This window comes from Nocardioides pymetrozini (assembly GCF_046058985.1).
Classification (GTDB): Bacteria; Actinomycetota; Actinomycetes; order Propionibacteriales; family Nocardioidaceae; genus Nocardioides.
In genome coordinates this window covers 112163-336698 of the sequence record NZ_CP175556.1, presented here as the reverse complement: position 1 = coordinate 336698, position 224536 = coordinate 112163, and the positions used below count along the sequence as shown (strand labels likewise).

At 73.3% G+C, this 224536-nt stretch carries 211 protein-coding genes, 2 tRNA genes, 1 other RNA gene and 1 pseudogene (2 of these 215 cut by a window edge); 86 read left to right on the top strand and 129 right to left on the bottom strand.

The window, feature by feature from the left end; all coding sequences use genetic code 11:
- On the top strand, positions 1-445 hold the 3' end of the coding sequence (locus ACJ5H2_RS01625; RefSeq protein WP_408897820.1) for a hypothetical protein. The gene continues 680 nt to the left of window position 1, outside the view; the window shows 445 of its 1125 coding nt (coding positions 681-1125); its start codon lies off the left edge, out of view; its stop codon occupies positions 443-445.
- 92 nt (positions 446-537) lie between these two features.
- Here ACJ5H2_RS01625 and ACJ5H2_RS01620 read toward each other — a convergent pair whose 3' ends face one another.
- The 6 genes from ACJ5H2_RS01620 to ACJ5H2_RS01595 all read right to left on the bottom strand — a co-directional run bounded on the left by ACJ5H2_RS01620 (position 538) and on the right by ACJ5H2_RS01595 (position 7053).
- A complete protein-coding gene (locus tag ACJ5H2_RS01620) occupies positions 538-1584 on the bottom strand; it encodes an aspartate-semialdehyde dehydrogenase (protein WP_408897819.1) in 1047 nt (348 codons plus the stop codon).
- Positions 1585-1666: 82 nt separating this feature from the next.
- Positions 1667-2944, bottom strand: coding sequence for an aspartate kinase (locus ACJ5H2_RS01615; protein ID WP_408897818.1), 1278 nt, complete (start codon positions 2942-2944; stop codon positions 1667-1669).
- A gap of 90 nt (positions 2945-3034) precedes the next feature.
- Positions 3035-3724, bottom strand: coding sequence for a DUF5063 domain-containing protein (locus tag ACJ5H2_RS01610; RefSeq protein ID WP_408897817.1), 690 nt, complete (start codon positions 3722-3724; stop codon positions 3035-3037).
- A gap of 32 nt (positions 3725-3756) precedes the next feature.
- The gene (gene recR, locus ACJ5H2_RS01605; protein ID WP_141005829.1) at positions 3757-4353 is read right to left on the bottom strand and encodes a recombination mediator RecR; all 597 of its coding nucleotides are present in this window, start codon (positions 4351-4353) and stop codon (positions 3757-3759) included.
- 16 nt (positions 4354-4369) lie between these two features.
- Positions 4370-4774: a YbaB/EbfC family nucleoid-associated protein gene (locus ACJ5H2_RS01600; protein WP_408897816.1), complete on the bottom strand. Its 405-nt coding sequence runs from the start codon at positions 4772-4774 to the stop codon at positions 4370-4372.
- 59 nt (positions 4775-4833) lie between these two features.
- The gene (locus tag ACJ5H2_RS01595) at positions 4834-7053 is read right to left on the bottom strand and encodes a DNA polymerase III subunit gamma and tau (protein WP_408897815.1); all 2220 of its coding nucleotides are present in this window, start codon (positions 7051-7053) and stop codon (positions 4834-4836) included.
- A gap of 134 nt (positions 7054-7187) precedes the next feature.
- On the opposite strand from ACJ5H2_RS01595, the gene ACJ5H2_RS01590 reads away from it, so the two are divergent.
- Positions 7188-8270, top strand: coding sequence for a class I SAM-dependent methyltransferase (locus ACJ5H2_RS01590; protein ID WP_408897814.1), 1083 nt, complete (start codon positions 7188-7190; stop codon positions 8268-8270).
- 13 nt (positions 8271-8283) lie between these two features.
- On the opposite strand, the gene ffs is transcribed toward ACJ5H2_RS01590, so the two are convergent.
- Both ffs and ACJ5H2_RS01580 read right to left on the bottom strand, forming a co-directional pair.
- An RNA gene (gene ffs, locus ACJ5H2_RS01585) (signal recognition particle sRNA small type) lies at positions 8284-8374 on the bottom strand.
- A 66-nt stretch (positions 8375-8440) separates the two neighbouring features.
- A complete protein-coding gene (locus ACJ5H2_RS01580) occupies positions 8441-8662 on the bottom strand; it encodes a hypothetical protein (RefSeq protein WP_408897813.1) in 222 nt (73 codons plus the stop codon).
- Between the two features lie 82 nt (positions 8663-8744).
- Here ACJ5H2_RS01580 and ACJ5H2_RS01575 point away from each other — a divergent pair.
- A tRNA-Ser gene (locus tag ACJ5H2_RS01575) sits at positions 8745-8830 on the top strand.
- 75 nt (positions 8831-8905) lie between these two features.
- On the opposite strand, the gene ACJ5H2_RS01570 is transcribed toward ACJ5H2_RS01575, so the two are convergent.
- The 6 genes from ACJ5H2_RS01570 to ACJ5H2_RS01545 all read right to left on the bottom strand — a co-directional run bounded on the left by ACJ5H2_RS01570 (position 8906) and on the right by ACJ5H2_RS01545 (position 15189).
- On the bottom strand, positions 8906-10144 hold the full coding sequence (locus tag ACJ5H2_RS01570) for a S8 family serine peptidase (protein ID WP_408897812.1): 1239 nt from the start codon (positions 10142-10144) through the stop codon (positions 8906-8908).
- Positions 10135-11538, bottom strand: a complete 1404-nt coding sequence (eccB, locus tag ACJ5H2_RS01565) for a type VII secretion protein EccB (RefSeq protein ID WP_408897811.1) — start codon at positions 11536-11538, stop codon at positions 10135-10137. Before eccB ends, ACJ5H2_RS01570 begins: the two co-directional genes overlap by 10 nt.
- A 5-nt stretch (positions 11539-11543) precedes the next feature.
- Positions 11544-12923, bottom strand: a complete 1380-nt coding sequence (gene eccD, locus ACJ5H2_RS01560) for a type VII secretion integral membrane protein EccD (protein WP_408897810.1) — start codon at positions 12921-12923, stop codon at positions 11544-11546.
- Positions 12924-12951: 28 nt separating this feature from the next.
- Positions 12952-13272, bottom strand: coding sequence for a WXG100 family type VII secretion target (locus ACJ5H2_RS01555; protein ID WP_408897808.1), 321 nt, complete (start codon positions 13270-13272; stop codon positions 12952-12954).
- 39 nt (positions 13273-13311) lie between these two features.
- A complete protein-coding gene (locus ACJ5H2_RS01550) occupies positions 13312-13629 on the bottom strand; it encodes a WXG100 family type VII secretion target (RefSeq protein WP_408897807.1) in 318 nt (105 codons plus the stop codon).
- A gap of 141 nt (positions 13630-13770) precedes the next feature.
- Positions 13771-15189, bottom strand: coding sequence for a hypothetical protein (locus ACJ5H2_RS01545; RefSeq protein ID WP_408897806.1), 1419 nt, complete (start codon positions 15187-15189; stop codon positions 13771-13773).
- A gap of 159 nt (positions 15190-15348) precedes the next feature.
- Here ACJ5H2_RS01545 and eccCa point away from each other — a divergent pair, with 159 nt between their 5' ends.
- The gene (gene eccCa, locus ACJ5H2_RS01540; protein ID WP_408897805.1) at positions 15349-19476 is read left to right on the top strand and encodes a type VII secretion protein EccCa; all 4128 of its coding nucleotides are present in this window, start codon (positions 15349-15351) and stop codon (positions 19474-19476) included.
- Here the strand turns inward: eccCa and ACJ5H2_RS01535 are convergent.
- A complete protein-coding gene (locus ACJ5H2_RS01535) occupies positions 19468-20700 on the bottom strand; it encodes a YibE/F family protein (RefSeq protein ID WP_408897804.1) in 1233 nt (410 codons plus the stop codon). The genes eccCa and ACJ5H2_RS01535 overlap by 9 nt on opposite strands.
- 60 nt (positions 20701-20760) lie before the next feature.
- On the opposite strand from ACJ5H2_RS01535, the gene ACJ5H2_RS01530 reads away from it, so the two are divergent.
- Positions 20761-21816, top strand: a complete 1056-nt coding sequence (locus tag ACJ5H2_RS01530; protein WP_408897803.1) for a CobW family GTP-binding protein — start codon at positions 20761-20763, stop codon at positions 21814-21816.
- Here the strand turns inward: ACJ5H2_RS01530 and rpsN are convergent.
- Genes rpsN through rpmB form a run of 3 tightly spaced genes read right to left on the bottom strand, consistent with a single transcriptional unit; the run spans position 21797 to position 22510 of the window.
- On the bottom strand, positions 21797-22102 hold the full coding sequence (rpsN, locus tag ACJ5H2_RS01525) for a 30S ribosomal protein S14 (RefSeq protein WP_408897802.1): 306 nt from the start codon (positions 22100-22102) through the stop codon (positions 21797-21799). The two genes, ACJ5H2_RS01530 and rpsN, sit on opposite strands and share 20 nt — an antisense overlap.
- Entirely contained in the window at positions 22102-22272 is a 171-nt protein-coding gene (gene rpmG / locus ACJ5H2_RS01520; RefSeq protein ID WP_408897801.1) for a 50S ribosomal protein L33, read from the bottom strand. The genes rpsN and rpmG overlap by 1 nt, the downstream gene beginning before the upstream one ends.
- 1 nt (position 22273) lies before the next feature.
- Positions 22274-22510, bottom strand: a complete 237-nt coding sequence (gene rpmB, locus ACJ5H2_RS01515) for a 50S ribosomal protein L28 (RefSeq protein WP_408897800.1) — start codon at positions 22508-22510, stop codon at positions 22274-22276.
- 59 nt (positions 22511-22569) lie between these two features.
- Here rpmB and ACJ5H2_RS01510 point away from each other — a divergent pair, with 59 nt between their 5' ends.
- The 5 genes from ACJ5H2_RS01510 to ACJ5H2_RS01490 all read left to right on the top strand — a co-directional run bounded on the left by ACJ5H2_RS01510 (position 22570) and on the right by ACJ5H2_RS01490 (position 24712).
- On the top strand, positions 22570-22833 hold the full coding sequence (locus tag ACJ5H2_RS01510; protein ID WP_408897799.1) for a type B 50S ribosomal protein L31: 264 nt from the start codon (positions 22570-22572) through the stop codon (positions 22831-22833).
- Positions 22830-23894, top strand: a complete 1065-nt coding sequence (locus tag ACJ5H2_RS01505; protein WP_408897798.1) for a GTP-binding protein — start codon at positions 22830-22832, stop codon at positions 23892-23894. Before ACJ5H2_RS01510 ends, ACJ5H2_RS01505 begins: the two co-directional genes overlap by 4 nt.
- Positions 23894-24082 carry a 50S ribosomal protein L32 gene (gene rpmF, locus ACJ5H2_RS01500; RefSeq protein WP_408897797.1) on the top strand — a complete coding sequence of 63 codons (189 nt, stop codon included), beginning with the start codon at positions 23894-23896 and terminating at the stop codon, positions 24080-24082. The genes ACJ5H2_RS01505 and rpmF overlap by 1 nt, the downstream gene beginning before the upstream one ends.
- On the top strand, positions 24079-24201 hold the full coding sequence (gene ykgO / locus ACJ5H2_RS01495) for a type B 50S ribosomal protein L36 (protein ID WP_408897796.1): 123 nt from the start codon (positions 24079-24081) through the stop codon (positions 24199-24201). Before rpmF ends, ykgO begins: the two co-directional genes overlap by 4 nt.
- A 76-nt stretch (positions 24202-24277) precedes the next feature.
- The gene (locus ACJ5H2_RS01490) at positions 24278-24712 is read left to right on the top strand and encodes a VanZ family protein (RefSeq protein WP_408897795.1); all 435 of its coding nucleotides are present in this window, start codon (positions 24278-24280) and stop codon (positions 24710-24712) included.
- Here the strand turns inward: ACJ5H2_RS01490 and ACJ5H2_RS01485 are convergent.
- Genes ACJ5H2_RS01485 through ACJ5H2_RS01475 form a run of 3 tightly spaced genes read right to left on the bottom strand, consistent with a single transcriptional unit; the run spans position 24691 to position 26850 of the window.
- On the bottom strand, positions 24691-25188 hold the full coding sequence (locus tag ACJ5H2_RS01485) for a hypothetical protein (RefSeq protein WP_408897794.1): 498 nt from the start codon (positions 25186-25188) through the stop codon (positions 24691-24693). The two genes, ACJ5H2_RS01490 and ACJ5H2_RS01485, sit on opposite strands and share 22 nt — an antisense overlap.
- Positions 25181-25852 carry a TIGR03943 family putative permease subunit gene (locus tag ACJ5H2_RS01480; RefSeq protein WP_408897793.1) on the bottom strand — a complete coding sequence of 224 codons (672 nt, stop codon included), beginning with the start codon at positions 25850-25852 and terminating at the stop codon, positions 25181-25183. The genes ACJ5H2_RS01485 and ACJ5H2_RS01480 overlap by 8 nt, the downstream gene beginning before the upstream one ends.
- Entirely contained in the window at positions 25849-26850 is a 1002-nt protein-coding gene (locus tag ACJ5H2_RS01475) for a permease (protein ID WP_408897792.1), read from the bottom strand. Before ACJ5H2_RS01475 ends, ACJ5H2_RS01480 begins: the two co-directional genes overlap by 4 nt.
- A 147-nt stretch (positions 26851-26997) precedes the next feature.
- On the opposite strand from ACJ5H2_RS01475, the gene ACJ5H2_RS01470 reads away from it, so the two are divergent.
- Complete coding sequence (locus tag ACJ5H2_RS01470; RefSeq protein WP_408897791.1) at positions 26998-27603, top strand: hypothetical protein; 606 nt, start codon at positions 26998-27000, stop codon at positions 27601-27603.
- A gap of 184 nt (positions 27604-27787) precedes the next feature.
- Positions 27788-29341 (top strand): FAD-dependent oxidoreductase, encoded by a 1554-nt coding sequence (locus ACJ5H2_RS01465; protein WP_408897790.1) that lies wholly within the window; start codon positions 27788-27790, stop codon positions 29339-29341.
- A gap of 13 nt (positions 29342-29354) precedes the next feature.
- On the opposite strand, the gene ACJ5H2_RS01460 is transcribed toward ACJ5H2_RS01465, so the two are convergent.
- On the bottom strand, positions 29355-29822 hold the full coding sequence (locus tag ACJ5H2_RS01460) for a MarR family winged helix-turn-helix transcriptional regulator (RefSeq protein WP_408897789.1): 468 nt from the start codon (positions 29820-29822) through the stop codon (positions 29355-29357).
- 206 nt (positions 29823-30028) lie between these two features.
- Here ACJ5H2_RS01460 and ACJ5H2_RS01455 point away from each other — a divergent pair, with 206 nt between their 5' ends.
- The 3 genes from ACJ5H2_RS01455 (at position 30029) to ACJ5H2_RS01445 (ending at position 32860) form a co-directional block, all read left to right on the top strand.
- A complete protein-coding gene (locus ACJ5H2_RS01455) occupies positions 30029-31468 on the top strand; it encodes a glyceraldehyde-3-phosphate dehydrogenase (RefSeq protein ID WP_408897788.1) in 1440 nt (479 codons plus the stop codon).
- 428 nt (positions 31469-31896) lie between these two features.
- Positions 31897-32457 carry a C40 family peptidase gene (locus ACJ5H2_RS01450; protein ID WP_408897787.1) on the top strand — a complete coding sequence of 187 codons (561 nt, stop codon included), beginning with the start codon at positions 31897-31899 and terminating at the stop codon, positions 32455-32457.
- Positions 32458-32563: 106 nt separating this feature from the next.
- Positions 32564-32860 carry a DUF4031 domain-containing protein gene (locus ACJ5H2_RS01445; protein WP_408897786.1) on the top strand — a complete coding sequence of 99 codons (297 nt, stop codon included), beginning with the start codon at positions 32564-32566 and terminating at the stop codon, positions 32858-32860.
- Here the strand turns inward: ACJ5H2_RS01445 and ACJ5H2_RS01440 are convergent.
- Both ACJ5H2_RS01440 and ACJ5H2_RS01435 read right to left on the bottom strand, forming a co-directional pair.
- Entirely contained in the window at positions 32857-33924 is a 1068-nt protein-coding gene (locus tag ACJ5H2_RS01440) for an LLM class F420-dependent oxidoreductase (protein ID WP_408897785.1), read from the bottom strand. The two genes, ACJ5H2_RS01445 and ACJ5H2_RS01440, sit on opposite strands and share 4 nt — an antisense overlap.
- 59 nt (positions 33925-33983) lie before the next feature.
- Positions 33984-35972 carry a hypothetical protein gene (locus tag ACJ5H2_RS01435; RefSeq protein WP_408897784.1) on the bottom strand — a complete coding sequence of 663 codons (1989 nt, stop codon included), beginning with the start codon at positions 35970-35972 and terminating at the stop codon, positions 33984-33986.
- Between the two features lie 129 nt (positions 35973-36101).
- On the opposite strand from ACJ5H2_RS01435, the gene ACJ5H2_RS01430 reads away from it, so the two are divergent.
- Both ACJ5H2_RS01430 and ACJ5H2_RS01425 read left to right on the top strand, forming a co-directional pair.
- Positions 36102-37055 (top strand): Lrp/AsnC family transcriptional regulator, encoded by a 954-nt coding sequence (locus ACJ5H2_RS01430; RefSeq protein ID WP_408897783.1) that lies wholly within the window; start codon positions 36102-36104, stop codon positions 37053-37055.
- A gap of 29 nt (positions 37056-37084) precedes the next feature.
- Positions 37085-39907 (top strand): FAD-binding and (Fe-S)-binding domain-containing protein, encoded by a 2823-nt coding sequence (locus tag ACJ5H2_RS01425; protein WP_408897782.1) that lies wholly within the window; start codon positions 37085-37087, stop codon positions 39905-39907.
- A gap of 109 nt (positions 39908-40016) precedes the next feature.
- On the opposite strand, the gene ACJ5H2_RS01420 is transcribed toward ACJ5H2_RS01425, so the two are convergent.
- Positions 40017-40853, bottom strand: a complete 837-nt coding sequence (locus ACJ5H2_RS01420; protein WP_408897781.1) for an SDR family NAD(P)-dependent oxidoreductase — start codon at positions 40851-40853, stop codon at positions 40017-40019.
- Entirely contained in the window at positions 40850-41587 is a 738-nt protein-coding gene (locus ACJ5H2_RS01415; protein ID WP_408897780.1) for an SDR family NAD(P)-dependent oxidoreductase, read from the bottom strand. Before ACJ5H2_RS01415 ends, ACJ5H2_RS01420 begins: the two co-directional genes overlap by 4 nt.
- A gap of 148 nt (positions 41588-41735) precedes the next feature.
- On the opposite strand from ACJ5H2_RS01415, the gene ACJ5H2_RS01410 reads away from it, so the two are divergent.
- Entirely contained in the window at positions 41736-42680 is a 945-nt protein-coding gene (locus ACJ5H2_RS01410) for a LysR family transcriptional regulator (protein WP_408897779.1), read from the top strand.
- A 10-nt stretch (positions 42681-42690) separates the two neighbouring features.
- On the opposite strand, the gene ACJ5H2_RS01405 is transcribed toward ACJ5H2_RS01410, so the two are convergent.
- The 5 genes from ACJ5H2_RS01405 to ACJ5H2_RS01385 are packed head-to-tail and all read right to left on the bottom strand — an operon-like array spanning position 42691 to position 47713.
- A complete protein-coding gene (locus ACJ5H2_RS01405; protein ID WP_408897778.1) occupies positions 42691-43491 on the bottom strand; it encodes a serine hydrolase in 801 nt (266 codons plus the stop codon).
- Positions 43488-45122 (bottom strand): N-acyl-D-amino-acid deacylase family protein, encoded by a 1635-nt coding sequence (locus tag ACJ5H2_RS01400; RefSeq protein ID WP_408897777.1) that lies wholly within the window; start codon positions 45120-45122, stop codon positions 43488-43490. The genes ACJ5H2_RS01405 and ACJ5H2_RS01400 overlap by 4 nt, the downstream gene beginning before the upstream one ends.
- Positions 45119-45895 (bottom strand): amino acid ABC transporter ATP-binding protein, encoded by a 777-nt coding sequence (locus ACJ5H2_RS01395; RefSeq protein ID WP_408897776.1) that lies wholly within the window; start codon positions 45893-45895, stop codon positions 45119-45121. The genes ACJ5H2_RS01400 and ACJ5H2_RS01395 overlap by 4 nt, the downstream gene beginning before the upstream one ends.
- Entirely contained in the window at positions 45888-46844 is a 957-nt protein-coding gene (locus ACJ5H2_RS01390; protein WP_408897775.1) for an amino acid ABC transporter permease, read from the bottom strand. The genes ACJ5H2_RS01395 and ACJ5H2_RS01390 overlap by 8 nt, the downstream gene beginning before the upstream one ends.
- 5 nt (positions 46845-46849) lie before the next feature.
- Positions 46850-47713: an ABC transporter substrate-binding protein gene (locus ACJ5H2_RS01385; RefSeq protein ID WP_408897774.1), complete on the bottom strand. Its 864-nt coding sequence runs from the start codon at positions 47711-47713 to the stop codon at positions 46850-46852.
- A 343-nt stretch (positions 47714-48056) separates the two neighbouring features.
- On the opposite strand from ACJ5H2_RS01385, the gene lysA reads away from it, so the two are divergent.
- Positions 48057-49355, top strand: a complete 1299-nt coding sequence (lysA, locus tag ACJ5H2_RS01380; protein ID WP_408897773.1) for a diaminopimelate decarboxylase — start codon at positions 48057-48059, stop codon at positions 49353-49355.
- A gap of 69 nt (positions 49356-49424) precedes the next feature.
- Here the strand turns inward: lysA and ACJ5H2_RS01375 are convergent, their stop codons facing one another.
- On the bottom strand, positions 49425-50087 hold the full coding sequence (locus tag ACJ5H2_RS01375) for a GTP pyrophosphokinase family protein (RefSeq protein ID WP_408897772.1): 663 nt from the start codon (positions 50085-50087) through the stop codon (positions 49425-49427).
- Between the two features lie 78 nt (positions 50088-50165).
- Entirely contained in the window at positions 50166-51707 is a 1542-nt protein-coding gene (locus ACJ5H2_RS01370; protein ID WP_408897771.1) for a S8 family peptidase, read from the bottom strand.
- A 130-nt stretch (positions 51708-51837) separates the two neighbouring features.
- On the opposite strand from ACJ5H2_RS01370, the gene ACJ5H2_RS01365 reads away from it, so the two are divergent.
- Positions 51838-52422, top strand: a complete 585-nt coding sequence (locus ACJ5H2_RS01365; protein ID WP_408897770.1) for a phosphatase PAP2 family protein — start codon at positions 51838-51840, stop codon at positions 52420-52422.
- Between the two features lie 37 nt (positions 52423-52459).
- On the opposite strand, the gene ACJ5H2_RS01360 is transcribed toward ACJ5H2_RS01365, so the two are convergent.
- Positions 52460-53128 carry a TetR/AcrR family transcriptional regulator gene (locus ACJ5H2_RS01360; protein ID WP_408897769.1) on the bottom strand — a complete coding sequence of 223 codons (669 nt, stop codon included), beginning with the start codon at positions 53126-53128 and terminating at the stop codon, positions 52460-52462.
- Positions 53129-53177: 49 nt separating this feature from the next.
- Between ACJ5H2_RS01360 and ACJ5H2_RS01355 the strand changes: the two genes are divergently transcribed.
- From ACJ5H2_RS01355 to ACJ5H2_RS01335, 5 genes are all read left to right on the top strand, one after another.
- Complete coding sequence (locus ACJ5H2_RS01355) at positions 53178-54773, top strand: acyl-CoA carboxylase subunit beta (RefSeq protein ID WP_408897768.1); 1596 nt, start codon at positions 53178-53180, stop codon at positions 54771-54773.
- A complete protein-coding gene (locus ACJ5H2_RS01350; protein WP_408897767.1) occupies positions 54770-55048 on the top strand; it encodes an acyl-CoA carboxylase subunit epsilon in 279 nt (92 codons plus the stop codon). The genes ACJ5H2_RS01355 and ACJ5H2_RS01350 overlap by 4 nt, the downstream gene beginning before the upstream one ends.
- Positions 55049-55086: 38 nt before the next feature.
- Positions 55087-56859: an acetyl/propionyl/methylcrotonyl-CoA carboxylase subunit alpha gene (locus ACJ5H2_RS01345; protein WP_408899674.1), complete on the top strand. Its 1773-nt coding sequence runs from the start codon at positions 55087-55089 to the stop codon at positions 56857-56859.
- A gap of 160 nt (positions 56860-57019) precedes the next feature.
- Positions 57020-57550 (top strand): gamma carbonic anhydrase family protein, encoded by a 531-nt coding sequence (locus ACJ5H2_RS01340; protein WP_408897766.1) that lies wholly within the window; start codon positions 57020-57022, stop codon positions 57548-57550.
- 8 nt (positions 57551-57558) lie between these two features.
- Entirely contained in the window at positions 57559-58224 is a 666-nt protein-coding gene (locus ACJ5H2_RS01335; RefSeq protein WP_408897765.1) for a hypothetical protein, read from the top strand.
- Here the strand turns inward: ACJ5H2_RS01335 and ACJ5H2_RS01330 are convergent.
- Positions 58217-59389 (bottom strand): acyl-CoA dehydrogenase family protein, encoded by a 1173-nt coding sequence (locus tag ACJ5H2_RS01330; RefSeq protein WP_408897764.1) that lies wholly within the window; start codon positions 59387-59389, stop codon positions 58217-58219. The genes ACJ5H2_RS01335 and ACJ5H2_RS01330 overlap by 8 nt on opposite strands.
- Positions 59390-59471: 82 nt before the next feature.
- Here ACJ5H2_RS01330 and ACJ5H2_RS01325 point away from each other — a divergent pair, with 82 nt between their 5' ends.
- Genes ACJ5H2_RS01325 through ACJ5H2_RS01310 form a run of 4 tightly spaced genes read left to right on the top strand, consistent with a single transcriptional unit; the run spans position 59472 to position 61565 of the window.
- Complete coding sequence (locus tag ACJ5H2_RS01325; protein ID WP_408897763.1) at positions 59472-60065, top strand: TetR/AcrR family transcriptional regulator; 594 nt, start codon at positions 59472-59474, stop codon at positions 60063-60065.
- 2 nt (positions 60066-60067) lie between these two features.
- Entirely contained in the window at positions 60068-60823 is a 756-nt protein-coding gene (locus tag ACJ5H2_RS01320; protein ID WP_408897762.1) for an alpha/beta hydrolase family protein, read from the top strand.
- 53 nt (positions 60824-60876) lie between these two features.
- Positions 60877-61362: a DUF4383 domain-containing protein gene (locus ACJ5H2_RS01315; protein WP_408897761.1), complete on the top strand. Its 486-nt coding sequence runs from the start codon at positions 60877-60879 to the stop codon at positions 61360-61362.
- The gene (locus tag ACJ5H2_RS01310) at positions 61359-61565 is read left to right on the top strand and encodes a hypothetical protein (RefSeq protein WP_408897760.1); all 207 of its coding nucleotides are present in this window, start codon (positions 61359-61361) and stop codon (positions 61563-61565) included. The genes ACJ5H2_RS01315 and ACJ5H2_RS01310 overlap by 4 nt, the downstream gene beginning before the upstream one ends.
- Before the next feature lie 58 nt (positions 61566-61623).
- Here ACJ5H2_RS01310 and ACJ5H2_RS01305 read toward each other — a convergent pair whose 3' ends face one another.
- The 9 genes from ACJ5H2_RS01305 to ACJ5H2_RS01265 all read right to left on the bottom strand — a co-directional run bounded on the left by ACJ5H2_RS01305 (position 61624) and on the right by ACJ5H2_RS01265 (position 71012).
- The gene (locus tag ACJ5H2_RS01305) at positions 61624-62823 is read right to left on the bottom strand and encodes an acyl-CoA dehydrogenase family protein (protein WP_408897759.1); all 1200 of its coding nucleotides are present in this window, start codon (positions 62821-62823) and stop codon (positions 61624-61626) included.
- Positions 62820-64028 carry a CaiB/BaiF CoA transferase family protein gene (locus tag ACJ5H2_RS01300; RefSeq protein ID WP_408897758.1) on the bottom strand — a complete coding sequence of 403 codons (1209 nt, stop codon included), beginning with the start codon at positions 64026-64028 and terminating at the stop codon, positions 62820-62822. Before ACJ5H2_RS01300 ends, ACJ5H2_RS01305 begins: the two co-directional genes overlap by 4 nt.
- On the bottom strand, positions 64025-65509 hold the full coding sequence (locus tag ACJ5H2_RS01295) for an aldehyde dehydrogenase family protein (protein ID WP_408897757.1): 1485 nt from the start codon (positions 65507-65509) through the stop codon (positions 64025-64027). Before ACJ5H2_RS01295 ends, ACJ5H2_RS01300 begins: the two co-directional genes overlap by 4 nt.
- A gap of 124 nt (positions 65510-65633) precedes the next feature.
- A complete protein-coding gene (locus ACJ5H2_RS01290) occupies positions 65634-67088 on the bottom strand; it encodes a PucR family transcriptional regulator (protein ID WP_408897756.1) in 1455 nt (484 codons plus the stop codon).
- 49 nt (positions 67089-67137) lie between these two features.
- On the bottom strand, positions 67138-67965 hold the full coding sequence (proC, locus tag ACJ5H2_RS01285) for a pyrroline-5-carboxylate reductase (protein WP_408897755.1): 828 nt from the start codon (positions 67963-67965) through the stop codon (positions 67138-67140).
- A 22-nt stretch (positions 67966-67987) separates the two neighbouring features.
- Positions 67988-68521 carry a hypothetical protein gene (locus tag ACJ5H2_RS01280; protein ID WP_408897754.1) on the bottom strand — a complete coding sequence of 178 codons (534 nt, stop codon included), beginning with the start codon at positions 68519-68521 and terminating at the stop codon, positions 67988-67990.
- Between the two features lie 117 nt (positions 68522-68638).
- Positions 68639-68911 (bottom strand): hypothetical protein, encoded by a 273-nt coding sequence (locus tag ACJ5H2_RS01275; RefSeq protein ID WP_408897753.1) that lies wholly within the window; start codon positions 68909-68911, stop codon positions 68639-68641.
- Between the two features lie 113 nt (positions 68912-69024).
- Complete coding sequence (locus ACJ5H2_RS01270) at positions 69025-69318, bottom strand: hypothetical protein (RefSeq protein WP_408897752.1); 294 nt, start codon at positions 69316-69318, stop codon at positions 69025-69027.
- A gap of 68 nt (positions 69319-69386) precedes the next feature.
- Positions 69387-71012 carry a sigma-70 family RNA polymerase sigma factor gene (locus ACJ5H2_RS01265; RefSeq protein ID WP_408897751.1) on the bottom strand — a complete coding sequence of 542 codons (1626 nt, stop codon included), beginning with the start codon at positions 71010-71012 and terminating at the stop codon, positions 69387-69389.
- Between the two features lie 343 nt (positions 71013-71355).
- On the opposite strand from ACJ5H2_RS01265, the gene ACJ5H2_RS01260 reads away from it, so the two are divergent.
- The 4 genes from ACJ5H2_RS01260 (at position 71356) to ACJ5H2_RS01245 (ending at position 75572) form a co-directional block, all read left to right on the top strand.
- Positions 71356-72099 carry a hypothetical protein gene (locus ACJ5H2_RS01260; RefSeq protein ID WP_408897750.1) on the top strand — a complete coding sequence of 248 codons (744 nt, stop codon included), beginning with the start codon at positions 71356-71358 and terminating at the stop codon, positions 72097-72099.
- A 183-nt stretch (positions 72100-72282) separates the two neighbouring features.
- Positions 72283-73245, top strand: coding sequence for a hypothetical protein (locus ACJ5H2_RS01255; RefSeq protein ID WP_408897749.1), 963 nt, complete (start codon positions 72283-72285; stop codon positions 73243-73245).
- Entirely contained in the window at positions 73238-73927 is a 690-nt protein-coding gene (locus ACJ5H2_RS01250) for a class F sortase (RefSeq protein ID WP_408897748.1), read from the top strand. Before ACJ5H2_RS01255 ends, ACJ5H2_RS01250 begins: the two co-directional genes overlap by 8 nt.
- A gap of 85 nt (positions 73928-74012) precedes the next feature.
- Positions 74013-75572, top strand: coding sequence for an FAD-binding protein (locus tag ACJ5H2_RS01245; protein ID WP_408897747.1), 1560 nt, complete (start codon positions 74013-74015; stop codon positions 75570-75572).
- Here the strand turns inward: ACJ5H2_RS01245 and ACJ5H2_RS01240 are convergent.
- Positions 75565-76755, bottom strand: coding sequence for an ROK family protein (locus tag ACJ5H2_RS01240; protein WP_408897746.1), 1191 nt, complete (start codon positions 76753-76755; stop codon positions 75565-75567). The two genes, ACJ5H2_RS01245 and ACJ5H2_RS01240, sit on opposite strands and share 8 nt — an antisense overlap.
- Positions 76756-76841: 86 nt before the next feature.
- Here ACJ5H2_RS01240 and zwf point away from each other — a divergent pair, with 86 nt between their 5' ends.
- Genes zwf through eda form a run of 3 tightly spaced genes read left to right on the top strand, consistent with a single transcriptional unit; the run spans position 76842 to position 80804 of the window.
- Entirely contained in the window at positions 76842-78311 is a 1470-nt protein-coding gene (gene zwf, locus ACJ5H2_RS01235) for a glucose-6-phosphate dehydrogenase (RefSeq protein WP_408897745.1), read from the top strand.
- A gap of 8 nt (positions 78312-78319) precedes the next feature.
- Entirely contained in the window at positions 78320-80179 is a 1860-nt protein-coding gene (edd, locus tag ACJ5H2_RS01230; RefSeq protein WP_408899673.1) for a phosphogluconate dehydratase, read from the top strand.
- Entirely contained in the window at positions 80160-80804 is a 645-nt protein-coding gene (gene eda / locus ACJ5H2_RS01225; protein WP_408897744.1) for a bifunctional 4-hydroxy-2-oxoglutarate aldolase/2-dehydro-3-deoxy-phosphogluconate aldolase, read from the top strand. Before edd ends, eda begins: the two co-directional genes overlap by 20 nt.
- Before the next feature lie 25 nt (positions 80805-80829).
- On the opposite strand, the gene ACJ5H2_RS01220 is transcribed toward eda, so the two are convergent.
- The 6 genes from ACJ5H2_RS01220 to ACJ5H2_RS01195 form a co-directional block, all read right to left on the bottom strand.
- Entirely contained in the window at positions 80830-81186 is a 357-nt protein-coding gene (locus ACJ5H2_RS01220) for a hypothetical protein (RefSeq protein ID WP_408897743.1), read from the bottom strand.
- Positions 81141-81617 (bottom strand): hypothetical protein, encoded by a 477-nt coding sequence (locus tag ACJ5H2_RS01215; protein WP_408897742.1) that lies wholly within the window; start codon positions 81615-81617, stop codon positions 81141-81143. The genes ACJ5H2_RS01220 and ACJ5H2_RS01215 overlap by 46 nt, the downstream gene beginning before the upstream one ends.
- Before the next feature lie 253 nt (positions 81618-81870).
- Positions 81871-82137 (bottom strand): alpha-hydroxy-acid oxidizing protein, encoded by a 267-nt coding sequence (locus ACJ5H2_RS01210; RefSeq protein ID WP_408897741.1) that lies wholly within the window; start codon positions 82135-82137, stop codon positions 81871-81873.
- A 59-nt stretch (positions 82138-82196) separates the two neighbouring features.
- A complete protein-coding gene (locus tag ACJ5H2_RS01205) occupies positions 82197-82586 on the bottom strand; it encodes a cupin domain-containing protein (RefSeq protein ID WP_408897740.1) in 390 nt (129 codons plus the stop codon).
- On the bottom strand, positions 82583-84178 hold the full coding sequence (locus tag ACJ5H2_RS01200; protein ID WP_408897739.1) for a N,N-dimethylformamidase beta subunit family domain-containing protein: 1596 nt from the start codon (positions 84176-84178) through the stop codon (positions 82583-82585). Before ACJ5H2_RS01200 ends, ACJ5H2_RS01205 begins: the two co-directional genes overlap by 4 nt.
- Positions 84175-85575: an APC family permease gene (locus ACJ5H2_RS01195; RefSeq protein ID WP_408897737.1), complete on the bottom strand. Its 1401-nt coding sequence runs from the start codon at positions 85573-85575 to the stop codon at positions 84175-84177. The genes ACJ5H2_RS01200 and ACJ5H2_RS01195 overlap by 4 nt, the downstream gene beginning before the upstream one ends.
- A gap of 138 nt (positions 85576-85713) precedes the next feature.
- Here ACJ5H2_RS01195 and ACJ5H2_RS01190 point away from each other — a divergent pair, with 138 nt between their 5' ends.
- A complete protein-coding gene (locus ACJ5H2_RS01190) occupies positions 85714-86376 on the top strand; it encodes a TetR/AcrR family transcriptional regulator (RefSeq protein ID WP_408897736.1) in 663 nt (220 codons plus the stop codon).
- Here ACJ5H2_RS01190 and ACJ5H2_RS01185 read toward each other — a convergent pair.
- The 3 genes from ACJ5H2_RS01185 to ACJ5H2_RS01175 form a co-directional block, all read right to left on the bottom strand.
- Entirely contained in the window at positions 86361-87356 is a 996-nt protein-coding gene (locus ACJ5H2_RS01185; protein WP_408897735.1) for a class C sortase, read from the bottom strand. The genes ACJ5H2_RS01190 and ACJ5H2_RS01185 overlap by 16 nt on opposite strands.
- Before the next feature lie 78 nt (positions 87357-87434).
- Positions 87435-88922, bottom strand: coding sequence for a SpaH/EbpB family LPXTG-anchored major pilin (locus tag ACJ5H2_RS01180; protein WP_408897734.1), 1488 nt, complete (start codon positions 88920-88922; stop codon positions 87435-87437).
- Positions 88923-88978: 56 nt separating this feature from the next.
- Complete coding sequence (locus tag ACJ5H2_RS01175) at positions 88979-91612, bottom strand: SpaA isopeptide-forming pilin-related protein (RefSeq protein WP_408897733.1); 2634 nt, start codon at positions 91610-91612, stop codon at positions 88979-88981.
- Positions 91613-92179: 567 nt separating this feature from the next.
- On the opposite strand from ACJ5H2_RS01175, the gene ACJ5H2_RS01170 reads away from it, so the two are divergent.
- A complete protein-coding gene (locus tag ACJ5H2_RS01170) occupies positions 92180-92869 on the top strand; it encodes a DUF3841 domain-containing protein (RefSeq protein ID WP_408897732.1) in 690 nt (229 codons plus the stop codon).
- Between the two features lie 553 nt (positions 92870-93422).
- Positions 93423-94211, top strand: coding sequence for a hypothetical protein (locus ACJ5H2_RS01165; protein ID WP_408897731.1), 789 nt, complete (start codon positions 93423-93425; stop codon positions 94209-94211).
- A gap of 109 nt (positions 94212-94320) precedes the next feature.
- On the opposite strand, the gene ACJ5H2_RS01160 is transcribed toward ACJ5H2_RS01165, so the two are convergent.
- Together ACJ5H2_RS01160 and ACJ5H2_RS01155 are read right to left on the bottom strand one after the other, a co-directional pair.
- Positions 94321-94396: transfer RNA gene (locus ACJ5H2_RS01160), tRNA-Thr, on the bottom strand.
- Between the two features lie 105 nt (positions 94397-94501).
- The gene (locus ACJ5H2_RS01155; RefSeq protein WP_408897730.1) at positions 94502-94684 is read right to left on the bottom strand and encodes a hypothetical protein; all 183 of its coding nucleotides are present in this window, start codon (positions 94682-94684) and stop codon (positions 94502-94504) included.
- Between the two features lie 129 nt (positions 94685-94813).
- Here ACJ5H2_RS01155 and ACJ5H2_RS01150 point away from each other — a divergent pair, with 129 nt between their 5' ends.
- Positions 94814-95731, top strand: coding sequence for a LysR family transcriptional regulator (locus tag ACJ5H2_RS01150; protein WP_408897729.1), 918 nt, complete (start codon positions 94814-94816; stop codon positions 95729-95731).
- A gap of 76 nt (positions 95732-95807) precedes the next feature.
- On the opposite strand, the gene ACJ5H2_RS01145 is transcribed toward ACJ5H2_RS01150, so the two are convergent.
- The 7 genes from ACJ5H2_RS01145 to ACJ5H2_RS01115 form a co-directional block, all read right to left on the bottom strand.
- Positions 95808-97370: an alpha/beta hydrolase gene (locus tag ACJ5H2_RS01145; protein ID WP_408897728.1), complete on the bottom strand. Its 1563-nt coding sequence runs from the start codon at positions 97368-97370 to the stop codon at positions 95808-95810.
- Positions 97371-97398: 28 nt separating this feature from the next.
- The gene (locus ACJ5H2_RS01140) at positions 97399-98550 is read right to left on the bottom strand and encodes a DNA polymerase III subunit delta' (protein ID WP_408897727.1); all 1152 of its coding nucleotides are present in this window, start codon (positions 98548-98550) and stop codon (positions 97399-97401) included.
- Entirely contained in the window at positions 98547-99206 is a 660-nt protein-coding gene (gene tmk, locus ACJ5H2_RS01135) for a dTMP kinase (RefSeq protein ID WP_408897726.1), read from the bottom strand. Before tmk ends, ACJ5H2_RS01140 begins: the two co-directional genes overlap by 4 nt.
- Positions 99203-100279, bottom strand: a complete 1077-nt coding sequence (locus ACJ5H2_RS01130) for a C4-dicarboxylate ABC transporter (protein WP_408897725.1) — start codon at positions 100277-100279, stop codon at positions 99203-99205. Before ACJ5H2_RS01130 ends, tmk begins: the two co-directional genes overlap by 4 nt.
- A gap of 84 nt (positions 100280-100363) precedes the next feature.
- Entirely contained in the window at positions 100364-103114 is a 2751-nt protein-coding gene (gene topA, locus ACJ5H2_RS01125; protein ID WP_408897724.1) for a type I DNA topoisomerase, read from the bottom strand.
- Positions 103115-103333: 219 nt separating this feature from the next.
- Positions 103334-104401, bottom strand: a complete 1068-nt coding sequence (locus tag ACJ5H2_RS01120) for a DUF2510 domain-containing protein (protein WP_408897723.1) — start codon at positions 104399-104401, stop codon at positions 103334-103336.
- Between the two features lie 50 nt (positions 104402-104451).
- Positions 104452-105945 carry a methyltransferase gene (locus tag ACJ5H2_RS01115; RefSeq protein ID WP_408897722.1) on the bottom strand — a complete coding sequence of 498 codons (1494 nt, stop codon included), beginning with the start codon at positions 105943-105945 and terminating at the stop codon, positions 104452-104454.
- A 121-nt stretch (positions 105946-106066) separates the two neighbouring features.
- On the opposite strand from ACJ5H2_RS01115, the gene ACJ5H2_RS01110 reads away from it, so the two are divergent.
- Positions 106067-106432 carry a YciI family protein gene (locus ACJ5H2_RS01110; protein ID WP_408897721.1) on the top strand — a complete coding sequence of 122 codons (366 nt, stop codon included), beginning with the start codon at positions 106067-106069 and terminating at the stop codon, positions 106430-106432.
- A 27-nt stretch (positions 106433-106459) separates the two neighbouring features.
- Here ACJ5H2_RS01110 and ACJ5H2_RS01105 read toward each other — a convergent pair whose 3' ends face one another.
- The 3 genes from ACJ5H2_RS01105 to ACJ5H2_RS01095 form a co-directional block, all read right to left on the bottom strand.
- Entirely contained in the window at positions 106460-107245 is a 786-nt protein-coding gene (locus ACJ5H2_RS01105; RefSeq protein ID WP_408897720.1) for a M14 family zinc carboxypeptidase, read from the bottom strand.
- Positions 107246-107259: 14 nt separating this feature from the next.
- Complete coding sequence (locus tag ACJ5H2_RS01100; protein WP_408897719.1) at positions 107260-109572, bottom strand: sodium-translocating pyrophosphatase; 2313 nt, start codon at positions 109570-109572, stop codon at positions 107260-107262.
- A 261-nt stretch (positions 109573-109833) separates the two neighbouring features.
- Positions 109834-110166, bottom strand: a complete 333-nt coding sequence (locus ACJ5H2_RS01095) for an STAS domain-containing protein (protein WP_408897718.1) — start codon at positions 110164-110166, stop codon at positions 109834-109836.
- 132 nt (positions 110167-110298) lie between these two features.
- On the opposite strand from ACJ5H2_RS01095, the gene ACJ5H2_RS01090 reads away from it, so the two are divergent.
- Positions 110299-112674 (top strand): DEAD/DEAH box helicase, encoded by a 2376-nt coding sequence (locus tag ACJ5H2_RS01090; protein ID WP_408897717.1) that lies wholly within the window; start codon positions 110299-110301, stop codon positions 112672-112674.
- 10 nt (positions 112675-112684) lie between these two features.
- Positions 112685-113005, top strand: a complete 321-nt coding sequence (locus tag ACJ5H2_RS01085; protein WP_408897716.1) for a hypothetical protein — start codon at positions 112685-112687, stop codon at positions 113003-113005.
- Between the two features lie 33 nt (positions 113006-113038).
- Here the strand turns inward: ACJ5H2_RS01085 and ACJ5H2_RS01080 are convergent, their stop codons facing one another.
- The 7 genes from ACJ5H2_RS01080 to ssd form a co-directional block, all read right to left on the bottom strand.
- Positions 113039-113416, bottom strand: a complete 378-nt coding sequence (locus ACJ5H2_RS01080) for an Rv3654c family TadE-like protein (RefSeq protein ID WP_408897715.1) — start codon at positions 113414-113416, stop codon at positions 113039-113041.
- Positions 113413-113811 (bottom strand): TadE family type IV pilus minor pilin, encoded by a 399-nt coding sequence (locus ACJ5H2_RS01075; protein ID WP_408897714.1) that lies wholly within the window; start codon positions 113809-113811, stop codon positions 113413-113415. The genes ACJ5H2_RS01080 and ACJ5H2_RS01075 overlap by 4 nt, the downstream gene beginning before the upstream one ends.
- A complete protein-coding gene (locus tag ACJ5H2_RS01070) occupies positions 113783-113986 on the bottom strand; it encodes a DUF4244 domain-containing protein (protein ID WP_408897713.1) in 204 nt (67 codons plus the stop codon). Before ACJ5H2_RS01070 ends, ACJ5H2_RS01075 begins: the two co-directional genes overlap by 29 nt.
- Positions 113987-114153: 167 nt before the next feature.
- Complete coding sequence (locus ACJ5H2_RS01065; protein WP_408897712.1) at positions 114154-114759, bottom strand: type II secretion system F family protein; 606 nt, start codon at positions 114757-114759, stop codon at positions 114154-114156.
- Positions 114760-114874: 115 nt separating this feature from the next.
- Positions 114875-115687, bottom strand: coding sequence for a type II secretion system F family protein (locus ACJ5H2_RS01060; protein WP_408897711.1), 813 nt, complete (start codon positions 115685-115687; stop codon positions 114875-114877).
- On the bottom strand, positions 115687-116859 hold the full coding sequence (locus ACJ5H2_RS01055; protein WP_408897710.1) for a TadA family conjugal transfer-associated ATPase: 1173 nt from the start codon (positions 116857-116859) through the stop codon (positions 115687-115689). The genes ACJ5H2_RS01060 and ACJ5H2_RS01055 overlap by 1 nt, the downstream gene beginning before the upstream one ends.
- Positions 116856-117947, bottom strand: a complete 1092-nt coding sequence (gene ssd, locus ACJ5H2_RS01050) for a septum site-determining protein Ssd (protein ID WP_408897709.1) — start codon at positions 117945-117947, stop codon at positions 116856-116858. The genes ACJ5H2_RS01055 and ssd overlap by 4 nt, the downstream gene beginning before the upstream one ends.
- Before the next feature lie 141 nt (positions 117948-118088).
- Between ssd and ACJ5H2_RS01045 the strand changes: the two genes are divergently transcribed.
- Entirely contained in the window at positions 118089-118898 is an 810-nt protein-coding gene (locus ACJ5H2_RS01045; RefSeq protein ID WP_408897708.1) for an HAD family hydrolase, read from the top strand.
- Between the two features lie 421 nt (positions 118899-119319).
- On the opposite strand, the gene ACJ5H2_RS01040 is transcribed toward ACJ5H2_RS01045, so the two are convergent.
- Positions 119320-120048, bottom strand: coding sequence for an oxidoreductase (locus ACJ5H2_RS01040; protein ID WP_408897707.1), 729 nt, complete (start codon positions 120046-120048; stop codon positions 119320-119322).
- A 69-nt stretch (positions 120049-120117) separates the two neighbouring features.
- Between ACJ5H2_RS01040 and ACJ5H2_RS01035 the strand changes: the two genes are divergently transcribed.
- The 5 genes from ACJ5H2_RS01035 (at position 120118) to ACJ5H2_RS01015 (ending at position 124934) form a co-directional block, all read left to right on the top strand.
- Positions 120118-121029: a class I SAM-dependent methyltransferase gene (locus tag ACJ5H2_RS01035; protein WP_408897706.1), complete on the top strand. Its 912-nt coding sequence runs from the start codon at positions 120118-120120 to the stop codon at positions 121027-121029.
- A 113-nt stretch (positions 121030-121142) separates the two neighbouring features.
- A complete protein-coding gene (locus ACJ5H2_RS01030; protein ID WP_408897705.1) occupies positions 121143-122264 on the top strand; it encodes a sensor histidine kinase in 1122 nt (373 codons plus the stop codon).
- The gene (locus ACJ5H2_RS01025) at positions 122261-123013 is read left to right on the top strand and encodes a LytR/AlgR family response regulator transcription factor (protein WP_408897704.1); all 753 of its coding nucleotides are present in this window, start codon (positions 122261-122263) and stop codon (positions 123011-123013) included. The genes ACJ5H2_RS01030 and ACJ5H2_RS01025 overlap by 4 nt, the downstream gene beginning before the upstream one ends.
- 11 nt (positions 123014-123024) lie before the next feature.
- Positions 123025-123435 (top strand): hypothetical protein, encoded by a 411-nt coding sequence (locus ACJ5H2_RS01020; protein WP_408897703.1) that lies wholly within the window; start codon positions 123025-123027, stop codon positions 123433-123435.
- The gene (locus ACJ5H2_RS01015) at positions 123435-124934 is read left to right on the top strand and encodes a cation acetate symporter (RefSeq protein WP_408897702.1); all 1500 of its coding nucleotides are present in this window, start codon (positions 123435-123437) and stop codon (positions 124932-124934) included. Before ACJ5H2_RS01020 ends, ACJ5H2_RS01015 begins: the two co-directional genes overlap by 1 nt.
- A 76-nt stretch (positions 124935-125010) precedes the next feature.
- Here ACJ5H2_RS01015 and ACJ5H2_RS01010 read toward each other — a convergent pair whose 3' ends face one another.
- On the bottom strand, positions 125011-126249 hold the full coding sequence (locus tag ACJ5H2_RS01010) for an MFS transporter (RefSeq protein WP_408897701.1): 1239 nt from the start codon (positions 126247-126249) through the stop codon (positions 125011-125013).
- A gap of 130 nt (positions 126250-126379) precedes the next feature.
- Here ACJ5H2_RS01010 and ACJ5H2_RS01005 point away from each other — a divergent pair, with 130 nt between their 5' ends.
- Positions 126380-126829 carry a MarR family winged helix-turn-helix transcriptional regulator gene (locus tag ACJ5H2_RS01005; protein WP_408897700.1) on the top strand — a complete coding sequence of 150 codons (450 nt, stop codon included), beginning with the start codon at positions 126380-126382 and terminating at the stop codon, positions 126827-126829.
- Here ACJ5H2_RS01005 and ACJ5H2_RS01000 read toward each other — a convergent pair.
- The 6 genes from ACJ5H2_RS01000 to ACJ5H2_RS00975 all read right to left on the bottom strand — a co-directional run bounded on the left by ACJ5H2_RS01000 (position 126813) and on the right by ACJ5H2_RS00975 (position 134450).
- Entirely contained in the window at positions 126813-127982 is a 1170-nt protein-coding gene (locus ACJ5H2_RS01000; RefSeq protein WP_408897699.1) for a calcium-binding protein, read from the bottom strand. The genes ACJ5H2_RS01005 and ACJ5H2_RS01000 overlap by 17 nt on opposite strands.
- Before the next feature lie 118 nt (positions 127983-128100).
- Entirely contained in the window at positions 128101-128790 is a 690-nt protein-coding gene (locus ACJ5H2_RS00995) for a sirohydrochlorin chelatase (protein WP_408897698.1), read from the bottom strand.
- 61 nt (positions 128791-128851) lie between these two features.
- Positions 128852-129976 (bottom strand): uroporphyrinogen-III synthase, encoded by a 1125-nt coding sequence (locus ACJ5H2_RS00990; protein ID WP_408897697.1) that lies wholly within the window; start codon positions 129974-129976, stop codon positions 128852-128854.
- The gene (nirD, locus tag ACJ5H2_RS00985; RefSeq protein ID WP_408897696.1) at positions 129973-130401 is read right to left on the bottom strand and encodes a nitrite reductase small subunit NirD; all 429 of its coding nucleotides are present in this window, start codon (positions 130399-130401) and stop codon (positions 129973-129975) included. The genes ACJ5H2_RS00990 and nirD overlap by 4 nt, the downstream gene beginning before the upstream one ends.
- On the bottom strand, positions 130398-132947 hold the full coding sequence (gene nirB / locus ACJ5H2_RS00980) for a nitrite reductase large subunit NirB (RefSeq protein WP_408897695.1): 2550 nt from the start codon (positions 132945-132947) through the stop codon (positions 130398-130400). The genes nirD and nirB overlap by 4 nt, the downstream gene beginning before the upstream one ends.
- A gap of 3 nt (positions 132948-132950) precedes the next feature.
- Positions 132951-134450 (bottom strand): FAD-dependent oxidoreductase, encoded by a 1500-nt coding sequence (locus ACJ5H2_RS00975; protein ID WP_408897694.1) that lies wholly within the window; start codon positions 134448-134450, stop codon positions 132951-132953.
- 115 nt (positions 134451-134565) lie between these two features.
- On the opposite strand from ACJ5H2_RS00975, the gene ACJ5H2_RS00970 reads away from it, so the two are divergent.
- Positions 134566-136074: a hypothetical protein gene (locus ACJ5H2_RS00970; RefSeq protein WP_408897693.1), complete on the top strand. Its 1509-nt coding sequence runs from the start codon at positions 134566-134568 to the stop codon at positions 136072-136074.
- Here the strand turns inward: ACJ5H2_RS00970 and ACJ5H2_RS00965 are convergent.
- Complete coding sequence (locus ACJ5H2_RS00965; RefSeq protein WP_408897692.1) at positions 136043-138154, bottom strand: molybdopterin oxidoreductase family protein; 2112 nt, start codon at positions 138152-138154, stop codon at positions 136043-136045. The two genes, ACJ5H2_RS00970 and ACJ5H2_RS00965, sit on opposite strands and share 32 nt — an antisense overlap.
- A 197-nt stretch (positions 138155-138351) precedes the next feature.
- Here ACJ5H2_RS00965 and gdhA point away from each other — a divergent pair, with 197 nt between their 5' ends.
- Positions 138352-139698 (top strand): NADP-specific glutamate dehydrogenase, encoded by a 1347-nt coding sequence (gene gdhA, locus ACJ5H2_RS00960; RefSeq protein ID WP_408899672.1) that lies wholly within the window; start codon positions 138352-138354, stop codon positions 139696-139698.
- 9 nt (positions 139699-139707) lie between these two features.
- Here gdhA and ACJ5H2_RS00955 read toward each other — a convergent pair whose 3' ends face one another.
- The 6 genes from ACJ5H2_RS00955 to ACJ5H2_RS00930 all read right to left on the bottom strand — a co-directional run bounded on the left by ACJ5H2_RS00955 (position 139708) and on the right by ACJ5H2_RS00930 (position 149091).
- Positions 139708-141306 carry an MFS transporter gene (locus tag ACJ5H2_RS00955; RefSeq protein ID WP_408897691.1) on the bottom strand — a complete coding sequence of 533 codons (1599 nt, stop codon included), beginning with the start codon at positions 141304-141306 and terminating at the stop codon, positions 139708-139710.
- Between the two features lie 217 nt (positions 141307-141523).
- The gene (locus tag ACJ5H2_RS00950; RefSeq protein WP_408897690.1) at positions 141524-142072 is read right to left on the bottom strand and encodes a GNAT family N-acetyltransferase; all 549 of its coding nucleotides are present in this window, start codon (positions 142070-142072) and stop codon (positions 141524-141526) included.
- Positions 142069-144063, bottom strand: a complete 1995-nt coding sequence (locus ACJ5H2_RS00945; RefSeq protein ID WP_408897689.1) for a penicillin acylase family protein — start codon at positions 144061-144063, stop codon at positions 142069-142071. Before ACJ5H2_RS00945 ends, ACJ5H2_RS00950 begins: the two co-directional genes overlap by 4 nt.
- Positions 144060-146324, bottom strand: coding sequence for a GNAT family N-acetyltransferase (locus ACJ5H2_RS00940; protein WP_408897688.1), 2265 nt, complete (start codon positions 146322-146324; stop codon positions 144060-144062). Before ACJ5H2_RS00940 ends, ACJ5H2_RS00945 begins: the two co-directional genes overlap by 4 nt.
- Positions 146321-147637: a lysine N(6)-hydroxylase/L-ornithine N(5)-oxygenase family protein gene (locus tag ACJ5H2_RS00935; RefSeq protein ID WP_408897687.1), complete on the bottom strand. Its 1317-nt coding sequence runs from the start codon at positions 147635-147637 to the stop codon at positions 146321-146323. Before ACJ5H2_RS00935 ends, ACJ5H2_RS00940 begins: the two co-directional genes overlap by 4 nt.
- Positions 147634-149091 carry a pyridoxal phosphate-dependent decarboxylase family protein gene (locus tag ACJ5H2_RS00930; RefSeq protein WP_408897686.1) on the bottom strand — a complete coding sequence of 486 codons (1458 nt, stop codon included), beginning with the start codon at positions 149089-149091 and terminating at the stop codon, positions 147634-147636. Before ACJ5H2_RS00930 ends, ACJ5H2_RS00935 begins: the two co-directional genes overlap by 4 nt.
- A 145-nt stretch (positions 149092-149236) precedes the next feature.
- On the opposite strand from ACJ5H2_RS00930, the gene ACJ5H2_RS00925 reads away from it, so the two are divergent.
- The 5 genes from ACJ5H2_RS00925 to ACJ5H2_RS00905 all read left to right on the top strand — a co-directional run bounded on the left by ACJ5H2_RS00925 (position 149237) and on the right by ACJ5H2_RS00905 (position 154824).
- A complete protein-coding gene (locus tag ACJ5H2_RS00925; RefSeq protein ID WP_408897685.1) occupies positions 149237-149875 on the top strand; it encodes a methyltransferase in 639 nt (212 codons plus the stop codon).
- A gap of 183 nt (positions 149876-150058) precedes the next feature.
- Positions 150059-150436 (top strand): DUF485 domain-containing protein, encoded by a 378-nt coding sequence (locus ACJ5H2_RS00920; protein ID WP_408897684.1) that lies wholly within the window; start codon positions 150059-150061, stop codon positions 150434-150436.
- Positions 150436-152040 (top strand): cation acetate symporter, encoded by a 1605-nt coding sequence (locus tag ACJ5H2_RS00915; RefSeq protein WP_408897683.1) that lies wholly within the window; start codon positions 150436-150438, stop codon positions 152038-152040. The genes ACJ5H2_RS00920 and ACJ5H2_RS00915 overlap by 1 nt, the downstream gene beginning before the upstream one ends.
- Positions 152041-152249: 209 nt before the next feature.
- The gene (gene acs / locus ACJ5H2_RS00910; RefSeq protein WP_408897682.1) at positions 152250-154232 is read left to right on the top strand and encodes an acetate--CoA ligase; all 1983 of its coding nucleotides are present in this window, start codon (positions 152250-152252) and stop codon (positions 154230-154232) included.
- A 172-nt stretch (positions 154233-154404) separates the two neighbouring features.
- Positions 154405-154824: a pyridoxamine 5'-phosphate oxidase family protein gene (locus tag ACJ5H2_RS00905; protein ID WP_408897681.1), complete on the top strand. Its 420-nt coding sequence runs from the start codon at positions 154405-154407 to the stop codon at positions 154822-154824.
- Here ACJ5H2_RS00905 and ACJ5H2_RS00900 read toward each other — a convergent pair.
- Together ACJ5H2_RS00900 and nhaA are read right to left on the bottom strand one after the other, a co-directional pair.
- The gene (locus tag ACJ5H2_RS00900) at positions 154775-155191 is read right to left on the bottom strand and encodes a hypothetical protein (protein WP_408897680.1); all 417 of its coding nucleotides are present in this window, start codon (positions 155189-155191) and stop codon (positions 154775-154777) included. The genes ACJ5H2_RS00905 and ACJ5H2_RS00900 overlap by 50 nt on opposite strands.
- A gap of 3 nt (positions 155192-155194) precedes the next feature.
- Positions 155195-156562 carry a Na+/H+ antiporter NhaA gene (gene nhaA, locus ACJ5H2_RS00895; protein ID WP_408897679.1) on the bottom strand — a complete coding sequence of 456 codons (1368 nt, stop codon included), beginning with the start codon at positions 156560-156562 and terminating at the stop codon, positions 155195-155197.
- A 101-nt stretch (positions 156563-156663) separates the two neighbouring features.
- Between nhaA and ACJ5H2_RS00890 the strand changes: the two genes are divergently transcribed.
- The 6 genes from ACJ5H2_RS00890 to ACJ5H2_RS00865 all read left to right on the top strand — a co-directional run bounded on the left by ACJ5H2_RS00890 (position 156664) and on the right by ACJ5H2_RS00865 (position 162438).
- Positions 156664-157074, top strand: coding sequence for a phage holin family protein (locus ACJ5H2_RS00890; RefSeq protein WP_408897678.1), 411 nt, complete (start codon positions 156664-156666; stop codon positions 157072-157074).
- A gap of 54 nt (positions 157075-157128) precedes the next feature.
- On the top strand, positions 157129-157995 hold the full coding sequence (locus ACJ5H2_RS00885; protein ID WP_408897677.1) for a fructosamine kinase family protein: 867 nt from the start codon (positions 157129-157131) through the stop codon (positions 157993-157995).
- A gap of 54 nt (positions 157996-158049) precedes the next feature.
- On the top strand, positions 158050-158763 hold the full coding sequence (locus ACJ5H2_RS00880; RefSeq protein WP_408897676.1) for a response regulator transcription factor: 714 nt from the start codon (positions 158050-158052) through the stop codon (positions 158761-158763).
- A 19-nt stretch (positions 158764-158782) separates the two neighbouring features.
- Entirely contained in the window at positions 158783-160207 is a 1425-nt protein-coding gene (locus ACJ5H2_RS00875) for a sensor histidine kinase (RefSeq protein ID WP_408897675.1), read from the top strand.
- On the top strand, positions 160200-160775 hold the full coding sequence (locus tag ACJ5H2_RS00870; RefSeq protein WP_408897674.1) for a hypothetical protein: 576 nt from the start codon (positions 160200-160202) through the stop codon (positions 160773-160775). The genes ACJ5H2_RS00875 and ACJ5H2_RS00870 overlap by 8 nt, the downstream gene beginning before the upstream one ends.
- A gap of 370 nt (positions 160776-161145) precedes the next feature.
- Positions 161146-162438 (top strand): HNH endonuclease, encoded by a 1293-nt coding sequence (locus tag ACJ5H2_RS00865; RefSeq protein WP_408897673.1) that lies wholly within the window; start codon positions 161146-161148, stop codon positions 162436-162438.
- Positions 162439-162506: 68 nt separating this feature from the next.
- On the opposite strand, the gene ACJ5H2_RS00860 is transcribed toward ACJ5H2_RS00865, so the two are convergent.
- Genes ACJ5H2_RS00860 through ACJ5H2_RS00845 form a run of 4 tightly spaced genes read right to left on the bottom strand, consistent with a single transcriptional unit; the run spans position 162507 to position 168821 of the window.
- On the bottom strand, positions 162507-163751 hold the full coding sequence (locus tag ACJ5H2_RS00860; protein ID WP_408897672.1) for an anthranilate synthase component I family protein: 1245 nt from the start codon (positions 163749-163751) through the stop codon (positions 162507-162509).
- Between the two features lie 4 nt (positions 163752-163755).
- Positions 163756-164298 carry an anthranilate synthase component II gene (locus ACJ5H2_RS00855; RefSeq protein WP_408897671.1) on the bottom strand — a complete coding sequence of 181 codons (543 nt, stop codon included), beginning with the start codon at positions 164296-164298 and terminating at the stop codon, positions 163756-163758.
- 21 nt (positions 164299-164319) lie between these two features.
- The gene (locus tag ACJ5H2_RS00850) at positions 164320-166245 is read right to left on the bottom strand and encodes an anthranilate synthase family protein (protein WP_408897670.1); all 1926 of its coding nucleotides are present in this window, start codon (positions 166243-166245) and stop codon (positions 164320-164322) included.
- 50 nt (positions 166246-166295) lie between these two features.
- Positions 166296-168821 carry a CHAT domain-containing protein gene (locus ACJ5H2_RS00845; RefSeq protein WP_408897669.1) on the bottom strand — a complete coding sequence of 842 codons (2526 nt, stop codon included), beginning with the start codon at positions 168819-168821 and terminating at the stop codon, positions 166296-166298.
- A 119-nt stretch (positions 168822-168940) separates the two neighbouring features.
- Here ACJ5H2_RS00845 and ACJ5H2_RS00840 point away from each other — a divergent pair, with 119 nt between their 5' ends.
- Entirely contained in the window at positions 168941-170338 is a 1398-nt protein-coding gene (locus ACJ5H2_RS00840; protein ID WP_408897668.1) for a S8 family peptidase, read from the top strand.
- A gap of 44 nt (positions 170339-170382) precedes the next feature.
- Here the strand turns inward: ACJ5H2_RS00840 and ACJ5H2_RS00835 are convergent, their stop codons facing one another.
- Together ACJ5H2_RS00835 and ACJ5H2_RS00830 are read right to left on the bottom strand one after the other, a co-directional pair.
- Entirely contained in the window at positions 170383-170850 is a 468-nt protein-coding gene (locus ACJ5H2_RS00835; RefSeq protein ID WP_408897667.1) for a hypothetical protein, read from the bottom strand.
- Positions 170847-171419: an RNA polymerase sigma factor gene (locus ACJ5H2_RS00830; protein ID WP_408897666.1), complete on the bottom strand. Its 573-nt coding sequence runs from the start codon at positions 171417-171419 to the stop codon at positions 170847-170849. Before ACJ5H2_RS00830 ends, ACJ5H2_RS00835 begins: the two co-directional genes overlap by 4 nt.
- A gap of 174 nt (positions 171420-171593) precedes the next feature.
- Here ACJ5H2_RS00830 and ACJ5H2_RS00825 point away from each other — a divergent pair, with 174 nt between their 5' ends.
- On the top strand, positions 171594-171983 hold the full coding sequence (locus ACJ5H2_RS00825; RefSeq protein WP_408897665.1) for a hypothetical protein: 390 nt from the start codon (positions 171594-171596) through the stop codon (positions 171981-171983).
- 116 nt (positions 171984-172099) lie between these two features.
- Here ACJ5H2_RS00825 and ACJ5H2_RS00820 read toward each other — a convergent pair whose 3' ends face one another.
- Together ACJ5H2_RS00820 and ACJ5H2_RS00815 are read right to left on the bottom strand one after the other, a co-directional pair.
- The gene (locus tag ACJ5H2_RS00820; RefSeq protein ID WP_408897664.1) at positions 172100-172606 is read right to left on the bottom strand and encodes a MarR family winged helix-turn-helix transcriptional regulator; all 507 of its coding nucleotides are present in this window, start codon (positions 172604-172606) and stop codon (positions 172100-172102) included.
- 9 nt (positions 172607-172615) lie between these two features.
- Positions 172616-173119: a hypothetical protein gene (locus ACJ5H2_RS00815; RefSeq protein ID WP_408897663.1), complete on the bottom strand. Its 504-nt coding sequence runs from the start codon at positions 173117-173119 to the stop codon at positions 172616-172618.
- 83 nt (positions 173120-173202) lie between these two features.
- Between ACJ5H2_RS00815 and ACJ5H2_RS00810 the strand changes: the two genes are divergently transcribed.
- The gene (locus ACJ5H2_RS00810) at positions 173203-174438 is read left to right on the top strand and encodes an MFS transporter (protein WP_408897662.1); all 1236 of its coding nucleotides are present in this window, start codon (positions 173203-173205) and stop codon (positions 174436-174438) included.
- Between the two features lie 7 nt (positions 174439-174445).
- Here the strand turns inward: ACJ5H2_RS00810 and ACJ5H2_RS00805 are convergent, their stop codons facing one another.
- The gene (locus ACJ5H2_RS00805; protein WP_408897661.1) at positions 174446-175942 is read right to left on the bottom strand and encodes a flavin monoamine oxidase family protein; all 1497 of its coding nucleotides are present in this window, start codon (positions 175940-175942) and stop codon (positions 174446-174448) included.
- A gap of 62 nt (positions 175943-176004) precedes the next feature.
- On the opposite strand from ACJ5H2_RS00805, the gene ACJ5H2_RS00800 reads away from it, so the two are divergent.
- From ACJ5H2_RS00800 to ACJ5H2_RS00790, 3 genes are read left to right on the top strand one after another with little or no spacing between them, the layout of a single operon-like run.
- Complete coding sequence (locus ACJ5H2_RS00800) at positions 176005-176670, top strand: TetR/AcrR family transcriptional regulator (RefSeq protein ID WP_408897660.1); 666 nt, start codon at positions 176005-176007, stop codon at positions 176668-176670.
- A complete protein-coding gene (locus ACJ5H2_RS00795; RefSeq protein ID WP_408897659.1) occupies positions 176667-177335 on the top strand; it encodes a class II aldolase/adducin family protein in 669 nt (222 codons plus the stop codon). Before ACJ5H2_RS00800 ends, ACJ5H2_RS00795 begins: the two co-directional genes overlap by 4 nt.
- Positions 177332-178267, top strand: a complete 936-nt coding sequence (locus ACJ5H2_RS00790) for a carbohydrate kinase family protein (RefSeq protein ID WP_408897658.1) — start codon at positions 177332-177334, stop codon at positions 178265-178267. Before ACJ5H2_RS00795 ends, ACJ5H2_RS00790 begins: the two co-directional genes overlap by 4 nt.
- Here ACJ5H2_RS00790 and ACJ5H2_RS00785 read toward each other — a convergent pair.
- The gene (locus tag ACJ5H2_RS00785) at positions 178213-179496 is read right to left on the bottom strand and encodes an MFS transporter (RefSeq protein WP_408897657.1); all 1284 of its coding nucleotides are present in this window, start codon (positions 179494-179496) and stop codon (positions 178213-178215) included. The genes ACJ5H2_RS00790 and ACJ5H2_RS00785 overlap by 55 nt on opposite strands.
- A 1-nt stretch (position 179497) precedes the next feature.
- A complete protein-coding gene (locus ACJ5H2_RS00780; protein WP_408897656.1) occupies positions 179498-180082 on the bottom strand; it encodes an ArsR/SmtB family transcription factor in 585 nt (194 codons plus the stop codon).
- 82 nt (positions 180083-180164) lie between these two features.
- Between ACJ5H2_RS00780 and ACJ5H2_RS00775 the strand changes: the two genes are divergently transcribed.
- Together ACJ5H2_RS00775 and ACJ5H2_RS00770 are read left to right on the top strand one after the other, a co-directional pair.
- Entirely contained in the window at positions 180165-180761 is a 597-nt protein-coding gene (locus ACJ5H2_RS00775) for a GNAT family N-acetyltransferase (RefSeq protein ID WP_408897655.1), read from the top strand.
- Between the two features lie 163 nt (positions 180762-180924).
- Positions 180925-181317, top strand: a complete 393-nt coding sequence (locus ACJ5H2_RS00770; RefSeq protein ID WP_408897654.1) for a RidA family protein — start codon at positions 180925-180927, stop codon at positions 181315-181317.
- 115 nt (positions 181318-181432) lie between these two features.
- On the opposite strand, the gene ACJ5H2_RS00765 is transcribed toward ACJ5H2_RS00770, so the two are convergent.
- Positions 181433-182311 (bottom strand): oxygenase MpaB family protein, encoded by an 879-nt coding sequence (locus tag ACJ5H2_RS00765; protein WP_408897653.1) that lies wholly within the window; start codon positions 182309-182311, stop codon positions 181433-181435.
- 67 nt (positions 182312-182378) lie between these two features.
- Here ACJ5H2_RS00765 and ACJ5H2_RS00760 point away from each other — a divergent pair, with 67 nt between their 5' ends.
- On the top strand, positions 182379-182735 hold the full coding sequence (locus ACJ5H2_RS00760; protein ID WP_408897652.1) for a hypothetical protein: 357 nt from the start codon (positions 182379-182381) through the stop codon (positions 182733-182735).
- 40 nt (positions 182736-182775) lie between these two features.
- On the opposite strand, the gene ACJ5H2_RS00755 is transcribed toward ACJ5H2_RS00760, so the two are convergent.
- On the bottom strand, positions 182776-185010 hold the full coding sequence (locus tag ACJ5H2_RS00755; protein ID WP_408897651.1) for a HelD family protein: 2235 nt from the start codon (positions 185008-185010) through the stop codon (positions 182776-182778).
- Between the two features lie 174 nt (positions 185011-185184).
- Between ACJ5H2_RS00755 and ACJ5H2_RS00750 the strand changes: the two genes are divergently transcribed.
- Positions 185185-185805, top strand: coding sequence for a TetR/AcrR family transcriptional regulator (locus tag ACJ5H2_RS00750; protein ID WP_408897650.1), 621 nt, complete (start codon positions 185185-185187; stop codon positions 185803-185805).
- Positions 185806-185815: 10 nt separating this feature from the next.
- On the opposite strand, the gene ACJ5H2_RS00745 is transcribed toward ACJ5H2_RS00750, so the two are convergent.
- Positions 185816-186709, bottom strand: a complete 894-nt coding sequence (locus ACJ5H2_RS00745; protein ID WP_408897649.1) for a TIGR03619 family F420-dependent LLM class oxidoreductase — start codon at positions 186707-186709, stop codon at positions 185816-185818.
- A 35-nt stretch (positions 186710-186744) separates the two neighbouring features.
- Between ACJ5H2_RS00745 and ACJ5H2_RS00740 the strand changes: the two genes are divergently transcribed.
- A complete protein-coding gene (locus ACJ5H2_RS00740; protein WP_408897648.1) occupies positions 186745-188685 on the top strand; it encodes an FAD-dependent oxidoreductase in 1941 nt (646 codons plus the stop codon).
- 24 nt (positions 188686-188709) lie between these two features.
- Here the strand turns inward: ACJ5H2_RS00740 and ACJ5H2_RS00735 are convergent, their stop codons facing one another.
- The 3 genes and pseudogenes from ACJ5H2_RS00735 to ACJ5H2_RS00725 all read right to left on the bottom strand — a co-directional run.
- On the bottom strand, positions 188710-189471 hold the full coding sequence (locus ACJ5H2_RS00735) for an enoyl-CoA hydratase-related protein (RefSeq protein ID WP_408897647.1): 762 nt from the start codon (positions 189469-189471) through the stop codon (positions 188710-188712).
- A 149-nt stretch (positions 189472-189620) separates the two neighbouring features.
- A complete protein-coding gene (locus ACJ5H2_RS00730; protein ID WP_408899671.1) occupies positions 189621-189887 on the bottom strand; it encodes a cation:proton antiporter regulatory subunit in 267 nt (88 codons plus the stop codon).
- A gap of 63 nt (positions 189888-189950) precedes the next feature.
- Positions 189951-190811 (bottom strand): annotated as a pseudogene (locus tag ACJ5H2_RS00725) (RimK family alpha-L-glutamate ligase); the annotation flags it as partial.
- Between the two features lie 78 nt (positions 190812-190889).
- Here ACJ5H2_RS00725 and ACJ5H2_RS00720 point away from each other — a divergent pair.
- From ACJ5H2_RS00720 to ACJ5H2_RS00670, 11 genes are all read left to right on the top strand, one after another.
- Complete coding sequence (locus ACJ5H2_RS00720) at positions 190890-191354, top strand: ATP-dependent zinc protease (RefSeq protein ID WP_408897646.1); 465 nt, start codon at positions 190890-190892, stop codon at positions 191352-191354.
- Positions 191341-192306 (top strand): succinylglutamate desuccinylase/aspartoacylase family protein, encoded by a 966-nt coding sequence (locus ACJ5H2_RS00715; protein WP_408897645.1) that lies wholly within the window; start codon positions 191341-191343, stop codon positions 192304-192306. Before ACJ5H2_RS00720 ends, ACJ5H2_RS00715 begins: the two co-directional genes overlap by 14 nt.
- 127 nt (positions 192307-192433) lie before the next feature.
- Positions 192434-193948 (top strand): molybdopterin-dependent oxidoreductase, encoded by a 1515-nt coding sequence (locus tag ACJ5H2_RS00710; protein ID WP_408897644.1) that lies wholly within the window; start codon positions 192434-192436, stop codon positions 193946-193948.
- Positions 193949-194049: 101 nt separating this feature from the next.
- On the top strand, positions 194050-194736 hold the full coding sequence (locus ACJ5H2_RS00705; RefSeq protein ID WP_408897643.1) for a fasciclin domain-containing protein: 687 nt from the start codon (positions 194050-194052) through the stop codon (positions 194734-194736).
- Between the two features lie 49 nt (positions 194737-194785).
- On the top strand, positions 194786-195394 hold the full coding sequence (gene sigK / locus ACJ5H2_RS00700; RefSeq protein ID WP_408897642.1) for an ECF RNA polymerase sigma factor SigK: 609 nt from the start codon (positions 194786-194788) through the stop codon (positions 195392-195394).
- On the top strand, positions 195391-196182 hold the full coding sequence (locus ACJ5H2_RS00695; protein WP_408897641.1) for an anti-sigma factor domain-containing protein: 792 nt from the start codon (positions 195391-195393) through the stop codon (positions 196180-196182). Before sigK ends, ACJ5H2_RS00695 begins: the two co-directional genes overlap by 4 nt.
- Positions 196183-196184: 2 nt before the next feature.
- Complete coding sequence (locus tag ACJ5H2_RS00690; protein WP_408897640.1) at positions 196185-198242, top strand: FAD-dependent oxidoreductase; 2058 nt, start codon at positions 196185-196187, stop codon at positions 198240-198242.
- The gene (locus ACJ5H2_RS00685; protein ID WP_408897639.1) at positions 198239-199516 is read left to right on the top strand and encodes a class I SAM-dependent methyltransferase; all 1278 of its coding nucleotides are present in this window, start codon (positions 198239-198241) and stop codon (positions 199514-199516) included. Before ACJ5H2_RS00690 ends, ACJ5H2_RS00685 begins: the two co-directional genes overlap by 4 nt.
- Entirely contained in the window at positions 199513-200751 is a 1239-nt protein-coding gene (locus ACJ5H2_RS00680) for a class I SAM-dependent methyltransferase (protein WP_408897638.1), read from the top strand. The genes ACJ5H2_RS00685 and ACJ5H2_RS00680 overlap by 4 nt, the downstream gene beginning before the upstream one ends.
- The gene (locus ACJ5H2_RS00675; protein ID WP_408897637.1) at positions 200748-201560 is read left to right on the top strand and encodes a DUF1295 domain-containing protein; all 813 of its coding nucleotides are present in this window, start codon (positions 200748-200750) and stop codon (positions 201558-201560) included. The genes ACJ5H2_RS00680 and ACJ5H2_RS00675 overlap by 4 nt, the downstream gene beginning before the upstream one ends.
- 10 nt (positions 201561-201570) lie before the next feature.
- Positions 201571-202329 carry a tyrosine-protein phosphatase gene (locus tag ACJ5H2_RS00670; protein ID WP_408897635.1) on the top strand — a complete coding sequence of 253 codons (759 nt, stop codon included), beginning with the start codon at positions 201571-201573 and terminating at the stop codon, positions 202327-202329.
- An 11-nt stretch (positions 202330-202340) separates the two neighbouring features.
- On the opposite strand, the gene ACJ5H2_RS00665 is transcribed toward ACJ5H2_RS00670, so the two are convergent.
- From ACJ5H2_RS00665 to ACJ5H2_RS00585, 17 genes are all read right to left on the bottom strand, one after another.
- The gene (locus tag ACJ5H2_RS00665; RefSeq protein WP_408897634.1) at positions 202341-202964 is read right to left on the bottom strand and encodes an MBL fold metallo-hydrolase; all 624 of its coding nucleotides are present in this window, start codon (positions 202962-202964) and stop codon (positions 202341-202343) included.
- A complete protein-coding gene (locus ACJ5H2_RS00660; RefSeq protein WP_408897633.1) occupies positions 202961-204076 on the bottom strand; it encodes an S-(hydroxymethyl)mycothiol dehydrogenase in 1116 nt (371 codons plus the stop codon). The genes ACJ5H2_RS00665 and ACJ5H2_RS00660 overlap by 4 nt, the downstream gene beginning before the upstream one ends.
- Positions 204077-204215: 139 nt before the next feature.
- A complete protein-coding gene (locus ACJ5H2_RS00655; RefSeq protein ID WP_408897632.1) occupies positions 204216-205286 on the bottom strand; it encodes a YihY/virulence factor BrkB family protein in 1071 nt (356 codons plus the stop codon).
- Between the two features lie 105 nt (positions 205287-205391).
- The gene (locus tag ACJ5H2_RS00650) at positions 205392-206312 is read right to left on the bottom strand and encodes an AEC family transporter (RefSeq protein WP_408897631.1); all 921 of its coding nucleotides are present in this window, start codon (positions 206310-206312) and stop codon (positions 205392-205394) included.
- A 37-nt stretch (positions 206313-206349) separates the two neighbouring features.
- The gene (locus ACJ5H2_RS00645; RefSeq protein ID WP_408897630.1) at positions 206350-207354 is read right to left on the bottom strand and encodes an NAD-dependent epimerase/dehydratase family protein; all 1005 of its coding nucleotides are present in this window, start codon (positions 207352-207354) and stop codon (positions 206350-206352) included.
- Positions 207351-207833 (bottom strand): hypothetical protein, encoded by a 483-nt coding sequence (locus ACJ5H2_RS00640; protein WP_408897629.1) that lies wholly within the window; start codon positions 207831-207833, stop codon positions 207351-207353. The genes ACJ5H2_RS00645 and ACJ5H2_RS00640 overlap by 4 nt, the downstream gene beginning before the upstream one ends.
- Positions 207834-208022: 189 nt before the next feature.
- Positions 208023-209192, bottom strand: coding sequence for an acyl-CoA dehydrogenase family protein (locus tag ACJ5H2_RS00635; RefSeq protein WP_408897628.1), 1170 nt, complete (start codon positions 209190-209192; stop codon positions 208023-208025).
- 2 nt (positions 209193-209194) lie between these two features.
- A complete protein-coding gene (locus ACJ5H2_RS00630) occupies positions 209195-211198 on the bottom strand; it encodes a biotin carboxylase N-terminal domain-containing protein (protein WP_408897627.1) in 2004 nt (667 codons plus the stop codon).
- A 7-nt stretch (positions 211199-211205) separates the two neighbouring features.
- The gene (locus ACJ5H2_RS00625) at positions 211206-212846 is read right to left on the bottom strand and encodes an acyl-CoA carboxylase subunit beta (protein WP_408897626.1); all 1641 of its coding nucleotides are present in this window, start codon (positions 212844-212846) and stop codon (positions 211206-211208) included.
- The gene (locus ACJ5H2_RS00620) at positions 212843-213340 is read right to left on the bottom strand and encodes an SRPBCC family protein (protein ID WP_408897625.1); all 498 of its coding nucleotides are present in this window, start codon (positions 213338-213340) and stop codon (positions 212843-212845) included. The genes ACJ5H2_RS00625 and ACJ5H2_RS00620 overlap by 4 nt, the downstream gene beginning before the upstream one ends.
- Positions 213340-214476 carry an acyl-CoA dehydrogenase family protein gene (locus tag ACJ5H2_RS00615; RefSeq protein WP_408897624.1) on the bottom strand — a complete coding sequence of 379 codons (1137 nt, stop codon included), beginning with the start codon at positions 214474-214476 and terminating at the stop codon, positions 213340-213342. The genes ACJ5H2_RS00620 and ACJ5H2_RS00615 overlap by 1 nt, the downstream gene beginning before the upstream one ends.
- Before the next feature lie 118 nt (positions 214477-214594).
- The gene (locus tag ACJ5H2_RS00610; protein WP_408897623.1) at positions 214595-216322 is read right to left on the bottom strand and encodes an acyclic terpene utilization AtuA family protein; all 1728 of its coding nucleotides are present in this window, start codon (positions 216320-216322) and stop codon (positions 214595-214597) included.
- Positions 216319-217116, bottom strand: coding sequence for a TIGR03084 family metal-binding protein (locus tag ACJ5H2_RS00605; RefSeq protein ID WP_408897622.1), 798 nt, complete (start codon positions 217114-217116; stop codon positions 216319-216321). The genes ACJ5H2_RS00610 and ACJ5H2_RS00605 overlap by 4 nt, the downstream gene beginning before the upstream one ends.
- 3 nt (positions 217117-217119) lie before the next feature.
- On the bottom strand, positions 217120-217749 hold the full coding sequence (locus tag ACJ5H2_RS00600; protein WP_408897621.1) for a TetR/AcrR family transcriptional regulator: 630 nt from the start codon (positions 217747-217749) through the stop codon (positions 217120-217122).
- A gap of 83 nt (positions 217750-217832) precedes the next feature.
- Positions 217833-217970, bottom strand: a complete 138-nt coding sequence (locus ACJ5H2_RS00595; protein ID WP_408897620.1) for a hypothetical protein — start codon at positions 217968-217970, stop codon at positions 217833-217835.
- Positions 217967-218140: a hypothetical protein gene (locus ACJ5H2_RS00590; protein WP_408897619.1), complete on the bottom strand. Its 174-nt coding sequence runs from the start codon at positions 218138-218140 to the stop codon at positions 217967-217969. The genes ACJ5H2_RS00595 and ACJ5H2_RS00590 overlap by 4 nt, the downstream gene beginning before the upstream one ends.
- Positions 218141-218218: 78 nt before the next feature.
- Positions 218219-218971, bottom strand: coding sequence for a hypothetical protein (locus tag ACJ5H2_RS00585; RefSeq protein WP_408897618.1), 753 nt, complete (start codon positions 218969-218971; stop codon positions 218219-218221).
- Between the two features lie 131 nt (positions 218972-219102).
- Between ACJ5H2_RS00585 and ACJ5H2_RS00580 the strand changes: the two genes are divergently transcribed.
- The gene (locus ACJ5H2_RS00580; RefSeq protein ID WP_408897617.1) at positions 219103-219879 is read left to right on the top strand and encodes an SDR family oxidoreductase; all 777 of its coding nucleotides are present in this window, start codon (positions 219103-219105) and stop codon (positions 219877-219879) included.
- Here ACJ5H2_RS00580 and ACJ5H2_RS00575 read toward each other — a convergent pair.
- The 5 genes in view from ACJ5H2_RS00575 to rocD are tightly spaced (at most 10 nt apart) and all read right to left on the bottom strand, a layout consistent with a single transcriptional unit that may run on beyond the window.
- On the bottom strand, positions 219863-220963 hold the full coding sequence (locus ACJ5H2_RS00575; protein ID WP_408897616.1) for a VanZ family protein: 1101 nt from the start codon (positions 220961-220963) through the stop codon (positions 219863-219865). The genes ACJ5H2_RS00580 and ACJ5H2_RS00575 overlap by 17 nt on opposite strands.
- Positions 220964-220973: 10 nt before the next feature.
- The gene (locus tag ACJ5H2_RS00570) at positions 220974-221648 is read right to left on the bottom strand and encodes a histidine phosphatase family protein (protein ID WP_408897615.1); all 675 of its coding nucleotides are present in this window, start codon (positions 221646-221648) and stop codon (positions 220974-220976) included.
- Positions 221648-222727: a phosphotransferase family protein gene (locus tag ACJ5H2_RS00565; RefSeq protein WP_408897614.1), complete on the bottom strand. Its 1080-nt coding sequence runs from the start codon at positions 222725-222727 to the stop codon at positions 221648-221650. The genes ACJ5H2_RS00570 and ACJ5H2_RS00565 overlap by 1 nt, the downstream gene beginning before the upstream one ends.
- Complete coding sequence (locus tag ACJ5H2_RS00560; protein ID WP_408897613.1) at positions 222724-223497, bottom strand: SDR family NAD(P)-dependent oxidoreductase; 774 nt, start codon at positions 223495-223497, stop codon at positions 222724-222726. The genes ACJ5H2_RS00565 and ACJ5H2_RS00560 overlap by 4 nt, the downstream gene beginning before the upstream one ends.
- On the bottom strand, positions 223494-224536 hold the 3' portion of the coding sequence (gene rocD / locus ACJ5H2_RS00555) for an ornithine--oxo-acid transaminase (RefSeq protein WP_408897612.1). 217 nt of this gene lie beyond the right edge of the window; the window shows 1043 of its 1260 coding nt (coding positions 218-1260); the start codon falls outside the window, past its right edge; its stop codon occupies positions 223494-223496. The genes ACJ5H2_RS00560 and rocD overlap by 4 nt, the downstream gene beginning before the upstream one ends.

Genomic DNA, 224536 nt, shown 5'->3' with positions numbered 1-224536 from the left:
GGAGCCGGTGAGCACCGCCGCCCTGGAGGACGCCGAGATCGCGGCCCTCGGCGACGGAGCGCTGCTGACCGTCTACCGCGCCGCGGCCGTCACCGGGCTCGTCGTGGGCGCCGCGATGGTCGTCTTGACCTGGCTGTCGCTGCGCGGCTGCGAGGCCGTGCGCGGCACCTCCTCCTGCGGCGGCGGCCCCGGCTTCCTGCTGCTCGTCGCCACCTTCGCGCTGTGCGTCCTACTGGGCGCCCAGCTGCTCAAGGCGTTCTCGATCCCCGACCCGGGCAGCAGCAGCTTCCTCGCCGTGGGCCTGGTCGCCGTGGTCGCCCTGCTCTTCCTGATCGACCTGCTCGACCACTGGTCGACGCTGATCATCGTGCCGCTGCTGAGCGTCGGGGCCTATCTCGCCTCGGTCTGGGTCACCAAGACCTTCGTCGACCCCGACGACACCTGACATAACGCGAGCCTGGACGACGAAACTCACGCTGGGACGATGAAGTTTCCTCGTCCAAGCGTGAGTTTCACCGGCCGGCCGGTGAAACTGTCTCAGCGAGCAGCAGCGATCAGCTCGGCGATCTGCACGGTGTTGAGCGCCGCGCCCTTGCGCAGGTTGTCGTTGGAGACGAACAGGGCGAGCCCGCGGTCGTCGTCGACGCCCGGGTCCTGGCGCAGGCGGCCGACGTACGACGGGTCCTTGCCCGCCGCGGCGAGGGGATTCGGGATGTCGGCGAGCTCGACACCGGGGGCGCCGGCGAGCAGCTCGCGCGCCCGCTCGACAGGCAGCGAGCGCTCGAACTCGGCGTTGATGGCCAGGGAGTGCCCGGTGAAGACGGGGACGCGGACGCAGATGCCTGAGACCCGCAGGTCCGGGATGCCGAGGATCTTGCGCGACTCGTTGCGCAGCTTCTGCTCCTCGTCGGTCTCGTTGAGCCCGTCGTCGACGAGGTTGCCTGCGAACGGCAGCACGTTGTAGGCGATGGTCCGCTGGTAGACGCCCGGCTCGGGGAAGGCGACGGCCTCGCCGTCGTACGCCAGCTCACGGGCCTTGTCCCCGGCCGCGGCGATCCCGGTGGCGAGCTCCTCGACACCGGCGATGCCGGAGCCGGAGACCGCCTGGTACGTCGACGCGATCAGCCGGACGAGACCGGCCTCCTCGTGCAGCGGCTTGAGCACGGGCATCGCCGCCATCGTGGTGCAGTTCGGGTTGGCGATGATGCCCCGACCCGCGGCGATCACCTCGGCCGCCGCCTCCGGGTTGACCTCGGAGACGACGAGCGGGATCGCGGGGTCCTTGCGGAAGGCCGAGGAGTTGTCGACGACGATCACGCCGGCGTCCACGAACCGGGGCACCAGCGCACGCGACGCGGTGGCGCCCGCGGAGAACAGCGCGACGTCGAGGCCCGTCGGGTCCGCGGTCTCGGCGTCCTCGACGACGACCTCGCGGTCACCGAACTGCAGCACCTTCCCGGCCGAGCGGGCCGAGGAGAAGAAGCGGATCTCGCCGACGGGGAAGTCCCGCTCGAGCAGGATCTGGCGCATGGCGACGCCGACCTGCCCGGTGGCGCCCACCACGCCGATGTTGACCTGGGTCATGACATCTCCCTGAAGGATCGGGGTCCCCGCGGCGTTGTTCGCGGGGGAGCGAAGCGGAGGAGCGAAGAGGGTCGTAGGGTGATCATCGTCCGGTACCCCCGTAGACCACGGCCTCGATCTCGTCCGAGCCGAGGTCGAAGGCGGCGTGAGCCGCGTTGACGGCCGCCTCGACCTGGACCTCGGCCACGACGACCGAGACCCGGATCTCCGAGGTGGAGATCATCTCGATGTTCACGCCCGCCTCCGAGAGCGCCTCGAAGAAGCGTGCGGAGATGCCGGGCGAGGAGCTCATGCCGGCGCCGACGATCGACACCTTGCCGACGCTGTCGTCGTACTGGAGGCTGTCGAAGCCGACGGCGTCCTTGAGCCGCGCCAGGGCGGTCATCGCGGTCTGGCCCTCGCCCGCGGGCAGCGTGAAGGAGATGTCCGTCAGGCTGGTCGCGGCGGCCGAGACGTTCTGCACGATCATGTCGATGTTGATCTGCGCCTCGGCGACGGCGCGGAAGATCGCAGCCGCCTCGCCGGGCTTGTCCGGGACGCCGACCACGGTGATCTTGGCCTGGCTGCGGTCGTGGGCCACCCCGGTGATGATCGCGGCTTCCATGGTCTCCTCCTGGACTACATCCTCGGCCTTCACGACCCAGGTGCCCTCCTTCTCGGAGAAGGAGGAGCGGACGTGGATGGGCATGTCGTAGCGGCGGGCGTACTCGACGCACCGCAGGTGCAGGATCTTGGCGCCCTGCGCGGCCATCTCGAGGGTCTCCTCGTAGGAGATCCGGGGCACCTTGCGGGCCCGGGGCTCGATGCGCGGGTCGGCGGTGAAGATGCCGTCGACGTCGGAGTAGATCTCACACACGTCGGCCTTGAGCGCGACGGCGAGCGCGACGGCGGTCGTGTCCGACCCGCCACGGCCGAGCGTGGTGATGTCCTTGGTCGTCTGGGAGACGCCCTGGAAGCCGGCGACGATGGCGATCGCACCCTCGCCGATCGCGGCCTCGATCCGGCCGGGGGTGACGTCGATGATCTTCGCCTTGCCGTGGGCGGCGTCGGTGATCACGCCGGCCTGCGAGCCGGTGAAGGAGCGGGCCTCGTGGCCGAGGTCGTGGATCGCCATCGCCAGCACGGCCATCGAGATCCGCTCGCCGGCGGTGAGCAGCATGTCGAGCTCGCGGGCCGGCGGCAGCGGGGAGACCTCGTTGGCGAGGTCGATCAGGTCGTCCGTCGTGTCCCCCATCGCCGAGACCACGACGACGACCTGGTGGCCGGCCTTCTTCGTGTTGACGATGCGCTGTGCGACGCGCTTGATACCGGCGGCGTCGGCGACCGACGAGCCGCCGTACTTCTGCACGACAATGCCCACGGGGGCTCACTCCTGGCGGTGGTCTCGGGGGAAGGGCAGGGCCACATCACCGGTGGTCGACGGGGCCACCGCCGATTCTACGAGAGCCCGCTACGCCTTTTCGGCGCTGTCCAGCGCCGCGGCCGCGGCCTGGATCTGCTCCAGCTCCATCGTGCTCGCGACGTCGACGTCGAGCCGGTCGTGGGCCACCACCGACAGCAGCGCCTTCATCGCCGACCCGGCGAGGGCTCCCCACGACGACACATAGGAGAACTGCCACCACCACAGGGCCTCCTCGACGTCGCCCGCCTCGTAGTGGCGGACGCCGACGGCGAGATCGGCCGCGATGCTAGTGAGGTCGTCGGACAGGAGGCCCTCGACGACCTCCGGCGCGTAGGGGTCGAAGACGTAGCTGTAGGTGTCGAGGTTGCCGAGCAGGCCGGCCAGCTGGAGGCGCAGCTCGTCGATGTCGTCGGGGTCGGGACCGTCGTCGGGCTGGTATTCGTCGCGCGGCGCGAAGTCGCGGTGCACCCCGAGCCGGGCGCCGGTGAGGGCGATCTGGCTGATCTGGAGCAGCAGCAGCGACACCGCCTGACCACCCGTGGCCTGGGCGGCGACCACACGCACGCCGTCGAGGAAGGAGCGCACGGACGCGGCGATCTCGTCGGCGAGCCGGACGGTCTCGGTCTCGAGCGCGATCAGCGCCTCGAGGGCGGCGAGGCCGGGCAGCTGGTCGACGCCGCTCCCGTCACCCGGGCTGGTCAGGTCGCTGCTGGTGTCGCTGCCGGTGTCCCTGGTCATGTCCCTGGTCATGTCCCTGCTCATGTCCCTGCTCATGTTGCTGTCTGCCTTCCCACGAATGCTCGGCCCAGGGTGACCTCGTCGGCGTACTCCAGGTCCCCTCCCACGGGAAGTCCACTGGCCAAACGCGTCACGCGCAACCCCAGCGGCCCGAGCATCCGCGTGAGGTAGGTCGCGGTCGCCTCGCCCTCGAGGTTCGGATCGGTCGCCAAGATCACCTCGGTGACGGTGCCGTCACCGAGCCGGGTGAGCAGCTCACGGATGTGCAGCTGCTCCGGGCCGATGCCGTCGATCGGGGAGATCGCGCCACCCAGCACGTGGTAGCGGCCGCGGAACTCGCGCGTCCGCTCGATCGCCACCACGTCCTTGTACTCCTCCACGACGCACAGCACGCTGGGGTCGCGCCGCGGGTCGCGGCAGATCCGGCACTGGTCGTCCTCGGCGACGTTGAAGCAGATGCTGCAGAACTTCACCTTGTCCTTGACCTCGATGAGGACCTCGGCAAGGCGGCGTACGTCGGCCGGCTCCGCCTGCAGCAGGTGGAACGCGATCCGCTGGGCGCTCTTCGGGCCGACCCCGGGCAACCGCCCGAGCTCGTCGATGAGGTCCTGGACGACGCCTTCGTACAAGGGTGCTGCGCTCCGCTCAGAAGCCGAGCTGGCCGGGCGCCTGGCCCGGTCCGCCCAGGCCGGGAAGGCCGCCGACGTCGGGGAGGCCGCCGGCCAGCGGGCCGAGCATCTGCTCGGCGAGCTCGTCGACCTTCGCGCGGGCGTCACGGAAGGCGGCGACCACCAGGTCGCCGAGGTCGGCGAGCGCCTCGGCGTCGGTGCCGTCGAGAGCGTCGGGGCCGATCTTCACCGCGGTGAGCTCGCCCGCGCCGGTGACCGTCACCGTCACCGCGCCGCCGGCGACCGATCCGTCGACCGTGGTCTCGGCAAGGCGCTGCTGCGCGTCGTGGAGCTGGTCCTGCATCTGCTGCGCCTGCTGCAGCAGGGCGCCCAGGTCGAGGCCACCGGCTCCGCCGAGGGCGTCGAAGGGGTTCTGGCTCATGGGGCTCTCTTCTCTGGTGGGTCGGTGGCTCTGGGTCGGGTACGAGGGGCTGCGCGGGCTCAGTCGGCCCGCGGGATCTCCTCGATCATCTGCGCGCCCAGCTCCCGGGCGAGGAGCTCCGCGCTGGACTCGGCGTCGACCTCGCGGTCGTCGAGGTCGACGGCCGCGTCCGGGTCGGCCACGCTCGTCACCGCCGTGGCGTCGGCCTGGGCCTGGATGTCGGCCACCCGGGAACGGCGGGAGACCGTCTCCTCGGGCGGGCCGTCCTCCGCAGGGGGCTCGATCGCCCACGGGGGCGGATCGTCGTCCGGCGCCCCGACCGGGGCGGCAGGAGCCTGCTGCGGAGCTGATCCGTTCGCCCCGGCGGCGGGCGCCACCGCGGCCTGGGGTGGGGCGGTGACCTCCGGCCAGCCGCCCGAGCTGCCCGTTCCGTCCGCGCCGGGGGCCGACGGCGAGGCCGCCGGGGCGACCGCCGGCTCCGGCGCTCGGGCGCCAGGATCGGCGGCCGGGTCCACGATCGCCTCGATCCGCACGCTCGCGCCGATCTCGTCGATCACCGCCTGCTGCACGATCTCGGCGTGGCCGCCGGACTCGAAGGAGCGGCGCGGCCCGTCGGACTGGAAGCCGAGGCTGAGCACGTTGTTGTCGAAGCCGACGACCTGGGAGTTCTGGGTCAGGTGGATCCAGGTGACCCGCTTGACGCCCTTGACCCGGTCGATGACCGACGGCCACAGCCGACGGATGTCCACCAGGCTCAGGCCGCCGCCCGCGGGTGCGGGAGCGGCCGGGGCGGGAGGGACCGGGGCGGGAGGGGCCGGGGCGGGAGGGGCCGGGGTGGCCGACTCGGCGGGCGTCGGGGCCGCGTCGGCGCTGGGCGCCGGCGACGGCTCCGGCGTCGGCGAGGGAGCCGGCGTCGGCGAGGGAGCCGGCGTCGGCGAAGGGGCCGGCGAAGGGGCCGGGGTGGGCGAAGGGGCCGGGGTGGGCGAAGGGGCCGGGGGCTCCTCGGCGCGCTCGGGCGCGGCCCGCTCGTGGCGCGAGGGGACGGGCCGGTCCTGGGCCGGCACGCTCGCGACCGGCGGGGCGGGAGCCGACTCCGCGGACGTCGTACCGCTGATCGAGGCGCGGCGCTCGAGCCGGTCGAGGCGGGCGAGCACGCCCTCGGTGGTGTGGTCCGCGGCCGGCAGCAGGATCCGGGCGCAGATGAGCTCCAGCAGCAGCCGGGGTGCCGTGGCGCCGCGCATGTCCGTGAGCCCGGCGGCGACCAGGTCGGCGGCCCGGGTCAGCTCCGCCCGGCCGAAGGCGGCAGCCTGGGCGACGAGCCGGTCGGCCTGGTCGCCGGACACGTCCAGGAGGCCGGAGGCCGCCGCGTCGGGGACCGCGGAGAGGATCACCAGGTCGCGCAGCCGGCGCAAGAGGTCCTCGGTGAACCGGCGCGGGTCCTGCCCGGTCTCGATGACCTTGTCGACCACACCGAACACGGCCGACCCGTCACCGGCGGCGAAGGCGGAGACGACGTCGTCGAGGAGGGTGTCGGGGGTGTAGCCGAGCAGCCCGCTGGCCAGGTCGTAGGTCACGCCCTGCGGTCCGGCGCCACCGAGCAGCTGGTCCAGCACCGACAGGGTGTCGCGCGCCGAGCCCGCGCCCGCGCGGACCACGAGCGGCAGCGCCGCCGGCTCGATCGACACGCCCTCGCGCTCGCACAGGTCGGTGAGGTACGACGTCAGCAGCCGCGGCGGGATCAGCCGGAACGGATAGTGGTGGGTCCGCGAGCGGATGGTCGGGATGACCTTCTCCGGCTCGGTGGTGGCGAAGATGAACCGCAGGTGCGGGGGCGGCTCCTCGACCAGCTTGAGCAGGGCGTTGAAGCCCTGCGTCGTGACCATGTGGGCCTCGTCGATGATGTAGACCTTGTAGCGGCTCTTCACCGGCGCGAAGAAGGCCTTCTCGCGCAGGTCGCGCGCATCGTCCACACCGCCGTGCGAGGCGGCGTCGATCTCGATGACGTCGATCGAGCCGGGGCCGTTGCGGGCCAGGTCGCGGCAGCTCTCGCACTCGCCGCACGGGTCGGCGATCGGGGCGCGCTCGCAGTTGAGCGCGCGCGCGAGGATCCGCGCGCTGGTGGTCTTGCCGCAGCCGCGGGGGCCGGAGAAGAGGTAGGCGTGGTTGACCCGGTTGCCGGCGAGTGCGGCCCGCAGCGGCTCGGTGACGTGCTCCTGCCCGATGACCTCGGCGAAGGTCTCGGGCCGGTAGCGGCGGTAGAGCGCGAGCGGGGAGTCCACGCAGCCACCCTAGTCGCAGACCCCGACACGTCCGGGGCCCGCGTCACCCCCTCCCGGAGGCCGCTCCCCCGCCCTAGGGTGAGGGCGCCGCAGACGACCCGGCGAGGACGCCGCGAGGAGAGGACGAGCAGCCCATGACGAGCATCGACCGCGACGCCGCGAAGGCCTTCCAGAGGCGGATGGTCGCGGTCATGAACGACGCCGCGCTCGGGCTGCTCCTCGGCATCGGCGACGAGCTCGGGCTGCTCGAGACGCTGGCCCGCACCGGCCCGGCCGACAGCGCCACGCTGGCGAGCGCCGCCGGCGTGGACGAGCGCTACCTGCGCGAGTGGCTGGACGGGATCGTCGCCGGTGACGTGGCGACCTACGACCCCGCCACCGGGCGGTACGCGCTGCCGGCCGAGCGCGCCCAGTGCCTCACCCCCGCCGACGGCCCGGTCAACCTGGCGCGGAGCCTGAAGATGCTCACCATGCTCGCCGGCGTCGAGCCCGAGCTGCGTGAGCGCTTCCGGCACGGCGGCGGGCTGGGCTATGAGCACTACCCCCGCTTCCACGCCCTCATGGCCGAGGACGCCGCCGCGACCCACGACGCGGGACTGCTCGACGTCGTGGTGCCCGCCGTACCCGGCCTGCACGAGCGGCTCAGCGCCGGCGGCACGCTGGCCGACGTCGGCTGCGGCTCGGGGCACGCGGTGAACCTGCTGGCACGCGCCTACCCGGATAGCCGGTTCGTGGGCTACGACCTCGGCGCCGAGGCGATCGAGGCGGCCCGGGCCGAGGCCGCGGAGTGGGGTCTGACCAATGCCGTCTTCGAGGTCCGCGACGTCGCGGCGCTGGACGTGGAGGCGGCGTACGACGTCGTCACCGCCTTCGACGCGATCCACGACCAGGCCTTCCCCGACCGTGTGCTCGCCGGCATCGCGACCGCGCTGCGTCCCGGTGGCACCTTCCTGATGGTCGACATCAAGGCCGAGACCGGCGTGGAGAACAACCTGTCGCTGCCCTGGGCGACCTACCTCTACACGCTCAGCCTGATGCACTGCATGACCGTGTCGCTGGCCGCGGGCGGGGCGGGGCTCGGCACCGTGTGGGGCCGCCAGACGGCGGTGCGGATGCTGGAGGACGCCGGCCTGGTCGACGTCGAGGTGAGCGAGATCCGGACCGACCCGTTCAACTACTTCTACGTCGCCCGCAAGCCCGGCGCCGGTGGCTCCTAGGCCCGAGAGAGCGAAAGGCCCCCCACGTACCCGATAGAGCTCACTTACCCTTGCTGCCTTCCGACCCTGGGGGAGTTGGGTGAGATACCGCCACGTGGGGGGTTGGCGCCCACTTTAGAGGATGGGCCGCGGCCGGCTCACATCAGGACCGGCGCAGGGCCAGGCCGGGGTCAGCGCAGCACGTTGACCACGGTCAGTAGCACCGGCGCCACCATGACCACCAGCAGCACCCAGGCGACCAGGCGGTGCGTGCGCTTGGCGCTGTCGAGCGATCCGGCGAGCTCGAGCAGGGCACCGTCGGGCACGAGGCTGTTGAGCCCCATCCGCCGCGCGTCGGCGGGCAGGTGCTCGCGCGGTGCCCACGGCTCCGGCTCCTCACCCCGCTCGGCCATGCTCCGATGGTACGTCGGCGGCCGAGCCGCGCGGTGAGTCCCGATTCCACCCCGCCGTCCATGTGCCGGTAACCTCCTCCGCGGAGGTATCGCCTAGTGGCCTATGGCGCTCGCTTGGAAAGCGGGTTGGGTTAACAGCCCTCGGGGGTTCGAATCCCCCTACCTCCGCCGCGAGGACCAGACGGCGCCGGCCGACGTCGGCGCCGTCTGGCATCTCCGCCCGAACGACCCGCGACCGGCGGCTCAGCGACGCCGCGACAGCAGGGGCCGCAGCATCAGGAGGACGGCCAGGGCGCTGCCACCGCCGAGGCCCCACCAGAGCGCGTCGCGGCGGGCGCCCGCGAGAAGGTCGGCGCGCGGGCGCGGCGGCTGCGCGGGTTGGACCCGTGCGGCTCGGTCGGCGTCCATGGCGGCGATGTCGCGCTGGATCGCCTCGACGGGCTGGACCACGCCGAACCCGGTGACCAGGCTGGACCCGGAGCCGTTGCCGCTGGCGGTCTGCTCGAGCCTGGCACGCAGCCGGGCGGCGTCGTCGCCGGGGTGGGCGGACCACACGAGCGCGGCGACACCGGCGACCTGCGCGGCTGCCCATGCGGTGGAGACTCCGTCGACGACGCACCAGCCGCCGTTGAGGGCCGTCGTCACCGCGCCCGACCCGGGGGCGGCGAGGTCGATCGCCGAGCTGCGCAGCACGCTGCCGCGGCTGCCGGGTGACGCCGCGCCGACCGCGACCACGCCGGGGTGGGCGGCGGGCCAGACGAGGCCGGCGACGTCCTCGCCCGGGCGGGGCGTGCCCTGGAAGCCGTCCGGGAAGTCCCCGTCCTGCCGGGGCCGGTCACCCGCAGCGGCGACCACCAGCACCCCGGAGGCGGCGAGCCGGCCGACCTCGGTCGCGAGCTCGGCGGAGTAGGGCACCTGCGCGGGGACGACGACCACGACGCGGCCCGCAAGGTCACCCCCTGGACCGCGGCGGTCGGCGAGCCGGCCCAGAGCCGCCGCGAGGTCCGCGGAGGTCGGGGCCCGCTCGCCCGGCACCGGGCGCTCGAGCGTCTCGTAGAACGGCGCGCCCTCGACCCGCGCCGCCGGCGCGATCCCCACCGGCACCGGGCCCGGCTCGGTCTGGTCGGGACCTGCCACGATGCCCGCGACCGCGAACCCGTGGCCGGAGGCGAGCCCGCTCGGCGTACCCGCTCGGAAGCCGTCGACGGGGGTGTCGACGACGACGACGACCCGCACGCCGGCACCCGGCTCGGTGCCCGCCGCCCGGACGAGAGCCTGGGCCTCCTCGACGTGGAGTGCACGGCTGGCGACGTTGTCACCGCTGACGGTGCGCACGCCGGTCGTGGACGCGGTGACCTCGAGACAGGCCGCCCCGTCGGCCCCCGGTACGACGCCAGCGCTCGCCGCACCCGGGCCGACGAGCACGACCAGTGAGAACGCCTGCATCGCGACCGCACCGGCGACCGGCCCGGTCAGCCGCACGACGGCACCTTCGCGGGCGGGCAGAGCGCGGCGTCCTGCGAGAGCTCGGGGCCCGGCTCGAACAGCTTGTTCCACACGTCGGGGACCACGAGCACGGGCACCTCGCCGTAGCCGAGCCGGGCGAGGTCGTCGGCGGTGGCGACGGGGTAGCTGTAGCCGCGGTCGTCCACGAGGTGGGGCGTGCCGTCGGCGCTGCTGGCCCAGTCCGCCGAGCGGACCACCGCGCCGTGGCCCGGCGCGACGGTCACCTCGCGGTCGCCCACGGCCACCCCGGCCGCGCTCGCGGGCGGCCCATCCGTGGTCGCCAGCCGCACGGCCGGCTCCTCGTCCTCGGCAGTCCGCAGCACTGCGCACGCCTCGGCCGTGGCCGGCAGGGAGCCGGCGAGGAGGTCCTCGGGCCAGTGCTCTCCGGACCCGGCGGTGGGCTTCACGATGTCGAACGCGGCGTCGGGGCTCCCGGCGACCGGCCGCGGCAGGCGCGGGCCGAGCGAGGTGTTGCGCAGCACGGCCGCCGCGAAGGGGGTCAGCTCGACGAACCCCGCGTCGGTCAGGGCGTACGTCGTGCCCGACCGCTCGAGCAGGTCGCCCACCCGAGCGCCCGGGTAGCCGGCGAGACGGGCGTGCCTGCCCCAGCGGTCGATGCCGAGACCAGCAGCGTCCAGCGGGGCACCGGGCGGGAACAGCGCGAGCCACGCGTCCGGGACCGTGACCTGGTCGTTCGGCGAGATCCGGAGATCGCTGTAGAGGCCGTCGTTCCCGTCGGGCAGGGCGTAGCGGTAGGCCCGGCGCGGCCGACCCGGGACGTCGGCCTCCGCGACGAGGTGGACAGTGGCGTCGGTGGCGCTGCGCACCACGAAGCCGAGAGTGGGCAGGGGGCTGACGTCCGCGCCGGGCGTGACGGTCGTGCGCATCCCGAGCCCCGTGCCCGTGCAGGACGTCCACCCGCTCCCGACCAGGTCCCCGGCGAGGGGGACGGTGGCGGGGGCATCGAGGATGCCGATCGGCGGGCCCTTGCGCTCTCCCGCGATCTCCTCGTCGGGCACGGTGCGCGCCTCGACCTCCGAGCCGAGGATCAGCTGGGCGGAGGTGACGTTGATGACCGGGCGGACCCGCGGCAGGTCGGCTGCGGCGTCGTCGAGGACGACGTACAGCGCGCCGCGCCCGTCGGCCACCAGACCGGGCTCGTCCCAGTCGACCTCGGCCCGGTCGGACAGGGCGCCGGCGATCGCCGCACCGGCGACCAGCAGCACGGCCAGGGCGATGCCGCCCACGATCGTCCGGCCCGGTCGAGCGGGCTCGACCTCGCGGCCGCCCGGCGCTCCGGACACGAACGCCGTCACCAGACGGCGCCGGCCGAACGCATGGGCCTCGACCAGGTCCTTCTTGGTCGCCACGGACCTCAGCCCACCCATCCGCGCACCCGGTCGAACAGACCGGTGGCGACCACGAGCAGGGGCAGGAGGCCGAGCAGGGCGAGGGACTCGAGCAGGTCGCCGAAGCGGCCGCGGCGCACGGACGGGGCGGCCGGGACCAGTGTCGCGACGAGCAGGGCGGCGCCGACGACCGCCAGGACCACGGCAAGGGTGGGCCGCCAGTCCGGATGGAGGGTCAGGACAGCGACCGCGGTCGCGGCGATCCCCGCCACGCCGGCGCCGAGACCCGCCAGCACCTCGCTTCCGGTGCGGTACTGCCGGGTGCGCAGCCCCACCACCAGGCATGCGTCGACGGCGAGCAGGGCGCCGGCGGCACCGAGGCTGACGGCCACGGGGGCGACGAGGACGAGGAGGAGGCCGACGGTCCCGGTGATCGCGAGCAGGATCTCGTGGGCGACCCGGGCGTCCGCGGCCACCCGCTCGGGTCGGACGTCGTCGGGCTCGGCGCCGGCGCCCGTCGGCGCGTCGAGCGGACCGGTCCGCGTCGCCGTCGCGCTCAGAGCGAGCCAGGGGAAGAGGCTGCCGGCCAGGACCACGAGCACCAGCACCGTCGTCAGCAGTGGCGCCGGCGCGATGCCGTCGGGGGTGGCGCGGGCGTAGGTGCCGACCCCGACCGCCAGCGCGCCGACCACGACGGGCGGGAAGGCCAGGGTCCGGCCGGGCCCGAGGCCGACCAGGCCGACGACGCCGGCCAGGAGCGCCCCGGCTCCCGCCGCCGCGAGGGGAGTGGCGAACCAGGGGGTGGCGCTCGGAGCGAGCATCACGCCCGCCACCGCGGCGTACCCGGCGCCGAGCCAGGCGACGCCGACGCCGGCGTCGCGCTCCCCCTGCGCCCGGGACAGCACGATCGCGCCGGCACACAGCAGGACCGCCACCGAGGTGGCGGCCACCGCGGCGACGTCCGAGCCGCGTTGCACCAGCAGGGCGAGGGCGCCGAGAGCGAGGAACAGGCCGGCCGCCACGAGTGCGGTACGACGGCCCGCGGCCGGGTGCCACGGCCGGAGCTCGTGCTCGACGACGTCGGCCATCGCCTCGACGACGTCGTCGTAGACGCGGGGCTCGGGATCGTCCACCCCGGCGGTGACGGTGAGGAGCGCACCGTCCTCGACGCCCTGCAGGGTCAGCCCGGTGTCGAGCGCGAGCCGCCGTCCCTCGGCCGTGCCGACGCGGTAGCCGCCGTGGACCGTCGCCGGGTCGAGCAGACCCACGCCGCGGGCCAGCTCCGGCAGCAGCTCGGCCACCGGGACGGCTCCGGGCAGCACCAGGTCGACCCGTCGGGTGCCGGACGCGACGCTGACCCGCACCAGCCCGGAGGCCGCCGCCCCGGGAGGCGAGACAGGTGTCATCCGCTCCACCCCTCCCGGGAGCCCGCGGTCAGCGCAGGAACCGGTCCGCGCCGCGCTGGTCGGCCCGGATGTAGTCGGCGTTGGACTGGTAGGTGGTCCGCGAGACCCCGTCGAGCAGGTCGAGGAGCTCCTTCATCGCCCAGTCCCAGGCCGCCTTGGCGCGGTCGAAGCTGAGCCGCTGCTCGCTGTCAGGGGCCCACGAGCCCACATAGGGCCGCGCGTCGGCCTCGAGCTGGTCGAGGCGGGCGTTCATGGCCTTGGCGGTCTCGTACATGCTCGCCGCCGCGGCGTCGAGGCCCGCGTGGTGGACGCGTAGCCCGTCGAGGGCGCCGAAGTCAGGTCCGGTCATGGTGCTCTCCTTGTCTCGTTGATGCCGGGCCGGGTGCGGCTACTGCCGGCCCAGCCGGTTGAGGAGGTTGACCATCTCCGCGCCGGCGGCCTGGTCGACGGCGGTGTTGTCGGCCTCGGTCTCGGTGAGGGACGCCTCGAACCGGTCGAGGGCCGTCGTGACCACCTGGTGCTTCTCGACCCAGGCCTGCTTGACGTTCCTGAAGGAAAGCCCGCCACCGCCGACCCACTGGGTGTTCATGACCTCCAGCTGCGCCTCCATCGTCTGGGACTGCCGCAGGAGGTCCTGCTTGGTGGCGGCCACGAGCTCGGCGACCTTGCGGAGGGCACCGTCATCGTGTCCGAACTCCGTTGCCATGTCTGCTCCTCGGTTGTGGTGGGCGGGTGCGCCCCGCCGCGGCAGGAGCCGGTCACCCCGGCGTCCTCGTGCTGGCTCCCCGAGCGCTGCCACAAGAGCCGACGTCCCGGGTGCTACCCGAGACGGCCGCGGCACTAAACCTCAGCCCACGACTTCCCACAGGTGGCGGAAGAGTCCGACCGAGACGACGAGGGAGGCCACCGCGAGAGCCCCGCAGACCGCCTCCGCGACCTCGGCCCGGCGCGACCACCACGGGGAGCGCCAGCCCCGCCCGACCCCCAGGGCGACCGCCACGAGGAGCGCGGCCACCGCCACGGCCGCCCCCGACACCGCGGCCGGAGACACGAACCCGGGGGTGCCGGGAGCGACGCCCAGCGCGACGGCCGCGAGCGCACCGAGGGCGACCACCCCGGCCAGGCGCAGCAGCCGGGCCGCGCCGACATGCCGGTAGCTGCGCGCCGCGAGCAGCAGGGCCGCGCCGCCGAAGCCGACCAGGCAGTGGGTCCCGGTCCGGTCCAGCGGCAGGTCGGCCGTCGCCAGCAACAGGGGCGTCGCGACGACCACGACCGCCAGGACGGCGACGGCGGCCGCCGTCACGGTCCGGGCGGCGCGCTCCGCCACGGACCGCACCGCCGGCCCGTCGACGGCGCCGCGACCGGGATCGTCGCCGTTCCGGGCGTCGCCGGGGTCGACGTGGTCGCGGGCCGACCAGGCGGTCACGGCGAGCCGGTCGAGGTCGAGCAGGTCGCGGTCGGGGACGTCGACCGCGAGCGCCGGCACGAGCCGTGCCGCCAGCACGGCGGCCAGCAGGAGCACCGCCCAGACGACGTGCGGGGCGACGCCCGCAAGCGCGCCGACGCTCGCGATGACGAACCAACCGGCACCGACGACCATCCACACGCGCAGCCCCTCCGCGGCGGGGTCCGCCGGCCGGGCGAGCGCCCGGCCGAGAGCGGCCGTCACGGCAGCGCACAGACCGGCGATGCCCACGACCGTGGGGAGTCGCTCCGCAAGCGGGTCCCAGGCGAGGGCCAGGCCGGCCGCGGCGCCGAAGGCCGGTGCGGCGAGAGCCCGCTGCGAGCGCAGCGCGCCGAGGGGGACCGAGCCCAGTGCGGCGACGCCGAGGAGGACCGCGACGACCGGCCAGCGGTCGTCCTCCGGCAGCACGGCGGCGCACCACCCCGCGACCAGCGCGACGAGGGCCGCCAGCACCAGTACGGCGGCCGTGGCGCCGGTCGGAGCGACCGTACGGCGACCGCGCCGGCCGTGCTGCCACAGCGGCCGGCGCAGGGTGGTGGGCTGCGACACCGGGTCGACGGCGACGACCAGCGCGCCGGTCACCAGGCCGGAGTCCGCGACGTCCGCGGTCGGCGCCAAGGGCTCGCCCCTCAGGGTCACCAGCGCCAGTGCACCGTGGTGGCCGGCCTGGGCGGCGTAGGTGCGCGCGACGTCCGCCAGCGTCGCTCCGACGGGCACGCTCAGGTCCAGGACGCCACCGGGGCCGTGGACCGCCACCGCCGTGACCGTGCCGGGTGCGGGCGAGCGGGAGGAGCCGTTCACCGTGCTGCCTCCCGAGATCTGTGCGGCGGTCCGGGATTCCCCTCCCGGCTCGCAGGGTAGTCCTCGACCCGTGCGTCCCGATGCTCCCTACCCAGGTGGCACGCGGCCCTATCATCGGCCGGGTCGGATGAGCGGGCATCGACGACGGGGGGCGGGAGCGTGACCGTGGGCACCGACCCGTCCGAGGAGCGCCGTGCGACGACGGCTGCCGGCCGCGTCAGCCCCGGCAGCCTGGGGCGGCGCGGCGCGCGGGGCGAGCGACCCGCGCTGCCGACCGGCCAGCTCCGGCTCCGGCCGCCGCCGGCCCTCCAGCCGAGCGAGGGTGCCGCCGGCCTGGCCATCAACGCCATCCCGATGCTGGGCAGTCTCGGCTCGATCGTCCTGGTCGCGGGTCTCGGCGGCACCGGCGGCAACCAGGCCCTGCGGTTCGTCGCCGCAGGCATGTTCCTGTTCGCCACCGTGGGCTTCATCGCCGTGCAGGTGGACCGGCAGCGCCGGCAGCGTCACCAGCAGGTCACCGGCACCCGGACGGAGTATCTCCGCTATCTCGCGGGCGTGCGCAGCGTGGTGCGCGAGGCCGCCGGCCAGCAGCGGCGTGCCCTGACCTGGCTGCACCCGGCGCCGACGGCGCTGCCCTCGCTGGCCGAGGACCGGACCCGGGTCTGGGAGCGGTCGTCGTCCGATCCGGCCTTCCTGCAGGTGCGGTACGGCGTCTGCGCGCAGCCGCTCGCCCTCGAGCTGCTCCCCCCGGAGGACGCGCCGACCGAGGAGGCCGATCCGCTCTCGGCCTCGGCGCTCCACCGCCTGCTGGCCGTCCATCGGGTCCAGCCGGGCCTGCCGGCGTCCGTCGACCTGAGCGCGTTCGACCGGGTCGAGCTCTGCGGGCCCGAGGACGAGGCACGCTCGCTGGCGCGGGCCCTGCTCTGCTCGGCCGCCGCCTTCCATTCTCCGGACAGTCTGCGGATCGCCGTCCTCGCGAGCGAGGCGACGCTGGCGCGGTGGGACTGGGTCAAGTGGCTCCCCCACGCCCACAGCCTGCACCGCAGCGACGCGGTCGGTCCGGCCCGGATGGTCACGACCTCGCTCGACGATCTCGCCGCCCTGCTCCCCCCGGACCTGACCGAGCGTCCGCGCTTCGGCGCCGACGAGCGAGCGGCGATCCCTCATGTCCTCCTGGTCACCGACGGCGCGGAGCTCCCGCCGGGCAACCACGTGGTGCCGTCCGACGGCCTGCACGGGCTCACGGTCGTGGACCTGCCCGCGCGCTGGGGTGAGCTGGACAGCCCGACCGCGCTGCGCCTGCAGATCGACGGCCGACCGGGCGAGGCGGGCAGGGGGGAGCCGGCGAGCGGGCCGCTCGAGGAGACCGTCCCCCTGGTCGCCGTGCGGATGCGGACCGAGCCGGTCCGCGCCCGGGGCGACCAGTGCGGTCCGGCCACGGCCGAGGCGCTCGCCCGGCGGCTGACCCCGCTCTTCACCCCGGCCGCGGGTGCGGCCGTCGGCGAGGAGGTGGCTGCCGACCTGACCGCCCCGCCCGACGTCATGGACCTGCTCGGCCTCGGGGACGTCCACGCGTTCGACCCGGCGACCGCCTGGCGCCCGCGCCCCGCCCGCGACCGCCTCCGGGTGCCGCTCGGCGTCGCCGACGGCGGTGCAGCGGTCCATCTCGACATCAAGGAGTCCGCGCAGCAGGGGATCGGCCCGCACGGACTGGTCGTCGGAGCGACCGGCTCGGGCAAGTCCGAGCTGCTGCGCACGCTCGTGCTCGGCCTGGCGATGACCCACTCGCCGGAGCAGCTCAACCTGGTCCTCGTCGACTTCAAGGGCGGCGCGACCTTCGCCGGGATGGCCCCGATGCCGCATGTGTCCGCGGTGATCACGAACCTGGCGCAGGAGCTGACTCTCGTCGACCGGATGCAGGACGCCCTGTCCGGAGAGATGGTGCGCCGTCAGGAGCTGCTGCGCCGGGCCGGCAACTTCGCCTCGATCCGCGACTACGAGCGTGCCCGCACCTCCGGCGACCCGGGTGCGGCAGGGCTCACGCCCCTGCCGTCGCTGTTCATCGTCGTCGACGAGTTCTCCGAGATGCTGTCGGCCAAGCCGGAGTTCATCGACCTGTTCGTCGCGATCGGCCGGCTCGGGCGGTCCCTCGGCCTCCACCTGCTGCTCGCCTCCCAGCGCCTCGAGGAGGGACGACTGCGCGGCCTGGAGTCCCACCTGTCGTACCGGATCGGCCTGCGCACCTTCAGCGCGCAGGAGTCGCGGGCGGTGCTCGGCGTACCCGACGCCTACGAGCTGCCGGCGGTACCCGGACTGGGCTATCTCCGCCCGGATCCGGCGACGCTCACGCGGTTCAAGGCGGCGTACGTCTCGGGCCCGCCCGAGACGGTCCGTCGGGGCGTCGTGCGCGACAGCGACGGCGCGATGCGGGGCATCCTGCCCTTCACCGTGTCCGAGGTGCAGACCTTCGACGAGCCCACGCGGCACGAGCCGCAGGAGTCGGCGTCGGCGGACGCGGGCGGCGCCTCGGTGCTCGACGTCGCGGTCACCCGGATGGCCGGTCGCGGACCGGCGGCCCACCGCGTGTGGCTGCCGCCGCTGGACCGGCCCGACACCCTCGACCGGCTGATGCCCGACCTCGCGCCCCACCCGGAGCTCGGCCTCGTCTCCCTGCGCTGGCGCGAGTTCGGGGGCCTGACCGTCCCCCTCGGCACGGTCGACCGACCCCGGGACCAGCGTCGCGACACCCTCACCATCGGCCTCGGCGGGGCCTCCGGTCACGTGGCCGTCGTCGGCGGCCCCCGCAGCGGGAAGAGCACGCTGCTGCGGACCGTCGTCACGAGCCTCGCGCTCACCACGACGCCGGTGGAGTCGCAGTTCTACGTCCTCGACTTCGGCGGCGGCACCTTCGCGCCCCTCACCGCCCTCCCCCACGTCGCCGGGGTCGCCTCCCGCTCCGAGCCCGAGGTCGTCCGGCGGGTCGTCGCCGAGGTCCGCGGCATCGTCGAGCGCCGTGAGCGGTACTTCCGCACTCAGGGCATCGACTCGATCGAGACCTACCGCGCGCGTCGCCTGCGCGGCGTCGGCTCCCCCGACGACGGGTACGGCGACATCTTCCTCGTCATCGACGGGTGGGGCACGCTGCGCTCCGACTTCGACGACCTCGAGCTGGAGATCCAGCAGCTCGCCGGTCGCGGACTGACCTTCGGCCTGCACGTCGTCACCGCCGCGACCCGCTGGCCGGACTTCCGCGCCGCGATGCGCGACCTGCTCGGCACCCGGCTCGAGCTGCGCCTCGGCGACCCCATCGACTCCGAGATCGACCGCAAGAGCGCGGCCCTGGTGCCGGCCGGCCGGCCGGGCCGCGGCCTGGTGGCCGGCCCGTTGCACGTTCTCGGCGCCCTCCCCCGGATCGACGGCGACGTCTCGGCCGAGACCCTCGGCGAGGGCGTGGATGCCCTCGTCGCCGCCGTCGCGTCGGCCTGGCGCGGGCCGGCCGCACCCAAGCTGAGGCTATTGCCGGACCGGGTCACGCTCGAGGAGGTGCGCGCGCAGGCGGGCTCCCCGGGTCCGCCGGGCTCGGCGGGGCCGCGGCCATTGCTGCTGGCTGTCAACGAGAAGGAGCTGGCGCCGGTCTCCCTCGACGTCGACGCCGAGCCGCACCTGCTCGTCTTCGGCGACGCGAGGTCCGGCAAGACGGCGCTGCTGCGGGCCTACTGCCAGGAGATCATGCGTACGCGCACGGCGGCCGAGGCGCAGATCATCCTCGTCGACTACCGCCGCTCCCTGCTGGGCGAGGTGCCGGAGGAGTACCTGCTCAACTACCTGACCTCCGGGACCCAGGCGCAACCGGCGCTGAACGACCTGGCGACGTACCTTCAGAACCGGATCCCCGGACCCGATGTGACCCCCGAGCAGCTGCGCAGCCGGTCCTGGTGGTCCGGCGCGGAGGTCTTCGTGGTCGTCGACGACTACGACCTGGTCGCCACCGCGCAGAGCTCGCCGGTCGGGCTGCTGCAGCCGCTGATGGCCCAGGCCCGCGACGTGGGCCTGCACGTGGCGGTGGCCCGCCGCTCCGGCGGCGCCTCCCGCGCGCTGTACGAGCCGGTCATCCAGTCGCTGCGCGACCTGGCGATGCCAGGCGTCCTGCTGGCGGGCAGCCGGGACGAGGGCCCTCTCCTCGGCAGCCTGCGGCCCGGTCCCGCCCAGCCCGGCCGCGCCCGGATGCTCACCCGGGACCGGGGCGTCGAGGTCGTGCAGGTGGCGTGGACGGAGCCGTCACTGTGAGCCCGCGGGACGCGGAGCAGCGATCAGCGCCGCCAGCGCGGTGGTGACGGGGACGGCCAGGACCAGGCCGATGGAGGTCACGAGGGTGCGCACGATCTCCTCGGCCAGCTGCTCGGTCGAGATGAGGTCGAGCAGCGGCCGGTCGTAGACGCGCAGCAGCATGAGCAGGATCAGGGCGGTGCCGACGTAGGCGAAGACGATGGTGTAGATCGTCGAGGCGATGTGGTCGCGGCCGATCCGCATCGCGCTGGTGAAGACCCGGGTGCGCGAGGCGTGGGGGCTGGCGGCGCGCAGCTCCCAGACCGCGGAGGCCTGGGTGATGGTGACGTCGTTGAGCACGCCGAGCCCGGCGATGACCAGGGCGCAGCCGAGAAGGGCCTGGAAGTCCAGGGCCCCGAAGGAGGCCAGGATCGCGCCACCCTCGTCGCTGATCCCGGTGAGCCGGGCGTCGCCGATCGCGACGACGCCGATGCCGGCCGTCAGCGCGATGCCGAGCAGGGTCCCCGCGAGCGCGGTGCTGGTGCGCAGCGAGAAGCCGTGGGTGGTGTAGAGGACGACGAACATGATGGCCGAGGCACTCGTCAGCGCGACGCCCACGCCGGAGGCACCGTCGAGGAGGGCCGGGAGCATCCACCACCAGACCACGAGCCCGCCGAAGGCCAGGCCGAGCAGGCCGAGCAGGCCGCGCCAGCGGGCCACGGCGAGCACCACGGCCACGAAGAGCACCGCCAGCCAGATCAGGGTGCCGTAGCGCTCGGTCGCGAAGTAGGAGTACGACGGCTCCTGGTCCGGCGCCCCCTCCGGCGCCGGGGTGCGCAGCAGCTCCACGCGGTCGCCCTTGCTGAGCCCGGACTCCACCACCTCCGGCGGCACGTCGAGGCGGATCACCTGGTCCTCGCCGTCCACGTCGACGGTGATGGTGCTGCACCCGGACCCGTCGGGGAGGCCGGTCCGCCCCGCGCAGCGCTCCGCCACCGCGACCACCTCGGCCGAGGGGAAGGTCACGCCCGGCGCGGCGAACTGCGCCGCGGCGCCGCCCGCCTCGGCGCTGCGCGCGGCGGCGTCGCTCGGCGGCCACCAGATCGCGAGCCCCGCGATGGTCCCCAGGAGCGCGAGCGCGAGGCCGGCGAGCAGGAGGTTGCGCGCCGTCGTACCGACCCGGATCCGGTCGTCCGGCCCCCGGTCCGCCCGTCGGCCGTGTCCGTGTCCGTGTCCGCTTCCCACGCGCCCACCTTGCCACGACTCCGCGCGAGGTGAGAATCGTTGTCAACTAGACTCGGCAGGGTGAGCTCGCACGTCCCCGTGACCGCCCTGACCGGTCACCTCGGGGCCGGGAAGACGACGCTCCTCAACCGGCTGCTGCGCCGCCCCGGCGCGCGGATCGGCGTGGTCGTCAACGACTTCGGCGCCATCAACGTCGACGTGGCGCTGGTCACCGGGCAGGTCGACGAGCCGGTGTCGATCGCCGGTGGCTGCCTGTGCTGCCTGGAGGACGTGTCCGGCCTCGACGCGGCGCTCGCACGGCTGACCCACCCGCGGCTCGCGCTCGACGCCGTCGTGGTCGAGGCGAGCGGGCTGGCCGAGCCGGGGGTGCTCGCGCAGATGATCCGGCGCAGCGCGGCGCCGCGGGTGCGTCCGGGCGGCGTCGTGGACGTCGTCGACGCGGTGGAGTACTTCCGCACCGTGGACGACGGCGGCATGCCCCCCGCGCGCTTCGCGGTGGCGACCCTCGTCGTCCTCAACAAGGTCGACCTGCTGCCGGCGGAGGGCCGCGAGGAGACGCTCGCCGCGATCGAGGCCCGGGTGCGCGAGGTCAACCCCTCGGTGCACATCGTGCGCACCTCCCGCGGACGCGTCGACCCCGCGCTCCTGCACGATGTGGCGCTCGCGGAGGACCCGCCCGACCAGCTGCCGCTGGGGGCGCTGCTGCGCGCGGAGCGTGCCGCCCGGCAGGACGGGGCCGACGACGCCGACGCAGAGCACCTCCACGTGCATGCCGCGTCGGCCTCGGCGCGCACCCCGGGCGCCGTGTCGCCCGGCCGCGTGGTCGACCTGCTCCTCGACCCGCCCCCGGCCGCCTACCGGATGAAGGGGACGGTCGCGGTCGACACGACCCGGGGGCCGCGGGGGTACGTCGTCCACCTGGTCGGCGGCCAGGTCCACGTCGCCTCGCTGCGCCCGAGCCCACCGACCAGCGAGCTGGTCGCGATCGGGACCGGGCTCGACCCCGACGCGACCCGCGCCCGGCTGGAGGCCGCCTTGGCGCCCGCACCGGGCCCCGACCGGGACGGCCTGCAGCGGATCGAACGGCTCCGCCGGCTCACCAGCTCGACTTCGTGATCCCCGGCAGCTCGCCGCGGTGCGCCAGCTCACGGAACCGGATCCGCGAGAGACCCGCCTTGCGCAGGTAGCCGCGGGGCCGACCGTCGACCTGGTCGCGGTTGCGCACCCGCACCGGCGAGGCGTCGCGTGGCAGCCGGGCGAGCGCCTGCACCGCCGCGGCCAGCTCCGCCGAGCCCGGGTCGGCTCGACGGACCTGCTCCTTGAGCGCCGCACGCCGCTCGGCGTACCTCGCGACCGTCCTGCGCCGCCTCCGGTCCGCGGCGATCTTCGCCTGCGAGGCCATCAGCGCTCCTCGCGGAACTCGACGTGCCGGCGCAGCACGGGGTCGTACTTGCGCAGGCGCAGGCGGTTGGGGTCGTTCCTGCGGTTCTTGCGGGTGACATAGGTGTAGCCCGTCCCGCCGGTCGAGCGCAGCTTGACGATCGGTCGCACGTCGGATGCCTTCTTGGCCATGTCAGAGCCTCTCTCCTCGGGCGCGGAGCTCGGCGACGACCGCCTCGATGCCCCGCTGGTCGATGGTCTTGATGCCGCGGGCGGAGACCCGCAGCGTCACGTGCCGCCTCAGCGACGGCACCCAGTACCGCTTGCGCTGGACGTTGACGTCGAAGCGGCGTCGAGTACGTCGGTGCGAGTGCGAGACGCGGTTGCCGAACGCGGGTCGCGCCCCGGTCACCTGGCACACCTGTGACATCGGCTTTCCTCCTGGTCTATGATTGAGAACGATTCTCATTCTAACTCAAGGAGCAAGCGATGAAGCAGGGGATCCACCCCGCCTACGGCCCCGTCGTCTTCCGCGACCGCGCGACGGGCGACCTGGTGCTCACCCGCTCGACGCTGGTCGAGCGGACCGACGGACGCACGGTGGAGCTCGACGGCGCGACGTACCCGGTGGTCGATGTCGACGTCAGCGTGCACAGCCACCCCTTCTGGACCGGCCAGGGCCGGGTGCTGGACGCCGAGGGCCGGGTCGAGGCCTTCGAGCGGCGCTACGGCCGCCGGAGTGGTGCCCGATGAGGGTCCCGGTGGTCCTGCTCGGGGGCGTCGACCCGGACGCGATGGCGGCGACCATGGTCGGACTGCAGTTCGACCTGCCGAACGCGGTCGCCTGCCGCCACGCCATCGACGTCGAGCGGGGGGTCCTGACCCGTACCGTCAGCGACCTGTCCGGCGTCGTCGAGACCCACGAGACGGTGCTCGAGCACGCATGTGTGAGCTGCGCGATCCGCGAGGACATCCTCCCCACGCTCGAGAGGCTGGCCCGCGACGGTCGCTGGGAGAGCATCGTGGCGCACCTCCCGGTCGGCGCCGAGGCCGCGCACCTGTGCGCCGCGCTGACCTGGGACACCCGCATGGCCCGCTTCCTGCGGGTCTCGGCGGTCGTGGCCGCCGTCGGGTCGAGGCACCCCGTGCGCGACCTCCTCGGTGACGACCTGCTGGCCGAGCGCGGCCACCACTGCGCCCACGACGACCGCCGCGGCGTCGGCGAGGTCCTCTCCGCGATGGTCGAGCACGCCGACGTCGTCGCCTTCGACGACGCCGTCGACCCGGTCGCGCGCGGCCTGGTCGCTGCCCTCGCCCGCCCCGACGCGGTCGTGGTCGAGGGCTGCCATGCGCTGGGGGGCGAGGTCCTCACCGGCCGGCTGCACCAGCACACCCGCACCGAGGCGTGGACCAGCCCGGTGCGCACCGACGCCCTGCCCGACCTGCGGGCCGAGGGCGTGTGGCGTCTCGACCTGCAGTCCCTCCAGCCCTTCCACCCCGACCGCCTGCTCGACTCCCTCGAGCGGCTCGGGGCGGGCGCCCACCGCTCGCGCGGCTGCTTCTGGCTGCCCAGCCGGCCGGGCCGTGCGCTCGAGTGGGACGGGGCGGGCGGGCAGCTGAGCATCGGCGACCACGCGTCCTGGGGCCTGCGCACGCCGTTCACCCGGATCGTGCTCGCCGGTGTCGGCGCCGCGCCGGCGCACCTGCGGGAGGCCTTCGACGAGCTGCTGCTCGCACCGGACGAGGCACCGACCTGGTCCGCGGGCGAGGACGGCTTCGAGCCCTGGCTCGGCCCGATCCGGGAGGTGGCGTGATGGCCGTCCCGAAGCGTCGTACGTCGCGGAGCCGGACCCGCCACCGTCGGGCGCAGTGGAAGGCCACCGCGCCGGACCTGGTGCCGGTCACCATCGAGGGACGCACCCACCGGGTGCCGCGGCGGCTGGTCGGCGCCGTGATGGACGGACTGGTCGACCCCGAGACGGGAAGGAGGACGAGGCGATGAAGGTGCGCAACTCGCTGCGGTCGCTCAAGCGGCAGCCGGGCGCTCAGGTCGTACGCCGACGCGGCCGGACCTACGTGATCAACAAGCAGAACCCGCGCATGAAGGGCCGTCAGGGCTGAGCGCCGGTCCTGGAGTACCGCACCCCGGCACTTGAGGAGGACCCGCCCGCCGGCGGCTCCGCCTAGCGTCGAGATCATGGTCCGCCGTCCCGTCGCCGCCGTCCTGCTCGCCTGCTACTCCGTCGTCATCGCCCGCCTGACCCTGGCCGACCCGTCCGCGGGACGGTGGGCGTTCGACCTCGCGGGCGCAGCGGCGTGGCGGGCGAGCGAGGGCCGGCTGGACTGGAGCGAGACCGAGGTTCTCGCCAACATCGCGCTGTTCGTGCCCGCCGGCCTCCTCCTCGCCGTCGTGCTGGGACGGCCACTGCTCGCGGCCCTGGTCACGGTGGCCGTCTCCGCGGGCATCGAGCTGGCCCAGCACGCCTTCCTGCCGAGCCGGGTCCCGGCCCTGGCGGACGTCGCCCACAACGGCCTCGGCGGCCTGCTGGGCGCTCTGCTGGCAGCCCCGTTCAGCCAGGTCGGCCGGGTCGGCGGGGCGGGCCCGCGCCCTCACCGGGCGGGACAGTACTGAGCCAGCCAGTCGCCGAACGCGCCGACGACGCCGGAGAGGGAGGAGCCGTCGGCCTCGTCCCCGAGCGCGCCGGGGACCGCCGCGGCCGGGAGGTCCTCCCCCAGCGAGTCGTAGATCCCGGAGATCTCGACGCGGTAGCCGGTGCGTGCGAGCGGGCTCATCGAGGCGGGCACGCCCACGGAGACCAGCTCCTCGGCTGCGTCGCGGAGCAGGCGGGCGGACGTCTCGTCGGGCTGCGCGGCGTACTGGCCCTGGCCGGCGGCGAGCACGAGATAGCGCGAGCAGAACTGCTCCTCGCTCGGCACGGGACCCGCCTCGGAGCCGGTCTCGGATGAGCCCGGCGAGGCCGGCAAGTCCGCCGCGGGCGCGCCGGGCTCGCCGGGCCCGCCCGGCCGGCCGAGGACCAGGAGGAGCACGAGGACGACGCCGAGCACGGCCGCCAGCGCCCACCGGCCCCGGTCCCGCAGCTCACTCATAGGGTCTCTTGGGCTCCTGGACCGGGGTCACCGCGGTGGCTGCGAGCACCGGCGGGTCCGTGGCCCCCACCCCCTCGCCGGTGCCGCTCACCCAGCTGCCGACGACCTCGACCCACTGCTCGTCGGCGGGCGCGTCCGCGCCGTCCACCCGCACCCGGAACGCCAGGGCGTCCGCGGCGCAGCAGCTGATGGACAGCCGGGTGACGTACCAGCCGTCGCCGTCGTGCGTCGCGAAGCCGACCAGCCGCACCTCGCGCTCGGTGAGGACCTCGGGATACGCCGACGCATAGGCGACGAACTCCGAGACGAGCAGGTCGTTGACCTGGCCGGCCGGCAGCGCGGCGACCGCGGCCTTGTCGATCTGCACCGCGGCCACGTCGTTGGCGCGGCGCTCCGCGACATAGGCGCCGAGCGCCGGGGGCTGGACGACGAAGGCGACCACGACCGGGAGCAGCAGGGCCCACACGGCGCGCGAGGAGTCGCTGTCGTCGTACCGGCTGCTGAACACGGCGAGGAAGGCGAGCGCCACCATGGCCGCTCCGCTGACGACAAGGGGCCACTTCATCCAGTCGTTGACGTAGCGGGCGTACTCGTCGGTGACCCCGACCCGCAGCGCGACGGCGCCGATCGCGGCGAGGACGACGGCCTGCGCGTTGCGGTTCACAGCAGCACCCACCCGACGAGGGAGGCGATGGCGGTCGCCACCACCAGCACCAGCGGCACGAACTGCGCGGCGAAGCGGCGGCCGAACTGGCCGGCCTCCATCGCCGCGAGCTTGATGTCCATGACCGGGCCGACGACCAGGAAGACCAGCTTCGCGGTGTCGGAGAACGCCGTCAGGCTGGCCGCCACGAAGGCGTCCGCCTCCGAGCACAGGGCGACCAGGAAGGCGAAGGCCGCCAGGGTGACGATGCCGAGCAGCCAGGTGCCCGCCACGGACTCGACCACGCTCACCGGGACGAGCACGTTCACGGTGGCGGCGACCACGGCGCCGATGACGAGGAAGCCGCCCGCCGGCAGCAGGTCGTGCCATGCAGCGCCGAGGAAGCGCCCCCAGCGGGTGTCGTCGCCGTGGGCGTGCCGGACCTCGCTGATCCGCGGCAGGCGCAGGGCCGGAATCCGACCGGCCACTCCGACGTAGATCCACCCGATCACGACCGCGACCAGCAGCGAGGCGACGAACCGTCCGAGCACCATGTCGGCCCGCCCCTGGAAGGCGACGGCGGTCGAGATGATGACGGCCGGGTTGATGGCCGGCGCGGCCAGCAGGAACGTCAGCGCGACCGGCGCCGGGACGCCGCGGCGGGCGAGCCCGGAGGCGACCGGCACGGCCGCACACTCACACGTCGGCAGCCCGATCCCCGCGATGCCGGCCACCGGTACGGCGAGCGCGGGGCTCCGCGGCAGGGCGCGGGTCACGACCCGCTCCGACAAGAGCGCCGAGATCAGTCCTGACAGCACCACGCCGAGCACGAGGAACGGGATCGACTGCACCACGATCGCCAGGAAGACGGTCGCCCAGGTCTGGAACGCCGCACCGTCGAGGCGCTCGCCCAGCAGCCGCTGGACGGGGACCGCGGCGACCAGCAGGCCGAGGACCAGCCAGACCTGGAGGTCGGCCCGGGTGCGGGTGGGAGGCGGCGGGGTGCTCGACGTCGTCATCGCGGTTCAGGGTAGTCGGCCCGCACGTGAATGAGCATCATTCTCATCCGATCGCGGGCGAGCCGCGGGGTCGCTTGGGGATGGGGAGGATGATCGACCCGGCCGGCGACCCAGCAGGCTCGCGGCAGACGGGAGGGGTCAGGGGTCTTGGTCCTGTGGAGCGGCCGAGCGCGGAGGACCGCGGCCGCGCTGGCGACCGCGGCGCTGGTGGCGGCGCCGTCGGTGTCCGGGTGCTCCGGCCCGGACGGTACGGCGGCGGACGGAGAGCCGATCACGCCTGCGGCGATCGCCGCGGTCACCCGGGAGCATGTCGCCCTGGAGCCCACCGCCGTCAGCGCGTGGGACGTCCTCGGCCGGGAGATCGGCGACCCGGGCACCGGAGCCCAGCTCGACCTCGCCGAGGTCTCGCTGGCGGTCGGCGTCGCGCCCACCTCCGACAGCCCGCTCGTCTGTGCCGACGAGAGCTTCTTCGACGCGTGCGTCGCGACGACGATCGGCGGCCACGACGTCACGCTCGGCTGGCAGGAGCTGGAGCCCGAGGAGGACCCTGGAGTGGTCTACGTCATCGACCGCCGCGAGGAGGAGGACGTCCTCGTCCGCGTGTCGGGGCCCTCGGTGACGGGCGACCCGCGCACGCTCGACCTCGGGGTCACGCTCGAGACGCTCGCCGCCGTCGCGACCGACCGGAGGTTGAGCCTGACCACCACGCCCGATGTCCTCGACCTCGGCGACTCGGTCGAGATGGCGGACTGACGCGGGGCACGCGGGCGGGGCCGGAGGTTTCGAGGCTCGTCGCTGGCGCTCCTCGCACCTCAACCACCGGGCCGCTCGTCGCTGGCGCTCCTCGCACCTCAACCACCGGGCCGCTCGTCGCTGGCGCTCCTCGCACCTCAACCACCGGGCAGTGCGCAGAAGTAGAACACGTTATCGTTCTGGCATGAGCGCGACGGTGGTCGGGGCGGCGCCCCTGCGACAGGAGTACGACGTCGTGGTGGTCGGCTCGGGAGGCGGCGCCCTCACCGGCGCGGCGCTCGCGGCGGCCGCCGGGCTCAGCACGCTGGTGCTCGAGCGGACGCCGCTGGTCGGCGGGACGTCGGCGTACTCCGGGGGCGCGTGCTGGCTGCCCGGCAGCGACGTCCAGCGCCGAGCGGGGCTGCCGGACTCCACCGACGGGGCCCGGGCCTATCTCGCGGCGGTCCTCGACGACCCGGACCAGGAGCGGGTCGAGGCCCTGCTCACCGAGTCGCCACGGCTGGTCGCGCGGCTCGAGGAGGACCCGCTCATGGACTTCGAGTGGATCCCGTTCGCGGAGTACTACGACGCCCCCGGCCGGGTCCCGATGGGCCGCTCGATCCAGCCGCGGGCCATCCGGCGCGACGAGCTCGACCCGGCCGTCGCGGCCCTGGTGCGGCCGCCGGTCGAGCGCGACCGCGCCGGCGGGGCAGGACGCTCCACCCTGTCCGGTGGCCAGGCGCTCATAGCCCGGCTCGCGGCGATGACCGTGCGCGACGGCGGCACCATCGCGACCGGGCGTCAGGTCACCGGCTTCGGCCGGGACGCCGAGGGTCGTGTCGCCGTCGTCCGGTACGACGGTCCCGAGGGCCCCGGCGAGGTGCGGGCGCGGCGGGGGATCCTGGTCGCCGCCGGCGGCTTCGAGGGCAGTCCCGAGCGCCGCGCCGCCCATGGGACACCCGGCGACGCGGCCTGGACGATGGCGCCGCGAGGGACGAACACCGGCGAGGTCATCGACGCGGCGGCGGCGATCGGCGCGGCCACCGACTGGTCCGGCGAGGGCTGGTTCTGCCCGGGCTTGGAGCACCCCGACGGCACGGCCGCGTTCACCCTCGGCTTCCGCGGCGGCCTGATGGTGGACAGCAGCGGTCGGCGCTACGCCAACGAGTGCCTCCCCTACGACCGCTTCGGGCGGGTCATGGCCGAGGACCCCGCACGGACGCCGTCCTGGCTGGTCTTCGACGCCAAGGAGGACGGCCGGCTGCCGGCGATCGCGATGCCGGAGGGAGAGCGGGCTGCGCACCTGGCCGCCGGCACCTGGGTGGAGGCCGACACCGTCGAGGACCTCGCCGCGGCCATCGGTCTCGACCCGGCCGTCCTGCGCGCGAGCGTCGCGCGCTACAACGAGCTCGCCGCCGCCGGAAGGGACGCCGACTTCGGCCGCGGCGAGGACGAGTACGACACCTTCTTCGCCGGGGGCGGCGGCCCGGGCGCCGTGCTGGTGCCCGTCGACCGGCCGCCGTACACCGCAGCCCGGTTCGTCCTCTCCGACCTCGGCACCAAGGGGGGCCTGGTCACCGACGCCCGCGGCCGGGTGGTCGACGGTGCGGGCGAGCCCCTCCCCGGCCTGTACGCCGCCAGCAACTCCACCGCGTCGGTGTTCGGCTCCGCCTATCCCGGCCCCGGCGCCCCGCTCGGCGCCGCGATGGTCTTCGCCTCACTGGCGGTTGCCGACATGGGGGGCAGCCCGGCTCCGTGACGCCGGGCGCCGGTCAGCGCTCGCCGAGCCGGGCCAGCACGCTCGTCGCGAACCGACCCAGGCCGCGCACCTGCTCGGCGTCGAGACCCTCGAAGAAGAGCTCGCGGACGAGGGCGACATGGCCCGGAGCCGCGGCCTCGATCGCCTCCCGACCGGCGTCGGTGAGGTCGACGAAGGCACCGCGCCGGTCGTCGGCGCAGTGGCGGCGCACGACGAGGCCGCGTGCCTCCATCCGCGAGACCTGCTTGGAGACCCGGCTCTTCTCCCACTGCAGCCGCTCGCCGAGCTCGTACATCCGCAGGGAGTGGTCGGGCACGTCGTCGTCGGTGAGCGCGACGAGGATCTCGTAGTCCGCGATCGACAGGCCACTGGCCGCCTGCAGCTCGCGGTTGAGCCGGGCGGACAGCTGCGCGTTGAGGTCGATCCAGGCCCGCCAGGCCCGTGCCTCCTCGTCGTCGAGCCACTGCGTCGTCGTACTCATCGCTGCCATCGTAGCCCGGAATGTTGACATATCCACGACCTCGACGGAGGGGGCACGGCGGCGGCCTCGGGCGCGCTCTCGGTGCCGGGGCCGGGCCCGCGGGCGTGTGACCGACCGCACGCGTCCACCGAGCGGGCCGATGAGGCGTCCGCGAGAGGGCGGGCCTACCATCGAGCGGCTTTGTCGACCTGCTAAGAGGGGAAGCGTTGAGCACCACCGAAGAGAAGTTCACTCGCTGGAAGCACCACGAGGAGCTCGCCGAGGCGATGATCCCGATCGTCGGCAAGCTGCACCGCGAGAAGGACGTCACGATCCTCCTCCACAGCCGCTCGCTGGTGAACAAGTCGGTCGTCAGCATCCTGAAGACGCACCGCTTCGCCCGGATGATCGAGGGCGAGGAGCTCTCGGTGACCGACACCCTCCCGTTCCTGCAGGCGATCGCCGACCTCGACATCGCGGCCGCGAAGATCGACCTCGCGCTGCTGCTGAAGGCCTACAAGGAGAACGGCGCCGGCCAGGACGTCGCTGCGTTCACCGCCTCCGTGCTGGCCGACGCGATCGGCGAGAACAAGTCCGCGGCCCCCGGCCCCCAGGACGTCGTCCTCTACGGCTTCGGCCGGATCGGCCGTCTGGTCGCCCGCCTGCTCGTCGAGAAGTCCGGCTCCGGCAACGGCCTGCGCCTGCGCGCGGTCGTCGTGCGCAAGGGCAAGGGCGAGGACCTCAAGAAGCGCGCGTCGCTGCTGCGGCGCGACTCGATCCACGGTGCCTTCAACGGGTCGATCACGGTCGACGAGGAGAAGAACCAGATCATCGCCAACGGCAACGTGATCCAGGTGATCTACTCCAGCTCCCCCGAGGAGGTCGACTACACCGAGTACGGCATCAAGGACGCCATCCTCATCGACAACACCGGCATCTGGCGCGACCGCGCCGGCCTGTCGGGCCACCTGCGCCCGGGCATCGCGAAGGTGCTGCTCACCGCACCGGGCAAGGGCGACGTCCCGAACATCGTGCACGGCATCAACCACCTCGACGTCGACCCGGCCGAGAAGGTGCTGTCCTGCGCCTCGTGCACCACGAACGCCATCGTCCCGCCGCTCAAGGCGATGGACGAGGAGTTCGGCATCACCCGCGGCCATGTCGAGACGGTCCACTCGTTCACCAACGACCAGAACCTGCTGGACAACTACCACAAGGCCGACCGCCGCGGTCGCTCCGCGCCGCTCAACCTGGTCATCACGGAGACCGGCGCCGCCTCCGCCGTCGCGAAGGTGCTGCCCGACCTCGACGCGAAGATCACCGGCAACTCCATCCGGGTGCCCACCCCGGACGTGTCGATCGCGATCCTGTCCCTGCAGCTCAAGCGGGAGACGACCCGCGAGGAGGTGCTGCAGCACCTGCGCACGGTCTCCCTGACCGGACCGCTGAGCCGCCAGCTCGACTACACCGAGGCCACCGACGCCGTCTCCAGCGACTTCATCGGCTCGCGGGCCGCCTCGATCATCGACGGCAACGCCGCCATCGTCGACGGCGACAGCGCGATCCTCTACGTCTGGTACGACAACGAGTTCGGCTACTCCTGCCAGGTGGTGCGCACCGTCCAGCACATCTCCGGCGTGGAGTACCCCACCCTCCCGCGCGTCTGACGCGCCTCGCGGGGAGACCCGCACGGCTCCTTGCGCCGGTCCCGAGCCCTCGCGGGCTCGGGACCGGCGCACCGGTTTTCGGGCGAGCTTCTCGCCGCCGCCGCCCGGCCGGAGGGCCTGCGTTACACCGGCCCGGGGTGAGGATCGCCACCCCGCGAAGGTGACCGCGGCCACTGCGCTTGCTCTTGCAAGCAGGCTGAATGGTCGGCGAGACCTCCCCGACCCCGGGGAGGCCCCCGCGTCGCGCCGAGGCCCGCGCTCGACGGTGGGGAGACATCGAGCACGATGAGCCAAGCGCGGGCACGGGAGACCCAGCAGTACGCCGGACCGCGGTCCGGCTCGGGGCGAAGGGACCACAGGTCCCTGGGCACCAGCAGCCCAAGCCCGACAGGTCATCTCTCGCAGGCGCCGCTGACGGAGTTCCTCTGATGTCCACCATCGCCCTGCGCGCTGCCGCGCGCCTGCTCGTCGTACCCGCCCTCGCCTCGGCGTGCCTGCTCTCCCCGGCACCGCAGGCCCACGCGGACGACCAGAGCTTCACCACCGCCGCCGAGCAGAACAAGGACCATGCCGCGGACGGCGCCACGACCGGCGCGGAGTCGGAGCAGAAGTCGAAGAAGGAGAAGGCCGAGAAGCGGGCCAAGAAGCGGGCGGACAAGGTCATGGCGACCGTCCGCTCCCGCGCCGGCAAGCCCTACTCCTACGGCGCCGCCGGCCCGAACGCCTTCGACTGCTCCGGCCTGGTGCAGTGGGTCTACCGCCACGTCGGCGAGAACCTGCCCCGCACCTCCGGCGCCCAGGCGGGCGCCACCCAGCGGGTGCGCAGCCCGCAGGTCGGTGACCTGGTGTTCTTCACCAGTGGCGGCAGCGTCTACCACGTCGGCATCTACGCCGGCGACCGCACGATCTGGCACGCGTCGCGGCCGGGCGTCCCGGTGCGCCGCGACCGGATCTGGACCGGCTCGGTCTTCTACGGCCGGGTGCGCTGAGCCCACGTCGGCACCGTGACCGCCGGTCTCCCGTATGAGGGGGGACCGGCGGTCGGGCGTCCGGTCCGTGTGCGGCACACGCGAGGGGGCGTGCGAGGGTAGGCGCGTGACGGTGTACGTCGACGACATGCAGCGGGAGGCCACGGTCGGTCCCGTCGACGGGATCTGGTCGCACCTGCTGTCCGACCTGCCCGGCGAGGCGGGTCGCCGCGAGCTGCTCGCCTTCGCCGCTCGGCTCGGGCTCGAGGCCCGGTGGATCCAGAACCCCGGCACGGCGACCGAGCACTTCGACGTCACCGAGCCGACCCGGCAGCGCGCGCTGGCGCTCGGCGCGGTGCCGATCCGCTACGGCCGCGCGGTCGCTGCGATCACCCGCGCGAAGCGCGACCTCGTGACCGACTAGACCCGGCTCCCTGGCGCGACCTCCCGGACGATCTCGGCGAGCCGACGCACCTGGGCGACCTTCTCCTCGGCGGTGGCGGCGAGCGGGTTGAGCAGGAAGGTCCGCACCCCGGCGGCGTGGAACTCCGCCACCTGGCGCCGGATCGCGTCCTCGTCGCCCAGCAGGGTGACCGCATCCACGAGCTCCTGCGGTACGGCGGCGGCGGCCTCGGCCTTGCGCCCCGACAGGTACAGGTCCTGGATCTCCTTGGCCTCGGCGTCGTAGCCGTACCGACAGGCCAGCTGGTTGTAGAAGTTCTTGTCCCGCGCTCCCATGCCGCCGACGTACAGCGCGAGCTGGTTGCGGACGGCCTGCACGGCCTCGGGCGAGGGCTCGCCGAGGTGGAAGGCGATCTGGAGCTGGATGTCGAGCTCGCCGAGCGCGGGATCGCGACGGGCGAAGCCCTCCTCGAGCGAGGGCCCCCAGGCGAGGTCGACCTTGCCGGGGTGGAAGAACAGCGGCTGCCAGCCGTTCGCCAGCTCGGCGACGAGGGCGACGTTCTTCGGGCCGAGCGCGGCGACCGAGATCGGGATGTCGCTGCGCACCGGGTGGTTGATGATCTTGAGCGGCTTGCCGAGGCCGGAGCCGCCCTTCTCCCTCGTCAGCGGGATGTCGTAGTGCCGGCCCTCGAACTCGACCGGCTGGCGCCTCCACACCTGGCGGCAGATCTCGATCACCTCGCGGGTCCGGCCGAGCGGCGCGTCGTACTTGACGCCGTGGAAGCCCTCGATGACCTGCGGACCGCTGGCGCCCAGGCCGAGGGTGAAGCGGCCCTCGGAGACGAAGTCGAGACCGGCCGCCGTCATCGCGGTCAGGGACGGGGTGCGGGTGTAGATCTGGAAGATCGCCGACATCAGCTCGAGCCGCTCGGTCTTCGCCGCGATGTAGCCGAGCTGGCTGACCGCGTCGAACGAGTACGCCTCGGGCATCGCCACCAGGTCCAGCCCGTTGCGCTCGTACTCCTGCAGGAGCTCCACGGTCTCGGCGAAGCCGCCGGAGTAGTCGATGATCATGCCGAGCCGCATGCGCGCCCCCTGAGTCGTCGAACAGTCGTCGAATGCTCCCCGGAGCGTAGCGAGGCGGCTCAGTCCCGGCGCACGGCGATGGCGTCGATCGGCACCGGCCGGCCCCGGGAGACCACCTTGACCACCAGGGTGCCGCTCCGGACGCCGGGGAAGCTCGCGAGCGGCACCACCGTCTGGGCGGCCTTGCGTCCCTTGAGGCTGAACCGGCCGAGCTTCCTGCCCCCGAACGAGACCTTCACCGTGCCGCACGTGCGGCAGCGCGTCACGACCAGCGAGAGCTCGCTGGCCTGGACGCCGGCCAGCCGGAGCATGGCACCCCGGCGCGTCGCCCGGGTCAGGGTGCCGAGATAGGCGGAGCGGGCCTTCACCCGCTTCCAGCCACCCTTGGCCCTGGCCGCCCGGTCGTCGAGCGGTACGACGGCACACCGGCGCCCCGACCAGCCGCCCGCGTTCGCCACGCTGTCGCGGGCCCGCGCCCGCACGCACACGGTCTCCCCCGGCGCGGCGGCGACCGTCGCCGAGGTCGCACCGCCCGAGGCCAGCGGACGCCAGCTCCCGAAGCCGCCGCGGTGCGATGCGGTCGTCACCTCGGCGTCGTACGAGGCGATGGGACTCCACGGGTCGCTCGCGGACCAGGCGAAGGGGACCTGCGTGCCGCGCTGGACGGAGGCGGCCGGTCCGGTCACCGTCGTGGCCGGCCCGCCGGCGTCGCGCACGCGCAGCCGCGCCTGCTCGGCGTCCCCGGTCGTCTCACCCCACACGGCGACCACGCTGCCGTCGACGAGCGCCGCCAGGTGCGGCCAGTAGGCCTCCGGGCCGCCGCCGAGCCGAGCGCGCACGACGCTGTTCGGCTCGAGGCTCAGCGCGTGGATCTCGGAGCCCACCCCCGTGCTGTCCGACCACGCGAAGACGGTCACGCCGCGGGCGTCCACGATCGCCTCCGACTCGTAGGCCCGATGGCCGGGGAGGCTGAGCTGGGCGGAGTAGCCCCACGCTGCTCCGCCCAGGTGGCGCGACGCCTCGAGGACGTTGACGCCGCCCACACTGCGCACCCACGCCACGCTCGCCTCTCCGTTCGGGCCGATCGCGGCGCTCGGCCGGGTCGGGAGCGTCGTCGCGGGCCCGCCCCCCGGCGGCTGGTAGGGCGCCTCTGCGAGGACGCCACCCTCCGACACCGGAGCGCTGGAGGGGGTCCACTCGCCGCCCGCGGACCGGTACGCCGCGCGCACCCGCCGCACGTCTCCGGCGTGGCGCGCGTGCCATGCGAGCACGAGGTCACCGCGATGGTTCGCCCGCAGGACCGGATGCCGTGGCCCCACCGTGCCCCCCGCCGCGACGGTGGTGGTCGCCGCCCAGGTCCCGGTGGCGGCGAGCTGTCGGACCCGGGGCTCCGCGCCGAACTCGGAGGCGACCCAGGCGACGGAGACGGTGCCCGCTCCGTCGACGGCCAGGTCCCAGTCCTCCCACTCGACCTCGTCGCTCGTCACCGTGACGGGCACCGTCCACGCGCCATTGCGCCACTGCGACGCGCGGATCCCTGCCCAGCCCGTGGTGCCGGTCCGGTCCAGCCACACCAGGGTCGGCACACCCGCGGGGTCGACCACCGGCGTGGGCCGCACGCCGACGCCCGGGAGCGTCCACGCCCCGACGCGGCTGCCGTCGGGACGCACGCCCACGACCCGGGCGGATCGGGTGCCCGCACTCGTCACCTCCGCCGCCACCCACGCGGTGCCGTCCCGCGCCACGGCGAGCCGCGAGCCGTTCAGGACCTGGTCGAGCCCGTCCAGCGCGACCTGCTGGGGTCCTCCCGCGCCGGCGGCGAGCCGGCGGACGACGACCGCCCGGCCGGTGCCGTGCGGCGCGGAGTGCGCGGCCACCGGGTGCTCGCGGCGGTCGTCCGTGGCGACGGCCGGCGCGGCGGTCCCGCCGGACCCCAGGGGGAGCACGGGGCGCCACGGGTCATCGGCGGCTCTGGCAGGCGCCGCGCCCGCCACGGGCAGCACCGAGGCCGCCAGGACGACGACCACGCCCGAGATCGTACGACGCATCGCTTCTCCTCATTGCTCGTTCGACTGCCGAAACGTAGCATTTCTTCGCTGATCCCGCGCATAGGAGTGTCAAGAGCGTGCATAGACGCTCTGTTTCGTAGTCCGCGGCGACCTGCGAGGATGTGCGCCGTGCGGGACCACCACCAGCTCGACGAGCTCGACCGGGCCATCATCGAGCGCCTGCGCGTCGACGGGCGCGAGAGCAGCCGCTCGCTGGCGACGGCGCTGGGCACCAACAAGACGACCGTCGCGCACCGCATTCGGCTGCTCGAGGAGCACCGGGTCATGCGCGTCGTCGCCGTGCGCGACCTGTTCGCCTTCGGGCACCAGGTCCTCGCCTTCGCCATGATCCGGGTGGCCGACGCCCCCATCACGGAGGTGGCACTGCGCGTCGCGGCCCTGCCCGACGCGATCGGCGTCACCGTGCGCACCGGCGGGTACGACGTCATGGCCTCGCTGCTTGCCCGCGACCTGGCCCATCTCGGCGAGCTCACCAGCACCGTGCTGCCGCGCATCGACGGCGTCGCCGAGGTGCACGGCGAGCTGGTCACCGAGGTCGTGAAGTACGACTCCCACTGGGCGCTGCTGTCCGGCCCACCCCCGGGCGACCTCCCGGACCCCGCCGAGCCGGGCTCCCGCGACGACCTGGACCTCGCGATCCTGCGCCGGCTCAACGTGGACGCCCGTCGGAGCAACCGTGGCATCGCCGCCGAGCTCGGCACGAGCGAGGCCACCGTCCGCGCCCGGATCCGCCGGATGCAGGAGGACAGGGCGATCCGGATCCAGGCCATCTCCGACGTACGCGCCTTCGGGATCGGCGCCAACGCCGTCGTGGGGATCCAGACGGCCGACGGCCGCACGGACGAGGCCGTCGCCCGGCTCGCGGCCGTGCCGGAGGTGTCGATGCTGACCCGCACCTTCGGTCGGCAGGACCTGATCGCGATGGTGCTCGGGCCGGACGCGGGGGCGGTCGCGCGCGTGGTGCTCGCGACGATCGCCGACCACCCGACCGTGCGGCGGGTCGAGACCTTCTCCAGCTGGGGCTCGCTCAAGAACGGGTACGCGTGGACGCGACTGCGGTGACCCGGTAGCGCGCCGATAGATTTGCGCCCGTGTCCGGCATCGCTCAGCAGCTCCAGCGCCACGGAGCGGGCGACGTCAGCGACGACGCCGCGGTCCTCGGCGCCTACTCCTCCGACGCCTCGCTCTACCGCGTGCCGCCGGCGGCCGTCGCCTTCCCGCGCTCGGCCGACGAGGTCGCCGCGCTCCTCGCGGCCGCCCGGTCGGAGGGGTTGAGCGTCACCGCCCGCGGCGCCGGGACGTCGGTGGCCGGCAACGCCATCGGCCCCGGCGTGGTCGTCGACTTCAGCCGGCACATGAACCGCATCCTCGCCGTCGACCCCGATGCGGCGTCAGCCGTCGTCGAGCCGGGCGTCGTCCAGGCCGCGCTGCAGCAGGCCTCGGCGCCGTACGGGCTGCGCTTCGGCCCGGACCCCTCGACCAGTACCCGCTGCACCATCGGCGGCATGATCGGCAACGACGCGTGCGGAGCACGCTCGCTGGCCTACGGCCGGACCTCGCACAACGTGCGCGCCGTGCGGGCCCTGCTCGCCGACGGCTCGCAGCTGAGCACCGGCTACGACGAGTCGGGGCGGCCGACCGCGCAGGCGGCCGGATCCGACGTCGTCGACCGGCTGCGGACGCTCGTCGCGCGCGACCTCGCCACCGTGCGGACCGAGTTCGGCACGTTCGGGCGCCATGTGTCGGGGCTGGCCCTGGACCGCCTCGCCCCGGAGCACGGCTTCGACCTGACCCGCACCCTGGTGGGCTCCGAGGGCACCCTCGCGGTCCTGACCGAGGCGACCGTGCGGCTGGTCCGCGCCCCGGAGGTCGCGGTGATGGTCGTGCTCGGCTTCCCCGACTTCCCCACCGCGGGGTTCGCGACGCCCGACGTGCTCGCCTTCGCCCCGTCCGCGTGCGAGGGCCTCGACCGGCGCATCGTCGACGTGATCCGGGAGCGGCGCGGACCCGCCGCGGTGCCGCCGCTGCCCGCCGGGGACGCATGGATGTTCGTCGAGCTCTCCGGCACCGACCCCGCCGACGTACGACGCCAGGCCGAGCTGCTGGCCGCTGCCGGCCTCGGCGTCTCGGCGCTGGTCGTCGACGACCCGGCGACCGCGGACCGGCTCTGGAGGATCCGCGCCGACGGCGCCGGGCTCGCGGGCCGGGCCCCGTCGGGGAAGCCGGCGTGGGCCGGCTGGGAGGACGCCGCCGTGCCGCCCGAGCATCTCGGCACCTACCTGACCTCCTTCGAGGATCTGCTGGCGCAGCACGGGCTCAGCGCCATGCCCTTCGGGCACTTCGGCGAGGGCTGCCTCCACGTGCGGATGGACTTCCCCTTCGACCGCGCGGACGGGGCGGAGGCGTTCCGTGCCTTCCTCGAGGACGCCGCCGACCTGGTCACCTCCCTCGGCGGGTCGCTGTCCGGCGAGCACGGCGACGGGCGGGCGCGCAGCGACCTGCTGCCGCGGATGTACTCCCCCGCCGCTCTGTCCCTCATGGCGGCCGTGAAGGACGTCTTCGACCCGGACCGGGTGCTCAACCCCGGGATCCTGGTCGATCCCGCCTCCAGCAGCGCCGACCTGCGCTACTCGTCGGCCGCACGGCTCAGCAAGGGGCTGGCGCTCGCCTACACCGCGGACGGCGGCGACTTCGGGCAGGCGGTGCACCGCTGCACCGGCGTCGGCAAGTGCCGCGCCGACAACAGCGCCGCGGGCGGCGTGATGTGCCCGTCGTACCAGGCGACCCGCGAGGAGATCCACTCCACCCGGGGCCGTGCCCGCCTCCTGCAGGAGATCGTCAACGGCTCCAGCAGCACGACCTGGGGCTCGCCCGAGGTGCACGAGGCGCTCGACCTCTGCCTGTCGTGCAAGGGCTGTGCCTCCGACTGCCCGACCGGGACCGACATGGCGTCGTACAAGGCCGAGGTCCTGCACCAGACCTACAAGCGCCGGCTGCGACCGCGCTCGCACTACTCCGTCGGCTGGCTTCCGCGCTGGGCCAAGCTGGGCTCGGCGATGCCGGGCTTCGCCAACCGCTCGATGGACGTCGCGCCGCTGCGCACGGTGGCTCTGAAGGCGGCCGGCGTGGACACCCGGCGCCGGATGCCCGCCTTCGCCCGACGGACCTTCCGCCGTGCGTTCGGCGGCGCCGTCGGGACGGGGACCCCGGTCGTGCTCTTCGTCGACTCCTTCTCCAACCACTTCTCGCCGCGGGTCGCCGACGCCGCGGTCGCGGTGCTGCGCGCCGCGGGCTACGACCCGCGGATCACCCGGCAGCAGGAGTGCTGCGGGCTCCCGTGGATCAGCACGGGCCAGCTCGACGGCGCGGCCCGCCGGCTGCGCGGGATGGTCGACGCCCTGGCCGCCGACGCGCGTGCTGGCGTCCCCATCGTCGGCCTGGAGCCGTCCTGCACCGCGGTGCTGCGCCACGAGCTGCGCGAGCTGGTCGCAGGGGAGGACGCCGCGGCCGTCGCCGCCGCGACGACCACGCTGGCCGAGCTGCTCTCGCGCACCCCCGGCTGGACGCCGCCCGACCTCACCGGCACGCGGGTCGTCGCCCAGCCCCACTGCCACCACCACGCGGTCATGGGCTGGCGCACCGACCAGGCCCTGCTCGAGCGGGCCGGCGCCACCGTCGAGGCCGTGCCGGGCTGCTGCGGCATGGCCGGCAACTTCGGGGTCGAGCAGGGACACTACGAGGTGTCCGTCGCGGTCGCCGAGACCAACCTGCTGCCCGCCGTACGACGCTCCGCGGGCGACGCCGCCCGGGTCGTGCTCGCGGACGGGTTCTCCTGCCGGACCCAGCTCGACGAGCTCGCTCCCGACGCGCAGCCGCTGCACCTCGCCGAGCTGCTCGCCCAGCGGCTGGGCTGAGGTGGAGCCGGTGGCCTGCGTGTTCGTCGGCGGCGCGGGCGAGCTGTAACTAGCTGTTCGTGTCACTCCCTGACCCGTCTACCGGTCAGGGAGCAACACGAACAGGTAGTTACAGCTGCGCGCCACCCCCGGCCAGCCAGGCCCGCGTGGCGGCGGCGAGCGCGGCGCGGGCGTCGAGGTCGCCGGCCGTCGGCGCGGGCTCGGCGGAACGGCCCTTGCGGTAGTAGCCCGAGGGCGCCTGCGGGTCGGTGGCGAGCCGGACGAGGAGGGCGGCGGAGGCGGCCGGGGTCATCAGGCTGCGCCGCTCGAGCGGCAGCGCCAGGTTGCGCAGGCGGCGCAGGACCGGGCGGGTCTCGAGACCGCGGTTCGCGATGTTCGTGGACACCGCGCCGGGATGCACGGCGAGGGCGCGCAGGCCCTGGTCGGCGTACTCCTCGGCGAGGAGCGCGGCATGGTGGACCAGGCCCAGCTTCGAGGTCCCGTACGACGCCCAGGAGTCGTAGCGCACTGGACGGCCGACCAGCTGGTCGGTGGTCCCCCGCTCGTGCAGCTGGGAGACCACGTGGAGCACGGTCGGTGCGGGCGTCCTGAGCAGCATCGGGAGGAGCGCCGTCGTGAGGTCGACGGTGCCGAGGTAGTTGGTGCGCCAGTGGACCTCGTGCCCGTCCACGAGCTGGGGCTGCCTCCACCGCGAGCCGAGGTCGAGGTGGATGCCCGCGCTGTTGACCAGCAGGTCGAGGCGGTCCGAGCGGTCGGCGTACCAGCCGGCGAAGGCGCCGACCGAGGCCCGGTCGGCCAGGTCGAGCGGGTGCCACCGGTGGCGCGCGGGCTCCGCGGAGCGGGTCGTGACGACGACGTCCCACCCCTCGGCGGCGAGGGCGTCGGCGACCGCGAGCCCGATCGAGCCGGGGCCGGCGCCGGTGACGACCGCGCGGAGCGGGCTCACCACACGACGCCGCGGTCGACGACGAGGTTCGCGCCGGTGACGGACGCCGCGGCGTCGGAGGCGAGGTAGAGCAGCGCCTCGGCGACGTCGGCGGGCGGCATGAAGCCGGGGATGACCGAGGTGCTGCGGGCGATGAGGTCCCAGTTCGTGTCGGCCGGGAGGCCGGCGGCCGCGGCCTCGACCATCGGGGTCGCGATGCCTCCGGGCGAGACGCAGTTGACCCGCACACCGCGGGTGGCGAGCTCGACGCCGAGGGCGCGCATGCCGAGCAGCAGCGCGGCCTTCGAGGCACAGTACGGCGCGTTGTACGGCTGGCCCATGACCGAGGAGATCGAGGCGACGGAGACGACATTGCCCTTGCTCTCGACGAGCGCCTCGGCACAGGCCTGGGCGAGCATGAGCGGCGCGAGCGCGTTGACGTCGAAGTGCCGCCGCAGCGCGTCGGCGGTGATCGCGCCGATCGCGGCGAACTGCTGGATGCCGGCGACATTGCACAGCACGTCGAGCCCGCCCAGCTCGGCGAGGGCGTCCGCCACGAACCCCTCGCGTGCCGCGTCGTCGGAGAGGTCGCAGGCCACGACGTCCTCGGCGGGAGCCACGTCGGTGGCGACCACCGCGGCTCCCTCGGCCCGGAACAGCTCGGCGACGACCTGGCCGAGACCGCCGGCCGCGCCGGTGACGATGACGCGGCGGCCGGCGAAGCGCTGGGCGCGGGGAGTGGGCTGGTCGGTCATCGGTTCCTCCTGGTCGGCTCGCGGCGGCGAGGGCACGCCGGGGATCACCATAGAACGTGTTCTACCTAGCGGGCGGGTCCGGCCGAGAGCGGGCGGAGACCCGGCGGCGCCGGTCCGGGAAGATCTCCGCCTCCACTACCCTGAGCCCGTGCTTTCGTCGGCCAGGCTCGCAGTGATCGCGCAGATCGCCGTGCACGGCTCGATCGCCGGAGCCGCCGAGGCATTGCACCTCACCCCGTCGGCGGTCTCCCACCAGCTCTCCCGTTTCGAGAAGGAGATCGGCGTCGCGCTCGTCGAGCGGGGACCGCGAAGCCTGCGCCTGACGGATGCCGGCCGCCGCATGGCCGAGCACGCGGAGACGATCGCGACGATGATGCGGGAGGCCCAGGAGGAGGTGACCGCCCTGGGACAGGGGCGGGCCGGTCGCCTCCGGATCGGCTTCTTCTCCTCCGGCGGGATCCGGATGGTGCCCCTCGCCCTGTCCCGGTTCGTCGCGGCGCATCCCCAGGCGGAGCTGGGACTGCTCCCCGGCCAGACCCACGAGCTGCTGCCGCTCCTGGAGCAGGGCTCGCTGGACGTGGCGGTCGTCTTCGACCACTCCGTGATGCCCTACCCGGTGCCGCCCAACCTCGAGGTGACCGGCCTGCTGTCCGACCCGCAGCGCGTCGTCATGCCTGCCCGGCACCCGAAGGCGCAGCGCAGCACCGTGGCGCTCGGCGACCTCGCCGACGTTCCCTGGATCGCCACGCACGGGATCCCACCGACGCCTCCCGTCCTGGAGAAGCTGTGCCGGGACGCGGGCTTCGTGCCCGAGGTGCGCTGCCGGACCGACCACTATGACGTGATCCTCGGCCTCGTCCGGGCCGGACTCGGCGTCGCGCTGGTTCCGGTGCTCGGCATCCCGCGCACCCTGGAGCCCGGCCTGGCCCTGGCCCGGATCGACGGCGCCAGCGTCGTGCGGCGCATCAGCATGGTGACCCGCCCGGGCAACCCCAACCCACTCGTCCCGGAGTTCGGCAGGGCGCTCGAGTCCGCAGCGGCCACGGTCCAGGCCGAGCTGAACGGCCGCACGGGTACGTCGCCCGGCGAATGACGCGTCCCCGTCACGAACCGGGACGAGCCGCCCCGGCGAGCGCGACGAGGTCCGCTCCGAACGCCCGGAACGCCGACGCCGCACGAGAGCGGTTCGCCGCGTCGTCCCCGCTCCAGCGGGCGACCACTGCGTAGGCGAGGTCCACGTCGCCGCCGAGGACGAGCCCGGTGTCGGCGAGCACGCCGGCGTCGGTACCCGTCTTGTTGACCACCTCGACGGCCGGGTGGGCGGACACGAAGGCGTCGGGCACGTAGGCACGATCCTGGTTGTGGCGCATCCACCCCAGCAGGAGCGAGCGTGCCGGGGAGGTGATCCCCGCTCCGGCACCCACCGACGCCATCATCCGGCACAGGCCGCGCGCTGTACCGACGGCGAAGGCCGGTGGGACCGTGGCGTCCCTGTCGTCCCGGACGACGTCGAGCACGACGACGTCCGGGACGCCGGAACGGGCGAGCTGCTCACCGACGGCCGCGAGGCCGAGTCGCCGGATGATCACGTTGGTGGCGACGTTGTCGCTGACGCCGGCGGTGAGGACGGCGAGGTCGTGCAGGGCGGCGCTCGACACGGTCATGGCCTGCAGCAGCCCGGTCCCTCCCACGCGACCCGTCGCGGGAAGGGAGAGCGGCTCGGTCGGATCCACGTCCCCCCGGTCCAGCGCCATGGCCAGGGTGGCGAGCACGGCGACCTTCGCGGTGCTCGCGATGGGACCGACACGGTCCGGTCCCGACACCGTCGGCACCTGCTCGTCGGCGCCGACGGCGACCCACGCGGAGGAGATCTCGAGCCCCGGCCCCGACATCCCGGCGCTCACCCTGGCGCTCCCACCGGCGCGGGATGGACCCGCAGCGGGCGTCCCGGCGAGGCGTCGGTCGGCGCACCGTCGGCGATCACGCGCTGTCCGTCGACGAGGACGTGGTGGACGCCGCGCGGGGCCTCGAGAGGCGCCGCGAAGGTCGCGCGGTCGAGGATCTCTGCCGGGTCGAACAGGACGAGGTCGCCATGGGCTCCCTCGGCGATGACACCACGACCGCGCAGCCCGAACCGACGCGCGGGCAGCGCCGTCATCCGCGACACCGCCTCCGCGAGGGTGAGCAGACCGGCCTCGCGGCTGTACCTGCCGAGGACCCGGGCGAAGGACCCTGCCCACCGCGGGTGCGGCCGCCCGCTGTGCGGCACACCGTCCGACCCGATCATGGTGCCGGGATGGCAGAGCACCCGCCGTACGTCGTCCTCGGCCATGGAGCGGCTGATGATGGTGACCTGGGCCTGCTCGGCGAGGAGCAGGTCTGCGGCGTAGTCGACCGGGTCGACTCCTGCCGCCGCCGCCAGAGCGGCGATGGAACGGCCCTCCGCCTCGCTGCGCCCCGGCGCCGTGGCGACCTCGATGAGGTCCCAGCCGCCGTTGCCCACCGTGTTCTCCCAGCCCTCCTCGCCGTCGGCGATGGACCGGCGTACGGCGTCCCTGACCGCCGCCCCCGACCTCAGCCGCTCCAGCAGGGCCGGGATCCCCCCGGCCGTGGCCCACGGCGGGAACATGGCGTGCAGGTGGGTGCTGCTGGCCGTGTAGGGGTAGACGTCACAGGTCAGGTCGAGGCCCGACGCGCGGGCCGCGTCCATAGTCGCCAGAGTGGAGACGGTGCGCCCGTGGCCCTTGATGCCGGCCGTCTTGTGGTGGGAGACGTGCAGCGCTACCCCCGACGCCCGGGCGACCTCGATGGCCTCGTCGAGGGCCGCCTCGACGTTGCTCATCTCGTCGCGCAGGTGGGTCACGTACGGGCGCCCACGCGCGGCGGCGACCCGCGCCAGGGCGACCAGCTCGTCGGTGTCGGCGAAGGTTCCGGGCGGGTAGATGAGGCCGGAGGACAGACCCGCGGCGCCGGCGTCCAGCGCAGCCGCGAGGAGCGCACACATCTGGTCGAGCTGAGCCCGGGTCGGACGGCAGTCGCCGAACCCGAGAACCGCAGCACGGAGCGTGGAGTGCCCGACCAGGCTGACGATGTGGCTCTTGCGGGCCACCCCGAGGTGGTGACGCTCGAAGTCCTCGGCTCCTTCGAGGCTGTGGGCGTCGTCCCCGAAGAGCGTCCGGATGAACGTCTCCATCGCGACGACGTCCGTACCGGGCTGCGCCGGGGGGAACAGCGAGCTTCCGCAGTTGCCCGCGATCTCGACCGTGACCCCCTGGCGTACCGGCGCCAACGACAGCTCGGGGTCCGCGTCGGGCATCAGGGCGAGCGCGTCGGAGTGCGTGTGCACGTCGATGAAGCCGGGAGACAGTGCCAGCCCGGCTCCGTCGATCGTCGTCACGCCGGACGGCACGCTCGTCCTGTCGGGCGCGATGCGGATCCGACCGTCGACGACGAGCACGTCGAACCGGCCGGGATCGGCTCCGCTGCCGTCGTACACGTCCGCACCGCGGACCAGGACCGGTGGCGTTGCCTTCATGCGACGCGCGACAGGAACGACCGGGTGCGAGGGTGCTGGGGATCGTTGAGGATGTCCGACGGGGAGCCTTCCTCGACCACCACTCCCCCGTCCATGAAGACGACGCGATCGGCGACCTCCCGAGCGAAGTCCATCTCGTGCGTGACCACGACCATGGTCATCCCGGACAGCGCGAGGTCCCGCATCACGCCGAGGACCTCGCCGACCAGCTCGGGGTCGAGCGCGCTGGTCGGCTCGTCGAACAGCATCAGCTTGGGATCCATCGCCAGGGCGCGTGCGATCGCGACGCGCTGCTGCTGACCGCCCGACAGCTGCGAGGGATACGCGCTCTCGCGGCCGGACAGACCCACCGTGGCCAACAGCTCCGACCCGCGGGCCCGCGCCTCCCGGTCAGGCGTGCCCAACACGACCTTGGGCCCCTCCATCACGTTCTCGATGGCAGTGCGATGCGGGAAGAGGTGGAATCGCTGGAAGACCATGCCGATCGCCTGGCGTTGGCGGCGCAGCTCGTCGTACGTGCTCTCGACCAGGCGCCCGTTGCTGCCCTCGCGGTAGCCCACGAGCTGACCGTCGACGAAGACCCGCCCGGAGTCGATCGACTCGAGCCGGTTCAGGCACCGCAGGAGCGTCGTCTTGCCGCTGCCGGACGGACCGATGATGCACACGACCTCACCGCGGTCGACGGACAGGTTGACGCCGCGCAGGACCTCGACGGAGCCGAACGCCTTCCGGACGGATCGTGCTTCGACCATCGGGGCGGAGTGATCAGGCATCGTGGGCTCCCATCGCCGGGTTGCCGGTCAGGTTGTTTCGGACGCGTCGCGACAGCCGTTGCGGGGTGTGCACTCCCCGCGAGTACCGCCGCTCGATGTAGTGCTGGCCCACGGAGGCGATCGTCGTGAGCAGGAGGTACCAGATGGACGCCACGAGGAGCATCGAGATCACCTCGAAGTTCCCGAGGTAGATGCGGCTCACGGTGGTGAGCAGGTCCGCGCCCGCGATGACCGAGACCAGCGAGGTGGTCTTCAACATCGAGATGAACTGGTTCCCCGTCGGCGGGATGATGATCCGCATGGCCTGCGGGAGGATGATCCGCGTGAGGACCTTCCGGCGCGACATCCCCAACGACTCGGCGGCCTCACGCTGGCCGTGGTCGACCGACAGGATGCCGGCGCGGACGATCTGCGCCATGTAGGCGCCCTCGTTGATCGCCAGTCCCAGGAGCCCCGCGACGAAGGGCGTGATGACCGAGGACGCCTCGACACTGAGGAGCTTCGGTCCGCCGAAGGGGATCCCGATCTCGAGGCGAGGGAACAGCAGCCCCAGGTTGAACCAGAAGAGCAGCTGGACGAGGACGGGCGTGCCGCGGAAGAACCAGGTGTACGCACCGGCGAGCCAGCGCAGGAGCGGGTTCGCCGACATCTGCATGACCGCCACCCCGACGCCGATCGGCACTCCGATCGCCATCGAGAGGACGGTCAGCGCGATCGTCACCCACAGCCCATGGAGGACCCGGTCGTCGAACTGGTGGTCGACGACCACGTCCCAGTGGATGTTGGGGTTCACGATCACGGCGTACGCCAACCACCCGGCGACCAGGATCGCCGCGAGCGTGCCCAGGATGCGCCCGAGCGCCAGCGGCCGGTGGGGGTCGAGCGGAAGGACGGGAGCCTCCTGCGGCAGCGCGGAGCCGCGCTGCTCCGCGGCGTGCGCGGATGTCACGTCGGTCAGCTCCCCGCGTTGATCGTCGCGGTCTCCACCGCGGAGTCCGCGACGCCGTACTTCTCGAGCAGCGCCAGGTACTTGCCGTTGTCGATGAGCTCGGTCAGCGCCGCCTGGACCGCCTGGGTGAGGGCGGTGTCCGCCTTGTCGATCGCGATTCCCCACGGGCCCGCGCCGTACTGGCCCTCGAGGACCTCGTACTTCCCCGACTGCTCGGCCAGCAGGACGGCGACCGGGTAGTCGACCATGGTCGCCACCGACCGTCCGGTGTCGAGCTGCAGCAGACCGGTCGGAGCGTCCTCGGACTCGGAGATCGACATCTTGTCCGTGCACTTGCTGTCGTTGTAGTCGGTCAGGATCGCGAGGTTGGACGAGCCCTTCGCCCCCACGATCTTCTTGCCGCACAGGTCGGCGATGTCCTCGATGCCCTCGGGGTTGCCCTTGCTGACCATGATCGCGCCGCCGGCGTTGAAGTAGTCGACGAAGTTGACGGCCTGGCGCCGCTCCTCCGTATCGCTCATCGACGACATCGCGAGGTCCCACTGGTCGGACTGCAGGCCCGGGATGAGGCCAGGGAAGGCGGCGTTGGTGATCTCGAACTCCAGGCCCAGCTGGTCGGCGATGAGCTCGCCCAGCTCCGGGTCCACACCGACGAGCTTGCTGCTGCTTCCCTCCGCGTACATCTCCATCGGCGGGTAGCCCTCTGCTGTCGCCACCTTGAGCACGCCGCTCTTCTTGAGATCTGCGGGCAGCAGGTCCCTGGCGGACTTGCCGCTGCCGTCGGACGACGTGTCGACCGGCTCGGGCGAGGAGGAGCCGGTGGAGCGTCCACAGGCCGCCGTGACGGCCAGGGTCGCGATCACGGCCATCGAAACGATGCCCCTGCTGATGCGTCTCGTGCGGATCGAGCGTGCCATGGGCGGCCTCCGGAGGTTCTGGCCGGCGGACTCTCCGGCGGCGGACTTGAATTCGCTGCAGCGTCGCAGCAGCAGGGGGCGCCGTCCACGCACACCAACGGATTCGATGGTGAGCATCGAGGTGGTTCACACTCCCCGCCGGAGCGCGACATCGCGTTCGCGACGCTCACCGTAGGCGGGGCGGTCCGGCACTGGGACGGCGGCCCGCGACGAGCTCCCGCGGTGGGGCTCAGCCTCGAAAACTGTCAGTGTCGGCACCCACCACCACGCCTCCCGTTCGTCGGAGAATCTGGCCATGCCCGCCATCTCCCCTCGCCTGCTCCCGAGCACCGCCCACGCCTCCGACCGAGGAATGACGGTCGGAGGCGTCCCCCTGCTCGACCTCGCCGACCGGTACGGGACGCCCCTGTTCGTCTACGACGTCGCCCACGTCAGGGACCGGTGCCGGGAGCTGGCGCAGGCCTTCGGGGCCGAGCATGTCTCGTACGCCTCCAAGGCCTTCACCTGTCCCGCGATGGTGTCCGTGATCGCGTCCGAGGGAGTCGGGATCGACGTCGCCAGCGCCGGCGAGCTCGCCGTGGCCCTCCGGGGCGGGATCACCGCGGACCGCATCGTGCTCCACGGGAACAACAAGTCGATGGCCGAGCTGGCCCGGGCCATGGACCTGGGCGTGCGGGCGATCGTGGTCGACTCGCACGACGAGCTCGACCGCATCGGGCTCCTGGCCGCCGCGGGCCACGCCGCCCCGGCAGTCATGATCAGGGTCACCCCCGGCGTCAGCGCGGGAGCGACGAGCGCGGTCCGGACGGCCGAGGAGGACTCGAAGTTCGGGTTCTCGATCCGTTCGGGCGAGGCCGCGGCAGCCGTCGACCGCGCGATCCGGTCGACGTCGATGCGCTGGCTCGGCGTGCACGCCCACCTTGGCTCGCAGATCTTCGACCTGGAGGCCCTGCGGCAGGGAGCCGTCCTGACGGCCCGCTTCGCCGTCCAGCACGGCGCCGAGGCCCTCTCGCTCGGCGGAGGCGTCGGCGTCGCGTACACGGCGAGCATGCCCGCCGGGCCGACCATCGGGGCGTGGGCGGGACTGCTGCGCTCCGCGGCCGCGGAGGCAGGATGGGTCGGCCCGATCGAGGTCGAGCCCGGGCGGCTGCTCGCCGCCCAGGCCGGCCTGACGCTCTACACCGTCGGGACCCTCAAGGAGGTTCCCGGCGTCCGCACCTACGCGGCAGTGGACGGGGGCTTCGCGGACAACCTGCGGCCCGCGCTCTACGGCGCGTCCTACGAGGCCTTCCTGCCGCGCAGTCCGGGTGCGCCGAGGGACCGCTCGGTCCGGCTGGTCGGCAAGCACTGCGAGAGTGGCGACGTCCTGATCCCGGATGCCGCCGTGCCACGGGACCTCCAGGTCGGCGACGTGCTCGCCGTCCCGGTGACCGGAGCCTATGGGTACTCGATGGCCAGTGCCTACAACCTGCTCGGTCGACCGGCGGTCGTCTTCGTGGAGGACGGGACGGCTCGCGAGGTCCTCCGGCGCGAGACGCCCGACGACTGGCTCAACGTCCATACGGACCTGGGGGAGCCGGTCCTCCTGGACTGACCACGTCCGGTCGGGGCGGGCAGCTCCGGTCGGGACGGGCAGCGGTGGCGCCGCACGCTCAGCTGGACGTCACCCGTGCACGATGCGGTGCAGCTCGGCCATCCGGGTGTCGAGCTCGTGGGCGACCCGTGCGGCGGCGGACAGCTCGTCGACGAGGTCGGCCGGCACGTCCTTGGCGTACTTGTAGTAGATCTTGTGCTCGACGCTGGCCCAGAAGTCCATGGCCGCGGTGCGGATCTGCAGCTCGATGGGGACCGTGCGGGCGGTGTCGGAGAGGAAGACCGGGATCTCCACGATCGCGTGCAGGCTCCGGTAGCCGTTGGGCTTGGGATGCGCGACGTAGTCCTTGATGGTACGCACCGTGACGTCCGGCTGGGTGGTGAGCATGTCGAGGACCTGGTAGGCGTCGGCGATGAAGCTGCACACGATCCGGACGCCGGCGATGTCGGTGATCTGCTCGCCGATGGCGTCGAGGTCGAGCGGGCAGCCGATCCGCTCGGCCTTCGCGAGCAGGCTCTCGACGGACTTCAGCCGGGAGCTGACGTGCTCGATCGGGTTGCCGGTCCCGCGGAAGACCAGCTCCTCGCGCAGGATGTTGATCTTGGTGAGGATCTCGTCCAGGCCGAACTTGTAGTTCAGCAGGAAGGGACCGAGCGACCGCTCGAAGGCGGACGGGTCCGCCCCCGACTCCTCGCCGGACTCCTCGTACGGCGGCGCGCTGGTCGTGGTCACGCATCGAGTGTGCCCGAGGGTCGGTGAGCGCCCGCAGGCGCCCACCGACCCCCGGTCAGCAGGCGGTCGGCGGAGCGGTCAGCTCACCGCGTCGAGGGCGTCGACGACACCCTCGCCGTAGTAGCTGTTCTCCTCCGGGGTGCCGACGCAGGGCGCGCCGGCGGTCGTCGTACCGCAGGGGTGGTCGTCGGCCTGCTCACGCAGCTTCGCGACCGTCTGCTCAGGCGTCCAGTCGGGGTGCACCGACCTCATCAGGGCGAGCACTCCCGCGACGTGCGGAGAGGCCATCGACGTCCCGTTCTTGAGGCCGTAGCCGTTGTCCTTCACGACCGTCGACAGGATCGCCGAGCCGGGCGCGGCGACGTCGATGACGCCGAGACCGCGGTTGCTGAACCCGGACAGGCGGTTCTCCATGGTGCCGGCCGGGAAGCGCTGCAGCGACGAGACCGTGACGACGCCGTCGAGCTCGGTCGGGATGTCCTGGCAGGCGTTGTTGATGACCCGGTTCACCGTCGTCCCGTCGTCGGGGCTGGTGGTGTCGGTGGTCTTGTTCGCCAGGTCGTACGACGCGTTTCCGGCCGCCGCCGCGTGCACGACGCCTTGGTCGGTGGACCAGTCGACTGCGCGCCGCACGGCCTCCTTGGCGGCGTACTGGTCGGGCTGGTCCTCGCAGTAGAACATGAACGGGTCGACGTAGTAGCTGTTGTTGGTCACGTCCATGCCGTGCTGGCCGGCCCAGACGAACCCGCACACGGCGTACTCCGGGTAGATGAACCCGTCGTCGTTGACGACCTTCACCGAGGCCATCCGCACGTTCGGGGCGACGCCGACGATGCCCTCGCCGTTGCGCTCGGCGGCGATCGTGCCGGCGACGTGGGTGCCGTGGTCGCTGGTCGTGGGGTGCCAGCCGGTCGCGGAGGTGTCGGGGCGGCCGGCGTCGCTGCAGTTGACCGACGACGCGACGTCGATGTTGTCGTCGAGGTCCGGGTGGTCGGGGTCGATGCCGCTGTCGAGCACGCCGACGAGCACGTCGCGGGAGCCGTCGGTGATCGCGTGGGCCTGGTCCGCCTTGATCATCTGCATGTCCCACTGCTCGGCCTCGCGCGGGTCGGGGGCGACGGCCACGGTCGCCTCCGAGCCGGTGTCGTCGCCCTGGTCGGCAGCGGCCTGCTTGCGCACCTGGCCCTTGCCGGGCCCCCAGGGCGCCTGCACGCCGTCCGGGGTCCCCTCGGTGACCGGCACGGTGCGGGTGGCGCCGACCGACTCAAGCACCTTGCCGGCCGCGGCACGGACGTCGGCGCGGAAGGCGGCGCGGTCGCTGTGGGCCACCACCACGCCGATCTGGGGCCAGGTCTGCACGACCACGCCGCCGGAGCGCTCGACCGCCCGCTCGAGGAGGCGGGTCTGGCCCGGGTTGGCATGGGTGGCGTTGAGGACGTACGCCGACACGACCCCGTCGGGGGTGCTGATCGGCACCGGGGTCGACGGAGGCCCGTCGCCGGCCGCACCGCCGGGCGCGGCGAGGGCGCCGGATCCGGTCACGGACAGGCCGGCCAGGGTGAGGCCGGTCGCGACCGTGAGGGTGGCGGCTCGGAGCCGCCGGTTGAAGCGCTGAGGCATGGATCAACCTTTCCGAGAGGAGAGGCGCGGGATGTGCGCCAGGTCACATCCTCACACCGGCGGGCCGAGTTGTCGCCGGCGACCCGGGGTACCGCCGCGTCGTGGAGGGACGTGCGGAGGAGCCGGCGAGGTGACGCGGCGGGGAGATCGGACCGTGGCCGCGGCGGCCGTGGCGACCTACAGCCTGCTCTGCCTGCGCCATCGCGCCCGGCCGGGTCACCGGGAGGAGCGTGCCTTCCGGCGGGTCAATGCGCGCTCCGACCGACCGTGGCTGCGGCTGCCCCAGCAGCTCGGCACGCCGTGGACGCTGCCCGCGACCGCCCTCGTGCTCGCCCGACGCGGGCGGTGGCCGTGGGCGCTGGCGGCCCTCCTGGCGTTGCCCACCGAGAAGGCCGCCGAGGTCGCGACGAAGAAGCTCGTGCGGCGGCCGCGTCCGGCGGCGACGGTCGGGACGGAGGTACGCGACGACGCCCCGACCGACGGGCCCGGGCAGCCGTCGGGACATGCCGCCATCGCCGCGGCCGCGAGCTATCTGCTCGCCCGGGGCACCGGCTCCGGGACACTGGGCCTGCTCGGGGCGGGCGGCACCGCCCTCACGTCGTACGTGCGGGTGCACCAGGGCGCCCATTGGCCGGCCGACGTCGCGGCGGGCGTGACCCTGGGCGTGGCCGTCGCCGCCACCCTCGCGTCGGTGGTCGCCGCGGACGAGTCGTAGCCCCGCCCCGCTCGCCGGCAGCCCACGGGCACGCGGCTCAGAGCGCCCGGAGCTGCTCCGCGACGGCGTCGAGATCCTGGTCGGTGCGCACGACGACGACCGCCCGCGTGCCCGACGGCGGCGCGAAGAGCGCGTTCACCTGCGCCATCGCCTCGTCGATCTCCATGTGCGGGTCCGCGCACTCCTCGCGCAGCCAGCGGCGCAGGACCCGGTTGTGGGCGGCGACCACGGCGGCGGCCATCAGCTCGCCGCGCCGCTCGGACTCCTCCGAGCCGTCGCCCCACGCGCTGATGTACTGCCGGAACAGCTGCTGGTAGCGCGAGCCGCTGATCAGCTCCCGCTCCCGCAGGGCGGGGACGGTCGAGGTGAGCCGGTAGCGGCGGCGGGCCAGGGGCCCCTCGGCGATGTAGTGGAAGAGGACCACGCGCACGGCGTCCGACACGGCGAGGATCGCGCTCTTCTGGGTCGACGCGGCGAGCCGCTCCTCGACCGCCGCGAGGATCGCGTCGTGGTCGGGGAAGATCACCATCTCCTTGGACCCGAACAGCCGGAAGAACGAGCTGCGGCTGACCCCGGCCGCGGTCGCGATGTCGTCGACGCTGGTCTCGTCGTACCCGTTCTCGGCGAAGAGCCGGAAGGCGGCGTCGACGATGGCCGCGGAGGGGCTGCGCGCGCCCCGCCGGTCGTCCTCGCGCGATTGCGTCACACCGCACCCCCCTTGTGAACTCCAGTATCAATGGATGATACTCAGTTTCATGACCGAGATCGACCTGCACACGACCGCGGGCAAGCTGGCGGACCTCGACCGCCGCACCGACGAGGCCGTGCACGCTCCCGCCGCGAAGGCGCAGGAGAAGCAGCACGCCAAGGGACGCAAGACGGCGCGCGAGCGCATCGAGCTGCTCTTCGACGAGGGCAGCTTCGTCGAGCTCGACGAGTTCGCCCGGCACCGCTCCACCGCCTTCGGCCTCGAGAAGACCCGCCCGTACGGCGACGGCGTGATCACCGGCTACGGCACCATCGACGGCCGCCAGGTCTGCGTCTTCTCCCAGGACTTCACCGTCTTCGGCGGCTCCCTCGGCGAGGTCTACGGCGAGAAGATCACCAAGGTCATGGACCTCGCGATCAAGTCCGGCTGCCCGATCATCGGCATCAACGAGGGCGCCGGCGCCCGGATCCAGGAGGGCGTGGTCTCCCTCGGCCTCTACGGCGAGATCTTCAAGCGCAACGTCCACGCCTCCGGCGTGATCCCGCAGATCTCCCTGATCATGGGCAACTGCGCGGGCGGCCACGTGTACTCGCCGGCCGTCACGGACTTCACGATCATGGTCGACCAGACCTCCGCCATGTTCATCACCGGGCCCGACGTCATCAAGACCGTCACCGGCGAGAACATCTCGATGGAGGAGCTCGGCGGGGCCCGGGCGCACAACACCAAGTCCGGCAACGCGCACTACATGGCCTCCGACGAGGAGGACGCGCTCGAGTACGTCAAGGCGCTGCTGTCGTTCCTCCCGCAGAACAACCTCGACGAGCCGCCGGCGTACGACGAGGGTGCCGACCTCGAGCCCACGGCCGAGGACCTCGCGCTCGACACCCTGATCCCGGACTCGCCGAACCAGCCCTACGACATGCACGACGTCATCACGACGATCCTCGACGACGGCGACTTCCTCGAGGTGCAGCCGCTGTTCGCGCCGAACATCATCGTCGGCTACGGCCGCGTCGAGGGCCGCTCGGTCGGCGTCGTGGCCAACCAGCCGATGCAGTTCGCCGGCACCCTCGACATCGACGCCTCCGAGAAGGCGGCGCGCTTCGTGCGGTTCTGCGACGCGTTCAACATCCCGGTGCTCACCTTCGTCGACGTCCCCGGCTTCCTGCCGGGCGTCGACCAGGAGCACCTCGGCATCATCCGCCGCGGCGCCAAGCTGATCTACGCCTACGCCGAGGCGACCGTGCCGCTGGTCACGATCATCACGCGCAAGGCCTACGGCGGCGCCTACGACGTCATGGGCTCCAAGCACCTCGGCGCCGACATCAACCTGTCGTGGCCGACCGGCCAGATCGCCGTGATGGGCGCCCAGGGCGCCGCGAACATCGTGCACCGGCGGACTCTCAACGAGCTCGCGGCCAGCGGCGCCTCCGCCGACCAGGTCGAGGCGCGGCGCGCGGAGCTGATCGACGAGTACGAGACCACGCTGGCCAACCCGTACATCGCGGCCGAGCGCGGCTACGTCGACGGCGTCATCAAGCCGTCCGAGACGCGCGCCGAGGTGGTCAAGGCGCTGCGCCTGCTGCGCAACAAGCGCGAGACGCTGCCGCCCAAGAAGCACGGGAACATCCCGCTGTGAGCGCGCCCGAGCAGGTGTCCGACGTGGAGCCCGAGCAGGAGACGGCGCAGGACCCGGTGCCCGCCGCTCCGCTGCTGCGGGTCCTCACCCCCGGCACCACCCCGGAGGAGGTGGCCGCGATCGTCGCGGTGCTCTCCGCCCTCGGCGGTGGCGCCCCGGCGCCCGAGGCGCCACGCTCGGAGTGGACCAACCCGGCCCGCCGCCTGCGCTCCACCGCCAGCACCCACCCGATCCCCGGACGCGGCGCCTGGCGCGCCAGCGCCCTGCCCCGCTGACCCCGCGTCACGTCGAACTGGAAGGCCAAGCAATGTCGTTGAAGAAGGTCCTCATCGCCAACCGTGGCGAGATCGCGGTGCGGGTCATCCGTGCCGCCAAGGACGCGGGCATCGGATCCGTCGCGGTGTACGCCGAGCCCGACGCCAACGCCCTGTTCGTCCGCCTGGCCGACGAGGCCTACTCCCTGGGCGGCGCCACCCCTGCGGAGACCTACCTCGACATCGCCAAGATCGTCGAGGTCGCCAAGCAGTCGGGTGCCGACTCGGTGCACCCCGGCTACGGCTTCCTCGCCGAGAACGCCGAGTTCGCGCAGGCGGTGATCGACGCCGGCCTGATCTGGATCGGCCCGTCGCCCGCCGCCATCGACGCGCTCGGCGACAAGGCGAAGGCCAAGCAGATCGCGCTCGCGGCGGGCGCGCCGCTCGCGCCCGGTCTCAAGGACCCGGTCAAGGACGCCGACGAGATCGTCGCGTTCGCCAAGGAGCACGGCCTCCCCGTGGCGATCAAGGCCGTCTTCGGCGGCGGTGGCCGTGGCCTCAAGGTCGCCCGCACCCTGGAGGAGATCCCGGACCTCTACGAGTCCGCCGTGCGCGAGGCCATCGGCGCCTTCGGCCGCGGCGAGTGCCTGGTCGAGAAGTTCCTCGACAAGCCGCGCCACGTCGAGACCCAGTGCCTGGCCGACCAGCACGGCAACGTCGTGGTGGTCTCCACCCGGGACTGCTCGCTGCAGCGACGCCACCAGAAGCTGGTCGAGGAGGCGCCCGCGCCGTTCCTCACCGACGAGCAGAACGCGCGCCTGTACGAGTCCTCGAAGGCGATCCTGCGCGAGGCCGGGTACGTCGGCGCCGGCACCTGCGAGTTCCTGGTCGCCGCCGACGGCACCATCTCCTTCCTCGAGGTCAACACCCGCCTGCAGGTCGAGCACTGCGTGTCGGAGGAGGTCACCGGCCTCGACCTGGTCCGCGAGATGTTCCGCATCGCCGCGGGCGAGGAGCTCGGGTACGGCGACCCCGAGGTCCGCGGCCACTCCATCGAGTACCGCATCAACGCCGAGGACGGCGGCAACAACTTCATGCCGGCCCCCGGCACCCTGACCAAGTGGAACCCGCCGCAGGGGCCGGGCGTGCGCGTCGACGGCGGCTACGAGGTCGGCGAGACCGTGCCCGGGGCGTTCGACTCGCTCATCGCCAAGCTCATCGTCACCGGCAGCACCCGCACCCAGGCGATCGAGCGCTCCCGCCGGGCGCTCTCGGAGTTCGAGGTCGACGGCATGCCGACCGCGATCACCTTCCACGAGGTCATCGTCGACGACCCCGCCTGGGTGGGGGCGTCCAACCCGACCGGCGAGGGCTCCTTCGACGTCTACACGACCTGGATCGAGACGGACTTCGACAACCAGATCACGCCCTACGGAGGCGCCGCTGGTGAGGCCGAGGAGGCCGGCGAGAAGCAGAAGGTCGTCGTCGAGGTCGGTGGCAAGCGGATCGAGGTCGTCCTCCCGGCCGGCCTGGGCGGTCTCGGTGGCGGTGTCGCCGCGGGTGGCGCCAAGAAGCCGAAGCGTGCCGGCGGCAAGAAGGCCGGCGCCGCCGCGTCGGGCGACTCGGTCGCCTCGCCGATGCAGGGCACCATCGTCAAGGTCGCCGTCGAGGAGGGCCAGGAGGTCGCGGAGGGCGACGTCGTGGTGGTCCTCGAGGCGATGAAGATGGAGCAGCCGCTCAAGGCGCACAAGGCCGGCACGATCACCGGCCTGTCCGCCGAGGTCGGCGCCACCATCGGCAACGGCGAGGTCGTCTGCGAGATCAAGGACTGACGCCGACCCGGCAGAACCCGGCTCCGGATCCACCCCGACCCGGCAGAAGGTGGCGCCCCGTGCGTCATCCTCTGCCGGGTCGGGGCGTTTTCGTTGCCGGTTCCTGACGGGTGGGGCACCGGGTGCCGGGCGCCCGCACCCGCCCCCCTACGGTGGGGCCGTGTTCCTCTACGAGTTCGAGGGCCGTCGGCCCCAGGTCGACCCCGAGGCCTTCGTCGCGCCGACCGCGACGCTGATCGGCGACGTGCGCGTCGAGAAGGGCGCCAGCGTCTGGTACGGCGCCGTGCTGCGTGCCGACATCTGCACGATCATCGTCCGCGAGGGCTCCAACATCCAGGACAACTCCGTCGTCCACGGCGCCCCCGACGTGGTCGTCGAGATCGGCCCGAACGCCACGGTGGCGCACGGGTGCGTGTTCCACGGCGACCGGATGGGCGAGAAGTCGCTGCTCGGCAACGCGAGCACGGTGCTGGACGGCGCGTCGGTCGGGGCGGGCTCGCTCGTCGCCGCCGGTGCGGTCGTCACGCCGGGCACCATGATCCCGGAGGGCGTGCTGGCCGCGGGCGCCCCTGCCGCCGCCAAGAAGCCGATCGAGGGCACCGGCGCGCAGTTCTGGGTCGAGACGAACGCGCCGTACTACGCCGACCTCGCCCAGCGCCACCGCAAGGGCGTCACCCGGGTCGAGGACTGACGCCGACGATGACGACGACCCTGAGCGTGCTGGTCGGTGGAGGTCGCGACGAGGCACAGGTACGCCGGCTGCTCGCGCCCTTCGTGGCCGCGCTCGACGGCGGGGAGGTCGCCTGCGTCGTCGTCGACGACGGTGCCGGCGTCGACCTCGACCGCTGGCGCGGCCTGCTCGCCGACGCGGCGACCGTCCGGCCGGTCGTCCTGGAGGCGGGGCGCCCGCTCACTGCCGACGACCTCGCCGGCAGCGCGGGCGTGTTCGTGGCCGGCGGCCTGACCCCCCTGTACGCCGAGCTCGTCGTCCCCGCGCGCACCGCCCTGGCCGCGCTGCCCTACGCCGGGTTCTCCGCAGGGGCGGCGATCGCCGCCGAGCGCGCAATCGTCGGCGGCTGGCTGCTGGAGGGCCGCCCGGTCGCGCCCGAGGACGCGGCGGAGGACCTCGGCGACCTGCAGGTGGTCCCCGGTCTGGGGCGGGTCCCCTTCGCCGTGGACGTGCACGCCGCCCAGTGGGGCACCCTCCCCCGCGCGGTCGCGGCCGTCCGGTCCGGACTCGTGCCCGAGGCACGCGCCGTCGACGAGCACACCGCGCTCGTCGTACGCGACGGCGCGGTCGCGGTGGTCGGCGCCGGGTCCGCCCTGCGGGTGCGCCCCGCGGACCGCGGCGTCCTCGTCAGCTGACGGAGACGATCGCGCCCGCGCCGGCCTCACGGTCGAGCGAGCGGCCGATGACCATGCGCTGGATCTGGTTGGTGCCCTCGAAGATCTGCATCACCTTCGCCTCGCGCATGTAGCGCTCCACCGGGAAGTCCTTGGTGTAGCCGGCCCCGCCGAGGACCTGGACGGCATCGGTGGTGACCTTCATGGCCGCGTCGGTCGCGACGAGCTTGGCGATGGACGCCTCGCGGGAGAACGGCAGGCCGAGGTCCTTGAGCCGGGCGGCGTGCAGGACCGTCGCCCGCGCGGACTGCACGGCCGCCTCCATGTCGGCCAGCACGAAGGCCAGTCCCTGGTGGTCGATGATCCGCTGACCGAAGGACTCGCGCTGCTGGGCGTAGGCCACGGCGCGGTCGACGGCGCCCTGACCGAGCCCGGTCGCGACGGCGGCGATGCCGAGCCGGCCGGCGTCGAGCCCGGCCAGGGCGATTCGCAGCCCCTGGCCCTCCTCGCCCAGCCGCTGCTCCACCGGCACCCGCACGTCCTCGAAGCGGACGGTCGCGGTGGTCGAGCCCATCAGGCCCATCTTGTCCTCGGGCGCGTCGGCCGACAGGCCGGGGCTGTCGGCGCGCACCAGGAAGCAGGAGATGTCGCCGCGGCCCTCGCCGGTGCGCGCCATGACCTTGTAGAAGTCGGCCTCGCCGCCGTGGGTGACCCACGCCTTGGCGCCGTTGAGGACGTACTCGTCACCGTCGAGCCGGGCCCGGGTCCGCATCGCGGCGGGGTCCGATCCGGCGTGCGCCTCGGACAGGCAGTAGGCGCCGAGCAGCTCGCCCGCGAGCATCTCGGGGAGCCACTTGAGGCGCTGCTCGTCGGTGCCGAAGGTGGCCAGGCCGAAGCAGCTGAGCGCATGGACCGAGACGCCGACGCCCACGCTCGACCACACCGACCCGACCTCCTCGAGCACCTGGAGGTAGACCTCGTAGGGGACGCCGCCACCGCCGAGCTCCTCGGGATAGGGCAGGCCGAGGAAGCCGGCCCGGCCGAGCAGCCGGAAGACGTCGCGGGGGAAGGTGCCGGTCGCCTCGGCCTCCGCGGCCCGCGGCAGCAGCTCGTCGGTGGCCAGCTGGCGCGCGAGGCGGAGCAGGTCGGCGGTCTCCTCGGACGGCATCAGGCGGCGTGCGGGCATCGGGTCCTCCGGAACACAATGAGTACTGAAATCGCGGTTTGGGTACGGACCACAGTACCTCATCGCTTGCTAGCCTGCCCCCGTGCAGCAGCCGCGAACACTCCCGCCGCGCTCCCGCCAGCGCCGCGACGCGCTGCTCGACGAGCTGGTCGACCTCTTCCTCGCCGAGGGCTTCGCGGAGTTCGGGATCGGCGAGCTGGCGCAACGCCTGTCCTGCTCGCGCAGCACCCTCTACCTCGTGGCGCCGAGCAAGGAGCAGCTCATCACCGCCACGGTGCGGCACTTCTTCAAGCGCGCCGCCGAGCGGATCGAGGAGCGGGTCGCCGCCGTCCCCGACCCGGCCGAGCGGCTCGCCACCTATCTCACCGCCGTGGCCGACGAGCTCGCCCCGGCGTCGCCCCGCTTCTACGCCGACCTGGCCGGGTTCGCTCCCGGCGCGGAGGTGTACCGCGCCAACACCGCCCAAGCCGCCCGGCGGGTCCGGGAGCTGGTCACGGAGGGCGTCGAGGCGGGCTCCCTGCGCCGGGTCGACGCGACCTTCGTCGGCGCTGCCGTCGCCGAGGTCATGGACGCGATCGGCGACGGCCGGATCGGCGCGGCGACCGGGCTCGACGACGCCCAGGCCTACCAGGCGCTCGTCGACCTCCTCGCCGTCGGGCTGCGGGCGCAGGGCTGAGGGTGCGCCGGCGCGGTGAGCCCTCCGGTGGGCCGGTCCGGCACGCCTACGGCGACGATCCCAGCCAGTACGGCGAGCTCCACCTGCCGCAGGGCGAGTCGCGCGGCGTCGTGGTCGTGATCCACGGCGGCTTCTGGCGCGCTCGGTACGACGCCACTCTCGGTGGCCCGCTGGCCCGCGCGCTCGCCGCGCACGGCTGGACGTCCTGGAACCTCGAGTACCGGCGGGTCGGCACCGGCCCCGGCGGAGGCGGCGGGGCGCCCGCCACCTTCGACGACGTGGCGGCCGGGATCGACCACCTCGAGCTGCTGGGCCTCGACACGTCGACCGTGGTCGCGCTCGGCCACAGCGCGGGTGGGCATCTCGCGACCTGGGCGGCGGCGCGCGGCGAACACGGGTGGCCCGAGCGGGTCCCGCTCACCCACGTCATCAGCCAGGCGGGCGTGCTCGACCTGCGCGCGGCCGACCCGCTCAGCGACGGCGCCGTGCGGGGACTCCTGGGCCATCCGCCGACCGAGGCGGACGCCCGCTTCGACCCCGCGCAGCAGCTGCCGCTCGCCGTACCGGTGTGGTGCGTGCACGCACCCGACGACGTGGACGTCCCGATCGCACTGTCGCGCGACTACGTCCAGCGGGCGGGCGCCGCCGGTGCGCAGGCCCACCTGGTCGAGGTCACCGGCGGGCACTTCGGCGTCATCGACCCGTCGTCGCCGGCCTGGGCGCGGCAGCTGGAGATCCTCGACGTCCTGACGCGCTGATCCGTCGCCGCACCGGACGGACTCGACCGGGGCGCGCGGGGTACTGCGCTGCCATGAACACGACTGCTGCTTCCTCCATCACGTCAACGCGCGTCCAGCAGGGTGCGGCCGTCGTCGCCGGCACCTTCCTCCTCGTCGGCATCCTCGGCTTCATTCCGGGCGTGACCACCCACTACGACGACATGACCTTCGCCGGGCACCACTCGGGCGCCCAGCTCCTCGGGCTGTTCGCCGTGTCCGTCCTGCACAACCTGGTGCACCTCGCCTTCGGCGTCGCCGGCCTCGTCCTCGCCCGGACGTGGAACGGCGCCCGCGCCTTCCTCATCGGCGGCGGCGCGATCTACCTGCTCCTGACGGTCTACGGCCTGCTGGTCGACCGCCACGACCAGGCCAACTTCGTGCCGCTGGACCAGGCTGACAACTGGCTGCACCTGGTCCTCGGCCTGGGGATGATCGCTCTGGGCGTCCTCCTGGCGCGCGCGGACCACGGCACCCGGTCCACCTCCGCGCACGCCGCCGACGGGAGGAACCTCCGATGACCGCCCAGCTGGGCGACCCGGCGGTGGAGTACTGGACCAGCGCCATGGCGTCGGTGCGGGAGGTCGAGCGCCGGCATCGTAGGGCGGGGGCCGGATCGCTGGTGCTGGGACTGGTGACCAGCACGGCCGTCGCGGTGACGGGCTATCTCGGCGCGCACCTCCGCGCGATCCCCGCACGGCGCAGCCCCCGCTCGTCCGGGTGACGCCACCGGCCGGCCGGCTCCGGACGACGCCGGCCGGCCCCGGACGACGTCGGCCGGGTCAGCGGAAGGCCGCGTGCCCCGTCATCGCCTGGCCGAGCACGAGCGTGTGCATCTCGACGGTGCCCTCGTAGGTCAGGACCGACTCGAGGTTGTTGGCGTGACGGATGACCGGGTACTCCAGCGAGATGCCGTTCGCCCCCATGATCGTGCGGGCGGTCCGGCAGATCTCGAGGGCCTCGCGGACGTTGTTGAGCTTGCCGAGGCTGACCTGCTCCGGGCGCAGGGTCCCGGCGTCCTTGCGCCGGCCGAGGTGGAGCGCGAGCAGCACGCCCTTGGTGTACTCCAGGCTCATGTCGACGAGCTTCTGCTGGGTGAGCTGGAAGGCCGAGATCGGCTTGCCGAACTGGATGCGCTGGTCGGCGTACTCCAGCGCCGCCTGCAGCGACGAGCGGGCCGCGCCCATCGCGCCCCACACGATCCCGTAGCGGGCCTCGTTGAGGCACGACAGCGGGCCCTTGAGGCCGCGGACCTCGGGGAAGGCCGCGGACGCCGGCAGGCGCACGCCGTCCAGGACGATCTCGCCGGTCACCGAGGCGCGCAGGGACTGCTTGTGCTTGATCTCGGGGGCGCTGAAGCCCGGCGTCGAGGTCGGTACGACGAACCCGCGGACCCCCTCGTCGGTCTGCGCCCACACCACGGCGACGTCGGCGACCGAGGAGTTGGTGATCCACATCTTGCGGCCCTCGAGCACCCAGTCGGAGCCCTCGCCCGCGACGCGGCGAGCGCGGGTGCGCATGCTGGCCGGGTCGGAGCCGGCGTCGGGCTCGGTCAGGCCGAAGCACCCGATCGCCTCTCCGGCGGCCATCCGAGGGAGCCACTCCTGCTTGTGCTCCTCCGAGCCCCAGCGCCAGATGGCGAACATGGCGAGGGAGCCCTGCACGGACACCAGGGAGCGGATGCCCGAGTCGGTGGCCTCCAGCTCGAGGCAGGCCAGTCCGTAGTCGGTCGCCGACATGCCGGCGCAGCCGTAGCCCTCCAGGTGCATGCCGAGCAGACCGATCGACCCGAGCTCCTTGGCCAGGCCGCGGATGTCGGGCAGGTGGCCCTGCTCGAACCACTCGGCGACATGGGGGTCGATCCGCTCCGCGCACAGCTGGCGGACCGTGGCGCGCACCGCCTTCTCGTCCTCGCTCAGCAGGTCGTCGATGCCCGCGGGGTCGAGCGGCGCGAACGGGGGCAGGCTGGTCGGGGTGCTCATCGCGGGTCCTCCTGGTGGTCCTGGGGGCGTGGGCCCGGTGGTGGGTCGTGCCGAGGGGTGCTCAGCAGGGTGCGTAGGTCGTCGTTGTGCTCGCCCAGCCGCGGCGGTGCGGCGTAGACGGTCAGCGGCGTCGCCGACAGGGTGAGCGGGCTGCGGACCTGGGGGGTGCGTCCCTTCCCGACCTCGACGGTCGGCTCGAGCCCGAGGCGCGTCGCGAGCTCGAAGGCGTCGGCGAGCGTGCCGACCTTGCCCGCGGGCAGCCCGGCAGCGGTGAGCCGCTCGACCCAGGCGTCCACCGTGTCGGCGCCGAGAGCGTCCTCGAGGACGGCGACGAGAGCGTCGCGGTGGGCGACCCGGTCGGCGTTGGTCGCGAAGCGTGGGTCGCGGGCGGCCGCCGGGATGCCGAGGACGTCGGCGAGCCGGGCGAACTGGCGGTCGTTGCCGCAGCACAGCGCGACCTGGCCGTCGCGGGCGCGCAGGGTCTCGTAGGGGGCGATCGAGGGATGCCGGTTGCCCATCGGGCCGGGCGGCTCGCCGGTCGCGAGGTACGCCGAGGCCTGGTTCGCCAGCGACCCGAGGAGGCTGGAGAGCAGGTTGACCTCGACGTGCTGGCCGCGACCGCCCGCCTCCGGCGCGTCCCTGGCCCGCAGGGCGGCGAGGATCGCCACCACGGCGTCCTTGGAGGTGAGGACGTCCACGAGCGCCACGCCGGCCTTCGTCGGCTCGCCGGGCGCACCGGTGATGCTCATCAGACCGCCGACGGCCTGGACCAGGAAGTCGTAGCCCGGCAGCTCGGCACCCTGCTTGCTGCCGAAGCCCGTGATCGACGCGTAGACCACCCCGGGGTTGCGGGCCGCTACCGCGGCGTACCCGAGACCGTGCCGGTCGAGAGAGCCCGCCCTGAAGTTCTCGATCAGCACGTCGCAGCGGGAGGCCAGCTCCACGGCCATCGCCCGGTCCGCGGGATCGGCCAGGTCGAGCTCGACCGACTTCTTCGACCGGTTGGCGCACTCGAAGTAGGAGCTCGACCTCCCGCCCGGCCCCTCGGTCCACGGCGGACCCCAGTGCCGGGTGTCGTCGCCGGTGCCCGGACGCTCGACCTTGACCACCTCGGCGCCGAGGTCGGCGAGGGTGGCTGCCGCGAGCGGACCGGCGAGCACACGGCTGAAGTCGGCGACGAGGAGGCCCTCGAGCGGCCGGCTCATCGGCGCACGCCGTCCACCCGGCGCGGGAGGCGCCAGGGGTTGTCCGCACGGGCCTCCGGAGGCAGCCAGCGGTCCGGGGTGGACTGGAAGGCGACCGGTCGCACGAAGCGGCTCAGCGCGTGCGCGCCCACCGAGGTGACGCCCGGCGCCGAGGTCGCCGGCCAGGGGCCGCCGTGCTGCTGCGCCCAGTTGAACGCGACCCCGGTGGGCCAGGTGTCGACGGCGACCCGGCCCACCCGCTCGCCGAGCAGCGCGACGACCTGGCCGGCCTGCGGGTCGGCGGGTCCGCCGGAGATGACGCTGGCGGCCAGCGCCGGCTGCAGGCGGCGTACGACGTCGGCGAGCTCGCCGTCGTCGTCGTACTCCGCGACGAGGACGACGGCACCGAAGGTCTCCTCGAGCAGCCGGCTGCCGGGCACCAGCGCGTCGAGCGGGGCGCTGAGGACGGCGGCCGGCGCCGCGAACCCGTCCTGGGCGGCGGGGACCTGCGCGACCACCGTCGCACCGGCGGCGACGAGCTCGCCGAGCCCGTCGGCGACGCCACGGGCGATGGCGGCGCTCAGCATGACCGGCGCGGGAGCCGCGTCCCGCAGGGCCACCGCGACGGCGTCCGCGGCCCCCGCGCCCCGCGGGGCGAGCAGCAGGCCGGGCTTCGTGCAGAACTGCCCTCCGCCGAGCGTGAACGAGCCGACGAAGCCACCAGCGACCGCGGGCATGTCCTGCGCCCCGGCCCGGGTCACCACGACGGGGTTGACCGTGCCCATCTCCGCGTACACCGGGATGACGGCCTCGCGCTCGTTGGCGATGCGCCACAGGGCGAGGCCACCGGCCTGGGAGCCGGTGAAGGCCACCGCGGCGACCTCGGCGGCCCGGACGAGGTCGATCCCCACCTGGTGGCCGCTGACCACGGCGAAGGCGCCCGCGGGGGCGCCGGCACGAGCGAGCGCCTCGCGGGCGATCTCCGCCTGGCGCAGGGACAGCCCGACGTGCGCGGGGTGCGCCTTCGCCACGACCGGGCAGCCCGCCGCGAGGGCGCTGCCCGTGTCGTTGCCGAGCACGCTGAACGCGAAGGGGAAGTTGCTGGCCCCGAACACTGCGACCGGGCCCAGCGGCCGGTGCACCCGCACCAGTCCCGGGCTTGCCGCGGTGGGGCCGTCGACCGTGACGTCGAGATAGGACCCCTCGGCCGCCACCTCCCCGTAGAACCGGAGCTGTCCCGCCGCCCGCGCGACCTCGCCCCTCAGCCGGTCGAGGCCCAGCGCGGTCTCGCGGTCGGCGAGCCGGGCGAGCTCCTCGGTGTGCTCCTCGAGGGCGTCGGCGAGAACGTACATCCAGTCCCGACGGACGGCCGGGCTGGTCGCCGCGAGCCGCGGCGCCGCCTCGGCCGCCGCGGTCAGCACGGCCTGCAACGCGTCGGCGTCGGTGTCGGCGACCGTTGCGACGACGACGCCCGTGCGCGGGTCGAAGGAGGACACGCTCATGACGCGGCCCGCATGGACATCGGTGTTCCCTCCGTGGGGTCGGTTGTCGCCGACCCTAGGAGAGCCCCACGGCCACCGTCCTTGGACGTTCTGTCCAAGACCTGCTCCTGTGTCGGCGGAATGCTCATGCCACGCCGCGGTCCCGCAGCGCCAACCAGGCCTCGGCCGCGACATCCGGGTCGTCGAGGTCGAGTGCGAGCAGGTCGACCGCGCGCGCGACCCGGTACCGCAACGTGTTGCGGTGCAGTCCGAGCGCGGCGGAGGCCGCCTCCCACTGGCCGCGGTGCCGCAGCCAGGCCACCAGGGCGGCCGACAGCTCAGGGCTGGCGGCGGCGACGAAGGCGTCGACGGCGCGGGCGACGGTCCGGTGGCTCCCGCGGACCGCATGGAGCGCGCCTCCCGGCTCCACCTCGGCGAGCTCGCGCTGCAGCCGGACGCGCACCGCCCCGGCGCTCTCGACGGCGACCGGACCGGACAGGGCGAAGGCGGACCCGGGGTCCGTGCCGTCGAGGCGTCGCCGGAGGTCCTCGGCCGGACCGTGGTCGTCGGGCAGCAGGAACCACGCCGTCGTCCGCTCGGAGGCGACCCCCAGCGCGCGCGGACACCAACGCTCGACGGCCTGGACCAGCAGCTCGCTGTCCCGGCCGCGGACGACGAGCAGCCCGACCTCGCGGGTCGGAGAGGGGCAGTCGCTCTCGGCGGCGAGGCGCCGGGCGGCCTCGACGAGGCCGAGGTCGACGAGCACGGCCACGCACCGGCGGGTGGCGGCGCGGGCGGACTCGACCTGCTGGCGGCGTACGGCGTCGAGACTGAGGAGCGCCGCGGCGGTCAGCACCACGCGCCGGCGACCGGGATCGAGCTGTCCGCGCGAGCCGGCGGCGAGATAGCCGACCACCTGGCTGCCGACGGCGAGCGGGAAGACGGCCGCGATGTGCTCGCCGACCGGGAACGAGGCCGAGGAGTGGACGCCCGCGACGTCGAGGCGCGCGACCTCGGCCTCCAGCACCCGCAGCTCCTCGCCGAGCTCGGGCGGGTGGACGAGGTCGGCGGCGCCGTCGGCGTCGAGCAGCACCGCCCAACCGTCCAGCCAGCGCGCGAGCCGGCGCAGCACGGACGCGGCCGGGTCGGGCGCGGCGGCCGCCTCGACCAGCGCGCGCTGCACCGAGAGGACGTCGTGGAGCCGCTCCTCGGTCGAGCGCGACTGCGCGGTCCAGTACGCCCGCGAGATGGTGAGGAAGGGCGTCGCCGCCGGTACGACGAGCAGCGGCAGGCCCTGCTCGCGGCAGGCCTCGACCAGCGCGTCGGGCGGGGCCTGGTGCACGGGGCCGAGACCGAGCGCCAGCGCACTAACGTCGGCGGCGCGCAGGTGGGCGACATAGGTCGCGACCGCGGCGGCGTCACCGGGCAGGGCGAGCCCCGTGGTGAGCAGCAGCTCGCCGCCGCTGAGATAGGCCCCCGGCTCGAGCAGCTCGCTGATGTGGACCGCGCTCACCTCGGCCCGGGGCACCGCGAAGCCGGCCGCGGGTGCGAGGTGATGTCCGAGAGCCGAGCACAGTGACGCAATGGTCGGCACGCTCACCGCAGGAGTCTCCCACGGGGGTCGAGCGGCGTCCGACGTCGGCCGCGGCCTACCCGAGCTCGCGGGTGATCTCCGCGGTCCGCGCGGCGGCGGCCGCCGCACCCGCCGCGACGATGTCGGGCAGGCCGCGCTGCTCGAAGGTCGCGATGGCCCGCTCGGTCGAGCCCTGGGGGCTGCTCACCGCCCGACGCAGCGCCGTGGGGTCGGCGCCGTCGACCAGCATCCGACCGGCACCCGCGACGGTGCGGGCGGCCAGCTCGCGGGCCAGCTCGGCGGGCAGGCCGAGGCGGACGCCGGCCTCAGCCATGGCCTCGGTGAGATAGAAGACGTAGGCGGGCCCCGAGCCGCTGAGGGTGCCGACGGCGTCGATCTGCTCCTCGGGGACCTCGACCGCCCAGCCGACGGTGGTGAAGAGGTCGTGGGCGCGACGCCTGTCCGCGGCCGAGGCGTGGGCGCCGGCGGCGAGGGCGGTCACGCCGTACCCGATCCGGGAGGGGGTGTTCGGCATCGCCCGCACGACGGGCTGGCCGGCGGGCAACGCGGACTCGACGCTCGCCAGCGGGACGGCGCCGGCGACGCTGAGCACCAGCGCCTGCGGGTCGAGCGCGGACGCGATCTCGACCGCGACCGGTCGCACCAGCGCGGGCTTGACGCCCAGCACCACGAGGCCGGCCGCCCCCGCCGCGGCGCGGTTGGCGTCGGGATCGGCATCGGTCGCGACGGCCGCTACGCCGTGGCGTTCCGCGAGCCAGGCGGCCCGCTCGCGGGTGCGGACCGTGGCGCGGACGTGGTGGGGGGAGAAGCCCGTGGCGAGGAGACCGGCGAGGATGGCCTCGCTCATGGAGCCGCAGCCGAGGAAGGCGATCGTCGGGGTCACGGCCGCCATCGTGCCAAAGCGCTCAGGCCGCGCGGCGACCCCGTTCGAGGAGTCCGCCACCGGTCACGACGAGCCCGATCCCGGCGAGGAGGAAGCCCAGGTGCGGACCGCCCGTGTTGGGCAGCCCCCCGGCACCACCACCCGCGCCGCCGCCCTGGGCGCCGACCTGGAACCTCACACTGTCCCGGCAGCCCGTGAACCGCGTCGGGTCGTCGGGCACGAAGGTCGCGCTCGCCCGGTGCTCACCACGACCCACCCGCGGGCCGAGGACCTCGACCGGCGCACCGTCGTAGCGCACCTTCTTCGAGAACGACTCGTCGACCTCGACCGTCACCGTCCCCGTCGGCTGCACGCTGCCCGCCGCCGTCACCCGGACCCGGACCACCACCCGCTCGCCCGCCAGCGTCGTGGGCACGTCCACCCGGCAGGTCGTCGGCACCGCGGGCGTGTAGGGGTCCGCGAGCGCCGGACTGCCCATGCCCATGACGAGCAGGAACCCGGCGGGCGCGAGCAGCGCGCACGCGAGAAGCAGGTAGCGACGCATCAGGAACCCCATCTCCCGAAAGATGAACCATGGCGAGTCTTCGGAGATCACCCTAACGGCCTGGCTCGCGCACGACCACCTCTCCGCGCGACGCCGCAACCGGCCGGGGCCGGCGGGCTCCCACTCCGGCTACGGCCGCGCCAGCCGCTCCCCGTCGACCAGAGGCGCCACCTCGAAGAGCACGTCCGACCCCGGGAACTCCTCCCGCCAGGCGGCCTCCTCCGCTCCCGCAGCGGCGCGGGCGGAGGCCTCGTTGGGGAACGGTCCGAAGTAGCGCACCTCCCGCCCGACGGCCACGACCAGGTGCGGGCCCGCGGCGTCCTCCCTCTCCCAGCGGGCCAGGAGGGCGCGCAGCACCTCAGGCGTCCAACACCGCGACTCGGCGACCATCTCGTCGCTCATCGCCTCGACCTGACCATCCGCTACCTCCCTCACCTGGGCGGCCCGAGTGCGCCGACCAGTGGTAAGACCCGCCAGCCGCCGGTCCCTTACGTCGAGCTCACCGCGACGCGCGCCTAGCCCGGGAACAGCGGCGCCAGGGTGCAGGTGACGGTCGGGCAGTCGGGGTCGCCCTGCTGGGCAGCCTCGTACTCCTCGAGGGACGCGACGGCCTCGTAGCCGTTGGCGAAGGGACCGGTGTAGGTCGTCACTCCGGTCACCGCGTCCGTGCACACCAGGATGTGCGGCTCGTCGAGCATCGCCACCTCCACCTGGGCGACCCGGGCGAGGAGCGAGCCAGCGGCGCCGGCGGCGAGGTCGGCGGCGTCGGGTGAGGCATCGACGCGCTCGGGATCGACCTCGGGAGTCACGTCCTGTATGACGCTCGAGGCGTCCCGCGAGTTACGGGTCCGCCGCAAGGCACTGCGCCACCTGGTCGTCACGGCGTGATCGTGAGGGAGGTGGTGTTGTTGGAGGGGTCGGGGTCGACGACGCCGGGGGCCTGGACGAGGGTCGCCGTCACCTCGGACACACCGGAGGTGATGATGCCCAGGCGCAGCAAGCCCGCGGCCGTCTCGGCTCCGGTCCACGTGCAGGCGACGGTCGTCGTGGCCGTGACATCGCCCTCCGTGGGCGCGTCGTCGACCGTTCCCGGACAGCGCCACTCGCGGTCGAGCCGCAGCGGATGACCGCGGAGGTTGGTGATCTCCACGGCGACCACGGCTCCCGGCCGGAGGTTGAGGACCGGGATCACCACGCGCGACAGCGAGACGTTGAGCAGACTGACCTGGCTGGCCTCGGCCTGACCGAGCGCCGCGTCCGGCGACAGGCCGGGCGGGGCCACCTCGGCAGCCGGGGGTGGCGGGGCCACGGGTGCGGCCTGGGCGAGGGCGGGACCCGCGAGGTCGGCGTCGAGCCCGGACCGTCCGCCCCTCGTCGGCGCCGGAAGCTCGGCATGCTCCTGGGTCGTGGACCCGGTCGCCGTCCCCGGGCGGCCCAGTCGGCCGGTGGGAGCGGGCCGGTCGGCCGGGACGGCCGGACCGACGAAGGCGTCCGACGGCGTCCGCGGACCGCGCACCGGCCCCGGCACTCGCCCGACGGCACCCATGGTGGCGCCGTCCGCGCCGCTCGGCCGCTCGGCTGCGTCTCCGACCAGCAGCGGGGTCAGCACGACCGCGCCGACCAGGGCCGCGAGAGCGGCGGCCGCGAGGCCGACCTTCCCGGTCGCGATCGTCGTACCGCCACCGGCCGCGGACGCCGCGGCGTCGAGCCCCGACCACACGCCCGGCAGGCCCACGGCGCCGGCGCCCAGCACGACCGGCACCAGCAGGGCGCCCAGGCGGTTGTTCACGTCGTCGAGGTCGGCGAGCGCGGCGGTGCAGCTCAGGCATCCGTCGAGGTGTCGGTCGAGCTCCGCCCGGCGGCCCTGCGTGAGCGAGCCGCGCGCGTACGACGGCAGCATGCTGACCCACCGACGGCACTCCGCGTCCGCCACCGTGGCCAGGTGCTCGGCCAGGTACGCCTGGCGCAGCCCCTCGCGGGCCCGGAAGCTCAGCGCGGCGACGGCGTTCGGCTTGATCCCGAGGTGGAGCGCCACCTCGCCGTGCGGCAGCCCCTCCACCGCCGTGTACCAGAGCACGGCCTGCCAGCGCTCCGGCAGGCTCCGATACGCCGCGGCGACGGTCCGGTTGTCGAAGCGCTGGTCGGCGTCCTCGACGGCGGTCAGCGCGTCGACCGGCGCAAGGAGCTCGAAGTCGTCGACCAGGTCGTAGCGCCGCTCGGCGCGGACCGTGTTGTTCCAGATGCTGCGGATGGCCGTGAGCAGGTAGGAGCGGAACGACACCGTCGGCCCGAGATCACGCTGCAGCGTGTCGAGCACCCGGGCGAACGCCTCGGCGACGAGGTCGTCCGCGTGGCTGGGCCCGGCCAGGCGTCGGGCGAACCCGAGGGCCGCCTGGTGGTGGCGCGCGAAGAGCTGGGCGTAGGCGTCGGGGTCTCCGGCGCGGACGCGGCTCAGCAGGACGGGATCGCCGTCCTGCAGGGGGTCGACCATGGGTGCGGTCATGCTTCTCCAACGATCCCTGGTGCCCGGCGGATATCCCCGATGGTCACAAGGAGCTAGCTAGTCTGGCCGGTCGGCGTCGAGCCGACCCTCTTGATTGTCAACGTGCTCACCCGCACGGACACCGTGGGCGGCGATTCCTTACGCCGTGCGTCGAAGTCTTTACTCACGGCGTAAGGAGCCGGCGTCCGGAGTGTCCTCTCCGTGTGGCGGGCGCCTGGAGGGAGGGCGCCCGCCCCCTCGACCCGGAGGTCCCCGTGCACGCTGCCAGTCCGGCCACCCCTGCCACCCCCGCCATCCCGCCCACCGGCGCCGCTCGCGCCGGCTCCCGTGCGAGGGCGGCCTCGTGATGGCGCGCCGGCGCACCCGCGGCGGGTCCCCGGCCACCCCGCGTCCGACGCTCTTCGTGCCACCAGGCTGCCGTGAGCTGGCGGAGGCGCTGATCCGCGACGCGGGCGTCCATGACGCCGCGGTGGAGCTCGGCGCCGCCTATGCCCGAGACGGCGAGAGCCTCGACGCCTGCCTCGCTGACCTCGACGACACCTACGTCGCGGTCGAGGGAGACACCGCCCCCCTTCACGTCGTGCGTGCGACCGCGCTGTCCTGGGCCGACGCGATGCAGGGGCGCTACCACACGCTGAGCTGCGCGGACCCCCTCACCGGGGTGAGCAGCGTGCAGCACCTCCAGACCCAGGTGGCTGCCCTCTACCACGCCGCGCGCGACGGGTGGCTCGTCGACGCAGACATCGCGCGGACGCACGTCCTGGTCGTCCTCGAGCTGCCCCCGAGGCGTGCCGACCTCCAGCGCGGATTCGCGGCGTTCGAGGCGTCCCTGCGCCGAGCGAGCGCCGCCGAGCTGATGACCGAGAAGGTGAGCTCCTGCTCGCAGGTCGCGGAGGTCGGCCCCTACCGGCTCGTGGGCCTCGCCCGCCGCTCGCCCGACCTCGACCGCAACCTCGCCGCGGTGGTCGACGAGCTCCGTCTGCGGCTCCACCTCTCCCCCGGCGGTGGCAGCTGCCGGGGGTGGACCGAGGCCTTGCCCGCCAGTCCCGACAGCGCCCGGACGCTCCTCGACGAGCTGTCCCGGTGACAGGCGTGGCCTCCCACACGTCTTCGCAAGCCCTTGCCCAAACGACGTAAGGAGCGCCCCCCGGAGGTGTCCGTCCTGTAGCAGAGGGGCCGGCTCGGCCCCTTCCCGAACTCGGACAGGAGCTGATCTCAGGTGCGGACCGCGAACGACGCCCGGCGGAGGGCCGCCGGAGCAGCACTGACGGTGGCAGGCCTCGCCGCATCGGCGCTGGGACTCGCCACGGCCGTCGCGCCCGCCGGGTACGCCGACGACCCGGTCGGCAGCAACGGCACGATCAAGGTCGTCGGCCACGGCGAGATCAACGGCATCCCGGAGAACGCGCCCCACCAGGGCTGCACCTTCGACCTGGAGTGGTACGGCTTCGACGAAGGCCCGGCGCTGTCCTCCGCGGTCGTCTTCACCCTGGTCTCGCCGACCGCGGGCGGCTCGCTGGGCACCAGCGGCCCCAGCACCGTCCACGTCGGCGAGGACGCGGCAGGCGGCGGGACCGACCTCGACGCCCGGCAGACCTACACGCTGACGCCGACCGGCGTGGAGCCGGCGGCGCAGGGCTACCACGTGAACGTCACGGTCACGGCGCCCTCACCGAACGGCGGCGTCGAGACCTTCACGAAGACGTTCTGGATGTCGCCCTGCGACACGCCCGAGCCCACGCCGACGCCCACGCCGACGCCCACGCCGACGCCCACCCCGACGCCCACGCCCACCGAGACGCCCACGCCCACCCAGACGCCCACGCCCACCCCCACGCCCACGCCCACCCCCACGCCCACGCCGACCGAGACGCCCACGCCCAGCCCCACGCCCACCGAGACGCCCAGCGGCTCGGTGGCGCCGACCACGGCGGTGCCGAGCGGTCCCGCCACGTCGGCTCCGACGGCGCCCGGCACGGTGGGGGCCGTCGTGGAGGGCGGCGGGCCGAGAGGCACCGGCCCCGGCGCGGGCAAGGCCCAGCCCGCGGGCGTGCCGACCCGGATCGACGCCGGCGTCGCGGCGGCGGAGGAGCCCTCGGGTCCGGCCCCGGCTCGGGCGGCCACCCCGGACGACCGGCGCCCGCTCGCGCTCGGCCTGCTCTCGGCGGGCGGCGGGCTGATCGCCGCCGGACTGACGCTGGTGGCGCGCCGGCCGACCCGCCTTCGTGGCTGAGCGCCGGGCCGGTCGGCACGCCCGGCGCCGCGGCCTCCCGCCGACCGTCACGGGCGGACTCGCCGTCCTCGTCCTGGCGACGGTGCTGGCCGCGACCGACGAGCACCGCTCGTCGGCAGCGGCGGCGGACCGGGAGCGAGGCGACGTCTCCGTCCGGGCCGCGCCCACGACCGCCCCGGCCCCCGCAGCGCCGGCGCGTCGCGTCGCCCGAGTGACGCCGGGGCCGCCCGACCGGATCCGCATCCCTGCGCTCGCCGTGGACGCACCGGTGGATCCCGTCGCGGCACCGGACGGGGTCCTGCGCCCGCCGGCCGACCCGAGCCGGGTCGGCTGGTGGTCGGCGGGTGCGCCGGCGGGGGCACGTCGCGGCACCACCCTGCTGGCCGGTCACTCGGTCAGCGCGGGTGACGGCGCCCTCGACGACCTCGCGGAGCTGACCCCGGGGGAGACCGTCGAGGTCCGCCTGGCGGCGGCGGACGCGAAGACGCGCGTGGTCCGCTATCGCGTCGAGTCGGTGACGGCGTACGACCGCGACGAGCTGGCCGCCGACGCCGCCGAGCTGTTCCGCTCGGACGGACGAGCGTCCTTGGCGATCGTCACCTGCATCGACTTCGACGGCGTGCGCTACCGCGGCAATGTCGTCGTCCGCGCTCGGCCGGTTCCGCCCGTGCGCTCCCGCTGACCGGGAGAGCGGTCGCCGGCGGTCGCGCGGCGCCCTACCGTCGCGACGCGCCCGCCCGGGCGCCCGCGACGAGAAGGAGACGGGGATGGACTGGTCCGGCAGCCGGCTGGCCGAGGAGTACGACGTGGTGGTCGCCGGGTCGGGGGCCGGAGGCGTGATCGGCGCCTACACCGCCGCCCGGGAAGGGCTGAGCGTGTGCCTGGTCGAGGCCGGCGACCGGTTCGGCGGCACGACCGCCTACTCCGGTGGCGGCGGCGCGTGGTTCCCGGCCAACCCGGTCCTCCAGCGCGCCGGGACGGACGACACGGTCGAGGACGCCCTGGTCTACTTCCGCGCGGTCGTGGGCGAGCGCACCCCGGCGGAGCTGCAGGAGGCCTACGTCCGCGGAGGTGCCCACCTGATCTCCTATCTCGAGCAGGACGAGCACTTCGCCTTCCAGCCCTTCCCGTGGCCGGACTACTTCGGCAAGGCGCCTCGGGCCCGCGGCGACGGACAGCGGCACATCATCCCGACCCCGCTGCCGGTCGCCGCCGCACCCGAGCTGCGCACCCTGGTCCGCGGACCGCTCGGCACCGAGCGCCGCGGCACCCCGCCGCCCGACGACCTCTTCGTGGGCGGTCGCGCGCTCGTCGCCCGGGCGTTGACGGCGCTCGCGACGTACGACCACGCGACGGCGGTGCGAGAGACGGCGCTCGTGGAGCTGGTGGTCGAGGACGGCCGCGTGGTCGGCGCCGTCGTCGAGCAGGCGGGCGAGCGGCGCGTGGTCCGCGCCCGCCGCGGCATGGTGCTGGCGGCCGGCGGCTTCGAGGCCAACGAGGAGCTGCGCCGGCGCTTCGGCGTCCCGGGATCCGCCCGCGACACGATGGGGCCCCCGACCAACACCGGCCTGGCGCACCTGGCGGGCATGGCCGTCGGCGCGGACACCGACCTGATGGCAGAGGCCTGGTGGTCCCCCGGCCTGACCCATCCCGACGGCCGCTCGGCGTTCGCCCTCTGGTTCACCGGCGGGATCCTCGTCGACCAGGACGGCGAGCGCTTCGTCAACGAGTCCGCGCCCTACGACCGGCTGGGCCGCGAGGTCGTGGGCCGGCTCGAGGCGGGCGAGATGGCACTGCCGTTCTGGATGGTCTACGACGACCGCGAGGGCGTCGTGCCGCCCGTGCGGGCGACCAACGTCCCCCTCGCCCCGACGGAGGAGTACGTCGCCGCCGGCCTGTGGCACACGGCGGACACGCTGGAGGAGCTCGCGACCACGATCGGCGTCCCCGCCGACCGGCTGGTCGCGACCGTGGCGCGCTTCAACGAGCTCGCCGCGCGCGGCGTCGACGAGGACTTCGACCGGGGCGCAGAGCCCTACGACCGCTTCTTCGCCGATGGCGGCTCCCCGCTGATGAGCATCGAGCGGGGTCCCTTCCATGCCGCGGCGTTCGGCATCTCCGACCTCGGCACCAAGGGCGGCCTGCGCACCGACACCGCCGCGCGCGTGCTCGACGCCGACGGCCTGCCGGTCCCCGGGCTGTACGCCGCGGGCAACACCATGGCCGCGCCGAGCGGCACCACCTACCCCGGCGGCGGGAACCCGATCGGCGCGAGCATGCTCTTCGCCCACCTCGCCGTGCGCGACATGGTCGGCCGCGTCAGCTAGCGCGCCCGGCCAGCCGTGCGTCGACGGCGGCCGGGCTCAGCACCGCGTCGAGGGCGAGCGCGGCGCAGCCGACCAGGCCCGCCCGGTCGCCGTACGTCGCGGGGAGGACGTTGAGCTCCCGGGTCGCGAGCGCGGACGCGCGGCCATAGACGGACTCGCGCACGCCGGCGGCGTACACGTCGTAGACGGCGGCCATGTCGCCGCCGAGGACGACGGCACCCGGGTTGAGCAGGTTGATGGCGACGGCGAGCAGCTCGCCGACGTGCCGCCCGCTCTCCCGGATCAGCTGCTTGGCCTCGGCGTCGCCGGCGAGCGCGTGCGCGACGAGGTCGCGGACGTGGCCCACGTCGCGGCCCTGCTCGCGCAGCCGCGCGACGAGCGCCCACCCCGCCGCCACGGTCTCCAGGCAGCCGACGTCGCCGCACCGGCAAGGACGACCCGCGGCCTCCGGCACCTTCGTGTGCCCCAGCTCGCCCGCGGCGCCCAGCGCACCCGACACGATCCGCCCGTCGGCGATCACGCCCAGCCCGAGACCGGTCGAGGCCTTGAGCACCAGCAGGTTGCGGATCGTGCGCGCGTGCCCGAGGAACTCCGAGCGGGCCAGGGTGTCGGCGTCGTTGGCGAGGAAGAGGGGCGCGTCGGCGACGGCGACGAGGTACGGCGCCAGGGGCACGCCGTCCCAACCGGGCATGACGGGGGTGTCGACGCTGACGGCGCGAACGGGGTCGACCACGCCCGGCAGCGACACGCCCACACCGAGCACGGGCGGGTGCCCGCGCTCGAGCAGCCCGCGCAGCTGGTCGGCGACGCCCGGCATCACCGCGTCCGGGCCCGCTCCGATCTCGTGGTCGACGGCGGAGGAGGCGAGCTCGGCGCCGCCGAGGTCGAAGACGGCGACCTGCGAGCGGGAGCGCCCGATCGCCGCCGCGAGGACCACGCCGGCGCCGGTGTCGAAGACCAGGCTGCCCGCCGGGCGCCCGCCGGTCGAGGCCAGCTCGGCCCCGGCCCGCAGCAGGCCGGCGTCGACGAGCGCGCCGACCCGGGCGACCACCGCCGTACGGGACAGGCCGGTGAGCGCCCGCAGCTCGGCGCGGGTCGAGGCCCGGCCGTCGCGCAGCAGCGCCAGCAGGTCCCCGGCGGTCGCGGACTCCCGCACCACCGACGGAACCCGGATCTCAGCCATCCCGGGATCCTAACCCTGGGGCACTTTGATCTTGAAAAGTCCTAAGAGGGGTTTGAATCGGTCCTACTTGGGCTTACGGTGGACCGGTGACCGCATCCCCTCCCGATCTCGCACTGCCCGCCTGCGACATCACCGTCTTCGGCGGCACCGGCGACCTCGCCCTGCGCAAGCTGCTCCCCGGGCTCTACGAGCGCGAGCGCGAGGGCCAGCTCCACGCGGACACCCGGGTCGTCGCCGTGTCCCGGCACCGCCTCGACGACGCCGGCTACCGCGAGCTCGTCGCGGACGCCCTCCACGACCACGTGCCCGCCGACCGGCTCGAGGCCGGCCCGCTGCACCGGCTCACCCGCCGCCTCCACCACCTCGAGCTCGACGCGACCCGGCCCGACGACTGGGACCGGCTGCACGCCGTGCTCAAGGAGCACCCGGCGACCACGGACGACCGGATCCGGATCTTCTACCTGGCGGTGCACTCCGAGCTGTTCGGCCCGGTGTGCGGCCGGCTCGCCGACCTCGGCCTCGCGACACCCGAGAGCCGGGTCGTGCTGGAGAAGCCGATCGGCACCGACCTCGCCTCCTCCCATCTGGTCAACGACGCGGTGGGCAGCGTCTTCGAGGAGCGTCAGATCTTCCGCATCGACCACTATCTCGGCAAGGAGAGCGTCCAGAACCTCCTCGTCACCCGCTTCGCCAACACCTTCCTCGAGCCGATCTGGAACTCGCGCTGGGTCGACCACGTGCAGATCACCGTCTCCGAGACCCTCGGCGTCGCCGGGCGCGGCGACTACTACGACCGCGCCGGGGCGCTGCGCGACATGGTGCAGAACCACCTGCTGCAGATGCTCTGCCTGGTCGCGATGGAGCCGCCGACGTACGTCGGCGGCGACGCCCACGACGCGGTCCGCGACGAGAAGCTCAAGGTGCTGCGCGCGCTGGCGCCGCTCACCGGGCGCGACGTCGACCGGCTGACCGTGCGCGGCCAGTACACGACGTACGGCGAGGAGATCGGCCGCCCGAGCACCACCGAGACCTTCGTGGCGCTGCGCGCCGAGGTGCAGAACTGGCGTTGGGCCGGCGTCCCGTTCTACCTGCGCACCGGCAAGCGGCTGGCCCGGCACGAGTCGACGATCGAGGTCGTCTTCAAGGAGCCGCCGCACGCGATGTTCCCCCACAGCGAGGGAACCACGACGCCGAACCGGCTCACCGTACGGATGCAGCCCGACGAGGGGATGCAGCTGCACCTGACCGCCAAACACCCCGGACCCGGCGGCATCCGGCTGCACCCGGTGTCGCTCGACCTCAGCTATGCGGACGCCTTCGAGCACCGCAGCCCCGACGCCTACGAGCGGCTGTTGCTCGACATCATGCGCGGCATCCCCACCCTGTTCATGCGCCGCGACGAGGTCGAGGCGGCCTGGACCTGGGTCGAGCCCATCCTCGAGCAGTGGCAGAGCTCGGCCGTCGAGCCGGTCCGCTACCACCCCGGCAGCACCGGACCCGCCGCGGCGACGACGCTGCTGGCGCGCGAGGGCCGCACCTGGCAGGAGACCCGATGACCACCTCCCTGCACCCCGTCCTGGCCGACGTGACCCGCCGGCTCACCGAGCGCAGTGCGGCCACCCGCGCGGCCTACCTCCAGCGGGTCCGGACGGCCGCCGTTCGCGGCCCCGCACGCGGGCGGCTGGGCTGCGCCAACCTGGCTCACGGCTTCGCCGCGGCCGAGGGCGAGGCGAAGGCCGAGCTCGCGCGCGGCGCGAAGCCGAACCTGGCGATCGTCACGAGCTACAACGACATGCTCTCGGCCCACCAGCCGTACGGCGACTACCCGCCCGTCCTCAAGGACGCGGTGATCCGCGCCGGCGGGCTGGCACAGGTGGCGGGCGGCGTCCCGGCGATGTGCGACGGGATCACCCAGGGCCGCGACGGCATGCAGCTGTCGCTGTACAGCCGCGACGTGATCGCGATGGCGACGGCGATCGCGCTCTCCCACGACATGTTCGACGGCGCGCTGCTGCTCGGCGTCTGCGACAAGATCGTCCCCGGCCTGCTCATCGGCGCCCTGTCGTTCGGCCACCTGCCCACCGTGTTCGTCCCCGCCGGCCCGATGACCTCGGGTCTCCCGAACAAGGAGAAGGCGCGGGTCCGCCAGCTCTTCGCCGAGGGGAGGGCCGGACGCGAGGAGCTGCTCGAGGCCGAGGCCGCGTCGTACCACTCGCGGGGGACGTGCACGTTCTACGGCACCGCCAACTCCAACCAGCTGCTGATGGAGGTGATGGGCCTGCACCTGCCCGGCTCCTCCTTCGTCAACCCCGGGACCCCGCTGCGCGACGCGCTCACCCGCGAGGCCGCAGCGGTGGCGGTGCGCCGCTCCCAGCAGTACGACGCGGCGCCGGGCATCGGTGAGCTGATCGACGAGAAGGCCGTGCTCAACGCGTGCGTGGCGCTGCTCGCCAGCGGCGGATCCACCAACCACACGCTGCACCTGGTCGCCATCGCCCGCGCCGCGGGGATCCTGCTCACCTGGGACGACCTGGCCGAGCTGTCGGCCGTGGTCCCGCTGGTCGCGCGCATCTACCCCAACGGCTCCGCCGACGTGAACCACTTCCACGCCGCCGGCGGCATCGGCTTCCTGGTGCGCACCCTCCTCGACGCCGGGCTGATGCACGAGGACGTCGAGACGATGCTCGGCTCGGGGCTGCGGCGCTACACCGAGGAGCCGGTGCTCGTGGACGGCGAGCTCACGTGGCGCCCGGGACCGGAGACGAGCCACGACCTCGACGTGCTGCGCCCGGCGACCGCGCCGTTCTCGCCCGACGGTGGGGTGAAGGTGGTGCGCGGCCCGCTCGGCGTCGGGGTGGTCAAGACCTCGGCGGTCGCGCCCGAGCACCGCGTGGTCACCGCCCCCGCCCGGGTGTTCGACGACCAGCACGACTTCCTGCTCGCCTTCGCCGACGGGAGCCTGGACGGGGTGAACCTGGTGGCGGTCATCCGGTACCAGGGCCCGGCCGCCAACGGCATGCCGGAGCTGCACAAGCTCACGCCCGCCCTCGGTGTGCTGCAGGACCGCGGGCAGAAGGTCGCGATCGTCACCGACGGCCGCATGTCGGGTGCCTCCGGCAAGGTCCCGGCGGCCATCCACGTCACGCCGGAGGCCGCCCTGGGCGGGCCGCTGTCGCGCGTGCGCGACGGCGACCTGATCACCCTGGACGCCGACGCCGGGACGCTCACGGTCGCCGCGGACCTCGCGCATCGCGAGCCGACCGGCGCCGCGCCGGCGGGCGACGCCTGGTCCGGCACCGGACGCGAGCTGTTCGCCGCCTTCCGGGCGAGCGTCGGCCCCGCCGACGAGGGCGCCTCCGTGTTCCCCGTCCTCGCTCCCGCCCCCATCCACCCGGAGGTCACCCGTGTCCACGCCCCTGCCTGAGCGCAGCGTCCTCGACCTCGTCCCGGTGCTGCCGGTGGTCGTCGTCGACGACCTGGCGGGCGCCGTTCCGCTGGCACGGGCGCTGGTCCGCGGCGGTCTCCGCGCGATCGAGCTCACCCTGCGCACCGGGGTCGCCCTCGACGCGATCCGCGCGATCGCCGCGGAGGTGCCCGAGATCGCGCTCGGCGCGGGCACCGTCACCACGCCCGCGCAGGCCGAGGCGGCCGTCGCCGCCGGCGCCACCTTCCTGGTCTCTCCCGGCGCGACGCCCGACCTGCTCGCGGCGATGCACGCGACCGGGGTGCCCTTCCTGCCGGGCACCTCGACGGTCTCCGAGGTGATGGCGGTCCTCGAGAGCGGGCTCGGCGAGATGAAGTTCTTCCCGGCGGAGGCGGCCGGCGGGGCGTCGTACCTCAGGGCGGTCGGCGGTCCCCTCCCCCAGGCCCGGTTCTGCCCCACCGGCGGGATCACCCCCGCCAACGCGCCGGACTATCTCGCGCTGGCGAACGTGGGCTGCGTGGGCGGATCGTGGATCACCCCGGCCGACGCGGTCGCGGCCGGGGACTGGGAGCGCGTCACGGCGCTCGCCTCCGCGGCGGCCGCGCTGCGAGCGACCGCCGGCTGACCAGGCGAGTCCGTACGTCGAGGGCTCAGCCCATCCGGTCGAGCTCGTCGACCAGCGAGGCGAACTCCCGGTTGCGCGGCGTTCCCCGCGCCAGCCATCCCCAGTCGCCCTCGCCCTCCGCGAGGCCGCTGGCGAAGGCGCCGGTCTCGTCACGGAAGAGCAGACCCTGCATCCGAGGGCTGAGCAGCGGGGCGCCGGCGGGGAGCACGGTGCCCTCGCCCTCGACGACCAGGCCCGGTGTGTCGGCGGCGAGTTGGTCCGCGGACCGCGCGGGGTTGGCCAGGAGGATGACCCGGGTGCCGGCCGGCGCAGCCGTCGTGAGCTCCTCGATCGTCGTCAGGACCGGCGTCGTGTCGGCCGGAGGCTGGCCGTCGACGAGCACCTCTCCGCCGCGCGGCACCTCGACGTAGACCAGGTCGCCGGCCCCCTCCCGGGACTTCCCTGGGCCTTCTTGACCTTCACCGTCAGCACCGCGGTGCGACTGATCGCCTCGTAGCCGGCGCCGTCGGACTCGACCATCGACCGGCCGTCGGACCAGCCGACGACCTCGCCGACGACGACCGTCGCCGCCTTGCGCGAAGCGGCGGTGATCGACGTCGTGTGCGGGAAGTCGTACTCGGCACGGCCGCGGACGACCGAGGCGTCGACGGGTGCGGCGCTGCCCGTGGAGCCTTTCGCGGAGCTCTCGCCAGCGCTCTCCCCGGAGCCGGACGTCGACGCCCTCGCCGAACGCGGCTCATCGGCGCCGGAGCAGCCCGCCGACAGGAGAAGGGTGAGGACCCCCGCTGTCGCGATGGCGAGCTTCATGCGCATCCCGATCTCCTGTCAGAACGTGACGTTGATGTGCTGGGCCCGCCGTCCGTGCCGTCGACTCAGGCCAGCAGGTCGCGAGCGCCCATCGTGGGAGGTGGACCGGTGACCGACCGAACCGCATCATCGGCTTCTCCTTCGGGGACGCGACCCCCGTATGACGTCGCGGGAGGTGGATCGGTTCCACACCGGCACCGGCCACGTGCGCCGATGGTCACGCCTCGAGAAACGTACGGCCGGCGATCGATGCCAGGGTCTATCGATCGCCGGTGCGCACCAGCGCGTCCGGCGTCAGGTCCGCCAGCGTCGGATAGCCGTCGACCGCCATGATCAGGTCGGCCTCCGCGAGGATCGAGCGAACGACGTGGCTGACACCGGCCGCACCGCCCAGCGCCAGCCCGTGCACATAGGGCCGCCCCAGCCCGACTGCGGTCGCGCCGAGGGCGAGCGCCTTGACGACGTCGGCGCCGCTGTGGACGCCGGAGTCGAAGAGCACAGGGAGTCCGTCAGCGGCGTCGACCACCCGGGAAAGGCGTCGAGTGCCGCCATCCGAGCTGGGCGGGTCCGATCTCGCCCGCACGACTAGGGCAGGGCGACGAACACCTTCGTGGCCGGCTCGACGGTCTCCCACGTGCCGCAGAAGCCCTTCGGCACGAAGAATGCCTCGCCCGCACGGAACTCCCGGCGTCCGCCGAGACTGTCGACGAGCGCGACGACGCCGCTGAGCATCACGCACACCTCGTCGTACGGGTAGTCGTCGAGGCGCAGCGAGCCGGCCTCCCCCGTCCAGGCGCCGCCGAACGGGCGCGCCTCGTCGTGACCGAAGCTGCGCCACTCGGTCTCGGCCCAGCCGGGCGAGGCCGTTCCCGGCGCCCAGGTCGGTACGACGGGCGAGCCGGTGCCGACCTCGATGGTGCGGATGTCGGCGACGGTCTTGGGCGGGATCGATGGCGGGCTCGTCTGCTGGCTCATCTGTCCTCCTGCCGACCGGTGAAGCGGCGCAGCACGTTGTGGGTGATCTGCTCGGTGAAGGGGTCGTTGTGGATCAGGCCGCTGACCCACTCGGTGGTGCCGGCGTTGAAGACCTCACCCTCGCCACGACGGAAGGTCGCGACCATGCCCGCGCCGTATCCGGTCTTGAACCGGCCGGGTACCTCGTCGCCCCACACGGCGGCGACGAGGTGGCGCATCTCCTCGATCGGCGCGCCGATGGGAACCTCGCCTCCCCAGCGGTCGGTCTCGCCAAGGACTGCGGGGGTCATCGCCACGATCACGAGGTCCTCGGGCGCGCCATCACTGCCGGTCGCGTAGGGGAGCCCGTGGCGGAAGGTGTAGTCGACGCCGTCGACCTCGAAGGCGGCCACGCAGACCGGCGCCGCGCCGAACACGTCGCCGTAGAAGAGGTCCGTCCCGGCGAGCGCCCAATGGTCGGGGCGGTAGACGGTGTAGCCACCGCTGCTGCGCGGTGTCGTCGCGCCGTAGCGGGCGTAGGCACCCCCGAGACCCGTGAGCCCCATGGTCTGCGCGGCCGGCCGGCCGATGAAGGGTGCGTCCCAGGTCGTCGTCACCCGTTCCGGTTCCGTCGCCCGCAGGGGGTCCAGGCTCGGGTCCTTGTAGCAGATCTGGCGACCCTCCTCGTCGAGACGGACCTGCCACACGTAGTTGCCCGCGAACCGCGCGAGGTGCCCGCCCCGATCGACGAACCGGTCGACGACGTCACGCATCTCCCACGTCCAGTACTCGTCGTGGCCGACGAACACCGCACAGCGGTAGCCGTCCAACGCGGAGGGGTCGTCGTGCAGATCCTGTTGGGTGAGATGGTCGAGCGCATAGCCGTTGCGCTCGGCCCACACGACGAAGGGCCGCTCGTAGGTCGCCCAGAAGGCGTCGCTGTGGTGGCGGGAGTAACCGTGCGTGATCGCCCACTCGTAGGTGGGATGCCGCGGCCGGTACCCGGGTCCGGGGGTCGCCGGGTTCGCGTTGCGCGGCGCGCCCTCGGGCAGGCGCAGCATGCCGCGAGCGACCGGCCGGCGGCTCGAGAGGACCGGCGCCGGGACGTCGACATAGGGGTCGTCGCCGAGGCCTCGGTAGTGGTTGGCACCGCCCCAGTCGTTGTACGCCGCGAGCGTCCCCGTGGTGAGGACCAGCGCGATGTCCGAGGTCGGCCGCGGGGCACGGACGACGAAGAAGCCCTCCCGCTCGTGTCGCCGACCGTCGACCTCGGTGCCGACGACGACCAGGTAGAAGCCGCTCGACCACGCTGGATCCACCGGGATCCGCAGGGCGACCGGCCAGCGGCATCCGACCGCGTAGGCATCCGTTGGCGTCGGGTGCGCGACGCCGGGGAGGTCACTCGCCGACCAGACCTCGACGGGGTCTGCGCCGTCCCGCAGCACGCGGACGTCGTACGACGGCGCGGTGGTGTGGACGCTCAGGGCAACCTCGTCGCCGGGCAGGTAGCTGTAGCGATCGGCGTAGCACCAGATCTCCGGCGTCGTCGGGTCGGCACCGGGGCGCTCGACGGGGAAGCCGGGGATGGACCAGGCGTAGCGGGCGGCGCTCATCGGGCTGCCACCGCTCCGCGCGCGAGGCCGGCGACGAACGCGGCCACGAGCGGCAGGTTGATGAGCACGTTGTCGCGGGCGCCGAGCCCGGTGAGCAGGCCCATCTTCGTGCAGACCAGGTAGAGCACGGTGCCGAGCGCGACCGTCGCCAGCGAGGGAGCGACAAGCCGCTGCCAAAGCCTCTCCTCGGTCCGGTTGCGAGCGAAGAACCTGATCACCGCGACGGAGGTGAGGATCTGCAGGAAGAGGACCCCGACCAGCGTGGGGGTGTTGGTCCAGATCACGACCTGTGTGTAGGGGTCGAGGTCGGAGATGCCGAAGCCGGCCAGCGCGCCGACGACGAGGAGTGACTGCACCACCACGGCCCGGGACGGGCTGCCCGTCTTGCCGGTAGTCCCCAGCGAGGCCGGAAGCAGGCGGTCCCGGCCGAGCGCGAACAGGTAGCGGGCTCCGGCGTTGTGGAGCGCGAGGACGCCCGCGACGAAGCTGGTGACGATGAGCACCTGCATCACATCGGTCATGAAGCCGCCCAGGTAGGTCTGGTTGACCCCGAACACCAGCAGCGACGGGTCGCCGGCGAGAGCGGCGCCGAGGGCGCCGGGTCCGATCGCCATCAGCAGCACCCATGCGACGAAGGTGTAGGTGACGGCGAGCAGCGCGACCGCGACGTACGTCGCCCGCGGTACGGCCCGGCGCGCGTCTCGGGCCTCCTCGGCGTACACCGCCGTCTGCTCGAAGCCGATGTAGACCACGAACGTGATCACGAACAGCGAGCCGAGGACACTGGCGTCCCAGCTCGACGGGTCGAACCCGGCGAGTGTGAGGCCCTCCGGGGTGCCCTTCACGAGGATCGCGACCGCGAGGACGAGCAGCAGCCCGAGCTCACCGGCGAGGAGCAGCGCCAGCACGCGGGCGCCGACGTCGACCCGGCAGTAGGACACGACCGACACGATCACTCCGAGGGTGACCGCGCAGACCCCCCAGGACACGTCGATCCCGGCGAGGTCGTCGAGTGTGGTCGAGGCAAACAGGCCGGCCGCGGCGCAGAAGCCGATCTCGCCGAGGGTATAGGCGACGTAGGCGACGAGAGCCGAGCCCGCGCCAATGGTCCCACCCAGGCCACGACTGACATAGGCGTAGAAGGCCCCGGCGTTGCTCACATGCCTGGCCATCGCACAGAAGCCGACGGCGAAGAGAGCGTAGACGAGACCGGCGGCGAGATATCCGACCGGCGCTGCCTGTCCACCGACGAGGAATGCAAGCGGCGCGAACCCCGCCATGACCGTCAGTGGCGCCGCGGCCGACACGACGAAGAACACCAGGTGCCGGGAGCCGACGGCGTCGCCGCGCAGCCCACCGGAGGGCTCGGTCGGTGGAACGGTGCTAGTGGGCGGCATCGGCACTCCTCGGCGCGGGGATTTGCCTATCGATCGATAGGTAACTGGCGTCACTGTAGGACGAGTCACCCCCTCGTGTACAGGTTTTCCTATCGATCGATAGACTTCGGGAACGGTCAGCGGCTCGGAGGAGGGACCATGGCGCGGTCGAAGGTGACTCCCGACCAGATCCTGCGCGAGGCTGCGCGGCTGTTCGCGACCAAGGGCTTCCACGGGACCTCGACGCGGGAGATCGCCGAGGCGGTGGGGGTGCGACAGCCGTCACTGTTCCACCACTTCGCGTCCAAGCACGAGATCGCACGCGCGCTCTATGCCTACGACCATGGTCGCTCTCCCGGGCTCCAGGGAAGGCGCGAGGTTCCGGAGGGAACCTCGGCCGCGGTCGAGCTCTACCAAGGCGTGCGGCGCGAGATCCTGGTCGAGATGACCAGCGCCTACGACCTGCGCGGTCTCTACCTCAGTGCGCTTCTCGAGGAGCCCGAGTTCGCCGAGTGGCACGCGGCGTATCACGACGCGATGGCGCGCACCCGCGGGGTGATCGAGCGCGGCATCGCGGACGGCGAGTTCGCCGCGACGCGGACGGACGTCGTGACCGAGATCCTCGACGCCACGATCAACCAGGCGGTGCGGTGGTCGGGCACCCAGCGGGAGCGGTCGTTGCCCGACGACGTCGCGGTGTTGGCACTGCGCCTGGTCATCCTCCGCCCGAGCAGGATCCCGGCCATCCGGCGCCAGGCCGATCGGCTCCTCGCGGCGGCGGGCACTCCGTGGCCCGGCGAGATCGCTCAGCTCCCGGACTGACCCGACGGACCTCGGACCGCTCGCGCTGCCTTGCGTCGCGGGCGGCGCCGGCGGGCGAGGGGGCCGGTGCCGATCACCACGCCGACGAGACAGAGAACGGCGACGACGATCCACCACGGGAAGGTCTCGAACCGCGGCCCAGAGATCGCGCTCTCCTTCCGGGCCGACTCGTCGGTCGGAACGCGGTGACCACGCACCAGCAGCCGGTGCGTGTTGACTCCTGTCGGCGTACAGGTGATGAGGGTGACCAGATCCTCACCCGCGACGGCAGTGAGCTCGTCGGTCTCGGTGGGCAGCACGACCCGGATCTGGTCGACCTCGTAGGTCAGCACCTGGTCGAGCACCGTGAGGGTGAAGCGGTCCCCCTGGCGCGCACGGTCGAGGTGGGTGAGGAGGGTGGCGTGGACCAGACCCGAGTGGCCGGTGAGGACGCTGTGCGTCCCGGCACCGCCGACGGGGAGGGCCGACCCGTAGAGGTGCCCGACGCCGCGGTCCAAGACCTCCGGTGAGGTGCCGTGAAAAAGCGGCAGCTCCGCGTCGATGGCCGGGAAGCGCAGGACGCCCATCATCCCTTCCGGACCGAGATCGAGCGTATGGAAGTAGCGCTCGGCCTCGGCACCGACCGCGGTCTGCTCCCCGGCGACCCCGCCGGCATAGGGGTCACGCGGGACCCCGCCCGGGAGCTCGTCGTTGTAGCGGTGAGCGCGCCTCAGCTCGGCGCGTGCCTCGCCGGGGCTGAGACCCTCGACGGCGTGCACATAGGCGTCGACCTGCTGGGACTGCGCCCGGGCGGTGAGCCAGGAGGCAGCACTCGGGTAGAGCAGCGTGGCGATGCCGACGAGCGCGAGCACGGCGACCAGGATCCGGGCGAAGGGCCAGGACGTCAGCACCGGGCCGAGCCGGCGTCGGCCCCGGCGCCGCGCGCGAGCACGAGGCGCTCGCGGAGCCTCGGGTCGGCGCGGGGCTACGGCGATCGTCATGGGTTTCCTTCTCGAAGGGGGCCGGGACGGGAGGCGTCGCAGGACGCCTCCCGTCCCGGGGTGTGGTTGCCGCGCCGGTCAGTCCTCGGCGCGGCGTCGGCTGACGATCACCACGACACCAGCGACGACGAGTAGCGCGAAGCCGAGGACGTAGAGCAGCGCTCGGCCGCTGCCACCGGTGAAGGGCAGCTCGAATCCGGCGTTCGACGGGACGTTCTCGACCGTCAGGTCGATACCTGCCGCGGAGGTCGCCGCCGTGACGGTGAACTCGATCGGGTCAGCGAGCAGCTCGAAGCCGGCCGGCGCCTCGACCTCGACCAGCCAGTACGCCTGGTAGCCGGGGTCACCCGGCGCGACCGTCTGACCGTTCGCGTAGTCCGAGTAGCGCAGACCCGAGATCGTCAGCGTGCCGTCGGCGCCGGCGGTGAAGGTGGTCTGGCCGCCCAGCGAGATCGGGTTCGTACCGGCCTCGGCGTCGGCCTGGCTGGCGTAGACGCTGAAGACCGCACCGGCCAAGGCGGCGCCGTCGCCATCGGTCTTGAGGACGGTGATCGATCCCCACTTGGTCAGCACCGGCGGCGTGACGACCGGCCCACCCGGCTCGCCGGGCCGCACGTCGAAGCTCGCCTCGTTCGGGTAGAGCAGCGCGGTGTTGGCGATCTCGCCGACGGCGTTGACCGTGGTGGTGACCTCGACGAGGACCTGCGCGGTGTTGTGCGCTGCGAGGACCGAGCGGCCGGCCTCGGTGAACTGCACCGTCAGCGTGTTGGTCGCGGCGTCGTGGACGACGGTGTAGTCGGTGCCCTCCGTGATCGCGGTGCCGTCGCTGAGGGTGACCTGGGCGCCGACATAGGTGAGCTTGCTGTCGAGCTGGTCGACGATCTTGTAGCCGTCGATCACGTCGACGTTGGGGATGTCAGCCGTGATGGTCCAGGCGACCTGGTCGCCGAGCTTGATGGCGTCCGCGTCCTCGACGGTCTTCGTGACGTTGGTGGTCGCGTTCTTGGGGTAGACGTGCACGTCGTAGAGCCAGGTGCTCTGGTCGTTCGGGTTGGTGAGCGGAACCGAGACGAGGAACGGCGCGGACGGCGTCGTACCAGCGGGGTAGCTGGTCTCCTGGACCAGGTAGAGCCCCAGCGGGAGGCTCGAGAGCGACGCGATGCCCGACCCGTCGGTCGTGACCGGCGAGCCGGCGGCCTCCGTCAGCGTGTAGCCCGCGCCGGTGATGGAGCCCTCGGCGTCGGCGGGGTCGAAGACGTCACTCAGGTCGTTGGCCTCGGACCAACCCTGGTTGGTGCTGAGGTCGATGCCACTGACCTGCTGGATGCTGAAGGTCACGCCCGCCATCGGCGTGAGGCCGGTCGTGTCGACCTCGGTGCCGTTGTTCGGCAGGCCGGTCGGGGAGTCCGGGGCCTCGAACTTGTGGATCGTGATCGATCCGGTCCGATCGGGGTCCGGCAACGAGTCCGCCGCGGAGACGGGCGAGGCCAGGCCGAGCAGCGCGAGCGCTGCCACGGCAAGAGCGGTGAGGAGCGCCGTCAGGCGTCCCGCGAGTGGGTGGGTCATGGAGTTCGTTCTCTCTTCGTGATGGTGGTGGATGCGGATGGTCCGTGGAGCTGGGCTTAGGGGCGCACGCTCACCCCCGAGCGCCTGGCCTGTCGCACCCCGAGCGCGAGACAGAGGAGAGCGGCGAGGAGGAGTGTCACGAGGCCCACCGCTCGCCATGCGGAAGTGCCGGCACCCCCCGCTGCGGGGAGCTCGGCCGCCGCGAAGTTGCGGACCCGGATCTCCGGGTCGCCGCCGGCGGTCTGGCCGACGGTCGCGATATCCGTGCCGGCGCCTTCCCCGAGCGTGACGGCTCCCTGCGCGTCGACCGTGAACTGGAGCGGCTCGGCCAGCAGCTGCTGCCCCGCGGGCGCCTTCGTCTCGACCAGCCAGTAGGTGCCGGGTGCGAGCCCTGCGACTCGGAAGGCTCCGTCCTCACCTGCGACGGCCTGCACCGTGGGCGAGGAGAGCGCGGGGCCGAGCGCGCCTTGGTCGTCGGCGTGCAGCTCCCAGGTCGAACCGGCGACCGGCGTCCATGTGCCGTCGTCCTGCTGTGCCTGCTTGAGGAGGTGGAGGTCGACCCGCGTGAGCGTGTTGGTCAGCACACACGAGATGCGCGCACCCGCCACTGGCGTCACCTGAAGTGACTCGCTGATCGGGGCGTTCGTGGGGAGGCCGCTCTGCAGACCCGCACCATCGGTGCACGTGATCGTCTTGCCATAGTCGGCGAGATCGGTGGTGCCGGCCGCAGCCTCGGTGAGGTGGTACGCCGTACCGGCGGTCGCCTGGTAGGTCCCCGTGGTCCCGGTGCCCTCGGTGACCGTCGCACCGGTGCCCGTCGTCGTGGCGCTGGCCGCGTTGCTGACGACGGTCCCGGTTGCCGAGCCGGTACGGATGGCGACGGTGAACTGGTCGGTGTCGGCAGCGCGCTCCGACCCGAGCGCCTTGACCAGGCGGAGCGTCGGTGCCTTCGCTCGGTTGGTGACGGTGCAGGTGATCCGCGCGCCGAGGGCCGGGGTGACGGAGTTCGATCCGGTATAGGGCGCGTTGGTCGGCAGGCCAGCGGTGCGGCCGGTGGCGTCGACGCAGGTCAGCGTGGCCTCGTACGTCGTGAGGTCGGTGGTGCCCGCGCCGGACTCGGTCAGGTAGTACGCCGTCCCGGCGCGGCCGACGTACGCGCCGGTGGTCCCTGTCCCGGGGGTCACCGTGGCGCCCGTGCCGGTGGTCGTCGCGTTGGCGGGGCTGCTCACCACGGTGCCGGTGCCCGACCCGGTGCGAATCGCCATCGAGAACTGGTCGCCAGCGCGGACCCGCTCCGAGCCGAGCGCCTTGACCAGGGTGATCCGGGGCCAGGCGAACTCGACGGTGCCCGGGCTGCCGGGCACGAGGCCGGTCAGGGTCATGTTGGTCGTCGGACTGTTGGTGTAGGTGCCCTCGGTGGCCGAGGTGACCTGCGCCGTGATGGTGCAGGACACCTCACCCGGGGCAAGGTCGCCACCGGTGACGGTGATCGTGCTGCCCCCGACGACGCCTGTGCGCGTGAGGACAGTGCCTGCCTTCTGGGCACAGGTCCCGCCGAAGGTCGTGCTCGCCAGGGTCAGGCCGGTCGGCAGTGCGTCGACGAAGCCCCAGTCGGTCTTGGCGAGCAGGTCGGAGGTGTTGGTGATCGTCAGGGTGAGGGTGGAGACCTGGGTGGGCTCGACCAGGGCGGGGCTGAAGGTCTTGTCGACGGTGGGCGTGACGTCGCGGACCTCGATGTTGTCGAAGCCGCCGTCGTTGCCGTTGGTGATGCCGACCTTGTTGTACATCGCGACGCCCAGGTTGGAGCCGGCGTACATGAAGGCGGTGTCGGCCCGCAGCCGACTCACGAACCCGCTCATCGTGGACGAGCTGCCGACCGCACGGGGCCGGTTGACGGTGAACGCCTGGCGGGAGGCGTCGCGACACGGATTCAGTGACGACCCGACGTCCGTTCGAGTCGCGCCGCTGAGCAGCTGGAACTGGTACTGGGGATCGCTACCCACCGGGATGGTGCCCCCCGTGCAGTTCCCCGCCACCGCATCGACGGCGAAGGTGTAGTAGTGGTTCGGGGTGACGGGGATCTGCTGCACGGTCTCGAACATCCGCGACGTCGTCGGCCCGGTCGGCAGCGTGTCGCAGCCGACGATGTTCCCGGCGCTGTCCTGGTTGCACTCGGTGTATGTCGAGACCATGTGGTTCGTGTCGCCTCCGCCCACGACCTGCCCCATGGCCCGGGCGAGAGTCCGGATGCCGTTGTAGGACTGAACTCCGCTGAGGGGGCTGCACTTGTCCTGCTGGACCTGTGCGTTGGCCGTGCGACCGGTCGTAGCCCAGTTCGGCCCACCGCCGTCGTCACGCGTGCTGTCACCGTTGGCGTAGGCGAGGACCACGCCGCTGCACCGCTGGCCCTCTCGCCAGTTGGTGTCGGCGTAGTAGGTCGTCCCACCGGCGCCGGTGTACTGCGGCGCCCCGAGGGTGTTGGCCGTCAGCGACTTCGCCCCGGTGGCGGTGACACCCATGCCGTTCTCGAAGTCCTCCCGGTAGACCACGATCGGAGGCGCGGGGACCCCGGCGACGGCCATGTCGAGCGCTGGGCGTGGCGCAGCGGGACCCGCCCCCGGCCCAGGCGACGGGGGGGCCACGCAGAGCAGCGCGATGCTCAGCGCCGCAGCCAGCGCCAGCCGAGTCACGGCGACGAAGGTCGAGCGGGCAGATCGTGCCGATGCGTTGTCCATACATTCCTCTGGGCCGGGGCGTGAACGCCGTGGTCGCGTGGAAACGCCGCGGCCAGCCCGAGGGCTGGTTGCGCTGGACTCGGCCCCGACGGTCGCGAGGAACATGGAGGGTCCAGGCAGCGTTTCCGAGTGGTTGACACGGCCCGCGTCGAACGCTTACGCGGAACCCTCACGAAAATTGCGCATCTGTTCGGAGGGCGTCCGCATGGGCCGAACTCTGGCCTGACGAGCGCGCTGCAGGCGGCGGCCTCAGCGCGGGAGGGGGCAGGTCCGGCGCGCCCGGGTCGCCGGCGTCGCACAGCCAGTTGAGGCCAACGTGGGGTTCGGGCTCGTTTCGATGTGCCTGGACATCCGCTCGCCGCCTGTCGTGGCATCGTTCGGCACATCGGTATGGTGTCTCGCGACATCGGAATGGGATGTGCGGGTCATCGGCATGGCGCAGATCTGGTCGCGGGCGTGGGGCTCGGCGCAGTCGGTGTCGAGGGGACGGGTTCTGTCGGTGCCGTAGTGCACGATCCACTTGTGTCGCCTTCGTATGAGGATCTGCCGCAGCGGCGATGGTGGCGGATCGTGTCGCCCGTCGGGCGGCGCCGTCTGGGTGACCTATCGGCGGACCCGCTGATCCTGCGGACGTTCCAGTCCGCGGCTGCCTATCGGGTGCTCGCGGAGACCGGGGTCCTCGAAGGCGACCCGACGTTGGCTGACGCGGACTTGGGGGACGCGTACTCGTGGATGAAGGCGCAGGCGGACAGGAGGCTCGCGACGGACGGCCCTGGGTTGCTGTGGTTGTGGCCGACCCCCACGCGCCGCTCCCTGATCGACCAGGCGAAGCATGCGCGAGGCGACTTTCTCCTCACGGTGCGGATGCCGCGCGAACACGTACTGCTGTCGGAGTTCTCCGACTGGCACATTGCACTCAACAGCGGTTTCCACGTCCCGCCAGAGCCGGGTGAGAGCGACGACGAGTGGTGGTCTCGCGCGGAGCCGATACTCGATGATTGGGACGACCGCCTGAGGGCCGCCGGTGTCGACCGCGACGCCAGCGGGCGCGATCACTGGCCGCCGAATCTTCGCGACGAAGCCGAGGCGTCGTGGGAGGCGATCCTCGACCCCGCCACCTGGCGACCGAGGGCGCACGTCCAAGCCGTCGCCCAATGCGTCCACGCCGAGCAGGTGGTCGCCGCCGTCCGCATTCGTCCTGGACGCAGCTGAACCCTTGAACAACCCCGGGAATCCGGTTGCCCCTCGCCCCTCGCCCCTCGCAGTGAGAACCTAGCCGGCTGCCCGCCCCTGGTCAGCCGGCGGGAACCCACCCCGGGAGGCAGCGCATGGGCGACGTGACGCTCGAAGAGTTGCCCGCAGACCTCGGCTACGACTTCGACGAACTGCGCCACGAAGCCAAGGCCGCGCGCCATGCTGACCGTCACACTCTGCCCGTGGGCCTGGTGCCTCCTCGACCTCGACCCCGCCGGGCGCACCGTCAGGGGCACCGTCAGGGGCACCGGCCCCATCCTGTGCCCGTGCGATTACTCGCCCGGCTGGTTCGCAAACCGGGTCGAGCAGATGGGGAAACCCCAGGCGCCCGCGAAGGCACGCGGTCGCCACGGCTCGCGGCCGCGACGAGTAGTGGCCGCCCGGTCCGGTGCGCAGCCACCCGGTCTGGTGCGCCGGAACCTGACCGCGACGGAGAAATGCTGGGGCTATTCGACAGCCGCGAAGCATCGGCGGCGTAGCTCGCCGCTTACTCGACGACGGAAGCTGCCGGATGGACAGGAGGCGACACGCCGGTCGGTTCGAAGCTATCGAGGTCGAGAGGTTCCGGCACCGCATCGACGGCACCGTCACGTCACTGTCCACCCACCGAAAGCGGCTCTACGTCGGCGGCAGCTTCACCACCGTCGACCAGAGGAGACGCGGTCAGCTCGCGGCATTCGACCGTCGCGGAACCTTGGCCCGATGGACGCCGGTCGCCCGCAAGGGCGCCGTCCACGACGTCGTCGCGACCACGTCCGGCGTCTACGTCGCCGGCAACTTCAACGCCGTCAACGGCGTCGCCGGCTCCCGGAGGCTGGCCCTCGTCGACCGCTCCAGGGGTGCCGTCATCCCGGGGTTCGACCCGCCCGTCGACAAGCCCGTCCTGGAGATCGCGTTGACCGGATCCTCCGTGCTGGCCGCAGCCGGGGGAACAGGCGGCGGCTACGTCGCGGCCTTCGCACGCGCCGATGGCGGACAGACGTGGCTGCGACGGTTCGACGGCGACGTCGCCGCCCTCGCCATCCATGGCGGAGACATCTACGCCGGCGGCCACTTCGACGCCGTCTGCGACGTCGACGAGGCCGACCCGGTCAACGGCGACTGCCTCGGATCACAGCAGACCCGCCGCAAGGTCGCCGCCTTGACCACGACGGGGACCTTGCTCCCCTTCAACCCCGGCCCCGACTCCGTCCGCGGCGTCATGTCCGTCCACAGCCTCGACGCCCTGGGCGTGGCCCTCGGCGGCGACTTCACCACCGCGGGTGGCCAGCCACAGCTGCGGATGGCCCTCTTCCCGTGAGGGAGCGACGGATGCGCAGGATCTGACCTTTCACGGCAGATCGCCCCGCGCGCTGAAACGGAAACCGGCCCTGACCTGCACGTTTGTGCTGGCCCGGGCCGGTTTCTGGTGGAGCCGCCTGTCGGAATCGAACCGACGACCTAATCATTACGAGTGATTCGCTCTACCGACTGAGCTAAGGCGGCGCCGCCGCCGGTCGGGACCGGCGACCGCGGAAGCATACCGACCGGGGTCACCGGGGGGCGAATCCGGCCGGGGCCTCCGCGCGGTGCCGCTGCGGCGGGACGCGGTCAGGCGGCGGCCGGCACGGCGGCCGGTCGGGACGCGTCGACGCCGGTGACCAGGGTCTGCTCGGCGTCGCACCAGCAGGCGAAGCGGACGACGATGCCGTGCTCGGTGTTGTCCACGGCGAGGACCTGGCTGGGGAAGATCAGCTCGCGGCGGTGGCAGGCGGAGCAGGTGTGGACGAACATGGCGGCCTCCTTCGGCGGTCGGCAGCGGGGAACTGTCCGACTGCTTCCATGGTGCGCCGGGAGAAGTTCTAGGGGTAGCCTCTCTTTCCAGTCGGATCTCTAGGGATCACCTATGGGACGGAGCTCGGCATGCTGTCGCTGCACCAGCTGACCTGCTTCCTCGCGACCTACGAGCATCGCTCGCTGACCCGGGCCGCGGAGGAGCTGGGCTACGCCCAGCCGTCGGTGTCCGAGCAGGTCCGCGGGCTGGAGCGGTCGCTCGGCGTCCAGCTCTTCCGCCGGGTCGGGCGCGGCGTCGTACCGACCACGGCCGCGGACACCTTCCGCCCGCACGCGGAGCGGGTCCTCGCGGCGGCCGACGACGCCCAGCGCGCCGTCGCCAGCATCCGCTCCCTCGACACCGGCACGATCCGGTTCGGCATGTTCGGCGTCGCCCGGCTGTACGGCGGCGCGGAGCTCGTCGCCGACGTACTGGAGCGCTATCCCGGGGTCCGGGTCGAGCTCGTCGGACGGCACTCCATGGACGTGCAGGAGAACCTGCGCCGCGGCCGGCTCGAGGCGGCGATGATCGCCGTCGCGGGGCTCTCCAGCGAGGGCATGTCGATCACGCCGATCGCGCGCGACGAGCTGGTGTACGTCTCGGCCGACCCGGCGCGCCTCGCCTCCCCCATGACGGCGAAACGGCTCGCCGAGGCGCCCCTCGTCATGGCCGAGAGCACCTACCGCGACTCCGACTCCGCGCGGATCGTGCTCCGCCGGATGCTGCACGAGGCCGGCTACAACCCGACGACGCGGATCGAGGTCGAGGACGTCGAGACGGCGGTCGAGCTCGTCGGACGTGGCCTGGCCGACACCGTGACGAACAAGGGAGCCGCCGTCCAGCTACTCCCCCGGCTCGCACCGGATGCCGGCTGGGTCCCGCTCCGGCCGCGCGTCTACGACACGATGGCGATCGTGCACCGTGCTGGGGCGACGCTGTCTCCGGCCGCCCGGCTGATGATCGAGCTGGCGACCCAGCGGATTCAGTCCATCATCGAGCCGGTGTAGGGCCGCCGCTGACACTTCTCACACCTCGTGGCCCCACTTCTCACACCTCGCGGCCCCACTTCTCACACCTCGTGGCTCAGCAGGTCAGGCCGTCCTGCGGGACCGTGCCGTCGAGGAGGTAGGCGTGGACGGCGTCGTCGATGCAGGCGTTCTTCTTGTTGTACGCCGTGTGCCCGTCGCCGTCGCGGGAGACGAGGACGGCGGAGTCGAGCTGCTCGGCCATGGCGACGGCCTCCTCGTACGGCGTCGCGGGGTCGCGGGTCGTACCGAGGACGACGATCGGCGGGGCGCCGGAGCCGTCGATCTCCAGGTCCGGCTCGTCGGTGGAGGTGAACGGGATGCCGTTGCAGGCCGTCAGCCCCCAGGCGAAGACGTCGCCGAAGGTGGGCGAGGCCTTCTCGAAGTCGGCGAACTGGGCCTGCACCTCGTCGGGGGTGATCGACCACGGGTCGTCGAGGCAGTTGATGACGGAGATCGCCTCGAGGCTGTTGTCGGCGTAGCTGCCCTTCTCGCGCGAGCCGTAGAAGTCGGCGAGGAAGAGCAGGGTCGAGCCGTTGCCGTCGAGCGCCTGCTGGAGGCCGTCGTCGAGCAGGCTCCAGTTCTCCTCGCTGTACAGCGGCAGGATCAGTCCGTAGAACGCGAGGCCGACGGTGAGCTCGCGTCCCTCGGCGTCGCCGGTCGGCAGCGGTTGGGCGTCGATGCTCGCGATGAGGTCGGTGATGGTCTTCAGCGCGGCCTCGACGCTGTTGCCGAGGAAGCAGTCGCCGTCGTCGACACAGCTCTGGACATAGGACCTCAGGGCGGTCTCGAAGCCCTTGGCCTGGCTGAGCGCCCCGTCGCGCGGGGTGAGCGAGGGGTCGATCGCCCCGTCGAGCACCATCCGGCCGACCTTGTCCGGGAAGAGCTCGGCGTACGTCGCGCCGAGCCGGGTGCCGTAGGAGAAGCCGAGATAGTCGAGCTCGTCCTCGCCGAGCGCGGCGCGCAGGACGTCCATGTCGCGCGCGGCCTCGACCGTGCTGACGTGGCCGCCGACGGCGCCAGAGCGGGAGGCACACCCGGACCAGAACCGCTCGGAGTTCTCCCGCGCGGCCTGCCTCTCCTCGGCGGTGTCGGGGTCGGGGTCGGCCGCCACGTAGGCGTCCAGCTCGGCATCGGTCAGGCAGTCGACCGGGGCGGAGTCGCCGGTGCCGCGCGGGTCGAAGCCGACGATGTCGTACGCCGCGCGCAGAGGCTCCGCGAAGTAGAGGCTCGCGTCCTTGGCGGTGTCGGTGCCGGGCGCACCCGGACCGCCCGGGTTGACCACGAGCGATCCGATCCGCTCGCCGGTGGCGCCGGCCCGCTCCAGCGCGAGCCGGATCGAGCCGTCGCCGGGGCTCTGGTAGTCGACGGGCACCTCGAGCGTGCCGCACTCGTTCTCGCCGCACCTCGTCCAGGCGATCTCCTGGTCGTAGAAGTCCTCGAGGGTGCGCCCGTCAGGACCCGAGGTGGCGCTCGAGGTCGCCGCCCCGCCCTGGCCGGCATCGCCGTCGTCGCCGTCGGGGTCGTCGCCGGACAGCAGGACGATCCCGACGCCGACCGCGCCGGCCAGGACCAGCGCCCACACGGTGACCACCGCGACGATCAGGGTCCGCTTGCTCACCTGGTGCTCCTCAAGGTCGGGGTCGAGGTCACCGCTGCGGCGCCTTCAGTGCCACCATCATCGACTCCAGGGCCAAGGCGACGGGCACGTTGAACTCCAGCATCTGCTCGCGCGCGGCGAAGATCCAGCCGATGCGGCGCAGGTTGAGCTCGGGGGTCGAGCTGTCCACGATCGCCTCGACCTGGTCGCGGATCTCCTCGTTGACCAGCGCGCCGGGCGCCCCGCTGGCCAGCGCGATCGCGTCGCGGTAGACCGACATCAGGTCGGTGAGCCCGCGGTCGACGACGTCGAGGTGCCGGCGCTTGGCCCGGGTCTTCTGGCTCTTCTCGAGCGCCGCCAGGGCGGGGCCGTACTCCCGGGGCCGACGGCCCCGCTCGACGACGCCGTAGGCAGCGTCGAGGTCGGCCTTGTCGCGCGCGTCGAGCTCGGCGGTGATGGCGTCCGCCTCCTCCTTGGCGGTCGAGGCGAGCCGGGTCGCCGCGTCCATGCACCGCCCGAGACTCGTCAGCCGCGCCGGCATCGAGACGACCTCCTGACGGCGGTTGCGCACCGCCTCGTCGAAGGCGAGCGCGCGCGCCCGGCCGATGTGGCCCTGGCTCGCGCGGGCGGCGTACGACGCCAGCGCCTCCGGCACGCCCCGGGCGACCAGGAAGCCGGCCACCTCCTCGGCGGTCGGCGTCGACAGGGTCACCAGCCGGCAGCGGGAGCGGATCGTCGGGAGCACGTCCTCGACGGTGGGCGCGCAGAGCATCCACAGGGTGCGGCCGTTGGGCTCCTCGATCGCCTTGAGCAGCGCGTTGCAGGCCTGCTCGGTCAGCCGGTCGGCGTCCTCGACGATGAGGATCTGCCAGCGCTCGCCCATCGGGCTCAGCGAGGCGCGGCGGACCAGGTCGCGGACCTCGTCGACGCCGATCGAGAGCTTCTCGGTGCGCACGACGGAGACGTCGGCGTGCGAGCCGGCGAGCACGGTGTGGCAGGCGTGGCAGCCGTCCGGGCACTCCGGGCCCAGGCCGCTTTGCGGGCACTGCAGCGCCGCGGCGAAGGCGATCGCGGCGTTGGACCGGCCCGAGCCGGGTGGCCCGGTGAAGAGCCAGGCATGGGTCATGCCCTGCCCGGCCACCGCCCCGCGCAGCGCGGTCACGACGGCGCGCTGCCCCACCAGGGTGTCCCAGACGGTCACGGCGCCACCCTGCGCGCCTGGGCCAGGAGCGGCTCGACCCGCTCGGCGACCTCGGCGGCGATCTCCTCGATCGGCGCGCGGGCGTCGATCACCGCGTAGTGGTCCGGGTCGCGGCCCGCCAGGTCGAGGAAGGTGCGCCGGACCCGCTGGTGGAACTCCAGGCCCTCCCCCTCGATCCGGTCGCGGCCCTCGAACCGGCCCAGCCCGGCCTCCGGCTCGACGTCGAGCACGACGGTCAGGTGCGGTCGCAGGTCCCCCGTCGCCCAGCGCGCGACCTCCTCGAGCTCGCCGAGGTCGAGAGCGCGTCCACCGCCCTGGTAGGCCAGCGTGGAGTCGACGTACCGGTCGGTGATGACGACCTCCCCGCGCGCGAGGGCCGGCCGGACCAGGGTCTCGACGTGCTCGGCCTTGTCGGCGGCGTAGAGCAGGAACTCGGTCTTGTGGGCGAGCGCACCGGTCTCGGGGCTCAGCACGATCCGGCGCAGGTCCTTGCCGACCGGGGTGTCGCCGGGCTCGTGGGTGAGCCGGACGGCGTACCCCTCGCGGGTCAGCCGGTCGTGGAGCAGCCGAGCCTGCGTCGACTTCCCGCCGCCCTCGCCGCCCTCGAAGCAGACGAAGACCCCGGCGTCGGCGTACTGGCCCGGATAGCTCGTCACGGGGACGAACCTACGAGACGGGTCCGACCGTTGTCGCGGGCGGGTCGCGTGACGGCGCGGACCGGGAGGAGCGCGCGGGTCGTCGCGACGGCGACGACGGCCCAGGCGAGGAGGAGCAGGACCAGGAGGGCGGCGGTGGCCGCGGCGAAGAGGAGCAGACCCGTCGCGTGGGCCAGCGCGGTGGTGCCGGTGACGAGGGTGCCGACCGGGAAGGTGAAGGACCACCAGGTGGGCGCGAACGGAAGGCCCGCACGCACCTGGCGCACGGTGAGGGCAGCGGCCAGCGAGAGCCACAGCAGCGCGAAGCCCCAGACCGGCAGGCCGAAGGCGAGGAAGAGCAGGCGCAGCACGGCGGGGTCCTGGCCGGGCAGCGCCAGCGGCGCCGCGCCGGTGAGGTGGTACGCCGCCGTGACGGCCTGCCCGAGCGGTCCCAGCACGATCCACAGCGTCGGCACAGCGGCCGGCGCGCCGGGACCGTGGCGCAGGACCCGCTGCCAGATCGCGGGCAGGATGACCAGCGTCGCCAGGAGCGCGATGCCGAAGGCCGCGCAGAGCAGGGCGAACAGCGTCGCCCGCGGCTCGCCGGCGGGCAGGCGGCCCAGGAGCGCGGTGCCCGTCGCCGCGCTCACCATCGGCGGGACGACCGGCATCAGCCAGCCACCGAAGGCGCTGTCCTCGCGGACGCCGTGGACCGTGATCGCCCAGTAGGGCACGACCACCGCCGTGGCCAGGCCGAGCAGGGTGCCCCCGACCCAGAGCCCGGCCTCCAGCGGCAGGGTGAGGCGTCCCAGCCACGGGCCGCCCACGGCGCCCGTCGCCGCGCCCGCGGTCATCAGGCCCATCGCGGTGGCGCCGTAGAAGTGCGCCAGCACCGGGTCGCCGAGGTGGGCCAGCGGTCGGCCCGAGCGCACGCCGACCACGGTGACGGCCACCAGCAGGCCGAGTGCGAGGAGCCAGGCCACCGTGGCGGCGTACGACGCACCCGGCAGGTCGAAGGGAAGGTCGGCCAGGACGACGGCGAGGATGCCGGTGCCCATGACGGAGGCGTACCAGTTGGGCCCGTGGGGGATCACCCCTCCACCGTGCCCGGTCCGGGGCCGTCACGGAACGAGAACCTGGCTGGGCACTCACAACGTCAGGTTGTGAGCGCGTCGGCCTCAGGACTTCTTGGCGGCCTTCTTGGCCGGCGCCTTCTTGGCGGCCGTCTTCTTCGCGGTGGTCTTCTTCGCCGCCGTCTTCTTGGCCACCGTCTTCTTGGCCGCGGTCTTCTTCGCGCCGCGCTTGGCCGCCTTCTTGGCCGGTCCCTTGGCCCGCCGCTCCGCCAGCAGCTCGGCCGCGCGCTCGAGGGTGATCTCCTCGACCGAGTCGTCCTTGCGCAGGGTGGCGTTGTACTCGCCGTCGGTGACGTACTCGCCGAAGCGCCCGGCCTTGACGACGACCGGCTGACCCGACACCGGGTCGTTGCCGAGCTCCTTGAGCGGCGGCGCGGCGGCAGCGCGCCCGCGCTGCTTCGGCTGGCTGTAGATCTTCAGCGCCTCGTCGAGGGTGATCGCGAAGATCTGGTCCTCGCTCGTCAGCGACCGGGAGTCCGTCCCCTTCTTCAGGTACGGGCCGTAGCGGCCGTTCTGGGCGGTGATCTCCTCGCCGCTCTCCGGATCGACCCCGACCACGCGCGGCAGCGAGAGCAGCTTCATCGCGTCCTCGAGCGTCACGGTGTCGAGGGACATGGACTTGAACAGCGAGCCCGTGCGCGGCTTGTCCTTGGCCTTTCGCGCTTGTCCTGAGCCTGTCGAAGGGTCCTCGGGGAGCAGCTCGGTGACATAGGGACCGTACCGGCCGTTCTTCGCCACGACCTGCAGCCCCGTCTCCGGGTGGATGCCGAGGTCGATCTCCTCGCCGGCCGGGTTGGCCAGCAGCTCCTTCGCCTTGGCGACGGTCAGCTCGTCGGGGGGCAGGTCGTCGGGCACGTTCGCCCGCTTGGCGAACGCCGTTCCGTCGTCGCCGGGTCCCTCCAGATACGGGCCGTACTTGCCGACCCGCAGGTGGATGCCGTCCTCCTCGCCCCCCACCGGGAACGTGGCCAGCTCCTTGGCGTCGATGTCGCCGAGGTCGTCGACGAGCCGCTTGAGGCCCGCGAGCTGGTCCGAGCCGTAGTAGAACTCGCTCAGCTCGGTGACCCGGCTCTTGTCGCCGCGGGCGATGTCGTCGAGTACGTCCTCCATGCCGGCGGTGAAGTCGTAGTCGATGAGCCGGGTGAAGTGCTCGGTCAGGAGCCGGACGACGGAGAACGCGATCCACGCCGGCACCAGGGCGGTGCCCTTCTTGTACACGTAGCCGCGGTTGAGGATGGTCCCGATGATCGAGGCGTACGTCGACGGACGTCCGATCTGCCGGTCCTCCAGCTCCTTGATCAAGGTGGCCTCGGTGTAGCGCGCCGGCGGCTTGGTCTCGTGCCCGTTCGCGGACAGCGACGCGGCGGAGACGGGGTCGCCCTCGGCCAGGTTCGGCAGGCGGGTCTCCTGGTCGTCCTTCGCGGCGTTGTCGTCGGTGCCCTCGACATAGGCCTTGAGGAAGCCGTGGAAGGTGATCACGCGGCCGGAGGCCGAGAACACCACGTCCTCGCCGCTCGCCGCGGCACCCCCGAGGCGGATGGTCACGGACTGACCGACGGCGTCCTTCATCTGCGAGGCGACGGTCCGCATCCAGATCAGCTCGTAGAGCCGGAACTGGTCACCCGTCAGGCCGGTCTGGGCAGGGGTGCGGAAGGAGTCCCCGGCCGGGCGGATCGCCTCGTGCGCCTCCTGGGCGTTCTTGACCTTGCTGGCGTAGGTGCGGGGCGCGTCCGGGAGGTACTCGGCGCCGTACAGCTCCTGCACCTGCGCACGAGCGGCGCCGATGGCGCTGCCCGACAGCGTGGTGCTGTCGGTACGCATGTAGGTGATGAACCCGTTCTCGTAGAGCCGCTGCGCGACGCTCATCGTCACCGAGGCGCTCATGCCGAGCTTGCGGCTGGCCTCCTGCTGGAGCGTGGTGGTGCGGAACGGCGGGTACGGCGAGCGGCGGTAGGGCTTGGCCTCGACCGAGCGGACGTCGTACGACGTGTCGGCGAGGGCCGCGACGAGGTCCTGGGCCCGGCGCTGGTCGAGGTGGACCACGTCCGCCTTCGCCTTCAGCCGGCCGTCCGGACCGAAGTTGGCGCCGCTGGCGACCCGGGCCCCGTCGATGGTGTGCAGCTTGGCCGGGAACATCCGCTGGTCGTGCTTCGAGCCCGCGTCGAAGGTGCCCTCGAGGTCCCAGTAGGAGGCGACCTTGAAGGCCATCCGCTCCTTCTCGCGGTCGACCACGAGCCGGGTCGCGACCGACTGCACGCGCCCGGCGGACAGCCCCGACATGACCTTGCGCCACAGCACGGGCGAGACCTCGTAGCCGTAGAGGCGGTCGAGGAGGCGGCGGGTCTCCTGCGCCTCGACCAGGTCCATGTCGAGCTCGCGCGGGTTGGCGGCGGCCTCCTGGATGGCCGCCTTGGTGATCTCGTGGAAGACCATCCGCTTGACGGGGATGTTCTTCGGCTTCAGCTCGTCGAGGAGGTGCCAGGCGATGGCCTCCCCCTCGCGGTCCTCATCGGTGGCGAGGTAGAGCTCGTCGGCGTCCTTGAGCAGGCTCTTGAGCTTGGAGATGTGGCTCTTCTTGTCGCGCGGGACGACGTAGTACGGCTCGAAGCCGTTCTCGACGTCGATCGCGAGCCGGCCCCACGGCTTGTCCTTGATCTTGGCCGGGGTGTCGGCCGCGTTGTTGGGGAGGTCACGGATGTGGCCGATGGAGGACTCGACGACATAGCCGTCGCCGAGGTACCCGCCGATGGTGCGGGCCTTGGCCGGCGACTCGACGATCACCAACTTGTGGGACACGGGGACCTTCTCTACTACTAGCGCATTGCCTGATTCGGCGGTTCACGGTAGCGCGTGCTGTCCACTTCCCCGCCTCCCGGCGTCTCACCACCCGGTGGTCGAGGCGCGACGAGCGGCCGCGCCGACCCCGGTGGTCGAGGTGCGACGAGCGCCCTCGCGCCCCCGGTGGTCGAGGTGGGACGAGCGCCAGCGAGGAGCCCGAGACCCCCACCGGCGACCTCAGTCGACCGCGATCCGCCCGAGCACGCTCTCGTTGGTGGCGATCAGGTCGCCGCGGCCGATGGTGGCCATCCCGATGTAGATGCCGTAGCTCTCGGCGTCACCGGTGTCGACCACGATCACGTCGGTGACATCGCCCTCGACCGTGACCTGCGGGTCGCTGACCCGGACCTCGGCCGTGATCCGGTAGGCCGGCTTCCCGGCGACCGTGGTCTCCTCGTGGATGACGTCCGTGCGACCCGTGAAGCCGCGGTAGACGTCGTCACTGCCGGTCAGGCACTGCATGACGACCTCCGCGGCGGTCGCGGGGTCGTCGAAGCCGCTGGCCTTCGGCAGGGCACCGACACCGGTCAGGCTGATCCAGCCGTCCTCCACCTCGGTGTACTGCAGCACGAAGGCGTCGGCGAAGGTGAACGCGACCTGGTCGCCGGTCGCGAGGTCGTACGCCGCCTCGCGGGGGATCGTCAGCCCGCCGCCCGTGAGCTCGGTCGCCGCCGGGTCGGGTGTCTGCGGCGGGGCCGGCGAGCCGCCGGTGCACTGGATGCCGCTGGGCTCGACCGTGCTGGAGGACTCGTCGCCCGGGTCCTCGGTGTCGTCGGACTCCGCGCCCTCGTCGGGGCTCCCCGTCTGCTCGCTCTGCCCGCTGTCGTCGGCCCTGGCGTCCTCGTCGTCGCCGGTGATCGCCCTGATCCCGAAGAAGCCGCCCACACCGAGCAGGACGAGGGCCACGACCGCGGCGACCACGATGACCACCGTCTTGCGCCCGCCGCCGGCCGGCGGGGTCGGGCTCCACTGCTGGCCGTAGCCGCCGTACCCGCCGTAGGCCGCGCCGGGCGGACCCGGTGGGGCGGGCGGGCCGGGCGGGGGCGGCGTGCCGGGCACGGCGCCATACGGGGCCGCGGGCGCCGCCGGGGGCGCGGGGGTGGCGGGCGGCGGCACCTGGGTCGGGGGCGCACCCGCGCTCGCGGACGGCTGCGTGGTGGTCATCTGGCTCCAGGCCTGACCGTCCCAGTAGCGGTAGGTGTCGGGCGCTCCCGCGGGGTCGGGATACCAGCCTGCGTTCGTCACGGCGCCCAGTCTGCCGCACGCGCCACGGCGTCCGGACCGGCCGACCCCGGTCAGCCGGCGGGTGCGAGGAAGCCCTCGGCCACCAGCTCGGCGAGCTCGGGCAGGTAGACCTCCCGCAGGCTGGCGGGATCCCGCTCGAGGAGCTGTCCGACGGCGTCGACGAGCGGGCCGACCGGCAGCTCGCCGTCGCAGGCGCCGGCGACGGCCGCGGTGACCGTGTCGACCTTGCGGGCACGCCGGAAGCCGCGCTGCTGGCGCAGCACGATGCTCGCGGGGTCCTCCGCGCCGGCCGGGCCGGTCGTCTCCTGGACGACGTCCTCACGGAGCACCAGACGGGTGTCGGCGTCCAGCGCCCGCGCGGCGGCCGCGGCGTCGGCCCAGTCCGCGATCGCCGGCGCGATCGGCTGCTCGACGTCGTAGGGCCACTCGAGGAGGTCACGGGCCACTGCTCCGGGCACGGCGCCCTCGCGGCGGCGCAGGTTGATCCACCCGAACCCGATGCCGCCGACGTCCTGCTGCTCGAGCCAGGAGAGCCAGGTGTCGTAGCGCTGCGCGTAGGCCGCCGGGTCGCCACCGGTCGCGGGGTGATGACCGGAGTCCTTGAGCCACAGCTCGACGTACGACGCGGGGTCGAGCACCTCGCGCTGGACCACCAGCGCGTCGCACTCCGCGGGCAGCCAGCCCGCCAGCCGCTCGTCCCAGGGCGTCCCGCGGTCGATCACCCAGTTGGCGAGCACCTGACACCAGCCGCCATCGGTGAGATGGTCGGGCGCCGCCCGCACGATGTGCTCGACCACCTGGTCGCCGGGCAGGCCGGAGTCGCGGTAGACCAGCCGCTCCCCGGTCGCGGGCGAGATGACGAAGGGCGGGTTGGTCGCGATCAGGTCGAAGCGCTCACCGGCCACCGGCGCGAAGAACGAGCCGTCGCGGACCTCGACCCGGTCGTCGACGTCGTTGAGGGCGGCGTTGAAGCGGGCGATCGCCAGCGCCCGCTGGTTGACGTCGGTCGCGACGACGCGGTCGCTGTGCGTCGCCAGGTGCAGCGCCTGGACGCCGCACCCGGTGCCGAGGTCGAGAGCGCTGTCCACGTCGCGGCGCAGGGTCAGCTGGGCCAGGCTGGACGAGGCCGGGCTGATGCCGAGAACGTAGTCCCCGGTGACCGAGGTCGCGGCGCCGTCCAGGCCCGGCGTGAGGTCGCTGACCACCCACAGGTCGCCCGCCTCCGAGGCGTAGGGCCGCACGTCGAGGCGGGCGGCGACCTCGCCGACACTCCGTGCGAGTGCGCCCGCGTTGGCCAGCCGGTCGACCAGGCCGGGCAGCGCCCGCTCGGCGTCGGCGACCGGGACGGCCGTCTGCAGGAGGAAGAGCCGGACCAGGGTCGCCAGCGGTCCTCCGTCCGTCGTACGACGGCGCCCGGGCGTCGTCTCGTTGCGGGAGAGCGCCTGGTGCGCCTCCGGACCGAGCAGGTCGCTGACCGCGTCGTAGGTGAAGTCGGCGGCGAGCAGGGCGTCGCGCAGCGGGGCGGCGAGGGCGGTGGGCAGCACGGGCCCATTGTCGTACCCGGGTCGTCCTCGGGTCGGCGGGGCCGGATGTCGTATCCGTGTGGTGTCGTTCGTGGAGAGGGCAGGAGGCGGTCACCGAGGCCGCCGCAACGGAGGAGACGACATGACGACGTACCTGATGTCCGTGCACGGCCCGGTCGAGGTGACCGACGAGTTCTTCGGCTACGGCTCGAGGGAGGAGATGGAGCAGTCCTTCGCCGACACCGGTGCCTTCAACGAGCAGCTGAAGGCCGACGGCTACTGGGTCTTCGCCGGCGGACTCGCCCCCGCCACCACGGCGACCGTGGTCGACGGGCAGGGGGAGGCGCCGGTGCTGAGCGACGGGCCGTACCTGGAGACCAAGGAGGCGATCGCGGGGTTCTGGGTGATCGACGTCCCCGACCTCGACGTCGCGCTGCGCCTGGCGGCCGAGGCGTCGCGGGCCTGCCGGGGCACCGTCGAGGTGCGCCCGTTCGACGGTCTCGCCTGAGCCGGCGCCGGCCGGTGCCGGCTGGGGTCAGCGGACGCGGGCCGCGCGCGCGATGCCGCGGCCCGCGACCCGGGTGCGGTAGCGGTGGCTGGTGCGCGCGCCGTACTCGACCGTGACGGCGGCGCCGTGGTCGCCGAGCGTGGTGTCGTACCACGCGGTCAGGGTCGGCGAGTCCGTCCCCGCGGGGTTGCCGACGCCGAGGTGACGTCGCGGCAGGTCGAGCTCGCGGGCCAGCCGCCGCTCCCACCGCCCGTGGCCACCTCGGCCGATGGCGCGCAGCGGCTGGTGGATCGAGGCGATCAGGTCCGGCTTCACCTGGCGCAGGAAGTCGATCATCGCTCGGGTCTCCGGCTCGCTGGCCGGCCGTGGGCCGCCCCAGTACCGGGTCCCGCGGTGCGCTCCGGACCAGCCGCTGGTCGGCCAGTTGCGGTTGAGGTCGACGCCGCGCGCGTTCGTGCGGGTGCCGCGGGCGTTGCCGTCGGGGTTCATCGTCGGCACCACCCAGACCCCGGTGCCCGGTCGTGGCCGGACGTGGTCGCGGATCCACCGTGCCGTGGCGATGCCGTCCTTCTCGTCGCCGTGCATCTGGCCGATGACGAGCAGGACGTGCGGCGCGCCCTCCTCGCCCCGGTAGGACGCGCGGATCGCCCGGCCACGCGCGGACGTGCCGATCACGGTGGAGGTCTCGACGTACGGTCCGGCGGCCGTCGTACCGGCGACGGGAGCGGCGGATGCCCCCGGGCCGGGGCCGGTGACCGCCGCGCCGGCGACGACCAGGAGGGTCGCCGCCAGCGCGGCCAGGGTCCGGCGCATCCTCGACCCGCGCGTCAGACCGACTCGACGGCGGCGGGCTCCGGAGCGTCGTCGCCGATCGAGGAGACGCGCTGCTTGGAGACGTAGACGGCGGCGAAGATGCCGGCCGCCGCGGCCAGCGCGATGAGGATCCGGACGACGTCGTTCTCGCTCTCGCCGTACGAGAGGCTGACGACGGCGCCCACGATCAGCAGCGACACCAGGTTCATCACCTTGAGCAGCGGGTTGATCGACGGGCCGGCGGTGTCCTTGAACGGGTCGCCGACCGTGTCTCCGGTGACGGTGGCCGCATGCGCCTCCGAGCCCTTGCCACCGTGGTGGCCGTCCTCGACCAGCTTCTTGGCGTTGTCCCAGGCGCCTCCGGCGTTGGCGAGGAAGACCGCCATCAGGGTGCCCGTGGCGATCGCGCCGACCAGGAAGCCGGCCAGCGGTCCCACGCCGAGCCCGAAGCCGACCGCCACCGGCGCGAGGATCGCGAGGATCCCCGGAGTGGCCAGCTCGCGCAGCGAGTCGCGGGTGACGATGTCGACGACCCGGCCGTACTCCGGACGGGCGGTGCCCTCCATGATCCCGGGAATGTCGCGGAACTGCCGGCGCACCTCCATCACGACGGCGCCGGCGGCGCGGCCCACCGCGTTGATCGCCAGGCCCGAGAACAGGAAGACCGCGCAGGCGCCGAGCAGGGCCCCGACGATCAGCTTGGCGTCGTAGACCAGGAACTCCTGGTCGAGGAGGGCGCCGACCTCGGCGTACGCACTCTGGGTGTACGACGCGAACAGGGCGCTCGCCGCGAGCACGGCGGTCGCGATCGCGATGCCCTTGGTGATCGCCTTGGTCGTGTTGCCGACGGCGTCGAGCTCGGTGAGGATCTGCGCCCCGTCCTCGCTCACGTCGCCGGACATCTCCGCGATGCCCTGGGCGTTGTCGGAGACCGGGCCGAAGGTGTCCATCGCGACGATGACGCCGACGGTCGTGAGCAGACCGCAGCCGGCCAGCGCGACGGCGAACAGCGCGAGCCCCGTCGACCCGCCCGCCAGGAGCGCGGCGCCGAACACGGCACCGCCGATCACGATCGCGGTGTAGACCGCCGACTCGAAGCCGACCGAGAGTCCCGACAGGATGACCGTCGCGTGGCCGGTCAGGGAGGTCTTCGCGACGTCCTTGACCGGACGGTGCTCGGTGCCGGTGAAGTAGCCGGTCAGGGCCAGGATCGCGGCGGCGAGCACGATGCCGACCACGACGGCGCCGGCCGCGAACACCGGCGGCGACAGCTCGGCGGCGGCGCCGGAGCCGAGCTCGCCCCACTCGCTCGGGAGGTAGAGGAAGGCGGCGATCGCGCTCGCGACCGCGCCGACCGCGGCGGACATGTAGAACGCCCGGTTGATGGTCTTCAGGCCGCTCTCCCCCGCACGGGGCTTGGTGAGGTAGACGCCGGCGATCGCCGACAGCGCGCCGATGGCGGGGACGATCAGCGGGAAGACCAGACCCTTGTCGCCGAACGCCTGGGAGCCGAGGATCAGCGCGGCGACCAGGGTGACGGCGTACGACTCGAACAGGTCGGCGGCCATGCCGGCGCAGTCGCCGACGTTGTCGCCCACGTTGTCGGCGATGGTCGCGGCGTTGCGCGGGTCGTCCTCGGGGATGTTCTGCTCGACCTTGCCCACGAGGTCCGCGCCGACGTCGGCCGCCTTGGTGAAGATGCCGCCGCCGACGCGCATGAACATGGCGAGCAGGGCCGCGCCGAAGCCGAAGCCCTCGAGCACGTTGGGGGCCGCGCTCTGGAAGACGATCACGACGACACTCGCGCCCAGCAGGCCCAGGCCCACGGTGAACATGCCGACGAAGGCGCCCGTCCGGAAGCCGATGTTCATCGCCGGGTCACGGCCCTGCTCGTTGGCCGCGGCCGCGACGCGCAGGTTGGCGCGCACGGCGAGCGACATGCCGAGATAGCCCACCGCGCCGGAGAACGCGGCACCGACGAGGAAGAACACCGAGCGGAAGATCCGGACCGCCCACTCCGACTGGAGGCCGCCCGCATCGTCGGCGGTGTGGGCCGGAAGCGCGAGGAGGACGACGAACGCGATCGCGGCGAAGACCGTCAGCGTCTTGAACTGCCGGGTCAGGTAGGCGTTCGCCCCCTCCTGGACGGCCTGCGCGATCCGCTGCATGTTCGGGGTGCCCTCGCCGGCGCGGAGCACCTCCGATCTGAACAGCGCGGCCATGCCCAGGGAGCCGAGGGCGATCGCGGCCACGACCGCCACGAGGGCGAGATCGCCCCCGGTGACGTCGACATCGGCAACGAGCGGGACGACGAGGGAACGGGGCATACGACTGCCTCCTGCGGGGGTCCAGGGTCGGCCACGTGGGCCAGGTCTGAGATCGTGCCCGGAGTCTACGCAGAGTGTGGCGTAGAACACATGGAGGTTGTGACGCGCGTCACAGGTCGGGGGCGGCGTCTGCAGCTGTAACTACCTGTTCGTGTCACTGGCGTACCGGTCTACGGGTCAGGTAGTGACCTGGACAGGTAGTTACAGCTCTCGCGCCGAGCTGGTCGTCCCGCGCGGATCGGGCCGGACGAGTCAGGCGAGTCAGGCGAGTGCGGTCTCGGCCGAGTCGTGGATGACGAACACCTTGGCCAGTCCGGTGATCTTGAAGATCTTGAGCAGGCGGTCGGCATTGCAGACCAGCTCGAGGGAGCCGTCGTGCGCGCGGACCTTCTTCAGGCCGCCGACCAGGACACCGAGGCCCGTCGAGTCGAGGAACTCGACCGCCTGCATGTCGACGACGATGTGGTAGACACCGGCCGCGACGAGCTCGGTGATCGTGTCGCGCAGCTTCGGGGCGGTGTAGACGTCGATCTCGCCACCCACGGCAACGACGGTGCGCCCACCGACCTCGCGCGTCGACAGTGTCAGATTCACGACCCTCACCCCGGATAGCTCCTACGTCTGGTGGCACTTATCAAACCATGCCGGCGACGTCGGCGCCCAAGGAGCGGCCATGCCGGCGGTATGCCTCCCCGTCGTGTCGGGGGTCCGGGGGACAATCGGGGCATGACCGCGCAGCCCGATCTCGAGATCGCCCCCGGCGGGCGACGGGACCCGGACGCGCTCCTGGACCGCCTGGCCGCGCTGCCCTCCCGGGCCGACCGGCTGACCCACCGCGAGCACGTTCCGGCCCGAGCGGCCGCGACGGCGGCCTGGCCGGCCTGGGCGGACCCGGCGGTGGTCGCGGCGTACTCCGCCCGCGGTGTGGTCCAGCCGTGGGGCCACCAGGTGGCCGCCGCCGAGGCGGCCCACCGGGGTGAGCACGTGGTGCTGGCCACCGGTACGGCGTCGGGCAAGTCGCTGGCCTACCTGCTGCCCGCGCTCACCGACATCCGCGCCGCGCGCGGCCCGCGCGGGCAGCGGGGCGCGGCAGTGCTCTACCTCGCGCCGACCAAGGCGCTCGCCCACGACCAGTGGTCGGCGATCCGCGCGCTGGACCTCGACGTACGGGTGGCCACCCACGACGGCGACAGCACCGCCGAGGAGCGGGAGTGGACCCGCGACCACGCGGAGTACGTGCTGTCCAACCCCGACATGCTCCACCGCTCCCTGCTGCCGGCGCACGAGCGGTGGACCTCGTTCTTCCGTTCGCTGCGCTATGTCGTCATCGACGAGTGCCATCACTACCGCGGTGTCTTCGGCGCGCACGTCGCACAGATCGTGCGTCGGCTGCGCCGGATCTGCGCCTTCCACGGGGCCTCTCCGACCTTCGTGCTCGCCTCGGCGACCGTCGCGGACCCCGATGTCACCGCGCGCCGGATGACCGGGCTCGACGTGACGGCGGTGACCGAGGACGGCTCGCCCCGCGGGGCGCTCGCGCTCGGGCTGTGGGAGCCGCCGCTGACGCCGTACCAGGGGGAGAACGGCGCTCCCGTACGGCGCCCGGCGACCGCAGAGACCGCGGACCTGCTGGCCGACCTGGTCGTCGAGGACGTGCGAACGCTGGCGTTCGTGCGCTCGCGGCAGGGGGTCGAGACCGTCGCCCGGCGGGCAGGCGAGCTGGTCGCGGAGGTGGACTCCTCGTTGGTGGGGCGGGTCGACTCCTACCGCGGCGGCTACCTGCCCGAGGAGCGCCGTGCCCTTGAGCAGGACCTGCGCAGCGGCCGGCTGCTCGGCATGGCCGCCACCAACGCCCTCGAGCTGGGCATCGACATCAGTGGGCTGGACGCGGTGGTGGTGACCGGCTATCCCGGCACCCGGGCGGCCTTCTGGCAGCAGGTCGGCCGTGCGGGACGCGACGGCGGTGGCGCTCTCGGGCTGTTCGTCGCCCGGGACGACCCGCTGGACACCTACCTCGTCCACCACCCCGAGGCGCTGCTCGGCCGGCCCGTCGAGGGCACGGTGTTCGACACCGACAACCCCTACGTCCTGGGCCCCCATCTGTGCGCGGCGGCGCAGGAGGTGCCGGTGACGGTGGCCGACGGTCCCCTCTTCGGACCGCGGATGCGCGAGGTGCTCGGCTCGCTGGTCGAGCGCGGGCTTCTGCGGCGACGGGCGGCCGGTTGGTACTGGACCGACCGGAACCGGGCCTGCGACCTCGCGGACATCCGCTCGACCGGCGGCGCGCAGGTCCAGCTCGTCGAGTCGGGGACCGGACGCGTGGTCGGGACCGTCGACGGCGGCCGCGCCCACAGCACCGCCCACGAGGGCGCGGTCTACCTCCATCGGGGCGAGACCTGGCTCGTCGAGTCGCTCGACCTGGACGACCATGTCGCCACTCTGCGGCGGACCGACGTCGACCACACCACGACGGCTCGCGATGTCACCGACATCGAGATCGTCGAGGAGCGCGAGCACACCTCCTGGGGGCCGTGCCGCGTCTCCTTCGGCACCGTCGAGGTCACCAGCCGGGTCATCTCGTACCTGCGTCGCCGCACCCGCACCGGCGAGGTCATCGACGAGCGGCCACTCGACCTCCCGCCGCGGACCCTGTCGACCGCGGCCGTGTGGTGGACCGTGCCCGACACCGTCGTGGCCGACCTGTGCGTCACCGCCGGCCTCGGCGCCGCTGACCTGCCCGGCGCGGCGCACGCCGCCGAGCACTGCTCGATCGGCCTCCTCCCCCTCTTCGCGACCTGCGACCGTTGGGACATCGGTGGAGTCTCGACCGCCCGCCATCCCGACACCGACATGCTCACCGTCTTCGTCCACGACGGGCATCCCGGCGGGGCGGGCTTCGCCGAGCGGGGCTTCCACACCGCGGCGGCGTGGCTGCGCGCGACGCGCGCGACGATCGCCTCGTGCGAGTGCGCGACGGGCTGTCCGTCGTGCATCCAGTCACCGAAGTGCGGCAACGGCAACGACCCGCTCCACAAGGCGGGCGCGCTCGCGCTGCTCGACGCGCTGCTGCGGGAGGCGCCGGTGGCCCCCTCCGCGGGGTAGCCTGCCGTCCATGGTGATCCTCGGGCTGCTCCTCCTCATCATCGGCGTGCTCGGCATCCTGTCGGGCGTCTTCGGCAGCGACTACGACGTCGACGGCAAGGACCGTCGCACGACCGAGATCATCGGCATCAACGTCCAGCCGGAGGTGCTCTTCCTGCTCGGCGTGGCGTCGGGGCTCCTGATCCTGGCCGGCTTGTGGTTCATGAAGGCCGGCGCCAAGCAGGGCTGGCGGCGGCGCAAGGAGCAGAAGCGACTGACCGAGCTGTCCGAGAAGCTCGACCGGGTCGAGCACGACCGCCGCCGCAACGAGCTGTCCGACGACGAGGCCTGAGCCGGCCCGCCCGGCACCGGCCCAGGCGGCCCCTCACCCCGCCGGCGCGGGTCCGGCCCGAGCGGCCGCGGCCAGATCCTGGTCCTGACCGAGCCAGCGCGGTCCGGCGACGCGCACCTCGACGACGACCTCCCCTCCGTCCACGCGGCACGACCCCAGCCGGGCGCCGTTGGCCTCCGCGACCTGGGCGGCGACGACGCACGGAGCGCGGCCGGAGCCGTTCCCCGTGCCCGCGAGGGAGCCCGCCCCAGCGAGGGCGGACAGGTCCGCGGCGGCCTGCGCCCGGCGGTGCGCGACCACGAGAGCGCCGACCACGCCGGTCGCCGCGCCGACGAGCAGCAGCACACCGGCCATAGCCACGACCAGCAAGGTGGCCGCGCCGCGCTGGCCGCGCGGGTGCGCCCTCCTCACGAGGCGCCCGCCCCCGCCTCGGCGAGGGCGACCGCGCGGGCGTCGAGCGTCGCGCCGGGAAGGGCGCCCAGCAGGCCGCCCGGGCCGCTGAGCCGCCCCCGTGCCCGGACGACGACGCGCTGGCCCGAGTGGGAGACCGACAGCCGGACCCCCTCGGGGGCCACCTGCTCGCCCAGCGCCACGGCAGCGCCCGGGTCGTCTCCCCGCGCGACCGCCCGAGCGACCTCCCGGGCGGCGTCGACGGTCCGCACCTGCGCCACGGCGACGGCCGAGAGCCACACCAGACCGGCCGTCAGGGCCAGGAGCACGGGCAGGGCGAGCGCCAGCTCGGCCGTCACCGCGCCACGGTCGTCGCGCCCGCACGGCTCACCCGAGGCCGAGGAGGCTGAGGACATGGTCGAAGAGGGTCTTGATGAGCTTGTCACCGAAGCCGCCGCTGAGCAGCTTGTAGAGCAGGCCCGCGAAGCCGGCGCCGGCCGCCGTCGCGACGGCGTACTCCGCGGTAGTGACGCCGCGCTGGTCGGCGCGGTGCGGGCGGGCTCCGGTGGGCGAGGAGGTGCACAGTGCCACGGTTGTCTCCGTTCGTCAGCAGCCGCCCGATGCGGCTGTCGGTCCCCGATCGTGCGTGACCCGGCCGACCCGCGCGGGCTGGTCGAGCGCAGCCTGTGGACGACCCGGTTCCGGTGGGCGGCCTGGGGACGGCCGCGGTCGCCATCCGACACGGACGGGGCGCCTGCTCACTGTCCGGCCACGATGCTCCCGGCCAGCGAGACGGCCAGCGGGACGATGCCGAGCAACAGGAACGCCGGGAGCAGGCACAGCCCCAGCGGGACGGCCGCCCGGACGCCGACGGCCCGCGCCCGGTCCTCGACCTCGGCACGGGCCCGGTCGCCGAGCTCGTCGGCCAACCCCTCCACCGCGGCGACCACCGGCGCCCCGGTGCGGTGGGCCCGGGCCAGGGCGCGACCCAACGGTCCGAGCTCGGGGTCGACGGCGAGTCGCGCCCAGACCGCGGCCGGGTCCCCGCCGAGCCGCAGCCGCGCCGCGCTGGTGGACAGACGGGCCGCGGCGGCACCGGGCAGCGCCCGGCAGACCAGCTCGATCGCGACCGGCGGGGCCTGCCCGGACCGCAGGGCCGCGGCGAGCAGGGTGGCGACGTGCGGCAGGTCGCGGCGTACCTCCGCCCGCCCCTCCCGTTCGGCCCGCGGCTCGAGGCGAGCGGCACTCACGCCGACGACCGCCGCCGTGGCCAGGCCGATCGGTACGGCCAGCGGACCGCCCAGCACGACGGCGGCGCCGCTGCCGGCGAGCACCGCCCAGAGCAGCCGCCATCGACGAAGCAAGCCGTCATCCCCGCGTGCCGGCCGATCGACTGCGCCGGCAGGACGGTTGGCCAGACGCGGTGAGGGCGGGCGGAGCAGGACGGCCCCGACCACGAGCACCCCCACCAGCAGCGCCTCACCCATGGCGCTCGACGCTCCGGGCGAGCGCCTCGATCCAGGCCAGGCCCGCGTATCCGGACGCCAGCCCGCCCACGAGGCAGGCCAGCCCCACCGGATGGCCGAGGAGGAAGCGCAGGGGTTCCGCGCCCGCGCCTGCGGCCATCGCCAGGGCGAGCACCGGGAGCGCGGCCAGCAGGCGCGCCGTGGCGCGGGCCGAGGCGAGCTCCCCTGCGACGATCCGCCGTGTCCGCTCCGCCGCCCGGAGGTCGGCGGCGACGCGGTCGAGGGTGTCCGCGAGACCGTGACCGGTCCGGTGCGCGACCTGCCAGGCGGCGGCGACCACCCGGAGCGCGTCCGCTCCCGGCGTCGACGCCAGCGTGCGCAGCGCCAGCACGACGTCCCCGCCCGAGAGCGCGGCGCGGGCGGCGGGCGCGACCAACGGCCACTCGGTCGCGGCCCGGTCCAGCGCGCCGGCTGGTGTCTGACCGGCCCCGAGCTCGGCACTCAGACCGTCGCAGAGGTCGACGACCCGTCGGCGCACCTGCGCTGCCGCCCGTCGCCGACCGCGCTCCGCGATCGCACGGACCACCGCGGCGCCGAGGCCGAGACCGACGAGGGGCAGCACCACGCCCGGTAGCGACCCGCGCGCCAGAACCGCGGCCAGGGCTGCCGCGCCCACGGTGCCCGCGATGCGCCAGCGAGGGCGCGCTGCGCGCGTCCCGTCGCCGGCCCGGGGCAGTCGTGACCGCGGCCGTGCCGACAGGAGCACGGACGCCGAGACGACGGCGGCCACGAGCCCCGCGGTGCCTGAGACGTCGCCCGCCGCCATCACGCACCCCCTCCGTCCAGGAGCTGGAGCAGTCGCTGGGCGCCCGGGCCGCGGGTCGCCGTACCGGACGCGTCGAAGGCGACCGCCAGCTCGGTCCGCGCGAGCCCGTCGGCGCCACGCGCCAGCACCGCGATCTCACCGAGGCGCCGGCGACCGGTGGTGCGGTCGCGCCGCACGTGGAGGACGGCGTCGAGGCCGGCGGCGAGCTGGCTGTGCGCGGCCTCCCGGCCGAGGCCGGCGCCGAGGGCGAGCGCCTCGACTCGGGCGGGGACGTCGCCCGCGGAGTTCGCGTGGAGGGTGCCGCAGCCTCCCTCGTGGCCGGTGTTCATCGCCGCGAGGAGGTCCACGACCGCGGCATCGCGGACCTCACCGACGACGAGTCGGTCAGGGCGCATCCGCAGCGCCTGGCGGACGAGGTCGCGCAGGACCACCGCCCCGGCGCCCTCGAGGTTCGCCGGCCGCGCCTCGAGCCCGACGACCTGAGGATGAGCGGGACGCAGCTCCGCCGCGTCCTCGACCACCACGATCCGCTCGCGCGGATCCACTGCACCGAGCAGGGCGGACAGCAGCGTGGTCTTCCCACCACCGGTGCCGCCCGTGACGAGGAACGCCAGTCGCGCCTCCACCAGCCGACGGACGAGCTCCAGGCCCGCGTCGCTCAGCGTTCCCGCCGCGTGCAGCGCGGTGAGGTCGAGCCCACCACGGCGCGGCACCCGCAGCGAGATCGCCGTCCCCGGCTGGGCGAGGGGGGCGAGCAGAGCGTGGCACCGGGTCCCGTCGGGCAGCCGCACGTCGGCCCAGGGCGCGGCGTCGTCCAGCCTGCGTCCGCCGCTGGCGACGAGCCGCTGAGCGAGGCGACGGCAGGCCTCCTCGGAGGACAGCACGACGTCGGTCTCCTCGACGCCGGCGCCGCGGTCGATCCGCACCGGTCCCGGGCCGTTGACCAGCACGTCGGTGACACCCGGCAGAGCGAGCAGCGGCTCGAGCGGGCCTGCTCCGATCACGTCGCGGCGCAGCGCCTCGTAGACCGCGAGGACCGTGGCGTCGCCGACCGGGCGCCCCGCCGCGCGCAACGCATCGGCCACCCGGTGGGGGCTGAGCTCGCCCGGGGTCCGGGTCAGCCGGGTGCGGACCTCCTCGACCAGACCGGAGAGGTCGGACTGCGGCGTCATGCCGCCTCCTGCACGGCGCGACTCTCCAGCACTCGCGCGGCGGCGCGGGCGAGCGGACCGCGCGTCGAGCGCAGCGGGCCGAAGCCGAGGTCGACGGCCTCCCCCAGCCCGCGCTGGTCGCGCATCTGGACGCGGACGGGCAGTCCCACCGCCCGCGCCACGTCGTCGGCCGAGAAGGCGTCGCCGCGCAGCACGACCGCGGGGTCGGCGTGCTCGGCGAAGCGTGCCCGCATCCGGGCCGCGCCGGCCACGCCCACGACGCTGCCGACGGTGACGACCAGCAGCTCGTCGCAACGAGCGGCCACCTCGTCGACGAGGGCGTCCGGGGAGCGCGGCAGGTCGACGACCACGACCCGGTGCCCGCGGCGCGCCGCGGACAGGGCCTCGCGGACCGCGAACGCCTGCAGGCTCTGCGGCCGGCCGTCGACGTACCAGGACAGGACCCCGAGACTCCCGCGCCGGGGCAGCGCCTCGCGCAGTGAGCGCGCCGAGAGCCGGCCGGTCGTCTGGCACAGCGCGTCCCAGCGGAAGCCCTCGCACCGCTCGAGACCGAGCATGCGGTCCAGTCCGGGCCCCTGGGGATCGCAGTCGACGACGGCGGCGTCGCCGGACCGCGCCGCCCACTGCCCGAGCGCGCAGGCGAAGGTCGTCGCGCCGGCACCTCCCGTTCCGCCGATCACCCCGATCACGCGCGCCCGGTCGGACCGGTGCTCGGTGAGGTCGGCGAGCAGCTCGACCAGCCACTCGGACGAGGAGGACAGGTGCACCACGCTCTCGGCTCCGAGGTCGAGCGCGGTGCGGTAGAGCTGGTCGGGCGGGCGCGCGGTGCACACGACGTAGGTGCGCGGTCGGGTCTCGGGGGCGAGCCTGGCCATGGTCGCGGCGACGTCGGCGCCGACCAGGACGACCGGCGCGCGGCTCCAGGTGGCCAGGGCGCTCAGCGGGTCGCGGGCGATGGCCGGCGCGACGTCGGCGGCGGCGGCGAGCGGCAGCAGCTCGGCCAGCAGGTCGTCATCGGCGGTCACCACCAGGGCGGGCACGTCGGCGGAGCGAGCGTGCGGGGGACGGGGTTCTCGGTTTCGGGTCATGGCGACCTTCTCGCCCTCCGCCGACCGGACCACGCTCGGCCACTGACGGCCTGTGGAGGCGCGTCGACGGCGAGCTCCCTGTGGACGACGCACGGCGGGTGAGGAGACCTCTGGGACGCGAGTGCTCCCTAAGATGGCCGCATGGCCTCCGCGGGTACGCCGCCCACAGCCGCGTTCTTCGACCTCGACAAGACGATCATCGCCAAGTCGAGCGTGCTGGCCTTCAGCAAGCCCTTCCAGGCCGGCGGCCTCATCTCCCGGCGAGCCGTGCTCCGCTCGGCCTACGCCCAGTTCGTCTTCATGGTCGGCGGCGCCGACCACGACCAGGTCGAGAAGATGCGGCAGTTCATGTCGCAGCTGACGGCCGGATGGGACGTCGCCACGGTCCGCGAGATCGTCGCCGACACCCTGCACAACGTCGTCGACCCCCTCGTGTACGACGAGGCCGTGCGTCTCATCGACGAGCACCACGCCGCCGGACGCGACGTCGTCATCGTCTCCACCTCGGGCAGCGAGGTGGTCGAGCCGATCGGTGCGCTCCTCGGTGCCGACCGGGTGATCGCCACCCGTCTCAAGGTCGAGGACGGGCGCTACACCGGCGACATCGAGTACTACGCCTACGCCGAGGAGAAGGCGAGCGCGATCCGTGCCCTGGCCAAGAGCGTCGGCTACGACCTCGGCGCGTCCTACGGCTACTCCGACTCCGTGACCGACGTCCCCATGCTCGAGGCGGTCGGCCACCCGCACGCCGTCAACCCGGACAAGGAGCTGCGCAAGATCGCGGCCTCCCGCGGTTGGCCGGTGCTCGTCTTCAACCGCCCGGTCGCGCTGCGGTCGCGGCTGCACCTGCCGCCGCCGAAGCCGACCCTCGCGGCGCTCGCCGTCGGCGGTGTCGTCGCCGTCGGCGCCGCGGTGTGGATCGGCGCCCGGCGGCGCGCACTCAGCGCCTGACCCGGTTGCCCGGTCCTGACCGGCCCCCTCCCCCAACCGGCCAGCGTTCCCCGGTCCCGCGCAAAAGACAACCCTTGAAGGTGCCCGGTCGGCGGCGTACAAAGGACATCAAGAACTCAAGAGCAACACGTGATCCAGGTACCCACGCGGCGATCTACCCTTCTGAATTGGGCGCTTGCATTCCGGAACACATCCGGAGCAGCTGTTGATGGTGCACGCTTGGTAGCCACGGTTCACGTGTCAGCGGTGGCACCCGAGACACTCGATGGCTCGGGTGCCACCTGCATGTCGGGCCGAGCGTGACGAGGACCGAGGACGCTCGCGGCTGGCTGATCAGGCTGCTGCAGCTGTAACTACCTGTTCGTGTCACTGGCGTACCGGTCTACGGGTCCGGTAGTGACACGAACAGGTAGTTACAGCTCTACTCGGCCTCGCGCACCAGCGGGCTCGCCTCGGCGGCGGCGGACCATGCCTCCACGGCGTACAGCAGCCACGCGTGCATGCCGGCGCGGCCGCCGTGCGCCCAGCCACGCAGGTTGGACTCGTACTCGGCGCGCAGCGCCAGGTGTGCCGCCTCCGGTACGACGAGCGACTTCTCGTCCACGCCCCGTGCCGCGGCGACGAGCCGCTCCGCGGCGCGGGCCACGATCCCGTTGTGGGAGCCGAAGGGCGCGGCGGTGACCAGCTCGGCGTGGACGACCGCGGCGACGGCGAGCGCCGGAGCCTCGGTCGGCGCCGTGAGCAGCTCGGCGATGCCGCGCAGGCGAGAGGCGGACTCGCCGTCGCGGGGCCGGCCGAGCAGCTCGTCGGGAAGGCTGCCGCGCGCCGCGACGGTGTGCATCCGGGCCAGGGCCTGCAGCGGCTGGCGGCGCAAGACGGGGATGAGGGCGAGCAGCTCGGTGGCGAGCCGGACGGCGTCGGCGGCGATCTCGTCGCCTGCGCCGGCGCGCACCTCCCCCAGGGAGGATCCCGATCCCTCCAGTACCGCGCTCGCATGCGCGCCGCGGAGCAGGGACTCGGCGGTGAGCTCCGGGCTGGTCCGCCGCAGGCCGCGGTCGCGGAGCACCACGTCGATGCCGTCCCGCGCGGCGGCGAAGCCGGACGGGACGCCTTCGAGGGAGATCAGCCAGGCGTGCGGGTCGGAGGTCACCCGGCAACGTTACCGACGTCCTCGCGTGGCTCCGCGATCCGGAGGCGCTCCCGCCGTACCCTCGGCGAGATGGCTACCGACTCCACTCCCGACGCCCCCGGCCTCTGCTTCGGCAGCGCGGCCGAGGCCTACGACCGCGGCCGCCCGGGCTACCCGCGCGAGGCCGTTGCGTGGCTGACCGGCGAGGACCCACTGACGGTCCTCGAGCTGGGAGCCGGCACCGGCAAGCTCACCGAGCATCTCGTCGCGCTCGGTCACGACGTGCACGCCACCGACCCCGACCCGCGGATGCTCGACCGACTCGGCAGCCGGCTGCCCGAGCTGCGCGTCTCGCAGACCGCGGCGGAGGAGATCCCCGCTGCGGACGGGACCTACGACCTCGTCGTCGCGGCCGATGCCGACGCGTGGTTCGACAGCGAGCGGGCGTTGCCCGAGATCGCCCGCGTCCTCAAGCGCGGCGGCACCTTCGCCATCGTGCGCAACCTGCGCGACGAGCGCATCCCGTGGGTCCGGCGCCTCGGGGGCCTGATCGGCCACCACGCGACCGGCCGGGGGATCGGCGACGCGGTCGAGTCCTCGCCGTACTTCGGGCCGGCGGAGGACGCCTCCTTCAAGCACTGGCAGGTCATCGACCGCTCGTCGGTGCAGGACCTGGCCCGCTCGCTGCCCGAGGTCGCGGTCCTCGACCGCACCGGGCAGGAGTCGAAGGTGCGCGAGGTGCTGGCGTTCTACGACGACTTCGGTCGTGGCATGGATGGCATGCAGCTGCCGTGGGTCAGCGAGTGCTTCCGCGCGGTGGTCGGCATCCAGCCCAAGACGATCCGCCAGGATCAGGTCCCGGCGGGTACGGCGAGCGCCGAGCCCGTCGCGGAGGAGAGTCCCGAGCACGACGGCGAGGCCACCGTCCCGGTCGCGCTCGCCCCGGCCGTCGAGCCGCCGGCGGACGACGACTCCGGGATGCTGCTCATCGACTTCCGCTGACGGCCCGCCTACGGCGTACCGTCCACCTCGCGCCCCCACAACGCACACCTCGCGGCCCCACAACGCACACGTCGCGCCCCCACAAGGCACACCTCGTGCGCTTTGATGAGTCCGTGGGCAGTGGACGGTGGTGGCGACGGGACCACCTGGGCAGCGATGCCGACCGGGCGGCCTTCCGCGCCCTGCACCAGGCGTCGCTGGCGGCGCCGGCGCTGCGCGAGGGACTGACGACCGCGAGCGCGGAGCGGGCGATCCGCCACCTGAGGGCGCTGCTGGGCACGCCCGCGCTGGCGATCACCGACACCGAGTCGGTGCTGGCGTGGGAGGGGACGGGCGGCCACCATCTCGACCAGGCCGCGGTGGTGGGGCTGCTGGCGATCGAGAAGGGCAGCACCCGCACGGTCGACCGCGCCCAGCTGGGCTGCACGGTCGGCGGCTGCCCGGTCCGCACCGGAGTCGTCAGCCCGCTCGTCGTCGAGGGCCGGGTGCTCGGCACGGTGCAGGCGTTCGCGACGGCCACCACCGCCGGCCTCGTCCGCGCCACCGAGGAGGTCGCCGAGTGGGTCTCCGGACAGCTGGAGCTGGCCGAGCTCGACGCCCACCGCAACCGGATGATCGAGGCGGAGGTGCGGGCGCTGCGGGCTCAGATCAGCCCCCACTTCGTGTACAACTCGCTCAACGCGATCGCCAGCTTCGTGCGCACCGACCCCGACCGGGCCCGGGAGCTGCTGCTGGAGTTCGCCGACTTCACCCGCTACTCCTTCCGCCGGCACGGGGAGTACACGACGCTCGCCGAGGAGCTGCGCTCGATCGAGCGCTACCTGCTGCTCGAGCAGGCGCGCTTCGGCGACCGGCTCCAGGTGACGCTGAACATCGCCCCGGAGGTGCTGCCGGTGGTCGTCCCCTTCCTGTGCATCCAGCCGCTGGTCGAGAACGCCGTACGGCATGGGCTCGAGAGCGTCGAGCAGGCCGGGCATCTGACGATCGTCGCTCACGACCGCGGCCACGAGGCGGTTCTGGAGGTCGAGGACAACGGCGTCGGCGAGGACCCCGAGACCGTCCGCCGAGCACTCGCGGGCGACGCCGAGCTCGACTCGGTCGGCCTCGGCAACGTGGACGCCCGGCTGCGCGCCACCTTCGGCGACGACTACGGTCTGGTCGTGGAGACCGCACCGGGGGCCGGGACCAAGGTGGTCGTGCGGGTGCCGAAGTTCGCGCCGGGAGTGACCGCATGAGCACCCCACCCGGCGGCCTGCGTGTCCTCGTCGTCGACGACGAGCGCCCGGCGCTGGACGAGCTGACCTACCTGCTGGACGCCGACGCCCGCGTGGGCGAGGTGGTCGCCTGCCAGTCGGCGACCGAGGGCCTGCGGATCCTGCGCGAGCGGGAGGTCGACTGCGTCTTCCTCGACATCCAGATGCCGGGGCTCAGCGGCCTGGAGCTGGCCGAGGTCCTGGGCCGGTTCAAGCAGCCGCCGCCGGTGGTCTTCGTGACCGCCCACGAGCAGCACGCCGTGGACGCCTTCGACCTGCGCGCGGTCGACTACGTGCTCAAGCCGGTGCGGCCCGAGCGCCTGGCCGAGGCGGTACGCCGCGTGCTCGGCGGCACCAGCGCCCCCGCGCCCGCACCGGACAGCCAGATCGCCGTCGAGCGCGGAGGCGTGACCCGGTTCGTCGACCGGGCGGACATCACCCACGTCGAGGCGCAGGGCGACTACGCCCGACTCCACACCGCCGGCGGCGACGCCTACCTGGTGCGCGTCCCCCTCACCACGCTGGAGGAGGAGTGGGCGAGTGCGGGCTTCCACCGCATCCACCGCTCGCTGCTCGTCGCCCTGGCCCACGTCACCGAGGTCCGCAGCGACGCCGGCCGCACCTCGGTCGTCGTCGCGGGCACCTCGGGCGAGGTCGAGCTCCCCGTCAGCCGGCGCCACACCCGCGCCCTGCGCGACGTCCTGGTCCGCCGGGCCCGCGCGGGCGGCTGAGAGGAGCGCGCATGACCGAGCGGGTGCGGGTGACCGGGCCGCCACGGCAGGCAACGGCGGGCCGCGCGGCGAGCCGGCTCGGGGACGTCCACGACCAGACCCCGCTCGGGGATGTGTACCTGCGCTCGCTGCTGCGCGCCCAGCTCGGCCTGGCCGCACGCGTGCTCGTGCTGCTCGCGGTCACGCTCGGCTCGCTCCCCCTCGCCTTCCGCCTGGCGCCCGCGCTGGTCGAGGTCGACCCCTTCGGGATCCCGTTGCCGTGGCTGCTCCTGGGCGTGCTGGTGCATCCGCTCCTGCTCCTGCTCGCCTGGCGCTACGTACGCCGGGCCGAGCGCAACGAGCGGGTGTTCGCCGACCTCGTCCGCGACCGACCCGACGACCCGAACGCGCCCGTGCACCGCCGCGCCGAGGACGGCGCCTGATGGAGCGCTCGGACGTCCCCGGACTGGTCGCGGTCGTCCTGGTGACCCTCGCGACGCTCGCCATCGGCACCTGGGGGCTGCGCTTCTCCCGCACCACGAGCGACTTCTTCGTCGCCTCGCGCACGGTCCGGCCGGGCCTGAACGCGTCGGCGATCGGCGGGGAGTACCTCTCGGCCGCGTCCTTCCTCGGCATCGCCGGGCTGCTGCTGGTCGGCGGCGCGGACATGCTCTGGTACCCGGTCGGCTGGACCGCCGGCTATCTCGTCCTGCTGGTGCTGGTCGCCGCCCCGCTGCGCCGCTCCGGGGCGTACACGCTGCCCGACTTCGCCGAGGCGCGCCTGGGCTCGCGTACGGTCCGGGCGGCCTGCTCGCTGCTGGTGGTCGGCATCGGCTGGCTCTACCTGATCCCGCAGTTCGAGGGCGCCGGCATCACCCTGCGCTCGGCGATCGGCGCGCCGGAGTGGGCCGGCTCCCTCGTCGTCGCGGCCGTGGTGCTCGCCAACGTGACCTCCGGCGGGATGAGGTCGGTGACCTTCGTGCAGGCCTTCCAGTACTGGCTGAAGCTGACCGCGCTCCTGGTCCCGGCGGCGGTGCTCGTCGCGGTGTGGTGGGGTGACGGCCGTCCCGCCGGCAGCGTGGGCGGTGACGGCTGGTCGACGCCGGTGGCCGGCGACGGCGGCGCCGGTCTCTACACGACGTACTCCCTCATCGCCGCGCTCTTCCTCGGCACGATGGGTCTGCCGCACGTCGTCGTGCGCTTCTACACCAACCCCGACGGCCGCGCGGCCCGTCGTACGACGGTCGTGGTGCTCGCGCTGCTCGGCCTGTTCTACCTGTGGCCGCCGGTGTACGCCGCCCTCGGCCGCGTGTACGGCGAGCAGCTGGTCGCCGAGGGCCGCTCGGACGTGCTCGTCCTCGAGCTGCCGCGGGCCATGCTCGACGGTGTCGGCGGTGACCTGCTGACCGGGCTGGTCACGGCCGGGGCGTTCGCAGCCTTCCTCTCGACGTCGTCCGGGCTGGCGATCGCCGTGTCCGGCGTCATCACCCAGGACGTCGTGAACCGCTTCGTCGGTGAGCAGCGCGGCGTCACGGCGTTCCGGCTCGCGGCGATGGTCGCCGTCGTGATCCCCGTGGTGGCGGCCCTGCTGGTGCACGACGTCGGCGTCGCCCAGTCGGTCGGGCTCGCCTTCGCCGTCGCCGCGTCGACCTTCTGCCCGCTGCTGGTGCTCGGCATCTGGTGGCGCCGGCTCACCGACACCGGCGCCCTGGCCGGGCTCGTCGCGGGCGGGCTCGGTGCGGGCGGCGCGGCGATCGCCACCCTCGCCGGCTACTCCCCCGGCGGCTGGGCCGGCGCCCTGCTCGCCCAGCCGGCAGCCTGGAGCGTGCCCGTCGCCGGGATCGTGATGGTCACCGTCTCGCTCGCGACCGCCGGACGGGAGCCCGCTCACGCGCGCCGGTTCCTGGTGCGGCTGCACACGCCGGAGTCGCTGGGGCGGTAGGGCGTGTCTGGGGTTGCCGCCGTTGCGGATTCACCACGGGATGGAGGCCACGCGTCACTCCTGTAGTGGAGCTCCGCTACAGAAGTGCGGACTCGCCTACATCCCGTGGTGAATCCGACCCCGCGCCACCCACCGCACCCCCGACCCCGGCCGCCGGGCGGAACTCGCCACCGGGCGCCTTCGCGGCGACGACCAGCACGACCAGGCCGAGCGCGGTGATCGCGGCCCCCGCCCACAGCGGTGAGGTGTAGCCGAGGCCGGCCGCGAGCGTGACGCCGCCGAGCCAGGCGCCGAGCGCGTTGCCCACGTTGAAGGCGGCGATGTTGGCGCCCGAGGCGAGGGTGGGTGCGGCGCTGGCGTAGTGCATGACCCGCATCTGCAGGCCGGGCACGGTCGCGAAGCCGACTCCGCCCATGAGCAGCAGCGCGAGGACCGTCAGGGGCTTGCTGGCCGCGCTGAGCGCGAAGGCGGCGAGCACGACGGTGAGGGCGGCCAGTACGACGAGGAGCGTGCGGACCAGGTCGCGGTCGGCGGCGCGGCCGCCCCAGACGTTGCCCGCGAACAGGCCGACTCCGAAGAGGACCAGCAGCCACGGCACGGCGCCGGCCGCGAAGTCGCTCACCTCGGTGAGGGTGAACGCGATGTAGGTGAAGCCCCCGAACATGCCGCCGTACCCGAGGACCGTGACGACGATGGACAGCCAGACCTGAGGACTGCGGAAGGCGGCCAGCTCGGAGCGGACGCTCGCCGTGGCGTTCGCCGCGGCGCCGCGGGCGGCCGGCACCAGGGCGGCGATCCCGGCGAACGCGAGGACGCCGATGACGGTGATCGCCCAGAAGGTCGAGCGCCAGCCAGCGGCCTGGCCGAGGAAGGTTCCCAGTGGAACGCCGAGGACGTTGGCGAGGGTGAGGCCACCGAACATGAAGGCGATGGCGCTGGCCTTGCGCTCGGGCGCGACCAGCTGGGCGGCGACGACGGAGCCGATGCCGAAGAAGGCCCCGTGGCACAGGGCCGCGACGACGCGGCCGGTCATCATCACGCCGTACGTCGGGGCGAGGGCGGAGATGAGGTTGCCGAGGACGAACAGCACCATCAGGCCGAGCAGGGCGCTCTTGCGCGGCACCCGGGTCAGGGCGAGGGTCACCGCGATGGCGCCGACGGCGACGCTGAGGGCGTAGCCGGAGATGAGATAGCCGGCGGTGGTCTCGGAGACGGCGAAGTCGTCGGCGACCTCGGGCAGCAGGCCCATGATCACGAACTCGGTGAGGCCGATCCCGAAGCCGCCGATGGCGAGGGCGAGGAGTGCGACAGGCATGGAGTCTTCCTGGGTGCATGAGTAGATAGTCGGCGCGTGCAGTAGTTGCACACGCGTTGTATCGATAGTTGCACACGCGGCCTACCCGCGCAACTCAGGTATGCTGGAGGCGTCCGACGAGGAGGAACCCATGGGCATCGCCGACGACGCGGTCGAGATCCGCACCCAGGGCTGGCGCACGCTCGCGGCGCTGCACGGCCTGATCGAGACCGCGCTGGAGAAGGCGCTGCAGCGCGAGCACGAGCTGTCGGTCGTCGAGTTCACCGTGCTCGACGCACTGAGCCGCCAGGACGGCTGGCACATGCGCATGCAGCAGCTGGCCCGCGCGGCGGCGCTCTCCGCGTCCGCCACGACCCGGCTCGTGACCCGGCTCGAGAACCGCGGCCTGCTCACGCGCATCCTCTGCGCCGACGACCGGCGCGGGATCTACACCGAGCTCACCCCCGCCGGCCGGGCGCTGCTGGAGCGGGCCCGCCCGCTGCACGACGAGATCCTGCGTACGACGCTGGACGAGGCCGGCGAGGTCCCCGAGCTCGCCAGCCTCGTCCGCTTCGTCGGGACGGTCAGTCCAGTGGGGTGATCACCCACGAGGCGTCGATGTCCTCGTAGGTCCCGTCCTCGTGCCAGCTGCCCGTGATCTCGCGCCGACTGCGGTCCCACGGCACGGTCTCCGGGCCGCCCTCGGTCGCGGCCCAGGCCTGGAAGCCCTGCTCGCCGGTGTACCCACCACCGCCGGTGCAGCTCTTCGTGTACGTGCCGTCGCCGCCGGCGACGACGTCGAGCCAGTAGAGGCTCTGGGCCGGGACCAGGCCGAGGTCGCCGGTGAAGTCGCGGTGGAGCGTGCCCTGGTGGGACCAGGTGCATCCGTCGGCAGCCCCCTGGACCGAGAACGTCCCCGTCACCGACTCCTCGCGCCAGAACGACGTGGTGGCCGGGTCGCCGGCGCGCACCAGGACCATCTGGAGCGACCAGGTGCGCGTCTCCCGGTCGGTCTTCTCGACCGCGCTGACCTTGGCCAGCCAGCGCTGCGGGAGCTCGTCGCCCTGGCAGGACTGCTTCACCTCCGCGGTGCAGATGTCCGGGTCCGTCGGGGAGTTGCCGGGCCCGCCCGGCGCGCCGCCGTGGCAGTTGTCGCGCCCGGGACCGCCGTCGCAGGTGTCGACGCCGAACCCACCGTTGAGCTGCACGTCGTCGCCGCCGCCCGCCGAGATCCGGTCGTTGCCGTCGCCGCCGTTGAGCTGGTCGGCGTCGGCGCCGCCGTACAGCGCGTCGTCGCCGGCCTCGCCGTTGACCAGGGTCAGCGGCCACGAGGTCTTCAGCAGGTCGTTGCCCTCGCCGCCGAAGAGTGCCTGGCCCGGCGCACCGGTCGTCATCGAGTCGTCGCCCGCGTCGCCGTACCCCATGCCGCCGTTGCCGGGCCCCAGCGCGATCAGGTCGTTGCCGGCGCCGCCGTGCACGTAGTCCTGGCCCGCGCCGCCGTCGATGGTGTCCTTGCCGCCGTCGCCGCAGATGACGTCGTTGCCGCCCAGGCCCTTGATCCTGTCGTTGCCGCCCCGCGCCACGATCACGTCGCGCTTCTTCGTGCCCTTGATCTTGTCGGCCTTGTTGGTGCCGACGATGGTCGCCTTGTTGCCGCCGCAGCGCGGCTTGGCCGCCTCGGCGCTCGACGTGATGCCGATGCTCGTCGGCAGCGCGAGCGCCAGGGCGAGGAGGGGGAGGAGTCTTCTGCTCATGGGTCCAGCGTCACGCCGGGCACTTGCGGCCGCCTTGCGGTCGACTTGGAGGCGCGACGGTGACCAGCGCTGCTGTGTCCTCCGCAGACGCCGGACGTGTGCAGACGACACAGCACGATCAGGCCGGGACGCCGACCGCCCGCAGTGCCAGTGCGAGAGCCCGCTCGACGACGAGGTCGACGACGAGCGAGTGTGGGCCGATGACCTCGGCGACCACGCTCGCCCCGGCGGCGAGGGCCTCGTGGCGGGCCTTGCGATGGAAGTGCCCCGTGGCGAGCAGGTACGGCGACACCGCGTCCCCGGCGCGCACGACGTCCGCGAGGCGCGGACCGTGGCCCGACAGCGTCGCGAGCCGCACCGGCGCATCCCAGGCCTGGGCCAGGAGGTGCGCCGCGGCGTCGAGGTCGGTCGTGGCGGCGGGGTCGGTGGATCCCGCGGCGACCATGACGACCGGCTGGCCGGGTCGCGCTCCGGCAGTGCGGAGCCGGTCGGTCTGGGCGCTCGCGAGCAGCCGGTCGGGGCCCAGGGAGCGGCCGAGGCGGACGTCGTCGCGGTCGGCGGCGGCGACCGCGGCCGGCAGGTCCTGGCGCAGGTGGTAGCCGGTCGAGAGCAGCAACGGCACCGCGACCACCGGGGAGCCGGCTCGGGCCACCACCTCGGCGAAGGAGGGCGCGCACAGCTCGACGTACGACGTCGTGGCCCGCCACCCGAGACGAGCCGCGGCCCCGGCGGTGAGGGCGCGGGCGACCTCGTTGCCCGCGGCAGTGCGGGTCCCGTGGGCGACCGTGACGAGGTGCGCGGCCCTCATTCCTCGCACCTCGTGCACCCATCTCTCACACCTCGCGCCCCCACGAGGCACACCTCGCGCCTCACGGGGCCACCGCCAGGCGGTAGCCGCGCTTGACGACGGTCTGGATGCAGCGGGTGCCGAGGGCGGCGCGCAGGCGGGCGACGGCCATCTCGACGGCGTGCTCGGACCCGGCGGTGCCGGAGGGCAGGGCGGCGAGGAGGTCTCGGCGCGAGACGACGGTGCCGGGGTTGACGAGCAGGGCCTGCAGGACGGCGTACGGGGCGGGCGAGAGCTTGACCTCCACCCCGTCGAGGAGGACCCCGCGGTCGCCCAGGTCGCCGTGCAGGAGCAGGGTGTGGCCCGCGACCTCGATCGTGGTGCCGGCGGCGCGGGAGGGGAGCTCGACCTCGAGCTGCTTGACCATGGCGGCCAGCCGGGAGCGCTCGGGGTAGATCGAGGGCACCCCCCACATCTCGAACGCGGCCGCGGTGACCGGGCCCACGCAGGACGCGATCACGTCGGCCTGGAAGGCGCCGACGACCTCGTCGCGGTGGCCGGTGGAGGCCGCGGCCTGCATCAGCGCCGCGACGGCGGGGGCGGCGGTGAATGTGACGGCGTCCACCCGGCGCTCGGCGATCTCCTCGATGAGGCCGAACATCGGCTCCGGGTCGGCTGCCCCCTCGACCCGGTAGACCGCGACCGTCGTCACCTCCGCGCCGAGCCGGCGCAGGGCGTGGGCGGCCATCGACAGCGACTGCCCGTGCTCCTGCACGACGATCCGGCGTCCGGTCAGGTCGCGGCCGCGCAGGTGGGCGAGGACGTCCTCGAACTCCTCCGACTCCGGCGACCACAGCTCGCGCAGGCCGAAGCGGCGCAGCGCGCCGACGCTCTTGGGCCCGCGCGCCAGGATCTCGGCCGAGCCCAGGTGGACGGTCAGGTCCGGGAGCAGGCCCCAGCGCTCCGCCGCACCGAACCAGGACTTGAGGCCGATCCCGGTCGTCGCGACGAAGATGTCGACCGGCTGGGCCAGCACGCCCTCGGTCGCGGCGCGCAGACCCTCCTCGTCGATCCGGTTGGGGTCGACGGAGAGCGCGGGCGCGTGGACGACACTGGCTCCGCGGCGCTCGAGCAGCGCGACCTGCTCGTCCGCGCGCCGGGCCGCGGTCACACCGATCCTGAAGCCGGACAGGGGTTGGTCGCTCACGGCTCGCACGGACTGATTGTCTCGCGCCGAGCGCCGACGACCACCATGCCGTCGACCACCCGGACCTCCCACGTCGGGACGACCACGGAGGGGTCGTCCAGACAGGCGCCCGTCCGCAGGTCGAAGCGCTGCTTGAGCAGCGGGCTGGCGACGAACGGGACCTGGACCTCCTCGCCGCTCTCCCCCACGACGGTCTTCGTGCCGACGATGCCGCGCGAGAGCACGGAGGCGCGGCCGAAGGGATCGAAGTTGGAGAGCGCGAACACCCCGTCGTCGTAGGTGCGGAACACCGCCACGGCCTCGCCGTCGACGAGCGCGGCGACGCCGGACTCGCGCGCGATCCGCTCGAGTGGGCAGACCGCGGTGCCGCTCACCTGCCCGGTCGTCATGGTGGGGTGGTTCGTCGTCATGGTGGGGTGGTTCATCGGGGTCCCCCCACCGGGATCGAGGCACCGAGGGAGACCGGCCCGTCGGGCAGGTCGGCGCGGATCTGGCCGCGCTCCTCGCGGAAGGTGATGTTGGGGTCGGGCGTGCCGGGCGCGTTGACGAAGGACACGAAGCGGGCGAGCTTCTCGGGGTCCTCGATGGTCGCCTTCCACTCGTCGAAGTAGGAGTCGACGTGCCGGTCCATGCTCGCCTCCAGCTCGGCGCCGAGACCGAGACGGTCCTCGACGACGACCTCGCGGACCCGCTCCAGGCCGCCGACCTCGTCGAGCCAGGTGGACGTGCGCTGCAGCCGGTCGGCGGTGCGGATGTAGTACATGAGGAAGCGGTCGAGACAGCGGATCAGCTCCTCCCGGGAGAGGTCGCCGGCCAGCAGCTGGGCGTGCGCGGGGACGGCGCCGCCGTTGCCGCCGACGTACAGGTTCCAGCCCTTCTCGGTCGCGATGACACCGAAGTCCTTGCCGCGCGCCTCGGCGCACTCGCGGGCGCACCCCGAGACACCGCCCTTGAGCTTGTGGGGCGAGCGGAGGCCGCGGTAGCGCAGCTCGAGCTCGATGGCCATGCCGACCGAGTCCTGGACGCCGTAGCGGCACCAGGTCGAGCCGACGCAGGACTTCACCGTGCGCAGCGACTTGCCGTAGGCGTGCCCGGACTCCATGCCCGCGTCCACCAGCCGCTTCCAGATCGCCGGCAGGTCCTCCATCCGGGCGCCGAACAGGTCGATCCGCTGGCCGCCGGTGATCTTCGTGTAGAGGCCGTAGTCGCGGGCCACCTCGCCGATCACGATCAGCTTGTCCGGGGTGATCTCGCCACCGGGGATGCGCGGCACCACCGAGTAGGTGCCGTTCTTCTGAAGGTTGGCGAGATAGGCGTCGTTGGTGTCCTGCAGGGTCGCGTTGCTGCCCTCGAGGACGTGGTGGTTGAGCAGGCTGGCCAGGATCGAGGCGACGGCAGGCTTGCAGATGTCACACCCGCGGCCCCGGCCGTGGCCCTCGACGATGTCGTCGAAGCGGTTGTAGCCGTGGACGGCCACGACCTCGAAGAGCTCCTGCCGGGTCATCGCGAAGTGCTCGCACAGCGATCTGTCGACGACCTTGCCCACCGACGCGAAGTGGTCCTCGACGATCTTCTTGACGACGGTCTTGCACGAGCCGCAGGTGGAGCCGGCCTTGGTGCAGACGGTCACGCAGGACGGACTGTCACAGCTGCCGCCGTCGGAGACCGCCGCGACGATGTCGGCCTTGGTCACGTTGTTGCACGAGCAGACCTGCGCGTCGTCCGGCAGGCCCAGCTCGAGCCCGCCCCGGCTCGCCGGCAGGATCAGCTCCTCCGGGTTGTCCGGGAGCTCCATGCCGGAGCCCACCAGCGGCCGCAGCACGCCGTACGACGACGCGTCGCCGACCAGGATGCCGCCCAGCAGCTCGTAGCCACCGCTGGCCAGCTCCTTGACGACCAGCTTCTTGTAGACGCCGGCCACCGCGTCGGCGTACACGACCTCGAGGGCGTCCTCGTCGGTGGCGAAGGCGTCGCCGAAGGAGGCGACGTCGACGCCGAGCAGCTTGAGCTTGGTCGACATGTCCGCCCCGGTGAACGCGCCGACCCCGCCGCCGAGCAGGGCGTCCACGACGACCTCGGCCATGGCGTAGCCCGGAGCGACCAGGCCGTACATGCGCCCGCCGGGAGCGGCGCACTCGCCGATCGCCCAGATGTGCTCGTCGCTGGTGCGGCAGTGCTCGTCGACCAGGATCCCGCCGCGCTCGGCGATGTCGAGGTCGGCGGCCCGGCCGAGGGCGTCGCGCGGACGGATGCCGGCGGAGAACACCACGAGGTCGACGTCGAGCGGGTTGCGGTCCTTCAGCGCGAGGCCGGTGACCTTGTCCTTGCCGAGCACGGCCTCGGTCATCGCGCCGGTGTGCACCCGCAGGCCCAGCGTCTCGATGTGCCGGTTCAGCGTCGAGCCGGCCGCGTCGTCGATCTGCACCGCCATCAGCCGCGGCGCCAGCTCGACGACGTGGGTCTCCAGGCCCAGCTGATGCAGGGCGTTCGCGGCCTCGAGGCCGAGCAGCCCACCACCGATGACCGCACCGACCTTCGCCTTCCTCGACGCCGCGCGGATCGCCTCGAGGTCCTCGATCGTGCGGTAGACGAAGACGTTCCTCAGGTCCTTGCCCGGCACGGGCGGCACGAAGGGGTACGCCCCCGTCGCGAGCACCAGCTCGTCGTAGTGCAGGTCCTCGCCACTGGCGAGCGTGACCACCCGCTGCCGCGGCGAGATCGCCACCACCTCCGCGTTGAGCCGGAGGCGGACCCGGGGGTCGTCGTACGCGCCGCCCGGGAGGAAGGACAGCGCGTCGGCGCCACGCTCGAAGAACGAGGTCAGCGCGACGCGGTCGTACGCCGGTCGCGGCTCCTCGCCGAGGATCGTGATGTCGTGGGTCTCGGTGAGCCCGCGCTCGATCGCCGCCTGCACGAAGCGGTGGCCCACCATGCCGTGGCCGACGACCACCAGTTGCTTGCGCTGGTTCATGAGTCAGGTCCCTTTCGTGACGAGTGCCGGACGGCTGCTGAGCAGCTGCCGGACCGTGCTGGCGCAGCCACCACAGCCGGTGGTCGCGCGGGTGGTGTCGCGGACCTGCTCCAGCGAGGAGCAGGCGCGGATCCGGCCGGCGGTGACGCCCGCGCAGGCGCAGACCTCGGCGTCGTCCGGGAGGGAGCCGACGACGCTGTCGGCCTCCCCTCCCGTCGGCTCGGGCATCAGCAGGCGCCCCGGCTCGTGGGGCGCGAGCACGGTCTGCCGGTCGAAGTGCTGGGTGATCAGGCCGACCCGGGACAGGTCGCCCACGAGGGTCGCGGCCACGATCCGCCCGTCCCGTACGACGAGCCGCCGGTGCGACCCCGAGAGGGGGTTCGCGACCTCGACGACCTCGCCGCCGGCGGCGAGCTCGGCGGCCGCGTCGCCGAGCACGGCGACGTCGAGGTCGGTGGCCCGTAGCCGGGCGACGAGCCGGGAGCCGTCGTACTTCACGGCCTCGTCGCACAGGATGCCGGCGAGGACACCGGCCTGCTCCCAGGCGGGCGGGACGAAGCCGGTGGTGCGGCCGTCGTGCTCCGCGCAGTCGCCGAGGGCGTGGACCGACGGGTCGGTGACGCTGGCGAGGCGGTCGTCGACGACGATCCCGCGACGGACCTCGAGTCCCGCGCCGCGCGCGAGCGCGGTGGAGGGACGTCCTCCGGCGGTGAGCACGACGAGGTCGGTGTCGAGGGTGAAGCCGGTGTCGAGGCGCAGGGCCACGCGGCCGCCGTCCTCGTGCGGTGCGCGGTCGTGGAGCCGGATCGCGCGCGCTCCGGTGTAGACCGCGACGCCGAGCTTGGTGAGGTCGCGCGCGAGCAGCCGGCCCGCCGCGGTGCTGATCTGCTGGTGGAGCAGGTGCTCGCCACCCTCGACGATCTCGGTGGCGATGCCCCGGGCCCCGAGGGCGCGGGCGACCTGGAGCCCGAGCAGGCCGCCACCGACGACGACGGCGCGGCGGTTGAGCGGGCTGCCGTCGACGTCCGCCGCGGAGACCGCGGCCAGCAGCCGGCGGCAGTCGGCCAGGGAGCGGAAGGCGTGCACCGCCGGGTGGAGCGAGCCGTCCATCCGGACCAGGCCGCGGATCGGCGGCAGCGAGGGGATGCTGCCCGTCGCGAGCACCAGGAGGTCGTAGTCGACGAGGGTGCCGTCGACGAGCATGACGTCCTTGCGCTCCCGGTCCACTCCGAGGACGCGTGCGCCCAGGCGCAGGTCGATGCCGTGGTCGGCGTACCACTGGGGCGCGCGCAGGGTGAGCGCCTCGGGTCGGTGGGTGCCCTCGAGGACCGCGGAGAGCAGGATCCGGTTGTACGGCGCGACGTCCTCGTCACCGAGGACGGTGACCTCGAGCCACTCGGTCGCGTGACGCGCGACGAGCTCCTCGACCAGGCGCGTCGCCGCCATGCCGGAGCCGACGACGACCAGCCGCGGGCGCGGCGCGTCAGGCTGGCTCTCGGTCATGGATCCATCGAACGACACCCACGTTTCGCACCCGTGTGCTCGTGTTACACGCCGATGTCAACGACTCCTCACGACCTCACCGTGCGGCTCAGGTCCCCTGGCCTACGGTCGGGACATGGCGGAGCGGGTCCGGGTGTCGCGCGCGACGTACGTCGCCGCGGTGGTCGCGCTCGTGGCGTGGCTGCCCTTCCTGCGCGCGCCGCTCGAGTCCGACGAGGCGGGCTTCCTGCTGCTGGCCCGCCAGTGGCACGACGGTGGATCCCTGTACGGCGAGCACTGGGTCGACCGGCCGCCGCTGCTGATCTGGGTCTTCCGACTGGCGGCCGAGCTCGGTCCGATCGACCTCACCGCCGAGGGAACGGTCGCGCCCGGGGTCAAGCTGGTCGGCGCGGCGGCCAGCGTCGCGGCGGTGCTGCTGGCCGGTGTCCTCGCCGCGCGGCTCAGCGCGGGCCCGGACCACTGGACCCCGCGGATCGTCCCGCTCCTGGCGGTGGCGCTGCTCTCGAGCCCGCTTCTCGGGATGCCCGCGGCCAACGGCGAGCTGCTCGCTGCGCCGTTCGTCCTGCTCGGCGCGCTGGGACTGGTCTGCGCCGTGGCGGCCCGCTCCGAGCGACGGGCAGTGCTGCTCGCGGCCGGCGCGGGAGCCGCCGGTGCCTGCGCGGCCCTGGTGAAGCAGAACATGGTGGACGTCTTCGTGCTGGCGATCGTCCTCGTCCCGTTGGCGGGCGGGGGCGTGCGCCGCGTGGCCGGACGGCTGCTGGCCCTGGTGACGGGCGCGGTCGCGGTGCTGGGGGTCGTGCTCACCGCATCCGCGGCGCGCGGGACGTCCCCGGTCGACCTGTGGGACGCGGTGGTCGTCTTCCGGCTGGACGCGGTGAGCGTGATCGGACAGTCGGCCTCGCCCGCCACGTCGTACCGGATGACGCTGGTGGCGCTCGCCTTCCTCGCCAGCGGCGCCGCCGTCACCCTGCTGACCACCGGCTTCCTGGCGGCCCGGACGGCCATCCGGCACGGGCCGCGGGCGACTCCGCTGCCCGTGGCGGCGCTGGCCATGGCGGCGTGGGAGATGCTCGGCGTCACCGCGGGCGGCAGCTACTGGCTGCACTACCTGACCGGGCTGGTCCCGGGCGTGGTGCTCCTCGCCTGCCTGGTGCGGCCGTTCGGCCGCCGCCGGATGGTGCTCACCGGCTGCTTCGGGCTGGCCGCTCTCGCCTGCCTGGCGGCCTGGGTCCACACCGTCGCCGACCCGGTCGTCCCGACGCTCGCGCGCGATGCCGAGGTCGCGCGCTACCTGCGCGACCACGCCGACCCCGGCGACGGCGTCGTGGTCGCCTTCGGCCGCCCGGACATCGTCACGGCCAGCGGGCTCACCAGTCCCTACGAGCACCTGTGGAGCCTCCCCGTCCGGGTGCGCGACCCCGAGCTCGCCGGGCTGCAGGCCGTCCTCGAGGGACCGGAGGCGCCACGCTGGCTGGTGGTCGCGGGCAGCGGCGTCGCCTCGTGGGGCGTCGACGCGACCCGGGTCCAGGCGCACGTCGAGGCCCACTACGTCGAGGTGGCCCGCTTCGAGGAGCTCCGCGTGTGGGAGCGGGTCACACCAGCACCTCGGCCGCACACACCTTGAACTCCGGCATCCGGCTGGACGGGTCGAGCGCGTCGTTGGTCAGCCGGTTGGCGCCGACCCAGTGGAAGGGCACGAAGACGGTGTCGGGGCGGATGGTGGTGACCACCCGGGCCGGCGCCTTCATCTCGCCGCGCCGGGTGCGGACGACGACCGGGTGGCCGTCATGTGCGCCGATCCGCTCGGCGAGCATCGGGTGCATCTCGACGAAGGCGCCCTCGTCGGAGAGCTCCCGGATGCGCCGGGTCTGGGCACCGGACTGGTACTGCGCGAGCACCCGGCCCGTCGTCAGGTGCACGGGATAGGACGGGTCGGGCTCCTCGGCCGGGCCGGCGTACTCCGGCACCACGAAGCGGGCCCGGCCGTCCGGTGTCGGGAAGGAGTCCGCGAAGAGCCGGGGGGTGCCCGGGTGCGGCTGCTCGCCCTCCGCGACGGCCGGGCACGGCCAGAACACCCCGTCCTCCTCGGCGATCCGCGCATAGCTGATGCCGGAGTAGTCCGCCTTGCCTCCGGCCGAGGCGCGGCCGAGCTCGGCGAAGATCTCCTCGGGGTCGGTCGAGAAGTCGACGGGCGCGCCGAGCCGCTGCGCGATCCCGGCGATGACCTCGAGATCGCTGCGCACGCCCGCCGGGGCCGCGACCGCCTGCCGGCGCAGGATCACGCGACCCTCGAGGTTCGTCATCGTGCCGGTCTCCTCGGCCCACTGGGTCACCGGCAGCACGACGTCGGCGAGCGCCGCGGTCTCGGACATCACGATGTCGCAGACGACGAGCAGCTCGAGGGACTCCAGACGCTGGGCGACGTGGGTGGCGTTCGGCGCGCTGACGACGATGTTCGACGCGTGCACGAGCAGCGCCTTCGGCCCGTCGTCCCGCCCGAGCGCGTCGAGCAGCTCGTACGCCGACCTGCCTTTGCCGGGGAGCTCCTCCGGCGACACACCCCAGACCTCGGCGACATGCGCGCGGGCCGCGGGATCGTCGATCATGCGGTACCCGGGGAGCTGGTCGGCCTTCTGCCCGTGCTCGCGCCCGCCCTGGCCGTTGCCCTGGCCCGTGAGGCAGCCGTAGCCGGCGTACGGCCTCCCGGGCATCCCGAGGGCCAGGGCGACGTCGATCCAGCCCAGCACGGTGGCGGTGCCCTGCGCGTGCTGCTCGGCTCCCCGCGCCGTCAGGACCATCACCCGCGGGCGCCGGTCGCCACGCTCCCCGCCGGCCGACGCCGCGGAGCCGGCGAGCAGGGCGACCAGGGCGCGCAGCTCGTCGGTGGCGATGCCCGTCGTGCGCTCGACGCGCTCCGGCCACCACGCCGCGGCGGCCCGGCGTACGTCGTCGAAGCCGGTGGTCCGGGTCGCGACGTACTCCTCGTCGACCAGGCCCTGCGCGTCGAGCAGGTGCAGGACGCCGAGGGCGAGGGCGAGGTCGGTGCCGGGCACGGGCTGGAGGAAGAGGTCGGCGCGCGCCGCGGTGGGCGTGAGCCGGGGGTCGACGACGACGAGCCGGCCGCCGCGCTCGCGGAGCCGGTCGAGGTGCCGCGCCGCCGGCGGCATCGTCTCGGCGAGGTTGGAGCCGACCAGGACGACCACGTCGGCCTGCTCGACGTCCGCGAGCGGGAAGGGCAGGCCGCGGTCGACGCCGAAGGCCTGGTTGCCGGCGCTGGCAGCCGAGCTCATGCACCACCGACCGTTGTAGTCGATCTGGCTGGTGCCGAGGGCGACGCGGGCGAACTTGCCCAGCTGGTAGGCCTTCTCGTTGGTGAGGCCGCCCCCGCCGAAGACCGCGACCGCGTCGTTGCCGTGTGCGGCCTGGAGGACCGCGATCCGCCGGGCGACCAGGTCGAGCGCCTCGTCCCAGTCCGCCGCGCGCAGCTCCCCGGTCGCCCGGTCGCGCACCAGGGGCGTCGTCAGCCGTTCGCGGCTGCCGCGTAGACCGCCCGCCGTCCACCCCTTGCGGCACAACGCACCCTCGTTGACCGGGAACTCCTCCCAGGCGCCGATCTCGATGCCCCCGCGTCCCTGGCGGGTGATCGCCATCCCGCACTGCAGGCTGCAGTACGGGCAGTGGGTACGGGTCGGCGCGGCGGTCATGGCGCCATTCCACGCGACGCGCGTTGCGCGACCGCTCCACGACGGGCACACCGGCGTCAACGACTCCTCACGGTCTCACGATCGGACCCGTCGTCCGCACCCAGCACGCGGTGATGAGAGCGTAGGCACTTCTCGGAGAGACCTCACCACGACGAGAGGGGGGTCCTCGTTCGTCCGAAGGAGCACCCGTGAGCGACCTGAGCCCGACCCTGCAGCCGATCTACGACGAGATCCTGGCCCGCAACCCCGGGGAGGCCGAGTTCCACCAGGCCACCCGGGAGCTGCTCGACAGCCTCGGGCCGGTCGTCGCCCGCCACCCGGAGTACGCCGACGCCGCCATCCTGCGGCGCGTGTGCGAGCCCGAGCGGCAGATCATCTTCCGGGTTCCCTGGGTCGACGACGCCGGCCACGTGCAGCTCAACCGCGGCTTCCGGGTGGAGTTCAACTCCGCGCTCGGGCCCTACAAGGGCGGTCTGCGCTTCCACCCGTCGGTCTACCTCGGGATCGTCAAGTTCCTCGGCTTCGAGCAGATCTTCAAGAACGCGCTCACCGGCATGCCCATCGGCGGCGGCAAGGGCGGCTCGGACTTCGACCCCAAGGGGCGCAGCGACGCCGAGGTGATGCGCTTCTGCCAGTCGTTCATGACCGAGCTCTACCGGCACATCGGCGAGTACACCGACGTCCCCGCCGGCGACATCGGCGTCGGCGGTCGCGAGATCGGCTACCTGTTCGGGCAGTACAAGCGGATCACCAACCGCTACGAGTCGGGCGTGCTCACCGGGAAGGGCATCGGCTGGGGCGGCTCCTTGGTGCGCACGGAGGCCACCGGCTACGGCACCGTGTACTTCGCGAGCGAGATCCTCAAGGCCCACGGCAGCTCGTTCGAGGGGCGCACCGTGGTCGTGTCCGGCTCCGGCAATGTCGCCATCTACGCCGCGGAGAAGGCCGCCGCGCTCGGCGCCACCGTGATCGCCTGCTCGGACTCCAGTGGCCATGTCGTCGACGAGAAGGGGCTCGACGTCGAGCTGCTGAAGGAGGTCAAGGAGGTGCGCCGCGAGCGGCTGTCGTCGTACGCCGAGGCACGGGAGTCCGCGCGCTTCGTGGCCGCCGGCTCGGGCAGCTCGCTGTGGGACGTGCCCTGCGACATCGCGCTGCCCTGTGCGACCCAGAACGAGCTCGACGCCGAGGCCGCTCTGGCCCTGGTCCGCAACGGCTGCACCGTCGTCGCGGAGGGGGCCAACATGCCGTGCACGCCCGAGGCGGTGAAGGTGCTGACGGGAGCCGGCGTGGCCTTCGCGCCGGGCAAGGCCGCGAACGCCGGCGGGGTGGCGACCAGCGCACTGGAGATGCAGCAGAACGCCTCGCGCGACTCGTGGACCTTCGCGCACACCGAGGAGCGGCTCGAGGAGATCATGGTCGGCATCCACGCCCGCTGCCTGGAGACCGCCGACGCCTACGGCGCGCCGGGCGACTACGTCGCCGGGGCCAACATCGCGGGCTTCCTCCAGGTGGCGGACGCGATGCTGGCCCTCGGCGTGATCTGACGCAGCGGCTCAGATGCCCAGGCCGGCGTAGCCCTTCCGCACCGTGGTCCCGTCGGCGACGGCCGACGGCCGGCGCAGGAAGAAGGCCCAGGTGACGAGCGTGCAGACCAGGTAGAAGCCCGCGAAGACGATGAACGCGGTCTTCGTGGCGGCCAGCGGGTCGGAGACCCACGGCGAGCCGAAGGTGATCGGGATCAGGAAGCCGCCGATCGCCCCCACCGCGCCGATGATGCCGACGGCGGCCGACGACCGCTTGGTGCCGTCCAGCAGGGCCAGCTCCCGCTCGGGGGTCCCTGCCGCGGTGGCGCGCTCGGCGTCGGTGCGGAAGATCGCGGGGATCATCTTGTAGGTCGAGCCGTTGCCGACGCCGGTGCAGGCGAAGACGAACAGGAAGATGCCGAGGAAGATCGGGAAGATGTCGGCGTTCGCCTCGACGGCCGCGCGCACGGCCGCCGGGTACTCGAACGCCGTCGGGTCCGCGGCGATCGCGGCGAGCGTCGCCTTGTCGGGCGCGGGCGGCAGTGGCTCGAGCATGCCGAGCGTGACCAGGATGCCGAGCGTGCCGAGGACCATGCCCCCGAAGGCGAGCAGGGTGATCCGACCGCCGCCGAAGCGGTCGGCCAGGTGGCCGCCCAGCGGCCGGGCGACCGAGCCGACGAGGGCGCCCAGGAAGGCGTAGAAGGCGAAGTTGATGCCGATCCCCTCGACGGCGGGGACCGGCTGGCGCCAGAAGTTGATCTTGATCAGCAGCGGCATGGCGGCCGAGTAGCCGATGAAGGAGCCGAAGGTGCCGATGTAGAGGAAGGACATCACCCACGTGTAGCGGTGCTTGAGGACGCTCAGCTGCTGGCGGGTGTCCGCCTTGGCGTTGGACAGGTTGTCCATCCGGAAGCACGCGGCCAGTACGGCCACGACGGCCAGGACGGCGTACACGAGCGCGGCGCGCTCGAGGTGGATCCCGCCCTCGCTGGCCTTGACCAGGCCGAAGATGCCCGCGCCGCCGACGATCACCGGCAGGAAGAACTGGATGATGGCGACGCCGAGGTTGCCCCCGGCCGCGTTGAGGCCGAGCGCCGCGCCCTTGAGCCGCGCGGGGTAGAAGAAGTTGATGTTGGCCATCGAGCTGGCGAAGTTGCCCCCGCCGAAGCCTGCGGTCGCCGCGATGAGGCAGAACGCCCAGTACGGCGTACCGGGCTGCGTCACGAAGTACGCGAAGCTCAGCGTCGGGATCAGGAGGAGGGCCGCGCTCACCATGGTCCAGTTGCGCCCTCCGAACCGCCCCACCGCGAGGGTGTAGGGCACCCGGATCAGCGCGCCGACGAGGTTCGGGATCGCGACGAGGAAGAACAGCTGCTGGGGGCTGAACGCGAAGCCCTGCGCCACGAGGAACGCCGAGGACACGCTCCAGATCAGCCACACGGAGAATCCGAGGTGCTCGGCGAAGATCGACCACACCAGGTTGCGCCGGGCGACCGGCGCGCCGTGGGTGTCCCAGAACGCGCGGTCCTCCGGACGCCAGTCGTCGATCCACCGCCCCTTCCTGCGCGGAAGGGTGGGTTCGGGTGCGCGGGCGGCGAGGTCGCCACCGCTGGGACTGGTGAGGGTCATCGCAGGCTCCTGGCAGGCAGAGGTCCGGTTGTCGTCCCTCAGCCTGCGATCCGGCCGTTTCGCCGCGATGCCCTCGCAGATTTCATCTCGTCAACTCCGTCTCACGGGCTCACGCACCCCCGCGCGGTGGGAGAAGCGGGCCGCGAGGTGTGAGGAAGGGGGGTGCGAGGTGTGAGGAAGGGGGGTGCCGCCAGCTCACACCTCGCGGCCCCACAACTCACAGCTCGGCGGACCAGGCGCGGGCGGTGGCGCGAGCGCGGTCGCGGTCCAGGAAGAAGAACTGCGCCGGCTTCTCCGCGATGCTCGTGCGCAGGTCGACCAGCGGGCCGCGGGTGCAGCCGACACGCTCCATCAGGCTCAGCGAGGCGGTGTTGCGGGCGTCGGGCTCGAAGACGATGCGGGTGCAGCCGGGCAGGTGGGCGACGAAGTCCAGGCCGGCGGCGATGACCTCGGCCGTCCGACCGGCGCGACGCGGGTCGTCGGCGAGGAGCAGGTGGACGCCGACGTCGCCCGGTGCACGGTCGTACCACGCCCCGATCTCGTCGACCTCGGGATCGTAGGTCTGCAGCAGGCCGACCGGGTGCTCGTCGAGCACGAGCAGGTACGCCGCCAGGTGTGGCTGCTCCTGGATGTAGGCGTAGACCAGCTCCACCTCCTCGCGGGTGTGGTCGGTCATCCCCCAGAAGTGCGCGCGCGGCGCGCTCACCCAGGAGTGCAGGAGGGCCGCGTCCTGTGCGGGTACGACGGGACGGACGAGGACGGTCAACGGGACTCCAGGGGGTTCTCGAGGGGGAGGGTGCCGCCGGCGGCCCAGGTCGGCTGCTGGTCGTGGTGGTGGGGCGAGGCCGGGTCGCCGGACGCCCCGAGCGGCACGACCCACCGGCTCCGGCCGGCCAGGTCCCACACCCAGCGCGCCACCGGCCCGTGCACGCAGGCGCCGACGCCGCCCAGCGCCCGGGTGGCGCAGACGCAGTCGTCGTCCCCGGCCACCGGCACGCACGGCGCCGCCGCGCCCTCCGGCGCGGGAAGGCCGAACTGCTGCTGCGCCGTCAGCGGTACGACGACATGGCCGCTCCCCCACGGCTCCGGGTCCGGTCGCCGCGCGACCTCCTCCAGCGCCGCGGCGACGACCTGGAGCACGTCCACGCCGAACGGCTTGTCCGCGGCGAGGATCGCGGGCAGACAGAGCCGGATCCGGGACCGCAGGTCGAACCACGGGGCGAAGAGCTCCCCGTGCGGGGAGCCGTCCACGCCGTCGAGCGCCGGCGCGCCGGACAGGCCCTCGACGACGTGCTCGCGGACCTGTGCGAACAGCGCCGCGGCGACGCTGCCGGCGCCCATCCGCCGGTCCCAGGCGAGCAGCCGGTCACGGAGCGTCGCCGCGGGCCCGCTGAGGTCGACGAGGACGGCGACGGCGTCGAGCAGGGCCGCGCCGGCGGTCTGGCGGTCGTCGGCGAGGACGCCCGCGACCGCCTCGGGGGTCAGCGGACCGGCTGCGCTCAGCCCGTCGAGGAGGGCGCGGATCCGGCGGGCGCGGTGGGGCGGGGCGAAGTCCGCGCCGACCCGGGCGAAGTCGGGCGTGGCCCGGTCGTTGGCCGTCACCAGCACCGGTCCGGTACGCCGCGGCAGGTCCGCGACCCACGCGCCGGTCCAGCGCCGGTCCGCGTCGCGGACGGGGATGCGCCCGACCACCCGGTGCTCGGTGGCACCGCGCCGGTCGCCGACGACGAGGTTGTCGACCGGCCCGACCCAGCCCGCGAAGGCGCCGGTGACGTCTGAGGCGGTGCGCGCGCGCAGCAGGGGCAGCAAGGTGTCGAGGCCGAGGTCGCCGAGCACGTACGCCGGCGTGCGCAGGCTGTAGGCCTCCGGCTCGCCGGGACCGCCGACGACCACCGGTCCGCGGTCCGTGACGAGCACCTCGACCTCGTGGGCGTCGAAGGTGCCCGCCCCGGTCCTGACCCGGACCAGCTCGGTACGACGCGCCACGGGCTCCCATCCCGACGGCCCGCGGGCGATGACCGCGTCGCCGTGCCGGACCAGCTCCTCGGCGTACGCGTCCTCGTCGTCGGCGACGGCGTTGGTGATGCCCCACGCGACGTCCCCGGCGTGGCCGAAGTGCTGGACGCCCGGGACACCGACGAAGGTGAGCCCGGCGACGTCGAAGGGGTCGTCGGGGTCGGTACAGACCAGCCGGACCTGCGCGTAGCAGCCGGGCGCCTCGATCACCCGGTGCGGGTCGCCGGCGAGGATGGGCAGGCCGCTGTCGGTGAGGGAGCCGTCGACGACGAGGGCGTTGCTCCCCCCGGGAAGCCCCTCGGTGCGGAACAGCGGCAGCCACTCCTCGCCGGCGGTGGCCGCGAGATGGCGCCGCCACAGCTGGCTCGGGAAGCCTGAGAACAGCAGGTGCTGGACCGCGAACACGGCGAGCGGCGTCCAGGGACGCCAGGGCCGGTAGGCCGGGTCGAGGTCCTCGTTCAGTCCCTCGACGTAGGCGTCGACGAAGGCGCGGCTCTCGGCGGACAGCGCGGCGTGGGCACGCCGCGCCAGGTCCACGAGCAGCGCTCGGCGGGCGAGCTCGTCCCAGGCGCGCGCCCCCTCGCCGAAGACCTCGGCACAGGTCCCCTCCGCCCGGCGACGCTCGACCTCCAGCTGCCCGGCGCGGTCCTGTGCCGTGGCCCGGCCCTGCTCGCGCGCCACCGCGAGCACCGAGTCGCCCACGACGTGGGGGATCCCGTGCCCGTCGCGCACGATCGTCATGGCGCCACGGGGTTGCGGAGCGTACCGGCGAAGATGAGGGACTCGGCCTGGTCGCCGAGGTCGACCATCTGCAGCGTGTTGCGCAGCTGGAGCCGGTTGAGGCAGCTGTGCCGGAACTCCGCCCGGAGCAGGTCGTACGACGCCGCCGCCTCGGCGAGCTCGGGGTGGTCGGCCGCGTGCTCCTCGATCGTCTCCCGCGCGATCGCCCAGAACTCCTCCTCGGGCAGCACGCCGTCCTCGTCGAGGATCGCGGCGACGAAGCGCAGCACCCCGTCGAAGACGTCGGTGTGCACGGCGAGCGCCTTCACGTCGTCGGGGAAGCTCCCACGGATGCGCTCGACGTCGGAGGGCAGCGGCAGGTCGCCCATGACGGCGACCTCCTCACCGATGTCCTTCATGAACGCTCCGACCGGGACGTGCTCGCGCAGCCGCAGCAGCAGGTTCTCCCCGTGCGGCATGAAGGCCAGGTCGTAGGCATACAGGCAGTGCACCAGCGGCCGGAGATAGGCCCGGAGATAGGCCCGGACCCAGCTCGCGGCGTCCACCGGTGAGGCCTTGACCCAGGCCGTCACGAGCGCGTCGCCGGCGGCGTCGCGGTGCAGCAGGGCGGCCATGGTGGTGAGCTGCTCGCCGTCGGCCGTGCGGGCGACCGGGCTCTCGCGCCACAGCGCCGCGATCATCTTCCGGTACGGCGACGGTGCGGCCGTGCGGTGGAAGGCGTCGCCGGTGTAGCCGACCGCGGCGACCTCGCGGAGCACCTCGAAGCCGCATGCGCGGAGCTCGTCGTCGGCCTCGACGACGGAGGCGACCCAGTCGTTGATGGCGGGCGTGGCGGCCATGTAGGCGGGCGAGAGGCCGCGCACGAAGCCCATGTTCTGGATCGCGAGCGCGGTCTTCACGTAGTGCCGCTCGGGCCGGCTGGCGTTGAAGAAGGTCCGGATCGACTGTTGCGGACGGTGGTCGTCCTCGCCCTCGCCGAGATGGACGAGGTCGCGCCGAGCCACGTCCGGGGCGAAGGTGACGGCCAGCTTGTGCTGCCACTGCCACGGATGCACCGGCAGGTACAGGTAGTCGGCGGCGTCGAGGCCGAGGGAGCGCAGGCGCGCGGCGAAGCGCTCGCGGACCGCCGGGCTCAGCTCCCCGTCGTACAGCGCGGCCTCGGAGCCGTCCGCGGCGAGGGAGAGCCGGGTCAGCGTGCGCCGCGCGGCGAGCCAGTGCAGCCGGACCGGCCGGCCGGTCTCGGGTGCGTAGGCGCGGTAGTCGTCGAGGCTGAACCCGATCCGGCCGTTGTTGGCCACGAACGCCGGGTGACCCTCGGTCATCGCCGACTCGATCTCCTGGTAGTCCGCGTCGACGAGCGCGGCGACGGGGATCCTGCGGTGGCGCAGCTTCCACGCGCCGGCGGCCAGCGTCGAGGCGATCTCCTCCAGATAGGTCGGCAGCAGCTGCTCGGGGATCCCGAGGGCAGGCGCCAGCTCGGCGACGAGCTCCTGGGCGTCGAGGGCCGCGGGGGCGCCGTCGCGAGTCCGCTCGATCGACGCCGGGTCGACGACCCAGTGGTCGAGCAGGTGCCGACGGGCCGCGAAGGTGTACGACGACGGGCCGGCGTCGACCCGGTGCCGCTCCTCGCCCGGCACGGGGACGGGGGTGACCAGCCGCTCGTGCGCGAACTCCCCGAGCGCCTTGGCGACCAGGTGCCGCTGGGCTCGCTCCATCAGCGCGGGCGTGAGGTGGTCGGCGGAGGTGGCGGCCTCGAAGGCGGCGCGGGAGCAGACCGACAGCATCGCGGTCTTGCCGGGCAGGTCGACCTCGCGGAGCTCCACGAAGCCCGCGGCGACGTTCTTCGCGCGGATCGGCTCGTTGCGGGCGTCGGGCTCGACCACGATCCGCCGCACGGCCGGGTCGGCGAAGCAGTGCCTCATCACCGCGTCGAACACGGCGGTGGTGAGCCCGGGGACGGGCGCGCCCGCCGGCGGCGCGACGAGGACGTGCATGCCCAGGTCGCCAGCGGCCAGCTCGGGCAGGCCGGCCAGCGGCGAGTGAGCGGGGTCGTAGGTCTCGGCCAGGAACGCCGGGACGCCGTCGACCCGGCCCAGCCAGGCGTCGTGATGGGGGTTCGCCGCGATCGCGGCGTACTCGTCGCGCACGTCCTCGCGCTGGGCGTCCTGCATCATCCAGTACACCGAGCGCGGGTGGGTGACCCAGGCGTGCAGCAGGTCGAGGTCGCGCTCGACGTCGAGCGGCTCGATGGAGATCCTCATCGCAGCACCGCCTCGGGCGTGGTCCGGAGGTGGTCGGGGACGCCGAAGGTCTGCACCGCGATCCGCTTCTCGACCGGGTAGACCTCCCGACCGAGCATCGCCGCGATGATGACCGAGTTGCGGTACGGACCCATGCCGAGGTCGGGCGCGAGCAGCGAGTGGGTGTGCTCCTCGGCGTTCTGCACGAAGATCTCTCCTCCCGTGACGTCGACGGAGTAGTCGCCCGCGACGTCGTAGCGTCCCCGCTCGTCGTACCGGATCCGGTCGCGGACGCCGTCGAGGAAGGCCGGCAGGGTGGGCTCGTAGCCGGTGGCGAGGACCAGGCCGCCGGTGCGGAGGCGGAACGGCTCGCCGGTCTCGACATGCAGCAGCTCGAGCTCGCTGCCCCCGGCGACCGGCCGGGAGCCGCGGACCTCGGTGTTGGTCAGCAGCGTCGTGCGGGGCCCGTCGCCGGTGACCCGCTGCTGGTAGTGCAGGTCGAAGATCGCGTCGACCAGGTCGCCGCTGATCCCCTTGAACAGGTGCCGCTGCTCGCGCGCGAGCCGGTCGCGGGTGTCGAGGGGCAGCGCCCGGTGGTACGCGCCGTACTCCGGCGAGGTCATCTCGAGGGTGAGCTTGGTGTACTCCATCGGGAAGAAGCGCGGGCTGCGGGTCAGCCAGACCAGCTCGTAGCCGTGCTCGGGCGCCTCCGCCAGCAGGTCCTGGTAGATCTCCGCCGCGCTCTGTCCGCTGCCGACGATGGTGATCCGGTCCTGGCGCTGGAGTGCGGCCTTGTGAGCGAGATAGTCGGCGGAGTGAGTGGTGGCGGTGCCGGAGGCCTCGACCACCGGCCGGAGCGCGTCGGGCACGCGCGGCGAGGTGCCGATGCCCAGCACCAGCCGGCGGGTCCGGAGCGTCTCCCCGGTGGCGCTGTGCACGAGATACGCCGTGCCGTCGTGCTCCACCGCGGTGACCTGCTCCCCGAAGCGGACCGAGGGCAGGCGCTCGGCGGCCCAGCGACAGTAGTCGTCGTACTCGCGGCGCAGCGGGTAGAAGCTCTCCCGGATGTAGAAGGGGTAGAGGAAGCCCTGCTGCTTGAGATAGCTGAGGAAGGACCAGCGGGACGTCGGGTCGGCCATGGTGACGAGGTCCGCGAGGAAGGGCACCTGGAGGGTCGCGTCGTCCAGCATCATCCCGGGATGCCACGCGAAGCGCTCCCGCGCCTCGAGGAACACCCCGTCCAGGCCGTCGCTAGCGCGCAGCGGGTCGGTGAGACAGGCCAGACCCAGGTTGAACGGGCCGAGCCCGATCCCGACGAAGTCGTGGGTGGTCACCGAGCCGCCTCCAGGGACGGTGCGAACGACGACACGAGCCGCGCTCCGCTCTCCCGGACCAGGTCGAGGACCCCCGTGATGTCCTCGACGGTGGCCATCGGGTTGAGGAGGGTGAGCTTGAGGTGCTGGACGCCGTCGACCTTGGTGGCGGCGACCATCGCGCGCCCCGAGGCGTAGAGGTCCTCGCGGATCGCCGTGTTCAGGGCGGCGCTGCGCGCCTCGTCGAGGGCCGGACCCGCGGGGACGTAGCGAAAGACGAGGGTGCTCAGCTCGGGCTCGGCGGCGAAGGCGAGGTCGGGAGCCTCGTGGCGGGCCGCGTGCACGGCGGTCGCGAGGTCGACCACCGCGTCGACGTACCGCCCCACGAGGTCGGGTCCCATCGTCCGCAGCGTCACCCAGAGCTTGAGCGCGTCGAACCGGCGCGTGGTCTGCAGGCTCTTGTCGACCTGGTTGGGGTTCGTGGCGTCGCGCGGGTTGAGGTAGTCGGCGTGCCAGGTCGCCGGTCCCAGGGTGGCGCGGTCGCGCACGACGATGGCACTCGACGAGACCGGCTGGAAGAAGGTCTTGTGGAAGTCGATCGTCACCGAGTCGGCGCGCTCGATGCCCCGGAGCCGGTCGCGACGGGTGGGGGAGACGAGCAGGCCTCCGCCGTACGCCGCGTCGACGTGGAGCCAGGCGTCGTAGGCGACCGCGAGGTCGGCGACCTGGTCCAAGGGGTCGATCGCCCCGAAGTCGGTCGTGCCGGCGGTCGCGACGATCGCCATCGGGCGCAGGCCGAGATCGGTGCAGGCGGCGAGAGAGCGCTCGAGGGCCGCGGGGTCGAGCCGGTGACGCGCGTCGGTGGGCACGCTGACCACGGCCTCCTCGCCCAGGCCGAGCAGGCGGGCCGACTTCTGCACGGAGAAGTGGCTCTCGGCCGACGCCAGGATCCGCAGCCGCTCCGCCGGCACCCGCTCGTGACGGCCCCGCGCCAGCAGCAGGCCCTGGAGGTTCGACTGGCTGCCGCCGCTGGTGAACACGCCGTCCGCGTCGGCACCGAAGCCGATCCGCTGCGCGGTCCACTCGACCAGGCGGCGCTCGATGAAGGTCCCGCCGACGCTCTGGTCGAAGGTGTCGAGCGAGCTGTTCACGGCGGCGACGAAGAGCTCGGCCAGCAGAGCCGGCACGACGACCGGGCAGTTGAGGTGCGCGGCGTACGACGGCTCGTGGAACCAGACCGCGTCGTCCAGCCAGAGCCGCGACATCTCCTCGAGGACCTGGCCCGCGTCGGCGAGCGGCCGGTCGAGGTCGACCTCCGCGACCCGCTGCTCGGCGGCGGCCGGCGCGAGGCCGGTGGCCGGGCCGGTCACCCCCTTGAGGTGACGCAGCAGGTGGTCGAGACCCTCGCCGAGAGTAGCGGCGTAGTGGTCGGCGTGGGCAGGATGGAACACGTGGTGCAGCGGGAGCTGGGGCACGACAGGGCACTCCTCGTCCGAGATCAGGTAAGCCTTACCTAAGCAGATGGCTCGGGGGTCCGGCCACCCCCCTCCGCGTGCTGCGCGTCACAGCCGTGCCGCGATGGCTGCGGATGGGCGCGCCCGTCGTGGGTAGCGGGCAGCCATGACCTCGGTGATCCGGCCACCCGCGGCCGTCCCCCGCGAGACGCCCTTCGGCCCGCTCACGATCGGCTACGACGACACCGTGCTGCGACCCCGGCAGTGGACCGCCGCCCAGGCTCGCTGGGCCGCCACCCTGCTCCGCGGCCTCGGCGAGGGCCCGGTGCTCGAGCTGTGCGCCGGCGTGGGGCACATCGGCCTGCTGGCGGTGCACGGCACCGGCCGGCCGCTCGTCGCCGTCGACGCGAGCCCCACGGCGTGCGCCTGGCTGCGCCACAACGCCGAGCAGAACGAGATCGCGGTCGACGTCCGCGAGGCGCCGCTGCACGACGCCCTCCGCCCGGACGAGCGCTTCCCGCTCGTCATCGCCGACCCGCCGTGGGTGCCCCACGACGAGATCGGGCGCTTCCCGGAGGACCCGGTGCTCGCCATCGACGGCGGCGCGGACGGACTCGACCTGGCGCGGGACTGCGTCGACGTCGCCGCGGCCCACCTGCGCCCAGGCGGCGCGCTGCTGCTCCAGCTCGGGACCGTCGACCAGGCGGACCGGCTGCGACCGTACTGGCAGCAGGCCGGACTGACCGAGCGCGGGCGCGACGTCGTACCCGAGCGCGGCGTCGTGGTGGCCCTGCACGCCGGCTGACCGCCCGGCCGCCCCACGCGACTCACCGGCGACCGTTCGTCGCGTCGTACCGACCGCTGGCCGACGGGCCGGACCCGCTCGGCGCGCAGCCGGACCGCACCCCTCCCGTCGTGAGCGTCGTCACTCCTAGCGTCGGAAGCGTCCGTGACCACGGTCACACGCATCCACCCGAGGAGGTTCGTCGTGACATCCGACATCTCGCCGCACGACGCGGCATCGCGCCATGACCCCGTGTACGACGAGCTCCGCGCCACGCCGGAGTTCGCCGAGCTGAGGCGGCGCTACCGCGGCTTCGTCTTCCCCGCCACGATCGCGTTCCTGAGCTGGTACCTGCTCTACGTGGTGCTCTCCAACTGGGCCGGCGACTTCATGAGCCGCCAGGTCGTCGGCAACGTCAACGTCGCGCTGGTGTTCGGCCTGCTCCAGTTCGCCACGACCTTCCTCATCGCCTGGCTCTACAGCCGGTACTCCACCGCGCGCCTCGACCCGCTGGCGCGGGACCTGGACGAGCGCTTCGTCGCCCTTGAGGGCAAGTCCTCCCGCGGAAGGGGCAACCACTGATGGACCACCAACTGCTCACCACGCTCCTCTTCGTCGCGGTCGTCGCGCTCACCCTCGGCATCACCATCTGGGCCAGCCGCCAGACGTCCGGCGCGGCCGACTTCTACGCCGGGGGCCGCAGCTTCTCCGGCATCCAGAACGGCTTCGCGATCGGCGGCGACTACATGTCGGCCGCGTCCTTCCTCGGCATCTCCGGGGCGATCGCGCTGTCCGGGTACGACGGCTTCCTCTACTCCATCGGATTCCTGGTCGCCTGGCTGGTCGCCCTGCTGCTGGTCGCCGAGATGCTGCGCAACTCGGGTCGCTACACGATGGCCGACCAGCTGGCGTACCGCATGAAGCAGCGCCCGGTCCGGATGGCCGCGGCCACCTCGACCGTCGTCGTGTCGATCTTCTACCTGCTGGCACAGATGGTCGGCGCGGGCGCGCTCGTCGCGCTGCTGCTGGGCGCCGACAGCCAGGCGCTGAAGAACCTGACCATCATCGGCGTCGGCGCCCTGATGATCTTCTACGTCACCATCGGCGGCATGAAGGGCACCACCTGGGTGCAGATCGTCAAGGCGATCCTGCTGATGGTCGGCTCGGCGCTCATCGTGGTCATGGTGCTGTGGCACTTCAGCTTCAACCTGTCCGAGCTGCTCGGCACCGCCGCCTCCAACACCGGCAAGGGCCAGGCCTTCCTCGAGCCGGGTCTGAAGTACGGCGCGGACACGACGAGCAAGATCGACTTCCTCAGCCTCGGCCTCGCCCTCGTGCTGGGCACCGCGGGCCTGCCGCACATCCTGATCCGCTTCTACACCGTCCCGACGGCGCGCGACGCCCGCAAGTCGGTGCTCTGGGCGATCGGCCTGATCGGCGTGTTCTACCTGTTCACGCTGGTGCTCGGGTTCGGTGCGGCCGCGATGCTCAAGGGCGACAAGGCAGCCGACGTGGCCGCCTCCGGCGGCAACCTGGCCTCGCCGCTCCTGGCCGAGGAGGTCGGCGGCGGCGCCGGCTCGACGGGAGGCGCCATCCTGCTGGCGTTCATCGCGGCGGTCGCCTTCGCGACGATCCTGGCGGTGGTCGCCGGCCTGACGCTCACCTCGTCCACCTCGGTGGCGCACGACATCTACAACAGCGTCATCAAGGACGGCAAGGCGAGCGAGACGGACGAGATCAAGGTGACCCGGATCGCCGCCGCCGGCATCGGCGTCATCGCGATCGCGCTGGCGATCCCGGCGCAGAGCCTGAACATCGCCTTCCTCGTCGCCCTCGCGTTCGCCGTCGCGGCCTCGGCCAACCTGCCGGCGATCGTCTACAACATGTTCTGGAAGCGCTTCAACACCCGCGGCGCCACCTGGGGCATCTACGGCGGCCTGATCTCGTCGGTCGGACTGGTGTTCTTCTCGCCCGTCGTGTCGGGCTCCGAGACCGCCCTGGTCACCGGCGCGGACTGGTCCTGGTTCCCGCTCAGCAACCCGGGCATCGTGTCGATCCCGCTCGGGTTCTTCCTCGGCTGGCTCGGCACGGTCACCTCGCGTGAGCCCGCCGCCGAGGAGCGCTTCGTCGAGCTCGAGGTCCGCGCCCTCACCGGTGCGGGTGCCGAGCAGGCGGTCCAGCATTGAGGCCCGGCCGGCCCTTGTAACTACCTGTTCGCGTCACTACCGCATCCGTCTACGGGTGCGGTAGTGACAAGAACAGGTAGTTACACGTGACGGCGGCCCGGACCCCGTCCCGGCCTCCGGCACGAGCAACCCCCTTGCAACCCCTGGTGACCACACTTCCCCTGGGTCCTAATGTGACCCGTGGCACCCCACCCGATCAGGAGAGAACCGTGAGCGACGAGACCGCCGAGACCCTGGCCAACCTGCTGAAGGAGGACCGCCGCTTCGAGCCCCCGGCCGACCTGGCGGCTGCCGCCAACGTCACGGCGGCCGCGTACGACGCCGCGCGCGCCGACCGCGAGGGCTTCTGGGCCGAGCAGGCCGAGCGGCTGTCGTGGGACACCCGGTGGGAGCGGGTCCTGGACTGGGACAACCCGCCCTTCGCGAAGTGGTTCGTCGGCGGGCGGCTCAACGCGGCCTACAACTGCGTGGACCGCCACGTCGAGGCCGGGCGCGGCGACAAGGTCGCGATCCACTGGGTCGGCGAGCCGGAGGGAGAGACCCGCGACCTGACCTACGCCGACCTGCAGCGCGAGGTGTCCAAGGCCGCGAACGCGCTCACCGCGCTCGGCGTCGGCACCGGCGACCGGGTCGCGATCTACATGCCGATGATCCCCGAGGCCGTCGTCACGATGCTGGCCTGCGCGCGCATCGGCGCCCCGCACACCGTCGTCTTCGGCGGGTTCTCCGCCGACGCCCTCGCCTCCCGCCTCGACGACTGCCAGGCGAAGGTCGTGGTGACCGCGGACGGCGGCTACCGGCGCGGCACCGCGTCCGCGCTGAAGCCGGCCGTGGACGAGGCCCGCACCAAGACCGACGTGGTGGAGAAGGTGCTGGTCGTGCGTCGTACCGGCCAGGACCTCGGCGAGAGCGGCTGGGACGACGCCGTCGACGTGTGGTGGCACGACGCGGTCGACGGTGCCTCCGACCAGCACACCCCCGAGGCCTTCGACGCCGAGCACCCGCTCTACGTCATGTACACCTCGGGCACCACGGGCAAGCCGAAGGGCATCCTGCACACCACGGGCGGCTACCTCACCGGCGCGGCGTACACGCACCACGCGGTGTTCGACCTCAAGCCGGACACCGACGTCTACTGGTGCACCGCCGACATCGGCTGGGTCACCGGCCACTCGTACATCGTCTACGGCCCCCTGGCCAACGGGGTGACGCAGGTGCTCTACGAGGGCACGCCGGACTCCCCCGAGCCGGGCCGCTGGTGGAAGATCATCCAGGACTACAAGGTCACGCTCTTCTACACCGCGCCGACCGCGATCCGCTCGTTCATGAAGCAGGGCCACGAGATCCCCGACCGCTACGACATGTCGTCCCTGCGGATCCTGGGCTCGGTCGGCGAGCCGATCAACCCCGAGGCCTATGTCTGGTACCGCCACGTCATCGGCGGCGACCGCACGCCCGTCGTCGACACCTGGTGGCAGACCGAGACCGGCGCCGTGATGATCTCGCCCCTGCCCGGCGTCACCGCCGGCAAGCCCGGCTCCGCGATGACCGCGATCCCCGGGATCGAGGCCGACGTCGTCGACGACGAGGGCAAGCCCGTGCCCAACGGCTCCGGTGGCTATCTCGTCGTCACCTCGCCGTGGCCGTCCATGCTGCGGACCATCTGGGGCGACGACGACCGGTACGTCGACACCTACTGGTCGCGCTTCAAGCAGCAGGGCTACTACTTCGCCGGCGACGGCGCCAAGAAGGACGACGACGGCGACATCTGGGTGCTGGGCCGCGTCGACGACGTCATGAACGTCTCCGGCCACCGCCTGTCCACCACCGAGATCGAGTCCGCTCTCGTCTCGCACCCGAAGGTCGCCGAGTCGGCCGTGGTCGGCGCCTCGGACCCCGACACCGGCCAGGCGGTCGTCGCGTACGTGATCCTCCGCAATGAGGCGGGCGATGGCGGCCCGGACATCATCAAGGAGCTGAGCGACCACGTCCGCAAGGAGATCGGCCCGATCGCCAAGCCGCGCCAGATCATGATCGTCCCCGAGCTGCCCAAGACCCGCTCGGGCAAGATCATGCGCCGCCTGCTGCGCGATGTCGCCGAGGGCCGCGCCGTCGGCGACACGCAGACCCTCGCCGACGCCTCGATCATGGACCTGATCTCCGCGGGTCAGGCCACGTCGACGGAGGACTGAGCGGGCTCCGCGGTGGCTGCGGCTGGGTCGGATTCACCACGGGATGTAGGCGAAGCGGCACTTCTGTAGTGGAGTTCCGCTACAGGAGTGCGTGCCCGCCTACATCCCGTGGTGAATCCGCGCCCACCGCGCCCACCGCAACCACCGCCCACCGCAACCACCGAGGACCCCCGTGCCCGTACTGCAGCCCGTCGACTGGACCGCGCTCCCCCCGACCCTCACGGAGTTCTGGACCGAGCGGCACCTGTGCACGCTGAGCACCCTCGACCGGGACGGCGCGCCGCACGCCGTGGCGGTGGGTGCTGTGCTCGACCTCGAGCAGCGGTGCGCGTGGGTGATCACCGACGGCGGCTCCCAGAAGGCCGCCAACCTCCGCCGGGACCCCCGCCTCGCGGTGACCCAGGTCGACGGGGCGCGGTGGTCGACCATCGTCGGCACCGCCGAGGTGCTCGACGCGCCGGAGGCCGTCGCCCGCGCCTGTGAGCGGTACGCCGCCCGCTACCGGACCCCGCGTCCCAACCCGAGCCGCGTGGCGCTGAGGATCACGGTGACGCGCTTCCTCGGGTCGTCGCAGGTCCTTCCTCCGGGCTGAGCCGCTCCGCCCGGCGCTCCCGCCAGCGCAGATAGCGCTCGGTGAGCACCAGGCCGCACAGGACGCCGAAGCCGAAGATCGCGCGCCCCAGCGACTCCGCCCGCGTGTCGCCGAGCACAAGAGGCTCGCGGGCGGCGAGGGCCACCAGCAGCCCGACGCCGCCGAACACCACCGGCCAGGTCAGCCGCGCCGCGAGATCGCGCCGGTCGAGCAGCTGCCAGGCCGCGCCGCCGGCCAGCCCGAGCACGGCGTACGGCGCCCGCGCGGCGTCCTGGATCCCGTGCACGTTCGCGGCCGCGACGAGCGCGAAGAGCGGCACGACCCAGGCGAAGCCCTCGTAGGGCTTGACGTGCGCGCGTCCTTCCACGACTCAGATCGTGTCACGTCGCCGGCGCGTGCGGTCCGCCGCCAGCAGCAGGACCACGCCGACCACCGCCGCAACGACCGAGGCGACGAGGATGCCGACCTTCGCCTCCGCGGTGAGCAGCGCGGAGTCGGGGAAGGACAGCCCGGCGATGAACAGCGAGACGGTGAAGCCGATCCCCGCCACCGCGCCGACGCCGACCAGCTGCATCCAGGTCGTGCCCTCCGGCATCCGGCCGATGCCGAGCCGGATCGCGAGCACGCACGCCAGCGCGATCCCGAGCGGCTTGCCGAGGACCAGCCCGGCACCGATCCCCAGGGCCACGGCCGAGCCGAGCGCGTCACCCAGCACCCCGTCACCCAGGGCCACCCCGGCGTTGGCGAGCGCGAACACCGGCAGCACGACGTACGACGACACCGGGTGCAGGCGCGACTGGAGCCGCTCCACCATCGGCACCGACTCGGCCAGCAGGAAGCGCAGACGGTGCAGCTCCTCGGCGTCGAGCTCGTGGTCGCGCAGGCAGTCCGCGGCGTAGTCGGACGCGACCTGCGGGCGCAGCAGCGCGCCCGCCGGGGTCAGCAGGCCGATGGCCACGCCGGCGAGGGTGGCGTGGACGCCGGACTCCAGCAGCGCGAACCACGCGGCGACCCCGAGCACGACGTAGACCGGGATCGACCAGACCCGTACGGCGCGCAGGAGCGCCATCGTCGCCAGCAGGCCCACCGCTCCGGCGAGCCACCCGAGGGAGAGGTCGGAGGTGTAGAAGAGCGCGATCACCAGGATCGCCCCGATGTCGTCGACGATCGCCAGCGTCAGCAGGAACAGCCGCGCCGCCGATGGGACCCGCCGGCCGAGCACGCCGAGCACGCCGACCGCGAACGCGATGTCGGTCGCCATCGGGATGCCCCAGCCAGCCCCCGCGTCCCCGCCGCCGGCGATCAGCACGTAGAGCACGGCCGGCACCACCATGCCGCCGAACGCCGCGACGATCGGCAGGGCGGCGGTGCGCGGGTCGCGCAGGTCCCCGTGCACCAGCTCGTACTTGATCTCGAGCCCCACGACGAAGAAGAAGATCGTCATCAGGCCGTCGTTGACCCAGTGCTGCAGGGACTCCTCGAGCCGCCAGTCCCCGATCTCGAGACCGACCGGGGTGTGCCAGAAGTGGTCATATCCCGCGGCCCATCCGTCGAACGGCAGGTTGACCCACAGCAGCGCGACGACGGTCGCGGCGAGGAGCAGGATCGAGCCGGACGACTCGATGTGGAGGAACTCGCGCAGCGGACGGGCGACGTACCGCGCCAGCCGCTTGTCGCTCTCGGTCCACACGGGGCCCTGGCGCCACAGGGACTCGGGGGTGGGGCGGGGGTCGGACACGGCGGGATCTCCTGGCGTCGTGCGGGCAGGGACGTTCACATGCCGACCAGACTTCCCGGCTCACCTGTAGCGATCCTAGCGATGTCGGTAAGGTCGACCGCATGGCCACCGAACCGCGCACCCTCACTGGTGAAGAGCCGACCATCGGACGTCTCATCAAGGACGCGCAGACCGACTTCTCCACGATCATGCGCAAGGAGATCCAGCTCGCCAAGTCCGAGCTGAAGGTCAGCGTGACCGCGGGCGGGGTCGGCGCCGGCCTGGTCGCCGCGGCGCTCTTCCTCCTCGTGCTGGCCGTCATCATGCTCTCGGTCGCGATCGCCTACCTGATCCACTGGAACGGCCAGGGCCTCGACCTGCACTGGGCCTTCCTCATCGTCTTCGGCTTCTACCTCCTGCTGGCGGCGCTGCTCGTGCTCCTGGCGATCCGCAGCTTCAAGAAGGTCAAGGCACCCGAACGGGCGATCGAGCAGGGCCGCGAGATCCCGCGCGCCCTCAAGGGCCAGGCCTGACCCGGACCGGCACGGACACGGGCCGGACAGAGCAGGGCAGGGCAGGGGGAGCCGATGGCGCGGCAGCCGGTGGTCGCCGGCCGAGCCGAACAGCTGCTCGGCTCGGCGGTCGTCGCGACCGCCCCGGTCGCCGGCGGCGACATCTCCACCGCCGTGAAACTGCGCCTCTCCAGCGGGCGCACCGCCTTCCTCAAGACGCTCAGCCCCGCCCCGCCACGCTTCTTCGCCCGTGAGGCCGCAGGCCTGCGCTGGCTCGCCGAGGCCACGCCCGAGGGCGGCGTCGCGGCCGCCGAGGTGCTCGCCGTCGACTCCGACTGCCTGATCCTCGAGTGGGTCGAGACGGCCCGCCCCAGCGCCGAGGCCGCGGGAGCGTTCGGGCGTGCGCTGGCCTTCACCCACGCGTACGGCGCCGACGCCTTCGGGTCCGACGCCGACGGGTACATCGGCCGCCTGCCGCTGCCCAACCGGTCGCTGCCCACGTGGGCGGAGTTCCACGCCGAGTGCCGGATCGCGCCGTACCTCAAGGTGCTGCGCGACAAGGAGATCCTCAGCGCGGAGGACGCCGCGCTCATCGAGACCGCGGCGGCGCGCGCCCCCTCGATCGTCCCCGAGGAGCCGCCCGCGCGGCTGCACGGCGACCTGTGGAACGGCAATGTGCTGTGGGCTGCCGGCGACCGGGTCGTCGTCGTCGACCCCGCGGCGTACGGCGGTCATCGCGAGGTCGACCTCGCCATGCTCGCGCTGTTCGGGCTGCCCCAGCTGCCCCAGGTGATGGCCGCCTACCACGAGGCCCATCCGCTGGCCGACGGCTGGGAGGACCGCGTCGGCTACCACCAGCTCTTCCCCCTGCTGGTCCACGCCTGCCTCTTCGGCGGCCAGTACGGCGCCCGCGCGGCGCGGGTGGCAGCCCGCTACCTCTGAGCCTCGGCCCGCGCCTCTCAGCCGGCGCTCAGGCCGATCGGCCATGATGGGGTCGTGTCCGCCCGTCCCGCCTCGCCGCACCGCATCCTCGTCGTCGACGACGACCGGGCCGTGCGGGAGTCGCTGCGACGCTCGCTGGCCTTCAACGGCTACGACGTCCACCTGGCCGGTGACGGGGCCGAGGCCCTCGCCGGCATCGGAGCCGTCGCGCCCGACGTCGTCGTGATGGACGTGATGATGCCCAAGCTCGACGGGCTCGAGACGACCCGCGCGCTGCGCGCCGCGGGCAACGACGTGCCGATCCTCGTGCTCACCGCCCGCGACGCCGTCGGCGACCGCGTGGAGGGCCTCGACGCCGGCGCGGACGACTACCTCACCAAGCCCTTCGCGCTGGAGGAGCTCCTGGCCCGCCTGCGTGCGCTCCTGCGCCGGGTCACCCCGATCGAGGAGGGCGCCGAGGAGGAGGTCCTCTCCTTCGCCGACCTCACCATGAACGTGACCACCCGCGAGGTGCGCCGCGGCAGCCGGCTGATCGAGCTGACCCGCACGGAGTTCACGCTGCTGGAGATGTTCCTGCGGCGGCCGCGGCGGGTCCTCGACCGCAGCTTCATCCTCGAGGAGGTCTGGGGCTACGACTTCCCCACGACCGCCAACTCCCTCGAGGTGTACGTCGGCTACCTGCGCCGCAAGACCGAGGCCGAGGGCGAGCCCCGCCTGATCCACACCGTGCGCGGCATCGGGTACGTCCTGCGCGCCACGGAGTCATGACCAACCCGCCGGGCCGTCGGTGAGCGTCCCCTGGGGCCTCTCGACGATGGGCCCGGGACCGGACGGGCGCTGGCACTACCGCCGCTCGCTGGCGAGCCGCGTCATCTGGCTGACCACCATGGCCGTCGGCATGTCCGTCGCGCTCGTCGCCGTCGGCGCCTACATCACCGCCCGCGTGCAGATGCAGGACACCCTGGACAACGCTCTCCTCGACCGCGCCGGCAAGGCCGCCGCGTCCGACAGTCTGCTGCAGGCCGGCTCGCAGGGCATCCCCTCGTGGGCGCTCGGCGCGGGCGACGTTCGGATCGCGATCCTCGACTACAACCAGCGCACCCTGCGCATCCTCGACCGCGGGCCGACCCTGGAGCTGGGCCGGCCCGAGCTCGAGGTCGCCCAGGGCAAGAGCGACGAGAGCCTGCGCACGATCGTGCTCGCCGGCGAGCGCTACCGCGTCGTCGCCGTCCCCACCCAGCAGAGCGGGGTCGCCCTCGTCATCGCCCAGCCGCTGGAGGACCAGGACCGCACCCTCCGGCGCCTCGGCTGGGTGACCGTGGCCTTCGGCGTCTTCGGCGTCCTGGCAGCCGGCCTGGCCGGATGGGGCGTCGCGAGCAACGGCCTGCGCCCGGTCCGCCGGCTGAGCGCCTCGGTCGAGGAGATCGCGCGTACCGAGGACTTCACCCCGCTGCCGGTCGAGGGCGACGACGAGATGGCGCGACTGGCGACGGCCTTCAACCACCTGCTCGTGGCCCTCGACGCGAGCCGAATCCGGCAGCGGCAGCTGGTCGCCGACGCCAGCCACGAGCTGCGCACCCCGCTGACCGCCCTGCGCACCAACATCGACCTGCTCACCATGACCGCGCGCAGCGCCGACGGGTTCGGGGGCCTGCCCCCCGACGCGCGCGACGAGCTGCTCGACGACGTGCGCGCGCAGATCGAGGAGCTCACCACCCTCATCGGCGACCTCACCGAGCTCGCGCGCGACGAGCCCATGCCGGTCCAGGTCGAGCCCGTGGACCTCGCCGACGTCATCGACCACGCCGTGCAGCGGGTACGCCGCCGCGCCCCCGGCCTCGTCTTCGAGGTGTTCACCCGACCCTGGTGGGTGATCGGCGAGGCCGCCGAGCTGGAGCGGGCGGTCACCAACCTGCTGGACAACGCCGCCAAGTGGAGTCCCGAGGGCGGCCAGGTGACGGTGCGGCTCAGCGACGGCGTCCTCACCGTCGACGACCAGGGACCCGGGATCGCCGAGCAGGACCGCACCCGGATCTTCGACCGCTTCTGGCGCTCGGACGACGCCCGCACCATGCCCGGCTCCGGGCTGGGCCTGGCGATCGTGCGCCAGGTCGCCGAGCGGCACTCCGGCTCGGTGCAGGCCACCGCCAACGCCAGCGGCGGCGCACGCCTCGTGCTCAAGCTGCCCGGACGGGAGAACCCCCATGCCTGACATCCGCATCCGTCGTACCGTCCTGGCCGCGGTGGTCCTGACGCCCCTGGGCCTGGCCGCCTGCGGTGGCGAGGAGGTCGGCCCGAAGCCGGACCTCCCCTCGGAGACACCGGCCCTGTGGAATCCGTGCGACGTCCTGGACACGGCGTTCGTGAAGGCGGAGCTCGGCGTGGACGCCACCGAGCACGCCGGCTCCGCGACGAAGCCGGAATGCCGGTTCACCCCCGCCGAGGGCAGCGGCGACCCGGTGGTCACCTCCAACTACCTGCTCTTCCCCGGCACCCTCGAGCAGGCCTGGGAGACGATGGGCCAGCCGCCGGACGCGGACGTCCGCACCCCTGCGATCACCGGCGCCGACGACGTCCGGATCGTCGTCAACGCCACCGCGGACCAGCTGTACGTGACCGGCTTCGTCCAGAACGGAGACCTGATCCAGCAGGTCGACGTCGTAGACCCCGCGCCGTACGCCGAGAAGCGGGTAGTGCGCGGCGTGACGGCGATGCTCGGCCGGTTGTCGGCGCATGCGGAGGAGAGCGGCGCCGGGTCGGCTCCCTCCTCCTCGGGCTGATCTCCGGCTGGTCTTCGGTTGCGGTGGGTGTTGAGTCGTCGGTTCTGACCCGTCGAGTCGTCAGTTCTGACCCGTCGAGTCGTCGGTTTCTGACCCGCGGGGTGGGTGTTGTGTCCCTTCCGGGTTTGCTCGGTGCCAGGTCTGATTTCCGATTGACGTGGTGGCGCGCCGCTGTGGTCGAGCTGGTTGGCTGGACGCCGCATTTGGGCGTCAGGTCTCTGCCCGTCTGACCCCTGTGGTTGCGGTGGTGGAGGGTCGGTTCTCTCGATCGGTGACGTTGTTCGTCCACACGCCCGTCACGCACTTTCCCCTGTCCACAGGTGGGTTTTCTCCCGTTCGTTGTGTCGTAGGTCGGTGGGAGAATCCAGTCATGGATCTCGGGACCACTCCTCGTTCGACAGCAGTGCTGCTGTCGCGTGTGGCCGATGGTGTCCGGGCTCGTCAGCGGCTCCTGGTCGAGGAGTGGGAGGCGATCGTCGCCTGGGCCAGCAACCACGTCGTCACGGGTCCCGAAGGTGCCCCGACGATCACGGAGGGCTATCTCGACACCGGTGTCCCGATCGCCGGCGAGGGTGCACCCCTGGTGTCGGAGTTCGGGCTGATGGAGCTCATCGCGGTCCTCGGCCGCTCACCCGATGGAGGGCGGGCGTACGTCGGGCGGGTGATCGAGTGCGCCTGGCGCCTGCCCCACGTCTACGACGCGGTGGTCGCCGGACGTCTTGCGCCGTGGCGCGCGGAGCGGATCGCCGAACGCACGCATTCCTTGAATGCTGAGGCGGCTGCGTTCGTGGACCGTCAGCTGTTCGACGCCACCGGGGTCGGGTGGGCACAGCTCGACCGGCTCATCACCGAAGCCGTCCTCCGCTACGACCCGGCCACCGCCGAAGCCGAACGCGCCAAGGCCGCCGACGGGCGACGGTTCGACATCGACCCCCACGTCGACGACCACGGCCTCGTGACGGTGTCCGGGCTGCTTGACGCCGCGGACGGGCACGACCTCAACCTCGCGGTCGCCCGCCGGGCCGACGTCCTCGGACGCCTCGGCGACCAGTCCTCGCTCGACGTGCGGCGCTCCAAGGCCGCCGCCGAGCTCGCCCGCGCCGACCTCGCCCTCGACCTGCTCATCCCCGACCCCGACACCGGAGAAGCCATCGCGGTTCCGGGGCGGAAGGTGGAGCTGAACGTCCACATCACCGACACCACCCTCACCGGAGACAACCCGGTCGGTCGGTGGGAGCAGGGCAACGGCCCCATCAGCAGCGAGCAGATCCGGGAATGGCTGCAGGCCCACGACACGACCATCACCGTCCGCCCGGTCATCGACCTGACCGAGCGCATCCCGGTCACGAGCTACGAGGTCCCCGACCGACACAGACGAGCCGTCGCGCTACGCGACCACACCTGCCGCTTCCCGCACTGCACCCGCCCCGCGACCCGCTGCGACATCGACCACGCGACCCCCCACGCCCAGGGCGGAGTGACCTGCCCGTGCAACGAGGTCCCGCTGTGCCGACGGCATCACCGCGCGAAGACCCACTCGGCCTGGCATTACGACACCCCGACCCCGGGCACCTACCTGTGGACCAGCCCGAACGGCCCCACCTTCCGCGTCGACCACCGCGGCACCCACCCGATCCACACCGCGCCCCCGCCCGACGAGTAGCCACCTCGTCCCACACCCCGCAGGACCCCCAGCTGCGGGGCCACAGGCACGCCCGGACCGCTCTTCCGTCAGGGGTTGATCGCCTGCAGCAGGCGCGCGGCCTTCCACTCCGTCTCGGCCCACTCCTCGTGGACGTCGCTGGCGACGGTGATGCCACCGCCGGTGCCGAGGACGTAGTCGTCGCCCGCCGTCACCAGCGTCCGGATCACGACGCCGAGGTCGGCGCGGCCGTCGCCCGACACCCACCCGAAGGCACCGGCGTACGCGCCCCGTGCGGTCGCCTCGACCTCCTCGATGATCTCCATCGTCCGCAGCTTCGGCGCCCCCGTCATCGAGCCGGCCGGGAAGAGCGCCCGCAGCGCGCCGACGGTGGAGACGTCGTCGCGCAGCCGGCCGCGCACGGTCGAGACCAGCTGGTGGACCGAGGCGTACGACTCGACCTCCATGAGGACCGGGACCTCCACGGTCCCGACGTCGCACACCATCGCCAGGTCGTTGCGGAGCAGGTCGACGATCATCAGGTTCTCCGCGCGGAACTTCGGGTCGCTCGCCAGCCGCTCCCGGGCCTCCTGGTCGTCGGCCGGCGTGGCGCCCCGGGCGGTGGTGCCCTTGATCGGCTTCGTCTCGATCGCCCGGTCGCCGGTGACGAGGGCATAGCGCTCGGGCGAGGAGCTGAGCAGCCAGGCGCGAGCGCCCTCGACGTCGTGCTGGAGGAACCCGGCGTACGGCGCCGGGTTGAGCGCGCGCAGGCGCAGGTACGCCGCGGCGGGGCTGAGCGGACTCGCGGTGCGCAGCCGGTGGGTCAGGTTGACCTCGTAGGAGTTCCCGGCCCGCAGGTGGTCCTGGACGGTCTCGAACGCGGCGGCATAGACCGCCGGCACGGGGGCGGGCAGCCCGAGGGTGACGCCCAGGCTCGTGGCCGGCGGCGTGACCGGGTGGTCGTACTCGCGCAGGTGCGAGGGACGCAGCCACACGGCATCCGGCAGGTCCGGGTCCGGGTCGGCGGGCAGGTCGGCGCGGGCGGCGTACCCGAAGTAGCCGAACCACTGGTCGCTCGGCCGCCCCGCGGCGAGCTCGGCCTCGAGGACGGCGAAGGGGTCCTCCCCCACCACGACACCGCGGCCGCCGGCGTGGCGGGTCACCTCCCGCCGGGCGGCGTCGTAGCTGATCGACACGTCGTCGTCGTCGAGCCAGCCGAGGATGGACCGGCGGCGCGACCAGTCGCGGGCGCCGCCGCCGTCGAGCCACACGCAGCGGGCGTGGCGGGCCTGGATCCGGGCGAAGGCCTCGGCGGGGTCGCCCTGGGTGACCATCCGCTCAGGCTCCCACGCCGAGGAAGTTCGCGACCAGCCGCGCGCCGTGCTCGGAGAGCACGGACTCGGGATGGAACTGGACCCCCTCGTAGGGCCGGATCCGGTGGCGCACGCCCATCACGGTGCCGTCCGCCGCCCAGGCGCTCGCCTCGAGCTCCTCGGGCAGCCGGACGGCGGCCAGGGAGTGGTAGCGCACCGCCGCCAGCGGCGCGGGCACCCCGGCGAACACGCCCCGCCCGTCGTGGGTCACCGACTCCACCACGCCGTGCGCCGGCGCGACCCGGCCGACCTCGCCCCCGAACGCGGTGACCATCCCCTGCATACCGAGGCACACGCCCAGCACCGGTCGGTCGTCGAAGGCCCAGCGGTACTCCCGCGGATGGCCGGGACCGGGGGACAGAACGACATGGGAGAACCGGGCGAGGTCGACGGGGTCGGTCGACTGGACCACGGTCGGCAGCGCTCCGGTGACGCCCGCGACCAGGTGCACCAGGTTCCAGGTGTAGGAGTCGTGGTGGTCGACGACCACGACGTCGGGGACGGTCACGGCGTGATCTCCATCCGGCCTCTAGAGCAGGACGCCGGCCACGAGGTCGTGGACGATGTCGAAGCCCCGCTCGGTGAGGATCGACTCGGCGTGGAACTGTACGCCGCGATAGTGCGGTCCGGTCACGGCGTTGACGTCGCCGGTCTCCGCGTCGGCGTCGACCCGGACGCCCTCGGGCAGGGCGTGGTCGGGCCCGACCCGGCCCACGAAGGTGTTGTAGAAGCCCACCCGCTGCGGGCGGCCGTCGAGCAGGACGGTGGCCTGGGTGCCCTGGAAGACGATGTCCTTGTACGCCAGCGGGATGCCGAGCTGGTGGCACAGCGCCTGGTGGCCCAGGCAGACCGCGACGAAGGGCTTCTCGTGGGCGAGCAGCCACGCGACGGCTCCCCGGAGCTGGGCCATCTTGGGGTCGGCGTCGTCGCGGGGGTCGCCGGGGCCGGGCCCGACGATGACCAGGTCGTAGCCGTCGAGCACCCCGTCGGCGTACTCCTCGTGCCGGACCACCGCGCTCGTCATGCCCATCCGGGCGAGCATGTGGCGCAGCATGTTCACGAAGTCGTCCTCGCCGTCGAGGATGACCGCGGACTTCCCGGACAGCCGCGGGTCGACCGGCGTACCGGCCTGGTCGGCGAGCCAGAATCCGGACAGCCGGCTGTTGCGCGCGTTGAGCGCGATCAGCACCTCCTCGTCGGCGACGAGGGTGGCGATGTCCGTGGTCGGCACCGGCGCGGGCGGCACGAGGCCGAAGGCCGAGAGGATGCCTCCGGCCTTGGCGTGGGTCTCCGCGACCTCGTACGCCGGATCGGAGTCGCGCACGAGCGTCGCGCCCGCGGTCACCTTGAGGTGGCCGTCGACGGACACGTCAGCGGTGCGCAGCACGATCGGGCTGTCGAGGACCGGCTCGCCGGCCTCGTCGCGACCGAAGAGCGCCAGGGCGGAGGCGTAGTAGCCGCGGCCCTCGGGCTCGTACTCCTTGATCAGCCGGCACGCGTTCTCCACGGGCGAGCCGGTGACCGTGGCGGCGTACATGGTGTCGCGGAGGACCTCGCGCACGTCGCGGGCGGTACGCCCGGCGAGGAGGTACTCGGTGTGGATCAGGTGCGTCATCGGCTTGAGGAAGGGGCCGAGCACCTGGCCGCCCTCCGTGCAGATGTCGCACATCATCTTGAGCTCCTCGTCGACGACCATGAAGAGCTCGTAGATCTCCTTCTCGTCCTGGAGGAACTCCCGCAGGCGCGCCTCCGTGCTGCGGGTCTCGCCGGCGGGCGGGCGCAGGTGGAAGGTGCCGGAGATCGGGTTCATCCGCACGTCGCCGCCGTGGACGGACACGTGGCGCTCGGGCGAGGCGCCGATCAGGAAGCGGTCGCCGGTGAAGAACACGAAGGTCCAGTAGGCGCCGCGCTCGCGCTCCAGCAGCCGACGGAAGACGGTCAGCGCGACGTCGGGCCCGAAGTCGGCGACGACGGCCCGGTAGTTGCGGCCGACGACGAGGTTCGCCCCCTCGCCCTGGCCGATCTCCTCGTCGATGATCGACGCGGCGATCTTGGCGTACTCGTCGTCGGTGGTCTCGAAGCCGCCACGGTCGGCGAACTCGACCGGCACCGGGTCGATCGCGTCGACCACGTCCACGACGGAGAACTCGTGCTCCTCGGTGACGTCCACGACGACCAGCGGGGTGCCGTCGTCGTGGGCCTCGAAGCCGCGCTCCCTGACCTGGCGGAAGGGTACGGCGACCAGCCGGTCGCAGATGTGTCCCGGCTCCGGCACGCCCGTCTCGAGCGGGATGTCCATGATCGACTCGACCACGCTGCGCGTGCCGCCGAGGACGCCGACGGTGTCGCGGTCGCCCGCTCGGGTGGAGCGCCGGATGATCGCCCAGGCCTCGTGCCCCTGGACGGCCGCGATGGCTTCCCGGGCGGTGAGGCTGGCTGAGGGCTGATCAGGCATGAACGAAGCCTATGCGGGGCGGCTGCGGCGGCGCCGCGGGGTTTCGCCCGTCAGACCCCGAGGGCGAGGAAGGCCGCCGCGGTGCCGGCCGCGACCGGGTCGCCCGCGGCTCCGCGGCGCACCTCGAACAAGGCGGTCGCGGGATCGCTACCCGAGGCGAGGGCGGCATGCAGCCCGACCATCAGGTCGGCGGTGGCGGCGTCGTTCACCTCGCCGACGCTGCAGACGAGCCCGGCGGTGCCGAGCGCGAACAGCGCTGCCGCCAGCCCGAGCAGCTCCTGCGCGCCGACGGGCGCGAGGACCCCGGACTCGCAGGCCGACAGCACGACGCGGTACGGCGCCCGCCGGACCCGCTCCAGGTCGTGCACGGTGAGCGGTCCGTCGGCGAGGTCGAGGGCGGAGAAGAGCGGGCTGTCGGCGCGGAAGCGGCCGTGCGCGGCGAGGTGGACCAGTCCGGCTCCGTCGAGATGGGAGAGCACCGCGTCGAGGGTCGCGGCGGGTCCGTCGAGCAGCACGGCCTCGGGGTGGCGCTCCGCGAGGACCGGCACCTCGGCGCCACCACTCGCCAGCGCCGGCCCGCAGACCAGCACGGTGGTCGCCGGGTCCGGCGGCGTGGTGGCGCGGGCCCGGAGCCACTGCCCCGCGGACGGCACGACAGCGAACGGCCGGTCCTGCAGCGTGGGCAGCAGCGGCCAGGCCAGGCCGTGGAGTCGGGCGGTCGGGGCGAGGACCACCGGTGCATCCGGCAGCAGCCCGACGGCGTCGCCGAGGATCGCCTCCTGGAGGGCCCGGCCCAGGCTGGTCGTGTCGGCCGGCCGGCCGCGGGCGGCCCGGCGCAGCAGCATCGCCGCCGGACCCAGCAGCGCGGCGACCGCGCTCGTGTCGGCCGCCACCCGTCGTCGTACCCTCCCGGCGTGGGCCACCACGACGTGCAGGCTCCCGTCGACGTCGACCAGCTCGACCAGCGCGGTGTCGCCTGTGGCGGCCAGGATCTCCTCGACCTGTGGGGGTTGCTGCTGCGCAGCGGTCGTCGCGGAGAGGGTGTGGCTCTCGGCGCGCACCGCCCGCTCGAGGCGCAGCCGCTCGCGCTCGAGCTCGTCGGTCGGGGCGCCCTCCTGCCGGGCCTGCGCCAGCTGCCGGCCGTTGTCGCGCAGCGCCGCGAGCGAGGCGGGGATCGTCGTCGCGTCCGAGGTCGCGGGCGGCTGCGCCAGCGCGGTCGCCCGGGTCCGCTCGCTCCAGCGCAGCAGGGTCCTCGCGTCGAAGGCCGCGTGGCGCAGGGCGATGGCGGTCAGCTCGCGTCCGTGGGCGGTCGCCAGCGCCCGCAGCTCGGAGGAGCCGATCAGGCGCCGGTGCTCGTCGATCGCGTCGAGTCCGGCGGCTGCCGCCCGCAGGACTCCCCCGCGGTCCTTCGTCTCCTCGCGCGCCAGGGCCCGGGCGTGCCAGGCCGCCGCGCGGACGAGGGCGTTGGGATGGTGGCGGTAGGAGGCAGCGGTCTCCCAGTGCCGACGGCGGGCGGCGCCCGAGCTCACCTGCCCGGCCAACGTGAGCGCCAGGGCCGCATCGGGAGCATGCTCGGCGTGCAGGTCCTGCGCCAGCTGCTGCACCTCGCCCGACATTCCGCCGGTCGCGCCGAGTGCCCACCGACCGCGCGCCGCGACTATCCGCGCGCGGCGTAGGAACCAGGCGCGGTCCTGTTGCTCGAACAGGGCGACAGCACGATCCGCGGCGTCGACCGCTCGTTCTGGACAGTCCGCGTCGAGCAACGCGACCGCCAGCCGGAGTGCCTGCTCCGCCGCCTGGGCCGGGGTCAGGCGTTCCGTCGGTACGTCGAGCACGCGGACTGCCTCGCCCGGCATCCCGACGGCGAGGTAGCCCCTGGCCAGGCACTCTGCGTAGTCGAACCATGCGTCCCCGCTGTCGGGGTCCCCGGCCGCCTCACGAAACCGGCTGAGCGCCGTCGCGAGGTCGCCGCGTGCCAGCGCGATCTCCCCCAGGTACGCCGTCGCACTGTGCAGGTCACCCGTCTCGCCGAGATCCGTCAGGATCCGCATGCCGGCCAGAGTCGCCCGCTCCGCGGCATCGACCATGCCCGTCGTGAGATCGATGTGCGCCAGCCAGAGATGCGCACGCGCCTCCCACACTGCGTCGCCGGTCTGCCGGAGGGCGGCCACCGCGCGCTCCATGACGGGCCGGGCATCGTCGAACCGCCCCACCATCGTCAACACGCCCGCGTACCGGACCGCCGCTCGAGCATAGGTTGCGCCGGACGACCGGCTCAGCGCTCGCTCGAGCTCCCGCAACCCTGCTGCGGTCTGTCCGGCCATTGCCAGCGTCGCACCCAGCGTCGCCCGGACGTCGCTCTCGCGATCGGCATCACGGCTGCGAACCGCGGCCCGACGCGCCTGCCGCAGCAGGGCGATGGCGTCGCTCGCCAGCCCTCGATCACGCACCACGATGCCCAGTGCCTGGAGGGCGATCGACCGCGACCGGTCGTCGGGCTCCGCGGTCAGGATGTCCTGGGCACGTCGCTCCGCCTCGACCGGGCGGTCGATCGCGAGGTCGAGCAGTTCCGGCACGGCCACCTCGTGATGAGCGACGTCGCAAGCGATCGATTTACGGGACACCTGAGCACCACTACGTTAGTGGCAATCCGCGTCCTCGGGCCGCGCCGTCTTCCGAGCTCTCAGGAGTCGTCATGTCGAAGCCGGGCTCTTCCTCGTCATCGCCGGGCTGGCTCTCCAGCATCGTGGACCAATGGCGGCACCGGCTGCGCCGATGGCGGCCGAAGCCACAGCGGGTCGAGGAGCCGCGGGAGCGCCTGCGGGTCCAGACCGAGATCATCCGCCGTGCCTTCGACGGCGCGGTGTCCTCGGCGGGGGCTGACGGCGGCCTGACCCGCGACGATGCGGACACCGCCTACCTCTTCCGCCCCGACCACCTCCTCGTCCGCGCCGACAGCATCGACGCCGTGGCCGACTACCTGGCGTCCCGCCCGGACACCTACCAGGGGGAGCTGGAGCGCGTCGCACAGCCCACCGAGGGGCTGGTGCTGACCCGGTTGCCCGTCCGACGCGACCACGGGGACCCGGTCCTGTCGACCCTCGACGACCTCGACCGCGCCTTTCCCCGCGATGCCGGCGGGTCACCCGTGGCGTCCCCCGACCACATCGTGTACGTGACGTATCCGCGGATGTGCCCGGCAACGGAGCCCGAGGAGCCGAAGAGCCGGCGCCCCTGGCCCCCGCCCGCGACGAGAGCCGGTCGGGTCCCCCGGTCCGGTCAGGTCAGGGTCGCCGTCGTCGACACCGGCTTGTGGACCGATGCCGTCGGCAGCCCGCATTCACCCTGGCTGACCGTCGGTGACGTCGTGGCTGATCCGTCCGACGTCGAGACCGTCGACTCGAGCGCGATCCACGCCTACGCCGGCCACGGAACCTTCGTCGCGGGCGTGATCAGCTGCCTCGCCCCGGGCACCCGGATCGAGGTCGAGGGGGTGCTCGTCCACGGTGGGGCGGTGTACGAGTCGGAGATCGTGCAGCAGCTGCAGGAGGCGATCGACGACGACGACCGCCCCCAGGTCATCAGCATCTCCGCGGGGACCCACACGCGCGGCGACTTCGCTCCCCTCGGCTTCGAGCTGCTCGGCGAGTCCAACAAGCTGGGCGCACGCGAGGACGTGCTGATCGTGGCCGCCGCCGGCAACGACGCCAGCGACAAGCCGTTCTGGCCGGCCGCGTTCGACTGGGTGGTCAGCGTCGGCTCGGTCGATCCCGACGCCGGCGTCTCCGACTTCTCCAATGTCGGGCCCTGGGTGGACGTCTATGCCCGCGGCCGGGACGTCGTCAACGCGTTCCCCAAGGGCACCTACACCTGCTACGAGCCGCCCCACGTCGGCGAGGTCCGGACGTTCGACGGCCTGGCCCGGTGGAGCGGCACGTCCTTCTCCACGCCCGTCGTGACCGGTCTGATCGCGGCCCGGATGCGGGAGACCGGACAGTCGGCGAGGGAGGCCTGGCGGGACGTCCTCGCGGGGGCCACCGCGGCGAGCGATCCTCGCGGCGGCGCGATCCGGATCGTGGGTCCACTGACCTAGGCTTCGAGGCTCGTCGCTGGCGCTCCCCGCACCTCAACCACCGGCTACAGCGTCACCCAGGGGGTCGTGAGCGACCGCCCGCCCTGCTCCACCACGAAGCGCACCGGTCCCGCCGCGACCGGGGCGAGCCGGAAGAAGCCCCCCGCGTCGGCCTCGACCGTCAGCGCGTCCGCCTCGGGGCGCTCCAGCATGACCGTGGCCGGTCCGACCGCGGGGGCTGCGTCGCCGCTGCCGATCACCTGGCCGAGCAGCTCCTCACCGTCGACCTCCACCTCGAGGGTGAGTCCGCCGTGGCCGAAGGACAGCGTGCGGGGCGCCGAGGCGACCGAGCGCACGGCGGCACCGGCCTCCAGGGCGGAGTCGTGCAGCAGCTCGGCCAGCTCAGCGTCCACCGAGCGCCACGTGAAGGCCGCGCGCGCCGCCGTACGCCGCCGCTCGCTCACGGCCGTCTCGTCGGCGAGAGCCTCGCCGAGCAGCGCCATCAGCTCGTCGTCGTCGAGGGATTCACTCACCGGGTCACCTCCACCAGTCGGCGCAGCGCCGGGCTACGACGCAGCTGCTCGAGCGCGCGGGCGCGGGTCGGACCGATGCTGCCGACCGGGATGCCGAGCCGCCTGCTGATCTCCTCGTAGCCCACCGGTGGGTCGGCGAGCAGCAGCAGGAGCAGGGCACGCCGCCCCTCGGGGAGCTCGGCGAGAGCCTCCCGCAGCAGCTGACGGCTCTCGGCGGCGAGCAGGTCGGCGCCGGCGCTGTCGTCGACCACAGCGTCGAGGCCGGTGGCGTCCTGCGGGTCGACCGGCCGGACCCGGCCGCGGACCCCCAGCAGGCGCAGGCACTCGTTGCGGGTGGTCGTCCGGATCCAGCCCGGCAGGGCCGCGGGCTCGCGCAGGTCGCCGAGATGCTCGACGAGGCGCAGCCACACCGTCTGGCTGACGTCGTCGCCATCGGCCTCGGAGAGCCGGTGGCCGCGGATGATCGCGTCCACCAGCGGGATGAAGCGGTCGACGATCGCGTCCCACGCATGCTGATCTCCCTCCCGTGCCGCGGGGACGAGCGCTGACAGCGGCGCGTCGACGTCCACACCCGACCCCCTTCGCGCGGTGCGAGAGCTTGCGGATGCATCGTCCCGCACTTCGGACCCGCGAGCCAGTACCTCTGATACGTCGGATCGGCGTGTATCAGCCGGCCGCCCGACGCCCTCCTCCTTCCATCACCCCCACGCGGCTCCCCGCGGCTCCCGGAAGGAACGACCGTCATGACCTGGAACGAGACCCACGAGCGCCTCCGCATCATGCGCGAGGCGGAGGCCGCCGCCGCCGTCGACATGAGCGGCGCGGTGCCCTGGCGCGAGGAGTGGCGGCCCTACTTCGCCAGCCCGACCGCGCTCGTCACCGCGCTGCGCTCCCGGTGGCAGCACATGTGCGAGGCACAGCTCGACGCCCGCGCCGCCGAGGACGACCTCCGCGACGCCTACGCCCGGCTGCGCCGCAGCGAGGCGGGCGTGCTGCTGATCCTGCGCCGGTACGCCGCCGGCACGCCCGGTGCGCCCGCCGTCCTGGCGCTGGCGGGTCCGCGTCCCACCCCCGCCCTCCAGGCGCGGGCCCGCCGGCTCCGGCTACGGGGCGGCCCCGTCCTGCCCGCCTGAGGACGACCCGGCCGACCGGGCACGTCGCCAGACGCGCCCCTCCCTCGCGTTCTCGGCCAGTGGGGGGTCGATGCGACGCGAGCCGGTGGCCCGTCCCCCCGGGGGCGGGCCACCCCTCAGGCCTCGCGCTCCTCGGCCCGCAGAGTCACCTTCTTCAGCAGGCGGTTGAGCGTCGCCAGCTCCCGCTCGGTGAGCGCGCCGGCGAGGTCGTCCTCGGCCTCGCCCCGGATGTCCATCGCCCGGCGCCAGATCTCCATGCCGGCCTTGGTCACCTCCACGATCACCCGGCGGCGGTCGTCGACGGAGGGGATCCGGCGGATCCAGCCGGACTTCTCGAGGCCGTCGAGCCGCCCCGTCATCCCGGCGCCGGACACCCCCAGCTCCGCGGCCAGCTCCGTCGGCGAGGCCGAGCCGGGGGTGTCGCGGATCATCAGCAGGTGCAGGGTGTTGTACTCGAAGTCGGTGAGCCCGACCTTCGCGACCGCCCGCTGCTTCGCACCCCGCAGGTAGCGGTCGATCCTGTTGATCCGGACGAAGACGCCCTCGACGACCTCGTCGAAGGCCAGGTCCAGCCAGTGGTCCTTCCACCGCGCGACGTGGCGGTCCGTCCAGTCCTCGGCCATGGCCGAACGCTACTGCGGTCGGCCGCGCCACCGCCCCGCGAGCCCGGCGCCGACGCCGAGGGCCGCGACCAGGGGGAAGAGGTACGGCGGGTCGCCGAACCAGAACTGCGTCGTGGGCAGGTCCCGCGAGAACCGGAAGAAGCCCTCCAGGTCGGCCAGGAACCAGAGGAACGGCAGGAGTCCCCACACGAGCCCGGCGAGCACCGGTCCCAGCCCGGACACACGACCGGTCGCTCCCACGGCCACCAGGATCGCGACGCCGAGCAGGATGAGGGCGAGCTCGCCGCCGGTCTCGGAGTTGTCGAACGTGCGCGCCTGCTCCATGCGGTAGCGGCCGGCGCCGTAGTCGAACACCAGCAGCCCGACCGGGGTCAGGACCAGGGCGATCACGGCACTGGCGAGGTGGCGCACGGCCATCGGCGAGCGCCGAGCGGGCGGCGTCCCGACCGGCGCCTGCGGGTGCGGGTAGGGAGAGGGCGGAGGCGGGAGGTACGGCGAGCCGGACTCGGTCATGGCCCGATCCTGCCCTGCGGGCGGCCCGGCGGAAACGGGTAATTCGCTGGCGAATACTTAGACGCCGAAGTAACCTCGCCATCATGGTCCCGTCCCCGCTCCGCTCACGCGACTTCCGCCTGCTCGTCGGAGGCATCGCCGTGAGTGGGCTGGGCTCGGCGATGACCCCCGTGGCGCTGGCGTTCGCGGTCCTCGACCTCGGCGGCTCGGCCACCGAGCTCGGCCTGGTCATCGCGGCCTTCGCCGCGGCGGAGGTCGTGACGATCCTGTACGGCGGGGTCCTCGGCGACCGGCTCCCGCGGCAGCTCCTGATGCAGGGCTCGTCCGCGGCGACCGCACTGAGCCAGGCCACCCTCGCCGTCCTCCTCATCACCGGCCACGGGTCGATCGCGCTCCTCACGGCGATCGGCGTGGTGAACGGCTGCCTGGGCGCGATCGCCCAGCCGGCGTCGAACGCGATGACCCGATCCACGGTGAGCGAGGCCCAGCTCCCCCGCGCGGTCGTGCTGCGCAGCCTCGCCCACGAGTCGTCCTTCGCGATCGGCTTCGCCCTCGCCGGCATCGTCGTCGCGGTCGCCGGCCCCGGGTGGGCCATCGCCGTCGACGCCGCGACGTACGCCGTCGCGGCGGTGCTGTTCGCGATGATCCGCGCCGCGAGCCCCGAGCGCGGCCAACGCGAGCGCCTGCTCGCCGAGCTCGCGGACGGAGCCCGCGAGGTGTTCCGGCACACCTGGCTGTGGCTGCTCATCGGGCAGGCGCTGCTCTACCACCTCTTCTACAACGGCGCGCAGGGCGTGCTCGGCCCGATCGTGGTCGGCGACGCCTGGGGCGAGCAGGCATGGGGCTGGGCGCTCTCGGCCCTGATGCTGGGCTTCGTCGCGGGCGGTGTCGTGGCGCTGCGATGGCGACCGCGCCATCTCCTGCGCTGGGGACTGGTGCTGCTCTCGCTCACGGCCGCCTTCCCCCTCGCGATGGCCCTCGCCGACGACCTTCCCGTGGTCCTGCTCGGCGCCTTCGTGCACGGTCTCGGCCTGCAGCTGTTCAGCGTCAACTGGGACCTGGCGATCCAGCAGAACGTCGCCGAGCGCATGCTCGCGCGGGTGTACTCCTTCGACCTGGTCGGCTCGTTCGCGTGCCGGCCGATCGGGCTCGCGCTGACCGGACCGGTGGCCGCACTCGTCGGGATGGACACCTGGCTGGTGGTCGTCGCCGCGGTCATCGGGGCGAGCTCGCTCGCCGCGCTCGCCGCACCGTCCGCGCGCAATCTCACCCGCCGGGCGGCGCCGGCCGCGACGAGCGCGGACCCCGTCGGCGTCTGAGCAGCGCCTACCCGGCGAGCACCTCGCGGGCGGCGCGCTCACCGGAGCGCACGGCGCCGTCCATGTAGCCGCTCCAGTAGGTCGCGGTCTCGGTCCCCGCCCAGTGCACCCGTCCGTGCGGCGCGCGCAGGTGGCGGCCGTGGGCCGACATCACCCCGGGCGGGTAGATCGCCGTGGGCCCGCCGCCCGTCCACTGCTCGAGGGTCCAGTCGTGCTCGGTGTAGTCGATCGGGTGCAGCGCCTGCTCGCCGAACATCCGCGCGAAGCCCGCCAGGACCGCGGTACGGCGCTGCGCGGCCGGCAGCACGCCGTACTGCTCCCAGGCGGAGCCGCCCACGAAGGCGAGCAGGATGCCGTGGTCGGTGTCCACGACGTGGTTGTCGAAGGCGACCCGGACCGCCCCGGAGTCGGCGATGCCGAAGCCGGTCAGGCCGCGGTCGCGCCAGAACGGACGCTCGTACACGGCGTCGCACTTCATCAGCCGGCCCATCCGCACCTGTTCCAGCAGCGCCCGCCGGCCGGCCGGGAGACCGGGGGCGAACGCGATGCCGAGCACCTGCTTCGGCGGCGCCGCCACCACGACCCGCCGTGCGCGGACCCGGCCGCGGGCGGTCGTGACGCGGACTCCGTCGGCGAGCTCGTCGATCGCGCTGACGGCGGCGTCCAGCGCCACCTGGGCGCCGAGCCGACGGGCCAGCTCCAGCGGGATCCGCTGCGAGCCGCCGACGAACCGGCTCTCCTGGGCGCCGCCGACCGTGTCGGAGTTGCGCTCGAAGGTGCCGGGCGTGGTCTCGTTGCCCGAGCAGGCGATGTAGTGCAGCACGAACAGCAGCGACAGGTCGTCGGGGTCGGCGCCGAAGCCGGGATGGGTCCAGCACTGGATCAGCCGCTGCACGCCCCAGCTGTTCACGGTGTTGCGGCGCAGCCAGGCGCCGAGGCTCAGCCGGTCCCAGTCCGCGGCGCGCGGGTGCTCCCACGGCGCGTCGACCGGGAGCTGGCGGGCCAGGCTGTTGAGCCGCTGCAGGGCGAGCGCGGCGTCGAGCAGGATCGTCGGGTCGGGCGGCACCGTCCCGGAGAACTCCATCCGGCCCAGCAGGGAGGAGAGATAGACGTTCTTGCCGGTGGCGTACTCGTCGAAGGTCCCGACGCCGAGCTCGGTGGCGAGCGCCGTGATCCGGTCCTGGGTCGGACCGACGAAGGCGCCGCCCGCCTCCAGCGTGCCACCGGTCGGCAGGGCGTGGTTGAGCACCCGTCCGCCGACCCGGTCCCGTGCCTCCACCACCAGCACGGGGCGGCCGGCCCGCGCGACTTCCCGCGCGGCCACCAGGCCGGCGAGGCCTGCGCCGACGACCACCGTGTCGACCTCGTCCGGCAGCGATCCCTGCAGGGTGCCGGCGACGACCTCCCGCTCCAGCGCGTCGAGGGTCAGCACGCCGAGCGCCGCCGCACCGCCGGCGAGCAGACCACGGCGGCCGAGGGGTCCGAGGGTGAGGGGCAGGGCCATCACGGCCTCCTCAGAAGATGAATATGTGTCAGGTTCGAGTTTCGGAGGCTACACTGCCGCCCATGTCCTCCGCCACCGTCGGACCCGAGCCCGGAGCCTCCGTCGGCCCGAGCCGCCGCCGGCTGCCGGCCCAGGCCCGGTCGCGGGAGCGGGTCGAGCGCATCCTGGACGCCGCGGCGCGCCTCGTCCTGTCCAACGGCGTCGACGGCCTGACGACACGCTCGATCGCGGAGGCCGCCGAGCTGCCGGTGGCGTCCCTGTACCAGTACTTCGCGGACAAGGAGGCGGTCCTCCTCGCCGTCTGCGAGCGGGACATGGCCGAGATGGACGAGCAGGTCGCCGCCGACCTGGCGGCCCTGCCGGAGCCGACGATCGCGACCATGGTCGAGACCGCGATGCGCGCCTTCGTCGCCGTCTACCACCGGCGCCCGGCCTTCATGCAGATCTGGATGCGCGGCCGCGCCAACCCGGCGATCTACGAGTACGGGCGCCACCACAACCGGCGCATCGCCGCGAACCTCCTCGCCTTCGGCCTCGACGCCGGGCTGCTCCGCACCGACCGCTACGACCGCGACGAGATGGCCGCGATCGCCGAGCTCGCGGTCGAGGTCGGCGACAGCGCCTTCCAGCTGGCCTTCGAGCACGACCCGCGCGGCGACGCCTTCCTGGTCGACCAGGCCATCACGCTCGTCACGGGCTATCTCGAGCGGATCACGAGCGGGCCGTGACCCACCCGGCCCCCGACCCGGACGGACTGCGCGCCGACGTCGCGACGGCCGCCCGCCGCCTCGCCGACGCCGGGCTGCTCGTCGGCACCGCCGGCAACGTGTCCGCCCGCGCCGGCGATCTCGTCGCCATCACGGCGACCGGCGTCGCCCTCGGCGAGTGCACCGCCGACGAGGTCACGGTGGTCACGCTCGGCGGCGACGTGGTCGCGGGCTCCCTGGCGCCCACCAGCGAGCTCGCGCTCCACCTCGGCGGGTACGCCGACTTCCCGGCCGCGGCGATCGTCCACACCCACGCTCCCTTCGCGACGGCCGTCGCGTGCGTGCTCGACGCGCTGCCCGTGCTGCACTACCAGCAGCTCGCGCTCGGCGGCGAGATCCGCGTGGCGCCGTACGCGACCTTCGGGACGGACGAGCTCGCGGCTCACGTCCGCGCGACGCTACAGGGCCGCAGCGCCGCGCTGCTCGCCAACCACGGCTCCGTGACGCTCGGCGCCACCCTCGACGCCGCCGTCGAGAACGCGCTGCTGCTCGAGTGGCTCTGCCAGCTCCACCACCGGGCCAGCGCCCTCGGCACTCCGCGGGTGCTCACCGACGAACAGCAGGCCGACGTCGTCCGCGCCGCGATCGAGCGCGGCTACGGCACTCCCCGAAAGGCAACCGAATGACCATGACCGTGGCCGCCGTCGGCGTGCACGTCCTCGACACCCACGTCCTCGGCGTCGCGTCGATCCCCGACGGCTCCGACGGCCAGCTGGTCGAGACGATCCGGATGTCGCCGGCCGGTACGGCGGGCGGCACCGCCGTCGTGCTCAGCCGGCTCGGCGCCACGGTGCGCTCCTACGGCGCCGTCGGCACCGACCCCGTCGGCGACACCCTGCTGGCGCTGCTGCGTCGCGAGGGCGTGGACGTGGCGGGCCTGGTCCGCAAGGAGGAGGCGCAGACCTCCGCCTCCGTGCTGCCCGTGCGACCCAACGGCGACCGCCCGGCCTGGCACTGCATCGGCGCGAACGGCGCCTTCACCCTCCCCGACCTGCCCGCCGACGCGCTCGACGGGGTGACCCACCTGCATCTCGGCGGGCCGGAGTTCCTCGGCGGCGACGCCGCCGCCGAGCTGCTCGCGCGCGCCCGCGCCGCCGGCGTCACCACGTCCGTCGACATCCTCGCGCCGGGAGACCCCGACCTGCTCGCCTGGATCGCCGCCGCCCTCCCGCACACCGACCACCTGCTGCCCAACGACGAGCAGGTCCTCGGCTTCACCGGCGCCTCCTCGGTGGCCGAGGGAGCCCGGGCGCTCGTCGACGCCGGAGCCGGATGCGTCGCGGTCACCCAGGGCGCCCGCGGGGCCCTCGTCGTCACTACGGAGGACGAGACCGAGGTGCCGGCGTACCCGGTCGACGTCGTCGACACCACCGGCTGCGGCGACGCCTTCTCGGCGGGATACCTGCGCGGACTCGCGCTCGGCCGCTCGCCCGTCGCGGCGGCGGCGCTCGGCTGCGCCACGGCGGCCCAGGTCGCCCGGGGCATCGGCACCGACGCCGGTTCCTACGACCTGGCCGTCGTCGAGGCGCTCGCGGCCTCGGGCGCCGCGCTCGGCTGAGGTCGCCGGTCGACCTCGCGCCACGAGGGCGAGAGGGCCGGTGCCATCGTGGTGAGCAGGTAGACCGCGCCGAAGAGCAGCAGGCCCGCCGGGAGTCCGATCCCGCTGACCGCGAGGCCCGCGAGGAGACCGCCGAGCGGCATCAGCGACCACGACGAAGCGAGCGACAGCGCCCCGACGCGACCGACGAGGCCCTCGGGGATGCGCTTGTACTGGACCGCCCCCAGCACCGGGTTGATGAACCCGGCGCCGAACCCGGCGATGACATGGACGGCCGCCACCGCCCACAGCGGGCAGCCCAGGGCGAGCACGACCCACCGCGGAGCCCCGGCGAGCAGGTAGCCGACCACGTAGGTGCGGAAGCGCGGCAAGCGGTCGCCGCGCCAGGTCGCGAGCAGGGATCCGGCCAGCGCGGCGCCGCCCATGCAGGCGCCGAGCAGGCCGATGGCCGCGGGACCGCTGCCGGAGTCATCCGCCCACACCGGCAGCATCACCGACGAGAAGCCTTGGTCGAGCATGTTCGTCACCGCCACCATCACCACCATCGCGAGCAGGACCGGATCGCGGCGCAGGAAGTCCCAGCCGTCCCGCAGCTGGACGAGATAGGCCGCCGGCGGGTCCGACGGATGCGTCGGGCGGGTGGGTCCACACCCGGCGACCCGCCGGGTCGACACCGCGAGCACGGCCGCGCAGGCCACGAAGGAGCCGGCGTCGACGAGCAGCGCCGTCGCGGGTCCCAGCACGGCGACGATCCCCCCGCCCACGGCCGCACCGACCAGCGCCGCGAGGCGGTCGGTGGTCCCGACGAGCCCGGTCAGCCGCTCGGTCGGCATCCCCAGATGGCGCACCAGCGCGGGCACCATCGCGTGGCGCGCCGCCTCCGCGGGGCCCCGCAGGACGCCGGTGAGCACCACGAGCGCGACCAGCACGGGGAACTGCAGCCAGCCGGCGGCGTACGCGAGGGGGACGGCGGCGACCGCGACGCCGGAGGCGAGGTCGAACCCGACGGCCACCCGGCGCGCGCCGACCCGGTCGATCCACGGTCCGCACAGCGCCTGGGCCAGCACCAGCGGTAGCAGCGAGGCGAACGCGACCAGGCCCGTCCTGGTCGCGGACCCGGTGGTCGTCAGGACCAGCCAGGGCACCGCGATCTGGGAGAGGCGGGTGCCGGCGAGTGAGATCGCGTCCGCGGCAAGGAAGCCCGCCAGCGCCCCCGAGCGGCGCGCCACGTCACTCGCCCCGCGCCGGCTCGAGGTGGCCGGGCACCGGGAACGCCTGGATCTGGAAGGCGAACGGGACCGCGTCGTCGCCGGGCTCGTCCTCGCAGGACGCGACCAGCTCCTTGATCCGGGCCACGAGGTCGGCCGCCTTGGACGCCGGGATCGTGTGCACCCAGTCGCTGACCGTCGAGGCGGCCCGCCACTGCTTCGGCAGCAGCGGTCGCTCCTCCATCGCGGCCTGGAGGTTCTGGGCATACATCACGGTCGCGGCCTGCAAGAAGGCGTCTGCGACATCGCGCTCCTCCTGGGTCCGTGCGTCGGCCGCGCGACTGTGGGTCTCCTGGTGGGCCGCCTTCCACCAGCGGTCGCGCGCATTGCCCCGCTCCGCGTCCTCGACGACGAAGCCGTGCTCGGCGAGCTGGCGCAGGTGGTACGACGTCGCGCCACTGTTGAGCCCGAAGCGGGTCGCGAGCGTCGTGACCGTGGCCGGTCCCTCGATGCGCAGATGGCTCAGGATCCGCAGCCGGGTCGGATGAGAGAGCGCGCGCAGACCGGCGAGGTCGGGCGTCACCACGCGCGGAGCCGGGTCGGTCATACCTGTCGACCTACGACCGCAAAGAGCCCTTTGCAAATGGTTCTTTGCAGAAAGTCGGCGATCGGTCGGCCATCATGGCGGGGTGAGCGTCCAGATCCGCAGCCACCAGCCCGCCGACGTGGACGCGGTGACCGGGGTCGTCACCGCGGCGTTCGCCGAGGAGGGCGCCGCGGTCGCCAGGCTCTGGACCGACGTCGTCGCGCGCGGACATGCCCGCGCCCAGCTCGTCGCGGTGGCGCCGGGCGCGGCCGGGGGCGAGGAGGTCGTGGGCCACGTCGGGCTCAGCCACGCCTGGCTCGACACGCGACAGCGGCTCGTCGACGTACTCGTGCTGAGCCCGCTGAGCGTCGCGCCCGCGCACCAGCGGCGCGGGATCGGCGCTGCGCTGCTGAAGGCGGCCGTCGCGGAGGCCGACCGGCTCGGGGCGCCCGTCGTCGTCCTCGAGGGGGACCCCGGCTACTACGGCCGCCACGGCTGGTCGCCCGCTGCCGAGCTCGGGATCGCCGCGCCCACCGACCGCGTGCCCGGGCCGGCGTTCCAGGGGGTGCCGCTGACGTCGTACGAGGGCTGGATGCGGGGCCGGGTCGTCTACCGCGACGTGTGGTGGGAACACGACTCCACCGGCCTGCGCGATCCCCTCCTGGCCACCATCGAGGCCGCCCTCCCGCGCGAGGTGTGAGGCGTGGCGGCACGAGGTGTGAGGTGTGGGGGCGCGAGGTGTGAGGCGTGGCGGCACGAGGTGTGAGGTGTGGGAGCGCGAGGTGTGAGTTGGGCGCAACGAGCAGGATGGGCCCGAGACGAGGCCGCGAGCCGTCACCGCGGATCGCTGAGAGGGGCACGATGTGATCGAACACTTCGAGCGGCCGGACGGGCTCGGGCCGGTCAATGGCTACAGCCACGGGGTCGCGGGCACGGGGCGGCTTCTCGCCGTCTCGGGCCAGCTCCCAGTGGACGGCACGGGCACCCTGGTCGGCATCGACGACGGGCTTGCTCAGGCACGGCAGGTCTTCGCCAACCTGACCCGCGCGTTGGGCGCGGCCGGCGCGACAGCGAGCGACCTCATCCGGTTGACCTACTTCCTGACGGACCTGGCCGACCTGGCCGCGGTGAGAACGGCTCGCGACGAGTTCCTCGGCGTCGGTCCGCGACCCGCCAGCTCGCTCGTACAGGTCGCGGGCCTGGTCCTTCCGGGGGCGCGGATCGAGGTCGACGCACTGGCGATGCTCGACGGGTGAAGCCGGGCGGGTCGTCCGAGATCGACGCTCCCGACGCCCGCCGGGTCACGGCCGGCGATGGAGCGTCTCACCCCCGAACGGCCACCTCGCGGCCCCAGAACTCACACCTCGGCGGTCAGGCGGTCTCGGCCGAGGGGCCCATCGCCCACCGGATGGTGCCGACGGCCGCCGCACCCATGGCCCGTACGGCGGTCGGCTCGACGACCGGCAGCCAGGGCAGGCGCAGCGGTCGGCGGGACCAGACCGGCATCAGCCCGACGGCCGCGGCGGCCAGGACGCCGTACGCCGGTCGGGCGAGCAGGGGCAGCGGCGGGCGGAGCAGGACGTAGCCGACCGCCTCCCGAGCCTCCGGCGTCCCGCGGAGCTCGGGGCGGAAGGAGGCGAGGACCGCGCGCAGCTCGCGCACGGTCGTCGGCGGGTCGAGGACGCCCAGGCGGCGTGCGACCTCGGCGGTCTGCGCGACGTAGGTGTCGTATTCCGCAGCGTCCAGGGGGTCTGCGCCGTACACCTGATGGGCCCGCAGGAAGCTGTCGATCTCGGCGACGTGGACCCAGAGCAGCAGGTGCGGGTCCGAGGCGGCGTACGGAGAGCCGTCCGGCATCGTGCCGGTGATCCGGTCGTGGATACGACGTACGGCGTCGACCGCGCGCTGCGCGTCCTCGGCGGTGCCGAAGGTCGTGACCGCGAGGAACCGGCTGGTCCGGGCGAGCCGACCCCACATGTCGCCGCGGTAGCCGGAGTGCTCGGAGACCGCCCGCATCGCGGCCGGGTGCAGGCTCTGCAGCATCAGCGCACGGATGCCGCCGACGAACATGGAGGCGTCCCCGTGCACGCGGCCGATCGGACTGTCCGCGGGGAACCAGCGCGGACCCTGCGCGTAGTGGATCCGGTCGCGATGGCGCGGGCCGTCCGGTCCCGCCACCCGCAGGAAGATGGCCTCACCCAGCCGGCCGCGCAGCTCCCCCACCGCGGGCAGGCGCAGGCCGGTCGTCATCCGACCAGTGTGCCCCGCGGTCCCAACGGCGCCCCGTGGCATCGGCGCCCTCGGCTAGGGTTCGGCCATGGCGCGGCAGTACCTCGAGGACGCGTTCGGGCCCGACGGCGTCCGCGTCACCATCGCGATCGAGCCCGCCGTCGACCGTTTCGTCCGCGCCCAGGACAAGGTGGGGGGTTCGATCATCCTGCCCCTGCTCGGCCCCCTCACCGGTGGCCGCGGACGCGAGCTCACCCAGCGGGTCGTGTTCGGCGGCGCCTGGATCGTCGACATCGAGAGCGACGCCGGCAAGCGGCTGCGGGTACGTCGCCCCGACCGCGCCTCCGCGCTCGCTCTGGCCAAGGCGACCTGGTGCGCCGTCAGCGAGCGCGGCGCGGCCGCGGTCGACCGGGTCGGAGCTGACGACTCGACGGGTCACAACTGACGACTCAACGGGTCACTTGTGACGACTCAACGGCCTGCGCTCAGCCGACGGTCGTGAGGAGCTGGGTCGCGCGGGTCAGGACGACGTACAGCGTGGCGCGGCCGGTGGCGGACTCGTCCTCGATCTCCTGGGGCCGGACGACGACGATGGCGTCGAACTCCAGGCCCTTGGTGTCGAGTCCGGTGAGGACGACGACCCGGTCGTCGCCGGACGGGGCGACCGCGGAGTCGATCGCTGCCCGCGCGCCGGCGGCGTCCTCGGCGAGCTCGGGCCAGCCGGCGAGCCAGGCGTTGACCTCGGACCGCCGGGCGACGGGTACGACGATCCCGACGGTGCCGGACACCCGGCCGGCGACCTCGAGGACGGCCGCCCGGGTGGCGGCCTCGAGGTCGGCGGCGCTCGCCCCGGGGGGCAGCTCGACCGTCTTCGGCTCCTCGCCCGTGCGTCGCACGGCCTCGGGCAGGTCGGCGTCGAGGCCCACCCGGGCGGCGTACGCCGCGGCGTGGGCGTAGATCTCCGCGGAGTTCCGGTAGTTCGTGGACAGGTGGAAGGCGTGCACCTGCTTGCGCTCCAGCGCCGCGGCGCGCGCGGCGTCGGCCTCGGCGGGCTCGGGCCACGACGACTGGGCCGGGTCGCCGACGATCGTCCAGGACGCGGTGCGGCCGCGGCGGCCGACCATCCGCCACTGCATCGGTGTCAGGTCCTGGGCCTCGTCGATGAGCACGTGGGCGTAGCCGTCGTCCTCGATGCTGCTGACCGGCGGGCGCCACGGCCGGCCGGACGGAGCGAACTCGCGGTCGGAGGCGGTCATCAGCTCCTGGATGTCGACCGCGCCCTCGATGAGCGCCATCGGGTCGTCCCGCTCGTCCTCGCTCTTCTCCGGCACGTCGCCGAGGGCGTAGCGCAGCTCGTCGAGGAGCGGGACGTCCTCGATCGCGATCTGCGGGCCGATCGGCCGCGACGGGTCGAGGCCGGCCCAGGTCTTCGCGAGCAGCCGCTGCTCCTCGGGGGACAGCAGGCCCTCGCCGACCCGGGCGAGGAACTCCGGGTCGCGCAGCCAGCACAGCACGGTCGGCGCGTCGAGCGGCGGCCACCACGCGAGCGCGAAGTCGAGGAAGTCGTCGCGGGAGAGCATCTCGTCGTTGAACTTCTCACGTCCCTGCTCGCGCCCGCGCTCGCCGCGGACCTGGCGCCACAGCGCGTCGAGGAGGGCGTGGGAGACCCGCGGGAGCTGCTTGTTGCGCAGGCCTTGCGACATCAGCTGACGCCGGACCTGGCCCAGCCGGCCGCGGTCGAGGACGAGCCGGTCGTCGCGCCAGAAGACGCGGTACTCGCGGGGGCTGCCGGGCGCCTGCTGCCGCGCCGTACGGCGCATCAGCTCGGCCATCCGCGCCGAGCCCTTGATGTCGGCGACGGCGGGCTCGTCGTGCCGTGTGGCGCGGACGTCGTCCACGACCTCGCCGAGGCTGCGCAGCGCCACCGCGGTCTCGCCCAGGGAGGGCAGGACCCGCTCGATGTAGCGCATGAAGACCCCGGAGGGGCCGACGATGAGGACACCGCCGCGCTCGTAGCGCTGGCGGTCGGTGTAGAGGAGGTACGCCGCGCGGTGCAGCGCGACCACCGTCTTGCCCGTCCCCGGGCCGCCGGAGATGGTGACGACGCCGCGGGAGGGCGCCCGGATCGCCTTGTCCTGCTCGGCCTGGATGGTCGCGACGATGGAGTGCATCGAGCGGTCCCGCGCGCGCGAGAGCTGCGCCATCAGCGCTCCCTCGCCGACGATCGGCAGCTCCCGCCCGGCCGCCTCGGCGGCCTCGTGGCCCGCCGCGTCGAGCAGCTCGTCCTCCACGCCCACGACGGTGCGCCCGGCGCTGCGCAGGACCCGGCGGCGCAGCACGCCGTGCGGGTCGGCCGCGGTGGCCTGGTAGAACACCGCGGCGGCCGGTGCGCGCCAGTCGATCAGCAGCGACTCGTGGTCGTCGTCGCGCAGGCCGATCCGCCCGACGTACCGGGGTGCGGCGTCGATGGCCGCGTCCAGGTCGAGCCTGCCGAAGACCAGGCCCTCGTGGGCGGCGTCGAGCTGGGCGATCCGCTTCGCGGCCTGGAAGACCATCGCGTCCCGCTCGACCAGACCGCCCTCGTGGCCCAGCCGGCCGCGGGAGTGTCCTTCCTTCGCCAGCTGCTGAGCGGCCTTCCCGGCCTGCTCCAGCTGCTGGTAGACCCGGTCGACGAAGGTCTGCTCCGCTGCGACCTCGCGCTCCACCAGCTCGTCTGCCACCGCTCGTGACCCCTGCCGTCCGCACTCGTTTCTTCACCGCCGCGACCTTTGCGGCAAGCCACCAACTCTACAGGCGCCGACGGATCGTCCAGCGGACGGGACAGCGAAGTCCCACCAAAGGCACTACTGTGGTCCAGATGGTGTGAAACATCGCGTGTCCAAGGGGGGAACACGATGAGTACGACGCCGGGGGCCACCATGCCCCGCAAACCGAACCGCCGCGGCGTTGCCGCGCGCGAGAAACTGCTGTCCACGGCGGTCGACATGCTCGGGACCGGCCGTCCGGAGACGGTGTCGATCAACATGGTCGCCAAGGAGGCCGGGCTCAGCTGGGGCTCGGTGCAGAACCTGTTCGGCGACTCCGACGGCTTCTGGTCGGCCGTCGTCGAGCAGATCGTCGAGGTCGGGCCCGAGCTGTGGTCGACTCCGCAGACGACGACGATCGCCGGCCGGGTGCAGGAGGTCGCCGACCTCTACCGCGACCTGCTGGAGTCGCCGTACGCCGTCACGGTGGAGACCCTGCGCTGGGCGCTGCCGCGCCCGATCGAGGTCCTGGCGGAGTCCCACCCGCGCACGGCGGCCTCGATCCGGCACCTCGACGAGCTGGCGGCGGGTGCCTTCGTGCACTTCTTCGAAGGACTCGGCCTCGACGACGAGCGCTCGGCGACCATGTCGGAGGTGCTGCCGGCGATGCTGCGCAGCGTGCGCAACGAGCGCCTGCTCGGCACCGACATCGACCTCGACCGCGCCCACCGCACGATCGTGACGATGCTGACGCTCTACCTGGAGAGCTGAGGCCGCCGGCTCAGGCGGGAGCGGCGCTCAGCAGGGCCCGGGTCGGCGCGATGACGTCCGCGCCGAAGCGGGCGACGCCGTCGAGCTTCTGCTCGAGCGGCGCGTCCTGGCGGTAGTAGTACATCCACGGCATGGTCATGCACATGGTCACGCCGCCGCGCGACGCGCGGGCGAAGTCCTCGGGGGCGAGCGCGTCGGTCAGCGCGGGGACCACCGCGAACGGCTCCTCGAGGTCCCGCCCGGCCTCGCGGCGCAGCTCCCGCAGCCGGTCGGCGATCGCGACCGCCTCGTCGACGGTGGCCATGTCCCCGACCCAGCCGTCGTTGCGGGCCGCCCGCCGCAGCGCGGCCTCGGACATGCCGCCGACCCAGACCGGGACCGGGCCGGGCGGCTCGGGCCGCATGGCCAGCCGCTCGCAGCGGTAGAACTCCCCGGCGAACTCGGTCCAGCCCGGCTCCCACAGCGCGCGCATCAGGGCGAGCCCCTCGTCGGTACGGCGACCGCGGGTGGCGAAGTCCTCCCCGAGCAGCTCGAACTCCTCACGGCACCAGCCGACGCCCACGCCGAGCGCGACCCGCCCGCCGGCCAGCGCGGCCGCCGTACCGACGGCCTTGGCGACCACGAACGGGTTGCGCATCGCCGCGACGTAGATCGAGGTGAAGAACCGCAGCTCGGTGGTGACCTGCGCGAGCGCGCCGATGGTCACCCACGGGTCCGGCCAGTCCACGTCGGGCTCCCAGCGCCGGGCACCGTCGCGGGTGTACGGGTACGGCGTCGCCAGGGTCTCGAGGTCGACCACGTGGTCGGCGAGGCTCAGCGCCGCGAAGCCCGCCTCCTCGGCGGCGCGCGCCAGTGGCACCAGCTCCTCGACGGGGTGGTAGGCGGTGACCAGGGCGAAGTCCACGACAGCAGCCTAGGCGAGAAGGTAGAACATGTTCTATGTCTGCCGGCTTCCCGCACCTGCTCGCTCCCGGCCGGATCGGCGCGATGGAGCTGCGCAACCGGATCGTGCTCTCGCCGATGGAGACGATGTACGGCACGCCGGAGGGTCATCCGTCCGAGCGGACCGTCGCCCACTTCGCGGCGCGAGCGGCGGGCGGGGTCGGCCTGGTGACCGTCGGGGCGACCGGCGTCGACCCGCTCCATCCGGAGACGCCGGGCGGGCTGCAGCTCGGCGAGGACGCGGCGGTCCCGGCGCACCGACGGCTGGTCGAGGCGGTGCACGCGCACGGCGCCCGGATCCAGCCGCAGATCGTGCATGCCGGGCCCGACGGGCTCGGCCCCGAGATGTTCGGCGTGACCTCGTTGGGCCCGTCGGTCATCCCGTCCTATCTGACCGGCCGGCCCTCCGCCGAGGTCACCCGCGAGCAGCTCGCGACCGTTCTCGACCAGTTCCGGGCGGCCGTCGCGCGGGTACGCGAGGCGGGCTACGACGGCGTGGAGCTGCACGCCGCGCACGGGTACATGTTCCTCGGCTCCTTCCTCGCCCCGCAGCGCAACCGGCGCGGGGACCGCTACCGCGGCAGCTCGGTGGAGGGCCGGATCCGGGTGGTGCTCGAGACGCTGACCGTGATCCGCGCCGAGGTCGGCCCGGACTTCCCCGTCACGCTGCGGATCTCCGGGTACGAGCGCGTTGCCGCCGGGCGCCCGATCCACGACACCGCGACCATGGCGCCGCTGCTCGTCGAGGCCGGCGTGGACGCCTTCCACGTCAGCGGCGGCGTCATCGACCGGCTCGTCACGGGGATGGTCAACGGCGCCGACGACGGCGACGGGCTCAACGTCGGGGGCGCCGCAGCGGTGCGCGAGGTGGTCGACGTACCGGTCATCGCCGTGGGGCGGCTGCACGACCCGGCGCTCGCGGAACGGGTCCTGGCCGAGGGTCGGGCGGACTTCGTCGCCCTCGGCCGGCCGCTCCTCGCCGACCCCGACCTGCCCCGGAAGCTGGCCGGCTGGGGCGGCGGCGCGGCGCGGGTGCGGCCGTGCATCTCGTGCGAGACCTGCATCGACAGCCTGGAGGAGCGGCTGGCCGCCGAGTGCGCGGTGAACCCGCTCACGGGGCACGACCTGGAGCTGGGGCGTACGACGCCCCCGGTCGCGCGCCGCCTGGTCGTGGCCGGTGGGGGACCGGCCGGGCTCGAGGTCGCCTGGCGGGCGGCGGAGGCCGGGCTGGACGTGGTCCTCCTGGAGCGCTCCGACCGGCTCGGCGGCGCACTCCTCGACGCGTGCGCGGTGCACCCCGAGAACCGGCCCTACCTGGACTGGCTGCTCGCGCGGGTGGGCGACACCGCGGTCGACGTGCGGCTGGGGAGCGCCGCGGAGCCGGAGGCCGTGAGGTCGCTCGGGCCGGACCTGGTGGTCGTGGCGACCGGCGGCCGGGTGGTCGTCCCGGCGCTCCCGGGGTCGGAGCTGCCGCACGTGGCGGCGGGGATCGACCCCCGCCGCGTGCCCGACGGCAGGCGGGTCGTGGTGGTCGGTGAGCGGATGGCGGCCGTCGAGTGGTGCGAGGTGCTGGCGACGGCGGGGCGGCAGGTCGCGCTCCTCGTGGCCGGCGCCGAGATGGCGCCGGAGTTCGGAGCCAAGCGGCGAACCGAGCACATGGACCGGCTCGACCGGCTCGGCGTCACCGTCCACGTGGGGTGCGTCGTCTCCGCGGTCACGACGGAGGGCGTGGCCTGGACGCCGGCTCACGGCACGCCGCGCGTGCTGCCCGCCGACGCCGTCGTGCTCGCCGGCGGCGTGGTTCCCGACAGCCACGTCGCGGACCGGCTCACCGCCGCGCTCCCCGGTGTCGACGTACGGGTCGTCGGAGACGCGGCCGGTCTCGGTCTCATCCGCGGCGCCACGTCCGACGCGGCACGCCTGGTCGCCGCGCTCTGAGCCCGGCGCGGCGCCCGGCCGCGGTCAGCCCTTCTTGCGGGTCAGGAACGCCGTCATGGCCTCCCGCGCCTCGTCGGAGCCGAACAGCCGAGCGCTGAGCTCGACGAGCTCCTCGCCCTTCGCGTCGATCCGGTCCAGGAGGTCGGCGGCGAGCAGCGCCTTGGTCTCCCGCAGCCCCTGCGCTGCGCCGGTGGCGAGCTGGCCCACGACCTCGTCGACTCGGGCGGCCAGCTCGCCCGCGGGGACGGCGAAGGTGGCCAGGCCGTAGTCGGCCGCCTCCGCGCCGGTGAACACCTCACCGCCGAGGGCGGTCCAGCCGAGGCCACGGGGGGTGAGTCGCGGGAACACGGTGAGCGAGATGACCGCCGGGGTGAGGCCGAGCTTGACCTCGGTGAGCGCGAAGGTGGCGTCGTCGGCGACCACCACGACGTCGGAGGCGGCGACGATGCCGATGCCGCCGGCGCGGGCCGCGCCCTCGACCACGGTGACGACCGGCTTGGGCAGGGCCACGATCTGGCGCTGGAGGGCGACGATCGCGCGCGCCCCCTCCTGCATCGGCACGGTCGACGCCTCGGACAGGTCCGCGCCCGAGCAGAACACCCGCCCCGAGGAGCGCAGCACGACCACCCGTACGTCGTCCGCCGCGCCGGCCGTCTCCAGGTGGCCGACGAGCTCGGTGACGAGCTGGCGCGAGAGCGCGTTGCGGTTGTGGGGCGAGTCGAGGGTGATGGTCGCGATGCCGTCCGCGACGTCGAGGTGGACCAGCTCGGCGGGTGCGTCAGTCATGGGCCCATCTAACCGGAGCCCGCTCGGCCGACACGCTCGGTCAGTCCGCGACCGGCAGCGTGGCGCCTCGCGCGCAGCGCATCGGTGGCAAGGGCGGCCCGAGCGCAGCGAGTGGCCGTCCGCGGCCGCCGATCGGGCGACACGATCGGTCAGTCGGTATGGATGGGCTGCTTGGGCAGCTTCTTGACCCGGGCCCGCCGCTTGGGGCGGGCGGGGATCATCGAGCGCATCTCCTCGAGCTTGCCGAAGCACAGCAGCCGGTCCTCGGCCTCGAGCACGTGGTGCGGGAACGGGTTCGGGATGACGAGGGTGCCGCGGTGGAGGGTGAGCACCGTGATGTCCCGGTCGCGCAGGCCGGAGTCGCCCAGGCTCTTGCCGACGAGGTCCGCGTCGCCGTGCACGACGAGCTCGGCCACGCCGTACCCGGTGGAGACCGAGAGCCGCTCGCGGACGTCGATCTGCGGGAAGGCGACCTGGTTGTCGATGTAGTCGATGATGGCGCCGGCGACGTCGAGCTTGGTCGCGGTCTCGACGCCCTCGAGGCCCGGGGACGAGTTGACCTCCATGACGAGCGGGCCGTCCTTGCCCTCGAGCATGTCGACGCCGGCGACCTTGAGGCCCATGATCTGCGCGGCGCGCACGGCGACGTGCTCGTACGCGGGGTCGAGGTCGACCGGCTCGACGCTGCCACCGCGGTGCACGTTGGAGCGGAACTCGTCGCCCTGGGCGACCCGCCGCATCGCGGCGACCACGCGGTCGCCGACGACGAGCGCGCGGACGTCACGCCCCTTGCTCTCCTTGACGAAGCGCTGGATGAGGACCTGCTGCTTGGTGCTCTGCAGGGTCTCGATGATCGCCTCGGCGACCTTGATGCTGGGCGCGAGGATGACGCCGATGCCCTGGGTGCCCTCGAGCAGCTTGATGACGACCGGGGCACCGCCGACCCGCTCGATCGCGGGGATCACGTCGGCACGGTCGCGCACGAAGGTCGTGGCCGGCATGCCGATGTTGTGGCGCGACAGGATCTGGGTGGCGCGCAGCTTGTCGCGCGAGTTGGCGATCCCGTTGGCGGTGTTGGGCGTGTAGACGTCCATCTGCTCGAACTGCCGCACGACCGCGGTGCCGAAGTAGGTGATCGAGTTCCCGATCCGCGGCAGCACGGCGTCGTAGTCGGACAGCTGCTTGCCGCGGAACTGCAGGTCCGGGTCGTCGCCGGACAGGTCGATGGAGAAGCGGAGGGTGTTGAGCACCTTCACCTGGTGCCCCCGGTCGAGGGCGGCCGTGCGGAGGCGCTGGGTGCTGTAGGACCGCGGAGCGCGGGAGAGGATCGCGAGCTTCATTCCCCGACCTGATCGGCTTGGGTGTGGGTTCCCTGCTTGGATGGGCGTGTGGCCAGGTCCCATTCAATCAGCCCGCCGGTGGTCGCCGGCTGGCGCGAGTGGGTGCGCCTGCCCGGCCTGGGCGTCGGGCCGGTGAAGGCCAAGCTCGACACGGGGGCCCGTACGTCGGCCCTGCACGCCTTCGACCTCCACGAGTTCGAGCGCGACGGCAGCGCCTGGGTGCGCTTCTCGGTCCATCCCTGGCAGCGCTCGGCGGCGGACGCCGTCCTCGTCGAGAGCCCGGTGCACGACCGCCGGACCGTCCGCAGCTCCACGGGCCACGTCCAGGAGCGGATCGTGGTGCTGACCGAGATCGAGCTGCTCGGCCACACCGTGCCGACGGAGATCACCCTCACCCGGCGCGACGAGATGGGCTTCCGGATGCTCGTGGGCAGGGAGGCGCTGCGCCAGGGCTTCCTGGTCGACTCGGGGCACTCCTATCTCGGTGGCCGCCCGCCGCGGAGGGTGCGCCGCAAGAACCGGGGGCGCGATGGCGCTGCGTGAGTCCTTCGCGATCGGCAACGTCCGTGTCCGGGCCGGCGCGACCAAGGAGGTCGAGCTGCCGATCACCCGGCTGGTGACCGGCGGCGACGTCAGTCTGCCGGTGCGGGTCGTGCACGGCCGCGACGAGGGCCCGACCGTCTGGGTCAACGCCGCGATCCACGGCGACGAGGTGATGGGCGTCGAGGTGATCCGGCAGGCGCTGGCCACGCTGTCCGCCCGCAGCTTCCGGGGCACCCTCCTCGCGGTCCCCGTCGTCAACGTCCTCGGGTTCATGACCGGTGACCGCTACCTGCCGGACCGGCGCGACCTGAACCGTCAGTTCCCCGGGTCCGCCCGCGGCTCTCTGGCCAGCCGGATCGCGCACCTGTTCATGACCGAGGTCGTCAGCAAGTGCGACGTCGGCCTCGACCTGCACACCGCCTCGGACCGCCGTACCAACCTCCCGCAGATCCGCGCCGACCTCGACGACCCGCGCACCCGCACGCTCGCCGAGGCCTTCGGCGCGCCGGTCATGCTCCACGCCCGGCTCCGCGACGGCTCGCTGCGCCAGGCGGGCCGCGACCACGGCGCGGCGGTGCTGCTCTACGAGGCGGGCGAGGCGCTGCGCTTCGAGGAGGAGCCGATCGCGGTCGGCGTGGCGGGAGTGCGCCGCGTGCTCGCCTCCCTCGGCATGATCGACGCCGACCCAGGCGACGACGCGACCCCGCCGCCGGTCGAGTGCCGCACGAGCGCCTGGGTCCGCGCCCGCGGGACCGGCATCCTGCACCTCGAGGTGCGGCTCGGCGAGTACGTCGAGGAGGGCCGCCGCCTCGGCGGCCTCTCGGACACCTTCGGCCGCCGGGTGCGGCTGGTCCACGCCGACCGCTCCGGCATCGTGATCGGGCTGACCCGGGCGCCGATCGTCAACGCCGGCGACGCGCTGGTCCACATCGCCACGCCGGTGAGCGAGTAGGGACCTCTCGGCCGGCTCCTGCGCTTCGTGACCGCTGCAGAGGCCAGGAAGCGACGGAACCGCCGCGGGAGCGGTGACTCCGCGCCCCGCGACCGATCCGATCCACCGTCGGCGACGAACACCTCCCATGAGGATCCGACTGCTCTGGGCCTGGTACGGCGTGCTCGCGACCCTGGTGGGGATCGGGCTGGCCCACCTGGCGGCCGCGCTGAGCGATCCCGCGGCGTCGCCGGTGCTGGCGGTGGGCTCGACGGTGATCGACCTGACGCCCACACCGATGAAGGAGTGGGCGATCCGCACCTTCGGCAGCGCCGACAAGGCCATCCTGGTGGGCTCGGTGCTGGCCGGGGTGGTCGTACTGGCCGCACTGGCCGGCGTGACCGCTCGTCGCCGGTTCGCCCTGGGCGCCGGCGCCCTGGTCGCGCTGGTCGGCGTCGCGGCCGCGGCGGTGCTCACCCGGCCCGCGGCCAGCCCGCTCGACCTGGTCCCCTCCGTCGTCGCGGCCCTCGCGGCGGTGGGCGCGCTCCGGGTCCTGGCGCAGGTCGACGCACGCGCCCGCCAGCGGACCGCGGCGGGCGACCCCGGTCGCCGTACCGTCCTGCTCGCCATGACCGCCCTCGGGGCGATGGCCACCGCGGGCGGGGTCGCCGGCCGGCTGGTCACCTCACTGCGCGCACGGCCCGAGGACGTCGCGCTCCCGGCGCCGGCGGACCCGGCGCCCGCCCTGCCGCGGGGCCTGGACGACCAGGTCCCGGGCATCACCCGCTTCCGCACGCCCAATGCCGACTTCTACCGCGTCGACACCCGCCTCGACGTCCCCGTGCTGAGCGCCGACGACTGGACGCTGACGATCGACGGGGACGTCGACCGCACCGTGCGGATCACCTTCGACGAGCTGCTCGCGATGCCCATGGTCGAGCGCGACATCACGCTCACCTGCGTCTCGAACAGCGTCGGCGGCCCCTACGTAGGCGGCGCACGGTGGCTGGGCGTGCCGCTCACCGACGTGCTCGACCTCGCCGGGATCGGACGGACGAAGGCCGACCAGATCCTGTCGACCGACTTCGCCGGCATGACCATCAGCACCCCGCTCGCGCTGGCGACCGACGGACGGGACGCCCTCGTCGCCGTCGGCATGAACGGCGAGCCGCTCCCGCGCGAGCACGGCTTCCCCGTGCGGCTGGTCATCCCCGGCCTGTACGGGTTCATCAGCGCCACCAAGTGGCTGCGCCGGCTCACCCTGACGACGTACGCCGAGCAGGAGGCGTACTGGACCGAGCGCGGATGGGCCACCGACGCGCCCATCAAGATCTCCGCCCGGATCGACACCCCGAAGGCGCTCAGCGAGCTCGACGCCGGCGACGTCGTGGTCGGCGGCGTGGCGTGGGCACAGGAGCGCGGCGGCATCGCCGGGGTCCAGGTCCGGGTCGACGGCGGACGCTGGGTCGACGCCCAGCTCGGTCCGGACGGCGGCGACGACTACTGGCGCCAGTGGTTCTACCGCTGGTCGGCGGAGCCCGGCTCGCACCGGATCGCAGTCCGCGCCGTCGCCGGCAACGGCGAGCCGCAGACGGCCGCCCGGGCCGAGCCCTTCCCGAACGGTGCGAGCGGGCTGCACGAGCTGCTCGTCCGGGTCTCGTGACCCTGGGCCAGAAATCTGCTCGAACCGCGCAATTGAGCGCAATCCGCATTCCGGCTGGCTCCGAACCACCAGCACGAACCCCTCCTACGGAAGGCACCACCATGAAGCTCCAGACGTTCCGCCGGGCCACCGGCACCGGCATCGCCGTCCTCGCCATGACCGCGACCTTCGCGGCGTGCAGCAGCGAGGACGAGCCCGCCGAGGGCTCCGGCTCGGGCGCCTCGTCGCAGACCACCGACGAGGGCAGCGGCGAGCAGAGCGCTGCAGCCGAGGGCGCGGGCGCGGAGACCTTCGGTCCCGGCTGCTCGGCGATCCCGACCTCCGGCGCCGGGTCGTTCGACGGCATGGTCAAGGACCCCGTCGCCACGGCCGCCAGCAACAACCCGCTGCTGAGCACGCTCGTCACCGCGGTCACCAGCATCGACGGCCTCGCCGACACCCTCAACGGCGCGGCCGCGCTCACCGTGTTCGCGCCGTACAACGACGCCTTCGCCGCGATCCCCGAGGACCAGCTCAACGGCATGGTCATGGAGGGCAAGGAGCAGGGCCAGGAGAGCGCGCTCTACAAGGTCCTCGCCCACCACGTGGTCGGCTCGCAGGAGGGCACCGACAGCGTCGTCGGCGAGCAGGACACCCTCGCGGGCGACCAGCTCACCATCGAGGGCGACGCGGAGAGCGGCATGACGGTCTCCGACGGCACCGTCACCGCGAAGGTCCTGTGCGGCAACATCCCGACCGCCAACGCGACCGTCTACGTCATCGACAAGGTGCTGACCGGGGTCAAGTGAGCCCCGTCCAGGACTACCCGCACGACACCTGACCCGGAAGGATCACACCATGGATCCGGTTCCCGGCGACGCGGCCGGCGCCTCCCCCGAGGGGGCGCCGGCCGGCGGTCACGGCACCGAGCTCGGCCCGCTGCTGCAGCGGGCCGCACGAGGGGACACCGCCGCCTTCGCCACGCTGTACGACGCGACGGCGGCCCGGGTCCACGGGCTGGCGGTGCGGGTGGTGCGCGACCCCGCGCAGGCCGAGGAGGTCACCCAGGAGGTGTTCCTCGAGGTCTGGCGCCAGGCCAGCCGGTACGACGCATCCCGCGGCAGTGCCCTGGCCTGGCTGATGACGATCACCCACCGCAAGGCGGTCGACCGGGTGCGCAGCGCAGCCGCCGCCACCCGGCGCGACACGGTCTACGAGCACACCCACCAGAGCATCGAGCACGACACCACCGCCGAGGCTGCCCACGCCTCCCTCGAGGCGCACCGGGTGCGCACGGCGCTGCGTCAGCTCACCGACGTGCAGCGCGAGGCCATCGAGCTGGCGTACTTCGGCGGCTACACCCACACGGAGGTCGCCGCCCTCCTCGACCTACCGGTCGGGACCGCGAAGACCAGGATCCGCGACGGCCTCATCCGGCTGCGTGACACGATCGGAGTAGGACGATGAACCACCCCACCGATCACGACTCGACCCCGGGGGGCGACGTGCACGCGCTCTCGGGCGCGTACGCCGTCGACGCCCTGGACGACACCGAGCGGGCCGCGTTCGAGGCCCACCTCTCCCAGTGCTCCGAGTGCCGCGCCGAGGTCGACAGCCTGCGCGAGACGGCGTCGGTGCTGGGCGGGTCCGAGGTCCTCGAGCCGCCGGCCGCGATCCGGGACCGGGTCCTGGAGGGCATCACCCAGATCCGGCCGTTGCCGCCGCTGAGCACGCCGGCGCCTGGGGGGGCGCCCGTGGAGCTCGCGGCGGCGCGGCGCCGGCTCCGGCCGTTCCGGTCGGGGCGGGCCGGCCACCTGCTCCTGGTGGCTGCGGCCCTCGTCCTGGTGGCCGCGGCAGGTGCCCTCCTGCTGCGGACCTGGGCGGACGACGCAGGACCGGCTCGCGAGCTGACGGCCGCCGAGCGGATCCTCGCCGCGTCCGACGCGACGTCGATCGAGAAGTCCTTCCCCGACGGGTCGAGCGCCACGATCGTGGTGTCCCGCAGCGAGGGCAAGGCGCTGATCCGGACCACCGACATGGCGCTCGCACCCGACGGCAAGGCCTACGAGCTGTGGCTGCAGACCCCCGCCGGGGAGATGGTGCCGGCGGGCCTGATGCCGGACGACCCGGACACGACGTACGTCCTCGACGGCGACGCGTCCGAGGCGACCGGCGTCGGGATCACCGTCGAGCCCGACGGCGGGTCACCCCAGCCCACGAGCGAGCCGATCGCGCTCTTCGCCCTGGACTCCTGACGATGGGCACTCCGACACCACGGCGGATCGCCGTGGTGGGATCCGGCGTCGCCGGACTCACCGCGGCGTACCTTGCCTCGCGCCCCGCCACCGGCGCCCAGGTCACCCTCCTCGAGGCGGACGACCGGCTCGGCGGACACGCCGACACCCACCTCGTCACCGACCCGACCGGCCGGGAGCTGCGGATCGACAGCGGCTTCATCGTCCACAACCGGCGCACCTACCCGGTCCTGACCCGGATCCTCGACGAGCTCGGCGTCGCGACCCAGGAGTCGGAGATGTCGATGTCGACGAGCGACGAGGTCACCGGCCTGGAGTGGGCCGGCGCTCTCGGCCGACGCGGCCTGTTCCCGTCCGGCACGGGCAACCACCGCAACCCGGCGTACCTGCGGATGCTGACCGAGATCCCGCGCTTCCACCGGGCGGCGCGGCGCCTCCTCGAGTCCGGCGCCGGCGAGCTGACGACACTGGCCGCCTTCCTCGACCGGCACCGGTTCTCGCCGTACTTCCGCCGGCACTTCATGGAGCCGCTCGTGGCGGCGGTCTGGTCCTGCGACCCGGACTCCGCGCTCGACTACCCGGCGACGTACCTCTTCGCCTTCCTGCGGCACCACGGCATGCTCGCCGTCCTCGGCTCGCCGACCTGGCGCACCGTGAGCGGGGGCTCGGCCACCTACGTCGCCGCGGTCGCGGCGGCCGTGGAGGCGGCCGGCGGGCGGATCCGCACGAGCACGCCGGTCCTCGCGGTCGAGGACACCGACGAGGGCGTCGAGCTGACGATCCCCGCCGGGCGTGAGGCGTACGACGCCGTCGTGGTCGCCACCCATCCCCATCAGGCGCTCGGCCTGCTGGCCGCCCCGACACCGCTGCAGAAGGAGGTCCTCGACGCGATCCCCTACGCGAGCAACACGGCGCTGCTGCACACCGACACCCGGCTGCTGCCGCGCGCCCGCGACGCCTGGGCGTCCTGGAACTTCCGGCGCCCGCGGGTCGCTCAGGACCGGGTGCGCGTCACCTACGACCTGACCCGGCTCCAGCGGCTTCCCACCGACACCTCCTACCTGGTGACGCTCGGCGGCGAGGACGTCGTGGACCCGGCCACGGTGCTGGTGCGCAGGGAGTACGCCCACCCGCTCTACACTCCGGAGTCGGTCGCCGCCCAGGCCCGGCTTCCCGAGATCGACAGCGACCGGATCGTCTTCGCCGGCGCCTACCACGGCTGGGGCTTCCACGAGGACGGCGCCCGCTCCGGGCAGCGCGCGGTCGAGCGGCTGGGCCTCGGCGCCCCGTCGGTCGAGGTGCGAGCGCCAGCGAGCCTCGAGACCACTCGCCCGGCGGGCGTGGTGTACGCGACGACGCTGGTGCACCGCCGCCGCGAGCCGCTCCGCGCCAGCTTCACCCACCGCTCCCACCTGACGGTGGTCGACCTCGACCGGGTCGGCGCCGACGGGACCGTCGCGGGCGTCGCGGGCCGGTTCCTCGGACGGGACCACTTCACCGGTGAGACCGCCACCGTGCGCGAGGGGCTCGACGGGTTCCTCACCGCGCACGACCTCGACCTGCGGGGCGGCCGGGCCCTGATGGCCGCCCAGCCGCGGGCCTTCGGGCACTGCTTCAACCCGATCACGGTCCACTGGTGCTGGGCCGCGGGCACGGAGGGCGGTCGCCCCGCAGCCACCGTCGTGGAGGTGCACAACACCTACGGCGACCGGCACGCCTACCTGCTCGACCCGGAGCGTGTCACCGCGGACGGCCGGATGGTCGTGGACAAGGCGATGTACGTCTCGCCCTTCCACGGCACCGACGGTCGCTACGAGGTGCTCGCGCCGCCGCCCGATCCCCACTCCGGCGTGCTGCGCCTGGCGGTCAGGCTCGTCACCGCAGGCGGGAGTCGCTTCGACGCGACGCTCGACGGCGTTCCGGTCCCGTCTCCCACGCTGCCTCTCGCCGGCCTGCGAGGCGCCGCGCTGATCCGGCTGCACGGCGTCGCGCTGTGGGCCCGCCGCCTCCCCGTCCAGCCCCGACCCGCCCACGTCTCCCCGGAAGGAGCGCAGCGATGACGCTCACGGCCTCCCCCACGATCCCCGCCTGGCCTGACCTCGGCCCGGTCCCCGCCACCGGCCTGTCCGCACGCGTCGCTGAGCGGCTCTTCCGCTCCGCGGTCGCCCGGCGTCGCGTCACGGTGCGCCTGCACCACCCGGACGGCACGGTGGAACGGCTCGGTCTCGGCGGACCGGCGATCATCGTCCAGCGGCCGGCCGAGCTGTTCGCCCGCATCGGCAGGGACAAGCTGATCGGCTTCGGCGAGGCCTACCTGACCGGCGCCTGGACCGAGGACGGCGTCCCCGGCGACGGCGTCCTCGGCGACTTCCTCACCGTGCTCGCCGCGGACCTCACCGACCTGGTGCCCCGCCCGCTGCAGCGGCTGCGCTCGGTCGTGTCGCCCCGCCTGCCCCGCAGCCACCGCGGCACCCGGGAGAACACCCGGGCCAATGTGGCGCATCACTACGACCTGTCGAACGACCTGTTCGGCGCCTTCCTCGACCCGACGCTGTCCTACTCCAGCGCCCTGTTCGCCGACCCCGCCGCCGCGGACGCGGAGGACCTGGCCGCCGCGCAGCACCGCAAGATCGACCGCCTCCTCGACCGCGCCGGGGTCGGAGAGGGCACCCGGCTGCTGGAGATCGGCACCGGCTGGGGCGAGCTCGCGATCCGGGCGGCGGAGCGCGGCGCGACCGTCCACACGATCACCCTCTCGGTCGAGCAGCAGCAGCTGGCGCGGGAGCGGATCGCCGCGGCCGGGTACGCCGACCGGGTGCGCGTCGAGCTGTGCGACTACCGGGCGCTGCTCGAGGAGCCGGAGGGCTCCTATGACGCGGTCGTGTCGGTGGAGATGATCGAGGCGGTGGGCCATGAGTTCTGGCCGGCGTACGTCCGGACCTTGGAGCACGTCCTCGCGCCGGGCGGGACGGTCGCCCTCCAGGCGATCACGCTGCCCCACGAGCGGATGCTCGCGACGCGCTCGACGCACACCTTCATCACGAAGTACGTCTTCCCGGGCGGTGCGCTGCCGTCGGTGCGGGCGATCGACGAGGTGGCCCGCCGCCACACCCGGCTGCGGATCGAGGACGACCTGGCGTTCGGCCGGCACTACGCCGCCACCCTGCGGCTGTGGGACCAGGCGTTCACCACGGCCCGCGACCGGGTCCTGGGGCTCGGCTTCGACCCGACCTTCCTGCGGATGTGGCACTTCTACCTGGAGTACTGCCGCGCCGGGTTCGCCTCCGGCTACATCGACGTCCACCAGCTGAGCCTCACCCGGGAGTCACGATGAGCCGCGCGGGCGCCGCGGACCGGCTCGCGAGCGCGCTGCGCCCGTTCGTCGGGGGCGACCTGCCCGTCCGGCTGGTCGCCTGGGACGGCACGGAGGCAGGGCCGACCGACGCTCCCGTCGTCGAGCTCCGCTCCCCGGAGGCCCTGCGCCGCCTGCTCTGGCGCCCCGGCGAGCTGGGCGCGGCGCAGGCCTACGTGACCGGCGAGCTCGACGTGCCGGGCGACCTGGACAGGGCGCTGACCCACGCCTTCGCGGTCGCCGCGGAGCGCTCGCTGCCCGTCCGACCCTCGCTGCGGGCGCTCGCCGGCGCCGTACGGACCGCGGCCGGGCTCGAGCTCCTCGGCCGTCCGCCCGCGCCACCGGCGACCCAGGCCCGCGTCCGCGGGCGGCTGCACAGCCGGGAGCGGGACCGGCGCGCGATCAGCCACCACTACGACACCACCGCGGACTTCTACTCGCTGGTCCTCGACGAGCGGACCATGGCGTACTCCTGCGGCTACCACTCCTCGCCGGAGCAGCCCCTGGCCGACGCGCAGGAGGCCAAGCTCGACCTGGTGTGCCGCAAGCTCGGCCTCGAGCCCGGCATGCGGCTGCTCGACGTGGGCTGCGGCTGGGGCTCCCTCTCCGTGCACGCGGCCGAGCGCTTCGGCGCCCGCGTCGTCGGTGTGACGATCTCGGCCGAGCAGCAGCGTTTCGCCCAGGAGGCCGCGCGACGGCGAGGGGTCGGGGACCGGGTCGAGATCCGGTTGTGCGACTACCGCGACGCCGTCCCCCACCGGGGCGCGGAGCACGACGCGGTCGCCTCCCTGGAGATGGGCGAGCATGTCGGAGAGCGCAACTACCCGGCCTATGCCCGCGTCCTGCACGACGCCGTCCGTCCTGGCGGGCCGGTGCTGGTCCAGCAGATGTCGCGCGGCGCGCGCCACCCCGGGGGCGGGCCGTTCATCGAGTCCTTCATCGCGCCGGACATGCACATGCGGCCGGTGGGGGCGACCATCGGCCTGCTCGAGGACGCCGGTCTCGAGCTGCGCGGTGTCGAGGCGATGCGCGAGCACTACGTGCTCACCGTGGCCGGATGGCTGCGGCGCTTCGAGGAGAATCTCGACGCGATCACGGCCTTGGTCGGCGAGGAGCTGGTCCGGGTCTGGCGGCTGTACCTCGTGGGCGGCTCGATGGCCTTCCGGGACGGCCGGATGGGCGTCGACCAGCTGCTGCTGCGCAGGCCGGCACGATGACCGGCCTCCTCGTCGCCATCGGGCTCAGCGTCGTCGCGGCGGCGGCGGTGATGACGGTGACCGCGCTCGTCGCTCGCCGGCAGGGCCGGGTCGCGGTCGTGGACGTCGCCTGGGGGGCGGCGTTCGCGGTCGCGGCGCTCGCCTGCGCCGTGGCCGCAGCCGTCCTCGATGCCGGAACGCCGTGGCGCACCGGGTTGCTGGCCGCGCTGGTCGTCGTGTGGGGTGGCCGGCTCGCCGGGCACGTGGGGCGCCGCGTCGCGCGGGACACCGAGGAGGACCCGCGCTACGAGGAGCTGCTCGGCGGGACCCTCGCCGAGGTCGGGATGGCGCGGGCCGTGCGGAAGGTGTTCGCGCTCCAGGGCGCGATCGTCCCGGTGGTCGCGCTTCCGGTGTCGGTCGGCGCGGTGCTCGAGGTGCGCTGGTGGCCGGTCGTGGTGGCCGGTGCCGGGGTGTGGGCCGTCGGGCTGTTCTTCGAGGCGGTCGGCGACGCCCAGCTGGCGGCGTACCGCTCACGACCGCGCGACGAGCGTCCGCCCGTGCTGGACACCGGCCTGTGGGCCTGGACGCGTCACCCGAACTACTTCGGAGACGCCTGTGTGTGGTGGGGTCTGTGGCTCGTCGGCGGCCTCGGGTCCGGGTGGGTCGCGGGCCTGGCGACGGTCGTGGCGCCGCTGGCGATGACATGGTTCCTCAGCGAGGTGACGGGGGCCAGGCTGCTGGAGCGGAGGATGATGCACCGACCCGGCTACGCCGCGTACGCCGCCCGCACCCCCCGCCTCGTTCCGCGTCCTCCGCGGCGGGCGCCCTAGGGTCGTCGTCGTGACCCAGGACCAGGAGTACCTCCGGCTCGCGTCGGCCGACAACTTCCGCGACGTGGCGGGCACCGGCTACGCGACACGAGACGGCGGCAGGGTGCGCACGGGGGTGTTCTACCGCTCCAACGACCTGCGGCTGAGCGAGGTCGACGCCGCGGCGTTGCACGCGATCGGGCTGACCGCCGTCATCGACCTGCGCTCCCCCACCGAGATCGCGCTGCACCCCGACCCCGAGGTGCCCGGCGCGCGCAACCTGCACTTCGACGCAATCGGCATCCCGATCGAGCGGCTCTCGAGCCTCACCAGCCGCGCGGAGGCCGTCGCCCTGATGGACGAGGTCTATCGGGGCTTCGTCACCGCGGCGCGCTGCCGGACCGCCTTCGGGGGCGTGCTCCGCCAGCTCGCCACCGGCGGCCCCCAGCTCTTCCACTGCTCCCAGGGCAAGGACCGCACGGGCTGGGTCGCCGCGCTGCTCCTGCACGTGGCCGGCGTCGACGACCCCACGATCGAGAGCGACTACCTCCTCACCAACGCCCGCAGCGCCGCCAGCCGGGCCCGCGTCGAGGCCGAGATCGAGCGACACGGCGGGACCGACCTGGTCGCCGTCTACGAGCCCACCCTCGTCGTGGACATCGAGTACCTCGACGCCGCCTGGGCCGCGGTCGACGAGGTGTACGGCGACCGGTCGGCGTACCTGCGCGACGGGCTGGGCCTCGACGAGGAGACCCTCACCCGCCTGCGCGACCTCCTCCGCGAGGCCTGATCGGACGACGCTCAGGCGCCGAGCAGCTCCCGCTCGGCCTCGATGGTGGTGTCCTCGCCGTGACCGGTGTGCACGACCGTGTCGCCGGGCAGGTCGAAGAGCCGGGCCCGGATCGACGCCTCCAGGGTCGGCCGGTCGCTGTAGGAGCGCCCGGTCGCGCCGGGACCGCCGTGGAAGAGCGTGTCACCGGTGAACACGCAGTCCAGGTCGGGCGCGTACAGGCAGACCGCGCCCGGGGCGTGGCCCGGCGTGTGGATGACCTGCAGCGTGGTGCCGGCCACCTCGAGGGTCTGTCCGTCGGCGAGGTCGACGTCCCAGAGGTGGTCGCGGTGGGTGAGCTCCCACAGCGGCCGGTCGTCGGGGTGGAGCAGGATCGGCGCGACCACCCGCTCCCGCAGCGCCGGCGCGACCCGGACGTGGTCGTCGTGGGCGTGGGTGCACACGATCGCCTTGACCCGGCGGTCCCCCACCACCGCGAGGATGTCCTCCACGCTGTGCGGGGCGTCGATCACGACGCACTCGGCGTCGTCGCCGACCACCCACACGTTGTTGTCGACCTCGAACGTCTCTCCGTCCAGGCTGAAGGTGCCGGAGGTGACCGCGTGGTCGACCCGGGCAGCGGAGCCGGCGGTCACAGGACCACCACCGAGCGCAGGACGTCGCCGTGGTGCATCTTGTCGAAGGCGGCCTCGATCTCGTCGATGCCGATCTCCTCGGTCACGAACGCGTCCAGGTCCAGGCGGCCCTGCTGGTAGAGGTCGACCAGCATCGGGAAGTCGCGGCTCGGCAGGCAGTCGCCGTACCAGCTCGACTTCAACGCGCCGCCGCGGCCGAACACGTCGATCAGCGGCAGCTCGGGGACCTTCATGTCCGGCGTCGGCACCCCGACCAGCACGACCGTGCCGGCGAGGTCGCGCGCGTAGAACGCCTGCTTCCACGTCTCCGGGCGACCCACCGCCTCGACCACGACGTCGGCGCCCTCCGCGCCCTCGTAGGTCTCCGCACAGATCCGCTTGATCTCCTCCACCGGGTCGACCTGGCTGGAGTCGACCGTGTGGGTCGCGCCCATCTCCTTGGCCTTCGCCAGCTTCTTGGCGTCGATATCGACGGCGATGATCGGCGAGGCCCCGGCGAGGGCCGACCCGGCGATCGCCGCCACGCCGACACCACCGCAGCCGATCACGGCGATCGACCGCCCGCGCCCGACCTGGCCGGTGTTGATCGCCGCGCCGATGCCCGCCATCACGCCGCACCCGAGCAGGCCCACCGCGGCGGGGCGCGCCTCCGGGTCGACCTTGGTGCACTGCCCGGCGGCGACGAGCGTCTTCTCCGCGAAGGCGCCGATGCCCAGCGCGGGGCTGAGCTCGGTGCCGGCGTCGGGACCGTCGGCGAGGGTCATCTTCTGGGTCGCGTTATGGGTGTTGAAGCAGTAGTGCAGGTCGCCGCGCCTGCAGGCGCGGCACTCACCGCACACCGCGCGCCAGTTCAGCACCACGAAGTCGCCCGGTGCCACGCTGGTGACGTCCGGGCCGACCGCCTCCACGACGCCGGCGGCCTCGTGGCCGAGGAGGAACGGGAAGTCGTCGTTGATCCCGCCCTCGCGGTAGTGCAGGTCGGTATGGCACACCCCGCACGAGAGCACCTTCACCACGGCCTCGCCCGGGCCCGGGTCGGGCACGTTGATCGTGACGACCTCCACGGGGGCGCCCTTGGCGCGGGCGACGACGGCCTTGACCTGCTGACTCATCAGTTCCTGCTCCTGCTCTCGAGTGTCCGGGCTGCACCGCCCCGGACATCATGACCGCCCGATGGTTGGCGGGGGATTGGTGCCGATCCTGTCAGCCTGGCTCACGCGATCCGACCCGGTCGGCCAGTTGCCTCGGACGTCAGATCGCCGGAGGCAGGTTGACCGGCTGGGTCGGCTCGTCCACGGCCTCGGGGCGGGGCGGACGCCCGGGAATGTGCTGCTTGTGGACCTTCTCGGTGCGCGGGTCGAGCACGATCTCGTGGGAGTCGCCGTCGCGGCCGTCGAAGCGGACCGCCACGGTCTCGAAGCCCTTGTGCCGCTGCATCTGGGCGTACATGGCGTAGGCGCGGCGGTCGGCCTCGGTGAGGTCGACGGCGTCGGTGAACGGCGTGAGCAGGGCGCGCGGCCACAGCTTCCGGGCGAGTACCACGTTCACCTCGATCCCGATGACGCCCATGATCGCGCCGATGTAGAGCAGACCCATCAGCCCCAGGACCACCCCGAAGATGGCGGTCATGCTGTTGCGCTCCGCGCTGGCGATCACGCTGGTGACGTAGACGGTGCCGATCCACTGCAGGAGCTGCCACAGGACGGCGATGGTGAAGCCCCCCGGCGCCGCCCGGATGCCCCGGTCGCGGATCGCGCGGGCAGCCGCCATCCGCAGCAGGACCGTCATCGCGGAGCCGAGGATCGCGATGGTGAGCAGGCGCACCAGCCAGTGGAACCATCCGTGACGGGACAGCGTGCCGACCAGGTTGGTCTCGGTCAGCACGGCGGAGCCGATCGAGATGGTGAAGATCAGGCTGCCCGCGACGAGGAGCAGGAAGAGACTGTTGACCCGGGTCATCACGGGGTGCGGCCGGCTGTTGCGCGGGACGGCCCACGCCGCGGACTGGACGTTCTGCAGAGCCAGGCCGAGCCCGAGCGCGCCGTACAGGGCGGTGAGGGAGCCGACGATGATGCCGCCCGTCGAGCCCTGGATGCCCTCGGGCCGCCCGAGCGCGTCGCCGATGATCGGGAACTGTCCGAGCGCCGAGTCGAGGACCTGCTCCTGCAGCCGCGGGTTGCCGTCGAGCACGAAGCCGAGGATCGAGGTGCCCAGCAGCATGAGCGGGAAGATCGAGAGGAAGGCGTAGAAGGTCAGGATCGCCGCGAGGTAGTTGCCCTGGTCGTCGAAGAACTTGTAGAGCACCGCGAGCGGGAAGCCCACGACGGAGTTCCGCCGCTGCCCCCGATCGATGTCTCCGACAACTCCCACACGCGCAACCTATGACATCCACCGCGCCCGCCACGGGAGGGTCGGGTCAAACGACCCTCACGCGAGCAGGGCGGAGATCGCGATCGCCACCGGCGCGGAGGCCAGGGTGGAGACGAAGATGGCATCGCGCGCGAGCAGGATCCCGCGCTCGTAGCGCATCGCCACCACGAACACGTTCTGCGCGGTCGGGAGCGCCGAGAGCAGGGTGACGGCGAACAGCTCGTGCCCCTCCAGGCCCACGGCGAAGCGGCCGACGACGTACGCCGCCGCCGGCTGGACCACCATCTTCAGCACCGTCACCGTGGCCAGCGCCCGCGGCGTGACCCCGCGGCCGGGCAGCGGACCGAGGCGGAGCGCGACGCCGTACGCGAGGAGCATCGCGGGGACGGCCATTCCGCCCACGAGCTCCAGCGGCGCGTGCACGGCGGTGCGCAGGTCGGTGTCGGTCGCCGCGAGGACCAGGCCCGCGAACGAGGCGATGGTGAGCGGGTTGGTGACCGGGCGCGACAGGATCCTGGCGACCGACGGCCGCTGCGGACGGGTGACCACGTCGAGGACCGTCAGCGCGAGCGGCTGGAGGACGAGCAGCTGCATGAGCAGCGCCGGCACCACCAGCGCGGCGTCGCCCAGCGCGTACGCCGCGATCGGGATGCCGAGGTTGCCGGCGTTGACGTACGCCGAGCACAGCGTGGCCACGACGGACGTCCCGGCGTCCAGGCGCCGGGCCCGGGCGACCGCGACCATCAGCCCGGCGCTCACGAGCACGCCGGCGGCCGTGGCGACCAGGGGACCCGAGAGAACCCGTCCCGGGTCGGAGTCCTCCAGCACCGTCACCAGCAGCGCCGGGCTGGCGAGGTAGAACGACGCCAGCGACAGGCTCCGCTGCCCGGGTGCGTCGACGATCCCGCGGTCGGCCAGGAGCGCCCCGAGCGCGATCACGATCGCGATCGTCGCGAAGCCCTCGAGCACACCGCCCACAGAGCGATCCCATCACCCGTGGGCGCGGCGCCGTCCGTCAGGGGTGCAGCGGCGGCATCCCGGAGCCGGCCGATCGGGCAGCGCCGGTGAGGAACGCCTCGACCGCGTCCGCCGCCGTGTGCCGAGGCTGCCAGCCGAGCTCGGTGCGCGCACGGTCCGAGGCCATCACCGGTACGGCGAGCAGCGCGTCGGCCAGGGATCCTGGGACCGGCAGCAGATGGGCGAGCCAGCCGAGCTCGAGCGCGCCGCTGACCAGGCGCGGGGGGACCTCGACCGTCGGCGCGCCGACGATCCCGCCGAGCTCCTCGCGGCGCAGGAGGTCGTCCGCGGCGAGGTTGAACGCCCCGCTCACGTCACGCTCGACGGCGGCGACGAAGCCCCGGGCGACGTCCTCGGCGTGCACGGCCTGGAGCCGCAGGCCGCGGGGCACCGGGAGCGCCGGGATGAGGCGTCGCTCGAGCATCCACGGCCGCAGCAGCGCGCCGCCGAAGATCCGGCGCTGCTCGCTGGCCGCCGAGCGCTGGAAGACGAAGGCGGGCCGGATCCGGACCACCCGCGTATCGGGCGTGCTCGCCTCGAAGGCGTCGAGCACCCGCTCGTTGTAGGCCTTCTCCCGGCAGTACGCCGCCGCCGAGGACCCGTCGGTCGCCCAGCCCTCGTCGACGGGGTCGTCGTGGTCGGCCGGGGAGTAGGCCGCCACGGAGGAGGAGCACACCACGGCCGGCACCCGCTGGCGGCGTACCGCCGCGAGGAGGCGGCGGGTCCCGACGGCATTGGTGTGCCAGGTCTCCTGCGGCTGGTGGGTCGGCTGGAACTTCCACGCCAGGTGGACCACTGCGTCCGCGCCCTCGAGCACGGGGTCGAGGTCGTCGGTGCCGACGTCGGCGGGCCGCCAGGTGACCGAGCCCGCCTCCTCGGCGCCGGCGGGGAGCTCGGGGCGGCGCCGGGCGACGGCGACGACGTCGTGCCGGCCCTCGGCCGTCAGCTCCCGCAGCGTGGCACTGCCGATGTTGCCCGATGCTCCCGTGACGACGACCCTCATCGCACGATCCGCCTCCGCGCCGTGGTGAGGTGCAGCTCCGCCAGCGTGTCGAGCTGGCGCTTGGACTGCGCGACCAGGCTGTCGAACAGCGCCGGCTCGAGCCGGGGGTCGTCGTCGGCGACCGAGCGGAGCACCTCCCACCCGCTGCGCTTGCCGTACACCGCGATCCGCAGCGCCTCGATCTCCAGCAGGTCCGTGAGCGGCGAGCGGGTGATGATCCGGCCGTTCGGCTTGAAGCGACCCAGCTCGGCGCCGACCTTGGCCGCCACGGTGCCGATCGTCGTCGGCCGCGCACCCAGGTCGTGCATCACCCGGCGCATGGTCTCGCGCTCCTGGGCCACCTGGTCGGCCAGGCGCCCGACCTCGGCCGCGACCACCGCGATCCCGTGGGTGCGGGCCACGCGCCGGAACAGCGACACCCCCGCGGTCGAGCCGACCCAGTGGTGCTGGAGATATGCCCGCAGGAGATTGTCGTCCATGACTGACGCGTACCCGGGCGGGGCGGGGGCAGACGGGCGGGCGGCGGGGTGGCCGGCAGCCGGAGACAGTTTCTCCGGCCGGCCGGTGAAACTGTTCAGGGTTGGACGACAAAACTCACGCTTGGACGATGAAACTTCTTCGTCCAAGCGTGAGTTTCTCCGGCCGGCCGGTGAAACTGTCCCGGCCCCTCAGTACGACTTCGGCAGCCCCAACGAGTGCATCGCCACGAAGTTCAGGATCATCTCCCGGCTCACCGGGGCGATCCGGCCCAGGCGGGCGGCGACGAGCATGTTGCCGAGGCCGTACTCCTGGGTGAGGCCGTTGCCGCCGTGGGTGTGCACGGCGACGTCGGTGGCGTTGCAGGCCACCTCGCCGCCGGCGTACTTGGCCATGTTGGCGTACTCCCCGGCGGTGAAGTCGTCGCCGGCGTCGTAGAGCGCGGCGGCCTTCTGCCACAGCAGACGGGCCTGCTCGAGCTCGATCTTCACCTTGGCGAGCGGGTGGGCGATGCCCTGGTGGGCGCCGATCGGCTGGTCCTTCCAGACCGAGCGCTCCTGGGCGTAGGCGACCGCCTTGTCGAGGGCGTAGCGCGCCAGTCCGCACGACATTGCACCGCCCATGATCCGCTCGGGGTTGAGGCCGGCGAAGAGCTGCCACAGACCGCCGTCCTCGTCACCCACGAGAGCGTCGGCGGGGACCCGCACGTCGTCGAGGAAGAGGGTGAACTGCTTCTCGGGCGCCTGCCACGACATCGGGATCGGCTGCCTCGTGAAGCCCGGAGCGTCCGTGGGTACGACGAACAGCGCCGGCTTCAGCTTGCCGGTCTTGGCGTCCTCGGTGCGCGACACGATGAGCACCGAGTGCGCCTCGTCCACGCCGGAGATGAAGGTCTTCTGGCCCTTGAGCACCCAGTGGTCGCCGTCGCGGGTCGCGGTGGTGGTGATCTGGTGGGAGTTGGAGCCCGCATCGGCCTCGGTGATGCCGAAGGCCATCAGGTGGGTGCCGTCGGCGATCGACGGGAGCCAACGCCGCTTCTGCTCCTCGGTCCCGCAGCGGGCGATGATCGAGCCGCAGATCGCCGGCGAGACGACCATCATCAGCAGCGGCGCACCGGCGGCGGCCGACTCCTCGAGGACCGCGGCGAGGTCCGACATGCCGCCGCCCCCGCCGCCGTACTCCTCGGGGATGTTCACGCCGAGGAACCCGTGCTGGCCCATCTCGAGCCACATCTCGGTCATCTTGCCGCCCTCGCGGGCCTGCTTCTCGACGAACTCGCGGCCGTACTTGCCGGCGAGCTTCTTGACCGCCTCGCGCAGCGCGACGCGCTCCTCCGGCTCGGTGAACATGGTCTGGGTCATGACTACTCCTCCTCCGAGGCGGCCGCCTCGACGACGGCGAGCACGGCGCCCGCCTCGACCTGCTGGCCGGCACTCGCCGACAGCTCGGTGACGGTGCCGGCGTAGGGCGCCGCGATGGTGTGCTGCATCTTCATGGCCTCCATCACGAGGATGGCCTGGCCCTCCTGTACGACGTCGCCGAGCGCCGCGCGGACCGCGACGACGCTGCCCGGCATCGGCGCCAGCAGCGAGCCCGCCGCGACCTGGGCGGAGGGGTCGACGAAGCGCGGCTTGCGGCGCAGCGCGATGTGGCCGAGCGACGACTCGACATCCACCCGCTCCGGGTCGGCAGGGTCGACGAGCACCTCGAAGGTGCGCACCACCCCGTCGGTCTCGAGCGTGACCTGCTCGGGCCCGGCGGCGGTCACGGAGACGCCGTCGAGGTCGGCGGGACGGAAGCCGCGGCCGCCGTACCAGCGCACGGCGAGCTCCTCCCCGGTCGCCCCCCGCAGGAAGGTGGTCACCTGCGGCCCGGCGACGACATTGCGCCACCCGGCGGGGATCCGCTGCTGCACCGGCCGGTCGAGCCGCGCCCGCTCGGCCAGCGCGACGGCGGCGGCGAAGGCCGAGAGCTCGGCGGCGCGCTCACCTCCCGGAGGGGCCGCGAGCGCCGTCAGGTCGGCACCGTCGAGCCAGGTCGTGTGCATGCGCCCCTCGGCGAGCACCGGGTCGCGCAGCAGGTTGACGAGCAGGTCGCGGTTGGTGACCAGGCCGTGCAGCCGGGCCCTCGAGAGCGCCCCCGCGAGCTGGCGCAGCGCCTGGTCGCGGGTCGGCGCGTGGACGACCACCTTCGCGATCATGGCGTCGTAGAAGGTGCCGATCTCGTCGCCCGTGCCGACGCCGGAGTCGAGCCGGAGGCCGTACGACGGGGGCCCGTCGAACGAGCTGACCACGCCGGGGACGTCGAAGCGGGTGATCCGACCGCTCTGCGGCTGGTAGTCGGCGGAGGGGTCCTCGGCGTAGAGACGCACCTCGACGGCGTGGCCCCGCGGCTCGCCGGCCTGGACCTGCGGGGCGCGGCCCTCGGCGACCGCGATCTGCAGGGCGACCAGGTCGACACCGTAGACCGCCTCGGTGACCGGATGCTCCACCTGGAGGCGGGTGTTCATCTCCAGGAAGTAGAAGCGGTCCTTCGCGGGGTCGTAGAGGAACTCGACGGTGCCGGCTCCGCGGTAGTCGATCGCCTCCGCGGCCGCCTTGGCCGCCGCGTGGAGCGCGGCTCGCGTCGCCACGGGCAGCCCAGGCGCCGGCGCCTCCTCGATCACCTTCTGGTGCCGGCGCTGCACCGAGCAGTCGCGCTCGCCGAGCACGACCGTGCCCTCCGGCGTACCGAGCACCTGGACCTCGATGTGCCGCCCGCTCTCGACATAGGGCTCGACGAAGACGGTGCCGTCGCCGAAGGCCGACTCCGCCTCCGACGCGGCCCTCTCGATCTCCCCGGCGAGCGCGTCGAGGCTGCGCACGATCCGCATGCCGCGCCCGCCGCCGCCGGCCGAGGCCTTGACCAGCAGTGGCAGGTCGTCGGCCGTCGCGGTCTCCGCGGTGAGGTTGCCGAGCACGGGGACGCCGGCCGCCTCCATCAGCTTCTTGGACTCGATCTTGGAGCCCATCTGCTCGATGGAGGACGGGTCCGGGCCGACCCAGGTGAGCCCGGCCTCCCCCACCTGGCGGGCGAAGGCGGCGTTCTCGGAGAGGAACCCGTAGCCGGGATGGACCGCGTCGGCTCCGGCCTTGCGAGCCGCCTCGATGACGAGGTCGCCGCGCAGGTAGGTCTCGGCGGGGGTGTTGCCGGGCAGCCGTACGGCGGCGTCCGCCTCCCGGACGAACGGCATCCCGGCGTCCGCGTCGGAGTGGACGGCGACCGTCTCGATGCCGAGGTCGCGGCAGGTGCGGAACACGCGGCGGGCGATCTCCCCGCGGTTGGCGACGAGCAGGCGTCGGACGGTGGTCGAGCTTGTCGGATCCATCAGGCCCTCACATCCGGAAGACGCCGAAGTTCATGGCGCCCTCGATCGGCTGGTTGTCGATGACGGACAGGCAGATGCCCAGCACCGTCCGGGTGTCTCGCGGGTCGATGACCCCGTCGTCGTAGACCATCCCCGACAGCACGTACGGCAGCGACTGCTCCTCGATCTGCTGCTCGACCATCTCCTTGATGGCGACGAACCCCTCGGCGTCGAACGGCTGGCCCTTCTTCTCCGCGGACTCGCGCGCGACGATCTCCAGGACGCCGGCGAGCTGGGCCGGGCCCATCACCGAGGACTTCGCCGAGGGCCAGGTGAACAGGAAGCGCGGGTCGTACGCGCGGCCGTTCATGCCGTAGTTGCCGGCGCCGTAGGAGGCGCCCATGATCACCGTCAGGTGGGGGACCTTCGAGTTGGAGACCGCGTTGATCATCATCGCGCCGTGCTTGATGATGCCCCCCTGCTCGTACTCCGCGCCGACCATGTAGCCGGTCGTGTTGTGCAGGAAGAGCAGCGGCGTGTCCTTCTGGTTCGCCAGCTGGATGAACTGGGCGGCCTTCTGCGCCTCCTCGCTCATGAGCACGCCGCGTGCGTTGGCCAGGATGCCGATGGGGTGGCCGTGCAGGCGGGCCCAGCCGACGCAGAGTGCGGAGCCGTAGAGCGGCTTGAACTCGTCGAACGGAACCTCGTTGCCCGGGCCGGTGCCGTCGACGATCCGCAGGATCGCCTCTCGCGGGTCGAAGGGCTCCTTGAGGTCCGTGGGGATCAGGTCGAGCAGGTCCTCGGGGTCGAGGTCGGGCTCGGCGTAATCGAACTCGCTGGTTGAGGCGCGAGCGCCAGCGAGCCTCGAAACCACCCCCTGCTTGCGCCAGTTGAGCCGGGCCACGGTACGCCGCGCGAGGCGGATGGCGTCGTGCTCGTCGACCGCGAGGAAGTCGGATGAGCCCGAGATCCGCGAGTGCATCTCCGCACCGCCGAGGGTCTCGTCGTCGGACTCCTCACCGGTGGCCATCTTGACCAGCGGCGGGCCGGCGAGGAACACCTTGGCCTGCTCCTTGACCATGATCACGTAGTCGCTCATGCCGGGGACGTAGGCGCCGCCCGCGGTGGAGTTGCCGAAGACCACGGAGATCGTGGGCTGCTTGCGCGCACTGGAGCGGGTCAGGTCGCGGAAGCCGCGCCCACCGGGGATGAAGATCTCCTTCTGGGTCGGCAGGTCCGCGCCGCCCGACTCGGTGAGGTTGATGGTCGGGAGGAAGTTCTTCTCGGCGATCTCGGCCGCCCGGAAGGACTTCTTCAGCGACCACGGGTTGAGCGCTCCGCCCTTGACCGTGGGGTCGTTGGCGACGATGAGGCACTCCACGCCCTCGACGACGCCGATGCCGGTGACCAGCGAGGCGCCGACCGCGAAGTCGCTGCCCCAGCCGGCGAGCGGCATCAGCTCGAGGAAGGCCGAGCCCTCGTCGACGAGCAGGTCGATCCGCTCACGGGCAGTCAGCTTGCCGCGCTCCTTGTGACGGGCGATGTACTTCCCGCCGGCCTCGACGGCCTTCGCCTGCTCGGCGTGCAGGTCGGCGAGCTTGGCCTCCATCGCGACCCGCCGCGCCTGCTCCGGCGAGATCTCCTCCGCCGCCTGGGTGTCGGTCGTCATGACTCGTTCACCTTCTCCAGCACCGCCTTCATCCTCTCGAGGGTCGTGCGCATGCCGCGCTCGTTCGTCCTGCCGCGCAGCCGGCCCAGCAGCAGCCAGTAGCCGCGGATGTACCAGGCGGGCGTGAGCCGGAAGTACTCCGTGACCCGGGTCCCGCCGTTCTCGGGGGCCATCCGGTAGCCCCAGGTGTTGATCGCGTTGTCCTCGAGGCCCACGCCGAACTCGAAGACCGCCTGGCCGTCGGCCCCGGGCGGGACGCACTTCGTGACGGTGCAGGGCGTCCAGTAGACGGGGCCGACGCCGTTGCGCTTCACGTGTCCCTTGAAGCGCGCGCCGACCGCCGGTCCCGTGGCACCGTGGGTCCACCGTGCCTCGAACGTCTCCGGGGAGAACTCGCCGATCCGGGTGACATCGCTGACCAGGGCCCACACCTCCTCGACGGGGGCCTTCATGTGCACGGTCACCTCGCCGCCGAGCGGCTTGAGCAGGCTCATCAGCAGTACCCCAGGAGCTTGGCGGCCAGATCGGTGAGGACCTCGGTGGCACCACCGCCGATGGGCAGCAGGCGGGCGTCGCGGTAGTGGCGCTCGACCTCCGTGCCGTGCATGTAGCCCGTTCCGCCGTGCAGCTGGACCGCGATGTCGGAGACCGCGACGGCGGTGTCCACGGCGGTCTGCTTGGCGAGGCAGGCCTCGGCGATGACGCTCTCGCCCGCGACGTGCCGGGCGGCGACGTCCAGGGTGTAGGTCCGCGCGACCTCGGCCTGGCGGTGCATCTCCACCAGCTGGGCGCGCACCACCTGGTTCTTGGTGAGCGGCTTGCCGAAGGTCTCCCGCTCGCGGGCGTACTGCGCGGACAGGTCGAGACAGCGTCGGGCGTGCCCGTAGCCCATCAGCGCGAGGAAGATCCGCTCCACCACGAACTGCTGGGCGATGTAGTAGAAGCCCTGGTTCTCCTCACCGACGAGGTTCTCCACGGGAACCCGCACGTCGACGTACGACAGCTCGGCGGTGTCGGAGCAGTGCCAGCCCATCTTCTTGAGGCTGCGCTGGACCGTGAACCCGGGAGTGCCCTTGTCGACCACGATCAGTGAGATGCCCCCGTGCCCGGCCTCGCCCGTGCGGCACGCGGTGACGACGAAGTCGCCGCGCACCGCCGAGGTGATGAACGTCTTCGCGCCGTTGATGACGTAGTGGTCGCCGTCGCGCACGGCCTTCGTCGTGATGCCGGCGACGTCGGATCCGCCGCCCGGCTCGGTGATGCCGAGGCTGCCGATCCGCTCCCCCGCCAGCGTCGGGCGGACATAGCGGTCGACGAGGTACGGCGAGCCGTTCTCGATCATGTGCGGCACCGAGATCCCGTGCGTGAACAGCGAGGCCATCAGGCCGCCGGAGGCGCCGGCCTCCATCAGCCCTTCCTGTAGCGCGCAGGCGTCCAGGAGATCGCCGCCCTCGCCCCCGACCGCCTCCGGGTAGCCGACGCTGAGCAGGCCCGCCTTGGCCGCGGCCTCGGTCAGGCTGCGCGGCAGCTCGCCGGCGTCCTCCCACTCCTGCAGGCTCGGCATGATCTCGCGCCGGGCGAACTCCGCCGCCGAGTCCTTGAGCGCCTGGCGCTCCTCGCTCCACCTCATCGGGCGGTCCCCGACGGGACGGCGGATCCCTGGCCGGATCGGCATCGACCGCGCGGATCCTGCCAGAGATGTTGCGGTTTGGGACCAAACGTCGGGGTCTTCGGGGCACGGGCGCGACTCATACGAGGTCCTCCTGGATGTGGACGATCCGGCTGCGGACCCACTCGCCCAGGCCCTTGGCCTGCGGGTCGAACCGGGTGGACGCGGCGACGCCGTCGCCGAGCAGGCCGTGGATCACGACGTTGACGGCGCCGAGGTTGGGCAGCACGTAGACGTCGATGTCGAGGTCGGCGGCCTCGGGGACCAGCTCGCGGATCTTGCGGTCCTTGACGATCTTGGCGAGCCACTGGACCCGGGCCTCGTACTTCGGGGAGCCGTCGTTCTTGACCCACAGGCCGAGGTTGGCGTTGCCGCCCTTGTCGCCCGAGCGCGCGTGCACGAAGGTGCCGAGCGGCATCCGGCGGGTGATCGTGTCCGCCGGTGCGGGATACGGCGAGGGCCGCTTCCCGAGGTCCGGGTCGAGCTCGGCCGGCTCGGCGAAGACGGTCGGGTCGACGACCACCTCGCGCATCCCGTCGTGGTGGACCACCGTGTGCTCGACGGCCGACCGGTCGACGTACGCAGGCTTGTAGACGCCGAAGGGTGTGGGCTTCTGGGGTGGGGTGGTCATGGTGAAGCCGGGGTACGACGCGAGCGCGAGCTCGACCGCGGGGCCGGTGAACGGCTTGCCGAGCGGCCCTGCCTCGGGGTCCTTGCCGATGCAGCGCAGGAGGACCGACGCGCCTTCCTCGGTGTCGGCGTCCCCGCCACGCGCCGGCGTCTGCGTCCAGGTCACCTCGGCAGCGGTGAGCCGACCGTCGAGCTGGGCGCGGACCCACTCGGCCTTGGCGTCGATGTCGAGGCCGGCGAGGACGAACTCGACCTGGTTGCGGTAGCCGCCGAGGGTGTTGACCGCGACCTTGAGCTGCTCGGGCGGCGCGGTGCCCGTGACACCGGTGATCGCGACCCGGTCGGGTCCGTCCTGGCGGAGGCGGATCGAGTCGAGGTGGGTCGTGACGTCGGGGTTGAGATAGCGCGTCGTCTGGATCTCGTAGAGAAGCTGGGCGGTGACGGTGTCGACCGTGACGGCGCCCCCGGTGCCCTCGTGCTTGGTGATCACGCTGCTGCCGTCGGCCGCGACCTCCGCGATCGGGAAGCCGAGCGGGCGGTCCATCGGAGCGCCGGAGCGGAAGAGCTCCCGGAAGCCCGAGAAGTTGCCCCCGGTGGCCTGGGTGCCGCACTCGATGACGTGACCCGCGACCACCGCCCCCGCAAGGGCGTCGTAGTCGGTCGGGCTCCAGCCGTGGTGGGCGATGGCGGGACCGACCACGACGCTGGCGTCGGTCACCCGGCCGGTGACGACGATGTCGGCGCCCCGGCCGAGCGCGGAGGCGATGCCGAAGGCTCCGAGATAGGCGTTGGCGGTGAGGGCGCCCTCGAAGAGGTTCGCGGCGCGCAGGTCGTCGCCCTCGACATGGGCGACCTTGGCGTCGAGCCCGCGATCGGCCGCCAGTCGGCGGATCCGGGTGGCCAGGCCCGCCGGGTTGAGGCCGCCGGCGTTGCTGACGATCTTCACGCCCTTCTCCAACGCCAGTGCGAGGGTGTCCTCGAGCTGGGTGAGGAAGGTGCGCGCGTAGCCGAGGTCGGCGTCGCGGAGGGTGTCCATGCCGAGGATCAGCATGGTCAGCTCGGCGAGATAGTCGCCCGTGACGACGTCGACGTCACCCCCCTCGAGCTGCTCGCGCAGCGCCGAGAGGCGGTCGCCGTAGAAGCCGCTGCAGTTCGCGATCCGCAGGGTGCCGGTCACTTCCGCTCCCTCCCGCCGCCCGCCGGGCCGGCGAAGGCCTGAGCGATCCTGAGCCAGGTCTCGGCGTCGGCGCCGGTGGCGACCAGGCCGGTGTCGTCGCGGTGGATGCGCTGGGTGACCAGCTGGCAGAACTCGTAGGCGTCGCCCTCGACCCGCTGGCCCGCATCCGCGGGCCCCCAGCTCCAGGCCTCCCCGCTGGGGGCGGCGAGCTCGACCCGGAACTGCTCGCCCGGCGCCTCCAGCCCGTTGTTGGCGAAGGCGAAGTCCCGGGTGCGTACGCCGATGTGGGCGACGTGGCGGATCCGGTCGGTGACCTCGGGGCGGGTCCCGATCGCGTCGTACACGTCGAGGGCGTGCGCCCAGGTCTCCATGAACCGGGCCGTCGCCATCGACGCGGGCGCCATCGGCGGCCCGAACCACGGCATCTTCATCCCGTCCGGGTAGCCGCGCAGCGCGTCGAGGAGGGCGGGACGCGCGGCGTCCCAGCGGGCGAGCAGCTCGTCGGGCGCCAGCTCGCCGATCCGGAGCGCCTCCTTGTCGACGAACCCGGCCGGGTCCTCGATGGCCAGCAGCACGACGGCGTCCCAGGCCTGCTTGCCGTCGTCGGTCAGCGCCCCGGCGGCCAAGGTGGCGACCTCGTCGGTCCAGAGCAGGTGGGCGATCGTGGTCGCGACGTCCCAGCCCTCGGCCGGCGTCGGCGTACGCCAGCCGTCGGCGTCCAGCGCGGCAACGGCCGCGCGCAGCTGGTCGCCCTCGGCGCTCAGGTCGGCGATCACGTCGTCGAGGACACTCATGGGTCAGCCTTTCTCGGGGGCGGAGGTGCGGGCCAGCGCGGCGTCGAGGGTGCGCGCCCACTCGCGGAGGATCCGGCGGCGGCGTCGTGCGTCGTCGCCCAGGGTGTTGGCGAGGCCGAGGCCGCGGACCAGGTCGAGGGTGGCCTGGACCAGCTCGCGGGCGCCGGGCCGGGTCTCGTCGACGCCGAGCAGCTCGACGGTCAGCCGGTGGGTCTCCCGCCCGACGTGCTGCTCCAGCGGTCCCACGGCCTCGTGCAGGGAGGGATCGGTCCGGGCCGCGACCCACAGCTCGAGGGCGGCGGTGAAGACGGGCGAGGCGAAGTGCTCGCCGAGCATCTGGACGACTGCCTCGGTCCGGCCCCGGCCCTGCGGCAGCTTGGCGACGGCCGCCTCGAGGTCGGAGCCGCGGATGGCGGTGAGGTGGCTGACCGCGGCGACGACCAGGTCGTTCTTGGTCGGGAAGTGGTGCAGCTGCGCACCGCGGCTCACGCCCGCGCGCTCCGAGACCAGGGTCGTCGTGGTGCCCCCGAAGCCCTTCTCCACCAGGAGCTCGACGGTGGCGTCCATCAGCCGCTGCCGCATCGCCCGGGTGCGCTCCTCCTGGGGAACGCGGGCAGCGGCGGGTGAGGTCACGCCGTCAGCATGCCGACCTACAAACAAACAGTCAAGCCTGACTTTAAGTTTCGCCGACGACGCTGCACGCCGCCGGGCCGAGGTCACTGCTCGTCGGGCTCGTCCTCACGGGTCTGCAACCGCACCGCCCGGATCCGCAGCAGCCGCTCCCGAGCGTCCGCAAGCCACCGGCGCTCCGCCCGGTCGAGCCGGCGGGCCTGGTCCTCGAAGTGCGGGCTCACGGGGTGCCCCCGGGGACAGCTTCACGTCCATGCTCGGGAGCAGCCCGGCGCAGCTCCACGTCGACGCTCGGGACCGCGACCGCCAGCGCCTGCTCGAACTCCGAGCGGAGGTGGTAGCCGTACATCGGTCGCTGCCGGAGCAGCGCCAGCAGGGCGTGCCGGACGGACATGCGGCTCCTCCGATGCGGATACATACCGGGTATGCACTATGTATACCCGGTATGCCCACACCCTGTCGAGGTCCCCGGCTACTCCTCGCAGCCCTCCCGGACCTCGCCGGTGCAGACGTCCTTGTCCCGACCTCCCACGACGGTGTCGTAGCCGGCTCGCCCGTTGAGCACGTCCTTGCCGGCGCCGCCGCGCAGCACGTTGTCGAGCGCGTCGCCGAGGAGGAGGTCGTCGTCCGGGGTGCCCCGCACCTCCTCCACCCCCGCGAGGCCGGTCCGGATCCGCGCCCCACCGGACTCCAGCTCGGCGCTCGCCATCCCGAGGGCGAGGTTGACGTACACGCCGGACGTCACTCCCGGCACGTAGCCGGCGTAGAAGGTCACGACGTCGTGGTCGGCACCACCGTCGAACGACCCGGTCGCCAGCGGCGCGAGATAGGCGTCGGACCCCCGCCCCCCGCGCGCGGTCCCGACGGCGTGGAAGAGGTCGTCACCGCGTCCGCCGTCGGCTCGCCCCGCGGCGACGATGAGGTCGTCGCCCCGACCACCGCGGACCACCGTGCGGGCGTCGCCACAGATCACGTCGTCCCCGCCGAGCCCCTCGACGACGTCGCGGCCCTTTCCGCGGCCGGCGACGATCACGTCGCGCCGCCGGGTCCCGACGATGCGGTCACCGGCCTTGGACCGGTCCACGATCGTCGCGCGCTCGCCGGCACAGGTCGGCGCCGGCGCTCGGCCGGCCGCGGCCAACGTCGGCGACACCAGCATCACACCCGCCAGCCCGCCGGCCAGCCCGAGCGCGGCCAGCCCTGTCGCGGTCGCGATCCTCCGCATCCTCGCTCCCTCCCGTACGGCGCCAGGTGGGCGTCACCCTGTCACAGGCCGTCGCGCCCCTCCCTCGCCGCCCTCCGGCGTCCGCCGACATCCGCCGCGGAAGCGGGCCGGGAGTGCGCGAGACTGAGGTCATGGCACACCACCCCGCACGCAAGACGATCCTCATCACCGGCGCGTCCAGCGGACTCGGCGCCGAGATGGCGCGCCAGTTCGCCGCCGCGGGCCACGACCTGGCGCTCGCCGCGCGGCGTACCGAACGGCTCGAGGAGCTCTCGGCCGAGATCCGCGCCGCGCACCCGGAGGCCCGGATCGCGCTGCGGGCGCTCGACGTGACCGACCACGGCGCGGTCTTCCGCGTGTTCGGCGAGCTGCGCGAGGAGCTCGGCCGGCTGGACCGGGTGGTCGTCAACGCCGGCCTCGGAAAGGGCGCCAAGCTCGGCACCGGCCGCTTCGACGCCAACCTGGAGACCGCGATGACCAACTTCGTCGGCGCGCTCGCGCAGACCGAGGCCGCGATGGAGGTCTTCCGCGCGCAGGAGGCCGGGCACCTGGTGATGGTGTCGTCGATGTCGGCGATGCGCGGGATGCCCTCGTCGATGACGACCTACGCCGCCACCAAGGCGGGCGTCGCGCACCTGGCCGAGGGGCTGCGGACCGAGCTGCACGGCACGAGGCTGCAGAAGAGGATCAAGGTGACCGTGCTCTACCCGGGCTACATCCGCTCGGAGATGAACGACCAGGTCGATCAGGCGACGCCGCTGATGGCCTCGACCGAGAAGGGCGTCGCCGCCATGGTCGCGGCGATCGAGAAGGAGGTCGCCGACGCGTGCGTTCCGCCACTGCCGTGGGCCGCGATGGCGCCCGTGATGAGGCACGCGCCGCTCGGCGTGCTCAAGAGGCTGATCTGACCGCGTCCCGCTCCCGGACCGCGCGCGGCAGCACGATCTCCAGGTCGAGGCCGGCGACGGCGTGCGCGAGCCCGCGGTGCCCGCCGGCCCTCGGGACCGCCGCGGCCAGCGTCACGACGACGAGGAGCGCCAGCACCGGTCCGGTCCACTCCCCCGGGATCGCCAGCAGGACGACGAACGGCCCGACGCCGGTGGCGAGCTTGGCCAGCCGGGCGACCGGCACCAGAGCGCGGCTCCGCTCGCCGCGGGTGGTGCGCACCGAGACCACCCACTCGCCGACCGTCCGCCCGCCGAGAAGCACGGCCGCCGCCTCGACCAGGCCGGGGACTCCCCACTGCAGCAGACGCTGGGGTGTCGTGGGCAGCTCCTCGAAGGGCACCTCGAGGACGTAGAGCTGCACGGCGCGCCACCCGATGGCCAGCGCCGACCCGAGCAGGACGACGAACAGGCCGTCGCACACCATGCCGACCCAGCGACGGCCGAGCGTGATGGTGGCCGGCCACAGCACCTCGGGCCGCTCCCGGCGGATGAAGATCGCCGAGACGAGCGACCCGAGGGCCGCGCCGAGGGTGTTGACCATCAGGTCGTCGACGTCGAAGAGCCGGTAGGCACAGTCGTAGAGGTGCCATACGCCCGTGGCCTGGGTGGTCTCGATGAGCAGGGAGACGGACAGCCCCAGGACGGTGGCGACGACGACGCCGTGCCGGGCGATCCTGCGCACGAACCAGCCGAGCGGCACGAACAGCAGCACGTTGAGCGCGATCTGCAGGAAGGCCGCGTCGTGCACCAGCGCCGTCAGACCGGCCCGCGAGCCGAGCTCGGTCCAGTCGACCGCCCGCAGGGTGTCGAACGGGACCGTCTGCCGCCCCACGCACGCGTAGTCGTCGTCCGCCGGCATCGGCAGCAGCGTGTAGGTCCACAGCGCCAGCCCGTAGACGGCGCCGGACAGCAGCACCGCCAGGTCGCGGGGTCCGAGGCGGCCGTCGCGGCGGTACTCCACTGCCGCGACGGGGAGCAGCAGCACGACCGCCACGACCGAGCCGAGCACGGTCGCGATCACGGCGTTCAGCACCTGGTCGGACATGGTCGTGTCCTCAGCGGTAGGTCACCAGCGGCCGCGGCAGGTGCGGATGCTCGTTGAAGGTCAGCAGCCGAGCCCCGGTCGCGCCGACGATGACCCGGGTGACGGAGCTGTTGGCGATGACCGTGTTGAACCGAGCCCAGACGGGCCCCACCACCGACGCCTCCGGTACGACGAGCAGCGCGGCGAGCGCGGCGATCACGCCGCCGGAGGTGACCACGAGGGTCGGCCCCGGCCGGGCGGCCGCCGCGTCGAGGGCGGCGCGCGCACGGCCGACGAAGGCGTCGTAGGGCTCGGGATAGCCGCCGTCGGGCCCGGCGTCGTACCAGTGTGCGGTGGAGATCTCGAACTGCTCCTGGAAGGCGCGCCGGTCGGTGGTGTGGTCGACCACCGCGCCCGTCGCCTCGGCGTAGCGGGCGAGGACGGCGAGGTGGTCGAACTCCGCCCAGTCCTCGTCGACCAGGGGTTCCGGCGAGCCGGGTCCCCACGCGGCGCCCTCCGCGATGGCCTCCCAGGTCTCCCGGTGGCGGCGCATGCCGCCGTGCACGACCGACGCCGGCTCCGGGCCCGCCGTGGCCAGCCAGCGGCCGAGCACCCGGCCCTGCTCCCACCCGGTCTCGGACAGCACGTCGTAGTCGTCGGACCCGAAGGACGCCTGGCCGTGGCGGACCAGCAGGAGGACGCCCATCAGGCCGGACCGCCCGTGCGCGCGAGGATCTGCCGGCAGCGCGCCTCGAGATAGCCGACGGCCGGCCCGAACGCGGCGTAGGCCTCGTTGGTGGTCTGGCCGTGGGCGTAGCGGTACCAGATCTGCTGGGCGATCACCGCCAGCCGGAAGAGTCCGAACACCTCGTAGAAGGTCCACTGTGCGGGGGTCAGGCGGAGACCGCTGCGCTCGCAGTAGGCGTCGACGACCTGCTGCCGAGTCCACATGCCCGGCACGGTCGTGGGCTGGCGCCGGAAGAGCAGGAAGAACTCGTCGTCGTCGGCCTGCACCCAGTAGGCGAGCGTGCAGCCGAGATCCATCAGCGGGTCGCCGACGGTGGCGAGCTCCCAGTCGAGGACCCCGACGATCCGGGTGGGGTCCTGGGCGTCGAGGACCATGTTGTCGAAGCGGTAGTCGTTGTGGATCATCCGCTGCCCGACGTCGGCGGGCTGGTGTGCGTCGAGCCAGCCGGTGATGTCGGACCAGTCGCCGGTGTCGTCCGTGCGCGCGTTGTCGAGGCGCGCGATCCACCCGCCGACCTGCCGCGCGACGTACCCGTCGCCCTTGTTGAGCGCCGCGAGCCCCGGCACGGCAGCGACGTCGACCGCGTGGAGGGCGACGAGGGTGTCGACGGCGGCGGCGCAGAGCGCGCTCGCCTGGGCCTCGCTGACGGGGAAGCCGAAGTCGCGCCGCGGGATCAGCCCGTCGAGGCGCTCCATCACGTACAGCTCGCTGCCGATCGGGCTGTCGTCGGCGGTGCAGTACGCCACCATGGCGGGCACCTGGCCGAAGACCGGCTTGAGCGCGTCCTGGATCCGGTACTCCCGGCCCATGTCGTGGGCTCCCTTCGCCTTCGTGCCGGCCGGAGGGCGCCGCAGGATCAGGTCGGGCCCCTCGGCCATGCGCAGCAGGTAGGTGAGGTTGGAGGCACCGCCGGGAAACTGCCGGACCTCCGCGATCGCGCCCCGGCCCAGCCACGCGGCGACGGCGGCGACGTCGAAGGCGTCCTCGTCACGGACCGGGCGCGACTCGTCGCGGGGGCCGCTCGTCGGGCCGCTCATTCCGCCACCGCGTCGAGCTTGCGGGCCTGCGCGCGCATCACGGCGTCGTACGCCGTCCGGTCGGCGAGCTTGAGCTGGTACGCCGCCCGCGCGGCGTCGTCAGGGACGATCAGCTCGACACCCTCGTCGATCGCGTCGAGCACCGCCGCGGCGATGTCGTCGGGGCCGAGCGGGGCGTCCTCCACCAACCGGCTCATCACCTGCTGCAGGGCGGCGTCGCGGCCCTCGACGCCAGCCATCAGGTTGGTGCGGAAGTACGACGGACACACCACGTGCGCGGTGACCCCGTGGGCGGCGAGCTCGTGGCCGGTGGTCTCGGTCAGCGCGACCACGGCCGCCTTGGTGGCGTTGTAGCCGGCCATCCCGGCCGGGTGCACGAGGCCGGCGAGCGAGGCGACGTTGACGATCCGTCCGCTGCCCTGGCGCTTGAAGACCGGCGTGAAGGTCGCCGTGCCGCGCACCGCGCCGAGCAGGTTGATGTCGACGAGCCGCTGCCACTCGTCGATCCCGGACACGTCGAGCCGCCCGCCGCCGGCGATGCCGGCGTTGTTGACGAGGACGTCGAGGGCCCCCCAGGTCTGGTCGACGTGCTCGCGCGCCGCGGTCCAGTCGGCGTCGCTGGTGATGTCGAGGGGCAGGATCCCGTCAGCCGGCGTTCGGTCGGTGCGGAGGACGTCGGCCCCGCGCGCCTCCCAGGCGTTCGCGAGCGCCGCACCCAGGCCGGAGGCGGCGCCGGTGATCAGGACACGCAGTGGCTGCTGGTCGGTCACCCGGCCGACAGTAGTGCCTCCTCCAGCACGCTCCCGAGGGCGCTCACGAGGAGGTCGATGTCGTCCTCGGTGCAGACGAGCGGCGGTGCGAAGCGCACTGTCGAGCCGTGGGTGTCCTTGGCGAGGATCCCGCGGCCCATCAGCGCCTCGCAGACCTGGCGCCCCGTCAGCAGGCGCGGGTCGATGTCGACGCCCGCCCACAGCCCGCGCACGCGCACCTCGACCAGCCCCTTGCCGACCAGCGCGCGCAGACCCGCGGCGAGACGCTCGCCGAGGACCCGCGCGCGCTCCTGGTGCTCGCCCGTCGCGAGCATCCGGACCACCTCGTGCCCGATCGCCGCGGCGAGCGGGTTGCCGCCGAACGTCGAGCCGTGGGTGCCCGGCCGGACGACGCCGAGCACCTCGCGGTCCGCGGCGATCGCCGAGACTGGCAGGATCCCGCCGCCGAGCGCCTTGCCGAGGACGTAGACGTCGGGCACCACGTCCTCGTGGTCGCAGGCGAAGGTGCGCCCGGTCCGGCCGAGTCCCGACTGGATCTCGTCGGCGATCATGAGCACTCCCCGCTCGGTGCACAGGGCACGCAGGTCCCGCAGGAAGCCGTCCGGCGGGAGGACGACGCCGCCCTCGCCCTGGATCGGCTCGAACAGCACTCCCACGGTGGTGTCGTCGATCGCCGCGGCGACGGCGCCCCCGTCGCCGTACGGGACGCCGACGAAGCCGGGAGTGAACGGTCCGTAGTCGTCGGTGGCGTCGGGGTCGTCGGAGAAGCCGACGATCGTCGTCGTGCGCCCGTGGAAGTTGCCGCGCATCGTGACGATGGTCGCCGCGCCCGGCGCGACGCCCTTGACCCGGTAGCCCCACTTGCGGCTGACCTTGATCGCCGTCTCCACGGCCTCGGCGCCGGAGTTCATCGGCAGCACCATGTCCTTGCCGGTGAGCTCGGCGAGCGCCTGCGCGAAGGGGCCGAGCTGGTCGTTGTAGAACGCGCGGCTGGTCAGCGTCAGCCGTTGCAGCTGCCCGGCCGCCCGGGCGAGCAGGC

Excerpts from the sequence above, each read along its gene's own strand:
- ACJ5H2_RS01620 (WP_408897819.1), bottom strand. The coding sequence starts at position 1,584 with ATGACCCAGGTCAACATCGGCGTGGTGGGCGCCACCGGGCAGGTCGGC.
- ACJ5H2_RS01610 (WP_408897817.1), bottom strand. The coding sequence starts at position 3,724 with ATGACCAGGGACACCGGCAGCGACACCAGCAGCGACCTGACCAGCCCG.
- ACJ5H2_RS01600 (WP_408897816.1), bottom strand. The coding sequence starts at position 4,774 with ATGAGCCAGAACCCCTTCGACGCCCTCGGCGGAGCCGGTGGCCTCGAC.
- ACJ5H2_RS01590 (WP_408897814.1), top strand. The coding sequence starts at position 7,188 with ATGACGAGCATCGACCGCGACGCCGCGAAGGCCTTCCAGAGGCGGATG.
- ACJ5H2_RS01580 (WP_408897813.1), bottom strand. The coding sequence starts at position 8,662 with ATGGCCGAGCGGGGTGAGGAGCCGGAGCCGTGGGCACCGCGCGAGCAC.
- eccD (WP_408897810.1), bottom strand. The coding sequence starts at position 12,923 with ATGACACCTGTCTCGCCTCCCGGGGCGGCGGCCTCCGGGCTGGTGCGG.
- ACJ5H2_RS01555 (WP_408897808.1), bottom strand. The coding sequence starts at position 13,272 with ATGACCGGACCTGACTTCGGCGCCCTCGACGGGCTACGCGTCCACCAC.
- ACJ5H2_RS01550 (WP_408897807.1), bottom strand. The coding sequence starts at position 13,629 with ATGGCAACGGAGTTCGGACACGATGACGGTGCCCTCCGCAAGGTCGCC.
- rpsN (WP_408897802.1), bottom strand. The coding sequence starts at position 22,102 with ATGGCCTCGCAGGCGAAGATCGCCGCGGACCGGAGGCGGCGCAGGACG.
- rpmG (WP_408897801.1), bottom strand. The coding sequence starts at position 22,272 with ATGGCCAAGAAGGCATCCGACGTGCGACCGATCGTCAAGCTGCGCTCG.
- rpmB (WP_408897800.1), bottom strand. The coding sequence starts at position 22,510 with ATGTCACAGGTGTGCCAGGTGACCGGGGCGCGACCCGCGTTCGGCAAC.
- ACJ5H2_RS01510 (WP_408897799.1), top strand. The coding sequence starts at position 22,570 with ATGAAGCAGGGGATCCACCCCGCCTACGGCCCCGTCGTCTTCCGCGAC.
- ACJ5H2_RS01505 (WP_408897798.1), top strand. The coding sequence starts at position 22,830 with ATGAGGGTCCCGGTGGTCCTGCTCGGGGGCGTCGACCCGGACGCGATG.
- rpmF (WP_408897797.1), top strand. The coding sequence starts at position 23,894 with ATGGCCGTCCCGAAGCGTCGTACGTCGCGGAGCCGGACCCGCCACCGT.
- ykgO (WP_408897796.1), top strand. The coding sequence starts at position 24,079 with ATGAAGGTGCGCAACTCGCTGCGGTCGCTCAAGCGGCAGCCGGGCGCT.
- ACJ5H2_RS01490 (WP_408897795.1), top strand. The coding sequence starts at position 24,278 with ATGGTCCGCCGTCCCGTCGCCGCCGTCCTGCTCGCCTGCTACTCCGTC.
- ACJ5H2_RS01485 (WP_408897794.1), bottom strand. The coding sequence starts at position 25,188 with ATGAGTGAGCTGCGGGACCGGGGCCGGTGGGCGCTGGCGGCCGTGCTC.
- ACJ5H2_RS01475 (WP_408897792.1), bottom strand. The coding sequence starts at position 26,850 with ATGACGACGTCGAGCACCCCGCCGCCTCCCACCCGCACCCGGGCCGAC.
- ACJ5H2_RS01465 (WP_408897790.1), top strand. The coding sequence starts at position 27,788 with ATGAGCGCGACGGTGGTCGGGGCGGCGCCCCTGCGACAGGAGTACGAC.
- ACJ5H2_RS01460 (WP_408897789.1), bottom strand. The coding sequence starts at position 29,822 with ATGAGTACGACGACGCAGTGGCTCGACGACGAGGAGGCACGGGCCTGG.
- ACJ5H2_RS01450 (WP_408897787.1), top strand. The coding sequence starts at position 31,897 with ATGTCCACCATCGCCCTGCGCGCTGCCGCGCGCCTGCTCGTCGTACCC.
- ACJ5H2_RS01440 (WP_408897785.1), bottom strand. The coding sequence starts at position 33,924 with ATGCGGCTCGGCATGATCATCGACTACTCCGGCGGCTTCGCCGAGACC.
- ACJ5H2_RS01435 (WP_408897784.1), bottom strand. The coding sequence starts at position 35,972 with ATGCGTCGTACGATCTCGGGCGTGGTCGTCGTCCTGGCGGCCTCGGTG.
- ACJ5H2_RS01415 (WP_408897780.1), bottom strand. The coding sequence starts at position 41,587 with ATGACCGACCAGCCCACTCCCCGCGCCCAGCGCTTCGCCGGCCGCCGC.
- ACJ5H2_RS01400 (WP_408897777.1), bottom strand. The coding sequence starts at position 45,122 with ATGAAGGCAACGCCACCGGTCCTGGTCCGCGGTGCGGACGTGTACGAC.
- ACJ5H2_RS01395 (WP_408897776.1), bottom strand. The coding sequence starts at position 45,895 with ATGCCTGATCACTCCGCCCCGATGGTCGAAGCACGATCCGTCCGGAAG.
- ACJ5H2_RS01385 (WP_408897774.1), bottom strand. The coding sequence starts at position 47,713 with ATGGCCGTGATCGCGACCCTGGCCGTCACGGCGGCCTGTGGACGCTCC.
- lysA (WP_408897773.1), top strand. The coding sequence starts at position 48,057 with ATGCCCGCCATCTCCCCTCGCCTGCTCCCGAGCACCGCCCACGCCTCC.
- ACJ5H2_RS01370 (WP_408897771.1), bottom strand. The coding sequence starts at position 51,707 with ATGCCTCAGCGCTTCAACCGGCGGCTCCGAGCCGCCACCCTCACGGTC.
- ACJ5H2_RS01355 (WP_408897768.1), top strand. The coding sequence starts at position 53,178 with ATGACCGAGATCGACCTGCACACGACCGCGGGCAAGCTGGCGGACCTC.
- ACJ5H2_RS01335 (WP_408897765.1), top strand. The coding sequence starts at position 57,559 with ATGACGACGACCCTGAGCGTGCTGGTCGGTGGAGGTCGCGACGAGGCA.
- ACJ5H2_RS01330 (WP_408897764.1), bottom strand. The coding sequence starts at position 59,389 with ATGCCCGCACGCCGCCTGATGCCGTCCGAGGAGACCGCCGACCTGCTC.
- ACJ5H2_RS01315 (WP_408897761.1), top strand. The coding sequence starts at position 60,877 with ATGAACACGACTGCTGCTTCCTCCATCACGTCAACGCGCGTCCAGCAG.
- ACJ5H2_RS01310 (WP_408897760.1), top strand. The coding sequence starts at position 61,359 with ATGACCGCCCAGCTGGGCGACCCGGCGGTGGAGTACTGGACCAGCGCC.
- ACJ5H2_RS01305 (WP_408897759.1), bottom strand. The coding sequence starts at position 62,823 with ATGAGCACCCCGACCAGCCTGCCCCCGTTCGCGCCGCTCGACCCCGCG.
- ACJ5H2_RS01300 (WP_408897758.1), bottom strand. The coding sequence starts at position 64,028 with ATGAGCCGGCCGCTCGAGGGCCTCCTCGTCGCCGACTTCAGCCGTGTG.
- ACJ5H2_RS01295 (WP_408897757.1), bottom strand. The coding sequence starts at position 65,509 with ATGAGCGTGTCCTCCTTCGACCCGCGCACGGGCGTCGTCGTCGCAACG.
- ACJ5H2_RS01280 (WP_408897754.1), bottom strand. The coding sequence starts at position 68,521 with ATGGGGTTCCTGATGCGTCGCTACCTGCTTCTCGCGTGCGCGCTGCTC.
- ACJ5H2_RS01275 (WP_408897753.1), bottom strand. The coding sequence starts at position 68,911 with ATGAGCGACGAGATGGTCGCCGAGTCGCGGTGTTGGACGCCTGAGGTG.
- ACJ5H2_RS01265 (WP_408897751.1), bottom strand. The coding sequence starts at position 71,012 with ATGACCGCACCCATGGTCGACCCCCTGCAGGACGGCGATCCCGTCCTG.
- ACJ5H2_RS01245 (WP_408897747.1), top strand. The coding sequence starts at position 74,013 with ATGGACTGGTCCGGCAGCCGGCTGGCCGAGGAGTACGACGTGGTGGTC.
- ACJ5H2_RS01240 (WP_408897746.1), bottom strand. The coding sequence starts at position 76,755 with ATGGCTGAGATCCGGGTTCCGTCGGTGGTGCGGGAGTCCGCGACCGCC.
- ACJ5H2_RS01215 (WP_408897742.1), bottom strand. The coding sequence starts at position 81,617 with ATGCGCATGAAGCTCGCCATCGCGACAGCGGGGGTCCTCACCCTTCTC.
- ACJ5H2_RS01205 (WP_408897740.1), bottom strand. The coding sequence starts at position 82,586 with ATGAGCCAGCAGACGAGCCCGCCATCGATCCCGCCCAAGACCGTCGCC.
- ACJ5H2_RS01200 (WP_408897739.1), bottom strand. The coding sequence starts at position 84,178 with ATGAGCGCCGCCCGCTACGCCTGGTCCATCCCCGGCTTCCCCGTCGAG.
- ACJ5H2_RS01195 (WP_408897737.1), bottom strand. The coding sequence starts at position 85,575 with ATGCCGCCCACTAGCACCGTTCCACCGACCGAGCCCTCCGGTGGGCTG.
- ACJ5H2_RS01190 (WP_408897736.1), top strand. The coding sequence starts at position 85,714 with ATGGCGCGGTCGAAGGTGACTCCCGACCAGATCCTGCGCGAGGCTGCG.
- ACJ5H2_RS01185 (WP_408897735.1), bottom strand. The coding sequence starts at position 87,356 with ATGACGATCGCCGTAGCCCCGCGCCGACCCGAGGCTCCGCGAGCGCCT.
- ACJ5H2_RS01180 (WP_408897734.1), bottom strand. The coding sequence starts at position 88,922 with ATGACCCACCCACTCGCGGGACGCCTGACGGCGCTCCTCACCGCTCTT.
- ACJ5H2_RS01165 (WP_408897731.1), top strand. The coding sequence starts at position 93,423 with ATGGACAGGAGGCGACACGCCGGTCGGTTCGAAGCTATCGAGGTCGAG.
- ACJ5H2_RS01155 (WP_408897730.1), bottom strand. The coding sequence starts at position 94,684 with ATGTTCGTCCACACCTGCTCCGCCTGCCACCGCCGCGAGCTGATCTTC.
- ACJ5H2_RS01150 (WP_408897729.1), top strand. The coding sequence starts at position 94,814 with ATGCTGTCGCTGCACCAGCTGACCTGCTTCCTCGCGACCTACGAGCAT.
- ACJ5H2_RS01110 (WP_408897721.1), top strand. The coding sequence starts at position 106,067 with ATGACGACGTACCTGATGTCCGTGCACGGCCCGGTCGAGGTGACCGAC.
- ACJ5H2_RS01105 (WP_408897720.1), bottom strand. The coding sequence starts at position 107,245 with ATGCGCCGGACCCTGGCCGCGCTGGCGGCGACCCTCCTGGTCGTCGCC.
- ACJ5H2_RS01100 (WP_408897719.1), bottom strand. The coding sequence starts at position 109,572 with ATGCCCCGTTCCCTCGTCGTCCCGCTCGTTGCCGATGTCGACGTCACC.
- ACJ5H2_RS01090 (WP_408897717.1), top strand. The coding sequence starts at position 110,299 with ATGACCGCGCAGCCCGATCTCGAGATCGCCCCCGGCGGGCGACGGGAC.
- ACJ5H2_RS01085 (WP_408897716.1), top strand. The coding sequence starts at position 112,685 with ATGGTGATCCTCGGGCTGCTCCTCCTCATCATCGGCGTGCTCGGCATC.
- ACJ5H2_RS01075 (WP_408897714.1), bottom strand. The coding sequence starts at position 113,811 with ATGTCCTCAGCCTCCTCGGCCTCGGGTGAGCCGTGCGGGCGCGACGAC.
- ACJ5H2_RS01060 (WP_408897711.1), bottom strand. The coding sequence starts at position 115,687 with ATGGCGGCGGGCGACGTCTCAGGCACCGCGGGGCTCGTGGCCGCCGTC.
- ACJ5H2_RS01055 (WP_408897710.1), bottom strand. The coding sequence starts at position 116,859 with ATGACGCCGCAGTCCGACCTCTCCGGTCTGGTCGAGGAGGTCCGCACC.
- ssd (WP_408897709.1), bottom strand. The coding sequence starts at position 117,947 with ATGACCCGAAACCGAGAACCCCGTCCCCCGCACGCTCGCTCCGCCGAC.
- ACJ5H2_RS01045 (WP_408897708.1), top strand. The coding sequence starts at position 118,089 with ATGGCCTCCGCGGGTACGCCGCCCACAGCCGCGTTCTTCGACCTCGAC.
- ACJ5H2_RS01035 (WP_408897706.1), top strand. The coding sequence starts at position 120,118 with ATGGCTACCGACTCCACTCCCGACGCCCCCGGCCTCTGCTTCGGCAGC.
- ACJ5H2_RS01025 (WP_408897704.1), top strand. The coding sequence starts at position 122,261 with ATGAGCACCCCACCCGGCGGCCTGCGTGTCCTCGTCGTCGACGACGAG.
- ACJ5H2_RS01020 (WP_408897703.1), top strand. The coding sequence starts at position 123,025 with ATGACCGAGCGGGTGCGGGTGACCGGGCCGCCACGGCAGGCAACGGCG.
- ACJ5H2_RS01015 (WP_408897702.1), top strand. The coding sequence starts at position 123,435 with ATGGAGCGCTCGGACGTCCCCGGACTGGTCGCGGTCGTCCTGGTGACC.
- ACJ5H2_RS01010 (WP_408897701.1), bottom strand. The coding sequence starts at position 126,249 with ATGCCTGTCGCACTCCTCGCCCTCGCCATCGGCGGCTTCGGGATCGGC.
- ACJ5H2_RS01005 (WP_408897700.1), top strand. The coding sequence starts at position 126,380 with ATGGGCATCGCCGACGACGCGGTCGAGATCCGCACCCAGGGCTGGCGC.
- ACJ5H2_RS01000 (WP_408897699.1), bottom strand. The coding sequence starts at position 127,982 with ATGAGCAGAAGACTCCTCCCCCTCCTCGCCCTGGCGCTCGCGCTGCCG.
- ACJ5H2_RS00995 (WP_408897698.1), bottom strand. The coding sequence starts at position 128,790 with ATGAGGGCCGCGCACCTCGTCACGGTCGCCCACGGGACCCGCACTGCC.
- nirD (WP_408897696.1), bottom strand. The coding sequence starts at position 130,401 with ATGAACCACCCCACCATGACGACGAACCACCCCACCATGACGACCGGG.
- nirB (WP_408897695.1), bottom strand. The coding sequence starts at position 132,947 with ATGAACCAGCGCAAGCAACTGGTGGTCGTCGGCCACGGCATGGTGGGC.
- ACJ5H2_RS00975 (WP_408897694.1), bottom strand. The coding sequence starts at position 134,450 with ATGACCGAGAGCCAGCCTGACGCGCCGCGCCCGCGGCTGGTCGTCGTC.
- ACJ5H2_RS00970 (WP_408897693.1), top strand. The coding sequence starts at position 134,566 with ATGGCGGAGCGGGTCCGGGTGTCGCGCGCGACGTACGTCGCCGCGGTG.
- ACJ5H2_RS00965 (WP_408897692.1), bottom strand. The coding sequence starts at position 138,154 with ATGACCGCCGCGCCGACCCGTACCCACTGCCCGTACTGCAGCCTGCAG.
- ACJ5H2_RS00955 (WP_408897691.1), bottom strand. The coding sequence starts at position 141,306 with ATGACCCTCACCAGTCCCAGCGGTGGCGACCTCGCCGCCCGCGCACCC.
- ACJ5H2_RS00945 (WP_408897689.1), bottom strand. The coding sequence starts at position 144,063 with ATGACGATCGTGCGCGACGGGCACGGGATCCCCCACGTCGTGGGCGAC.
- ACJ5H2_RS00940 (WP_408897688.1), bottom strand. The coding sequence starts at position 146,324 with ATGAGGATCTCCATCGAGCCGCTCGACGTCGAGCGCGACCTCGACCTG.
- ACJ5H2_RS00925 (WP_408897685.1), top strand. The coding sequence starts at position 149,237 with ATGACCTCGGTGATCCGGCCACCCGCGGCCGTCCCCCGCGAGACGCCC.
- ACJ5H2_RS00915 (WP_408897683.1), top strand. The coding sequence starts at position 150,436 with ATGGACCACCAACTGCTCACCACGCTCCTCTTCGTCGCGGTCGTCGCG.
- ACJ5H2_RS00890 (WP_408897678.1), top strand. The coding sequence starts at position 156,664 with ATGGCCACCGAACCGCGCACCCTCACTGGTGAAGAGCCGACCATCGGA.
- ACJ5H2_RS00885 (WP_408897677.1), top strand. The coding sequence starts at position 157,129 with ATGGCGCGGCAGCCGGTGGTCGCCGGCCGAGCCGAACAGCTGCTCGGC.
- ACJ5H2_RS00870 (WP_408897674.1), top strand. The coding sequence starts at position 160,200 with ATGCCTGACATCCGCATCCGTCGTACCGTCCTGGCCGCGGTGGTCCTG.
- ACJ5H2_RS00865 (WP_408897673.1), top strand. The coding sequence starts at position 161,146 with ATGGATCTCGGGACCACTCCTCGTTCGACAGCAGTGCTGCTGTCGCGT.
- ACJ5H2_RS00860 (WP_408897672.1), bottom strand. The coding sequence starts at position 163,751 with ATGGTCACCCAGGGCGACCCCGCCGAGGCCTTCGCCCGGATCCAGGCC.
- ACJ5H2_RS00850 (WP_408897670.1), bottom strand. The coding sequence starts at position 166,245 with ATGCCTGATCAGCCCTCAGCCAGCCTCACCGCCCGGGAAGCCATCGCG.
- ACJ5H2_RS00840 (WP_408897668.1), top strand. The coding sequence starts at position 168,941 with ATGTCGAAGCCGGGCTCTTCCTCGTCATCGCCGGGCTGGCTCTCCAGC.
- ACJ5H2_RS00825 (WP_408897665.1), top strand. The coding sequence starts at position 171,594 with ATGACCTGGAACGAGACCCACGAGCGCCTCCGCATCATGCGCGAGGCG.
- ACJ5H2_RS00820 (WP_408897664.1), bottom strand. The coding sequence starts at position 172,606 with ATGGCCGAGGACTGGACGGACCGCCACGTCGCGCGGTGGAAGGACCAC.
- ACJ5H2_RS00815 (WP_408897663.1), bottom strand. The coding sequence starts at position 173,119 with ATGACCGAGTCCGGCTCGCCGTACCTCCCGCCTCCGCCCTCTCCCTAC.
- ACJ5H2_RS00810 (WP_408897662.1), top strand. The coding sequence starts at position 173,203 with ATGGTCCCGTCCCCGCTCCGCTCACGCGACTTCCGCCTGCTCGTCGGA.
- ACJ5H2_RS00805 (WP_408897661.1), bottom strand. The coding sequence starts at position 175,942 with ATGGCCCTGCCCCTCACCCTCGGACCCCTCGGCCGCCGTGGTCTGCTC.
- ACJ5H2_RS00800 (WP_408897660.1), top strand. The coding sequence starts at position 176,005 with ATGTCCTCCGCCACCGTCGGACCCGAGCCCGGAGCCTCCGTCGGCCCG.
- ACJ5H2_RS00790 (WP_408897658.1), top strand. The coding sequence starts at position 177,332 with ATGACCATGACCGTGGCCGCCGTCGGCGTGCACGTCCTCGACACCCAC.
- ACJ5H2_RS00780 (WP_408897656.1), bottom strand. The coding sequence starts at position 180,082 with ATGACCGACCCGGCTCCGCGCGTGGTGACGCCCGACCTCGCCGGTCTG.
- ACJ5H2_RS00765 (WP_408897653.1), bottom strand. The coding sequence starts at position 182,311 with ATGACGACCGGCCTGCGCCTGCCCGCGGTGGGGGAGCTGCGCGGCCGG.
- ACJ5H2_RS00760 (WP_408897652.1), top strand. The coding sequence starts at position 182,379 with ATGGCGCGGCAGTACCTCGAGGACGCGTTCGGGCCCGACGGCGTCCGC.
- ACJ5H2_RS00750 (WP_408897650.1), top strand. The coding sequence starts at position 185,185 with ATGAGTACGACGCCGGGGGCCACCATGCCCCGCAAACCGAACCGCCGC.
- ACJ5H2_RS00740 (WP_408897648.1), top strand. The coding sequence starts at position 186,745 with ATGTCTGCCGGCTTCCCGCACCTGCTCGCTCCCGGCCGGATCGGCGCG.
- ACJ5H2_RS00735 (WP_408897647.1), bottom strand. The coding sequence starts at position 189,471 with ATGACTGACGCACCCGCCGAGCTGGTCCACCTCGACGTCGCGGACGGC.
- ACJ5H2_RS00715 (WP_408897645.1), top strand. The coding sequence starts at position 191,341 with ATGGCGCTGCGTGAGTCCTTCGCGATCGGCAACGTCCGTGTCCGGGCC.
- ACJ5H2_RS00710 (WP_408897644.1), top strand. The coding sequence starts at position 192,434 with ATGAGGATCCGACTGCTCTGGGCCTGGTACGGCGTGCTCGCGACCCTG.
- ACJ5H2_RS00705 (WP_408897643.1), top strand. The coding sequence starts at position 194,050 with ATGAAGCTCCAGACGTTCCGCCGGGCCACCGGCACCGGCATCGCCGTC.
- sigK (WP_408897642.1), top strand. The coding sequence starts at position 194,786 with ATGGATCCGGTTCCCGGCGACGCGGCCGGCGCCTCCCCCGAGGGGGCG.
- ACJ5H2_RS00695 (WP_408897641.1), top strand. The coding sequence starts at position 195,391 with ATGAACCACCCCACCGATCACGACTCGACCCCGGGGGGCGACGTGCAC.
- ACJ5H2_RS00690 (WP_408897640.1), top strand. The coding sequence starts at position 196,185 with ATGGGCACTCCGACACCACGGCGGATCGCCGTGGTGGGATCCGGCGTC.
- ACJ5H2_RS00685 (WP_408897639.1), top strand. The coding sequence starts at position 198,239 with ATGACGCTCACGGCCTCCCCCACGATCCCCGCCTGGCCTGACCTCGGC.
- ACJ5H2_RS00680 (WP_408897638.1), top strand. The coding sequence starts at position 199,513 with ATGAGCCGCGCGGGCGCCGCGGACCGGCTCGCGAGCGCGCTGCGCCCG.
- ACJ5H2_RS00675 (WP_408897637.1), top strand. The coding sequence starts at position 200,748 with ATGACCGGCCTCCTCGTCGCCATCGGGCTCAGCGTCGTCGCGGCGGCG.
- ACJ5H2_RS00660 (WP_408897633.1), bottom strand. The coding sequence starts at position 204,076 with ATGAGTCAGCAGGTCAAGGCCGTCGTCGCCCGCGCCAAGGGCGCCCCC.
- ACJ5H2_RS00645 (WP_408897630.1), bottom strand. The coding sequence starts at position 207,354 with ATGAGGGTCGTCGTCACGGGAGCATCGGGCAACATCGGCAGTGCCACG.
- ACJ5H2_RS00640 (WP_408897629.1), bottom strand. The coding sequence starts at position 207,833 with ATGGACGACAATCTCCTGCGGGCATATCTCCAGCACCACTGGGTCGGC.
- ACJ5H2_RS00635 (WP_408897628.1), bottom strand. The coding sequence starts at position 209,192 with ATGACCCAGACCATGTTCACCGAGCCGGAGGAGCGCGTCGCGCTGCGC.
- ACJ5H2_RS00630 (WP_408897627.1), bottom strand. The coding sequence starts at position 211,198 with ATGGATCCGACAAGCTCGACCACCGTCCGACGCCTGCTCGTCGCCAAC.
- ACJ5H2_RS00625 (WP_408897626.1), bottom strand. The coding sequence starts at position 212,846 with ATGACGACCGACACCCAGGCGGCGGAGGAGATCTCGCCGGAGCAGGCG.
- ACJ5H2_RS00620 (WP_408897625.1), bottom strand. The coding sequence starts at position 213,340 with ATGAGCCTGCTCAAGCCGCTCGGCGGCGAGGTGACCGTGCACATGAAG.
- ACJ5H2_RS00615 (WP_408897624.1), bottom strand. The coding sequence starts at position 214,476 with ATGAGGTGGAGCGAGGAGCGCCAGGCGCTCAAGGACTCGGCGGCGGAG.
- ACJ5H2_RS00605 (WP_408897622.1), bottom strand. The coding sequence starts at position 217,116 with ATGAGTGTCCTCGACGACGTGATCGCCGACCTGAGCGCCGAGGGCGAC.
- ACJ5H2_RS00590 (WP_408897619.1), bottom strand. The coding sequence starts at position 218,140 with ATGTCCGTCCGGCACGCCCTGCTGGCGCTGCTCCGGCAGCGACCGATG.
- ACJ5H2_RS00585 (WP_408897618.1), bottom strand. The coding sequence starts at position 218,971 with ATGCGGAGGATCGCGACCGCGACAGGGCTGGCCGCGCTCGGGCTGGCC.
- ACJ5H2_RS00580 (WP_408897617.1), top strand. The coding sequence starts at position 219,103 with ATGGCACACCACCCCGCACGCAAGACGATCCTCATCACCGGCGCGTCC.
- ACJ5H2_RS00575 (WP_408897616.1), bottom strand. The coding sequence starts at position 220,963 with ATGTCCGACCAGGTGCTGAACGCCGTGATCGCGACCGTGCTCGGCTCG.
- ACJ5H2_RS00570 (WP_408897615.1), bottom strand. The coding sequence starts at position 221,648 with ATGGGCGTCCTCCTGCTGGTCCGCCACGGCCAGGCGTCCTTCGGGTCC.
- ACJ5H2_RS00565 (WP_408897614.1), bottom strand. The coding sequence starts at position 222,727 with ATGAGCGGCCCGACGAGCGGCCCCCGCGACGAGTCGCGCCCGGTCCGT.